Consider the following 226563-nt stretch of genomic DNA (forward strand, 5'->3'; position numbering starts at 1 on the left):
CTGGCCGCCGCCGCCGCGCTGCAGCCCGCCGTGCCGGCTGGCCTGCGTGCCGAGCTGCGGGGCTATCAGGAAGAGGGTTATGCCTGGATGGCGCGCCTGGCGGCGGCCGGCCTGGGCGCCTGCCTGGCCGACGATATGGGCCTGGGCAAGACGGTGCAGACCCTGGCGCTGCTGATCGCGCGCGCCGAGCAGGGCCCGGCCCTGGTGCTGGCGCCCACCTCGGTCTGTGCCAACTGGCTGGCCGAGGGCGAGGTGTTCGCGCCGGGCCTGAAGCTGGCGCTCTACGGCAGCGCGGGCGAACGCGCCGCCCAGATCGCCGCGGCCGGCCCCGGCGATGTGCTGATCGCCTCCTATGCGCTGGCGCAGAACGACGCCGAGCTGTTCGCCGCCAAGGACTGGGCCAGCCTGGTGCTGGACGAGGCCCAGGCGCTCAAGAACGCCGCCACCAAACGTGCCAAGTCGGTGGCCGAGTTCAAGGCCGGCTTCAAGCTCGCGCTCTCGGGCACGCCGGTGGAAAACCGCCTGGCCGATCTCTGGTCCATCATGCAGCTGATCAACCCTGGCCTCTTGGGCACGGCGGCGCAGTTCGCCGAGCGCTTTGCCAACCCGATCGAGAAGCAGCAGGACGCGGCCGCGCGCCAGCGCCTGCGCCGCCTGGTCTCGCCCTTCCTCTTGCGCCGCACCAAGGCCCAGGTGCTGCAAGACCTGCCCCCGCGCACCGAGATCGTCCACCTGGTGCAGCCCGGCAGCGAGGAGCGCAGCTTTCTGGAAGCGCTGCGCCGCGATGCCCAGGCCAGCGTGGCCGCGGCCGCTCAGGCTCAGCAGGGCGGCCCCGCCATCCAGGTGCTGGCCGAACTGATGCGCCTGCGCCGCGCCGCCTGCGACCCGCGCCTGGTGGCGCCCGAGCTGGGCCTGGTGGGCGCCAAGCTGGGCGAGTTCGAGGCTTTGGTGCGCGAGCTGGTGGACGGCGCCCACAAGGCCCTGGTGTTCAGCCAGTTCACCGACTACCTGGGGCTGCTGGCCGAGCGCCTCGACGCGATGGGCGTGCGCTATCAATACCTGGACGGCAGCACGCCCGCGGCGGCGCGCGCCCAGCGCGTGGCGGCCTTCCAGCGCGGCGAGGGCGAGGTCTTCCTGATCAGCCTGAAGGCCGGCGGCTTCGGCCTGAACCTCACCATGGCCGACTATGTGCTGATCGTCGACCCCTGGTGGAATCCCGCCGCCGAGGACCAGGCCATGGGCCGTGCCCACCGCATGGGCCAGCAGCGCCCGGTCACGGTCTATCGTCTGGTCACCGCCGGCTCGGTGGAGGAGCGCATCATCGAGCTGCACCGCGACAAGCGCGGCCTGGCCGAGGGCATTCTGGAGGGGCAGGACGAGGCCAAGGTGCTGGACGCGGCGGCGCTGTCGGCGCTGCTGATGGACAGCGATTAGGGCGGGTGGCAAGATGCCCTCACCATGAGCCAGAGCTACGGCAGCGAGGCGCCCCGCGCGCACAGCAATACCCAGCAGCGCGCACCCGCGCGCTGGCTGGTGGTGATCGAGTCGGGCGGCTATATGGTGGCGCGGCTGTTCCTGGAGAGCCGTGAGCCGGTGGCCGAATTCGATGCCAGCACCGAAGAGACCGGCCACATGATCCAGGGCCTCGCGGCCAGCAAGACCGCCGGCGCACCCGAATGGGACAAGGCCCTGGGCGGCCACAGCGCCGCGGAGCGCGCCGCGGCGGACGTGTATCTGCTACCGGTTTAGCTCTGAGACCGGGGCGCTTCCTTTACTACTCCACCAGGATGCCGCGATGCTTGAGCGTCAGGTGGATCTTGTCGGCCAGGGTTTCCTTGTTGAAGGGCTTGACCACATAGCCGCAGGCGCCGCCCTGGGCGGCGCGGATGATGTCGTCCTTGCGGCCCTCGGCCGTCACCAGCAGCACCGGGATCTTGCGCACCGGGTCCTCGGCGGGCTTGGCCTTGATCGCCTCCAGCAACTGGAAGCCGTTCATCTCCGGCATGTTCACGTCGCTGAGCACGAAGTGGATGGCGTCCCCCGACTCCACCGACAGCTCCAGCTGGCGCAGCGCATCGCGGCCATTCTCGGCCTCCAGGATTTTCCTGAAGCCGATCTCGCGCAGCAGGCCCGAGATGATGCGGCGCATGGTCGAGAAATCGTCCACCACCAGGAAGCTGAACTCTTCGCGTTTGACTGAGGTCACCATGGCAAGACAATCCCGTGCTGGATGAGCAGATCGTAGCGCGTCAGCTGCCGTAGGCGAGCTGCTCGTCCGGCCAGGCGGGGTTGATGAGCGCATAGAGATCATGGTCGCGCCAGGCGCCGTTGATGAACAGATAGCGCTTGCTGTGGCCTTCGTGCGCAAAACCCAGGCGCTCCAACACCCGGCGGCTGCGAAGGTTCTCCGGGCGCACGCCCGCCTGCAGGCGGTGCAGGGCGATGCGCGGGCCGAACACCTCGTCGCGCAGCGCGCTCAGCGCCTCGTGCATCAGGCCCCGGCCCTGAACCTGGGCGCACAGCGAGTAGCCCAGGATGGCGCTCTGGAACGCCGCCCGCGAGACCTGTGAGACCTGGCATTGGCCTATCACCCGCGTGGGCTGCTGCTGGCTGCATATCCACCATCGGTAGGCCGTGCCTTCGTCGAAGGCCAGGCTCGCCTGCTGCATGCGCGCCGCCACCGCCTCGGGCGCATAAAAGCAGGGCGGCGTGGGCGGGTCCCAGGGCGCGAAGTGGGCCTGGTTGCGCAGGTAGAAGTCGCTCACCGCCGCGCTCAGGCCGACGTGCGGCGCGCGCAGCAGCAGGCGCGGGGTGTGCAGTTCGGTGCGTGCGCCGCCCGTCATCATCATCGTCATCATCATTGCAGCTGCGCCTTCAGAAAGGCCAGCAGGCGCTCGCGCGAGGCGGCCAGCGCGGCGGCATTGCCGCCCACATGCACGCCCTGGCCGGGATGCACGCCATTGGGCACGTCCTTGCGCAGCTTGACGGGTGCCTGCGAGTCAAAGCCGTGGTAGGCCCCGGCGTAACTCTCGATGGCGATCTGGGCCGGCGGCGCTGCCACGGCTGCGGCTGCGGCTGCGGCCAGGGCCTCGCAGGGCTGGGCGGGGGTCCAGTCGTCGGCCGCGCCCACCAGCAGCTGCAGTGGCGCACTGGGCTGGTAGCCGCGCCTGAGCTCGGCCTCGCAGCCGGGATAGAAGGCCACCAGCGCGCGCGGCCTGGGCTGCGCCTGCGCCACCTCGGCATGCGCCAGATTGCTGCTGGCCAGCACCGTGCTGCCGCCGTTGGACCAGCCGATCAGCGCCAGCCGGCTGGCATCCACATCCGCGCGCTGCCCCAGCCAGGCGAGCGCGCCCAGCGCATCGAGGCGGCGATTCGCCATCGTTACCGCGCGCGTGCCGATGCGCTGGGTGCAGAGTTCGCGCTCGCCGCGCGTGCTCAGCGAATCTAGCACCAGCACATGCCAGCCCTGCTCGTTCAGCAGGGCGCTGTAGTCGCGCATGCGGCGCGACAACTCGCCGCGGCCGTTGTAGGGCCCGCCGCAACCATGCAGCAGCAGCACGGCCGGCCGGCGGCCGGCGGCTTCGGCGGCATACCAGTGGCCGCTCAGGGGCAGGGCCTGGCCCCGATGCTGCTCCAGGCTGGGCACGGAAACCCTCACGGCGGGGGCGGCCGCGCAGGCGATGGTGGCGGCCGACAGCATGGCCGCGAGCAGTACTTGGTGGATGGCTCTCATGGCGGGCGATTATTCCCCGTCGGCGAGCCCTGCCGGCGGCAGGGCCGCGCTTGGCGAGGCGGCCACGCGGGCACAGAATCGCCAGGCGGGCGCGCTTGCCCGTGCAGCGCGATCGGAGGCGGATGATGAGCACCCCGGCACAGCACCCGATGTTTCACCCCGGCATGCGCCAGTTGCAGGACGCGCGCGACACGCGCGCCATCGCCGACCGCCTGGAGCAGGTCACCCTGCGCAGCGCCTTCAGCGACGAAGACCGCGCCTTCATCCAGCGCTGCGCGATGTTCTTCATCGCCAGCGCCGACGCCGACGGCCACCCCGACTGCTCCTACAAGGGCGGCCTGCCCGGCTTTGTGCGCGTCCTCGACGAGCACACCCTGGCCGTGCCCGATTACGACGGCAACGGCATGTACCGCAGCTGGGGCAATGTGCTGCTGAATCCCCATGTCGGCCTGCTGTTCGTCGACTTCGAAACGCCCAAGCGCCTGCGCGTCAACGGCACGGCGCAGGTGTGCATGGACGATGCCTTGTGCGCCGAATTCCCAGGGGCGGTATTCATGGTGCGCATCACCGCCCAGCGCATTTTTCCCAACTGCCCGCGCTATCTGCACAAGCTGCAATGGCTCGAGCCCTCGGTGTACGCGCCGCGGCCCGGCTACCGCCCGCCGGTGCCGGCGTGGAAGAGTTTTGATGCCTTCCGCGATGCGCTGCCGGCGCGGGATCGGGGGGATGGCAAGGCTTGATTGAACGTTGGCGCTCAGCCCTGTGATGGGCGCTGCGTGGGCGATACTGGTCCTGGGTCTTGGCGCTCGTGCAGAAGGCGCCCAACTTGCAGAATGGCCATCGCACCGACCGACCAGGAATTAGCCAGATGCCCAACGCGCCAGTCCTCAGCGTGCACATGTGCTGTGCTCTGCTGGCTGCAGGCCCGGTCGTGCCTGACGAGCAGCAACAACGACAACAACGCTGCCCCACCGAGCTGCGCGTGGGTGTGCTGGACTACGAGCTGGCGCCGCTGCTGCTGGGCAAGGACAAATCGGCGCCGCCGACCGGCAAGCTGATTGACTGGATACGCCAGGCCGTGGCCCGGAGCGGCTGCACGCCAGGGCTGCAGCTGCAGCGTCTGCCCATCACGCGAGGCCGCGAGCTGCTGCTGCGCAACGAGATCGATATCTGGGGCGTGGCCTTCCCCGGCGCCGAGCTGCTGGCCATCAGCGTGTTGCCGATGCAGCAGGACGGTCGGGTCGACGCGCGGCTGGGTTTTTATCTCTCCAGCTACTCGCTCTACGTGGACGCCCTGAGCTCGCAGCAGATCAGCTGGGACGGCCAGACCCTGCGCGGCCCCGAGGGCCTGCGCGTGGGCGTGGCGCCGGTGCCGGCGCTGCGGGCGGTGGTGAGCGAACGCAACTGGACGCCCGAGAACGGCCTGGACACGCAGAACGTGCTCAACAAGCTGATGCAGGGCCGCAGCGCCGTGGCCATCCTGCCCGACATGCTGATGGCCACCCAGCCCGCCGAGGTGCTGGCCCGCCTGCGCAAGCTCTCACCGCCGGTGCTGACGAGCTGGTATTACTCACCGATCAGCAAGGACCTGTTCGCCCGCCACCCGGCCTTTGTGCGCAGCTTCTGGCTGGAGATGTGCAGGGCGGGACGGGCGGAGCAGAGGAGCGGGGTGGGGTGTAGGGAGTAGGGCCGGGCTGGTGAGTTCCTGAGCCCTGCATGCTTGTCGCGCTTCGCGTGTACTGCCCAAAGGACTTCAAATTTAAGGTCTGACCCCGACGGGCAACCCCGACGGGTGCATGACCCCGACGGGTGCAGACCCCGACGAGTGCATAAGGTCTGACCCCGACGGGTGCAAATTTAAGGTCTGACCCCGACGGGTGACCCCGACGGGCGCGGGCGACGGCGAGGGCGTGACCCCGCCGGCGTGCCGGCGCGGGATCGCGCGCCCAAGGGCGGTGGCTGAAATGCAGCCCGCCGTGGGGCCACAGGTGCTGCACCTCGCCCCCGGCCCGCTGCACCAAGGGCTTGGGGTCAGGCCTCAAATCTTGAGTCAAGACCAGACCCCCTGGCCTGCTCATGCCAGCGCTGCCTCTCGCTCAGCCCGCTAGCGCCGTCGTGTCCAGATCGGGAAACCGCTTGCGCAAAGCTTTCAGCCCTTGTTCGGCCCGGCTGCGCCAGCCAGGCCCACGGCTCAGCAAGTCGTCCCAGGTTTCGCTCAGCAGGTCCGCATCGTGTTCGGCCAGGTACTCGATGAGCGATGCAGCCTGGTCAAGGTCCTTGCCCGCCTTGACGCGCATCTCCTGCGGCCGCTCGCCATAGACCAGCAGCTTGTGCAGGGCGTACTTCTCCGGTGGGGGCGCGTTGACCGTGATGGGGCCGCGCTGGGCCAGCAGGGTCAGCTGGATGGGGGCCTCCATCGAGAACTCCATGAACTTCAAGGGCTGCATGGTGACGTTCAGTGCCTTGATGAGCACGGGCGTATCGCCGCCCCGGTGCAGAGAAGTGACGAAGTCGATCTGCAAATCCTGTTCGTCCGATTTGACATAGGTGGTGAGGCTGGCCACCGGTACAAAGCCCATCTTGAGCGCTTCGATTTCGCTGCCCATGTCCATCGTGACGTCCGAAGGGATGGCCACCGAGACGTTGCGGCCGGCGTGCGCAAAGTCCAGATCCGCCGTCTGCGCCGCAGAGGCCCAACGCACACCGAGGTAGTTCTGGTAGGCCATGTAGACATGTGTTCCCACCAGAATGCCGCCGGCCTGGAAGAAGCCTGCATCCGCCAGGCGCTCGATGATCTTGGCGTGAGAGGGCACGATGGCAGGGCAGCCGGCCGCGATGGCCTGGCGTGTGAGCTGGCGCAGATGCGTTTTCGTCGCATCGTCACCCTGGCGATGCTGGGCTATCAAGGCCGTCAGTTCGTCCGACGCAGACCCCAGAAAGATCTGCTTCTGCTTGCCGGTCAGGTCCGGCATCTGGTAGTACCAGTATTCGCGAGCCTTGATGGTCTTCTTGGAAAAACTGCCAGGCAAGGACGCCACCGAGCGGACGTTTTCCAGCAGGCTGGCACTACGCAAGGAGGCATAGGCAGTCTGCGCAGAAGTGGACAGGGCGGAGTACAACATGGCTGGTTATACTGAGAAAAATTCAGTTCAGTATAACGCCGCATCACTCCGAGATCGCCACGAAGCTCAAGCTCCCAAACCCGCCCCTCCCATCCGCCGCAGCGTACGCCAGGCTAAATCTCAGCAAACGCCAGTTGCCGGCCCGATTCAAAGCGCCGCCGCTGCCCGCTCAAGGGGTCGGTGAATTCGATGCTGCGCGCCAACAGCCGCAGCGGTTCGCGGTAATCGGGCTCGGCCTGCTCGGGCCGCAGCTGGGGGTAGATGCGGTCGCCGCGGATGGGAATGCCCAGTGCGCACATGTGTACGCGCAGCTGGTGTTTCTGGCCGGTGCTGGGGCGCAGCTCGTAGCGGGCCCAGGTCTCGCCCAGGCGTTCGATCAGGGCGATCTCGGTCTCGGCGTTGGGCTCGCCCGGCACCTCCTGCATCTGCATAAAGGCATCGGTGCGCTCCTGCAGCCGGCTGCGGTAGCTCAACGGCAGGTCGAGGTCGGCGCGCCAGGGCGCGATCGCCTCATACACCTTGGTCACGCTGCGCTCGCGGAACAGGCGCTGGTAGGCGTCGCGGCTCTCGGGGCGGATGGCAAAAAGCGTCAGGCCGGCGGTCTCGCGGTCCAGCCGGTGCACCGGCGTGAGCGAGGAGACGCCGGTGCGGCGCTTCAACCGCGTCAGCAGGGTCTGCTGCACATAACGGCCCTTGGGCGTGACCGGCAGGAAATGCGGTTTGTCGGCCACCAGCAGCTCCTCGTCCTGGAACAGGATCTGTTCCTCGAAGGGGATTTCGTGCTCATGGGCGAGCCAGCGCCAGTAGTAGATGCGGCGCCCGGCGCGGTAGGGGGCCTCGGGGGGCAAGACCTGGCCCCGGTCGTCCAGCACCGCGCCGGCCGCCATGCGGGCCTGCCAGTCGCTGCGGCTCACCAGGCTCAGGCGCTCCGCAATGAAATCCAGCAGCAGCGGCCAGGAGCCGGCCGGGCAGGCAAGCGCACTGGCGCTGACGCCCTCGCGCAGAGGCAGGTCCAGCTTGGCCGGCCTGGCCATTACTCGATCTGCGGCCCGGCCTTGGCGCGCTCGTCCATATAGCGGTGGATGCGCTGGCGGTCCGCCTCGTCGAGCTGATCGCCGCGCCAGGCGCCTATCCAGGCCTCGCGGTTGGGGTCCTGTGCCAGCTTGCGCACCGCGGCGTCGATTGCCTCGATCTGCCTGCGGCCCTCGGGATTGCGGCTGCAAGCCACCGTGGCCACCAAGGTGCTGCGCGCCTCAGCCAGCGGAATCTTCACGAGCTCGCCCGACGCATCGTTGACGCGCATGAACTCGTCCACCACCGAGGGGTATTCGAGCGTGTAGTCCATGCGCTGCAGCCGCAGCATCGCCAGCACATACATATTGCGTGCGGCGTTGGCCGTCTTGGGCGCACGGCTGCCCTGGGCCTGCAGGATCGCGTCGATGCGGGGTCCGAAGCTGCGATCACGCCCCAGCAGGCCGGTGAGGTCGTTGCGCTGCAGCAGCTCGGCCAGTTGCAGTGGCTGGGCCATGCCCTCCAGGCGCGGTAGGGTCTCGCGCCGCAGGATCACATGGATCTGGCGCGAAAACAGCGGCGGATGCGTGTGGGTGAAGTAGAGCCAGCTCAGGCGCTCGGGCGTGCGCACATGCAGCACCGAGCAGATCGTCTGGCCCTGGCGCACCAGGGCTTCGAAGCGCGGCAGACTGGCATCGAGAAACTCGTGCTGGTACTGCGGCATGCGTGCGATCAGGAGGCGCAGCATGCCGTCCAGCTCGCCATGGCCCAGGTCGGCGGGCTTTTGCGGCGGGCGGCCGCCCGCGTAGCTGAAGTGCGGGGGCAGGTCTTGCACCAGCCAGCGCACCGTGTCGCCCGCCTGGGCTGGGGCTGCGCCGGCCAGGCATGTGAATGCCAGGGCGCTGAGGGCCTTGCCGATAAGGGCGCGCATGGGCAGGGCTCAGTCCCCCTCTACCCACTCGATGCGCGCGCCCAGCGAGCAGATGTTCTCGACGAAATGCGGATGGGCGCGGCGGATTGGCGCGGCATGGCGTATCACCGAGCGGCCCGGGATGCTGGCCGCCACCATCAGCAGGGCGATCGCCACGCGGATGATGTAGGGGCTTTCCACCTCGGCCGCATGCAGGGGCTTGCCGCCGAAGGTGACCATGCGGTGCGGGTCGGAGAGAAAGGCGTGCGCGCCGAACTTGGAGAGTTCGCTGGTCCAGCCCATCGCGCCGTCGTAGATCTTGTTCCAGAACATCACGCTGCCCTCGGCCTTCACGCCCAGGGCCACGAAGATGGGCAGCAGGTCCACCGGCAGATAGGGCCAGGGCGCGGCCTCGACCTTTTGCAGGATGTTGCGGGTAAACGGTTCCTTGACCTTGAGCGCGCCGGTGGTGATGGCGCGCGACCAGCCGTCCTGGTGTTCGATCTTGACGCCGAACTTGGCAAAGGTGCGGTCGATGAGCGGGAACTGCTCGGGCTGCGAGTTCTTCACCTGCACGTCGCCGCCGGTGATCGCGCCCAGCGCCAGGAAGGTCACGATCTCGTGGAAGTCCTCGGCGAAGGTGAAATCGCCGCCGCCCAGCTTCTCGACGCCTGTGATCGTGAGGCGCGAGGTGCCCAGGCCCTCCAGCTTGGCGCCGAGCATCTGCATGAAGGCGCAGAACTCCTGCACATGCGGCTCGCTGGCCGCGTTCATCAGCGTGGAGCGGCCCTCGGCCAGCGCGGCGCAGAGCACGAAGTTCTCGGTGGTGGTGACCGAGGCGTAATCGGTCCAGTGGTCGTTGGCGCGCAGCCGGCCCGGTACGTTCAGCAGCAGGCCGTCGCTCTGGCGCTCCACCACCGCGCCGAAGCGCTCGAACACCTCCACATGGGGGTCGATCTCGCGCGCGCCCAGGGTGCAGCCCTTCACATCGTCCTCGATGCGCGCCGCGCCGAAGCGTGCCAGCAGGCCGGGCACCAGCATGATGGACGAGCGCATCTCCTCGGGCAGGCGGTCGCGCGTCGGGTCGAAGTGCGTGTCCTTGTGGTGCACGTCCAGGATGCCGGTCTTGAAGTCCACCTGCACCGAGCTGCCGAGGCTGCGGAACACCTCGAGAATCTTCTTGACGTCGGTGATCTCGGTGATGCCGCGCAGCCGCACCGGCTCGGCCGTGAGCAGGGTGGCGCACAGGATGGGCAGGATGGCGTTCTTGTTGGCCGACGGAACGATGCGGCCGGCCAAGGGGGTGCCGCCGTGGACGATGAGGTTGGACATGGGGAGGAGCTGGGGCTGCGGGGCGCTGAGCGGGAAGACTGCGCCGATTATCGGCGCAGCGTCAAATCCTCAGCTGCCCGGGTCCAATCGCCGTGCGCGTGCCAGCCGCCAGGCCTCGGCCGGGTCGCCCTCGAACACCTGCTCGGCGGTGGTGGCGGTTTCGTGCAGCTTGGTGTCGATGGCAATGCGCTTGTCGAACACAAAGCATTCGCCCTGCCAGTCGGCCTCGGCGTCTGGCATGGTCTCGAAGTAGTGGAGGATGCCGCCGTCCAGCTGCGCCACCTTCAGGCCCAGCTCCTGCTGCATCCAGCCGCCCATCTTCTCGCAGCGTATGCCGCCGGTGCAGTACATGGCCACGGTCTTGCCGGAGCGCTTCCATGCATCGGCATGGGCCTGCACATAGGCCGGGAAGTCGCGGAAATGGCGCACGCCGGGGTCGATCGCACCCTCGAAGCGGCCCAGCCGCCACTCGAAGCTGTTGCGGTTGTCGATCAGCACCACGTCATCGCGGCGCATCAGCGCGCGCCATTGCTGCGGCGAGACATGGGTGTCGGGCAGGTCGGCCAGGCCGCTCACGCCGGGCAGGCCAAAGGCCACCAGCTCGGGTTTGACATGCACCTTCAGCAGGGTGAAGGGCGAACGTTCGCAGGGGTTGTGCTTGAAGTGCATGCCGGCAAAGGCGCCGGCAAACACCGGGTCGCTTTGCAAGGCCTGCTCGAAGGCCTGCATCTCGGCCGGTTTTGCACTCACCGCGGCGCTGATGCCCTCCTGGGCGACCAGGATGTTGCCGCCTAGGGTCGTGCCCAGCTCGCGCAGGCGCTGGGCTACGCGCTCCGGCTCGGCCAGTGGCACGAAGCGGTAGAAGGAGTTGTGGAGGTAGTTAGCGTCGGCAGTCATCACACGTAAAGCGCCGCATCGAAGCTGGGCTCGGGGCGTGGCCACAGGGCCAGGCCGCCGGCCAGGGTCCAGACCTCGGCATGGCCGGCACGCGCCAGCGCCAGCGCGGCCTGGGCACTGCGGTTGCCGCTGCGGCAAAAGCACACCAGGGCGGCATCGGTCGGCAGGCCCCATTGCGCGGGCGGCTCGCCCAGCAGGCGCGAGAGCGGCATCGCCTGCACCCTTGTGCCTGCCTCGAAGCAGGGGGCCTGGCTGAGGCGCTGCTCGTAGAGCTCGCGCACGTCCAGCAACAGGGTGTCGGGCCGGGCCGCCAGCAGCTCGCTCAAGGCCTTGGGGTCGAGCACAGGCGGGGCCTCGCCGGCACCGGCGGGGGCCTGGGCCGTCGGCGGCGCGGCCGCATCGGCCTCGCGGCTCACGCGCAGGGCCTCGCCGCAGGCGCGGATGCGCGCGCAGGCCTCGGCAATGAAGGCCTCGTCCACCACCGGCCCGAAGGACATGCGTATCGCCGCCGCGCATTGCCATGCCGGCAGACCCATGGCCTCCAGCACGAAGCTGGGCGCGGCCTTGGCGGCGCTGCAGGCCGAGCCGCCGCTGACGCGCACGTCGGCGGCATCGAACAGGTCCAGCAGCAGCTTGGAGGGGGTGCCGGGCACGGCAAAGTTGAGCGTGGTGGGCAGGCTGGTTTCCAGCGGCGCGTTCAGCACCAGCGCCGGAAAGGCGGCGCGCAAGGCTTCCAGCAGGCGCAGGCGGAAGCCCTGCAGGGTGGCGCCGTCGCGCAAGGTCTGACCCTCCTCCAGCGCGGCCAGCACCGCGCCCAGCGCGGCAATGCCCGACATATTCTCGGTACCCGAGCGCAGGCTGCCCTCCTGGCCGCCGCCGGCGATCAGCGGCGTGAACGGTGCGCCCTCGCGCACATAGAGCAGGCCTATGCCCTTGGGCGCATAGAGCTTGTGGCCCGAGAAGGGCGCGTAGTCGATACCCAGGGCCTGCAGGCGCAGGTCCAGCTTGCCCAGGCCCTGCACGCCGTCCACCATCCAGTAGCCGCTGCGGTCCTGCAGGGCCGCAGCAATGCCGTCGAGGTCGCTGATCACTCCGGTCTCGTTGTTGGCGGCCATGGTGCAGACCAGACCGGCGCGCGGCGCATGGGCGCGCAGCCAGGCCAGGTCATGGCGGCCGTCGCTGCCCACCGGAATCGCCTGCAGTGTGCAGCCCAGGTCCAGCAGCTCGTTCCAATGCCTCAGCGCCTCGGGCACGGCCTTGTGTTCGGTGGCACCAAACAGCAGCAGCGCGCCCACCGCCTCGCCACCCGCGGCGCGGCGCTGGCGCAGCGCGTGCAGGGCCGAGAGCACGGCGGTCTGTATGCCCTCGGTGGCGCCACTGACGAACAGCAGCTGCCCGCTCTGCACTCCCAGCACGCGCCGGGCGCGCTCACGCGTGGCGTCCATCAGCGCGCGCGCCTTCAGGCCGGTGCTGTGCACGCTGCTGGGGTTGCCGAAATCCTCCGCCATGGCCGCCAGCGCGGCCTGGCGGGCTTGTGCCAGCACGGGCGTGGTGGCGTTGGCGTCGAGGTAGATGTCCATGGGCAGGGCGCGGGCGTGGCAGCAAGGGCGCAATGGTAATGCGCCCGGCCCCGCCCGGGCACTGCGCTTCAGCGCGGCCGGCGCTGCCGGGCCAGGGCGCCCACGCCGGCCAGGCCGGCCAGCAACAGCAGCCAGCTTTGCGGCTCGGGCACCGCCGCCGCGCTGACCTCGAAGTCCAGCCGGCCCAGGCCCACGCTATAGGCCGAGTCCTGCCATTCGATCACCCAGCCATGGCTGGACGCGGCCACGGCGAAGCTGAGCAGGGTGGCGGTGTTGGAATTGGCGTCGCCGGCCGTCACCCCGTCCTGCAGCAGGGTCTGCGCACCGCCGATTTCGTATACATGCACCTGTGTGCCAAGGCTGCTGTTCTGCCAGGCGCCCAGCGCGAAGCCGTTCAGCTTGACCTGGTAGCCGGGCAGGGCCTGCAGCGTGATGCTGGCATGCGAGCCCGCGTCCTCGCTGCCGGCGTAGACGGCGCCGGGCAGGTCGTTGTAGCCGTCCTTCCACCAGCTCAGGCTCCAGCCGTCCGGGGTGCTGAGGTCGCGGTATTCGATGTGCAGGCCGGCCTGGTCGCCGAAGCCCTGCAGCACCGGCCCGCCCGAGCCGGGGTCGCAGTCTGCGCCCGGTCCGGCGCCGAACCAATCCGAGGCGCATCCCGCCGCGCCATCGAAGTTGAGCACCGTGGCGCCGGCACTGGCGCAAAGGCCGAGCAGCAGGCTGGCGAGCGAGGTCTTCATCATCGTCATGGAGCGACTCCCGTGGACCGAAGGGCCGGCCCAGTCTATGCATCTGGCGCGCCGCGTCCAGCCCCCAGTTTGAAGCCGCCACCTACAATCCCGCAGCCCTCACCGACCTGACCCCATGAGCCTTGCCACCCGCCTCGCCGTTGTGCCCCAGTATTTGCTGCCCAAGCAGGCCCTGACGCGGCTGGCGGGGGCGTTTGCACGTGCCCGGCTGGGCGGCCTCACCACCTGGGCGATCCGCCGCTTCGTGGCGCGCTACCAGGTCAATATGGCCGAGGCCGACCGGCCCCGGCCCGAGAGCTATGAGAGCTTCAACGAGTTCTTCACGCGTCCGCTCAAGCTGGGTGCAAGACCGATCGCCCAGGCCGAGCTGGTGTGCCCGGTGGACGGCTCGATCAGCCAGTTCGGCGCCATCCAGGGCGCACAGATCTTCCAGGCCAAGGGCCACCAGTTCAGCACCACCGCCCTGGTGGGCGGCGATGCCCAGCTGGCCGCGCAGTTCCAGGACGGGGTGTTCGCCAACCTCTACCTGAGCCCGCGCGACTACCACCGCATCCACATGCCCTGCGCCGGCCGGCTCACGCGCATGATCCACGTGCCGGGCGAGCTGTTCTCGGTGAACCCGACCACCGCCGCCGGCGTGCCGGGTCTGTTCGCGCGCAACGAGCGCGTGGTGTGCGTGTTCGAGAGCACCAAGGGCCCCTTCGTGCTGGTGCTGGTAGGCGCCACCATCGTCGGCTCGATGGCCACCACCTGGCATGGCGTGGTCAATCCGCCGCGCCCCGGCCATCTGCGCGAATGGTTCTATGAGGACCAGCGCATCGACCTCGCCCAGGGCGAGGAGATGGGCCGCTTCCTGCTCGGCTCCACCGTGGTGATGCTGTTCCCCAAGGGGCCGCTGGCCTTCAACCCGGCCTGGCGGCCGGGCGGCGCGGTGCGCCTGGGCGAGGTGATGGCGACGGCGCAGGCAGCATCGAAATAAAGGCGCGCAGCGCCGGGCTGGTCTGGCGCCGGCCCGGGTAGTAGAGGGCAAAACCTGTCCCCGCGGGGCACCAGTCGCCCAGCAGCTGCAGCAGCTGCCCGCTGGCCAGGTAGGCGCGCGCCGCGGCCTCGTAGACATAGGCGTAGCCGATGCCGTCCAGCGCGGCGGCCAGGGCCACGCTCTGGTCGTCCACCGTCAATGCGCCCGCCGGGCTGATCGCCAGGCGCTCGGCGCCGCGCTCGAACTCCCAGCGGAACAGCGCGCCGCTGGCAAAGCGCTGGCGTATGCAGGCCTGCGGCGGCAGCTCGCCGGGGTGCGCGGGGGCCGCGCCCCGGGCCAGCAGGGCCGGCGCGGCCACCACCACGAAGCGCTGGGCGCCGCCCAGCGGCACCGCCACCATGTCCTTGGGCAGGCGCTCGGCGAAGCGCACGCCGGCATCGAAGCCCTCGGCCACGATGTCCACCAGCGCGTCCTGGGTGCACAGCTCGACCTGCACGCCCGGATGCGCCGCCACGAAGCGCGCCACGATGGGCGTGAGCAGCAGGCGCGCGGCGCTGCGCGGCACCGAAAGGCGCAGCGTGCCGTTGAGCTCGTCGCGCAGCGCGCCCAGGCCGGTGAAGCTGGCCGCCAGGCTTTGCAGCGCCGGCCGCACCTGCTCCAGCAACTGCTGGCCGGCCGCGCTGAGCGCCACGCTGCGGGTGCTGCGCAGCAGCAGCGGCACGCCCAGCTGGGCCTCCAGGCGGCGCAGCGCCTGGCTCACCGCCGAGGGGCTGAGCCCGAGCTTGAGCGCCGCGCGCCGGTAGCTGAGGGCCTCGGCCACCGCCACAAAGATGCGCAATTGCTGGAGTTCGGGTTCGGCCATGGCGGCATTGTGGCGTCAGCGCAGCAGGGCCTCCAGCTGGCCGAAGGCGCGCAGCGTCTGCAGGCAGGCCTGCGCCACCTCCTGGCCCTTGGTCACGAAATGCGCGGCGAAGTAGCGCTGGTGCTCCTCATGCTCGTGGAAGTGGTGCGGCGTCAGCACCGCCGAGAACACCGGCACACCGCTGTCCAGTTGCACGCGCATCAGGCCGTCGATGACGGCGCCGGCCACGAACTCATGGCGGTAGATGCCGCCGTTCACCACCAGGCCGCAGGCGATGATGGCCTGGTAGTGGCCCGAGCGTGCCAGGCGCTGGGCATGCAGAGGGATTTCGAAGGCGCCGGGCACCTCGAACTCGTCGACATGGTCGGCCGGATGGCCCTGGGCCTGCAGCTCGGCCCTGAGCGCCCGGCGCGCCTGGCCGACGATGTCGCGATGCCAGCCGGCGCTGATGACGGCGATGCGCGGGGTGGCTGATGTGGAAGTGGAAAGCTGATTCATGTGAACCTCGATGGGTTGAAGACAGGAATCAGGGCAAGCACGCAAACGCGCGGCGGCGCCGGGCCTGGCGCGCGCCATGAGCATGGCCAAGCCCGGCGTTCGCCGCGCACTCGCGTTCTCTTTCATCCGGACTGTGACCGTCGGCCCTGGCATCGCACCAGGTCTGCTGACCCCGCGGCCGGGCGGCCGCGGGCGCTCGCGGGCTCATGCGCTTGCGCGCATATACCGCCGGTGGGGAATTCCGCCCCGCCCTGAGAACGCTGCCGGCCCTTGCGAACCGGCGTTGCGATTCTAGGGGGCGCTGTGAAGCGCCACTGCACAGCGCGTGCAGTGCGGCGAGGCTGGCGCGCGGGCCCGCCGGCATCGATGATGCAGCTCGCCAAACAAGGAGCTACGAGCATGAACAACAGGACCACGAGAACCCTTGCGGGTCGACCACTGCCCGCCATCGGCCTGGGCTGCATGGGCATGAGCGAGTTCTATGGCGCCAGCGACGAGGCCGAATCGCTCGCCACCCTGCATGCGGCGCGCGAGCTGGGGCTGCGCCATTTCGACACCGCCGATACCTATGGCGCCGGCCACAACGAGCAGCTGCTGGGCCGCTTCCTGGCGCAGCTGAGCCCGGCGCAGCGCAGCGAGCTGCTGGTCGCCAGCAAGTTCGGCATCCAGCGCCCGCCCGGCACGCTGGAGCGCCATATCGACAACTCGCCCGCCTATATCCGCGCCGCCTGCGAGGCCTCGCTGCAGCGCCTGGGCGTGGAGCAGATCGGCCTCTACTACGTGCACCGGCGCGACCCGGCGGTGCCCATCGAGCTGGTGATGCAGACCCTGGCGGCGCTGAAGACCGAGGGCAAGATCGGCGCCATCGGGCTCTCCGAGGTGAGCGCCGAGACGCTGCGGCGCGCCCATGCGGTGCATCCGGTGGCGGCGCTGCAGAGCGAGTATTCGCTCTGGGAGCGCGGCGCCGAGGCGGCGATGCTGGCGCTCACGGCCGAGCTGGGCTGCGCCTTCGTGGCCTACAGCCCCTTGGGCCGCGCCCTGCTCACCGCCGCCCTGCCGGCCACGCAAGACCTGGCACCGAACGACTTCCGCCGCGCCCTGCCGCGCTTCAACGGCGAGGCCGGCGAGCGCAACCGCGCCCTGGCCGGGCAGCTGGCCGCGCTGGCGGCCGACTGGGGCTGCAGTGCCGCCCAGCTGGCGCTGGCCTGGGTGCTCAACAAGCAGCCGCATGCCCATGTGATCCCGGGCACGCGGCGGCGCCAGCATCTGCGCAGCAACTGGGAGGCGGCGCAGCTGGTGCTCACCGCGGCGCAGCTGCAGGCCCTGGACCAGCTGTTCGCGCCCGGCGTGGTGGCGGGCGAACGCTATGCCGAGCTGGGCTGGGTGGGCATCGAGTCGGCGCGCAGCTGAGCCAGCAGGGCCCCGGCCGCCGCCGCGCCGAGCGGCCGGCCGAGGTGAAAGCCCTGCAGCTGGGTGCAGCCCAGCGCCTCCAGGGCCTGCGCCTGCTCTTCCGTCTCCACCCCTTCGGCAACGATCTCCAGCCCGAGCGAATGGCCCAGCGCGCAGGTGGCGCGCAGCACCGCCGCGGCGTCGGCGCGCGGCAGCGGTTCCACCATGCTGCGGTCCAGCTTCATGGTGCTGATGGGCAGCTTGCGCAACATCGTCAGCGAGCTCTGGCCGGTGCCGAAATCGTCCAGCGAGCACAGCACGCCGGCGCGCTTGAGCTGCTCCAGCTGCGGCAGCACATGGCCCAGGTGGCCGATCGCGGCGGTTTCGGTGATCTCGATCTCGATCGCCGCATGCGGCAGGCCTGCCTGGTCCAGCATGCGCAAGACCTGATTCGCAAAGTCAGCGTCCTCGAACTGCAGCGGCGAGACGTTCACCGCCACCGTTGGCACGTCCGCGCAGGCGGCATGCCAGTCGCGCAGCTGGGCGATGGCGCTCTGCAGGATCAGCTCGCCCAGGGCCTTGATCTGGCCGGTGCGTTCGGCCGCGGGCACGAACTCGGCCGGGCTGACGCGCGTGCCGTCGGGCCGTTGCCAGCGCGCCAGCGCCTCGAAGCCGCACAGCCGGCGCGTGCCGGCGCGGAACTTGGGCTGGTATTCCAGCATGATCTCGCCCGCCTGGATGGCCCGGGCCAGCGCCTGCTCGGCCTGCAGGCGTGCGCGCGCGGCGCGGTTCATGCCCTTGTCGAAGAACACATAGGAATTGCCCGCCAGGGCTTTGGCGCGGTGCATGGCCGCGTCGGCGGCGCGCAGCAGGCTGGGGGCATCGCGGCCGTCCTGCGGGTAGAGCGCCACGCCGGACGAGAGGTGCACGAACAAGACCTGACCCCCGACGCTGAAGGGCTGCTCCAGCAGCGCCAGCATGCGTTCCACCTCGCGCTGCGCACCGGCGGCGTCGGCCATGCCCTCCAGCAGCACGATGAACTGGTCTTCGCCCAGGCGCGCCAGCAAGGCCTGGGCCGGCAGCTCGCGGCAGATACGCTCGCCCAGCGCGCGCAGCAGCTCGTCGCCCAGCTCATGGCCCAGGGTCTCGTTGATGAGCTGGAAGCGGTCCACATCGGCCGAGATGAGGGCGAAGGGATCGCTGCGGGCGGTCAGGCGCTGCAGCTGCTCGACGGCGAAATTGCGGTTCGGCAGGCCGGTGAGCTCGTCGTGCAGGGCCTGGCGGCGCAGTGCCTGGAGGGCCTGCTGGCGTGCGCTGTCGTCGATCATGGCCAGCAGTTCGGCCGGTGCGCCGTCCCATTCGATCTGGCTGGACAGGCCGCGCACATGCAGGGTGCGGCCGTCGTGCGAGAGCCGCGGCCCCTCCCACTCGATACGCGCGTCGGCGCGTGCCAGCACCTGGGCATGGCGCTGTGCGGCCGCCGCCTGCAGATCCACGGGCACCAGCTCGCGCAACAGATCGGCGCGCTGCGCCTGGCCCAGCTCGGCATAGCCGAAGATCGCCAGCGCGGCGCGGTTGGCATAGAGCAGCCGATGCTCGCGCAGCACCGCCAGGCCCTGCAGCGAATGCTCGGCCAGGCGGCGAAAGCGCTCGGCCTGTTCGCGCACCTCGCGGTGCGCGCGCGCCACCGACAGCAGGATCAGCCCCAGGCTCAGCAGCGTCTGCACCGTCAGCCCCAAGGCATGGGTGAGGTGCGCGCGGCTGAGCGGGTCCAGCACCGGGCCGATCGCGTGCACGCCGCCGGAGGCCAGCAGCGACAGGCCCACCAGGCGTTCACCCCGGCTGCGGGCGCCCAGGCCGATCCAGGCCGCACAGAGCCAGGTGCCGGCGGCCAGGATGACGGCGGCCGCCAGCACCGCGTAACTGAGCTGCACGCGTGACAGGCCGGCGATCAGCAGCATCGCCAGGCCCAGTGCCGCGGTCCAGCGCCGCCGCGGCCAGGGCAGGTCGCGGTAGGCGCGCGCGCCGGCCATCAGCAGGTAGAGCGAGGCCATCACGGCCAGCGAGGCTCCAAAGGCCTGGGCATCGCCGCGCGGGCCATGCAGGTCCTCGGGCACCAGGGCGATGCCCAGCGCCAGCCCCACGCCCAGCAGCACGGCACTCCAGCCCCACAGGCGCACATACAGGTAGCGCTTGTCGATCCGCCAGAGCAGCAACAGGGTCACGCCCATCGCCACCTGCATGCAGGAGCTGATCAGAATCAGACTGTCCATCCGGGGCCCTCGCCATCAACCCTCGCTTGTCGCGCCGCTGCTTTGGCGGCGCGCTCGGCCTTATCCTAGGCCATGCGCATGCCCGCCGGGGCAAGAACTGACCCCACCGAAAGGGGGAGGGCTTTGCCGCGACAATAGCGGCCAAGCCCGAACCTCACCGCATTCCTACCATGACCCAGCGCGTCCTGACCGGCATCACCACCACCGGCACCCTGCATCTCGGCAACTTCGTTGGCGCGGTGCGCCCGGCCATCGCCGCCAGCCGCGAGCCCGGTGTGGAGAGCTTTTTCTTCATGGCCGACTACCACGCCCTCATCAAGTGCGACGAGCCCGACCGCATCGAGGCCTCGCGCCTGCAGATCGCCGCCACCTGGCTGGCCGCCGGCCTGGATACCTCGCGCGTGGTGTTCTACCGCCAGAGCGACATTCCCGAGATTCCCGAGCTGACCTGGCTGCTGACCTGCGTCACCTCCAAGGGCCAGATGAACCGGGCGCATGCCTACAAGGGCGCGGTGGACGCCAATGTGGCGGCCGGCGAGGACCCCGACGCCGGCATCACCATGGGCCTGTACAGCTACCCGATCCTGATGGCGGCCGACATCCTGATGTTCAACGCGCACCGCGTGCCGGTGGGCAAGGACCAGGTCCAGCACATCGAGATGGCGCGCGACGTCGCACAGCGCTTCAACCATCTGTTCGGCCAAGGCAAGGAATTCTTCGTGCTGCCCGAGGCCAATGTGGAGGCCGACATGGCCCTGCTGCCCGGCCTCGACGGCCGCAAGATGAGCAAGAGCTACGACAACGTGATCCCGCTCTTCGAGGGTGGCGCCAAGGCGATGCGCGAGGCGGTGGCGCGCATCGTCACCGATTCCAAGCTGCCCGGCGAGCCCAAGGATGCCGACAATTCGCACCTGGTGACGATTTACGACGCCTTTGCCACGCCGGCGCAGCGCGCCGCCTTCCGGGCCGAGTTGCGCGCCGGCCTGGGCTGGGGCGATGCCAAGCAGCGTCTGGTGGAGCTGATCGAGGCCGAGATCGGCCCGATGCGCGAGCGCTACGAGGCGCTGATGGCGCATCCCGAACGCATCGAGGCGATCCTGCAGGAGGGCGCCGCCAAGGCGCGCGCCCTCGCCGCGCCGCTGCTGGCCCAGCTGCGCGAGGCCGTGGGCCTGCGCCGCTTCCAGCCGCTCAAGGCGGCCGCCGCCGCGCCCGCCGCCAAGTCCAAGCCGGCCCTGCCGGTGTTCAAGCAGTACCGCGAGGCCGACGGCAAGTTCTACTTCAAGCTCGCCAGCGCCGAGGGTCAGGTCTTGCTGCAGAGCCAGGGCTTCGAGCAAGGCCGCGAGGCCGGCCAGTGGGTGGCGCGCCTGAAGCGCGAGGGCGCGGCAGCGCTGGCCGAGGCGCCGGTGCAGCGCGGCGAGGGCGTCAGCGCCGAGCAGCTGGCGGAGGCCCTTGCGGCCCTGCTGGCGGCCGAGCAGGCGGGCTGAGAAAGCACGGCTAGAGCGGGCCCTCTTAAATCGACGGGACCCGCACAAACCCGCTGGCGGCCTGGCCGACTCTGTCTACCATCTGCAGATAGCCTTCGCTATCTAGACCAAGCAGTGGTATGAAAAACAGGAGACAAGACCCCATGGCCAGCATTCCCGCCGACAGCCTCGCCCTGCAACGCCTCTACCACTGGGAGCGCACGGCCGCTGAGCGCGTGATCCTGACCCAGCCTCTTGGTGGCGGTGAGGTCCAGACCTTCACCTGGGGCCAGGTGGCCGACCAGGTGCGCCGCATGGCCGCGCATCTGCAGGCCCAGGGCTGGGAGCCCGGCTCGCGCGTGGCCATACTCTCCAAGAACTGCGCCTGGTGGCTGATGAGCGACCTGGCGATCTGGATGGCCGGCTATGTCTCGGTGCCGCTCTACCCGACGCTGGCGCCCGACACGATCCGCCAGATCCTCGCCCATAGCGAGGCCAAGGCCTGTTTCATCGGCAAGCTCGACGGCTGGGCCGGCATGAAGCCCGGCGTGCCGGCCGACCTGCCCTGCATCAGCTACAAGCTCTCGCCCGACGATGCCAAGAAGTCCTACGAGGGCTGGGATGCGATCTGCGCGCGCACCGCGCCTCTGCAAGGCGAGCCGCTGCGCGGCGCCGACGAGCTGGCGACGCTGATCTACACCTCGGGCACCACCGGAGCGCCCAAGGGCGTGATGCACAGCTTTACCAACTTCGCCTGGGCGCTCACCGCCGCGATCGGCCGCGTGCCCATGGGCGCCGACGACCGCCTGCTCTCCTACCTGCCGCTGGCCCATGTGGTGGAGCGCGTGCTGGTCGAGCATGGCTGGCTGCGCGCGGGTTTTCGCGTCTACTTCGCCGATTCGCTCGACACCTTTGCCGCCGATCTGCAGCGCTGCCGCCCCACCATCTTCTTCTCGGTGCCGCGCCTGTGGGTCAAGTTCCAGCAGGGCGTGCTGCACAAGATGCCGCAGGCCAAGCTCGACAAGCTCCTGCGCCTGCCGCTGATCGGCGGCCTGGTGCGGCGCAAGATCATGAAGGCGCTGGGCCTGGACCAATGCCGGGTGGCCGCCGGTGGCGCCGCGCCCATGCCGGTGGCGCTGCTGGACTGGTACCGCCGCCTGGGCCTGGCCATCAACGAAGGCTATGGCATGACCGAGAACCTGGCGATCTCGCACATCACCATTCCCGGCAAGAACCAGACCGGCACCGTCGGCCCGGCCTATGACGGCGTGCAGACGCGCATCGATCCGGCCAGCGGCGAGCTGCAGATGAAGAGCCCGGCGCTGATGCAGGGCTATTTCAAGGAGCCCGAGCTGACCCGCCAGGCCTTCACCGAGGACGGCTGGCTGCGCACCGGCGACAAGGCCCAGCTGGACCCGAGCGGCTGCCTGCGCATCACCGGCCGCGTGAAGGACCTGTTCAAGACCAGCAAGGGCAAGTACGTCGCGCCCGCGCCGATCGAGGACAAGCTGATGCTGCACAGCGCCGTGGAAGCCTGTGTGGTGACCGGCGCCAATATGGGTCAGCCGGTGGGCATCGTGATGCTCTCGGCCGACGGCATCGCGGCCAGCCAGGACCCGGCGCAGCGCGAGCAGCTCAGCGCCGAGTTGAACGCACACCTGAAGTCCATCAACGCCCACCTCGACCCGCATGAGCAGATGGATTGCCTGGTGGCGGTGAAGACCCCCTGGACGGTGGACAACGGCTTCATCACCCCCACCTTCAAGGTCAAGCGCAACCGCGTGGACGAGGTCTACGGCCCGCAGCTGGAGGGCTGGGTCGAGCAGCGCAAGAAGGTGGTGTTTGGCGATTGATTGGGTGATAGAGCGGCCGGGGCGTGCCGCCACGCCCTGACTTGTGTCGCGCTGCGCATGCCGGGGCTACATTGGCCGCATGAGTAGCAGCAGCAGCAATGAAAACTTTCCGGTGCTGGAAACCCCGCGCCTGCGTCTGCGCGAGATCGTGGCCAGCGATGCGCCGGCCTTGTTGGCCATCCATGGCAATGCCGAGCATATGCGCTGGTTCGGCTGCGATGCCATGGCCGACCTGGCCGCGGCAGAAAACCTGGTGCGCACCTTCGCAGGCTGGCGCCAGGCGCCCAACCCGGGCACGCGCTGGGGGCTGGAGCTGAAGGATCAGCCGGCCGGCCTGATCGGCAGCTGCGGCCTGTTTGCCTGGCACCGTGGCTGGCGCAAATGTGCGCTGGGCTACGAGATCGCGCCCGGCCTGGCGGGCCGCGGCCTGATGCAGGAGGCGCTGCGCGCGGTGCTCGACTGGGGCTTTGCCGAGATGGGCGAGCTGCATCGTGTCGAGGCGCAGATCCACCCCGACAACACCGCCTCGCTCAAGCTCGCACGTCGGCTCGGATTCGTGCAGGAAGGACGGGCGCGCGAAGTCGGCTTCTGGGGCGGCCGCCATCACGACCTGCTGCAGCTGAGCCTGCTCAGGCGCGAGTGGCAAACACAATAGCAAGCATGACGAATGTGAACCTGAACCGCCGCCCCGCCACCCGCGCCGACATCCCGGCCATGTCGGCGATACGCATTGCCGTGCAGGAGAACCGCCTCAACAATCCGGCGCGCGTCACCACCCAGATGTACGAGGACTATCTGCACAAGCTCGGCCGCGGCTGGGTGGCCGAGCTGGAGGGCGAGATCATCGCCTTCTCCTATGCTGCCGCCGCGGATGCCTCGATCTGGGCGCTGTTCACCCAACCCGGCCGCGAGGGCCTGGGCGCGGGCAAGCAATTGCTGCGTTTGGCGGCGGACTGGCTGTTCGGCCTGGGCTTCGAGCGCGTGCTGCTGGGCACCGAGGCGAACACCCGCGCCGACCGTTTTTACGCCGCCCAGGGCTGGGCGCGCGGTGCGATGCGGCCGGGCTCGGTGGAGGTGGACTTCACGCTGAGCAACCCCGGCCCACTGCGCATCGCGCCGCTGGCGCCGGCCGAGGCACAGGCGCTGCTGACGGCCTCCGACGCCTATATGCGGGTGCGCTACCCGGCCCTTGACGAGGCCCATCTCGAGACGGCCGAAGCCCTGGGTCGCCCGGGCGTGAGCCTGCTGGGTGCCTGGTGGCAGGGGCAGCTGGTGGCTTGTGGCGCCGCCAAGCGCGTGCAGGACGATGCGGCGGCCGAGCCCTATGGCGAAATCAAACGCGTGTTTGTTGCCGAGGCCTGGCGCGGCCGCGGCATCTCCAAGGCCTTGATGCAGCGCCTGGAGCTGCTGCTGCAGGCCCAGGGCCTGACGCTGGCGCGGCTCGAAACCGGCATACACCAGCCCGAGGCCCAGGCCCTCTACCGCGGTATGGGCTACCGGCCTTGCGGCCCATTTGGAAGTCATGTGGCCGACGCGACCGGGGTGTTCATGGAGAAGCTTCTGTAGGTCCGGCGGCAGCCCCCCCCGCTGCACCTACCATCGGGCGATGACAAATTACCAACTCAGCCTCAGCGACGTCGCCGACGAGGCCACCCGCCTGGCCATCGTGGCGCCACTGCGCGCCTACAACGAGGCGCAGGCCGGGCCCGGGAACTACCAGCCCCTGGTCATCACCATCCAGGATGGCGCTGGCCAGATCGTCGGGGGCCTCTGGGGCAGCACCGGCTACGGCTGGCTCTACACCCAGCTGCTGGCCGTGCCCGAGCATTTGCGCGGCCAGGGCATGGGCAGCAAGCTGCTGCTGCAGGCCGAGGCCGAGGCACGCTCGCGTGGCTGCGTGGGCTCCTGGCTCGATACCTTCAGCTTCCAGGCGCGCGGCTTCTACGAGGGCCTGGGCTACAAGGTGTTTGGCGAAATAGGCGACTATCCGCCGGGCGGCTCGCGCTGCTTCATGAGCAAGCGGCTGGACGGCGGGCTGTGAAAGCCGGCTCGCCCGGGCTAGCATCAGGCGATCAACTGTCACGGGAGCTTTCCATGCAACGCGTCACCGGTATCGGCGGAATCTTCTTCAAGGCCAGGGATGCCGAGGCGCTGCGCGCCTGGTATCAGCGCCATCTGGGCATAGACGTGCAGCCCTGGGGCGGCGCGGCCTTCAGCTGGGCCGATGGGCAGGGCAAGCCCTGCGGCGGCAGCACGATCTGGAACATCGGCGCGGCCGACAACGACTACTACGCCCCCAGCACGGCGCCCTTCATGATCAATTACCGCGTGGCCGACCTGCAGGCACTGCTGGCGGCGCTGCGCGCCGAGGGCTGCCAGGTGCTGGACAAGACCGAGGACTCCGAGTACGGCAAGTTCGGCTGGGTGATGGACCCCGAGGGCAACAAGGTCGAGCTCTGGGAAGCGCCGGCGGGGCAGTGAATCTCAGCAGGACCAGCGCATGGATCTGCAACTGCAAGGCCTGAGGGCCATCGTCACCGGCGGCTCGGCCGGCATCGGTGCGGCCATCGTGCAGGCGCTCGCGGCCGAGGGCTGCGAGGTGGCTTTTTGCGCGCGCGATGCGGGCCGCATCGAGGCCCAGCTGGCGCGCTGCGCGGGCCTGCCCGGGCGTGTCAGCGCGCGCGCGCTGGATGTCACCGATGCCGCAGCCTTTGGCGCCTGGCTGTCCGAGTTCGAGGCGCTGGACATCTTCGTTGCCAACGTGAGCGCGCTGTCCGGCGACTGGGAGGCCGCGCTGCACACCGATGTGCGCGCCACAGTGGCCTGTTGCGAGGCGGTGCTGCCGCTGCTGCAGCGCTCGTCGCATGGCGCGCTGAGCTATGTGGGCTCCAAGGCCGGCTCGCTGGCAGCGCCCAACTCGGCCGCCTATGGTGCTGCCAAGGCGGCGCTGGCGCATTACATGAAGTCCCTCTCGGCGCGCCTGCTGCCAAGTGTGCGCGTCAACACCGTCTCGCCCGGCGATACCCTGTTCGAGGGCGGCATCTGGGGCCGCGCGCGGCGCGAGGAGCCCGAGCTCTACGCGCGCGTGCTGGCGCGCAACCCGATGCAGCGCCTGGCCACGCCCGAAGAGGTGGCGCGCGTGGTGGCCTTTGTGTCGAGCCCGGCGGCGAGCTTTGTGGCGGGCGCGAACTGGTATGTGGACGGCGGCTCGACCGCGCATGTGCAGTTCTAGCACAGGGAACGCAAGGCCTGCGCCACCCGCGCATGGGCATCCTTGTCGATCACCGCGTCATGCGCCATCAGCACGCGCTCGAACGGCCAGGCCAGCAGGCGCTCGGTGCTGCGTCGCACGGCCGCACGGTCGCGCACCAGGGCGCGTACCGTGCGGGGGGCGGCCAGTTGCCGGTGCACACCGGTCAGGTGCGCATAGAGCCGGGCCGGCCAGCCGAGCTCGCCCTGCCAGCATTGCAGCAGGTCGGTGAGTATCAGGCTGGCCGAGGGGCGGTGGAACCAGACGGTTTCGTTGGCGTAGGGGATGCCTTCGAACAGCGTCCAGTCGAGCTCGGGCGCCCAGGGTGCCGTGGCGGCTTCGGGCAGCTCGTGCAAGCTCGCGAGCTCGGGCCGTTTGGCCTGCAAGCCGGGCGCGCCAAACTGCTGCGCCTGGGGGAAGGCGGCCGCGCCATCGGCCAGGAAGAGGTGGTGGGTCTTGCTGGGTGCGACGATGTAACTCACCTCGCCAAGCTCGCGCAGCTGGGCGCGCAGCGCGGCGTTTATGGGTACCGGCGAGTGCAGCCAGAGCCGGCTGCCGGGCAGCTGCACCACGCTCATGCGTGTGCTGATGGCCAGGCCGTTGGCGCGGAATTGATGCTGGACATGCCAGAGCTGATCGGTGATGCGGTGGAGCACGGAGCGGGTCCCTTCTGGTGGCGCAGGCCGCCATGCTCGCGTGCCGGCGCGGCGGCGTATTGAAGAGTTTCGACATTGCGTAGACTGCTGCGCCATGCCTGCCGAGTCGAATTCCTACAGCCGCCTGCTGCTGCCGCATCCCAGCCTGGCGGGCTGTGTGCGCGGCCTGATGTGCCGCAGCACCATGGGCCAGGAACTGCCGCCAGAGCAGCGCTTCAACCACTACCCGGCCACGCCGCTGTGCAGCCTGAACTGGTGGCTCGCGGGCACGGCCGAGCTGCTGGCGCCGGGTGCGCCGGCCTTGCTCACGAGCCCGCGCCAGCGCTTGCCGGTGGCCCTCAGCCTGAGCGGGCCGCAGACCATGCCCAGCATCACCTGGAATCCCGGCCCCGCCCATGGCCTGATGCTGCTGCTGCTGCCGGATGCCTTGCAGCGCCTTACCGGCCTGGCCCCGGCGAGCCTCATGAACCGCAGCGTGGACGCCGCTGCCCTGCTGCCGCCAAGCTGGCTGGCGATGGCCGCCGAGGTGGCTGCCGCGCCCGACGACGCCGCGCGCATGGCCTGCATCGAGGCCTTTCTGCGGCCCTTGTGGCGGGCGCAGCCGGCGCCTGGCTTGCAGCGCTATGCCGAGTGGGCCGAGGGCCTGGCCCTGCATGCGGCGAGCTCGGCAGCGGGGCGCAGCCTGCGCCAGCTGGAGCGGCGCATTCGTGCCTGGGCCGGCCAGCCCTTGCGCGAGCTGCGCGGCCTGGGGCGCGCCGAGCGCACCTTCTTCGCCGCCCTGCGCGCGCCGCAGCCACCGGCCTGGGCCCAGCTGGCGTTGGAGCAGGGCTTTGCCGACCAATCGCATCTGTGCCGCGAGTCGCGCCGCATCACCGGCTGCACACCCGCGGAATTGCGTCGACGCATCGCCTGCGACGAGGGCTTCTGGGCCTACCGGGTCTGGCAGTAGCCGTCAGATCTCGAAACTCTGCGCCTGCGGCGCCTTCAGCGGCAACAGCAGCTCGAAACACGCGCCCGCGCCCGGCGCGGTGCTGGCAGTGATGCTGCCGCCCAGCAGCGAGTTGACGATGTTGTAGCTGATGTGCAGGCCCAGGCCGCTGCCGCCCTGGCCCAGCCGGGTGGTGAAGAAGGGCTCGAAGATGCGCTTCAGGTGGGCGGGGGCGATGCCGCGGCCGTTGTCGCTGCAGCTTAGCAGCACCTGCTCGCGCCCCTGCAGCTCGGCGGCGAGCCGGATATGGCCGCCCTTGCGGCCCTCGAAGCCATGCAGCACGGCGTTGACGATCAGGTTGCTGAGCACCTGGCCGAGCGGGCCGGGGTAGCTGTCCAGCAAGATGCCACCGGGCACATCGAGTTGCAGCTCGTGCTGGTCGTGGCGCAGGAAGTTCTGCAGGGTCAGTGCGACCTCGGTGCAGACCAGCTGCAGATCGAAGCTGCGGCGCTGGTCCGAGCGCTGGTCCAGCGCCAGCTGCTTGAAGCTCTGCACCAGGGTGGCGGCGCCCTCCAGGCTCTTCATCAGCAACTCGGCCGAAGCGTTGATGCCCTCGCAATAGCCGTCCAGCTCGGAGCGGCGCAGGCCGCCGTCGCCGAGGCGCTGCTTGAAGCGTCGGCTGCTGTCGCGCAGGGTGCTGGCCATCATCAGGGCGTTGCCGATCGGCGTGTTGAGTTCATGTGCAACGCCGGCCACCAGCGCGCCCAGCGCCGCCAGCTTCTCCTGCTCCACCAGCTTTTCACGCGTCAGCTCTAGGTGGTGATAGGCCTCGGCCTTGGCCAGCGCCACCGCAGCATAGGCGCCCAGATTGCGCAGCATGTCGAGGTCGGTTTCACGGTAGGCGTCGGGCCGGCTGCTCAACACGCTGATGACGCCCATGACCTGGCCCTTCAGCAGCATGGGCACATAAAGGCCCGAGCGCGCCGGGCTCGGCGCCATGCCGTCCTCCAGCTCGACCTGCTGGGCCTCGCCGAGGGCGCGCACACGCTCGTCCAGCATGCGCACATCGCGGCCCAGCTCGCGCACGATCAGCTCGCGCGCATGCAGGGCGCATTGCGAGGCATGCTGTTCCTGGGCGTCGAGGCTGCGCTTGTAGGGCTTGAAGGCGCGACCGCCCTGGCGCACAAAGTCGAAGCGCAGCAGGCGCTCGTCCCAGTCCACCAGGCCGACGCCGAACACGCTGGCGTCCATCAGCTTGTCGACATGGCGGTAGAGCGTCTCGCAGATGTCCTTGGCGTCCAGCGAGGCGGTGAGCTCGCGGCCGATCTCGCTCAGCAGGGTGATGCTGCGGCGCGCGCGCTCGGCGGCCTCATGCTGCACCTCCACCGCGCGCTTCTCGCGCTCCAGCTGCTGCTGCTGTTCCACCACCTGTTGGGTGCGCGCCTGCACCTGCTGCTCCAGCAATTGCCGGGCGCGCTGCAGCGAGCGCAGGCGCAGCTGGTGCAGCAGGGCCAGGCCCAGCAGCAGCAGGGCGAGGGCCAGGGCGCGGAACCAGCGGCTGCCCCACCAGGGCGGAAGTACCTCCACCGAGAGGCCGAAGGCGCCCTCGCTCCAGACCCCGCCAGCGCCCGCCGCCTTGACAAGCAGGCGGTAGCTGCCCGGGTCCAGGTTGGTGTAGGTGGCCACGCCCTCGCCGGGCTTGCCGTAGATCCATTCCTTGTCGAAGCCCTCCAGCATCCAGGCGTACTGGTTGAGCGCGTGGTCGTAATAGCTCAGGGCGGCGAACTCCAGGCTCACCATCGCCTCGCGGTGCGAGAGCCGCAGCGTACGGGCCTCGTGCAGGGGCCCGGCTATGCCCAGTTGCTGCAGGCTCGGCGGTGTGCTGCCGGAGCCGGACTCGGCCGGCGCCGCGGCGGCTTGCGTATCGCTCGCCAGCAGCGAGCGGTTGAACACCAACAGGTCCGACAGCACCACGCGCGGCGGGGCGAGGTTGTCGCGCAGCAGCTCGGGCTTGAAGACATAGAGCGCCGCCGCGCCGAAGAACAGGCTGCCATCCTCGCTGCGCGCCGCCGCGCCGAAGCTGAACACGCCGTCGAAGGGGCCGCCATGGCTGGGGTAGAGGCGCGCCATATGCTGCTCGGGGCGCAGGCGCACCAGGCCGCGCTGGCCCGACATCCAGAGTTCGCCGTCGACGGCGTCCTGGATCGCATTGATCCAGCCCGGCGGCATGCCCAGGGTGTGGCGCCAGGAGGCCAGGGTCCAGCCCGAGCCGTCCTCCAGCAGCTCGTAGAGGCCCAGGTCGGTGCCTACCCAGATGCGTCCGCGGCTGTCCTGGCGCAGTGCCTGGATGTTCAGGCGCGCCGGGTTGGCGATGCCGGCGCTGGGCCGCAAGGGCTGTTCGAAGCTCTCGCTCTCGGGACGCCAGCGGTGCAGGCCGCCCTTGGTGCCTATCCACAGCCGGCCCTCGCGGTCTTCCAGCAGGCAGTCCACCGTGTCGTGCGCGAGCGCGCCGGGGCTGCCGGTGGCGCGGTAGCTGCGCAGCCGGCCCGTGGCGTCGATGCGGTACAGGCCTGCCGCGCTGCCGGCCCAGACCTCGCCCTGGCGGTCGCGCAGCAGCGAGCTGATCGAGGCGCCGCCCGGTGTGCGGTGGTCCAGCGCGATGCGCTGGTGGCGTTGCAGGCGCGTGTCGTAGCGCGTCAGGCCCTCCTCGCCACCGATCCAGAGCCGCTCGGCACCCTCGGGCAGCAGGGCCTTGATGCGGGCGACGCCGGTGGCGGACGGTGCGATGCGCTCGGCATGGCCGCTCGGCAGGTGCAGGCGGTTCAGGCCGGCGCCGTAAGTGCCTACCCAGGCATGGGCGCGGCCGTCCGGCACGATCGCCATCACGCCCGGCTGGGCCAGGCTGTCGGCCACATCGGGCAGGTGGCGGTAGCTGGTGAAACCCTGGCTCTGCAGGTCTACCAGACTCACGCCATCACCCCAGGTGCCGACCCACAGCGTGCCGGCCTCGTCCTGGAACAGCGCGGCGACGGCGTCGCCGCCCAGGCTGTTCGGCAGCGCCGGATGGTGGCGAAACCATTCGGCCGGCGGCGCGGCATCGCGCAGCCGCAGCAGGCCGGTGCTGCTGCCCAGCCAGACGGTTTTCTCACCGTCCTGGCGCAAGGCGTACACCACGCCCAGCTTGGGCAGCAGGGCGGTATCGGCGTGCAGGCGTGGCGCGTTGCCGCCGAGCTCCCAGATCTGTGCGCCCGCATGCGTGCCGACCCAGAGACGCTGCCGGTGGTCCAGCAGCAGGCTGCGCACCGTGCCGCGCACGGCGTCGCCGCTGGCGGCGGCGGCATCCAGGCTTAGCAGCTCGCGGCCCTCGGCATCCAGGTGCCTGACCTGCGCGCCCTGGCCGACCCAGACACCGCCGCTGCCGTCGGGCAGCAGGGCGCGTGCGGTGGCGCTGGCGTCGCCGCCGACCCGCTCGGCGCGTCCGCTGCTGAGCTCGTAGCGCAGCAGGCCGCCCGCGGTGGCCAGCCAGAGGCGGCCGCTGCCATTCGGGGCCAGCGCAAACACGCGCCGCTGCTGAGCGCTCATCCAGGCAGGTAGCTCGTGGCGGCGGATGCGCTCGCTGCCCCAGTCCAGATGGTCGAGGCCGCGCGCCGTGCCCACCCACATGCCGCCCGCGCCATCCGCCAGCAGCGCCTGCACGAAGGCATGGCTGAGGCTGGCGGCCTGCTCGGGCTCGGAGCCAAACAGCTTCATGCGCCGGCCGTCGTAGCGCGCCAGCCCGGCCACCGTGCCCAGCCACATGAAGCCGCGCGGGTCCTGCAGCAGCGCGGTCACCGAATCGTCCGGCAGGCCCTGCTCGCCGCGCAGATGCTGGAAACGCAGGGTCTGCATGGCCGCGCTCTGCGCCTCTGCGACGGCGGGGGCCAGCAGCAGGCCGGCCAGCAGGGCGAGCAGCCTCGTCAGCGCGTGCAAGCAGGAGGACAGGCGTGCCATGGCCATGTGCGTGGTGCCGCGGCTCGCCGCTGGCAGACTCCCTGGCGTGGCGTGAACAGGTCCTAGGTTACCGTAGACTGATCGCCTTTGGCGAAGGAAAACCACCCATGCTGGGCATCCACGATCTGGGCCTGTTTATCATTTCCGGGCTGCTGCTCAACATCGCGCCGGGGCCGGACTCCGTCCTCATCATGGCGCGCAGCGCCAGCCAGGGCTGGCGTGCCGGATCGGCGGCGGCGCTGGGCGTAGGCGCTGGCACCATCGTGCATATCCTGGCGGCGGCGCTGGGGCTCTCGGCCCTGCTTGCCACCTCGGCCACCGCCTTCGGCATCGTCAAGCTGCTGGGCGCGGCCTATCTGCTTTATGTGGGGGCCGGCATGCTGCTGGCGCGTGGCAAGCCGGCGGCTGCCGTCGAGGCGCCGCCGCCGGCGGCCCTGCCTTATCGCAAGATCTTTGCCCAGGGTTTCTGGACCAATCTGCTGAACCCCAAGGTGGCGCTGTTCTTCCTCGCCTTTGTGCCGCAGTTCATAGACCCGGCGGCCGAGCACAAGGCGCTGGCCTTCATCGTGCTGGGTGCGATCTTCGATTTCAACGGCATGCTGTGGTGCCACTTCCTGGCCTGGAGCACCGCCATGGCGAGCCGGCGCGTACGCCTGGCTGGCCGCTCGGCGGCCTGGCTGAACCGCGCCATCGGCGCGATGTTCGTGGGCTTCGGGCTGCGGCTGGCGTTTGCCGATCGCTAGGGGCTCACCCAATCGGGCGACTGGCCCAGACCCTCCACCATGCCCTGGTGGTGGCTCAGATAGAGCCGGCCCTTGAACCAGCGCTGCCAGTCGCTCGCCTTCAGGCGGTCCAGCACCGGGCCCTTGACCTCGCTGAGATCCAGGCGCACATGCTGGCGCGCCAGCGCATCGTGCAGCTCGCGCAGCGCCTCCAGGCCGCTGAAATCGATGCCGTTCACCGGCGACATCAGCAGCACCACCCGCCTGGCCTCGGGATGCTGGTCCAGATGGCCCTGCACCACGTCGCTGAGATTGCGCACATTCGTGAACAGCAGGCTTTCGTCGATGCGCAGGCCCAGCACGCCGGGCTGGCATTCGACCTGGTAGCGGCCCACATTGCGGTAATGCTCGGTGCCCGGCACGCGGCCGATCAGCGCCACATGCGGGCGCGCGGTGCGCTGCAGCAGCAGGGCGATGGCGCCCAGCACGCCCAGGCCCAGCGCCGGCGTGATGCCCCAGCACAGCACCAGCAGGCTGACGCCCAGCATCAGCAGGCACTCGGGCCTGTCATAGCGCCAGGCCTGCGCGTACGGGCCCAGCTTGAGCCCAGAGAGCACCGCCACCATGATGGTGGCCGCCAGCACCGACTTGGGCAGCCAGGCCAGCGCGGGCGCCAGCAGCAGCATGGCCATGGCCATGAAGAGGGCCACCAGCACCCCGGCCATGCGGGTGCGCGCGCCGGCATCGCTCATCAGCACACTGCGCGAGAAGCTCGCCGCCACCGGCATGCCGCCAGTCAGCGCGGCGGCCAGGTTGGCGGCCGCCAGACCCATCAGCTCACGCCGTGGCGTGACGCGTTGGGCATGGCGCCGCGCCAGCGATTCCGCCACCACCAGACTGCTGACATAGCCCACCAGGGCGATCACCGCCGCGCCCGGCAGCAGCGCCCACCAGAGCTCGGCCTGCAGGCGCGGCAGCGTGAACGGCATGTGCAGGGGCGGCAGCTGGCCCACCAGGCTGACGCCATGGCCGCCCGCATCGCTGCGCCAGGCCAGCGCCATTGCCGCCAGCAGCAGGGCCAGCGGCGCCAGCCGCGCCAGCACCGGGCTCAGACCTTGCCGGGCCAGCACCAGCAGCGCCAGCGCGCCCAGGCCGAAGGCGGCGGTGAGCGGCCTGGCGATCCAGCCGCTGGCGGCGGCGCTTTGCACAATGGTCGGCAGGTCGAAGCCCTGGGCCGGGCTGCCCAGCAGCACCGGCAATTGGCTGGCGGCAATCGTGAGGGTGGCGCCGGTCTCGAAGCCGTGCAGCACCGGCACGCTCAGCAGCGCGGCCAGGGCGTCCAGGCGCAGCGCCGCGGCCAGGGCCAGGATCAGGCCGATCTCGGTCGCCAGCACCAGGGCCGCCTCGCCGGGGCTCACGCCCGCTGGGGCCAGGCCCAGGGTCTGCGCGATCATCAGCGCCAGCACCGCCACCGGACCCACCGCCAGAAAGGGGCTTGAGCCGAAGGCGGCATAGAACAGCAGCGGCAGCAGACTGGCATACAGGCCCACCTGGGCGGGCAGGCCGGCCAGCATGGCATAGGCCAGGCTTTGCGGGATCAGCAGTACGCTCACCACCAGCGCGGCGAGCAGATCGTCCTTGAGAAGGTGCTGGCCGTAGCTGCGCCAGTGGGGCGGGAGGAGGGGCATGCGGCGCGAGTATAGGCAGCGCTTGTGCGCCGCCTCAATCGACCTTGGCGCCCGAAGTCTTCACCACCCTGGCCCATTTGGCGCTCTCGCTGGCAATCAGGGCGGCGAACTCGGCGCTCGTGTTGCCGCTGGCGAGCGCGCCCTGCGCAGCCATGCGTTCCCTGATGGCCGGATTGGCGAGCGACCTGGCCACCTCGCGCTGCAGCCGCGCCACCTGGTCGGCAGGCATGCTGGAAGGCGCGAGCAGGCCGAACCAGGAGCTGGCCTCATAACCTTTCAGCAAGGCGCCGCCGGCCTCGGCGATGGTGGGCAGCTCGGGCACCGCCTCGCTGCGCTGCGCGCTGGTGACGGCCAGGGCCTTGAGCTTGCCGGCCTTGATGTGCGGCAGCGCCGAGGGCAGGTTGTCGAACATCAGGTCGGTGTTGCCGGCCATCAGGTCCATCAGCGCCGGCCCGGAACCACGGTAGGGGAAGTGCAGCATGAAGCTGCCGGTCATGCTCTTGAACAGCTCGCCGGCCAGGTGGATGGAGGTGCCGTTGCCGCTCGACGCCATGTTCAGCCGGCCGGGGTTGGCGCGCGCCACCCGCACCAGATCGGCCACCGAGTTGATGCCGTAATGCTGCGCACGCGCCGGGTTCAGCACCAGCACATTGGGCACCGCCGCCACCAGGGTGATGGGCGAGAAGTCCTTCACCGGGTCGTAGGGCAGCTTGGGGTAGAGCGACTGGTTGATCGCATGCGTGCCCACCGTGCCCATCAGCAGGGTATGGCCGTCGCTGGACTTGGCGACCTCGGCGGCACCCAGGTTGCCGCCCGCGCCGGGCCGGTTTTCCACCAGCACCGGCTGGCCCAGCGCCTTCTGCAGCTCGGGCGCGATGGCGCGTGCCAGCAGGTCGGTGGTGCCGCCGGGTGCGAAGGGCACGACGATGCGCAGCGGCCGGTTCGGCCAGGGGGCTTGTGCCAGCGACCAGGGGCTGATGCTCAGGGCGGCCAGGCCCAGCAGTTCACGGCGCGTCGGCTTGCTCATGCGCACCAGTATCTGGCGCGGTCTCGCCGCCGCGCCCTGGGGCTTCCACTATGAAAACTGTGAATGCTGGGTGGAGTTCTGCCAGCGCGGCGGCCCTGCCACCTGCTGCAGGCTGACGCGTTCGGACGAGCAGGCGGCGTCGAAGTCGGCCTCGATCTGCAGCAGCGCGTCGCTGTCCTGCGCCAGCACGGTGACGATGCCGACCGCGCGGTTGCGGCCCTGCGACTTGGCGGTGTAGAGCGCCATGTCGGCCCAGTTCACCGCCTGCTCCCAGTGCAGCTTGAGCCTGGAGGGCGGCAGCGGGAAATGCGCATAGCCGATCGACACGCTCACCTGCAGCGGGCCGCTCTCGATCTGCACCGGCGTGCTGCCCACGCCGAACAGGATGCGTTCGGCCAGCTGCGGCAGCTGGCTTTGCGGCACACCGGGCGCGAACACCAGGAATTCCTCACCGCCCCAACGCACCACCAGGTCTTCGTTGCGCACCGCCTGGGTGATGCGTTTGGCCACCTCGCAGATCACGATGTCGCCCGCGGCATGGCCATGGCGGTCGTTGACATGCTTGAAGTGGTCGATGTCGACCATCAGCAGGGCGCCCTCGAAGCAATCGGCCTCCTGCTGCGCCATCACGCCCAGGAAGTGGCGCCGATTCGCCAGCTCGGTGAGCGGGTCGCGCTCGCTCTGGATGCGCAGCAGCGCCTGCTTGGCCTTGAGCCTGCGGTTGGCATCGCGCACGCGCAGCAGCATCCAGCCCACCAGCAGCATCGACAGGCCCAGCAGCACCGCCAGCGCCACGCCTACCTGGCTGGCGCGCTGGCGGTTGACGAGCTGCTGCTCCTTGACGGCGTTCTCGCGAGCCAGCAGCTGCAGGTCGCGCTGCTTGCCCTCGCTGTCGTACTTCAGGCGCAGCTGCTGCAGCGAGGCCTCGCGGTTGCGTGCCGCCACCTCGGCGCTGAGCTGGCGCTCCTCGTGGTAGAGACGGATGGCCTCCTTGGCCTGGCCGGCGTCGGCGAAGGCCTGGCCCAGCTCGCGCAGCTCGGCGACGCGCTGCGCGCCTTCGGTCTGGCTCTGGCGCAGCACGTCCACGCGCGCGATCTCCTGCCGGGCGGCGTCGAACTGCTTGAGCAGCACCAGCGCCACCGAGAGGTTGTGGCGCAGCGTGCGTTCAAAGCGCAGGTCGCGGAAGCGCGTGATCACCGGCAGCGCCAGCCTGGCCATCGCCACGGCCTTGGCGGGCTCGCCCTGGTGCATATAGGAGTCGACCAGATTGCCCTGCACCTGCGCCACGTCGCGCGTGGCATCGGCCTCGGTGGCATAGCGCAAGGCCTCTTCCAGCAGCTTGAGCTGCACGGCGGGCTCGTGCCGGCGCGCCGCCAGCGCGGCTTCGTAGATCTTCACCCTGGCCATGGCCTCGGCATCGCCCTGCGCGGTCTGCAGCGCCAGCGCGATGTGCTTGTTCATCGCCTCGGGCTGGCCTTGCAGCTGGTTCAGCAGGGCCAGGTCGCCCAGGCTGAACACCGTCATCAGCTTGTCGTGTCCGGCCTGGACCAAGGCCAGCGCGAAGCTGTTGCTGGTGTTGGCGAAGGCGAGTTCGCCACGGTTGGTCTGGTGGCGCTGCAGGATGCGCAATGCCGCCCAGCTGGCGCGGAAATCGCACATGCCGCTGGCCACGCTTTCGGCCGGCTGGCTGCGCGAGCAGCCGCGCTCCAGACCCTGCAGGCTTTGCTGCGCCAGCTCGCCGGCCAGGTCGCTCTGTGCGCCTTGCTCGGCGATCTCGGCGCGCAGCAGCTTGGCATGGTCTTCGGAGCGGCGCGCCAGCTTCTCGGCCAGCTCCTGCGCCTGGCGGATCTCGCCGATGGCCAGCAGCAAGCGCGCACGCGCCAGTTCGAACTGCCAATGGCCGGACTCGGCGCCACCGCCATGCTTCTCCTTCTGCAGGCGCTCCAGCACCTGCAGGCCGGCCTCGGGATGGTTGGCGGCCAGGCGCGCCACCGGCGCCAGCCGGGTGTCGAGTTCGGCATCGAAGGACTGGGCCTGGGCGCATGCGCACCAGGTCAGTGCAAGCGCCAGGCATGCGGCGCTGCCCGGCCGAGTCATGCCGCCTCCTCGGCCTGCGGCCCCTGCAGGCTGCAGAGCTGGACCCGGCCCTCGTGCCAGGCCGCCTCCATGCGGCCGGCCAGGTCCTGCAGGCTGTCTTCGTCGGAGGCTTCCATGCTTTCGATGCCATAGGCCCGGTTGCGGCCATGCGCCTTGGCCATGTACATGACGGTGTCCACCAGGTCGATGGCGCGCTCCCAGTTGACCGCCAGGTTGTGCGGCGCGAGCGGGAAGCTGGCGAAGCCGATCGAGGCCGTCACGGCGATGGCCTGACTGCCATGTTGCACGGCCTGCTGGCCGATCTGGTCCAGCAGGCGCTGCGCCAGCAGGCGGGCGTCGTCGGCGGCGCGCGAGGCCACCACGATGAGGAACTCCTCGCCGCCCCAGCGCACCACCAGGTCCTGTTCGCGCAGCGTCTGGCGCAGGCGCCGTGCCACCTCGATCAGCACCGAGTCGCCGGCCGCATGGCCATGCACGTCGTTGACGCGCTTGAAGTGGTCGATGTCGATCAGGAACACCGTGCCCGAGAGCCTGCCCTGGTCGGCCAGCAGCTTGATGGCGGCCTGGAAATGGCGTCGGTTCGCCAGCCCGGTGAGCGGGTCGCGCTCGCTCTGGATGCGCAGCGATTCGTTGGTGTTCTTGAGGGCCTGGTTGGTCTTGCGCACGCGGCGGTAGGCCAGGCTCAGCAGCGCCGCCGAGACCAGCACGCAGCCGCCCAGCGCGCCCCACAGCTTGAGCTGCAGGTCGCGCGCCGTGATCTGCTCTTCCTTGAGGCTGTTGTCGTGGTTGAGCAGGGCAATTTCCTTGGCGCGCTGCTCGTCGTCGTAGCGCGCCTGCGCTTCCAGCACGGCCTTGCGGTTCTCTTCGCGCAGCACCAGATCGGAGAGCCGGCGCGCCTGGTGGTAGGCATGGACGGCGCCGCTGAGGTCGCCAAAACGCTCCAGATAGCCACCCAGCTCCAGCCAGCCGTCGGCCGCATAGGTGCTGGCCTCGCGCTGCTCGTCCATTGCAATCGCCTGCATGACCTCGCGCTTGCCCTCGTCCAGCCGGTGCAGACCGATCTTGGCAATGCCGGCGTTGTGGCGCGCCAGCGTCTCGGCGGCCACGTCCTGGGTCTTCGCGGCCAGCGCCAGGCTTTCCTGCGCCAGCTGCAAGGCCTTGGCATAGTTGCCGCGCCTGAGGTGGTAGTCGGCCGAGTTGCCCAGCGCCAGCGATACCAGCGTGTCGGACTTCATCTCGCGTGCCGCCGCCAACGCCTGCGCGTTGGCCTCCGTGGCAATGCGGCCGTCGCCCTGTTCGGAGTAGACGATGAAGCGCGAGGTGTAGACCGAATTCAGCGTCACCGGGTCGGGATCCAGCTGGGCCTCGGCGAGCGCCTGTGCATCGGTGGCGGCGGCGCGCTCCTGTTGCTGGGCGCGGAAGTAGGCGAAGGCCAGATTGCCCAGCGAAATCGCGCGACGCCAGTGCGAGTCCATGCGCTCGGCCAGCTTGAGCGCCGCCAGCCCGCCGTTGATGGCCTCGTCCATCTCGCCGCGGTCACCCATTACCTTGGACAGGCGCAGCTGGGCACGCCACAGCAGGCCGGCCTCGACCGGGCCGGGCCGGTAGGCGGCCAGGCCCGCGAGGGCCTGGCTGGCCGCGGCCAGCTCGCCGTTCTTGGCAAACCGGGTGGCGCGGGCGAGCTTGGCGGCCAGTTGCGCGGCTGGGCGCAGCGCCTCCTTGGGCCATTGCTCCAGCTCCTGCAGGATCTGGTCAAGCCCGCTGCGCTCACCCAGATTGGCCAGCAGGGTAGCACGCAGGCTGAGCGCCTCCAGGCGTTCGGCGCTACCGGCTGGCAATTGCTCCAGCAGGCTCTGCAGGGCCTGGGCATCCTGCTTGGGCAGGGCGATGTCGCGCCGCTCGATCTGTTCCAGTGCCGCCCAGCTGGCGCTGCTGCCGCGCAGCTGGCCGGCCGCCACCGGGGGGCTTGCCGTGACGGGCGCGGCCGGTGGCTGGCAGGCCGGCAGGCCCAGCGTCAGGCCCAGACTCAGCGCCAGGCGCAGGCAAGCAGCACCTGCACCGGGTGCACGAGCTCCTGCGTCAGCCAAGAAAGCCTTGCTCATCCTCTGCCCTATCGACGCACGGCGTGGCATTTCGAATGCCGCGACCCGCCATGCGTTCTCCTCTGCATGCCCGGCGCAGTGTAGTGAAGCCACCGGGCGCGACGCCTAGGGAAGTTCAGCATATCCCGACAGCTGGCCGGCACTCCTGTGCAATATGTCGTCAGATGGCGGGCCGCCACGCCATGGTGGGCGCCAGGCGCTACGGCGCCACGACGGCGAAGAACGCCAGCAGGTTTAGCTTGCAAACCCTGTGTTGTATACGTACTATCCATTGACGTTTGAATTTGTCGTTTTAATGGATAGCAAATGAAGATATCCAAGTCGCAGCAGGACAAGAACCAGCGCCTCGTCCTGGCCGCCGCGGTGGAGCTGATGAGCCGCCAGGGCTACGAGTCCACCAGCATGAAGCAGATCGCGCGCGCCGCCGGCCTGGGCGACGCCACCATCTACAAATACTTCCCCAGCAAGGAAAAGCTGGTGCTGGGCTATTACGAGCTGGCCTTGGGCGAGGCGGTGGCGAGCACGCTCAAGACCAAGGGCCTGGCCGCCTTCGCCCTGCAGGAGCGCCTGCAGCGCCTGGTGGACGCGGTGCTGGAGCGCCTGCTGCCGGACCGCGAGTTTGTTGCGCTCACGCGCCAGCTGGCGCGCCAATCGCCCCTGCTGCTGATGGGCGACGCGCTGCCCGGCAAGCCGCTGCTCAAGGCCACGGTGAGCGACTTCCTGAGCCAGGCCGAGGCCGCCGGCGAGATCGCCGCCTGCGATTTCAAGGGCCTGCTGGCCGGCCTGTTCGCCGACTATGTGTTCGGCCTGCTGGTCTACTGGCTGCAGGACGAGAGCGAGGAGTTCTCCGACACCACCCAGCTCACCGACCTCAGCCTGGGCCTGCTGGTGCTGATGCTGCAAAGCGGCCTCATCAACAAGCTCGGCGAGCTCGGCGGCTTCTTGCTGCGCAACCAGCTGGCGCGCCTGCTGCAAGGCGGCAGCGGCATGCTGGACCTGCTCAAGCTGGCGCGGCGCGGCCTGGGCGCGGTGCAGGAGGCGCGTTCATGAAGGTTTGCAAGATCCCCGTGCCGGCGGCCAGCGTGCTGGCGGCCAGCCTGCACAACGCCGACTTTGCCGACTGCTATCTGCTGCCCGACCCCGAGCCCAGGCACGGCGTGCTGCAGAGCTATCTGAGCTTCAGCGCCCTCACGCCCGGCTGGATGAACGCCCTCATGGCGATGCGCAACCGCGTCGTCGCCCTATTCGGGCTCAAGCAGCTGGGCAGCCTGCCGCCCCAGCAGCGCGACAAGCCGGCCGAGGCCTATCGCATCGGGGACCGCATCGGCATCTTCACGCTCGAAGAACTGCACCCCGAGGAATTGGTGATCGGCGACAACGACCGCCACCTGCATGTGCGCCTCTCGCTGCTGCGCCTGGCCCAACCCGATGGCAGCACGCGGCTGGCGCTCAGCACAGTGGTGCACGAGCACAACCGGCTCGGGCGCATCTATATGTGGGTGGTGGGGCCAGCGCACAGCCTGATCGTGCCGCTGATGCTGCGCCAGGTGATCCGTGCCCAGCAGCGCTGACGCCAAGCCGCCGCGCCGCGGCCGGCTGGCGCGCACCGCGATTGCCGGCGGTGCGCTGGCGCGCGCCGGTGTGGCGCGCCTGGCCCACAAGGCGCAAGACCTGACCCTCAACGAGGCCCAGCGCGGCGCCGCCGAGGCGGCGCGCGAGGCCGAGCTGGGCCGCATCCTGTTTGCCGCGCTGAACCAGCTCAAGGGCGTGGCACTGAAGGCCGCGCAACTGCTCAGCACCGAAGCCAGCCTCTTGCCCGAGGGTCTGCGCGAGCAACTGGCCAAGGCCTGCTACCAGGCCACGCCACTGAACCAGGCCCTGGTGGGCAAGCGCATGCGCCAGGCCCTGGGGCCGGACTGGGAGCAGCGCTTCGCCGACTTCGAGCCGCAGGCCTTTGCCGCCGCCAGCCTGGGCCAGGTGCACCGCGCGCGCCTGCCGGATGGGCGGGCGGTGGCGCTCAAGCTGCAATACCCCGGCATCGCCGCCACGGTGAAGAGCGATATGCGCCTGCTGCGCACCCTGCTGGGCGGGCTGGCGCTGGCGGGGGCCGCCCTGCCGGATGCGAGCCTGCTGGCGCGCGTGCTCGACGATATCGAAGCCACGCTGGCAGCCGAGCTGGACTATGCGCAGGAGGCGCGCGCGCTGGACAGTTTCCGCGCCGAACTCAGGCTGCCGGGCCTGGTGATACCCGAGGTGATGCATGAGCAAAGCGGCGCCCAGCTGCTGTGCATGCAGGCGCTGGACGGCCAGCACCTGCAGGAATGGCTGGCCACAGCGCCCAGCCAGGCCGCGCGCGACCGCGCCGGCCAGCTGATCTTCGACGCCTTCATTCAGATGGTGTTTGTGCTGCGCCGTCTGCACGCCGACCCGCACCCCGGCAACTACCTCTTCATGCCGGATGGCCAACTGGGCCTGCTGGACTTCGGCTGCACGCGCGCGCTCTCGCCCGCCTTTGGCGCCGGGCTGGCGCAGGCCTGGTCGGCGGGCCTGCGCGGGCCGGCGGGGCTGGTGGCGCTGCGCGCGGCCTACCTCGGCCTGGGCCTGATCGACGCCAGCCTGGACCAGGCGCGCTTCGACGGCGAGCTCTACCCGGCGCTGCGTGAGTTGCTGGCCTGGCAGCTCGAACCCTTTGCCCAGCCCTGCTTTGACTTCAGCCGCCGCAGCCCCTTGCCTCGCATGGACGGCGCGCGTCACCGCATCGCCCTGCGCCACCTGCGGGACATGCCCGCCGCGCTGCCCTATTTCGACCGCGCCTACCTGGGCCTGAACCAGCTGCTGACCCAGCTGGGCGCCCGGGTGCGCACCGACAACCCATTCATCATTTACTCGGGAGAAAACTCATGCAGGAACAAGCCATCGCCCTGAAACCGCGCGTCTGGATGGGCCACTGGCTGCTCGGCGTCGCGGCGCTGCACACCGCCTTTGCCCTCGTGGTGTTTGCCCAGGTCTACCGGGATGTGCTGGCGCGCGGCCTGATCAACACCGTGGGGCGCGACCCCATGGTGGCGGCGGCCGTCTGGTTCCTGCTGTTCGGCTTTGTGCTGGCCCTGCAGGCCCTGGCCATCACGCCGCTGGAGCGCGCCGGTGCGCAGCGCGCCCTGCGCGTGCAGGGCTGGGGCCTGCTGGGCCTGGCCCTGCTGGGCGTGGCCTTGATGCCGGATTCGGGCTTCTGGCTGGCGTTTCCGCCGGCGCTGTTGATGTTGTGCCGGCGGGGCGCGCAGTGAGATGAGCGCCGCCGGTCTGCCGCCGGGCCAGCGCGAGCTGGACCATTTCCCGCGCTTTGGCCTGCTGCCATTTGCCGCGCGCTTCCCGCGCCAGCCCGGCCATGTGCAGCTGCGCATCTGTGGCGATGTGCGCGCCGAGATCGAGCTGGATGCCGCCCAGCTGGCCAGCCTGCCCAGGGTCGAGCAGTGCAGCGATTTCCACTGCGTCACCAGCTGGTCGCGCCGCGGCCTGCGCTGGGGCGGGGTGCGGTTGCGCGACGCCTATGCGCGGCTGATCCAGCCCCTGGCCGGCCCGGCCCCTGACGCCTGCCAGGTGATCCTGCATGGGCAGGACGGCGGCCGCTGCAGCCTGCCGCTGGCGGATTTGCTGGCCGACGATGTGCTGCTGGCCGATCAACTGGAGGGTCAGCCTCTCACGCTCGATCATGGCGCGCCGCTGCGCCTGGTGGCGCCGGCGCATTACGGCTATAAAAGCGTCAAGCACCTGTGCCGGCTCGAATTCAGGCGCGATCTGAGCGGCTACCGGCCCTCGGCCTACCGCTTCATGGAGCATCCCCGCGCGCGCGTCGCGTTGCAGGAGCGCGGCCAGTGGCTGCCTGGCTGGCTGCTGCGTCTGCTCTATCGTCCGCTGATCCCCTACACCATCGCACGCTTTGCACGCGCCAGCGCCCGCTACCACGGCAGCACCAAACCATGAAGCAGACCCGCATCACTTCTTCGACTCTTCCAGCCGTGGCCGCCCTGCTGCTGCTGTTACTCGGTGCTTGCGCGGCGCCGCCGGTGGGCGATTGCCAGCCGGGCGGCAGCGCTGCCATGACGGTGCTGTGCGGCTTCAGGAACCCGGAGGACATCCGGCGCCTGCCCGATCAGCGCACCCTGCTGGTCAGCCAGGTCAGCGGCCTGCTGCAACCGCGCCCCGGCCAGCTGCGCTTCTTCGACACGCTCAAGCAAACCGTCAGCACGGCCTTTCCGGCCGGGGCGCAGTCTCCTGACGCCGCTGGTGAGGGTCGGCCACCAGAGCCCTGGGGCGCCAGCAACTGCCCCGGCATGCCGGGCGCGGAGTTCTCGCCGCTGGGCATCTCGGTGCAGCAGCGGCACGACGGCCGCTGGCAGGTGGCGGCGGTCAACCATGGCGGGCGCATGAGCGTGGAGATGTTCGAGCTGGGCACGACGGGCGCGGGCCAACACTCTCTGGCATGGCGCGGCTGTGTGATCGCCCCGGCTGGCGTGTCGCTCAACAGCGTGGCGCTCTTGCGCAGCGGCGGCTTTGTGGCCAGCCATATGTTCGACCCCAGCGCGCCCACCCTGCTGGGCCTGAACACCAGCATGCTGAAGTCGCAGCTCGGCATCGCCACCGGCTACGCCTTCGAGTGGCTGCCGACGCGCGAGCAGGAGTTTCGCGTGCTGGCCGGCAGCCATGGCGCGTTTCCCAACGGCATCGCGCTGAGCGCCGACGAGCGCGCGGTATTCCTCAGCCTGACCGCGGACAAGCAAGTGATCAAGCTGGATCGCGGCAGCGGCGCGCGCCTGGCGGCCGTGGCGGTCGATTCACCCGACAACCTCAGCTGGGATCAGCAGGGCTGGCTGCTGGCGGCCTCGCTGATGGGCAACAAGCTGCAGCATTTCAGCTGCGTCCGTCACCCCGACGAAGGCTGCGGCCTGGCCTTTCGCATCCTGCGCATAGATCCCGATGCGCTGCGCGCCGAAACCGTTTTCGAACACGAGGGCGCACCCATGGGTGCGGTGACGGTGGCCGAGCAGCTCGGCGACTCGCTCTACCTGGGATCCTTTACCGGCGACCGGATTCTGAAGATTCCCTACCGCGAGCGCGCACCCTGAGGCATGCGGCGGCGCGCGCCTCAGACCATCATGGCCAGCACCAACATCAGCCAGGTGGTGGCGGCCAGGCAGAAGATGTAGACCGCGCCCAGCACGGCGATGCGCAAGAGGCTGGCCCACCAACTGCCGCCATAGACGCGGCGCTGCGCGATGAAGACATAGACGCAGAAGGCCAGCAGCGCCGGCAGCGGCAGCCAGCCCAGCGGCGTCAGCTGCACCAGCGTCGCCAGCACAAAGGCGCAGCAGTGCAGGTGGGCGGCGTAGACCAGATGCTCGACATAACGCCGTGGGCGATGGGGCCGCGGGCTGCGGTGCAGCAGGTGCACCAGCAGGTTCAAGGCAGCAAAGAGCGGCAGCAGGGCAAACAGCGCATAGGGCCCGAAGCGCAGCAGGCCATTGCTGAGTTGCGCCGCGCGATCCTCGCTGGGCATGTCCCGGAAATGCTGCAAGCGCAGCACGGCATGCCTGGCCACTGGGTTGTCAAAGTCGGCGAGGAACATTTGCACCTGCGTGCTGATCGAGCGCGACGGGCGCTCGTCCTCAGCCTTGGCCGCGGTGGCGCCCGATGCCGGCTTCTGCGGGCTGCTTGCGGCACTCGCGGCGGGCGGGGGCGTCACCGTGAACAAATAGCTGCCGCTGGACTTTTCTTCTCCCGGCTGCGGACCCACCACCACCGGCGTGGTGGTGAAGCGCAGCACCGCGAACAGCAGCAGCGAGAGCCAGAAGTACAGGCGCGCCGGCCGCACATAGTGCTTGCGGCGGCCCCGCAGATACTCCAGGCTCAGCTCGCCGGGGCGCAGCAGCAGGGCATAGAGGGTGCGCCAGAGCCGGCCGTCCAGCGCCAGCAAGCGCCCGATGCCGTCGCCAAAGAACTCCAGCACGCCCGGCACTTGCGCGCGGGTTTCCTGGCCGCATTGGGCGCAGAAGGGGCCCAGCACGGCCGCGCCGCAGTTGAGGCAGTGCAGCAGGCTGGTGGCCGGGACCGCCGGAGCTGCCGTGGCAGCGCTGCTGTCCGGCCCGCTTGCGGCTTGCACGGCCCGGCCCCGCCTGCGTCAGGCGGCGGCCATGGCCGCGGCCTGGCCCTGGTAGCCGCGCGGCACCGCGCCCAGCAGGCGGCGCGTGTACTCCTGCTTGGGGGCGGCCAGCAGGCTCTGGGTCTCGCTTTGCTCGACCACATCGCCGTTCTGCATCACCAGCACCTCGTCGGAGATGAACTTCACCACCGCCAGGTCGTGGCTGATGAAGATGTAGCTCAAACCGAACTCGTCCTGCAGGTCCTTCAGGAGGTTCAGCACCTGGGCCTGCACCGACACGTCCAGCGCCGACACCGATTCGTCCAGCACCAGCACCTCGGGATTCAGCGTCAGGCAGCGCGCGATCGCGATGCGCTGGCGCTGGCCGCCCGAGAACTCATGCGGGTATTTGTTGAGCGCGCTGTCGTCCAGGCCGACCTTTTGCAGCAGGGCGCTGGCGGTGGCCAGGCGCTCCTGGTGATTCGCGCCGATGCCGTGGATCTCCATCGGCTCGACCAGGGTCTGGCCTATCGTGAAGCGCGGGTTCAGCGAGGCATAGGGGTTCTGGAACACCACCTGGATGCGGCGGCGCATCTTCTGCCAATCGCCGGGGGCCATCTTGAGCAAGTCCTTGCCCTCGAACAGCACCTCGCCGCCGCTGGGCTCGTGCAGGCGCAAGAGCGTCAGCCCCATCGTCGTCTTGCCCGAGCCCGACTCGCCCACCACGCCCAGGGTGTAGCCCTTCCTCAGCTTGAAGTTCACATCCTTGACGGCCTGGAACTCCTTCTTGCCGAACAGGCCCTGCTTGAAGAAGAAGCTCTTCTTCAGGCCGCGTGCTTCGAGGATGACGGGCGCATTCGGGTCCTTGGCCTTGCCGGCGCCCTCGTGCACGCTGCGGCCGGCGATATGGTCGTCGATCACCATCAGGCGCGCCGGGTTCTCGGTGAGCGAGGGGCGGCAGGCCAGCAGGGCCTTGGTGTAGGCATCCTGAGGGTTATGGAAGATGTCGGCCACCGGGGCTTTTTCGCGAATCTCGCCATGGCGCATCACCACCACCTGGTCGGAGATCTCGCCCACCACGCCCAGATCGTGCGAGATGAACAACATGCTCATCTTGTGCGAGTCCTTGAGGCGCGCCATCAGCTCCATCACCTGGCGCTGGATAGTCACGTCCAGCGCGGTGGTGGGCTCGTCGGCGATCAGGAGCTTGGGTGAACAGGCCAGCGCCACCGCGATCATCACGCGCTGCTGCTGGCCGCCCGACATCTCGTGCGGGTAGCTGGAGAGGCGGCGCTTCGGGTCGGGGATGCCCACTTCATTGAGCAGCTCCTCGGCGCGCGTCAGCGCCTGGCGGCGGCTCATGCCCATGTGCTTGATGAGGGGCTCCATGATCTGGTCGGCCACCGTGAACACCGGGTTCAGCGAGGTCATCGGATCCTGGAACACGCAGGCGATCTCGCGCCCGCGTATGCCCTGCAGCTCGGGCAGCGAGGTCTTGAGCAGGTCGCGGCCCTGGAACTCGATCTTGCCCTCACGCTCGGCATTGTCGGGCAGCAGGTTCAGGATGGACATGGCGGTGACGCTCTTGCCCGAGCCCGACTCGCCCACCAGGGCCACGGTCGAGTTCTCGGGAATGTCGAAGCTCACGCCCTTGACGGCCAGCGCGCGCTGCATCTGGCCCTGCACCTTGCCCATGCGGAAGGCGACTTTCAGGTCTTGAATTGATAACAACATAGGAAGTATCTCCGTCTCGCTTTACAGCGCAGCCAGGGCGCTTGAGTGCTCAAGCCCAGCGAAGCCCGCGGCACCGGCTTTGCCGGGCCGACGGGCTTGCCCCCTTGAGGGGGCGCGCGCAGCGCGTAGGGGGTGGTCCATCACTCCAGGCCGCGCAGCTTCGGGTCGAGGGCATCGCGCAGCGCATCGGTGAAGAGCGCAAACGCGGTCACGAACACGGCCATGAAGCCGGTCACCGCCACCAGCTGCCACCAATAGCCCAGGATCAGCTCGCTCTGCGATTCGCTCAGCATGGTGCCCCAGGAGACCTGGTCCACGCCCACGCCCAGGCCCAGATACGACAGGATCACCTCGCTCTTGATGAAGCTCACCACATGCAGCGAGAGCTGCACCAGGGCCACATGCGAGACATTGGGCAGGATGTGCTTGAACATGCGCGACATGCGGCTGGCGCCGATGGCCTCGGCCGAGCGCACATACTCGCGCACCGAATGCTTCATGAACTCGGCGCGTATCAGGCGGTAGATGCCAGTCCAGCCGGTCAGACCCAGGATCAGCACCACCGAGAGCACGCCGCGGCCGAAGATGGCCGCGAAGGCGAACACCAGCAGGATGTAGGGAATCGCGTTGAAGACGTTGTAGACCCACTCCAGCAGGTCGCCCACCTTGCCGCCGAAAAAGCCCGACACGGCGCCCAGCACGGTACCGATCAGCGTGGCCACCACCGCCGCCAGCACGCCCACCAGGATCGAAACCTCGGCGCCCTTGACGGCCTTGGAGAGCACATCGCGGCCCAGGCGGTCGCCGCCGAAGGGCAGGGTCTCGGCCTTCACCGTGGCTTCGGTCTTGTAGGCCTTGGCGCGCTCTTCCCATTCCTTGTACCTGGGCGCCAGCGGGTCGATGTCGCTCAGGTCCACGTTCGGGCCCTTGGGTTGTGCGATCACGCCGGCGGCCTCGGCCGGGGCCGGGCCCATGAAGGTGGGCTGGGCATTCGGCACGCCCACTTCCTTCTGCCAGTCCTTGGCCACCAGGCCGCTGCCCGAGAGCGCCACCAGCACCAGGAAAAAGGCCACGATGGCCATGCAGAACATGCCCAGCTTGTTGGTACGCAGGCGGCGCCAGGAGGCGGCCCAGACGCCCTGGGAGCGCTGCGGACCAGCGCCGGTGACGGGTACGTTCATCACGGTACTCATTTCAGCACCACACGAGGATCGACCAGCTTGTAGAGCAGGTCGGTGATCAGGTTCACCACCATGGTCAGCGCCGCGATGTAGATCGCAAAGGCCTGGATCACCGGGTAGTCGCTGCGGTTCACCGCCAGCAGGATCTCGCGGCCCAGGCCCGGGATCGAGAAGAACACCTCGAGCAGGAAGGAGCCGGTGAACACACCCGGCAGCGCCACCGAGACGTTCGTCATGATGGGGATCATGGCGTTGCGCAGCACATGCTTGAGCAAAATGGTGCGCTCGGTCATGCCCTTGGCGCGCGCGGTGCGCACATAGTCATGGCCGATCTCGTCCAGGAAGAAGGTGCGGTACAGGCGCGTGTAGGGCGAGAGCGCCACCGCCACCGCCACCGCCACCGGCAGGGGGGCGTAGGTGGTGAGGTTGGTCCAGAAGCTGTCGGTCCAGCCCTGCACCGGGAACCAACCCAGGCGGAAGGCGAACACATACTGGCCCACGATCACATAGACCAGCAGCGAGATCGACACCGCCACGGTGGTCAGGATCATCACCGCGCGATCGGTCAGCGAGCCGCGCACATAGGCCACCGCCAGCGCGAAGGGAATCGCCAGCAGCACTTCCAGCACCAGGATGGGCAGCATCACCGTCAGCGTGGCCGGCAGGCGGCTGGCGAAGAGGTTGGACACCGCTTCCTGCGTGGCCCAGCTCTTGCCCCAGTTGAAGGTGACGATCTGCTTGATGAAGATCCAAAGCTGCTCCAGCACCGGCTTGTTGAGGCCCAGCTGCTCGCGGATCGCGTCGATCTGTTCCGGACTGGCGTTCAGGCCGCCCAGCACCTCGGCAGGATCGCTGCCAAAGTATTTGAAGAGGAAGAACACCAGCAGCACGACACCCAACAAGGTGGGGATCATTTGCCACAAGCGCCTTATCAGGTATGCCGCCATTGCTGTCGGTCTCCAATCACACGCGTCGATAGATAGATAAAGTCAAACCCCGGTCACTCGTGGCGATCGGGGTTTGGCAGGGCCGAGTCTATGCGAGACTGCCCCGAGTTCCAACCGGCATTTTCCTGAGTTGCTGGCAATGGCAGGGCCATGGCTCGGCCTTTAGACTTCGCCCCCATGCGCCGGGCTCACAAGGCCACCGGCGCCTTTGCTACTTGTGAATGGAATTCTTGTAATGCGACGAGCTGGCCTTGCCCGCACCGCGGCCGTACTGCTGGCCGGCGTATTCTTCTCGACCTGTGCCGCGGCCCAGGCACCCACTCCCGAGCCCAAGGTGCTGCGCTATGCCTTCCGGGTGGCCGAGACCGGTTTCGACCCGGCGCAGATCTCCGACACCTATAGCAAGACGGTGGCCGCCGGCATCTTCGACGCGCCCCTGAAGTTCGAGTTCCTGGCCAGGCCGGCCAAGCTGGTCCCGAACACCCTGGTGGCGATGCCGGAGATCTCGGACGACTTCAAGACCCTGAGCTTCGAGCTCAGGCCCGGCATCCACTTCAGCGATGACCCGGTGTTTGGTGGCAAGAAGCGCGAGCTGACCGCCGCCGACTATATCTACGCGATCAAGCGCCACTACGACCCGCAATGGAAGAGCCCCAACCTCTACCTGCTGGAGAACGTCAAGATCCTGGGCCTGTCGGAACTGCGCCGCGAGCTGATGGCGGCCAAGAAGCCCTTCGACTACGAGCGCCCGGTCGAGGGCCTGCAGCAGCTGGGCCGCTACAAGTTCCAGATCAAGCTGGGCGTGGGTGATCCGCGCTTCATCTACCAGTTCGCCGATGCCGGTTTTCTGGGCGCGGTGGCGCGCGAAGTGGTCGAGGCCTATGCCGACAAGATCATGGAGCACCCGGTGGGCACCGGCCCCTGGCGCCTGGCCGAATGGCGCCGCAGCTCGCGCATCGTGCTCGAGAAGAACCCGAATTACCGCGAGGAGTTCTACAAGGAGCAGCCGCCGGCCGACAAGCCCGAGCTGGCCGCCCAGGTGCGGGCCCTGCAGGGCCGCCGCCTGCCCATGGTGGACCGGGTGGAGATCGCCATCATCGAAGAGAACCAGCCGCGCTGGCTGTCCTTCCTGGGCGGCGAGGCCGAGGTGCTGCAGGAGCTGCCCTTCGAGTTCGCCAACATCGCCATCCCCGGCAACAAGCTGGCGCCCAATCTGGCCAAGAAGGGCGTGCGGATGACGCGCTTCATCTACCCCGAGATCGCGTTCTCCTACTTCAATATGGATGACCCGGTGGTGGGCGGCTACACGCCGGAGAAGATCGCGCTGCGCCGCGCCATTTCCCTGGCCATGGACGTGGACAAGCAGATCCGCCTGGCGCGTAGCGGCCAGGGCATTGCCGCGCAAGGCCCATCGATCCCGGGCGTGTTCGGGTACGACCCGGGCTTCAAGTCGGAGATGAGCGAGTACAACCTGGCCAAGGCCCGCGCCTTGCTGGACCTCTATGGCTACACCGACAAGGACGGCGACGGCTGGCGCGACCTGCCCGATGGCACGCCGCTGCGCATCGAGTACGCGACCCAGCCCGACGGCACCAGCCGCCAGCTGATCGAGCTCTGGCACAAGGGCATGGAGGCGCTGAAGGTCAGGATGGAGTTCAAGACCGCCAAATGGCCCGAGAACCTCAAGTCCGCCAACGCCGCCAAGCTGCAGATGTGGGGCGTGAGCTGGGTCGCCACCACCCCGGACAACGACACCTTCCTGGCGCTGGGCGATGGCCGTGCCAAGGGCAAGGCCAACAAGGCGCGCTTTGACCTGCCGGCCTACAACGCGCTCTACGACAAGCAGAAGGCCCTGCCCAACGGCCCCGAACGCGAGGCCGTGATGCGCGAAGCCCAACGCCTGCTGATCGCCTACATGCCCTACAAGATGGATATCCACCGCATCTTTACCGACCTCTCTCAGCCCTGGGTGATCGGCTACGAGCGCAACGTCTTCGTGCGCAACTTCTGGCAATACGTGGACGTCGACACGCAGCGCTTGCCCAAGGGGGGTCGGCCATGAAACAGCTCTTGATGGGTCTGGCGCTGGCGCTGAGCCTGGGCGCGGCCGGCGCTGCCGAGGCGCCGCCCGCTGCGCCCAAGCTGCTGCGCTACAACTTCCGCGTTGCCGAGACCGGCTTCGACCCGGCGCGCATCACCGACCTCTACTCGCGCGCCATCACCGGCCATATCTTCGAGGGTCTGTACAGCTACGATCATCTGGCCCGGCCCGCCAAGCTGGTGCCCGTCACCGCCGCCGGCATGCCCGAGGTCAGCGCCGACTTCAAGACCTGGACCATCAAGATCAAGCCCGGCATCTTCTTCGCCGACGACCCGGTGTTCAAGGGCAGGAAGCGCGAGCTGGTGGCCGAGGACTATGTCTATGTGCTCAAGCGCACCGCCGACCCGGTGCTCAACAGCCCGCACTGGAGCGAGATCGACGAGCAGGGCTTTGTGGGCCTGGCCGAGTACCGCGCCGAGCTGCTCAAGAGCAAGGGCAGCAAGCCCTTTGACTACGACCGCCCCATCGCCGGCCTGCGCGCGCTGGACCGCTACACCCTGCAGCTCACGCTCAAGGAAACGCGGCCGCGCCTGATCGACATCCTGGCCCAGACCGACCTCTACGGCGCCACCGCGCGCGAGGCCATCGAGCATTACGGCGAGCAGAGCATGGGCCATCCGGTCGGCACCGGGCCCTTTGTGCTCAAGCAGTGGCGGCGCAGCTCGCTGATCGTGCTGGAAAAGAACCCCGACTACCGCGAGCGTTATTACGAGGCCCAGCCGAACGCTGACGATGCCGAGGGTCAGGCCTTGCTGGCACGCTTCAAGGGCCGGCGCATCCCGATGGTGGACCGGGTGGAAGTCTCCATCATCGAGGAGAACCAGCCGCGCTGGCTGTCCTTCCTGGGCGGCGAGTTCGATCTGCTGGAGCGCGTGCCCGAGGACTTCATCAACCAGGCCATGCCCAACGGCCGCCTGGCGCCCAACCTCGCCAAGCGCGGCATCCAGGCCTACCGCAGCCTGGCCTCCGACGTGCTCTACACCGTCTTCAATATGGAGGACCCGGTGGTGGGCGGCTACACGGCCGACAAGATCGCGCTGCGCCGCGCCATCGGCCTGGCCACCAACGGCCCGCGCGAGATGGCCCTGGTGCGGCGCGGTCAGGCGGTGGTGGCGCAATCGCTCTACCTGCCCAATACCAGCGGCTACGACCCTGCCTACAAGAGCGAGATGGGCGAGTACGACCCGGCGCGCGCCAACGCCCTGCTGGACCTCTACGGCTACAAGGACGTGGACGGCGACGGCTGGCGCGAGCTGCCCGACGGCAGCGCGCTGGAGCTGGAAAGCCTCACCACGCCGGACGGCTTCCAGCGCCAGATCGACGAGCTGTGGCAGAAGTCGCTCGCCAAGGTGGGCCTGAAGCTGCGCTACAAGGTGGCCAAGTGGCCCGAGAACCTCAAGTCCATGCGCGCCGGCAAGTTCCAGCTCTGGGCCCTGGCCAACAGCGCCTCCATGCCCGACGGCAAGGACTCGCTGGCGGCCCTGCACAGCGGCCATATCGGCACCTATAACTACGCGCGCTTCAGCCTGCCCGAGATGGACAAGCTGTTTGACGCCGTGGGATCGCTGCCCGACGGCCCCGAGCGCGACGCGATCTTCCTGCAGAGCAAGCGCCTGGCCACCGCCTACATGCCCTACAAATACCGCGGCCATCGCTACCTGAGCGACCTGGCCCATGCCCAGCTGATCGGCTACCGCCGCCATCCCTTCAAGCTGCACTGGTGGGAGTTCGTGGATATCGACAACGCCCAGCGGCAGAGGTAGACAAGGTGAATCGACACTGGGTCGCCGCCCTGCTGCTGGCACTGACATGGGTAACGGCGCAGGCCGCCGAGACGCCGCCCACCAAGGTGCTGCGTTATGCCTTCCCGATCGCCGAGACCGGCTTCGATCCCTCGCAGCTCACCGACATCTATTCGCGCACCGTCACCTCGCACATCTTCGAGTCGCTCTACCGCTATGACCACCTGGCGCGGCCGGTGCGCATCCTGCCCCTGGTGGCGGCAGGCGACCCCGAGGTCTCGGCCGACTTCAAGACCTTCACGGTGCGCATCACGCCCGGCATCTACTTTGCCGATGACCCGGTCTTCAAGGGCCAGCGTCGCGAACTCACGGCGGCCGATTTCGTGTTCACGTACAAGCGCTTTGCCGATCCGGCGCTCAAGAGCCCGATCTGGAGCAGCCTGGAAGAGGCCGGCCTGTTGGGCATGAAGGCGCTGCGCCAGCAGGCGCTGGCCAGCAAGCAAGCCATGCGCTATGACACCGAGCTCGAAGGCCTGCGCGCGCTGGACCGCTACACCCTGCAGTTCCGCACCGAGCAGCCGCGCCCGCGCCTGGTGGACCTGATCATGAACGACAACGGCCTCTACGGCGCGCTGGCGCCCGAGGTGGTGGCCGCCTATGGCGACAAGATCGCCGAGCATCCGGTGGGCACCGGGCCTTTCAGGCTCAAGAGCTGGCGGCGCAGCTCGCAGATCGTGCTGGAGAAAAACCCCGGCTACCGCGAGCGCTACTACGATGCCGAGCCGGTGGCCGACGATGCCGAGGGCGAGGCTCTGCTGGCGCGCTTCAAGGGGCGCCGCATTCCCATGCTCGACGAGGTGCAGATCGCCATCATCGAGGAGGTGCAGCCGCGCTGGCTGAGCTTTCTGAACACCGAGTCCGATTTCCTGGAGCGTGTGCCGGCCGAGTTCATCGGCATCGCAGCGCCGGGCGGCAAGGTGGCGCCCAATCTGGCCAAGCGCGGCGTGCAGGCCTGGCGCACCGTCGCTCCCGACGCCACGCTGACCGTGTTCAATATGGAGCATCCGGTGGTGGGCGGCATGGGTCCCGACAAGGTGGCGCTGCGCCGCGCCATCAGCCTGGCCACCGATGTGGAGCGCGAGATCCGCCTGGCGCGACGCGCCCAGGCGATACCCGCGCAGTCGCAGCTGGTGCCGCATACCAAGGGTTATGAGGCCGGGTTCAAGTCCGAGCTCAGCAGCCACGACCCGGCGCGCGCCAAGGCCTTGCTGGACCTCTACGGCTATCTGGACCGCGATGGCGACGGCTGGCGCGAACTGCCCGATGGCCAGCCCCTGGTGATACAGCGCCGCACCCAGCCCGATGCGGTGTCGCGCCAGCTCGACGAGCTCTGGCAAAAAAACCTGATGGCGGTGGGCATCAAGCTGGAGCTGCAGACGGCCAAGTGGCCCGAGAACCTCAAGAGCGCACGCGCCGGCAAGTTCATGGTGTGGGGCGTGGCCTCGTCGGCCGCCAGCACCGACGGCCAGGAGGCCATGCAGCGCCTCTACGGCCCGGCCAGCGGCGGGCAGAACCTTTCGCGCTTCAACGACCCGCGTTTCAACCAGCTCTACGAGCGCATGAAGGGCCTGCCCGACGGCCCCGAGCGCGCCGCCCTGCTGCGCGAGGCGCAGCGCATCTCGCTGGCCTATCTGCCCTACAAGGCCCATGTGCATCGCATCTACACCGACCTCGCCTACCCCTGGCTGATCGGCTACCGGCGGCCCCTGTTCTGGCAGGACTGGTGGCAGTATGTGGACGTCGACGAGGCCAAGCGGCCGCAAAAATGATGAAGCATTGGATATTGGCCCTGGCCTTGAGCGCCGTGCTCGGCCAGGCGAACGCTACAGAGGCGCAGGTGCCCGTCAAGGTGTTTCGTTATGCCTTCCCGATCGCCGAGACCGGCTTCGATCCGGCGCAGATCAGCGACACCTATTCGCGCACCGTCACGCCGCATATCTTCGAGGCCTTGTACGGCTACGACCCGCTGGCCCTGCCGGTGAAGATCAGGCCGCTCACTGCAGCAAGCCTGCCCGAGGTATCAAGCGACTTCAAGGCCTGGACCATACGCATCAAGCCCGGCATCTTCTTTGCCGACGATGCGGCCTTCAAGGGCAAGCCCCGTGAGCTGGTGGCCGAGGACTATGTGTACAGCCTCAAGCGCTTCGCCGACCCCAAGGTCAAGAGCCCGATCTGGAACAGCGTGGAGGAGATCGGCCTCGTCGGTCTGGCCGCGCTGCGCAAGCAGGCCCTGGCAGGCAAGCAGGCCTTTGACTATGAGCGCCCCATCGAGGGCTTGCGCGCGCTCGACCGCTACACCCTGCAGCTCAGGCTCGAACAGGCGCGCCCGCGCCTGCTTGAAACGCTGGCGCAGAACGACTTGTTCGGTGCGGTGGCGCGCGAGGTGGTCGAGGCCTATGGCGACGAGATCATGGGTCACCCGGTGGGCACCGGGCCCTTTGTGCTCAAGCAATGGCGGCGCAGCTCGCTCATCGTGCTGGAGAGGAACCCCGCCTATCGCGAGGTCCTGTACGAGGCCGAACCCGGCGCCGACGATGCCGAGGGCCAGGCCATCCTGGCGCGGCTGAAGGGCCGGCGCCTGCCCATGGTGGACCGGGTGGAGGTTTCCATCATCGAGGAGAGCCAGCCGCGCTGGCTGTCTTTCCTCAACAAGGAGCATGATCTGATCGACCGCGTGCCGGCCGAGTTCGTCGGTGTCGCGCTGCCGCAGAACCGCTTGGCGCCCAATCTGGCCAAGCAGGGCATGAGGCTGCACCGCATCCTGAACTCCGACAGCTCCTTCACCTTCTTCAATATGGAAGACGCCACCGTGGGCGGCTACACGCCCGAGAAGGTGGCGCTGCGCCGCGCGCTCTCGCTCAGCCTGGATATCGAGCGCGAGATTCGCCAGGTGCGCCGTGGTCAGGCGGTGGTGGCCCAGTCCATGGTGCTGCCGCATACCAGCGGTTACGACCCGCGCTACAAGAGCGAGATCGGCGACTTTGACCCGGCGCGTGCGCGTGCCCTGCTCGACCTCTATGGCTATGTAGACCGGAACGGCGACGGCTGGCGCGATATGCCCGATGGCTCGCCGCTGGTGATCGAGGTGGCGAGTCAGCCCGACTCGCTCTCGCGCCAGTACGACGAGCTCTGGCAACGCAACCTCAGGGCCGTGCAGATCCAGGTGAAGTTCTTTCACGGCAAATGGCCCGAGCAGCTCAAGCAGGCGCGCGCCGGCAAGCTGATGCTGTGGTTCCTGGGCACGACCGCCGCCGGCCCCGACGGCATTGGCGCGCTGCAGCGCATGTATGGCCCGCAGTCGGGCAACCAGAATCTTGCGCGCTTCAAGAACGCCGAGTTCGACGCGCTCTACGAGCGCATGCAGGTGCTGCCCGACGGCCCCGAGCGCGAGGCCCTGTTCCTGCAGGCCAAGCGCATCCAGGCCGCCTGGATGCCGATGAAGACGCATGTGCATCGCATCGTCAACGACATCAGCCAGCCCGAGCTGATCGGCTACCGCCGGCCCATGCTGCGCAACGAGTTCTGGCAGTACATCGACATCGATCGCAGCCCGAAGCATTGAGCCATGGCAGCCACCTTCGCCCGCGTGCTGGCTGTCTGTGTGCTGAGTGCGGCGGCGCTGGGGCTGCGCGCCGAGGCGGCCGAGGCCCAACGCAAGCTGCTGCGCTACGCCTTCCTGGTGGGCGAGACCGGTTTCGACCCCGCGCAGATTTCCGATCTCTATTCGCGCTACCTCACCGCGCATATCTTCGACGGCCTCTACAAATACGACCACCTGGCGCGGCCCTACAAGATCAAGCCGAATGTGGCCGATGGCATGCCCGAAGTGTCGGCCGACTTCCGCACCTGGACCGTCAAGCTGAAGCAAGGCATCTACTTCGCCGACGACACGGCCTTCAAGGGCAGGAAGCGCGAGCTGGTGGCCGAGGATTTCGTCTACAGCTTCAAGCGCTTTTTCGACCCCGCCACCAAGAGCCCGCTCTACTCCAGCCTGAAGGACGAGGGCATCCTGGGCCTGGACGAGCTGCGCCAGCAGGCATTGAAGAGCAAGAAGCCCTTTGACTACGACCGGCCGGTGGAGGGCCTGCGCGCGCTCGATCGCTACACCCTGCAGATCAAGCTGGCCGAGGCGCGCCCGCGCCTGCTCTACACGCTGGCGATTGGCGATGTGATGGTGGCGGTGGCGCGCGAGGTGATCGAAGCCTACCCTGGCAAGGCGATGGAGCACCCGGTGGGCACCGGGCCCTTTGTGCTCAAGCAGTGGCGGCGCAGCTCGCGCATGCTGTTCGAGCGCAACCCCAACTTCCGCGAGCAGTATTACGACGCCGAGCCGAATGCCGACGACGCCGAGGGCCAGGCCATGCTGGCGCGCTTCAAGGGCCGGCGCCTGCCGATGCTGGACGCGGTGGAGATCGCCATCATCGAGGAAGGCCAGCCGCGCTGGCTGAGCTTTCTGCGCGGCGAGTTCGACCTGCTGTTCCTGCTGCCGGAGGAGTACGCCGACATCGCCATCCCGCATGGCCGCATCGCGCCCCATCTGGCCAAGCAGGGAATCCGGGCGCACAGCATGGCCAGCCCCGACCGCACGCTGTTCTATTTCAATATGGAAGACCCGGTGGTGGGCGGCACCACGCCCGCCAAGGTGGCGCTGCGCCGCGCCATCGGCCTGGCCACCGACGTGGGGCGCGAGATCCGCCAGGTGCGGCGTGGCCAGGCGGTGCCGGCGCAATCGGTGGTGGCGCCGCTGACCTGGGGTTACGACGCCGACTTCAAGAGCGAGAACAGCGATTTCGACCCGGCACGCGCGATGGCCCTGCTGGACATCTATGGCTATCTGGACCGCGATGGCGACGGCTGGCGCGAGCAGCCCGACGGCACGCCGCTGCTGATCGAATACGCCTCCTCGCCCGACAGCCGCTCGCGCCCCTTCGAGGAGCTGTGGCAAAAAGACATGGCCCGCATCGGCATCCGCATCAAGGTGAAATCGGCGCAGTGGCCCGAGCAACTCAAGGCCTCGCGCGCCGGCCAGCTGATGGTCTGGCAGCTCGGCTATTCGGCCTCCACGCCCGACGCGCAGCTGGGCTTCGAGCTGCTTTATGGCCCGGCCGCCGGCGGCCAGAACCTGGGGCGCTTTCGCAACGCCCAGTTCGACGCTGCCTACGACGCCATGCGCCGCCTGCCCGACGGCCCCGAGCGCCTGGCGCAGTTGCGCGAGCTGCAGCGCATCACCCTGGCCTATATGCCGCAGAAGTACCGCGTGCACCGCGTCGTCACCGACCTCAGCCAGCCCTGGCTGCTGGGCTTCCGGCGGCCGGTGTTTGGCAACAGCTTCTGGTCCTATCTGGACGTCGATAGCGAGCGGCGGGCCGCGCCATGACGATGATGACGATGAAGCGCCGCACGCTGCTGCAAGGCGCGCTGCTCGCGCCGCTGGGCGCGGCGGCGGCAGCGGCAGCTGGCGGCCGCAAGGTGCTGCGCACCGCGATGAATTCGGCCGAGGTGGGCTTCGATCCGCCGCAGGTCTCCGACCAGACCTCGGTGCAGGTCAACGCGCATATCTTCGAGGCGCCGCTGGCCTACGACTACCTGGCGCGCCCGGCCAAATTGGTGCCGCTCACCGCGGCGGCCCTGCCCGAGGTGTCGGACAACTTCACGCGCTTTGTCGTCACGCTGCGCCCCGGCATCTTCTTTGCCGAGCACCCGGCCTTCGGCGGCAGGCCGCGTGAGCTGGTGGCGGCCGACTACGTCTATTCCATCAAGCGCTATTACGACCCGCGCATCAAGACCGAGCACCTCTACGTCTACGAGACCGCCCGGCTGCTGGGCCTGTCGGAGCTGCGCGCCGCGGCCATCAAGGACAAGCAGCCCTTCGACTACGACCGCCCCGTGGCGGGCCTGCGCGCGCTCGACCGCTACCGTTTCGAGATCCGCCTGGCCGCGCCAGATCCGCGCTTTGTGCATGTGCTGGCCTCGGGCAACTACGCCGCGGCACTGGCGCGCGAGGTGGTGGAACAGGCACCCGACGGCGACGTGATGGCGCATCCGGTGGGCACCGGGCCGTTCAGGCTGAAGTCCTGGCGGCGCGGCTCGCTCGTCGTGCTGGAGCGCAACCCCGGCTTTCGCGAGCAGTACTTCGAGGCCGAGCCCGCGCCCGGCGATGCGCAAGGCCAGGCCATCGCGCGGCATCTGCAGGGCCGGCGCCTGCCCCTGCTCGACGAGGTGCACTTAAGCATCATCACCGAGAGCCAGCCGCGCTGGCTGGCCTTTGTGGGCGGCGAGCTCGACCTGCTGGAGCTGCCCACCGAGATGGCGCCGCATGCGCTGCCGCGCGGCCAGCTCGCGCCGGCCCTGGCCAGGCGCGGCGTGCATGCCTATGCGAGCTATGGCGGCGACATCCGCTTCAGCTACTTCAACCTTGACGATGCGCAGATCGGCGGCATCACGCCCGAGCGCGTGGCGCTGCGCCGCGCCATCACGCTGGCCTACGACAACGAGGCCGAGCTGCGCCTGATCTACAAGGGCCAGGGCGTGCTGGCCCAGTCCATGCTGCCGCCGGCGGTGTATGGCTACGACCCCGAATTGCGCAGCGAGGCCGGCCGCAGCGACGCGGCGCGCGCCCAAGCCCTGCTGGATCTCTACGGCTACGACCGCCGCGATGCCGAGGGCTACCGCACCCATCCCGACGGCAGTCGCCTAGCTCTCAGGAAGGCCGGCACCACCGATGCGCGCCAGCGCCAGCTCAACGAGCTGTGGAAGAAGCGCATGGACGCGGTGGGCCTGCGCATGGAGTTCGAGCAGGCCACCTTCGGCGAGCTGATCAAGAAGTCGCTGGCCGGCCAGCTGCAGATCTGGGGCTATACCTGGAGCATAGGCTCGCCCGATGGCGACTTTTTCCTGGGCATGGCCTACGGCCCCAATGCCGGCCAGTCCAACGACGCACACTTCAGGCTGCCGGCCTTCGACCGGCTCTACGAGCGCCAGCATGTCATGCCCGACGGCCCCGAACGCCTGGCGCTGATGCGCGAGGCGAACCGCCTGATGCTGGCATACATGCCCTACCAGGTGCATGCGCACACCCTGCGCGTGGACATGTGCCAGCCCGGGGTGCAGGGCTTTATGCGCCACCCGCTGACGCGCGACTGGTGGCGCTATGTCGATGTTCCCGAGCAGCGGGCTTGAGCAGCATGCAGGCAGGCAACGATCTTGACGACGAAGCCATTCTGGAGCTGGAGCGCCGGGTCTGGCGCGCCCTGCAGCGCGGTGACGCGGCCGCCGATGCGGCCCTGTTGAGCGAGGATTTCGTGGGCGTCTACCCGAGCGGCCTGGCCGGCAAGGCCGGCCATGTGGAGCAGCTCGCCGACGGCCCGACGGTGGCGGAATTCGAACTCTCCGAGCCCAGGGTGCTGTGGCTGGGTAGCGAGCTGGCGATGCTCTCCTACCGGGCCCGCTGGCGGCGCCCGGCCCGGGCCGAGTTCGAGCATTGGCTGGTGAGCTCGCTGTGGCGCCGCCATGAGGGGCGCTGGCAGAACTGCTTCAGCCAGGACACGCTCGCGGCCATGTGAGCTTCTTTGTGGTTCTTCGCCGCCGCGGTTTCCGCCGGTGCCCTTGGCAGTGCAGAGGATCCCTAGGTTTGTGCGTTGCACGTCCCGCATGCGTGCCGGTCTTGTGCCGGACGTGCAAATGGTCTGTCAGGCAGCGCTAACATGGCCTCGGCTGAACAGCATGGGCGGTGGAGCGATGAAGGCAGTTTCGGGCTTCGAGTCCAAGGTGTTGCTGGCATTTGCCTGTGCGGTGCTGGTCGTGGCGGCCTTGGTCGGCAGCGTCTGGAAGCTGGTGGAGGACGAGGCCAACGCCGTGCAGCAGATGGCGCGCGGCCATGAACTGATCAGCACGCTTGCGCGCGTGCGGGCGCACACCCTGCAGGTCGAACTGGCGACACAGAGTTTCCGCCTGAGTTCTGATGAGGCGATGATCGCCGAGCGCAATGCTTCGGTGGCGCAGCGCGAGCTGCTGCTGCAACGCATCGGCCTGTTGATCGCTGGCGACGAGGTGCAGCGCGGGCACCTGGCGCGTTTGCGCGAAGTGCTGGAGCAGCGCTTGGCGATTTCCTACCGGGTCGAGCAGCTGCGCCGCAGCGATGGCCTGGCGGCCGCCACCGCCTATGTGGCCACCGCGCCGCTGCCCGCCACGCGCCAGCGCGCCTATCAGCTATTGAGCGCCATGGAGGATGCCGAGGGCGGGCGCTTGGCCTGGCGTGGTGCCGGGGAGCTGCTGACGCACCGCAATCTCCTGCTCAGTTCTGCCATGCTGGCGCTGTTCCTGCTGGGCCTGCTGGCGGCCATCTTTGTGCTGATCCGGCGCCAGCTGCGTGCCACCGAGCTGGCGCGCCGCCAGCTGGCCGACAACGAGCAGAGCCTGGCCACCACGCTGGGATCGATCGGCGACGCGGTGCTGAGTGCCGACGCGCAGGGGCGCGTGATCCGGCTCAACCCGGCCGCCGAGGCCCTGACCGGCTGGGGCCAGGCCGAGGCCCTGGGCCGGCCGCTCGACGAGGTTTACCAGACCACCGATGTCAGCGGACAGAAGCGCCGGCATCTGCTGCCGGCGACAACGGCGCCGCCGGCCAGGTTGAGCGGCGAGGCTCTGCTGCTCAGGCGCGACGCGTCGAGCTGCCCGGTGGCGGAGACGCTGACGCCCTTGCGCGACGCGGCCGGCCGGGTGCTCGGCGCGGTGCTGGTGTTCCGCGATGTCAGTGCCGAGCGGCAGGCGCGGCTCAGCGTCGAGGCGCAGAACGAGAGGCTGGAGCTGCATGTGCTGGAGCGCACCGCGCAGCTGCGCGAGAGCAAGGACGATCTGCGCAGCGTGATCGGCAATGTGCCGGCGATGATTGCCTACGTCGATGCCGCGCAACATTACGTCTATGTGAACGAGCAGTATCGGCAACGCTTCGCCCCCCAGCGTGCCGACATCACCGGGCTCAGCGTGCGCGAGGTGCTGGGCGAGGCGCGCTACGCGATCGCCGGGCCGCGCATCGCGCGGGCGCTCGCCGGCGAGGCGCTGAGCTACGACTGGCAACCGTTTACCGATGTCTGGCAGGTCATCAGCTATGTGCCCAAGCGCGACGACGCCGGCCAGGTGCTGGGCTATTACGTGCTCGGCACCGACATCACCGAGCGCAAGCGCTCCGAGGCCCGCATCCAGGGCCTCAACAGCGAACTGGCGCTGAATGTCAGGGCGCTTGAGCATGTCAGCCGTGCCCTGCGCACGCTCAGCGCCGGCAACCGCGCCATGCTGAGGGCCGGCGCCGAGCAGGAGCTGCTGGACAGCATGTGCGTCGCCATCGTCGAGGCCGGCGGCTACAGCATGGCCGTGGTCTGGTATCGCGTCGACGACGCGCAGCGCACGCTGGATCCCAGGGCCGCCTGCGGGTTTGCGAGTGGACTGCCGGGCCTGCGTGGCCTGGAGGCCAGCTGGGCCGACGGCGAGCGTGGCCGCGGCGCCGCGGCGCGCGCGGTGCGCAGCGGCGCGACCAGCCTGGTGCGCGACATGCGCGGCCACCCCGACTACATGGCCTGGCAACAACAGCTGGGCCGGCAGGTGTCGGTGCTGGCCTGCCCGCTGCGCGTCGGCGCCGAGGTGATCGGTGCGCTGGCGATCTATGGCATTGAGCCCGACGCCTTCGATACCGACGAGATCAGGCTGCTGGGCGAGTCGGCCGACGACCTGGCCTTTGGCATCGCCACCCTGCGCGCGCGCGCCGAGCAGGCGCGCATCCAGGCGGCGATGCAGCAGCTGACGCGCTACGACGCGCTCACCGGCCTGCCCAACGAGACGGTGTTCAGCGATGCCCTGGTCGAGGCCATCCACGCGAGCGAGCACAGCGGTCGACCATTTGCGGTGCTGCAGACCGACATCGACCGGCTGCGCGAGGTCAACGATGCGCTCGGCTTTGCCTATGGCGACCAGATGCTGCAGGAGTTCGGCCGGCGGCTGCGCGACGCCACGCCCGAGCCGGCCATCGTGGCGCGGCTGCGCGGCGACGAGTTCGCGATCCTGCTGCCCGATGCCGATCACGCCGCGGCGCTGTGGCTGATGCAGCAGGTGGAGGCGATGCTGGCCACGCCCTGCCTGGTGGCTGGCATCCCGCTGGACCTGGCGTCCAAGACCGGCATCGTGCTGTTTCCCGAGCATGGATCGACCCCGCATGATCTGCTCAGGCATGTCGACATTGCCGTTCACGAGGCCAGGAGACAAGGGCTGCCGCATGCCTTCTTCGATCCCGGCCTGCATCGGGACCGCCCGGGGCGCCTGAACCTGGCGGTCCAACTCAAGCGCGCGATCCAGGGCGATGAGCTGCGTCTGTTCCTGCAGCCCAAGGTCGAGATGCGCAGCGGCCAGGTCTGCGGCGCCGAGGCGCTGCTGCGCTGGCAGCACCCCGAGCGCGGCCTGGTGGGCCCGGCCGAATTCATCCCGCTGGCCGAGGAGACCGGCCTGATCAAGCCGCTCACCGAATGGGTGCTGGCGGCGGTGCTGCGTTTGCTGCAGCAGTGGAGCGGCGCGGGCCGCGCGTGGCCGGTGGCGGTGAACCTGTCGGCGCGCAATCTGCGCGACCCGGGCCTGCTGGAGCATATGCGCGGCCTGTGCCAGGCCAGCGCCTGCCCGCCCGGCCTGCTGGAGATCGAGATCACCGAGAGCACCGTGATGGAGGACGCCGAGCATGCGCTGCATGTGCTGCATGGCCTGCGCGAGCAGGGCATCGCGCTCTATGTGGACGATTTCGGCACCGGATACTCATCGCTGAGCTACCTTCAGAAACTGCCGGTCGACTTCATCAAGATCGACCAGTCCTTTGTGCGCGCGCTGGGCCGCGACAAGGATGCCGCTGTGATCGTGAAGTCCACCATCGATCTGGTGCACGAGCTCGGGCGCCAGATCGTGGCCGAGGGCATAGAGACGTCCGAGGCCTTGGATCTGCTGGCCGGCTGGGGCTGCGATGTGGCGCAGGGTTATCTGATCGCCAGGCCCATGCCGGCCGATGAATTCCCGGCCTGGGTGGCGCAGTTCCGGTGGCCGCGGGCGGGCTGAGCCCGTTCAGGGAATGCTCAGCCGTCCGCGCTCTTCCACCGCCACCTGTTGCTCGGGCCCGTTGCCGACGCGGAAGGTCACCCACAGGGTCTTGCCCACATAGGGCGCAGGGTCGCCGCCGGCAAGGTTGTTGTCGGCGGTGACTTCCAGGCGGTTGTTGCGCACCAGGCTGCGCAGGCGCCGTGTCAGGTCACGGGTGCGGCCGTCGGCGCCGTAGCTGGCGCTGATGATGGTAAGGGCGCCGCCCTCGTCGGCGTAGCCGGGCTGCTCGCCCCAGCCGCCACCCCAGCCGCCCGATCCCCATTGACCGCCGCTCCAGCCGATGAACTGCGCGCCGTCGACGCGCTGCTCCTCCGGGTACTCGAAGGTGCGCGTCTGGCCGTCGCGGCCGCGCGCGTAGATGCGCAGGAACTTCTTCTTGTAGGGATGGGGGTCCATGCCCAGGGTGTTGTTGCTGACCTCGAAGACGCGGTCCTGGCTGGCCAGCTGCTTGAGGCGCTGGGTCACGTCGACATTGCGCTGCGCGGTGCCGTAGCGCGCTTCCAGGATCAGGTATTCGCCCTCGTCCTGGCCGGCGCGCTGGTCGGCGTCCCAGCCGCCATGCCAGCCGCCATGACCCCAGTTGCCGCCGCGCCAGCCGGTGAACATCGCGCCGTCGATGCGCTGACCCTCCTGGTATTCGAAGCTGCGCGTCTGGCCGTCGCGGCCGCGCGCATAGATGCGCAGGGTCTTCTTCTGGTAGGGATGGGGGTCGACGCCCAGGGTGTCGTTGGAGACGCGGAACTCGCGGTCCGAGCGCGCCAGCTCGCGCAGGCGCTGGGTCACGTCGACGTTCTGGCTGGCGGTGCCGTAGCGTGCCTGCAGGATCTGGTATTCGCCGTCGTCGCCATGGCGGCCCTGGGCCAGCGCGGGGCCAAGCAGGCCCAGTGCCATCAAGAGGAGGGCGAGCCAGCTTCGGATCCAGAGAGAGAGGCGTGCTTGCATGATGACTAACTCCTTGCCTGAGCTAGGCATCTTAGGCCCTGGAAGCCCGGTCCGAGGCGTCCGGCGTAAGATCGCGCGCATCGCCATGCGACGCATCTCCCTTCGCCCCCACTCCCTGCACGCCAGCCTGGCCTGGCTGCTGTGGCTGGCCATGCTGCTGCCGCTGGCGCAGTCCACGGCCAGCTGGCACCGCTATTCGCATGGTGTGCAGACGGGCCTGGCGCAGGACGAAGGCAAGCAGGCCGGCCATGCGGCGGGCTGCGAGCTGTGCCTGAGCGCGGCCGCGCTGAGCGGCGCATCGCTGCCCACCAGTAAGTCGCCGCTGGCCTTGCTGGCCTTGGCGCATGCCCTGCCGCTGCCGCTGCGCGCCGGCTTCGGGTGCGCGCGCCCGACCCTGGCCTACCGGAGTCGCGCCCCGCCCGTGCCTCGCTGAGAACGATGCGCCGAGCCCACCCGCCGTGACGGCGGCCGGGCTCTCACCACGTCCTTGCCTGGAGCGAGAACAACCAATGCTAAAGCTATTGCCGGCAAGCCTTGCGCTTGCCCTGGCCGCGCCCATGACGGTGCGGGCCGACACCAACTCCGACATCAGCGCCTTGCGGCAGGAGATCGCCGCGATGCGATCCGCCTACGAGGCCAGCCTGGCGGCGCTCGAACAGCGCCTCAAGGCCGCCGAGGCCGCCGCAACCACGCCAGCGCCGCCGGCGCCCGCCGCCAGCCCCACGGCTGGCCCCAGCACGGCGGCCAACGCCTTCAATCCCGCGATCTCGCTGATTCTTTCTGGCCTCTACGGGCGCACCTCGCAGGACCCTGCGCAGTACGCCATGCGCGGCTTCCAGCTGCCGAAGGACGCCGAGCTTGGGCCCGGCACGCGCGGCTTCAGCCTGGCCGAGTCCGAGCTGGGCCTGAGCGCCAATATCGACCCCTGGCTGCGCGGTGCCGCCAACATCGCCCTGCACGGGGACAACAGCCTGTCGGTGGAAGAGGCCTATGTGCAGACCACCGCACTGGGCCATGGCCTGGCGTTCAAGGCGGGGCGCTTTTTCTCGGGCGTGGGCTATCTGAATTCCCAGCATGCCCATGCCTGGGACTTCGTCGACAACCCGCTCGCCTACCAGGCCATGCTGGGCACGCAATACGGCGACGATGGCGTGCAGCTGAACTGGCTGGCGCCCACGGAGCAGTACCTGGAGCTGGGCCTGGAGCTGGGCCGCGGCCGCAGCTTCCCAGGCGGCGACAACAGCCGCAACGGTGCCGGCATGAGCGCGCTGACTGCGCATACCGGCGGCGACATCGGCGCGAGCCATAGCTGGCGCTTCGGGGTCTCGGTGCTGAACGCCAAGGCCGATGAGCAGGCGCTGCAGGGGCAGGGCGCGAACGGCAGCATGGTCAACAGCCTGTTCAGCGGCAGCACGCGCGTCTGGGTGCTCGACGCGATCTGGAAATGGGCGCCCGAGGGCAACGCCACGCGCACCAGCTTCAAGCTGCAGGGCGAGTGGTTGCGCAGCAGGCGCAGCGGCAGCCTGGTCGTGGACCCCGGCCAGGGCGACAGCGCCGGCGCCTACCGGGCCACGCAATCGGGCTGGTATGTGCAGGGCGTGTATCAGTTCATGCCCGGCTGGCGCCTGGGCCTGCGCAGCGAGCGCCTGCAGGCCGGCACGCCGGACTACGGCATCAACGCCGGCCTCTATGCGCAGAGTGACTACCGGCCACGCAAGGATTCGCTGATGCTGGACTTCAATGCCAGCGAGTTCTCGCGCGTGCGCCTGCAACTGGCCCATGACCGCGCCCGCGACGGCAGCGCCGACCGCCAGCTCTTCCTGCAATACCAGATGAGCCTGGGCGCGCATGGCGCGCACGGCTACTGAAAGGAGACCCTGTGATGATTCGCAACAAGCTCAAGCTCCTGCTGGCCCTGCCGTTGCTGCTGGCCCTGCCCGCCCATGCCGCCTTGCGCGTGCTGGCCTGCGAACCCGAATGGGGCGCGCTGGCCCAGGAACTGGGTGGCAAGCTGGTGGAGGTGGCGGTGGCCACCAGCGCCTTGCAGGACCCGCACCAGATCCAGGCCAAGCCCAGCCTGATCGCGCGCGCCCGCAACGCCGATCTGCTGGTCTGCACCGGCGCCGAGCTGGAGATCGGCTGGCTGCCGGTGCTGCTGCAGCAATCGGGCAATGCCAAGTTGCAGGCCGGCCAGCCAGGCAACTTCGCCGCCGCCGACTTCGTGCGCAAGCTCGATGTGCCGGCCCAGCTGGACCGCGCGCAGGGCGATGTGCATGCCGCCGGCAATCCGCATATCCAGACCGACCCGCGCAACATCGCCCAGGTGGCGATGGCGCTGGGCACGCGCCTGGCCCAGCTGGACCCGGCCCACGCCGCGGACTACGCCCGAGCGCAGGCCGACTTTGCGCAGCGCTGGCAGCAGGCGATGGCGCGCTGGGCGGCCCAGGCGGCGCCGCTCAGGGGTGCGGCCGTGGCCTCGCAGCACAAGGCCTTTGTCTACCTCTACGACTGGCTGGGCCTGAAAGAGGTGGCGGTGCTGGAGCCCAAGCCCGGCGTGGAGCCCAGCGCCTCGCATCTGCAAGGTGTGCTGGCCAGCCTCAAGGCCGCGCCCGCGCGCATGGTCTTGGTCGCGGCCTATCAGGACCCGCGCGCCTCCGAGTGGCTCAGCAAAAACGCCGGCATGCCGGTGGTGAAGATTCCCTTCACCGTCGGCGGCAGCGAGGGCGCCAAGGACCTCATCGGCCTGTTCGACGACACCGTGGCGCGCCTGCTGGCAGCGGGAGTGAAACAACCATGAACTGGAGCGCACTGGACTGGGGCATTCTGGGCCCCGCCCTGATCGCCGGCCTCTTGGTGCTGGCCACCCATGTGCCGCTGGGCACCCAGGTGCTGGACCGTGGCATCGTCTTCATCGACCTGGCGATTGCCCAGATCGCCGGCCTGGGCGTGATCGCTGCCGACGCCCTGGGCCTGCCCGAGGGCGGCGTGGCGGTGCAGCTGGCGGCCGTCTGCGCGGCACTGCTGGGCGCCCTGCTGCTGACCTGGACCGAGCGCAAGGCGCCCGAGCAGCAGGAGGCGCTGATCGGCGTGATGTTCATCCTGGCGGCCTGCGCCGGCATCCTGCTGCTGGCCGGCAACCCGCATGGTGGCGAGCATCTCAAGGAGCTGCTGGTGGGCCAGATCCTCTGGGTCAACAACACCCAGCTGCTCTGGCTGGGCGCCGTCTCGGTCCTGTTGCTGGCGGCGCTGCGCCTGGGCTGGGTGGCGCGGCTGGGGCGCTTCGGTTTCTATGCCGCCTTTGCCATCGCCGTCACCGCCTCGGTGCAGCTGGTGGGCGTGTACCTGGTGTTCAGCAGCCTCATCATCCCGGCCCTGGCGACGCGCACTTACCAGGGCAGGCGGCGGCAGCTGATCGCCTATGGGCTGGGGGCGCTGGGCTATGCGCTCGGCCTCGCGCTCTCGGCCATCCTGGATCTGCCCTCGGGGGCGGTGATCGTGTGGACGCTAGCGGCCTGCGCGCTCGCCTTTGTTGCCGTTGCCGGGCCGGCTCGGCCGCGTGGCGGCGCCGCCTGACCCTTGTTCAGACGGCGCTGGTGGCGCGCAGGCTCTGGGCGCAGATGTTCTGGCCGGTGGCGGTAAGCTTGAGCCCGCCGCCCTCCCAGCTGAGCCAGTCCAGCGCCACATAGTCGGCGATCTCGTCGGCCTTGAGCAGGTCGGCGCGGCGGCGTTTCAGAAAGGCGGCGGCGCCTGGCAGTGCGGCGCGCAAGGCGTCCAGCCGGCCCTGCGCCAGGCCGGCGCGCACCCGCACGGGAGTGAGCGCCAGTTCTTCCTGAGGTTGACGTCGTCGCATATGCATCCCAAGCCGAGGCAGCTATTACACGGCGAGCATAGCCTGGAACTGTGACGGTGCTCGGTGCGTTGGCGCACCGAGCGCACGCTCAGCCATTCCTGATGCGGCTCACCAGCGCCGCGGTGTAGGCAGCGGTGCCGGCGTTGCCGCCCAGATCGCCGGTACGCACCTGGTCGATGTTGAGCGTGGCGTCAATCGCGACGCGCAAGCGGGTCGCCAGCTCGCCGAGCCTGCAATGGTCCAGCATCATGGCGGCGGCCAGCAGCAGGGCGGTGGGGTTGGCCACCCCCTTGCCGGCGATGTCGGGCGCCGAGCCATGCACGGCCTCGAAGATCGCCGCGTCGGCGCCGATATTGGCGCCCGGCGCCATGCCTAGCCCGCCCACCAGGCCGGCCACCAGGTCGGAGAGGATGTCGCCAAACAGATTGGTGGTAACCAGCACGTCGAACTGCCAGGGATTGAGCACCAGCTTCATTGCGCAGGCGTCGACGATCACCGTCTCGAGCGCGATGCGGTCCTTGTACCTCTGCTCCCACAGCTCCTGGCCGGTCTCCAGGAACAGGCCGGTGAGCGCCTTCATGATATTGGCCTTGTGCACGATGGTGACCTTCTTGCGGCCGCTGGCGATGGCCAATTCGAAGGCGTATTCCAGCAGGCGGTGGCTGCCCTGGCGGGTGTTGACGCCGGTGGCCATCGCCACCGCATGCGGGTCGTCGCCGATCGGCACGTAATGCTCATGGCCGATGTAGAGGCCCTCGAGGTTCTCTCGCACCACCAGCAGGTCGATGTTGTCGTAGCGCCCGCCGGGGATGATGGTGCGCGCCGGGCGCACATTGGCATAGAGCTGGAACTCCTCGCGCAGGCGCACGTTGGACGAGCGGTAGCCGCCGCCCGAGGGCGTTTCCAGCGGGCCCTTGAGCGCCAGCTTGGTGCGGCGGATGCTGTCCAGCGTGGCCTTGGGCAGCGGATCGCCATGGGCTTGCACGCCGCCCAGTCCGGCGACCTGACGGTCCCACTCGAACGGGGCCTGCAGCGCCTCCAGCGCCGCCAGCGTGGCGTCGACGATCTCGGGCCCGATGCCGTCGCCGGGGATCAGGGTGGCGGGGATGGTCTGGGTCATGGTGGGCTCGCTCGCTGCAATGGTGGCGGTCAGCATAGCGAGGCCAGCCTACGCGAGGTTGACGCAGGTTCAGCGATGGTGATGATGATGCCGCCGCTGCACCGCCGTCAGGATGGCGCGCAGGATCGCGAGCGGCGGTGGCGGACAGCCGGGCACCGTGAGGTCGACCGGGATCACGTTGGCAACGCGCCCGCAGTGGGCATAGCTGCGCTCGCCGAAGATGCCGCCGTCGCAGCCGCAATCGCCGACGGCCAGCACCAGCCGCGGCTCGGGCGTGGCCTCGTAGCTGCGGCGCAGCGCCTCGGCCATATGGCGCGACACCGGGCCGGTGACCAGCAGCATGTCGGCATGGCGCGGACTGGCGACGAACTTGATGCCCAGGCCCTCGAGGTTGTAATAGGGGTTGTTGAGCGCATGCAGCTCCAACTCGCAGCCATTGCAGGAGCCGGCATCGACCTCGCGTATGCACAGCGCGCGGCCGAGGATCTGCAGCAGGGCCTGCTGGATGCGGCCGGCCTCGGCCGCGGGCTCCAGCGTGACTTCGGGCGCCGGCTCACTGACGATGCCGGTGCGGGCGATTTGCCTGAGGATGCGCCACATCAGAGGTCGTGTCCTGCGTAACTGAGGTTGAAGGACTTGTTGATGAGCGGGAAGTCGGGAACGATGTTGCCGATCACCGCATGCTCCAGCACCGGCCAGTTCTGCCAGGAGGGATCGTGGCAATGGCAGCGGCGGATCGCGCCTGCATCCAGCTCCAGCGCCACGAAGACCTCGCCGCGCCAGCCTTCCACCCAGCCGGCGCCGCGCGCGGTGCCCGGCGGCAGGGTCAGGTCTGAACGCACAGGCCCCTCGGGCAGGCCCAGGCACAGCAGGCGCAAGAGGCGCAAGGATTCCAGCAGCTCGTCGAAGCGCACGCTGACGCGCGCCGCCACGTCGCCGTTGCGGTGCGTGGCCATATTGACGTTCAGCCCGTCGTAGGGCGGCAGCGAGGGGGCGCAGCGCAGGTCCCAGGTCTGTGCGCTGGCGCGGCCGGCCAGGCCGGTCAGGCCCAGCTGAGCGGCCAGCTGGGGCGTGACGCGGCCGGTGCCGATGAAGCGGTCCTGCAGGCCGGCATGCTCGTCGTAGATGTGGCGCAGCTGGTGCAGCTCGGGCTCCAGCGCATCGCATTGCGCCAGCAGGCGGCGCCGGCCCTCGGCATCGAGGTCCACCGCGACGCCGCCGGGCACGATGCGGTCCATCATGAAGCGGTGGCCGAACAGCGCCATCGAGAGGCGCTGCCAGTCCTCGCGCAGGCGCGAGAACTGCGCCAGGCCGAGCGCGAAGGCGGCGTCGTTGCCGAGCGCGCCCAGGTCGCCCAGGTGGTTGGCAACGCGCTCGCGCTCCAGCAGCAGGGCGCGCAGCCAGGCGGCGCGCGCGGGTATCGCGCCACCGGCGGCGGCCTCCAGCGCCATGCAATAGGCCCAGGCATGGGCAACGGTGGAGTCGCCCGAGACGCGGCCGGCCAGGCGGTAAGCGTCCAAGGGCGCCAGCTCTGTGAAGCGCTGCGCAATGCCCTTGTGCTTGTAGCCCAGCCGCTCTTCTAGGCGCAGCACTTTTTCGCCGACCACCGAGAAGCGGAAATGGCCGGGTTCGATGATGCCGGCATGCACCGGCCCGACGGCGATCTCGTGCACGCCCTCGCCCTGCACGCGCACGAAGGCATAGTCGGCCGGCAGCGCAGCCTCGCCCTCCGCGCCCCACAGGCCATGGTCCAGCCAGGGCCGGGTGTCCGTGGCGCCGTCGGCAGCGATACCGTCTAGATCGCGCGCGGCACGCTGCAGGCGTGCGGCGGCGGGGAACAGCGGCGCCAGGTCGGGGTGGCCCTCGCCGGGGGCCAGCGGCAGCTCGATCCAGGCCAGGCCGGATTCGAAGGAGAAGGCATAGGCCGCGTTGACGGCACGACGCTCAGCGCTGCCCCATAGCGACACCAGGCGGCCGCCGCCGTCCAGCACATCCTGTGCCACCGCCAGCCAGCCCTCGCGATCGACCACGCCATGGCGGATCGGCAGCGGCGTGGGCAGCGCAACAAGCATCGACATGCTCAGGGCCCTCCCACCAGCATGGCGGCGGCCTGGCGGTACCAGGCATCCAGATAGGGCGGGATGTAGAGGCCCAGCAGCAGGCCCAGCGCCAGGTGCACGAACACCGGGATCAACGCCGGTGGATGGGCCAGCGGTTTGAGCGTGGTCTCGCCGAACACCATCGGCTGCACGCGGCTGAACACCGAGGCAAAGGCCAGGCCCAGCGCGATCAGCAGCCAGGGCGTGGCCCAGGCCTGCTCGCGCATCGCGGTGGTGACGATCAGGAACTCGCTCGCGAACACGCCGAAGGGCGGCATGCCCAGGATGGCCAGCGCGCCCAGCATCAGGCCCCAGCCCACCGTGGGGCTGACGCGTATCAGCCCGCGGATCTCCTCCATCAGCTGGCTGCCGGCCTTTTGCGTGGCATGGCCCACCGCAAAGAAGATCGCCGACTTGATGAGCGAATGCACCGTCATGTGCAGCAGGCCGGCATAGCTGGCGATAGTCCCGCCCATGCCGAAGGCAAAGGTCATCATGCCCATATGCTCGATCGACGAGTAGGCGAACATGCGCTTGACGTCCTTCTGCCGGATCAGGAAGAACACCGCCGCCACCACCGAGAGCAGGCCGAAGCCCATCATCAGCCGGCCGGTGAGCGGGCCCTGCAGCGCGCCGTCGGTCAGCACCTTGCAGCGCAGCACCGCGTAGAGGGCGACGTTGAGCAAGAGGCCCGAGAGCACCGCCGAGACCGGTGTCGGGCCCTCGGCATGGGCGTCGGGCAGCCAGTTGTGCACCGGCACCAGGCCCACCTTGGTGCCATAGCCGATAAAGAGAAAGGCGAAGGCCAGGGTGATGATGTTGGGGTCCAGCTGCGCCTTCACCGCGTCGAGATTGGTCCACAAGAGCGCCCCACCTTCGGCGCCAATCACCTTCTCGGCCGCCATGTACAGTAGCACCGTGCCGAACAGCGCCTGGGCGATGCCCACGCCGCACAGGATGAAGTACTTCCAGGCCGCCTCCAGGCTGGCGGCCGTGCGGTACACGCTCACCAGCAGCACGGTGGTGAGGGTGGCCGCCTCCATCGCCACCCAGACCAGCCCCATATTGTTGGTGGTGAGCGCCAGCAGCATGGTGAAGCTGAACAGCTGGTACATGCTGTGATACAGGCGCAGGCGCGGCGGCGTCATCTTGCCGTGGTCGCGCTCGATGCGCATATAGGGACGCGAGAAGATCGCGGTGGTGAGGCCCACGAAGGCGGTGAGCGTGACCAGGAAGACGTTCAGCGCGTCGACATAGAACTCGCGCGCCCACAGCAGCTGTGGGCCGCCGCGTATCACCTCGGCGGTCAGCACGCAGGCGGCGATGAAGGTGGCGAGGCTGAAGCCGACGTTGACATCGCGGGCGTTGTCGCGATGCCCGACCAGGGCCAGCACCAGGCCGCCGATCAGTGGCGAAGCGAGCAGGAAGGCGAGCGCCGACAAGGTGTCAGTCCTCCTTGAGTTTTTCGAGGTGTCGTATGTCCAGGCTGTCGAACTGCTCGCGGATCTGGAACATGAACACACCCAGGATCAGTACGCCGATCAGCACGTCCAGCGCGATGCCCAGCTCCACCACCATGGGCATGCCATAGGTGGCGGCGGTGGCGGCGAAGAACAGGCCGTTCTCCATCGCCAGGAAGCCGATCACCTGGGGCACCGCCTTGGCGCGCGTGATCATCATCAGGAAGGACAGCAGCACGCAGGCCAGCGCGATGCCCAGCGTGCCGCTGGCCAGCGCCGAGGACAGGCGCGAGATCGGCATCGCCAGGTTGAAGGAGAAGATCACCACGCCGATGCCGATCAGCATGGTGGTGGGGATGTTGATGAGGGTCTCGATGTCCCAGCGGATGTTGAGCCGGCCCACCACGCGGTGCAGCAGCCAGGGGATCAGCAGCACCTTGAGCAAAAGGGTCACGCCGGCAGAGAGATACAGATGCGGCTGGCGGGTGACATAACCCACCACCGCGGTGGCCAGCACCAGGGTCGCGCCCTGCATGGTGAACAGATGGATCAGCGAGACGATGCGGCGCTGCGAGATCATCGCGAAGGCCAGCATCAGCAGCACCGCGCCGAGCAGGTTGACGAATTGGGTCAGCAGCGTACTCATCTCAGCGGGCGAGCAATAGGTGAACCAGCATGCCGATCACCGCCAGCAAAAAGGCGGTGGCCAAAAACTCGGGCACGCGGAAGATGCGCATCTTGGCCGAGAGCGTCTCCAGCGCCGCCAGCAAGGCGCCGCCGACGGCCAGCTTGGCGACCAGCACCGGCAGGGCCAGCAGCATCGCCAGCGGCGCCTGCGCCTCGGCCACGCCCCAGGGGAAGAACAGCGCCAGGCCGATGCAGGAATAGGCGAACAGCTTCAGGCTCGCCGCCCATTCCAGCAGCGCCAGGTGGCGGCCCGAGTATTCGAGGATCAGGGCCTCGTGGATCATCGTCAGTTCCAGGTGCGTGGCCGGGTTGTCCACCGGTACGCGCGCGTTCTCGGCCAGCGAGACCATCGTGAAGGCCACGCCCGCAAAGGCCAGGCCCGGGTAGATCGCCAGCTCGCGATGGCCCAGGGTCTCGACGATGGTGGTCAGCGAGGTGGACTTGGAGATCAGCGAGGCCGAGAACAGCACCATCAGCAGCGCCGGCTCGGCCAGGAAGCCGATCAGCATCTCGCGCCGCGCGCCCATGCTGCCGAAGGCCGTGCCCACGTCCATCGCCGCCAGCGAGATGAACACGCGCGCCAGCGCGAACAAGCCCACCAGGGCGATGGCGTCGGCGGCGGGCGCCAGCGGCAGATCGGTGGAGAGCGTGGGGATGATGGCGCAGGCCAGCGTCATGCAGCCGAACTTGATATAGGGCGCGCTGCGGAACAGCGGCGAGGCATGCTCGGCCAGCACCGACTCCTTGTTGAAGAGCTTGTGCAGCAGGTAGTAGGGCTGCAGCAGGCTGGGGGCGCTGCGGCCCTGCAGCCAGGCGCGGCATTGGCTGACCCAGCCGCTCAGCAGCGGCGCCAGCGCCACCGCGAGCAGGATCTCCAGCAGTTGTGAGAGCAGGCCGCTGAAGCTCATGGCAGGTTCATCTTTGCACCACCAGCAGGGTGGCGATCAGGGTCAGGAAGCTGTAGAGCAGGTAGACCGCGATGCGGCCCTGCTGCAGCCGGCCGATCAGGCGCGCCAGCGTCGCCGCCAGCTCGGCCAGCGGCAGGTAGAGCCAACGCCAGAAGTGATCGTCCACCTGGACCCGGTAATGCGGCTCGCTGTCGAAGGGCGAGGGCAGCTCGCGCCGCATCAGGAAGAAGGGTTCGAAGATCTGGCGGATCGGCTGGCCGAAGCCCTCGGCGCTGTCCTGCATGCGCGCCGTGCCCCAGGGGAAGCCGCAGGCCCAGGGAATCGCGCGGCGCAGGCGGCCATGGTAGAGCCAGCGCACCAGCACAAAGGCCAGCGCGAAGCAGGCCAGGATGCCCAGCAGGAAGATGATGGGTCCATAGCTGGCCTGGTCCAGGCTCACCGGCGCGAGCATCAACCAGCCATGCGCGGCCACCTGCGCGCCCAGGCCGGAGCGCACCAGCTGCTGCGTGACCGGGTCCAGCAGCTGGATGAACTGGCTGGGCAGCAGGCCCAGCGCCAGGCAGCCCAGCACCAACCACCCCATGCCGGCGCGCTCCCAGTGGCCGGCGTCGTGCGCCTGCGCGAGCTTGTCTTCGCGCGGCTGGCCCAGAAAGATCACGCCGAAGAACTTCACCATGGTATAGCCCGCCAGCGCCGACACCAGCGCGATCAGCGCCGCCACCACCGGGATCAGCATGGTCAAGAGCGGCACCGGCAGGCCGGGCGCGAACAGAAAGCTCTGCAGCAGCAGCCATTCCGAGACGAAGCCGCCCAGCGGCGGCAGGCCGGCGCTGGCCAGCACGCCCAGCAGGCTCAGCCAGGCCACCCAGGGCATGCAGCGGATCAGGCCGCCCAGCTTGCCGAGGTTGCGCTCGCCGGTGGCATGCAGCACGCTGCCGGTGCCCAGGAACAGCAGGCTCTTGAAGCAGGCATGGCTGGCCACGTGGTAGAGCGTGGCGGTGAGCGCCAGCGCGGCCATCGGCTTCATCGCATAGGCGGCAAAGATCAGCGTCAGGCCCATGCCGACGAACAGCAGGCCCATGTTCTCGATCGACGAATAGGCCAGCAGGCGCTTCATATCGGTCTGCACCGCGGCGAACACCACGCCGAACAGCGCGGTGGCCAGGCCCACCGCCAGCAGCACGCCGCCCCACCACCATAGCGGCGCGCTCAGCAGGTCCAGCGTCACGCGCAGCAGGCCGTAGATGGCGGTGTTGAGCATCACCCCGCTCATCAGCGCCGAGACCGGCGAGGGCGCGGCCGGGTGCGCCTCGGGCAGCCACACATGCAGGGGCAGCACGCCGGCCTTGGCGCCAAAGCCCAGCAGCGCCAGCCCGAAGCCCGCCGAGGCCCAGAAGGGGCTGAGCGCCTGCGCGCGCATATTGGCGAAGCTGTAGTCGCCGGTATTGGCCTGCAGCACGCCAAAGCACAGCAGGATGGCGATCGCGCCGATGCGCGCCATCGTCAGGTAGAGATAGCCGGCGCTGCGCACCTCGGGGATGCGGTGGTTGGCGGTGACGAGGAAGAAGGAGGCCAGCGCCATGGTCTCCCACATCACCATGAAGCAGTAGGCGTCGTCGGCCAGCAGCACGCCCAGCATGCTGACCAGGAAGACGTGGTACTCCAGGCACAGCAGGCCCGGCGGCGTGCCCTCGCCGGAGCGGAAATAGCCGGCTGCAAAGGCCGAGATGCCGGCCGAGGCGCCGCCCAGCACCATCAGGAAATAGGCCGAGAGCGCGTCCAGGCGCAGGTGGAAGGGCAGGCCCGGCAGGCCCACCGGCAAGAGCGCGGTTTCCGGTGCCGTTTCGGGCGTGGCCAGCAGCGCGCTCAGCGCCACACCGGCCAGCGCCAGGCCCAGCAGCCCGCCGGCCGGGAACAGCCAGCGCGCCACCAGGGCCAACCGGTGCAGGGCCAGCGCGCCGGCCATGCCCACCGCCAACCAGCCCAGCGCGATCAGCAGCATCCAGTCGATGTGCAGCAATGGCGCGGACGGTTGAGGCATGGCCTTAGCCGACGCGGCAGCGCCGGACCGACGGAGCTGTCAGATCCCTGTTCATGGCGCTTTGATGGTAGCGCATGCCCCGCGCTGGGGGCCAGGTCTTGCGCGCCGAAGCCGGCGCGCGGGGCGCCTCAGCGCATCCAGCCGACGATTTGCGCCGCCTGCAGCGCGCCGCTGATGCGCTGCACCTCGCGTCCGCCGCCGAACTGGATCAGGGTCGGGATGCTGCGGATCGCATAGCGCTGCGCGAGCTGCGTGAGCTGGTCGCTGTTGACCTTGAGCAGCAGGGCGCGGCCCTTGAGCTGGCGCGCCGCCTGCTCGAACTGCGGCGCCATCATGCGGCAGGGCCCGCACCAGGGCGCCCAGAAGTCCACCAGCACCGGCAGCTCGCTGCCGGCCACGATGGCGTCGAAACGCTTTGCTTCGTCCAGTTCCAGCACATGGCCGCTCAGCAAGGCCTGGCCGCAATGGCCGCAGACCGGGTCCTGGCCGGCGCGCTCGGCGGGCACGCGGTTCTTGGTGAGGCAGTGGGGGCAGGTCACGATCATGGCGGCTCCAGTTGCTGTGGGCCATCTGGGGCGCATGCTTGCAAATTCAAGCGCCCGCGTAGGGCAGCAGCACCTCGAAACGGGCGCCCTGACCGGGCTCGCTGTAGACATCGATCCGGCCGCCATGCCGGGTGACGATGCGCTTGACGATGTCCAGCCCCAGGCCGCTGCCCTCGCCGGCGGGCTTGGTGGTGAAGAAGGGCTCGAAGATCTGCGCGCGCAGCGCCGCAGGGATGCCGCAGCCGGTGTCGGCCACCGTCACCAGCGCCGCGTCGCCCCGGCGGCGCAGGCCTATGTGCAGCACGCCGCGGTAGTTCATGGCCTGCAGGGCGTTGTGGATCAGGTTGGTCCAGACTTGGTGCAGCTCGTCGGGCAGGCAGGGCAGGGGTGGCAGATCGTCCTGGTAATCGCGCACCAGTTCCACACCCTGCCTGAACTGGTTGTGATACAGCGTCAGCACCGTCTCCAGGCTCTCGCGCAGATCGGTGGCCGTTGGCTGGCCCTGAGGATCGCTGCGCGAGAAGCGCTTCAGCGCCAGCACGATCTTGGCCACCCGCTCCACCGCGGCATTGATGTTGGCGGCGCTGCGCAGCAGCGTGGCCACGGCCTCGGCAAGCCGCAGGACTTGCGCCTGCTGCGGATGCTGCAGCAGCGCCAGCAGCTCGGGCCTGAGCCCGGTTTCGCCCAGCTGCACCAGCACGCCGGCCACACGGCGCGCATCGGCCACGCCGGCCTGTTCCAGCGCCTCGCCGAGTTCGCGCGTGCGCAGGCGTTCCTCGCGCGTGCTGAGTGGGCTGGCGGGCAGGCTGGCGCGCCGGGTCAGCTCGATGAAGCGCGCCCGCAGCGGCGGCTCCAGCAGCTGCAACAGGTGCGGCAACTCGCTCAGGCACAGCGCCAGCGCATCGCCGAGGTTGAGGCTGCTGGACTTGATGGCGGCGATCGGGGTGTTGATCTCATGCGCCACATTGGCCACCAGCTGCCCCAGCGAGGCAAGCTTCTCGTGCTGGATCAGCTGCGCCTGCGCGGCCTGCAGCGCGCTGATGTCGTAGCACACCCAGACCGAGCCGAGCTCCAGGCGCTGCGGGTCGATATGCCTGCCGTGCAGCCGGCACTGGATGGGGCTGCCGTCCTTGCGCACCCATTCGACATCGCCGATCCAATGCTGCTCAGCGGCGATGCCGGCATAGGCGGCCTTGCCGGCCGCCTCGAAGGCCTGGTCGGAGGCGAACAAGATGCGCGTGGAGGCGCCCACCAGCTCCTCGGCGCGGTAGCCCAGCATCTCCGCCAGGCCGCTGTTGCAGGCCTGGATGCGGCGGTTCTTGACGAACTGGATGCCCACCGCGGCGTTGTCGAAGATGGCCTTCTGCTCGGCCAGGGTGCTGGCCAGCTGCAGGGCCAGCGCGCGCCGGCTTGCCCAGGCCGCCACCAGGCCGGCGCACAGCAAGGCCATCAGCAGGCCGGGCAGCAGGATGGCGAGCAGGCGCGCGCGCTCGGGCTCGTAGCGGCCGCCGGGCAGGGCGCTGATCTCGAAGGCCCAGCGGCGCTGGCCCACCACCAGGGTGTCGCTCATGCGCAGACCGGTGGCCAGCGCGCCAGGGGCGCTGTCGAACAGGGGCTGCGCTGTGGCCGCTGCCGCCGCGCCAGCCTCGGCATAGCCGATATCGCCGATGCGCACGCGCAGGGCGGGCAGCAGCTGCGCATCGATGGCATCGCGCATCAGATCATCCACGCGGTAGACCAGGGCCGCAAAACCCTGCAATGCGGCGCGGCGCTGTGCCAGCTCCTGCAGCGCTGCGCCGCGGCGGTAGATCGGCATGCGCACCACGAAGCCGGTGCGGCCGGCCTGGTCCTGCACCAGCTTGAGCGGCTCGGTAGCTACCGGCAGGCCGCTGTCGCGCCCGAGCTCCAGCGCGCGCAGATGCGCCGGCAGGGCGGCCAGATCGAGGCCAAAGGCGGCCTCGTTGCCGCGCATCGGCTCGTTGTACTCGATCACATAGTGCTGCGCCAGCGTGTTGGCGGGATGGATGTCGAACCGCGGGTAGCCCTCGGCATGCAAGGAGCGGTCGCCGCGCACCGCGGCCACGAAGTCGGCGCGCTGGGCCTCGGGCAGGGCGCGCACATACTGCACCGCCTGGAAACCCGGCGTGCTGTCGCGCAGGCGCAGCTGCTCAAGAAACTGCTGGAACTGCAGGCGGCTCACCTCGGACTGCGCGGCGAACAGGCCGCGCATGCTGCGCAGCGCCGCGAAGTGCGATTGCAGGCGCGTGTCCACCTGGGTCAGCAGGCGTCGGGTGTCGCTGGCGAAGGCAGCGTCGATCTGGCGCTGCTGCTCGCGCGCCACCAGGGCGCAGGCCAGCAGGGTCAGGGCCAGCACCGCGCCGAATGCCAGCAGGCTCTGCAGGACCGTGCGGGTCCGCTGTGCCAAATATTTCAGAGCGCCTCCCGGCGCGGCTGTGCGTCGTGGCTGCGCTCGCCCAGTTCGACGCGGTTGCGGCCATGCGTCTTGGCCGCATAGAGGGCCTGGTCGGCGCGCCGCTCCACCGCGGCAATGGTGTCGCCGCGCGCATAGGCGGCCACGCCAAAGCTGGCGCTGCAATGTCCGACATGGGCGAACACATGCTCCTCGATGCGCTGGCGCAGGTTCTCGGCCACCTGCTGGCCGCCCGCCAGGTCGGTGTCGGGGCAGATCACCAGAAACTCCTCGCCGCCCCAGCGGCCCACCACGTCGCTGGCGCGGATGCGCACTTGCAGGATCTGGGCCAACGCGATCAGCACCTCGTCGCCGACATGGTGGCCATAGGTGTCGTTGACACGCTTGAAGCGGTCGATGTCCATCAGGATCAGCGCAAAGCTGCGGCCGCTGCGGCCCGCGCTGGCGAACTCGCGTTCCAGCACGCGGTCGAGGAAGAGGCGGTTGTAGAGTTTGGTGAGGCGGTCGGTCACCGCCAACTGCTCAAGCTCGCGGTTCTTTTCCACCAGCTCCTGGGTGCGCTCGGCCACGGTCTGCTCCAGCTCCTCGTTCATGCGCCTGAGCTCCTGCACATGGCGTTGCAGCTCGGCGTTGAGTCGAAAGGCGCGCAGCGCGGCCTGCACCGTCAGCACCACATCCTCGTTATGCCAGGGCTTTTCCAGGAAGCGGAACAGATTCGCCTCGTTGATGGCGCGCTTCACGCCGTCCAGATTGCTCTGGCCGGTGAGCATGATGGTGAGCGCATCCGGCATGCGGCGGTGCACGCGCACCAGCAGCTCGTCGCCCTTCATGCCCGGCATGATGTAGTCGGCGATGATGACGGCCAGGGTCTGGCCCTCGCGTTCGATCTCGTCGATCAGCTCCAGCGCCTCGGCGCCGCTCTCGGCGATCTCGATCACCTGCCCATGCAGCAGGTTCTTGCCGAGCAGCGAACGCAGCGAGGTCAGCACCCCGCCATCGTCATCGACGCACAGAATGACCTCTTGCCCCATCGTGCCTCCCTTGCTGCTAGCGGCTGAGCGCGTCGGGCCGGCTGGTGGCAAAGCGCGCCAGGCCCGCGTTGATGCTGTCCAGCAAGGCCTGGGCGTCCCAGGGCTTGGCCAGCATGCTGTCGAGATGGCCCTGGCTGCGCACCCGGTCGACCGCCGCCTCGCTGACCTGGCCCGACAACAGCACCGTCACCACATAGGGGAAACGCCGGCGCGCCTGGATGAGGAACTCGTCGCCCTTCATGCCGGGCATCAGGAAGTCCGAGATCACCACCAGGGGCACCAGGCCCTGGCCGCTCAGCTCGTCGAGGATTTCCAGGCCCTCTTCGGCGCTCTCGGCGATTTCGATCAGATGCCGCGCGCCGTAGGCCTTGCGCAGCTGGTCGCGCAGCGCGCTCAGCACGATCACCTCATCGTCCACGCAAAGCAATATTCCCTGCATCACCTTGTCTCCCTTGAAGCGGGCCGGCGGCGCGGGCGCCAACGGCCTCGTGCCATGGTACGTTCGAAGCCCGTCCGCTGCGCCAGGCACGGCATATTTTCTTTGCGGCGCATCGGCCTCAGGCCTGGCCGGGCCGGCCGGCGGCCGGGGGCTGGGAGGTCTTCAGCGCCTGCACGATGGTGGCCGCGCGATCGGCCGCATGCTTGACCTGCGCGGCACTGGCACCGATCAGCGCGAGCTGCCGCTCCAGCTCGGCCGGTGGCGCCGTGGCCGCGCCGGGCGGCCCGCCGACGCAGCACAGCAAGTCGGGCAGTTGTGCCATGACGCGATCCAGTGCGGCGCCCAGGCGGCGGCCGCCGGACTTGAGCTCATCCATCGGGGTCTCGATCTCGGCGCCGATGCCGGCCACCCATTGGCCCAGCGCGGCGAGCTTCTCCTGCTGCAGCAGCAGCGCCTGGGTGTGGCGCAGGCGCTGCAGGGTCTCGGCATTGGCCAGGCCGATCGCGGCGTAGGCACCGAGCGAGCGCAGGATCGCCAGCTCGCGTTCCGCATAGGCCTGGGCCTGGGGGGACTGAATCGTCAGCACGCCCAGCAGACGCTGGCCCACCAGCATGGGGGCGAACATCATGCTGAGCGTTTCCTGCGTGCCGGCGACCGGCCGATGCGTGCCGCTGGCGACATGCAGCACGATCTCGCGCCGCTCGCGCGCGCAGCGCGCGGCGTGGGAGTCGGCATCGTCCAGCGCCTGGGTGCGCTCGCCCAAGGGCCGGCCGGCTTCCCTGCCGAAGATGCGCTGCAGGGCCAGGCCGTCCGGCCGCAGGCGGTAGACGGCGAAGGTGTGGGCGTCCAGCAGCGCCTGCGTCTGCCGGTGCAGGGTCTCGCACAGCGCCGTCTCGTCGAGCTGACCGACGATGTCGCGGCCCATCGCCGCGAGCCGCTCCAGCGTGGCGTTGGCCTGCTGCAGCAGCTCGCCGCGCTGTTGCTGAGTGGCCGCCTGGCGGCGCTCCAGCTCGGCCTCGGCCTGCACCCGCTGGGTCTCGCGCGTGACCTGCAGGGCAATGGCGCGTTTGGTGCTCGCCTGGTTGTGGATGCTCTTGCGCGCCTGGCTGGCCTGCATCGCATAGGCATAGGCCTGGGCGGTGTCGCCCTGCATGGCGTGCGCGCGTGCCAGCGCCTCCAGCAGGCCGCTGGGCACCTGGTAGCCTGCCAGGCCTTGCGCCAGTTGCAGCGCGGCCTGCAGATAGTGCAGGCTCGGGCTGGCGGCCTGCATGCCCGCAGGCGCCGCCAGCTCCGCGTCCTGTGCATGCAGCGCGGCCATCAGCTGCAAGGCGGCGATGCGCTGGGTGGCCGAGGAGGGGCCGTCCAGCACCTGCCGGGTCGCCCGCGCCGCCGCCGGCAGCCGGCCCAGGGCCAGCAGGGCCTGCGCCTGGCCCACCCATGCGTCGGCCAGCAGGTCATGGCCGGCCAGCGCCAGCGCGCGCTGCTCCAGCTGCTCGAAACAGTGCAGCGCCTCGGCCGGCTGGCTGTCGGCCAGGCGCACCTCGCCCATGTGCAGCAGGGCGATGGCGTACTGGCGCGAGCCGGGCAGGGACGCGAGCCGCTGCAAGGCCTCGTCCAGCAGGGCTCTTGCGGCCTCCCGGCGTTGCAGAAAACGCAGGCTGGCCCCGCACAGCACCAGGGCCGAGCCGATGCTGCTGGGCGAGCCCGAGCGGCGCGCCAGCTCCAGGCCGCGCTGCGCCCACTCCAGCGCATCCTGATGGTTGTTGACGTTGTTGCAGCTGCTGCCGGCATTCATGGCCGTGCGCATGGCGAGCGCCGGCTGGCCGCTCTCCAGCGCCTGGGCATACGCCGTCGCGAAACAGGCAATTGCGCCGGCGAACTCGCCGCGCAGCGCCGCCGACGAGCCCAGCAGGTTGTTGACATGGCATTGCGCGGCGCAGTGGCCGGTCGGCGCCAGCGCGGCGCACAGCTCGTCCCACAGCCGCAGGCCCTGCGCCAGATCGCTCAGCGCCACGGCACGCGCCAGCGCTGCCGCGGCGATGCATTGGCGCACCGGTTCGGCGGCCTCGGCGGCGGCCCGCCGCATCCGTTCCAGCTCGGCATGATGGACATCCATCTCGCCCTGCTCGAAGGCGATGCCGGCCAGGGTCCAGCGGGCGTCGGCCTCGCCCAGGGCATCGCGCAGGCGCGTGAACTCGCGCAGGGCGGCGGCGGCGCTGTCGGACGCCTGCGCGTAGTCGCCCTGCAGCTGCAGCGCCTCGGCCCGGATCAGCGCGAGGCGTGCATGCAGACCGGGCGGCGCGCGCTCGGCCGGCTCGGCCGCCAGGGTCTCGGCCCAGGCCCTGGCCTGACCGGGATCGCGCTGGCGCAGCTGCCAGGCCAGTTGCAGGCGCAGGCCGGCGTCGGCCGCCGATGCCGCCGCCGAGCCGGGCAAGTTTGGTACGCGGGCCTGCAGCGCCGCCAGCTCGGCGTCGCTGGCGCAGAAGCTCGGTGGCGTTTGTTCAGTCCGCATGGCCAGGGCCTGCGATCGGCAGGCGCACGGTAAACGTGGCGCCCTGCCCGGCTTCGCTTTCGACGCCAATGCTGCCGCCATGCTTGCGCACGATGGTCTGGGCGATGTGCAGCCCCAAGCCGCAGCCTTCGCCGCTGGGCTTGGTGGTGAAGAAGGCGTCGAAGATGCGCGGACGGATGGACGCCGGAATGCCGCAGCCGGTGTCGGCCACGCTGACCACCGCCTGGGCACCCTCGCGCCTGGCCAGGATGCTCAGGCAGCCCTGCTGCTTCATGGCATGCAGGGCGTTGTGGATCAGATGGGTCCAGACCTGGATCAGTTCATCGGGCAGGCAGTGCAGGCGCAGTCCCGGCTCCAGCCGCAGCAGCAGTTCCACGCCCTGCCTGAGCTGGTGCTGGTAGATCGTCAGCGCCATGTCCAGGCTCAGGCTCAGCTCGGTGTCCTGCCATGGCTCGGCGGCCGCGCCGGGTGCAAAGCGCTGCAGCGCGAACACGATCCTGGCCATGCGGTCCACGGCGCGATTGATGTTGGCGCTGTTGCGCAGCTCGGCCGCCAGCGCGTCGGCAGCCGCAAGCATGGCCTCGGCCCGCGGATGGCGCAGCAGCGGCAGCAGCTCGTCCAGCGCGGGCTGCGCCTGCAGCCGGCTCAGCAGTTCGGCGCAGGCGCGCGCTCCGGCCACGCCGGCCGCTTCGAGCTGCTGGCTGAGCCGGCGCACCAGCGCGCGCTCCTCGCGCGAGCTGAGCGGCAATCCGCCCGGGCTCAGCCGCTGCAGCAGCGCCATGAACAGCTGCTGGCCCTGCGCGTCGAGGCCGCGCATCAGTTCGGGCAGCCCGCCGAGGGCCTGACGCAGCGCCTCGGCCAGGTGCTCGCCGCTCGATTTGACGACCGCCAGCGGGGTGTTGATCTCATGCGCCACATTGGCCACCAACAAGCCCAGCGAGGCCAGGCGCTCCTGTTGCGCAATCTGCGCCTGCGCCTGCTGCAGGGCGGCCAGGGCATCGGCGTTGGCGAGCGCGATCGCACCGTAGGCGCACAGGCCGCGGAAGATGGCGCGTTCGCGCTCGCCATAGGCATGGCGCCGGAAGGATTGCACGCTCAGCACGCCCAGCAGTCGCGTGCCGGCCAGCAGCGGGGCGTAGAGCTTGCTGGGCGTGTGGCGCGTGCCCGGGAACACCAGCGTGCCGGGCGGCTGGTCGTCGAGCGCGATCTCGATGCCTTCACGCGCGCAGCGCGACACATTGCGCTGCGGGTCCGCCAGCTCGAAGCTTCTGGGCTGCAGTGGCCTGCCGTCCTCGACCCCATACACCATGCTGAGGGCCTGGCCGTCCGGGTCGAGCCGGAAGATCACAAAGGTGGCGACGTCCAGCAGGCCGCGCACATGGCGATCCAGGGCCGCGAACACCGTCTCGCTGTCCAGATGGGCGGTGATCTCCCGGCCGATATCGCCCAGCAGTTCCAGCGTGCCGTTGAGCGCCTGCAGCGCCTCGGCGCGCTGCTGTTCCTGCTGGGCCTGCAGGCGCAGGCCTTCGTATTCCAGGCGCGCCTGCTCGGTCTCGTGTGCCACCTGCATGGCGGTGGCGCGATGGTCCGCCTGTTGCCGGTGGATGCGTTCGTAGGCCTGGCCGGCCTGCTGGGCGTAGGCATAGGCCAGGTCGGTGTCGTCCTCGGCGGCATGGGCCCGGGCCAGGGCCTCCAGCAGCTCGCCCGGCACCACATAGCCCGGGATGCCGCAGGCCAGCGCGAGGGCCTGCTCCAGATCCTGCCTGGGCCGCCGCTGCGCTGCGGCGTCATCCGGCCGCAAGGCCGCCTGGGCCGCGTGGACCTCGGCCATGGTGCGCCAGGCGCTGATCTGCCCCGAGCCATGTTGCAGCGCCAGGCTGCGCTGGGCGGCCAGCAAGGCCTGCTCCAGCTGGCCCTGCTGCAGCCGGGTCTTGGCCTGACCGAGCCAGGCATCGCCCAGCAGATCGGGTTGCTGCAGCGTTTGCGCGGCGCGCTCCAGGGCCTGGAAGACCTGCAGCGCCGCCGCCAGCTCGCCGCGGTCCAGCTCGACGCCGCCCAGGGTGTTGAGTGCAATCGCGTGCTGGCGCGACACCGGACGCTGCTCGGACAGTGTCAGCGCTTCCCGCAGCAGATCGCGCGCGGTGTCGAGGTGTTGCAGCGCGCGCAACGAGGCGGCGGTCTGGATGAGCGCGCCGCCCAGGCTGTGCGGCCAGCCGGTGGCGCGTGCCAGTTGCAGGGCGCGCTCCATCCATTCGAGCGCGCCGGGATAGTCATTGAGATAGTTGTGCGACACGCCCACATTGCAGCCCAGCTGTATGGCCAGGCGCAGCTGTCCGGTACGCAGCGCCAGTTCATGGGCGTTCACGAAGTGGCGTACCGAAGCGCCGTAATGACCCGCCAGGCCGGCACACATGCCATGCGCGTAGCCCATCCATGCCTGGGCCGCGGCAGGCAGCTGCGCGAGCGCGCCGGGTGCCGGACGCTGCTCCCAACGGCGCTGCGCACTGGCCGGATCCTGCAACACCATGGCAATCGCCAGATCGGCCTCGATCAGGGCCAGGCGACCGGCATCGGGCGCCGGCGTGGCGCCCAGCGTGCGCTCGTGCAGGGTGCGCTGCAGCTTCCAGTCGCCGCGTGTGCTGGCGAGGGCGGCCAGCAGGCAGCGCGCATCGCTGCACAGCAGGGGGTCAACCAGCGCCTCGCCCTGCTGCAAGGCCCGCTCGCCCAGGCCCGCGGCCCGCTCCAGCTCGTCATGCAGCCACAGCGCTTCGGCGCGCACCAGCAGCAGGCGGGTGGCGTGCTGCGGGCCGTGATCGGTCCCGGCCGACTCGGCCAGCAACTGCTCGGCCTGTTCCACCAGCGCCAGCGCGCGCCGGCTGTCGCGCTGGCGCAGTTGCCAGGCCAGTGCCACCAGGGCATTCAGCCGATCGGCCGCGCTGCCGCCCGGCTGCGCGCTATGCGCCAGCGCCCGCTCGGGCGCCTCAAGCTCAGCCTCGGTGGCGGCGAATTCAAGCCACGGCGTCACGTCCATTCAGCATTCCTGGGCGGGTTCGTCCGGGCGCGCGCTGGTCGGGCGACCCAGCGGCAGGTACACGGTGAAGGTAGTGCCCTGGCCCGGCTCGCTGCTCACCTCGACGCGTCCATGGTGCTTGGCGACGATCTTGTTGACGATGTCCAGTCCCAGCCCGCTGCCCTCGCCGGCCGGCTTGGTGGTGAAGAAGGGTTCGAAGATGCGCTTCATCAGCTCGGGCGGGATGCCGGGGCCGTTGTCCGAGATGCTGACCAGCGCTTCCCCGCTCCGGCGCGCCAGCGCAATGCGCAGCCGGCCCTTGTATTGCATGGCCTGCAGGGCGTTGTGGATGAGGTTGGTCCAGACTTGGTTGAGTTCGTCCGGCAGGCACCAGACCGGCGGCACCTCGCCGTAGTCGCGCTGCAGCTCGATGCCGCCGCGCAGCTTGCTCTGGTAGATCGTCAGCACGGTCTCGATACCATCGCGCAGGTCGGCCTCGGCGAATTCGGCGTCGCGGTCGAAGCGCGAGTAGGACTTGAGCGCGAAGATGGTCTTGGCCACGCGCTCGACCGCCAGGTTGATGTTCTCGGTGTTGCTGGCAATCGTCGCGGTGCTGTGCGCGGTGTCGAGGATGAGCCGGCTCTGCGCGTGCATCAGCAGGGGCAGGTAGTCGTCCAGCGCGTCCTGCGCGCGCATCTGCACCAGCAGGCCGGCCTTGTGGCGCGCCTCGGCGACGCCGGCGGCCTCCAGTTTGCTTGTGAGCAGGCGCGTGAGGCGGCGTTCCTCGCTGGAGCTCAGCAGCGCCGCCGGTTGCAGCACCTGGGCGATCAGGCGCGTGAAGCGCTCGCGCTGCGCCGTGTCCAGCAACTGCAGCACCACCGGCAGCTGCTCCAGCGTGTGCTGCAGCGCGTCGGCGATGTTGCGGCCGCTGGACTTGACCGCGGCGATCGGGGTGTTGATCTCGTGCGCCACCCCCGCCACCAGCTGGCCCAGCGCGGCCATTTTTTCCGACTGCACCAGCTGCCCCTGGGCCTGACGCAGCTCCTCCAGCGCACGCGCGGCCTCGCCGCGCGCCGCTTCCACCGCGGCGTAGGCGCTGGCATTGGCCAGGGCGATGGCCGCATAGGCCGCGGTCGAGCGCAGGATCTCCTGTTCGCGCGCCTGGTAGGCCATCGCCTGGTGGCTTTGCGTGATCACCACGCCGATGCGCCTGCCATTGGCCACCAGCGGCCATAGCGAGACCGAGCGCATCGGCGCCCGCGGCGCCACGCCCTCGGGCGCGGGCGCGTCCAAGGCCTGCTGCTCGTCCGCCAGCATCATTTCGGCATCGCCCAGAAAGGTCCGCACCGTCAGCCAGCGCGGGTCGTTCAGCATGAAGCTGGAGGGCGGTGCCAGCTTTTCGTCCTCGACGTAGTAGACGAGGTCGAGCCGGTCGCCGCTGGGTGCCAGCATGGCGACGCCGAAACCGTCCAGCGGCATCAGGCGGCGCTGGTGCTGGTGCAGTGCCGCGCAGATGGCGTGCATGTCCAGGCTGGTGGTCAGCGCCATGCCCACATTGCCCACCTCGCGCAGCACGTCGGCCGATCTGGCCAGCGCCTGGTTGGCGCTGGAGAGTTCGGCGGTGCGTTCGCGCACCAGCTCGGCGAGGCGGTCGCGATGGGTGGCCAACTCCTCCTCGTAGCGGCGCTTTTGCTGCAGGTATTCCGACAGCCGGTCCTGCAGATGGTTGATGCCGCTCACCAGCATGCTTAGCTCGTCGGAGCGGCCGTCGCGCCGCGCCAGGCGTAAAGGCTCGCCCAGCTCCTCGGGCCGCATGCGCGCCAGGTGCATGGCGATGCGGCGCACATGCACGGTGACGAGGCGGCTGAACATCAGCATGATGAAGCCCGCCAGCGCCAGCGATTGCACCAGCTGGGTCAGCACGATGGCGCGCACCGCCTCGCGCAGCGAGGCCCAGAGCTGGCGTTCGTCGCCGGCAAGCAGCAACTCGCCCACCACCTCCTGGCGTCCGCCCGCGTAGGCCTGGTAGATCAGCGCCACCTGGCGCTGCGGCGCACGGCCCGGGCCTTCCCAGCCGGGACGGGTGAACTCGAGCCGTTCGGTGCGGCTGCCGGCCGCGCCCAGCGTAAGCGCCACATGGCCGATCGAGTGCACCGAGGCGGCACTGCTCAGATGCGCCTGGATGGCCTCGCGGTCCATGTCCCAGACCGCCTTACGCAGCGTACTCTGGTAGACCTGCGCGATCAGCTCGATCTCCGCCTGCATCGCCGCATGGCGCGAGCGCCAGGCCGACCAGGTCTGTGCCGCCACCGCCAGCAGGGTGAAGATCAGGCAGAAGCCCAGGGTGGCCAGCACCATGCGCGTGCCCAGGGACTCGCGGTGCTTGAGCAGGCTGCGCAGTAGTTCCATCAGGTGCTGCCGAACCATTTGCGGCGGATGGCGGCGTGGCGCCCATTCTTCTTGAGCGTTTCCAGCGCCTTGCGGAAGCGTTCGACTTGGGCGTCGGCGGTGGCGGGGCCGAAGGCCATGTAGTAGTCCACCTGCAGCTCCGGCAGGGTCAGGGCCTTGGCCAGCAGGCGCGCGCCATCGTCGCCGGCCTGGCTGGCCAGCTGCTGGGCGATCAGGTCGGTGGTGATCCATAGATCGACCCGGCCCATCTTGAGCTTCTCGAAATTGAACTGGTTCCTGGCGCTGGATTGCAGCTGCCTGCCCTTGGCAAACCCGTTGGCCTCCAGATACTGCTCGCCGACATCGGCATTCACGGTGGCGATCTGCCAGCGCATCGCTTCGCTCAGCGAGCCCAGGCGCAGGCCGCGGCTGGCCAGCGCGTAAAGGCCGTACTCCACCTGGGTGAGCACGCCCACCCATTTGAACAGCGACTCGCGCTGCGCGGTGCGCGCGATCGAGTAGATCAGCACGTTCTCGCCCTGACGCGCCATCTCGTAGGCGCGCGCCCAGGGCAGCACGCTGATCTCGGCGGTTTGCTGCAGCAGGCCCAGGACCTCCTGCACCAGCTCGGTACACATGCCGGTGGGCCGGCCGTCCTTTCCGTCGCTGAAGTTGTAGGGCGGCGCCTCCTCGGTGACGATCTGCAGGGCAGGCTGCGCCCGCGCCGGCCTGCCGGTCCAGCCCAGCGCCGCGGCGCCGGCCAGGCCAAGCATCAAGCTGCGACGCGCTTCTCTATCATGCATGCGGACTTCCCTAGAGCTTGAGCTTGCCTTCGGCCTTGAGGCTGTCGAAGGCGCGCCGCACCCGCTGCACCAGCTCGTCGGGCGTGGACCGGCTGAAGGCAGCATAGAGCGGCGTGCGCAGCTCGGCCAGGCGATGCAGCTTCTGCAGCTGCGCGCAATCGAGTTGCGACTGCCGGCACAGCAGCATCAAATCCGTTTCGGTCAGTAGCACCAGGTCCACGCGTTGATTCAGAAGATGGCGCACAGTCTCGGCGCTCTGCGCTGCCAGCAGCAAGCGGGTGAACCCCTGAGCGCGCAGGAATTGGTGGCGCACGTCGTCGCGCACCACGCCGACGCTGTAGCGACGCGCGTCGGCGAGCTGCCCGACCGCGATGTCATGCCGCGACCTCAGGCGGTAGAAGTCGTAGTCCTGCTCGATGAAGGCGCCTATCCATTTGAATTGCTGCTCGCGCTCGGGCGTGCGGGCAATCAGGTAGATCAGCACATTGGGCTGCTTGAGCGCCAGGTCGTAGGCGCGCGCCCAGGGGTAGATGTCGATGCGGTAGTCGTCAATGCCGGCGCTGCGCAGCAGCGTCTCCAGGTGCGCCGTGGCCGGCCCGCCCACCCGGCCGCCCTCGGCGTAGGCAAAGGCGCTGGTTTCCGTCACCAGGTGCAGCGGCGCGGCCGTGGGTTGGGCCGCGCCAGCGCCGGCCGCCAGAGCCAGCAGCAGCGCCACGGCCGCAAACCTAAACCGCATCGCCTTTGCCATCATCCATGGTCCGCACTCCGGCTGACTTGCCGCGACCCATCTTAGCCAAGCCCGGCACCCTTATGCGATCCATATTTGTGCCCTGCTATGGTGCCACCATGTCCCTCATCAAACCGGCCCAGCGCCCCTCCTGGCAAGACCTGGCCCTCGCGGGCGCGGTCTGGGGCCTGGCCTGGGCGCTGATGCTGGGTCTGGACGAACGCCTGGGCCTGGTGAACCTGGCGCTCGTGCCGGTGCTGGCGGCCGCGCTGGCCTCGATCTGGCTGCCGGCCTGGGCCTCGATGCTGGCCAGCCTGCTGGCGGTGCTGGCCTTCAACTGGACCTTTGTGCCGCCGCGCGGCAGCCTGGCGGTAGACCTGCCCCAGCATGGCCTGCTGTTGCTGTCGATGCTGGCACTGAACTGGATCACGGCGGCGCTGATGGCGCGGCTGGCCTGGCAGGCCGCGCAGGCGCAGCTGCATGCCAGGCGTGCCGAGCAGCTGCGTGTCTTCAGCGAGGCCCTGCGCGACGCCGCCGACCCGCAGGCCCAGGCGCCGCTGCTGCATGAGGCTCTGGCCGGCCTGCCCTGCGATGCCGTGCTGCTGATGCTGCTGAAGGATCGCCTGCCCAGCGCCAACGAGGCCGCGGCCGTGCACCTGCTGGGCCCCGCACCCGACGCCGACCAGAGCGCGGGACTGTGGGCCTGCCTGCGCCAGGGCAGTGCCTTCGGCCCCGGCACCGGCCGGCATGAGGACTTGCGCGCCTGGTACCTGCCGCTGCGCGGCCGGCGCGCCAGCCATGGGGCGGCGCTGCTGTGCCTGCCCGACGCCGACGCCACCGACCTGCCGGATGCCGGCCTGCGCGCCCATGCCCAGTCCCTGTGCGACCAGCTGGGCCTGGCGCTGGAGCGCCAGGCCACCGAGCAGGCCGCCCAGCGCGCGCGCGACGAGGCCAGCGGCCAGGCCATGCGCAACGCCCTGCTGGCGGCGATCTCGCACGACTACCGCACGCCGCTGGCCAGCATCATGAGCGCCGCTTCCTCGCTGCTGGACCAGGACGCGCGCCTCAGCCCGGCGCAGCGCGAGCGCCTGGCCGCCACCATCGTCGACGAGACCGAGGCCCTGAGCCGGCTTACCGACAATGGCCTGCAGCTGGCGCGCCTGGACGCACCCGGCGTGGTGCTGCGCATGGACTGGGAATCGGCCGAGGAGATCGTCGGCGCGGTGCTGCAGCGCGTGCGCCGCCGCCGCGGCGAGGCCGCCAAACGCGTGCGTGCGCGGCTTGAGCCCGAGCTGCCGCTGCTGCGCTGCGATGCGCTGCTGCTGACCCAGCTGCTCGACAATCTGGTGGACAACGCGCTCAAGTACGCGCCCGGCTCGGCCATCGAGCTGCTGGTGCGCTGCGCCAGCGAGGGCGAGCAGCGCTGCATGGTGCTGGCGGTGCGCGACCGTGGCCCCGGCGTGGCGCCGGCCTGGCGCGAGCGCATCTTCGATGTCTTCCAGCGTGGCGTGGAACTGAACCACGAGCGCCCGGATGCCGAAGAGCGGCGCGGTGCCGGCGTCGGCCTGGCCGCCTGCCGCGCCATCGCCCTGGCCCATGGCGGCAGCATGCGCTACCGCGCGCGCAGCCATGGCGGCGCGAGTTTCGAATGCTGGCTGCCGCTGGTGGCGGCGCCGGCCGTGACGCAGGAGCAGGCATGAGCCTCAGGGTGATGTTGGTCGAGGACGACCGCGAGTTGCGCACCACCCTCATGGGTGCGCTGCGCGTGGAGGGCTACGAGGTCGACGGCGCCGCCAGCCTGGCCGAGGGCCTGGCTCTGCTGGCGCATGGCGAGCCGCCCGACCTGCTGCTGCTGGACCTGGGCCTGCCCGATGGCGAGGGCGAGCAGTTGCTGGCCGCGCTGCGCAAGCTGAAATCGACGCCGGTGCTGGTGATCTCGGCGCGCGAGGCCGATGGCCAGAAGGTGCGCCTGCTCGACGCCGGCGCCGACGACTATCTCGTCAAGCCCTTCAGCGTCAGCGAGCTGCTGGCGCGCATGCGCGTGGCGCTGCGGCATCGCGGCGTGCACACCCAGGCGGCCATCACGCGCTACGAACAGGGCGGCCTGGTGGTCGAACTGGCGGCGCACCGCGTCAGCCTGGACGGCGCCGAGGTGCACCTCACGCCCACCGAATTCAAGCTGCTGGCGCGCCTGGTGCGCTGCGCCGGCCAGGTGGTCACGCACCGCGCCCTGCTGGCGGACGTGTGGGGCCCCGAGTACACCGAGCACACCCATTACCTGCGCCTCTACATGGCGCAGCTGCGCGCCAAGCTGGAGGCCGACCCGGCCGACCCACAGCGCCTGCTGACCGAGCCGGGGGTGGGGTACCGGCTGGCCGACTGAGAGGCTGTGAAGCAACGGCCATTACTTCACAGCCTCTGACCCTTATGCGTTCCTGATGCGCCCGCCGCGATGCTGCGCCCATCCACAGCATCAGGTGATCAGCTTGTCGTCCAACCACACACCCGCCCGCCAAGGGCTTGCCGCCCTCACGCTCGGTGCCATCGGCGTCGTCTATGGCGACATCGGCACCAGCCCGCTCTACACCGTCAAGGAAATCTTTCTGCCCGCCACCGGGGTGGCGCTCAACGCCGGCAATATCACCGGCGCGGTGTCGGTGATCGTCTGGGCGTTGATGCTGGTGGTGACGCTCAAGTACGTGATCCTGATCCTGCGCGCAGACAACCGCGGCGAGGGCGGTGGCCTCGCGCTCACCGCGCTGGCAGCCCAGGCGGTGCAGGGGCGGCCGGCTCTGCGCAGCGCGCTGCTGTTGCTGGGCGTGTTCGGCGCCACCCTGTTCTATGGCGACAGCGTCATCACCCCGGCGATCACCGTGATGGGCGCGGTGGAGGGGCTGGAGATACTCACGCCGGCCTTCAAGCCCTACGTGCTGCCGATCTCGCTGGCCATCCTGGTGGGCCTGTTCATGATCCAGCGCTTCGGCACCCACGCGGTGGGCAAGATCTTCGGGCCGGTGATCGTGCTGTGGTTCGCGGTGCTGGGCGCGATCGGCCTGGTGCACATCCAGCAGCAGCCCGCCATCCTGGCAGCGCTCAACCCGCTGCATGCCTGGCAGTTCTTGAGCGAGCGCGGCTGGCATCTGTTTGCCGCGGTGGGCGCCATCGTGCTGGCGCTCACCGGCGCCGAGGCGCTCTATGCCGATATGGGCCATTTCGGCGCCAGGCCGATCCGCCTGGCCTGGACCGGCCTGGTGTTTCCGGCGCTGGCGCTCAACTACATGGGCCAGGGTGCGCTGCTGATGGGCGACGCCAGCGCGATCGAGAACCCCTTCTACCGCCTCTTCCCTGACAGCCTGGTGCTGCCCGCCGTGGTGCTGGCCGCGCTGGCCGCGGTGATCGCCTCGCAGGCGGTGATCTCGGGCGCCTATTCGATGACCAAGCAGGCCATCCTGCTGGGCTTTCTGCCGCGCATGGAACTGCGCAACACCTCGGCCCGCGAGGCCGGGCAGATCTATGTGCCGGGCGTCAACTGGGCGCTGCTGGCGGGCGTGGTGGCGGCGGTGCTGCTGTTCGGCAGCAGCTCGGCGCTGGCCGGCGCCTATGGCATTGCGGTGACGCTGACCATGATGATCACCACCGTGCTGACCTTCTTCGTGGTGCGCGACGGCTGGCAGCTGCCGGCGCCGCTGGCGATTGGCGCCACCCTGTTCTTCCTCGCCATCGACGCCCTGCTGGTGGCCGGCTGCGCGATCAAGTTCCTCGACGGCGGCTGGTTCCCGCTGCTGCTGGGCCTGCTGCTGTTCGTGTTGATGAGCACCTGGCAGCGCGGCCGCCAGCTGCTGCTGCAAGGCATCAGCAGCGAGGGCCTGGAGCTGGAACCCTTCATCGAGAGCCTGAGTGACGCGAGCATCCACCGCGCGCGCCGCACCGCGGTCTATGCGGTGGCCAACCCCGAGACGGTGCCGCAGGCGCTGCTGCACAACCTCAAGCACAACCAGGTGCTGCATGAGAGCAATGTGATCCTCACCGTCAAGTTCGCCGAACGGCCCTGGGTGCCCGAGGCCGAGCGTGTGGAACTGCAGGCGCTGGCGCCGGGCTTCTGGCGCGTGGCCCTGCACTACGGTTTCATGGACGAGCCCGACGTGCCCAGGGCGCTGGCCCTGTGCGCCGCCAAGGGCCTGGTGATCCAGCCCTTCGAGACCAGCTACTTCCTCAGCCGCGAGACCGTGGTGCCCACCCCCGGTGCCGGCATGGCCAACTGGCGCGAGCGCCTGTTCGCGGCCCTGAGCCGCAACGCGGGCAGCGCGGCCGAGTTTTTCCACCTGCCCGACAACGCCGTCGTGGAATTGGGCACGCGCGTGCAAATCTGACCGGCACCCCCATCGCTTAGACTCGCCGCAGGGAGTTGTGCGGTTGGCGTAAGAATGGCCTTCGCCGGCGCGTGGTGTCACGGACGAAAGGCTTGGGATTTTGGGCATGGCTCGGCGTGCCGCGCGGCTGGCGCGGCGATCTTGCTTGCGGCAATGGGCCGCCTGGGGTTGCGGCGTTCTGCCGTGGTGGCCGGCGTTCGGCCAGGGCCTGGTAGGCGACAAGCTGGCGGTGATCTACCCCGAGATCGGCGAGCCCTTCCGCGCCGTGTTTGCCAAGATCCTGGAAGGCATCGACGAGCGCGCGCAGCAGCGCGTGCCGCGCATCGCGGTGGCGGCCGATGCCGACGCGCTGGCGCTGGCCAGCGAGCTGCGCCGCCGCGAGCTGAAGCTGGTGATCGCGCTGGGCCGCGCCGGCCTGCGCGTGGCGGTGGCGCTGGACCCCGCCATCGAGGTGGTGGCCGGCGGCGTGATCAGCCCCAACGAGGCCGATGCCCGCGCCACCACCCTGCTGAGCCTGGCGCCCGACCCGCAGCTGCTGATGCAGCGCCTGAAGATCCTGCAGCCGGGCGTGAAGCGCGTCACCGTGGTCTATTCGCCGCGCCACAGCGCCTGGCTGATGCGCCATGCCCAGGCGGCGGCACGCCAGCTCGGGCTGGAGTTGCGTGCGCTCGAGGTGGACGAGCTCAAGAGCGCGCTGCGCCAGTACCAGGACTTCTTTGCCCAGGCCGCGCCGCTGGACGCGCTGTGGCTGCCGCAGGATCCGCTCACGGTGGATGAATCGGCGGTGCTGCCGCTGGTGCTGCAGGAATGCTGGAACCGCAATGTGGCGCTGTTCTCAAGCAACTTGGGCCATGTGCGGCGCGGTGCGCTGTTCTCGCTCTATCCCAACAATCTGGAACTCGGCCACAGCCTGGCCGCCAGCGCGCTGGCGCAGCTGGCCCGCCAGGCCGGGGTACCGCGCGGCGCCCAGCCGCTGCGCGATGTGCATGCGGCGCTCAACACCCGCACCGCCAGCCACCTCGGGCTGGAGCTCAGCCCCCAAGTGCAGCGCAGCTTCGAGCTGCTGCTGCCCGAGAGATGATGATGGGCGCGAGCACCTTGCATGGTTGGCTGGGCGCGCTGCGCCATGCCACCTTCCGCCGCCAACTCACCGTGGTGGTGGCGGCGGGCGTGCTCGGCGTGGCGGCGGTGTCGGCGGTGGTGTCGAGCTGGCAGGGCAGCCTGCAGGTGCGCGAGACCCTGGTGCGCCAGGGCCTGAACCTGGCCACCAGCCTGGCCCAGCAGAGCCAGCTGGCCCTGCTCACCGAGGGTGCGGAGAACGCGCGCGAGCCGATCGAGCGTGCCTTCTCCTTCCCCGATGTGCTGCGCGTGGAGTTGCTGCACGTCGATGGCGAGGCCCTGGTGGCGCGCGGCAACGCCCCGGCGATGGCGGCCTCGCGGCCGCAGGCCGATGCCCTGGGCCCCTATCTGGAGGCCGAGACCGACAGCGCCTGGAGCTTCGTGGCGCCGGTGCGCACCCAGCCGGCCGAGGCCTCGCCCTTCGAGGCGCGCGCGCCGCGCGCCGAGCTGCTGGGTTATGTGCGCGTCACCCAGGGCAAGGCGGCGCTGGTGCAATTGGTGCGGCGCCTGGTGGCGATCAATTTCGGCGTGGGCCTGGCGCTCTCGGCCCTGCTGCTGTGGACGCTGCGCCTGCTGGCGCGGCGCCTGACCCGGCCGCTGGGCGAGCTCTCCGAGGTGATGCTGCGCGCCGGCGAGGGCCGCATGGGCCTGCGCGCGCGGCTCAGCGGGCCGCGCGACATCGCCAGCATGGCCCAGGTCTTCAACAGCATGATGGAAAGCCTGGAGCAGCGCGAGCACGAGCTGCAGCAGAAGAACGCCGAGCTGGCCCGCCATGCCGCCACGCTGGAGGAACGCGTGGCCGAGCGCACCCATTCGCTCACCGCCGCCAACCGCGAGCTGCAGGGCGCGCTCGACACCTTGCGCGAGGCACAGAAGCAGCTGGTCGAGGCCGACAAGCTGGCCTCGCTGGGCCGGCTGGTGGCGGGCGTGGCGCATGAGCTCAACACGCCGCTGGGGAATGCCCTGATCTCGGCCTCGGCGCTGGAGGCCGAACAACACCATATGAGCGAGGCGGTGAAGAGCGGCCAGGTGCGCAGAAGCGATTTCAACCGCATGCTGGCCAACAGCATCGAGGGCAACGCCCTGGTGGTGCGCAATGTGCAGCGTGCCGCCGACATCATCCGCGGCTTCAAGCAGCTGGCGCTGGACCAGACCACCGAGATGCGGCGCGAGTTCCGCGCCGATGTGGTCATCCACGAGCTGCTCGCCAGCCTGCAGCCGATGTTCCGCCACACCCCCTTCCGCATCGAGGCCGAGCTGGAGCCCGGCGTGCTGATGGACAGCTATCCCGGCCCGCTCGGCCAGGTGATCAGCAATATCGCCCAGAACGCCCTGGTGCACGGCTTTGCCGGGCGTACGCAGGGCCTGCTGAAGGTGCAATGCCACGCGCTGGGCGCCAAGCAGGTGCAGATCATCTGCAGCGACGACGGCCATGGCATGGACGAGGCGGTGCGCGCGCGCGTCTTCGAGGCCTTCTTCACCACCCGCTTCGGCCAGGGCGGCTCGGGCCTGGGCATGCAGATCGTGCACAGCCTGGTGACGGGGCTGCTGGGCGGGCGCATCCTGGTGGAAAGCCGGCCCGGCGGGGGTACGCGTATCCTCATCACCCTGCCGCGTTGCGCACCCCAGCGGGTCGCTGCCGACAGCCACTGAGCCACGGAAAGCCTCGCCATGCCGAACAAGCAATTGCTGGTCTTGAGCCTGATGCTGTGCGGACTGGCGCAGGCCCAGACCGCGCCGGAAGAGCAAGACCTGGCACTCGCCTATGGCGACAGCGCGCTGGTGAGCATCGCCACCGGCAGCGCCCAGCCGCTGCGGCGCGCCCCGGCGGTGGCCGGCGTGATCACGGCCGACGAGATCCGTGCCATGGGCGCCACCGATCTGGAGGATGTGCTGGCGCGCGTGCCGGGGCTGCATGTGGGCCGCACCAGCCTGCTGTACGCGCCGCTGCTGGTGATGCGCGGCATCTACAGCCAGTTCAACCAGCAGGTGCTGATGCTGCACAACGGCCAGCCCATGACGGTCTCGATACGCGGCGACCGCGGCACCAAGGGCTGGCGCGGCTTCCCGGTGGAGAACATCGCGCGCATCGAGGTTCTGCGCGGCCCGGGCTCGGCGCTCTATGGGCCAGAGGCCTATGCGGGCGTGATCAACATCATCAGCAAGTCCGCCCGCGACATCGACGGCCAGGAGCTGGGGCTGCGGGCCGCCAGCTTCGGTGGCCGCGATGCCTGGTGGCAGGGCGGCCTGCAGCGCGGCGAGCTGGAGCTGGCCTGGTTCCTGCGCGGTGGCCGCAGCGAGGGTTTCAAGGCGGTGGTGGAGAAGGATGCGCAAAGCAGCAACGACGCCGCCTTTGGCAGCAAGGCGAGCCTGGCGCCCGGCAGCCTAGCGGTGGGGCGCGAGCTGCTGGACCTGGGCCTGGATATGGCCTGGCAGCGCTGGCGCCTGCGCGCCAACTACCAGTGGCGCGATATGCGCAGCGGCATGGGGGTGGCCCAGTCCCTGGACCCCGAGGGCCTGGAGCGCACCCGCCGCCTGCTGGCCGATCTGTCCTGGTCCGAAACCCAGTTGGGACCGGACCTGGCCGCGGGTGCCACGCTCTCGCTGCATGCCTACCAGCAGCTCATCCCGGTGCCCTTTCTGATCTTTCCGGCCGGCGCCAAATTCCCCACCGGCAGCTTCCCAACAGGCATGCGCGGCGCGCCCGAGACCTGGGAGCGGCAGTGGCGTCTGAATGCCTTTGTGAGCTGGAGCGGCTGGCGCGAACATCAATGGCGCGTTGGCGCGGGCCTGGACGATATCGACCTCTACGCCACCGGCGAGGGCAAGAACTTCGCCTATGCCGCCAACGGCCTGCCGATTCCGCTGCCCGAGTTCAACGATCACAGCCAGAGCGACCCCTTCATACGCCCGCAGCGGCGCAAGGTGCGCTATGTGTATCTGCAGGATGTCTGGAACCTGGCGCGCGACTGGAGCCTCACCGCCGGCCTGCGCCACGACCGCTATTCCGATGTGGGCGGCACCACCAACCCGCGGCTGGCCCTGGTCTGGGAGGCGGCCTACAACTGGACCGCCAAGCTGCTCTACGGCCGGGCCTACCGCGCCCCCGGCTTTGCCGAGCTGCACAGCATCACCAACCCGGTGGCGCGTGGCAACCCGGCCGTCAAGCCCGAGACCATAGGCACCGCTGAGGCGGTGCTGCTGTGGCAGCCGCGCCGCGATCTACAGCTGGAGGCTTCGGCCTTTAGCTACCGCATGCGCGACATCATCCGGACCACGGCCAATCCAACGCCCGGCACCGGCACCACCTTCAACAACAGTGGCAGCCAAGGCGGTCACGGCCTGGAGCTGGACGCGCATTGGGAACCCGACCCTGCGCTGCGCCTGCAGGCCAGCCTGGCCCTGCAGCGGGCCCGCGATCTGGGCAACCAGGCCGACCCCGGCTACGCGCCGCACCAGCGCGTCTATATGCTGGCCGACTGGCGCTTTGCGCCGGGCTGGCAGGCCTCGGGCCAGTTCAACCATGTGGCCGGCCGCTTGCGTGCCCTGGGCGACGCGCGCCCGGCCATCGCCGATTACAGCAATCTCGACCTGGGCCTGCGCTATACGCCGCCGGGCGCGCGCTGGTCTGCGGCCGCAATGCTGCGCAATGTCGGCAACAGCGACCAGCGCGAGCCCAGCCTGGCGCCGGGCCGTATCGCGGGCGACCTGCCTCTGGCGCCACGCAGTGTCAGCCTGGAGTTGAGTTATCGCCTTTGATGCAGAGGGTCCCTGGCCTTGGCTTGCGCCCGGATCGGCGCGATCATGCTCGCACTGTCTTGTGCGAGCAGCTGACGCAGCCATGCGAGGGAGATCGCCATGTCGGAGTCATCCACCTTCTTGTCCTCGGACGGTGACGGCTACGAGCGCCAGATGGGGCGCTGGAGTCGGCGCCTTGCCGGGCCGTTCCTGGATTTCGTCGGCACGGCCGATGGCGAATCCGTGCTCGACCTGGGCTGTGGCACCGGCTGCCTGGCGAGCGCGCTGATTGAGCGTTGCCAGCCCAAGCAGGTGTGCGCGGTCGACTTCTCGCCGGCCTATATCGACTATGCCAGGCGCAAGCATCACGACGACCCGCGGCTGGCGTTTCAGGTCGGCGATGCCTGCGCGCTCGACTTTCCCGACCACAGCTTCGATCGCGTGCTGTCGCTGCTGATGCTGCACTTCGTGCCTCGCACCGGGCTGGCCATCGGCGAGATGCGGCGCGTTGCGCGGCCGGGCGCCGTGGTCGGCGCGGCCGTCTGGGACGCGCGTGGCGGCTTCGTGGCCAACCGGCTCTTCTTTGACACGGCCGCGGCGCTGGACCCCCGCGCCGGCGAGCGCCGCGCCCGCAACTACACACGCCCGATGACGCGCCCCGGCGAACTGGCGCAGGCCTGGGCCGCCGCCGGCTTCAGCGAGGTGGTCGAGGCAAGCTTGGGCATCCGCATGGTGTTCGACTGCTTCGAAGACTACTGGGCCCCCTATGTGGGCAGGGATGGGCCGGGGGCCGAATACGTGGGGACGCTCGACGACGCCGCACGCGCCAGGTTGCGCGATGCCGTGCAGGCTGCCTATCTCGACGGCGAGGCGGACGGCCCGCGTTCCTTTGCCGCCTCGGCCTGGGCGGTGAAGGGCGTCGCGCCGGGCTGAGAGGCGCAGGCGCTGTGGTGATCAGCACTCGAGCCTGATCGGGGAGTCGGCGTTGATCAAGCTGTGCCGATCTGGCCGGGCGTTGGCGCGGCCGTCGGCAGCTTCGCGTAGTGCATCAGGTTGGCCAGCGACTCGTTGCCGCCGCACAGCAGCAGCACCACGCGGTCGTCGGCCCCGAAGCGCCCGCGCAGCCGGCGTGCCGCCGACAGAGTGCAGGCGGCGGCCAGCTCGGTGAGCAGCTTGCAGCGCTCCAGCAACCAGCGCTGGTCGGCGATGGCCTCCTGGTCGGAGACGGCCACATAGTCCTGCAGGTGTTGCTGCGCGAGCGTCAGCGCGTCGGCCGCCAGATAGGGCGCGCCCAAGGTTTTGGCGAGTGAACTCGGCACGATCTGTACCACCGTGCCGGCGCGCAGCGCCGCCCCCAGGGTGGGTGCGTCCTCGGTTTCGACGGCCCAGATGCGAACCTGGGGCGCGCGCGCCTTGAGTGCGACGATGAGGCCGGCCAGCAGCCCGCCGCCACCCACGCTGACGATCAGGTCGCTGATCTGCGGCAGCTGCTCCAACAGCTCCAGCCCGATCACGCCGTTGCCGGCCATCTGCTCGGGCTTGTCCCAGGCATGCAGGGCGGTGCGGCCCTCGTCTTGCAGCGCCCGCACGCGCGCAAAGCAGGCCGGCATGTCGGCATGCAGTTCCACCTCGGCGCCATAGGCACGCGTGGCCTCCACATAGTTGGCGGGGGTGTACTGCGGCATGCAGATCACGCAAGGTATGCCCAGCACGCGCCCGGCATAGGCTGCGCCCTGGGCGAAATTGCCGCCGCTGACGGCGACCACGCCGCGCTGGCGCGCCGCAGCGTCGAGCTGCAGCATCTGGTTGAAGGCGCCGCGCGGCTTGAAGGAGCCGGTCTTTTGCAGCAGTTCGAGCTTCAGATGGACCTGGGTGCCGAGCTGCTCGCTGAGGCTGGCGCTGTGTACCAGCGGGGTGCGCCGCACATGCTCCTGGATGCGCTTGGCGGCCGCCTCCACGTCAGCGATGTCAATCATGAGGTGGTCCTCCTGGACTGCTGGGCCTGCGGCCATGGTGTGCCCGGCGCTGGCGCGGTGTCAAGGCCGACCGCGCCAGCCGCCGCGAGCAAGCCGGCAGGCTTCTTTCTTGTCCACCTTAGAATCCGCCCCCCGGCGCCATCCAGGCGCCCAGCCAGCGCGCCCATGAACATCGTCGTCAACGAAGAACTCAAAGCCTATATCGACCCGCTCACGCCCGACGAGCATGCGGCGCTGGAGCGCAGCATCCTGGCCGAGGGCTGCCGCGACGCGCTGGTGCTGTGGGGCGAGGTGCTGGTGGACGGCCACAACCGCTACGGCATCTGCGTCAAGCATGGCCTGCCCTTCCAGACGGTGCAGAACCCGCGCTTCAAGTCGATCGAGGACGTGCACCTCTGGATGATCGATCAGCACCTGGGGCGGCGCAGCGTGTCGGACTTCCAGCGCGGCGTGCTGGCGCTGCGCAAGAAGGAGATCGTGGCGGCGCGCCGCGCGCAGGCCCTGCACACCGAGCCCGACGAAAGCAAGGCGGATGCCCCGCAGCTGCCGCCGGTGGACCCGCTCAACACCCGCGAGGCGATTGCCAGGGCGGCACGCATCAGCAGCAACCAGGTGGTGCTGATCGAGAAGATCCAGAAGCAGGCGGCGCCCGAGCTGGTGGCGGCCGTGAAGTCGGGCGAGATCACCATCAGCGCCGCCGCCGCGGTGGCGAGCCTGCCGGTGGAAGAGCAGGTGGCCGCCGCCAGCGCCGGCAAGAGCGAGCTCAAGCAGGCCGCCAAGCGCGCGCGTGCCGCCAAGGCCAAGCCGGCCAAGGCGGCCGAGCAAGCCGGCGCTGAACCGGCCGAAGAGGCCGCGGCACAAGACCTGACCCCGCCGACGCCGTTGAGCGAGAGCGAGGCCGAGGAGCTGCAGCGCCTGCGCCAGCGCGTGGCCGAGCTGACGGTCGAGAACGCGGTGCTGCGCCAGCAGCTCTCAGCGTTGCAGCGCTAGGTCCATGGCCGCGTAGTTCAGCGCCTGCCCAAACAGGTCGGCCGTGGCCTGTGCCTGCACAAAGCCGCCCATCAAGACCTGGGCCTGGCCATAGGCCGCCAGGAAGGGCGCGGGCCCGACGCTGAAGCGCCGGGCGCCGGCCGCATGCAGCTCGGCGATGGCCGGCATGCCGGGCAGCATCATCAGATTCAAGGGCATGCCGATGGCCGGCGCCAGTGCACGCACCTCCTCCGTATCGCACAGCCCCGGCGCAAAGCCGCCGTCGGCCCCCGCCTCGCGGTACAGGCGCAAGCGCTCCAGGGCCATGGCGACGGCGGCCTCGCCCTTGGCCAGCTGGCGCAGCCAGACATCGCAGCGCGCGTTGACGAAAAGAAGCGACCGACGCCCGCCCAGCGCGGCGCGAATGGCCGCGATCTTCTCGGCCAGCAGGGCGGGCGCGCCGGCCCCGTCCTCCAGATTGATGCCCGCTGCGCCGGCATCCGCCAGTGCGCCGGCGAGTGCGGCCACGGTGGCCGGGTCGGTGCTGTAGCCGTCCTCCAGGTCCACCGTCAGCGGCAGCCGGATGACGCGGGCGATGCGGCGCACCGCCGCCAGCAGCTCCTCGGGCGGCAGGGCGCCGCCATCGGCATAACCCAGCGACCAGGCCAGCGCGGCGCTGGAGGTGGCGATGGCCGGCGCACCGGCCAGCTCGAACAGGCGCGCGCTGGCGGCGTCCCAGGCATTGGGCAAGAGCAGCGGAGCGGGCCCTTGGTGCAGGGCGTGAAAGGTCTGGAAGGCGGTCATGGCAGGTCTTTGCGAAGAAGCCTGCATGCTAGGCAGCACCTTGGCGCCTGTCTGGCCGGTTTCGGACCTCTACTTGGCAGGTCCGGGTCAGCATTGTCTGGCATGCTTGCAATCATGTTTGCGCCTGCTCGCTGCTTTCCAGGCCAGCCCGGCATGCCGGCGCAGGCCGCTCGTCGTGGTCTGCTGCTGGGTGCGTTGGCGGCAATCGGCCTGCCCGGCCTGGCGCGGGCGCAAGCCGGGGCGGGCGCCATGGTTGCCATTCCCAGCGATGTGCAGCAGGACTACGAGCGCTTCGTCGGCGCGCGCGAGCCGTTGCAGATCAGCCAGTACGGCGGCCCGCACGCGCGCCGCGATGTGGTGGAGTTCGTGTTGCTGCAACAGGCCCTGGTGCTGGGCGGGTACACACAGCCCATGGGGCTGCTGAGCATGCCCAGCAGTGCCAGGCTGCAGCTGGAGGTGCGCACCGGCCATGCGGTCTGCAGCGCCACCAGCTACTGGCGCGAGGATTTCCCGGCCGCCGAACAGGAGCTGATGTTCAGTCAGGCGGTACTGGCAGAAGGCGAATTCGAGGTCGGGCTATACACCGCGCCCGGCAATGCCCGGGCGCTGGCCGCGCGCTCGCTGTCCGACCTGCGGGCGCTGACCTTTTTGTCGAACCGCGATTGGCGCGTGGACTGGCGCACGCTGGAGCAGCTGGGCATCGCCAAGCTGATGCATGCGGGCAACTGGGACCTGATGCCGCGCATGGTGGCGAGTGGACGCGCCGATGTGCTGCTGGCGCCCTTCCAGCCCGGCACCGATCTGGCGCTGGAGGTGCGGGGCACGCGTCTGTTGGCGATTCCCGGCCTGAAGATAGGCATGCGCGGCACGCGGCACTATCTGCTGTCGGCCCGCCATCCGCAGGGCCAGGCCGTGAAGGCAGCGCTCGACGCCGGGCTGGGCCAACTGCGTCGGCAGGGCGTGCTGCGCAAGGCCTACGAGCAGTCGGGCTTCATCAACAGCGCTACCGAGCATTGGCAGCGGCTCTGAGTCATAGGGGCAGTTCGGTGTAGTAGCGCCCACCGTGGAAGATCAGCGGCTGGGCCTGCTCGCTGAAGCTGCAGCGTTCCACCTCGCCGACGAAGATGACATGGTCGCCCTCCTCGTACTGGCTGCGGTTGGCGCATTCGAACACCGCCGCGCAGCCCTCCAGCACCGGCGCACCGCCGGCGCCCTCGCGCCAGGCCACGCCGGCAAAGCGGTCGATGTCGCGGGTGGCGAAGCGCTGGGCCAGGGCCTTTTGGTCGGCCGCCAGGATGTTGATGGCGTAATGCGAGCCGCGGCTGAACACCGGCATCGAACCGGCGCGCCGTGCCAGGCTCCATAGCACCAGCGGCGGCGCCAGCGACACCGAGTTGAAGGAGTTGGCCGTCAGGCCCACCAGGGCGCCGTCGGGCGCACGCGCGGTGACGATGGTCACGCCGGTGGCAAACATGCCCAGGGCCGAGCGGAACTGCAGGATGTCGAGCGGATCGGCAGCGGCAGCGGCCTGGCTGGGAGCGGGGGGCGGCAGGGACATGGGCCTATTGTCAGGGCAGAGCGCAAGCCTCGCATTCTCTGCGGCAGATCAAACAGCTGGGCCGCGCGCGTGCGCGTCGGCAGCGGGATTTGCGCTGCCTCATAAGCAGGGCCGGCGCGCTGGGTTGCACTGCGGCCATGACAGCGGACGGGAGACCCTTATGTTGGCTTGGAACGCATTGCCCACGGGCCTGGACGCCGCCGGCCCGCTAGGGATCAGCGGCGACTGTGACCTGACCTTGCTGAATCAGCAGCACCTGCACGGTCGGCTGGATCAGTTTCACGACGGCGATCGCGCCATCGACCTGCGCATGGCCCGCCAGCGCGGGCTCGTGAGCCTGCCGCTGCGCGAGGTGCAATGGCTGCGCATGCGCGCGCCGGCCGAGGCGGCCGCGGCGCTGGCAGCCGCACCGGTGGCGGCGGTGCCGATACGCCTCAGCGGCCCGTCCGCCAAACCGGTGCCGGGCCTGTGCCTGCGCTCGCGCGCGGTGCCGGGCGGGCTCTGGCTGGACCTGCTGGACGCGAAGGGCGAGGTGCACCGCTGGTTCGTGCACGACGTGCCGCAGGTGGAGCTGAAGCGCTTGAACTGAGGCGGCGTCAGCGCAGCGCCGCCACGGTGCTGCCGATCAGCGCATAGGTTTCCAGCTCGGCGCTGTCGACCCAGGGCTGCGGCCAGGCGCTCCACACCACCGCCACCACCTGCTCGGCGGGGTTGATGTAGATGAATTGGCCGAAGATGCCCTCGGCGGTGAAGGCGCCGTTGTGCGGCTCCAGCGCCTGCGCAGCGTCGGGGAAGGACCACCATTGGTAGCCATAGCCCAGCGGGTAGCCCGGGTAGAGCTGGCCGCAGGCGGTGACGGCCGAGTCGGGGTGGCCGGCCAGATCGCGCCAGCCCGACGGCAACACGGCCCGGCCCTGGATGCGCCCCTGCTGCATGAAGAACTGCCCAAAGCGCGCGTAGTCGCGCAGCGTGGCGCTGAAGTTGTTGCCACCCATCTCCAGGCCGTCAACGCCGTCCAGCATCCAGTAACCGTCGGCCTCCATGCCCATGGGGACCCAGATCTTGCGGGATAGATAGTCGCTCAGCGTGCTGCCGGTGGCGCGCGCGACCACGGCGCCCAGCAGATAGCTTTCGCCGGTGCTGTAGCAGAACTGGCTGCCGGGCGCGGCGGCACGCGGGCGCGAACCCATCAGCTTCATGACCGCACCGCGCTCCCCGCTGGCCCAGGCCTGCGCCAGGCGGGCGATGTCGGAGTCGGCGCCTTGGCTGTAGTCCTCGTTCCAGGCCACGCCCGAGCACATGCGCAGCAGCTCGCGCAGCGTGTTGGCCTGGTAGGCGCTGCCCGCCAGCTCGGGAAGATAACGCGTCAGGGGATCGTCCAGGCTGGCGATGCTGCCATCCATGAGCGCCGCGCCCATCAAGGTGGAGGTGAGCGACTTGGCCGCCGAGAACGAGGTCCAGCGCGTGCCGGCATGGTTGCCCATGCCGTAGCGCTCCAGCGCCAGCTCGCCGTTCTTCAGGATCAGCAGGCCGCTGCAGCGATTGCGCTGCATATAGTCGTCCAGCGTGCGGCGCTGGCCGGCATGTTCGTAGCCGAGCCCGGCCAGACTGCGCGCGTGCGCGGGCAGGGGCTGCACGCTGGCGCCGCGCCGTATCACGCGGCTGGGCCCCAGCCGGTCGGTGTGGCGGAAGGTGGCGGCCTGGTTCTCGGCCGTGGTGGCGAGCAGGCTGGAGGCGATGCTTTCCAGTTCTTCGGCGTCGTCACCGCCACCGCCGCAGCCGGCCAGCCATGGCAGGCCGACCAGGGCGAGCGGGCCGCTCATCAGTTTCAGTGCGTCGCGCCGCTTGTAGTGGGTCTTCATCGTCATCATGTCTGCCTTGTTGGGATGGAGCCGGGACTGCGGCAGCGTAGGCGGGGGGCGCGGCGCGGCGCGAGTTCGCAGATGCGGGGTCCGCAGATGAGGAGGCTTCGCAAGCCGGCCGGCAGCGGCTAAGCTCGGGCGCTGCGCCAAGCCCCTGCCCATGTCCCCGCCCCTCAGCCCAGCCACCCTGGAACGCTTCAGTGCCGCCGTGCTGCAGCTGGGCGCCCTGGCCCGCGAGGTCTGTGCCGCGGACTTTCTGGGTCAGGCCGTCGCGGTCTTGCGTGCACAGATTCCCTTTGAGCGCGGCTGGTGGGGGCTGGGCACCGACCTCGGCCCCGACAAACTGCCCGCCGTCTACCAGACCCAGTACATCGGCCTGCCCGACAGCTTTGCCGCCGAGTGGCGGGCGATTGCCCAGGTCGACGACTTCGCCGAACGCACGCTCAGGCAGGCGGGCCAGGTGCAGCGCTTCGAGGCCTCGCCACACGACGACTCGCCGCCCCAGGTGCAGGACTTCGGCCATCGCCATGGGCTGGACCATGGCATGGCCTTGCGCCTGGACGCGCTGGCCACGGGGCATGGCTTCTTCATGGCGCTGTACCGGGACGCCGAGGCCAAGCCCTTCGACGACACCGAGGCCTTGCTGTTCAAGCAACTGCTGCTGCATTGCCTGCAGCTGTGGCACCAGAGCCTGCGCGAGATGCTCTCGGCGGCGGCGCAGGAGGAGTTGACGCGCGCTGCGGTGGCGCTGCCGGATGGGCGCCTGCTGTTTGCGGGGCCGGCCCTGTGCGAGCTGCTGTGGTCGAGCTGGCCGCATTGGGACGGCATTGCGCTGCCGGCCGAACTGCTGGCACGGCTGCGCCAGCTGCCCCAGCGCCTGCGCCTGCCCAGGGGTACGCTGCAGGCCAGCCTGAGGGGCGAGCATCTCTGGCTGCTGCGCCACGCCGATGCGACCGGGAAGACCGCGCTCGCGCCGCGCAAGATGCGCGTCGTGCACCTGTTTGCCCAAGGCAGGTCCTACAAGGAGATTGCGCGCGAGCTGGCCCTGAGCCCGGCGACGGTGCGTACCTATCTGCGCGACGCCTACCTGAGCCTGGGCGTCAGCAACAAGGTCCAGCTGGGCGAGGTACTGCGCGAGGAGAGTCTGGGCCGCTCCTAGAATCCGCGCATGTCATCCCTCCCCAGCGCCGCCTTGCCGCCGCCCACGCTTGGCGCACGCGCCGCCACCCTCTACCGCCTCCTGGTCGTCTGTCTGCTGGGCTTTGCCTCCGGCCTGCCGCTGGCGCTGACCGGCCAGGCCATGCAGGCCTGGCTCGCGGGCGAGGGCCTGGACGTGGCCACCATCGGATTCCTGAGCCTGGTGGGCATGCCCTATACCTTCAAGTTCCTGTGGGCGCCGCTGATGGACCGCTTCGAGCTGCCGCTGCTGGGCCGGCGGCGCGGCTGGATCGTGTTGACGCAATTGCTGCTGGCCGGCGCCCTGCTGCTGATGGCCGGCACCTCGCCGGGCGCGGCGACGCGCGCCTTTGCGCTGCTGGCGGTGCTGGTGGCCTTTCTCTCGGCCTCGCAGGATGTGGTGATCAATGCCTACAGCACCGATGTGCTGGCCGCCAGCGAACGTGGCCTGGGTTCATCGCTGCAGGTGGTGGGCTACCGCATGGCGATGATTCTCTCGGGCGGCGTGGCCTTCATCTGGGTGGACGTGGCGCAGGGCGGCGGCTGGAGCTGGCCCGAGGTCTACCGGCTGATGGCCGGGCTGATGCTGGCCGCGGCCGCCTTCTCGGCGCTGGCGCTGCCGCGCCTCAGGCAAGCGGCGGCGGCGCCGGCCAGTGTGGCGCGGCATGACATCGTGGGCTTTGCCGCGGTGCTGCTGGCGGTGGTGGCCGGCGTGCTGCTGACCGAACAAGCCCTGAGCCCCGCGATCAAGGCCCTCAGCGCGCCGCTCTGGGTCGGCAGCCAGGTGAGCGCGGGCCTGCAGGCCAAATGGACCGATCTGGCCATCCTGTTGGCCGGCATCGCGCTGACCCTGCCGCTGGCCGCCTGGGCGGCACGCGCGGCGCACTTCGAGACCCTGCTGGGCGGGCTGCGTAACTATTTTTCCCAGCCCGGCGCGGCGGCCTTCCTGGCCTTCATCGTGCTCTACAAGCTGGGCGATGCCTTCGCCGGCGCACTCATGACGCCCTTTTTGCTCAAGGCCCTGCATTTCGGCACCGCCGAGGTGGGCGTGGCCAACAAGGTGTTCGGGCTCTGGCTCACCATCGGCGGGGCTCTCATCGGTGGCGCGCTGATGCTGCGCATCGGCATGTGGCGCGCGCTGATGGCCTTCGGCATCCTGCAGGCGGCCAGCAATCTGGGCTTCTGGTGGCTGGCGCAGTACGGTGCCGGCAGCCTCGGCGCCCTCACGGTGCCGGCCTTCGACTGGGGCTTTGTGAAGCTGGCCCAGGCCACCCAGGTGGATGGCAGCCTGCTGATGGTGGTGGCGATCGAGAACCTGAGCGGCGGCATGGGCACGGCGGCCTTCCTGGCCTTCATGATGAGCTTGTGCAACCAGCGCTTCACCGCCACCCAGTTCGCCCTGCTCTCGGCCTTTGCCTCGGTGGGCCGGGTCTGGGTGGGGCCGCTGGCGGGGGTGCTGGCCGAGGCGATCGGCTGGCCCGCCTTCTTTCTCGTCTCCATCGTGCTGGCGCTGCCGGCCTTGTGGATGCTGAAGAATCTGCGCAGCAGCGTGGAGGCGCTTGAAGTCCCGGTGAACGCCTCCAACTTGGACGACTGATCATGAGCACGAATTTCGACCCGGGCGCCGACGCCCATCTCCCCAGCGCCCCGCGCTATGGCTTTGGGCGTTGCGAGTGCGCCGGCTGCGCCGCGCCCGCGCGCGGGCGGCGCCTGTTCACCGGCCTGCTGGCGGCGGGCGGCGCCTTGGCGGCCACGCCGCTATGGGCACGCGAGGGCGTGAACGTCGGCAAGAAGAGCTGGGCCGCCGATCTGGTGCCGGCCCAGCAGGTCGAGCAGGCTGCCGCCCAGCAATACCTGCAGATGCAGCGCGAGGCGGCGCAGCAGCGCGCGCTGGCGCCCAACAACCATCCGCAAGTCATCCGCCTGCGCGAGATCGCCAAGCGCATCATCCCGCATGCCTACGAGTGGAACCCGCGTGCCAGGGAATGGCGCTGGGAGGTGAACCTGTTCGCCAGCCAGCAGCTCAATGCCTTCTGCATGCCGGGCGGCAAGATTGCCTTCTATTACGGCATCCTGGAGAAGCTCAAGCTGGAGGACGACGAGGTCGCCACCATCATGGGCCACGAGGTCGCGCATGCGCTGCGCGAGCATGCGCGCGAGCGCATGGCCAAGACGGCCGCCACCCGCGTGGGCGCGAATCTGCTGTCGTCCCTGCTGGGCCTGGGCAATGTGGGTGATGCGCTGCTCAACATGGGCGGCCAGCTGCTCAGCCTGACCTTCAGCCGCGAGGACGAGACCGAGGCCGACCTGGTGGGCATGGAGCTGGCCGCGCGCGCCGGCTACGACCCGGCCGCGGGCGTGAGCCTGTGGCAGAAGATGGGCCAGGCCTCCAAGGGCGCGCCGCCGCAATGGCTGTCCACCCACCCCTCGGGCCCGACGCGCATCCGCGACATCGAGGCCAGCCTGCCGCAGGTGGCGGGGCTGTACGAGCGCGCCGAGAAGCCCAGCCGGCGCTTCGAGATTGCGCCGACTATGGCCAGGCAGGGACAGGGTTAGCCCGGCAGCTCGGCGCTGAAGAGAATGCAGCTGTCGCCGGCGATGCTGACCTCGCTGGGCGCGCCGGCCGCGTCGATCTGCACCTCTACATGCACCACGCCATCGCGCCCCAGCGCGCGGCCCTGGTGCCCGGCCAGGCGCAGGCGCCGGCCGTCGTCGAGCGGCATCAGGCCATGCAGCGCCAGATAGGCGCCCAGCGGGCCGTTGGCGTTGCCGGTGACCGGGTCTTCGGCAATGCCGATGGCGGGCGCGAACATGCGGCCGTCGCTGGCACCGGCTTGATCGGCACGGCACTGGAATGCGAAGTAGCCGTTGCAGCCCAGCTCGGCGCTGAGCGCCGTCAGCGCCGCCAGGTCGGGCCGCAGGGCATGCAGATCCACGGCCTCGGCCAGTGGCACCATCACCTTGCTGTGGCCGGTGGAGACGATCTGCACCGGCCAGCCCGGCCTCAGGTGCTGGGGGCCCAGACCCAGCGCGTTGGCAATGCGGCCGCGCATGCGCGCGTCCAGCGGCGCCTCGAAGCTCGGCCGGCCCTGCCACAGGGTGACGCGGCGGCGGCCGTCGGGCAGCGTGCTGAGGCGCACGCGCTGGATGCCGGCGCCGGTCTTCTGGCGCCAGTCCGAGTCGGGCAGCCGCAGGGCCGCGGCGCGCGCCGCATGCGCGGCGATGGTGGCATGTCCGCACAGCGGCACCTCGGTCTGCGGCGTGAAATAGCGGATGCGCAGATCATGGTCGGGTCCGTCGGCGGCCAGCACAAAGGCGGTCTCGGAATGCTTGAGCTCGCGCGCCCAGGCCTGCATCTCGGCATCGCACATGCCGTCGGCGTGCAGCAGCACGCCGGCCGGGTTGCCGCGGAAGGGCTCGCTGCAGAAGGCATCGACGTGAAACAGCAGTCGGGCTTGCTTGTGCTTCATGGCCGCACCGCCACCAGGCTGGCCTGCACCGCATAGCCCTTGCGTATCGCCGCCACGCCCAGCACCGTGCGGGCCGGGCGGTGGCTGGCGAAGAAGGCGGCGCAGCAGCGGTCCATCTCGTCCCAATGCGCCAGATCGTCGAGGTAGACCGTGAGCGAGAGCACCGCCTGCGGCCAACTGCCGGCGGCCTGCAGCAGGGCGGCGCAGTTGGACAGCAACTGCTGCATCTGTGCCTCGAAGGGGCTGTTGGGCCGAATGCGCTCGGGGTCCAGTGGGTCCATGGGCAGTTGACCGGCCAGGTGGACCTGATGGTGCTAACACAGGGCGGGGCTGTAATGGCCCAGCGCTGCGGGCGCGCCGGGGCTGCTGATGGCCTGCAGCCCGGCCAGGGGAGTGGGAAGCTGTTGTTGTTGCATGCACCCAGCATGCCCGCAGCGCGCCTGCCGGCACGCCGCGCTTTGCAGGACACTGCTGCGCTGGAGGAAGCAATCTTCGATGCTGGACTTTCCGCTGGACCTTTTGCGCGCCTTTGAGGCTGTGGCCAGCCAGCGCAGCTTTGCCCGTGCCGCGCTGGAGCTGCGCATCAGCGCCTCGGCCCTGAGCCGCCAGATCAAGCAGCTGGAGCAGCAGCTGGGTGCGCCGCTGTTCTACCGCTCGACGCGCTCGATGGCGCTGACCGAGGCCGGCCAGACCTATCTGGACGCTACCCGCGAAGCGCTGGCCCAGCTGCGCGCAGCCGGCGAGGCACTGGGCCGGCTGCAGGGTGAGGTGCGTGGCGAGCTGCGCATCGGCGCGCCGGTGGCCTATGGGCGGCGCTTCGTCGCGCCTATCCTGCCGGACTTCATGGCCCTGCATCCCGCCCTGAACCTGAGCCTGAGCATGAGCGATCGCTATGCGGATCTGGCCGCCGAGGGCCTGGACCTGGCGATTCGGTTGGGCCGGCTGGAGGACTCGGGCCTGCGCTCGCGCCGGCTGGCCGCGAGCCGCCGCGTGCTGGTGGCCAGCCCGGCCTATCTGGCCGCGCGGGGCGCGCCGGCGTCGCTGCAGGAACTGCGGCGCCACGACTGCATCGCCCTGACCGTGAACCGCGATGGCGAGCAATGGCGCTGCCTGGACGAGGCCGGCGAGCTACATTCGATCAAGACCTCGGGGCGGCTGCGCGCCGACAACGGCGACGCGGTGCTGGCCTTCGCGCTGGCGGGATGCGGCATCGCCTTTCTATCCGACGTGATGACCGCCGAGGCCCTGGCCCAGGGGCGCTTGTGCCAGGTCTTGCCTGGCTGCGCCGGGCCCGAGCATGGCGTGCATGCGGTGTTCCTGGCCGACCCCGCCGCCAGCCCCAAGCTGCGCGCGCTGCTGGACTACCTCGTCAGCCAGCTGGCTGGGACTCAGCTGCCACGCACATAGGGGTTGCTGCGCCGCTCCACGCCGAAGCTGCTCTCCGGCCCGTGGCCGGGGATGAAGACGGTGTCGTCGCCCATTGGCCAGAGCCGCTGGGTGATGGAGTTGATCAGCTCGGCATGGTTGCCGCCCGGGAAATCGCTGCGGCCCACGCCGCCGGCAAACAGCACATCGCCGACGAAGGCACGCTTGGCCGCGGCCGAGTGGAACACCACATGGCCAGGCGTGTGGCCGGGGCAGTGGCGCACCTGCAGTTCCTGCTGGCCGATGCGCACATGGTCGCCGTCCTGCAGCCATTGCGTGGGCGTGAAGGGCTCCACCGGCGGGAAACCGAACATCTGGCTTTGCTGCGGCAGGCCGTCGATCCAGAACTGATCGCCCGGATGCGGGCCGATCACCGGCAGCCCCAGCTCGCGCGCCAGCTGGCCGGTGCCGCCGGCGTGGTCGATATGGGCATGGGTGAGCCAGATCGCCTTCAGGCGCAGGCCCAGGCGCTGCACCTCGGCCAGCAGTTTGGTGATTTCGCCGCCCGGGTCGATCAACACGGCTTCCTGGGTCTGATCGCACCAGACCAGGGAGCAGTTCTGCTGGAAGGGGGTGACGGGGATGGTGAGGTAGCGCAGGGCCATGGGAATGCGACGTGAGCCCGCGCAGCAGCAGGCGGCATCGGGCGTGAGGTTCAAAGGGGCAGATGGTAAACGTCCCGGCGGGCCTAGCTAAGCCCTGCGGCGCGGCGCCAGCTTGCCCTGGGGCGCCTGCAATGCGCCGGCCGCAGCGGCCTTGAGCAGGCGCTGGAACGAGGGGCACTCGGCATGGCTGGGTGCCGGGCAGGCGGCGGCGTGGCGCAGGCCCTCGCTCATCGCCCTGAGCCGCTTGATCAGGCCATCCAGCTCGTCGGCCTTGCGCGCCAGCAGCTGGCGGTCGATCTGCGGACCGCCCGCGGGGGTGAACATGCTGCGGATCTCGTCCAGCGAAAAGCCGCCGGCCTGACCCAGCGCGATCAGCGCCAACTGATCCAGCACCGCCGGCGCGAACTGGCGCCGCGCGCTGTTGCTTTCCAAGGAGCGGATCAGGCCCTTGCGTTCGTAATAGCGCAATGCGGAGGCAGCGACGCCCGAGCGCTTGGCGACTTCGGAAATGTCCATCGAGCGGCTTGACTTGAAGTTGACTTCAACTTCTATAGTGAATTCAAGCATTCAAACCGTCAAGCAACTCAGGAGCTGTCCATGCCTGCGCTTCAGGAACTCAAGGCCTTGGCCCACATCGCCGTCGTCGGCGTCGGTGCTACCGCGCTGCTCGATCTCTGGTTGCTGCTGCTGCGGCGCCTGGGTATCCCCACGGGCAGTTTCGCGCTGATCGGGCGCTGGGTCGGCCATATGCAACGCGGCCGTTTTGTCCATGTGGCGATCAACCATGCAGAACCGCTCAGGCATGAGGCGGCGTTCGGCTGGCTGACGCATTACGCCGTCGGCATCGCCTTTGCCGCGGTGCTGGTGCTGCTGCAGGGACCGGCTTGGCTGGCCGCGCCGCGCCTGCTGCCGGCGCTGCTCACCGGCCTGGCCACAGTGGCGATGCCGCTGTTGCTGATGCAGCCCGCCATGGGCCAGGGTGTTGCCGCCAGCAAGACGCCCACGCCGCTGCGCAATGTGCTGCGCAACCTGAGCAACCACGCCGTGTTCGGCGTCGGGCTCTACCTCGCCGCGGCGCTGCTGGCCTGAGCCCGCCCCTGTCCATCACCCACAAGCAAAGGTTTATGCGATGAAACGTCTCGCCATCATTTATCACAGCGCCCACGGGCACACGGCCCACATCGCCCAGCAGGTGCTGCAAGGCGCGCAGCAGGTGCCTGGCGTCGAGGCCGAGCTGCTGCGCGCAGAGGCTCTTGCGGCCCGGCCGGAAGCGTTGCTGACCTATGACGCCTATATCTTCGGCTCGCCCACCTACATGGGCGGTGTGTCGGGTCCGTTCAAGTCCTTCATGGATGCCACCGGGCGTCTGTGGCGCACGCAGGCGCTGCGTGGCCGCATCGCGGCGGGCTTCACGGTCTCCTCGCTGCCGGCCGGCGACAAGCAGTCGACTCTGCAGGGGATGTTCGCGTTCGCGATGCAGCATGGCCTGATCTGGGTCGGCAATCCGATCCTGCCGGAGCAGCATGCCGGCGTGCCCTACGAGCAGGCGGCCAACCGCCTGGGCTCCTGGTCGGGGCTGATGGCGCAGGCCGGGCATGGCGCGCCGGCCGACGACTTTGCGCCCGGCGATGTGAAGACCGCGCGGATGTTCGGTCGCAACCTCGCCGAGACCTTGTTGCGCCTGGGCCGCGAGCTGCCGGCCGAAGCCGCCGTGGAGGCCTGAGCGATGCTGCCCAGAAAGTTGGTGCCGCTGCTGTTCGGTTTCATCGTCTCGGGCCTGATGTCGGCGCTGGTCTCGGGCATCTCGACGCTGCGCATGGTCGGCCTGGGTCCCACGCTGTGGGGTCTGTGGCTGCACAACTGGGGTGCCGCCTGGGCACTGGCCTTTCCCGCCGTGCTGCTGGTGGCGCCGCTGGCGCAGCGCTTGGTCAAGCGCCTGGTGGCCCCGGCCTGAGCGGGCGCGGCCTGGACCTGCCGGCGCGCTCAACCGGCCGTGGCGGCGAGGGCCGGTGCACTCCAGGCGGGCGCCTGCATGGGACGGCCCAACGCGACGTCGGCCAGCTCGAACACCGCGCGCACCAGCTGCGGGCCATCGGGATGCGCGGTGCTGCGGGCACCCAGGCTGCGCAAGAGCACCAGCATGCGGCGGTTGTCCACCAACATCGCCGAAAAGCTGACGTAAACCCTGCGCACGTGCATGGCCGGCCAGCCGGGCCAGCAGGGCGCGGCCGAGGCCCAGACTCTGCCAGTCGTCGGCCACGGCGATGGCAAATTCGGCCTCGTCGGCGCGCTCGCGGCTGCGCACATAGCGGGCATCGGCCACCAGGCGCGGCGGCTGTTCGCCGCCGTGCGGCCAAAGCGCCTGCGCCACCAGCGCGACATGCTGGCGCTGGTCCACCTCGGTCATCTGGCGCAGCAGCTCCGGGCTGAGCTGGCGCAGCCCGATATGGAAACGCTTGTGGCGCGCATCCAGCGAGAGGTTGCTGACAAAAGCCTGGGTGGCGGCGGCGTCGCGCGCGTCGATGCCACGCAACAGCACGGCGCGGCCCTGTGGCAGCGGCAGCCGCTCGGTTGGAAGGCCGGGGGGCAAGCAGGCGGTGGCCATCAGAGCGCCTCGCGCGCGGCCGCCAGCGGCCGCAGCTCCAGCACCGCCGGGCCGCCCAGCGCACAGATCAGCAGCTCCGCGTTGGCGTCCACCGCCATGCCCTGCCCGGGCTCCAGCACGATGTCGCGCAGGTCGTGGTCGATGGTTACCCACAGGGTGCCGGCCGCGCTGGCCAGGTAGCTGGGGCGCGCATCGCTGAGGCGCGAAACCTGACCGCGCTCCAGGCGCAGCTGGGCTTGTTGGGTGCTGATCATCATGGCGGGCTCCTTGGTGAAGGTGCGATGCATGCGGGATATGCATGCAGCTCGGGCTCGCTGCGGGTGCTTGCACAAGCCTGGGCTTGGAGCGAATATTGGGTGTCCGCGCGCGCGCTGACAAACGATCAATCGGAACTCATCGCATTCCCGCAGCGCATGCAAACAAAACCTCTGGACCGGCTGCCGCCGCTCGATCTGCTGGCCTCGTTCGAGGCCGCGGCGCGCCATCTGAGCTTCACCAAGGCCGCCGCCGAACGATTCGTGACGCAATCGGCGATGAGCCGGCAGATGCGTGCGCTGGAAGAGGAGCTGGGCGTGCCGCTGTTCACGCGCCAGCACCGGGCGCTGGCACTCACCGCCGAAGGGCAACGTCTGCTGGCTAGCTGCACCCAGGTGCTCGGCAGCCTGCGCAGCACCATGCGGGAGATCCGCGCGCCGCAGCAGCGCGAGGTGCTGTCGCTGACCACCACCCCGGGCTTTGCGGCGCTCTGGCTGATCCCGCGCCTGACCGCCTTTACGCGCGCCCATGCCGGCATCGATGTGCGGCTGGACGCGACGCTGGACAACCGCAATCTCGCCGCGGATGGCTTCGACATCGCGGTGCGCTACGGCAAGCTGGGCGCGCTGCGCGGTGCGCGCAAGCTCTTCGAGGAGGCGATGCTGCCGGTGTGCAGCCCGCGCCTGGTGGCCGAGCTGGCCCTGCCCCTGCGCGAGCCGGCCGACCTGGCCCACCACACCCTGCTGCACCTGGCGATGGACGGTGACGGCGGCGACATGCCGATGGAATGGGAGCCCTGGTTGACGGCCTGGGGCCTGGCCGATCTGCGCCCCGCCGCGCGGCTGAGTTTCACCAGCTATGCCGAGGCGATCGCGGCCGCGGTGGCCGGGCAGGGCGTGGCCCTGGGGCGCCGGCCGCTGGTGGACGGGCTGCTGGCGAGCGGCCAGCTCGTCACCCCCTTCGACGCCAACACCGCCTCGGCGCGCGCCTACCAGCTGATCGTCGATCCGGCTTCGCGGGCGCGGCCTGCGGTGCAGGCCTTCGAGCAATGGCTGCTGGCGCAGGCGGCGGGCTGATGGGCCAAGAAAAAAAGCCGGCCCCCGCGAGGGAGCCGGCCTTGCAGGGCAAGGTGCAGCGGCGCGTCGTCAGTGCACGCCGTGCATCTTCTTGCGCATCCAGCCGTTCAACATCATCAGCACCAGACCGGCCGTGATCGGGATCAGGGTGAAGATCAGGAAGAAGGTCGACAGCGAGTAGGTGGCCGAGATGTGGTCGATGTAGGAGCCGGTGGAGCCGGCGACCTTGTTGGCGATCGCGGTGTTGAGGAACCAGACGCCGAACATCAGGCCCAGCAGGCGGGCGGGTGCCAGCTTGGAGATATAGGACAGGCCCACCGGCGAGATGCACAGCTCGCCCATGGTGTGCAGCAGATAGGCCAGGGTCAGGTACATCATGCTGACCTGGGCGGTCTTGGCGCCCGGGGCGATGCCTGCGGCACCATAGGCCAGCACCGCAAAGCCCAGGCCCAGCAGCACCAGGCCGACGCCGAACTTGATCGGGCCGCTGGGGTTCCACTTCTCTTCCCACATCTTGGAGAACATCGGCGCCAGCACGACGATGAAGAAGCTGTTGAGCACGCCGAACCAGGTGGCGGGCACATCGCTCTGATCCATCGCGAATTCACGGCCCAGCATCCAGATGCACAGGCCCCAGATGATGGCGAAGGCGGTGGCCAGCGACAGATTGGCGACCCAGACCTTGCCGCCGGTGCTGCGATAGAGCTTGAACAGCAGCCAGGAGAGGATGGCCGCCGGCACCACCGTCATGGCGGTGTTGATGAGCTTGAACACCAGGCCGCTGGTGCCGACCAGCACGCGGTCGGTGTAGTCGGCCGCGAAGATGGTCATCGAGCCACCGGCCTGCTCGAAGGCAAACCAGAAGAAGATGGTGAAGAAGGAGAACACGAAGATGGCCTTGAGGCGATCGGCCACCACATGCTCGGGTGTGTCGTCGAGCACTTCCTCTTCCACCGGTTTGTCGCCGGGCTTGCGCGCGTCGCCTATCGAGCCGAACAGGCGCTGGCTGAAGAAGAACTGCAGCGCACCCAGGATCATGAACACGCCGGCCAGGCCGAAGCCGAGGTGCCAGGACACCTTCTCGCCGATATAGCCGCACAGCGAGATGCCGAAGAAGGCACCGGCGTTCACGCCCATGTAGAACAAGGTGTAGCCGCTGTCGCGCGCGCCTTCGTTGTCCTTGTTGTAGAGCTGGCCGACGATGGCCGAGATGTTCGGCTTGAACAGGCCGGTGCCCAGGATCACCAGGCCCAGGCCGAGATAGAAGGTCGGCACCGTCTCCAGGAACAGCGCGATATGGCCGGCGGCGATGATGAAGGCGCCCCACAGCACCGAGCGGCGCGTGCCGAGGAAGCGGTCGGCGACATAGCCGCCCAGGATGGGCGTCAGGTAGGCCAGGCCGGTGTACCAGCCATACAGGCTGGTGGCGTCGGCGCGGCTCCAGCCCCAGCCGCCCTTGGCGGCCTCGGTGACCAGGAACAGCACCAGCAGGGCGCGCATGCCGTAGTACGAGAAACGCTCCCACATCTCGGTGAAGAACAGCACGAACAGGCTGTTGGGGTGGCCGAGGATGGTGTGCGAGGCGGGCGCGCTGCTGGCAGCGGCGCCCATCGGGGGTGTGGAGATCACGGTCATGGCTCTGCTCGGTTGAAGAGAGGAGTGAAGCGCTGCCCGGGCGGATAGCCCGGTGGCGCGCGCCGAATTGTCGCCTGCCGGCGCAGGCTGGCTTGTTGGCGTTTACGCCAGCCAGCGCCGCTGCCTGATTACGGCTGCGGCATGCCGAAGCGGTTGGCGATGAAGGCCAGCATGTCGGCACGCTCCTCGATGATCTTGGAGGTGGGCTTGCCGGCGCCGTGGCCCGCCTGAGTCTCGATGCGTATCAGCTTGGGCGCGCCGCCGGTCTCGGCCGCCTGCAGCGCCGCGGTGTACTTGAAGCTGTGCGCGGGCACAACGCGGTCGTCATGGTCGCCGGTGGTCACCAGAATGGCGGGGTATTGCTTGCTGCCGCCGCTCCGGATGTTGTGCAGCGGCGAGTAGGCCAAGAGCGCCTTGAACTCCTCGGCGTTCTCGCTCGAACCGTAGTCGGGCACCCAGGCCCAGCCGATCGTGAACTTGTGGAAGCGCAGCATGTCCATCACGCCCACCTGGGGCACCGCGGCGCCGAACAGCTCGGGACGCTGGTTGACCACCGCGCCCACCAGCAGGCCGCCATTGCTGCCGCCGTTGATGGCGAGCCTGGACGGCTGGGTGTAGTTGCTGGCGATCAGCCATTCGGCCGCGGCGATGAAATCGTCGAACACGTTCTGCTTCTTCAGCTTGGTGCCCGCCTCATGCCAGGCCGCGCCGTACTCGCCGCCACCGCGGATGGCGGCCAGCACGTAGACGCCACCCATCTTCATCCAGGTGGCGGCGGTGACGTTGTAGCTGGGCGTCATCGCGGCGTTGAAGCCGCCGTAGCCATACAGCAGGGTCGGATTGCTGCCGTCCAGCTTCAAGCCCTTCCTGTGCGCGATGAAGACGGGGAAGCGCGTGCCGTCCTTGCTGGTGACGAACGCGCGGCGCGTCTCGAACTGCTCGGCGTCGAAGGCGGTCTGCGGGCGCTTGAACACGCTGGCCTTGTTGGCCGCTACCTCGTAGCGGTAGATGGTGGCGGGCGAGTTGAGGCTGGTGTAGAGGAAGAAGGTCTCGCCGTCGTTGCCGTGCCCGGCAAAGCCCGAGGCCGTGCCCACGCCGGGCAGCGCCACCTCGCCGAGCGCACGGCCGTCCATGCCATGGATGCGCACCAGCGTCGAGGCGTCGCGCAGATAGCGCAGCAACAGGCGGCCGCCCACGGCGGAGGCGCCGGTGAGCGCGTCGCTGCCCTCGGCCACCAGGGTCTTCCAGGCCTGCTTGCCCGAGCCCTTCAGGTCGACGGCGATCAGGCGGCCGCGCGGCGCGTCCTGGTTGGTCCTGACGATCAGGGTGCTGGCACCCACCGAGGCGACCGGCGCGTATTCGGCGTCGAAGGCCAGCGTCACCGGCTTGGCCTCGCCGCCCGCATAGGCGCCCTTGGCGAGCGGCAGCACCATCAGGCCGTTCTTGTTGCCGCCCTTCCAGACCGTGATGTAGACGAGCTTGCCGTCGTCCGAGACCTCGGCGCCAAAGCCCCATTCCTTCTCTTGCGGGTTGCTGGCCACCAGGGCGTCGTCGGCCTGCGGCGTGCCCAGACGGTGGTAGTAGAGCTTCTGGAAGTAGTTGCTGCCGGTCAGCGCCGCGCCCTCGGCGGGTTCGTCGTAGCGGGCGTAGAAAAAGCCCTTTCCGTCGGGCGTCCAGGCGGCGCTGGAGAACTTCACCCATTCGAGCCGGTCGGGCAGATCGCGGCCCGTGGCGAGATCGCGCACCCGCCAGGTCTGCCAGTCGGAGCCGGCCTTGGAGCTGCCATAGGCCAGCAGCTTGCCATCGCGCGAGGCGGCGTAGCCCGACAGCGCCACCGTGCCGTCCCTGGAGAGCTGGTTGGGATCCAGCGCCACCGCGGGCTCGGATGTCAGCGAGCCGGCGGTGTAGAGCACGCTCTGCTGCTGCAGGCCGTCGTTGCGCGTCCAGAAATAGCGGCCACCCTCCTTGAAGGGCAGGCCGAACTTCTCGAAGTTGTAGAGCTCGGTGTAGAGGCGGCGCACCGGCAGCCGCTGCGGCATGGCGGCGAGGTAGCGCTCGGTGACGGCGTTCTGCGCCTGCACCCAGGCCTTGGTGTCGGCGCTGTGGTCGTCTTCCAGCCAGCGGTAGGGGTCGGCCACGGGGGTGCCGTGGTAGCTGTCGGTCTGTTCGAGCTGGCGCGTGGCGGGGTAGCTCAGGCCCTGAGCCTGTACGGCGCCGGCCAGGCACAGCGCACTCAGTGCGACGTTCATGGTGGTCAGAAAAGTCGTCTTGCTCATCGTGCTCTCTTGTTTGTCGAGTCTCGGATGCCCCGGTAAGGGCGCGCCATTGTGCCCAAGCCCGCGTCCGCATGACTTCCGGCACGGATTCGGGGCGACGATACGTTTCGTATACGAATCGTTTAGAATGGTCGGCATGGGCATCGTCAAGATTTCAGACCAGCTGCATGAGAGCCTGCGCATTGCCAGCGGCGCGCTTTCACGCTCGATCAACGCGCAGGCGGAGCATTGGATGCGCATCGGCATGCTGGCCGAGCTGCACCCCGACCTCGATCACCGCGAGATCAGCCAGCTGCTGATACGGGCCGAGCAGAGCGGGGGGCTGGACCTGGCGGCGATCGCGGCCATGCCGGCCAAGCCGCGCGGCGGCCGCAAGGGCCTGCAATGAGGGGCGGCGGCGTCAAGATCCGCACGGCGGACGAAATCGCCAAGGCGCGCGCGGCCGGCCATCTGGCCGCCCAGGTGCTGCACATGATCACGCCCTTTGTGCAGCCCGGCGTCAGCACCGATGCGCTGGACAAGATCTGCCACGACTACATCGTCGACGAACTCAAGGTGACGCCGGCCAATATCGGCTACCACGGCTATCCCAAGACCCTGTGCAGCTCGGTCAACGAGGTGGTCTGCCATGGCATCCCCTCGCCAGCCAAGATCCTCAAGGACGGCGACATCGTCAACCTCGACGTGGCCGTCATCAAGGACGGCTGGTTCGGCGACACCAGCCGCATGTATTACGTGGGCGAGCCCAAGCCGCTGGCGCGCCGCCTGGTGGACACCACCTACGAGGCCATGCGTGCCGGCATCATGAAGGTGCGCCCCGGCGCCACGCTGGGCGACGTGGGCTTTGCGATCCAGCGCGTCGCGCATGCCGCGGGTTTCAGCGTGGTGCGCGAATACGGCGGCCATGGCATCGGCGACATCTATCACGACGAGCCGCATGTGCTGCACTTCGGCAAGCCGGGCGACGGCCTGCGCCTCAAGGAGGGCATGATCTTCACGGTCGAGCCCATGATCAATGCGGGCAAGCGCGGCGTGAAGGATCTTGCCGACGGCTGGACCGTCGTGACCATGGACCGCTCACTCTCGGCACAATGGGAGCATATGGTGCTGGTTACCGCCACTGGCTTCGAGCTGCTGACGCCCTGGCCGGAGGGCTGCGGGACCTACCCCGCCATCGTCAGTCAGTAGATGCTGCCGTTGGCGCCCGAGGAAGTCAGCACGCCGCCGATCACGTCCAGCCAGTAGGGCGCGACATTGGGGCTGCGGCTCCAGTTGCGCAGGTCCATCGTGCCCTCCTGGGCGCGCAGGCGATCCACCCGCACGCTGGCGAAGCTCAGTGGCATCTTGGCCTGGATGGTGGTGGCGGCGATGCTGGGGCGCAGGAAATAGGCGGCGCCAAGGCCCATTACCGTGCCCACGCCATCGTCCACCACCACGGCGGTCTGCTCGTCCACGCCGATGCCGCGCGCGTCGTCGGGGCGGGCCACCCAGGCGTCCTTGATGATGCGGGCCAGGAAGGTCATCAGGCGGCCCATGCGGTCGCGCGTGACGAGGTGGGCATCGGCAATCGTGTTGCCCAGACCGGGCACGCTGGTGATGAAGCCACGATCCAGTGTGAGCCGGCGGTCGTAAGGGTTGGCCATCGCCTGGGCCGAAGTGATGGTGTCGTTCTGCGCCGAGAAATCGAACTGCGCCAGCACCGCCAGGCCGGCGCTGGTGCCACCCACCGGCACCTTTCTGGCGATCAGGCCCTGCACGGCCTGGTCCAGCGCCGTGCCCTTCCAGAGCTTGATGTAGTCCCATTGGTCGCCGCCGGCAATGAACAGCAGGTCGGCACCGGCGACGATGCGCTGGACATTGGCGTCATTGGCGCCCTCGCGCGTCTTCACCACCAGGGTCTCGACCGAGTCGACCCCGCCCATCTGGTGGAGGTAATCGTTGTAGCCATCGGCACCCGATGCGCGTATCACCACCACGTCGATCGGCGTGTTGCCCGCGCCGCGCGCCTTGGCAATCATGGCCATGAAGGCGGCGTCGACATCGGGGCCACCGCCCATCAGTACCGCCAAGGGCGTGGCGGGTGCCTGCGGGGACTGGTCGGTGGCGCTGCCGGTGAGGTAGTAGTCGTAGTTCCTGGAGGCGTAGGTCGGGGTGCCGGCCTTCTGCTCCGAGCCGCCCGCCAGCGCTGGTGTGGCCAGCGTCATCGACAGCAGGCAGGCGGCCAACAGGCCCCGCATCAGTGTCAGGCAGGAGGGGCGTGATGAAAGCTTGGGCATGGCACGACTCCAAACCCGGCGCGGCGGTGGCCAGGTGCCGGGCTAGTGTAGGGCGACAGCGGGGAAACCTGACTCGGCCAGACTTGCGCAAGGGACTACATTGCGTATTGCCGCGGCGCACGGCCCGATGCTGTACTTCCGATGCAAGCCTTGCAGGAGACGATCAATGAAGCTCTACTACCACCCCGCCTCAACCACCAGCCGGCCCTTGATGTTGTTTGCCGCGGAGCAGAGGATTCCGCTGGAGCTGCAACTCGTGGACCTGTTCACCGGCGAGCATTACCAGGCGCCTTTCGAGGCCATCAATCCGAACCATCTGGTGCCGGTGCTGGAGGATGGTCCCTTCCGTCTGACCGAGAGTTCGGCCATCCTCAAGTACCTGGCCGACAAGATCGACTCGCCGCTCTACCCCAAGGACTTGCAGGCGCGCGCGCGCGTCAACGAGCGCATGGACTGGGTCAACACCCAGCTATGCCGCGACCTTGCCTATGGCGCGGTCTACCCGCAGATCTTCCCGCTTCACAAGCGCCGCAGCGACGAGGCGCAGAGCGCACAGCTGCAGTGGGGCCGCGAGCGCGCGCAAGTCTGGCTCAAGGTGCTGGACCAGCACATCCTCGGTGCCCAGAATCCCTATCTATGCGGCGCACAGATGACGATCGCGGACTACTTTGCCAGCGCCTTCGTGGCGCTGGCCGAAACCATAGGCAGCGACCTGGCCGCCTACCCGCAGCTGCGGGCCTGGTTGGGCCGCATGAAGGCCTTGCCCAACTGGGCGGCCGTGAATCAGGTGATCGATGGCTATGCGGCTTCCCTGAAGGGCCAGGCCATGCTGGCGGTGTAGCGCGGCCGGACGCCGACGAGGAGGCCACGATGATTCGCAAGCTGCATCACAACGCCTATCGCTGCCGCGACTCGGAGGCGACGCGCGCCTTTTACGAAGACTTTCTTGGCCTGCCGCTGAGCGGCACCCTGGAGATCACGCAGACGAAAAGCGGCCGCGCGACGCACACCCTGCATACCTTTTATCGGCTCGACGACGGCTCCTTCCTGGCCTTCTTCGAGGCGCCCGACATGCCTTTCGAGTTCAAGGCGCAGCACGATTTCGATCTGCATATCGCGCTGGAGGTGTCGCGGGAAACGCTCGAGCAGATGTTTGCCAAGGGCCACGGTGCAGGCATCGAGACCCGCGGCGTGTCGGACCACCATTTCATCGACTCGATCTACTTCCGCGACCCCAATGGCTATGTGATCGAACTGTGCGCCAAACGCGCCGAGCATGATCAGGCCATGGATCCAGCCACGAACGGCGCGCGCGAGAAGCTGCGGCGCTGGACGGCGTCCAAACCCGCGCCGAGTCAAGCATAACGTCTTGACTCGGCGGCCTGCCGAGCGTCCTTTCTGTCAGAGCTTGAAGTCGTAGTCGATCGTCAGCGGCGCATGGTCGCTGAACTTCTGCTCCTTGTATATCGAGGCCCGCTTGGCCAGCGCGGCGAGCGCGGGCGTGGCGAAGTGGTAATCCAGGCGCCAGCCCACGTTCTTGGCATAGGCCTGGCCGCGGTTGCTCCACCAGGTGTAGCAGGCGTCGGTGGTGTCGGGGTGCAGCTGGCGATACACGTCAACCAGACCGCCGTCCTTCTTGCCGGTGCCGAATAGCTTGTCCAGCCAGGCGCGCTCCTCGGGCAGAAAACCCGAGTTCTTGAGGTTGCCCTTCCAGTTCTTCAGGTCGGCCTCCCTGTGCGCGATGTTCACATCGGCTACCAGGATGAATTCGCGCTGCGCCTTCAACGCCATCAGGTGCGGGAGCATCGCGTCGAGGAAGCGGTACTTGGCCTCCTGTCGTTCAGGCCCGCTGCTGCCACTGGGGAAGTAGCAGCTGATCAGGCTGAGCTTGCGGCCGGGCTTGTCGAAACGCTTCTCGACCCAGCGACCCTCGGCGTCGAACTCCGCGTTGCCAAAGCCAATCAGCAGTTCGCTGGGTTCCTCTCTCGTGTACAGGCCCACGCCCGAGTAGCCCTTCTTCTCGGCATAGTGGAAATGGCCTTTGAGTTTGCCCGAGCTGCAGTAGACGCCGGCCACATGCTCGTCCTGGGCCTTGACCTCCTGAACGCCAAGCGCATCGGCTTTTTGCTCGGGCAGCCATTCGAAGAAACCCTTGCTTGCGGCGGAACGTATGCCGTTGAGGTTGGCGGTGATGAAGCGCACGGTGAACTTTCTTGGGCGTGAACGAAAGTCTCGCAGTCTAGGGGGCTTCGCTGGCACTGTCGTGGCCGGCCCACATTTCCGGCCGTTGATCGGCGGGGATTTGGCAAGCGCCGATGCGGCTGCTAGATTTCATTCACCCTCAACCGCAAACGTTTGCCCGCATTTGGCGTTGTGCAAACGAAACCGCCAAAGGATGTACCCATGAAACAGCAAGGATTCAAGCCGAGCGCGCTGACGCTGGCACTCTTGTCGGCATTTCCGATGCATGCCGCGCTGGCGCAGAGCGCCGAGTCGACCGAGGCCCGCAAGGAGCCCGCGCAGCTGGAGGCTGTGATCGTGACCGGTAGCCGGCGCGTGGAAAACATCAAGGATGTGCCGCTGTCGATCTCGGCCATCAAGGGCGATGCGCTGGAGACCTACAACGCCAGCGGCCAGGACATTCGTGCGCTGTCGGGTCGCGTGCCCAGCCTGAACATCGAGTCGGATTACGGCCGCACCTTCCCGCGTTTCTATATCCGCGGCATCGGCAATATCGACTTCGACATGAACGCCTCGCAACCGGTGGGCCTGGTGTACGACGATGTCGTGCAAGAGAGCATTGCGCTCAAGGGCTTCCCGGTGTTCGACGTTGATCAGGTTGAAATGCTGCGTGGCCCGCAGGGCACGCTGTTCGGCCGCAATTCGCCGGCGGGCGTGATCAAGTTCGACTCGGCCAAGCCCGGCAAGCGCAAGGAGGCCTATGCCACCATCGGTTACGGCCGCTGGAATTCGGTGAATGTCGAAGCAGCAATGAACCTGCCGCTCAGCGAGGATTGGCAGCTGCGCGTGGCGGGATTGATGCAGCGTCAGGATGACCGCGTGCACAACCCCCTGCCAGGCGCCACCAGCGACCTGGAAGGCTATAACGACAAGGCCTTGCGCCTGCAGGCCGCCTACAAGAACGGCGGCTTCTACGGTCTGTTCAAGCTGCAAGGGCGTGATTACAAGGGCTCCGCCACGACCTTCCGCGCCAACATCATGAAGAAGGGCACGAATGAGTTGGTGGACGGCTTTGACTACAAGTACTACCCGACCGATGGCTACAACAGCCAGACGCTGCAGTCCCATGAGCTGAGCGCGCGCCTGCGCTGGGAACTGGACGGAATGACGCTGCACTCCATCACCGCCTACGACCGTGCCAAGTTCTACAGCCGTGGCGATGTGGACGGCGGCTTCGGCAGCGACGCCATCTTCGGCGGGCCCAAGCAGTTGCCCATGGGGCCCAACTACCCCGGCCAGCCGGCCTATATTCCGTTTGACGCGCAGACCGCCGACGGCATCCCCTATCTGCGCCAGATCACCCAGGAATTGCGCCTGCAGTCCAACACCAGCGCGCCGCTGCAGTGGATCGCTGGCGTCTATTACTTCAGCGAAAAGCTGCAGGTCGATAGCTTCAACTTCGACACCTTTGCCGCCGGTGATCCGCAAAACGGCTATGCCGTGCAACACCAGGACGCCAAGTCCTGGGCCGCCTTCGGCAACCTGAACTACGCCCTCACGCCCGACTTCAAGATCCGCGGCGGCCTGCGCTACACCGACGACAAGAAGGACTGGGACGGTTCGCGTACCCAGGGCTTTAGCACCGTCGGCCCCCTGAGCACCCACCCCAAGTCCACCAACTGGAGCTGGGATCTGGGCGCCAACTACAACGTCGACAAGGCGACCAGCCTTTTCGCACGCGTGGCCACCGGCTATCGTGCTCCCTCAATCCAGGGGCGTGTGCTGTTTGGCGACACCTTCTCAGAGGCCAAGGCCGAGAAGGTGCTGTCGGTGGAGGGCGGCTTCAAGGCTGACCTGCTCAACAACACCGCGCGCATCAGCGGCACGGTCTTCAAATACCGCATGAAGGACATGCAGCTGACCGCCAGCAGCGGCCAGGTGAATCAGAACGTGCTGCTGAACGTGGCAAAGGCCGAGGGCCAGGGCTTCGAGCTGGACGCCCAGGCCATCATCGCGCGCGACTGGAAGACCACGCTGGGCTTCTCCTACAACGACACCAAGATCAAGGACCCCAATCTGTTCACGCAGACCTGCGGCGCACCATGCACCCTGCTCGACCCGATCAAGGCGGGCACCAATCCGGCCGACAAGATCGTCTCGATCGACGGCAACCCGCTGCCGCGCGCGCCCAAGGTCGTATGGAACTGGACGCTCAAGTACAGCACCGAGATTGCGGGCGGCGACCTTTCCGTGCTGACCGATTGGGCCTACAAGGACAAGTACAACATGTTTGCCTATGAGGCCGTCGAGTACCGGGCCAAGGCGGCGCTGGAGGGCGGCCTGCGTGTGAGCTACGGCTGGGCCAATGGCAAGTACGAGGTGGCGGCGTACTCGCGCAATATCACCAACCACTTGCAGACAGTTGCGGCCATTGCGTTCAACAACCTCACCGGCATCGTCAATGAACCGCGCAGCTACGGCGTGCAGTTCCGGGCTACCTACTGACGCCTGACCCAGGGTCGCTGCGCAGGCCTGGCCCTCAAAAGGGGCCGGGCCTCATTTTTGTGCCGCCTACAATGCCGGCCAGTCCCATCTCTCGCCTCGCAGCCCATGAACACCCCCAGCACCGCCCAGGAATTCGTCGCCTTCGCCGTCGAGGCAGGGGTGTTGCGTTTCGGTGAGTTCAAGACCAAGGCGGGGCGTCTGAGCCCCTATTTCTTCAATGCTGGCCTGTTCGACGATGGCGCCAAGCTGGGGCGTCTGGCCGGCTTCTATGCGCGCACCCTGATCGATTCGGGCATCCAGTTCGACATGATCTTCGGGCCGGCCTACAAGGGCATCACGCTGGCTGCCGCGGTGGCGATCGAGCTGGCGCGCCTGGGCCATAACAAGCCCTTTGCCTACAACCGCAAGGAGGCCAAGGACCATGGCGAGGGCGGCACCCTGGTGGGCGCGCCGGTGCGCGGCCGTGTGCTCATCATTGACGACGTGATCTCGGCCGGCACCTCGGTGCGCGAATCCATCGCGATGATCCAGGCCGCCGGCGCCACGCCCTGCGGCGTCGCTATCGCCCTGGACCGCCAGGAGAAGGCGGTGGAGAACGGTGTGGACAGCCCGAAGTCGGCGGTACAGTATGTGAGCGAGCAACTGCAACTGCCTGTGAGCGCAATTGCCGGCCTGTCGGACTTGCTGCAGTATTTGCAAACGACGAGCAGCCCTGCCATCGCCGCCCATGCGGGCGCGGTGCAAGCCTACCGAGATCGTTACGGAGTCTGATGCGCGCTTCCGTTGTTCTTCGCGTCGTTTCGCGCGGCCTTTGTGCTGTTGCTGCGCTGTTGGCCAGCGGCCTTGCCTTGGCGCAGCCGGCGGCCAAGCCAGCCGGCAGCATCTACAGCTGCACCACCGCGGATGGCCGGCGTCTGACCTCGGACCGACCGATCGCCGAATGCAGCACGCGCGAGCAGCGGGTGCTGAATGCCGATGGCTCGCTGCGCACGGTGGTGCCGCCGGCGATGTCGCCCGAGGAGCGTGCCGCGCATGAAGCGGCCGAGCGCAAGTTGGCGGTGGAGCGAGCCGCCAAGGCGGACGCGGTGCGGCGCGACCGCAATCTGATGGCGCGCTACCGCAGCGAAGCGATGCATCAAAAGGCGCGCGAGGCGGCGCTTGATGATGTCAACAAGTCGATGCGCATCTCGGAAAAACGCATCCAGGACCTCGCGGTCGAACGCAAGCCCTTGCTGGATGAGGCCGAGTTCTATACCGGCAAGCAGCTGCCGGCCAAACTGCGCCTGCAACTCGATGCCAATGATGCTTCGACGCAGGCGCAGAAGGAACTGATCGAAAACCAGAAGGCCGAGCTGGTGCGTGTCAACAAGCTCTACGACGTGGAGCTGGCGCGGCTCAGAAAGCTCTGGGCCGGCGCCCCTCCAGGTTCCATCGACTAAGCGCCAAGGCTGGTCACGCGAGACGTGCCCAGCCCTTCGCTGAGCGTCGGCCAGTCCTCAGTGGACTGACCTCGGTCTCAGCTCAGCTTCTTCTTCAAGAGCTCGTTGACCGCGCTGGGATTGGCCTTGCCCTTGGTGGCCTTCATGGCCTGGCCGACCAGGGCGTTGAAGGCCTTGTCCTTGCCGGCGCGGAACTCGTCCACCGATTTCTGATTGGCGGCCAGCACCTCGTCGAGGATGCGCTCCAGCTCGCCGGTGTCGCTCATCTGCTTCAGGCCCTTGGCCTCGATCAGCGCGTCGACGTCCGCACCTTCGCCACTCCAGAGCGCCTCGAACACCTGCTTGGCGGCGTTGTTGGAGATGGTGCCGTCCTGGATGCGCTGGATCAGCGCGCCCAGCAGGGCCGGGCTGACCGGGCTGGCCTCGATCTCACGCTCCTCGCTGTTGAGGCGGCGCGAGACCTCGCCCATCAGCCAGTTGGCCACCAGCTTGGGTGCGCCGCAGACCTGCTTGGCGGCCTCGTAGAAGCGCGCCGTGGCCAGGCTTTGCGTCATGATGGCGGCGTCGTAGGCTGTCAGCCCGTCCTGCTGCTCGAAGCGCGCGGCCATCACCGAGGGCAGCTCGGGCATCTCGCCCTTCACCCGCTCCACCCATTCCGGCGCGATCAGCAGCGGCGGCAGGTCGGGGTCAGGGAAGTAGCGGTAGTCGGCCGAGTCTTCCTTGCTGCGCATGGCGCGCGTCTCGCCGGTGTCGGGGTTGAAGAGCACCGTGGCCTGTTGAATCTTGCGGCCATCCTCGATCTCGTCGATCTGCCAGTTGACCTCGTAGTCCACCGCCTGCAGCAGGTAGCGGAAGCTGTTCAGGTTCTTGATCTCGCGGCGCGTGCCATAGGGCTCGCCGGGCTTGCGCACCGAGACGTTGACGTCGCAGCGGAACGAGCCCTCCTGCATATTGCCGTCGCAGATGCCCAGCCACATCACCAGCGCGTGCAGGGTCTTGGCGTATTCGCAGGCCTCGGCGCCCGAGCGCATCTCGGGCTCGGAGACGATTTCCAGCAGCGGCGTGCCGGCGCGGTTCAGGTCGATGCCCGACTGGCCGTGGTAGTCCTCGTGCAGGCTCTTGCCGGCGTCTTCCTCGAGGTGGGCGCGCGTCAGGTTGACGACCTTCTTCTCGTCGCCGACGAAGAACTCGACGCGGCCGCCCTGCACCACCGGGATCTCGAACTGGCTGATCTGGTAGCCCTTGGGCAGGTCGGGGTAGAAGTAGTTCTTGCGCGCAAAGATCGACAGCGGCGCCACCTTGGCGCCCACCGCCAGGCCGAAGCGGATGGCGCGCTCGACCGCGCCGCGGTTCAGCACCGGCAGGGTGCCGGGCAGTGCCAGGTCCACCGGGGAGGCCTGGGTGTTGGGCGCGGCGCCGAAGGCGGTGGAGGAGCCGCTGAAGATCTTGGAGGCGGTGGAGAGTTGGACGTGGTTTTCCAGGCCGATCACGACCTCGTAGCCACGGATCAGTTTGCTGCTAGAAGATGCCATGTGCTTAAATTCCTGCGGGGGCTTGGGTGTGCCAGTCGGTGGCCTGCTGCAAGGCATGGGCCGCATGCAAGAGCTGACCTTCCTTGAAGTAGTTGCCCAAGAGCTGCAGGCCCACCGGCATGCCGCCTTCGCCAAAACCCACCGGCACGCTCATGCCGGGCAGGCCGGCCAGCGAGCCCGGCAGGGTGAAGATGTCGGCCAGATAGGCCTTGACCGGATCGTCCGCACCTTCGCCAGCCTTCCAGGCCACGCTGGGGGCGACCGGGCCGGCGATCAGATCGCATTGCCGGAAGGCCTGCTGGAAGTCGTCGGCGATCATGCGGCGCAGCTTCTGGGCCTGCAGGTAGTAGGCGTCGTAGTAGCCATGGCTCAGCACATAGGTGCCAATCATGATGCGGCGCTTGACCTCGGCACCAAAGCCTTCGGCGCGGCTCTTCTTGTACATGTCCAGCAGGTCGTCGTACTGGGCCGCGCGGTGGCCGAACTTCACGCCATCGAAGCGACTCAGATTCGAGCTCGCCTCGGCCGGGGCAATGATGTAGTAGACGGGGATCGCCAGCTCGGTGCGCGGCAGGCTCACGTCCACCAGGGTGGCGCCAAGCTTTTCCAGCTCGGCCAGGCCGGCGCGCACCGCGACATTCACGTCCGCGGCCAGTGCGGCGGGGAAGAACTCCTTGGGCAGGCCGATGCGCAGACCCTTGAGCGGCTGGCCGGCCGTGGCGCCCTCGCGTGCCTGCAGCATCTGGGCATGGAAGTCCTGCGGCGGCTGCTGCACGCTGGTGGCGTCGCGCTCGTCAAAACCGCTCATGGCCGAGAGCAAGAGGGCGCAGTCCTCGGCGCTGCGCGCCATCGGGCCGGCCTGGTCCAGGCTGGACGCAAAGGCGATCATGCCGTAACGCGAGCACACGCCATAGGTGGGCTTGATGCCGGTGATGCCGGTGAAGCTGGCGGGCTGGCGGATCGAGCCGCCGGTGTCGGTGCCGGTCGTGGCCGGCACGATGCGCGCCGCCACCGCCACCGCCGAGCCGCCCGAGGAGCCGCCGGGCACGCGGCCCCGATCCCAGGGGTTGTGGGCGGGGCCGTAGGCCGAGTTCTCATTCGCCGAGCCCATCGCGAACTCGTCGCAGTTGAGCTTGCCCAGGCTCACCGTGCCGGCGGCATTGAGCCTGGCCACCACGGTGGCGTCGAAGGGGCTACGGTAGCCGGCCAGCATCTTGGAACCGGCCGTGGTGGGCATGTCGGCCGTGACGTAGATGTCCTTGTGCGCCAGCGGGATGCCGATCAGGGCCCCAGCCTCACCGGCCGCCAGCCGTGCATCGGCCGCCTGCGCGCGCGCCAGGGCACCGGCGGCGTCCACATGCAGGAAGGCGCCCAGGGCCTCATGCGAGGTAACACGTGCAAGCAGATGTTGGGTCAGTTCGGCGCTGGAAAAGGCCTTGGCGCGCAGGCTTGTGGCCAGTTCGGCCACGCCCATATCGTGAAGGGACTTGCTGCTCATGCTCATTCGATGACCTTGGGAACCAGGAACAGGCCGTCCTCGACGGCGGGTGCGCTGCGTTGGTTGAGTTCGCGCTGATTGCTCTCGGTGACCAGGTCGTCGCGCAGGCGCAGGGCGACCTCCTGCACCGCGGAGAGCGGGGTGTACAGGGGCTCGACGCCGCTGGTGTCCACCGCGCTCATCTGCTCGACGATGGAGAAGAAGCCATTCAGCTGCCCGAGCAGGGCGGCCTGCTCGCTGGCGGCCAATTCCAGCCGGGCCAGGTGAGCGATACGACTCACGTCTTGTGGGGTCAGGGCCATGGGGGGAAGCCAATCCAAAAGTGTCAAAAACAAAGCCCCGGAAGGGCTTGCGCTAGGTCAGATCCTAGAGGTGATCGGGTATTATCTCCGCTTATCTCCATGCCATCGGGGCTGCGCGCCGTTCAGGTCCACGCAGCCTCGCTGTTTATGGTGCGAACGATTCCCGCGGCAGCCTGGTCTGCCGCCTTAACCTGACCCGCAAAGCCTGCTTTCGGGCCGGGTGTGATCTGGAGCCACAGCTGCAGATGCGCCTGCCCGACGAACCCATCACATCATGTTCGCTTCCCTGCGCCGCTACTTCTCCACCGACCTCGCCATCGACCTCGGCACCGCCAACACCCTGATCTACGTGCGCGGCAAGGGCATCGTGCTGGACGAACCCTCGGTCGTCGCGATCCGCCATGAAGGCGGCCCGAATGGCAAGAAGACCATCCAGGCCGTGGGCCGCGAGGCCAAGGCCATGCTGGGCAAGGTGCCCGGCAATATCGAGGCGATCCGCCCGATGAAGGACGGCGTGATCGCCGACTTCACCGTCACCGAGCAGATGCTCAAGCAGTTCATCAAGATGGTGCACGACTCGAAGATGCTCAAGCCGAGCCCGAGGATCATCATCTGCGTGCCCTGCGGCTCGACCCAGGTGGAGCGCCGCGCGATCCGTGAATCGGCGCTGGGAGCCGGTGCCAGCGAGGTCTACCTGATCGAGGAGCCGATGGCCGCTGCCATCGGTGCCGGCCTGCCGGTCTCGGAAGCCTCGGGCTCGATGGTGGTCGACATCGGCGGCGGCACCACCGAGGTGGGCGTGATCTCGCTGGGCGGCATGGTCTACAAGGGCTCGGTCCGCGTCGGCGGCGACAAGTTCGACGAGGCCATCATCAACTACATCCGCCGCAACTACGGCATGCTGATCGGCGAACCCACGGCCGAATCGATCAAGAAGAACATCGGCTCGGCCTTCCCCGGCTCCGAGGTCAAGGAAATGGAAGTCAAGGGCCGCAACCTCAGCGAGGGCGTGCCGCGCAGCTTTACGATCTCGTCCAACGAGATCCTGGAGGCGCTGACCGACCCGCTCAACCAGATCGTTTCGGCGGTAAAGAATGCGCTCGAGCAGACCCCGCCCGAACTGGGCGCCGACATCGCCGAGCGCGGCATGATGCTGACCGGCGGTGGCGCGCTGCTGCGCGACCTGGACCGCCTGTTGGCCGAGGAAACCGGCCTGCCGGTGCTGGTGGCTGAGGATCCGCTGACCTGCGTGGTGCGCGGTTGCGGCATGGCGCTGGAGCGCATGGAGCGCCTGGGTTCGATCTTTACGTCGGAGTGAGGGGTCGGCCCCGCGGGCTGTTGACGACAGCGGTCTGACCTTCAAGTACGCATGCCCTTCGGCACCCTGGATCGCTCGCCACCTCCCTTCTTTCGCCAAGGCCCTTCGGCGCTGACCAAGCTGCTGCTGTGCGCGGCGCTGGCGGTGTTCCTGATGGTGGCGGACGCGCGCTTCAAGGTGGCGCAGCCGGCGCGTGCCGCGCTGGCCCTGCTGCTGCACCCGGTGCAGCGCCTCCTGCTCTCGCCGGTGGACGCCTGGGAGCAGCTGGGCGACTACTCGCGTGGCATGCAGCGCGCCATGGCGGCCGAGGACCTGGCGCGCAAGCAGCTGGTGCAGCAGGCCGAACGGCTCTCGCGCGCGCAACAGCTGCAGGCCGAGAACCAGCGCCTGCGCGAGCTGCTGAAGATGCGCGAGGCGCTGGCGGTCAAATCGCTCGCCGCCGAGGTGCTGTACGAGGCCACCGACCCCTATTCGCGCCGCGTCATCATCGACCGCGGCAGCCACCAGGGGGTGCGCGCCGGCTCGCCGGTGATCAACGATGCCGGCGTGCTGGGCCAGGTCACGCGCGTCTACAACTTCTCGGCCGAGGTCACGCTGCTGACCGACAAGGACGCCGCCATCCCGGTGCTCAACACCCGCACCCAGCAGCGCGGCGTGGCCTATGGCGGCGAGCGCAGCGAGGGCCCAATGGAGCTGCGCTTCATGGCCGCGAACGCCGACATCAAGAACGGCGACCTGCTTTCCACCTCGGGCCTGGACGGTGTCTACCCGCCCGGCCTGCCGGTGGCCAAGGTGGCCCAGGTGGAGCGGCGCGGCGATACCAGCTTTGCGCGCGTGAGCCTGGCACCCACGGCCCAGCCCGATGCGGCGCGCCATGTGTTGATCCTGGAACCGCTGGAAGTGCATGAGGCGGCGCGCGCCGAAGCGGCCGCGGCGGCGGCCTCGGAAGCCGCGCTATTGGCCGAACGCAAGGCCCAGGCCAAGGCGGAAGCCAAGGCGAAGAAGGATGCGGCGCGCGAAAGCAAGGGAGAGACGCGATGATCATGCCGCGCGGCTCGGGCCAGCTGCTGCTGCCCGCCAATCCCCTCTTCATCGCCCTCACCCTGATCCTGGCCCTGGTGCTGGACATGGTGCCGCTGGGCCGTCAGCCGGCCATGCCCGACCTGCTGGCCATCACCCTGGTGTTCTGGAACGTGCATCAGCCGCGCCGCGTGGGCGTGGGCTTTGCCTTTGTGTTCGGCCTTTTCATCGATGTGCACCATGGCGCGCTGCTGGGTCAGCATGCGCTGGCCTACAGCCTCTTGAGCTTCGGCGCCGTGGCCCTGCACCGGCGCTTGCCCTGGTTCTCGCTGCCGGTGCAGGCGGTGCAGGTGCTGCCGCTGTTCGTGCTGGCGCATCTGGTGTCGCTGCTGGTGCGCCTGCTGGTGGGCGGCATGGCGCCGGGGTGGAGCCTGGTGCTGGCGCCTTTGTTCGAGGCGGCACTGTGGCCGCTGGCCAGCTGGATCCTGCTGGCGCCGCAGCGCCGGCCGCCCGATCCCGACGCCCACCGCCCGCTCTAGCCCGCAAACATGACGGTTCTGAAGAACCTCCACCAGGAGCTCTCGCGTTTTCGCTTCCGCGTGCTGGCGGCGGCGGGCTTCGTGCTGTTCTGCTTTGCGCTGCTGGCGGCGCGGCTGGTGTTCCTGCAGGTGCTGCAGCACGAGACCCTGCTGGAGCGCGCCGAGTCCAACCGCGTGACGGTGGTGCCCATCGTGCCCAATCGCGGCCTCATCAAGGACCGCAACGGCATCGTGCTGGCCAGCAACTACTCGGCCTACACGCTCGAGATCACGCCCTCCAAGGTGCCGAATCTGGACGAGACCATCGATGCGCTGGCCGGCGTGGTGGAGATCCAGGGGCGCGACCGCCGCCGCTTCAAGCGCCTGATGGAGGAGAGCAAGAGTTTCGAATCGCTGCCGATCCGCACCAAGCTGAGCGACACCGAGGTGGCGCGCTTCGCCGCCCAGCGTTTCCGTTTCCCCGGCGTGGAGATCAAGGCCAGGCTGTTCCGCAGCTATCCGATGGGACAGGTGGGCGCGCATCTGCTGGGTTATATCGGCCGCATCAACCAGGCCGAGAAAAAGGCCATGGAGGATTGGCCCGAGGAGGAGCTCTCCAACTACCGCGGCACCGAATACATCGGCAAGCTGGGCCTGGAGCAGGCCTATGAGCAGGAGCTGCACGGCAGCACCGGCTTCGAGGAAATGGAAACCAGCGCCGGCGGCCGCGCGGTGCGGCGCCTGGCGCACCAGCCGCCCACGCCCGGCAACACGCTGATGCTGTCGATCGACATCCGCCTGCAGGCCCTGGTGGAAGAGCTCTACAAGGACCGCCGTGGCGCCCTGGTGGCGATCGACCCGCGCAGCGGCGAGGTGCTGGCCTTCGTCTCCAAACCAAGCTTCGATCCCAACCTCTTCGTCGATGGCATCGATGCCGACAGCTGGCGTGAGCTCAACGAGGACATCGACAAGCCGCTGCTGAACCGCGCGCTGCGCGGCACCTACCCGCCCGGCTCGACCTTCAAGCCCTTCATGGCGATGGCGGCGCTCAACAGCGGCAAGCGTGGCCCCAACGTGATCGTGCAGGACAATCTGACCTACAGCTTCGGCGGCCGCACCTTCGGCAGCCCGGAGACCGACCGGCCCGGCCCCAAGGACATGCGCCTGGCGATCGTCAGCTCGTCCAATGTCTATTTCTACAGCCTGGCCAACGAGATGGGGGTGGACCTGATCCACGATCAGCTGGAACCCTTCGGCCTCGGCCGCAAGACCGAGATCGATGTGCAGGGCGAGGTCACCGGCGTGCTGCCCTCGCAGGCCTGGAAGCGCCGCTACTTCGCCAAGAGTCCGGCGAATCAGAAATGGTTTCCCGGTGAGACGATCTCGCTGGGCATTGGCCAGGGCTACAACAACTTCACCATGCTGCAGATGGCCACCGCCGTGTCGACCCTGGCCACCGGCGGCCAGCGCTACCGGCCGCGCCTGGTGCGCGAGATCGAGGATGTGGTGAAGCACGAGAGGCGCCGCGTCGCCAGCGATGCGCTCGCGCCGCTGCCGCTCAAGCCCGAGCATGTGGAGGTGATCATCAATGCGATGCACGGCGTGACGATCGAGGGCACCTCGCGTGCCGCCTTCATGGGCGCGGCCTACAAGAGCGGCGGCAAGACCGGCACGGCGCAGGCCATCGGCCTGAAGGCGGGCGAGAAATACAGCGCCATCAAGGCCGACGAGCACAAGCGCGACCATTCGCTCTACATCGCCTTCGCGCCGCTTGAAGCGCCCAGCATCGCGCTGGCGGTGATCGTGGAGAACGCCGGTTTCGGCTCGACCTCGGCCGCGCCGATCGCGCGCCGCGTGTTCGACTATGTGCTGACCGGCCAGTACCCCAGCGAAGAGGACATCGCGCTGACCCAGCAGGGCAAGACCACCGCGCCGGTGGGGCAGCCGCGCCCGATCGCGCAAGTGCCCTTGCCGGGGGCGGCGCCCGCGGCCGCCAGCGCAGCCGCGTCGGGAGGTTCGCGATGAACAAGGCCTTCAAGGCTCCCAGCCTCTGGCAGCGCCTGCGGCCCTGGTTCCAGGGCTTCGACCTGCCGCTGCTGCTGGCAATCGCCTGGCTGATGGGCCTGGGTCTGTTGTGCATGTACTCTGCAGGTTATGACCATGGCACGCGTTTTGTCGACCATGCGCGCAATATGCTGCTCTCGCTGGTCGTCATGTTCCTGATGGCGCAGCTGCCGCCGCAGCGGCTGATGAAGCTGGCGGTGCCGCTCTACAGCGTGGGCGTGGCCCTGCTGGTGGCGACGGCGCTGTTCGGCGTCACCAAGAAGGGCGCGACGCGCTGGCTCAGCATCGGCGTGACGCAGATCCAGCCCTCCGAGATCCTGAAGATCGCGATGCCGCTGATGCTGGCCTGGTGGTTCCAGAAGCGTGAGGGCCTGTTGCGCCTGCCCGACTTCGTGGCCGCCTTCGTGCTGCTGGCGATTCCGGTCGGTCTGGTGGCCAAGCAGCCCGACCTGGGCACGGCCATCCTGGTGCTGGCCGCCGGCCTGTATGTGATCTTCTTCGCCGGCCTGTCCTGGAAGCTGATCGTGCCCGCCATCGCCATCGGCGCCATTGCCATCACGGCGCTGGTGATGAGCGAGGAGGCGATCTGTCAGCCCGAGGTGCAATGGCCGGTGTTGCGCGAGTACCAAAAGAACCGCGTCTGCACCCTGCTGGATCCGACCAAGGACCCGCTGGGCAAGGGCTTCCACATCATCCAGGGCGAGATCGCGATCGGCTCGGGCGGCGTGACCGGCAAGGGCTTCATGAAGGGCACGCAGACCCATCTTGAATTCATCCCCGAGCGCACCACCGACTTCATCTTCGCCGCCTTTGGCGAGGAGTTCGGCCTGATCGGCGCGGCGGCGCTGCTGCTGGGCTTCAGCGCCCTGATCCTGCGCGGCCTGATGATTGCCTCGGAGGCGCCGACGCTGTTCTCACGCCTGATGGCGGGGGCCATCACGCTGAGCTTCTTCACCTATGTGTTCGTCAACATGGGCATGGTGTCGGGCATCCTGCCGGTGGTGGGCGTGCCGCTGCCCTTCATCAGCTATGGCGGCACTGCCATGGTGATGCTGGGCCTGAGCCTGGGCATGCTGATGTCGATCTCCAAGAGCCGGCGCTTCATGCACCGCTGAGCGGAGGCGGGAGCTCGCCCTGCAGCACATGGGCCTGGAAGCGGATCGTGAAGCGCGCGCCAGGGCCCATGCCGTCGGGCTCCACCATGCCGGGGCGGCGCGGCCGCGCCTCGTCCAGCGTGACCTCGGCCTCGTGCTGCTGGGCGATCTCGCGCACGATCGCCAGTCCCAGGCCTGAGCCGTCAACATTCGTGCCGAGCGCGCGGTAGAAGGGCTGGAACACCTTCTCGCGCTCCGACTCGGGGATGCCGGGGCCGGAGTCCTCCACCTGCAGCACGCAGACCTGGCCGAAGGGGTCTTCCACCACGCGCACGGTGATGGTGCCGCCGGCCGGCGTGTAGAGCAGGGCGTTGTCCACCAGATTACGGATCAGCTCGCGTATCAGCAGCGGATGGCCCAGGATGCGCAGCGCGCTGCCGGCCTCGTCGGGGCCCTCGTAGCCGAGGTCCAGGCGCTTCTCCATCGCGCGCGGCACGAAGTCGCGCACCGTTTCGATGGCCAGCTCGGGCAGATTCACCTCGCTGCGGCGCGCCGCATGTTCCTGGTCTTCGGCCCGCGCCATCGCCAGCAGCTGGTTCACCATATGCGCGGCACGCTGGCTGGAGAGCGAGATCTGCTGCAGCGAACGTTTCAATTCGCCGGGCGAGCTGCGGCCCTCGTCGATCTCGCGCTGCGCAAACTCGGCCTGGGTGCGCAGGCCGGCCAGCGGCGTCTTTAGCTGGTGCGCGGCGTCGGCGAGGAAATGCTTCTGGCTGCTGATGGACTGGTCCAGCCGCTCCAGCAAATCGTTGATGGCGCGCACCAGCGGCGCGACCTCGTCGGGAATGCGGCGTTCGTCGATGGGGCTCAGGTCCGAGCTGTCGCGCGAGCGGATGCGGCGCTGCAGGTCGTTCAGCGGCGCGATGCCGCGCGCCAGCGCCAGCCACACCAAGAGCACGGCCAGCGGCAGGATCACGAACTGCGGCAGGATCACGCCCTTGATGATTTCGTTGGTGAGGCGCGCACGCTTGCCCAGGGTCTCGGCCACCTGCACCAGCATGGTCTTGCCGCTGGGGCCCATGCCTTCGGGCACCACCCACAGATAGGCCACGCGCACATTCTCGTGGTCCACCTCGTCGTCGCGGAAGTGCAGCTCCCAGGGCACGATGGTTTCGTCGGCGGTGGGCACGGGCAGGTTGCGGTCGCCGTTCAGGTACTCGCCGCGCAGACCCAGCACCTGGTAGTAGATGGTGTCGGCTTCGTCGGCGCGCAGCAGCGCCGCCGCCTCGGGCGAGAGCGCATAGCGCGAACTGGCCTTGCCGCCGCGCGGCTGCTCGGCCGCCACCTGCAGGCCCAGCGAGCGTGCCATCTCGCCCAGCTCGCGGTCGTAGGGCTTGCTGGCAATGCCCTGCGCCACCAGCCAGGTCAGCGCCACGCTGATGGGCCAGATCACCAGCAGGGGGGCGAGCATCCAGTCGAGGATCTCGCCGAACAGCGAACGTTGCCCGTTGTCAGCGGCCATGCATGACGCCGGGGGTCAGGTCTTGACTTCCTGGATCTTCTCCAGGCAGTAGCCCAGGCCGCGCACCGTGGCGATGCGTATCGGGCCCTGCTCGATCTTCTTGCGCAGGCGGTGGATATAGACCTCGATGGCGTTGTTGCTGACTTCCTCGCCCCATTCGCACAGGCGCTCCACCAATTGGTCTTTGCTGACCAGCCGGCCGGCGCGCTGCAGCAGCACCTCCAGCAGCGAGAGCTCGCGCGCCGAGAGTTCCACCATCTGGTCGTTGATATAGGCCACACGGCCGGTGGCATCGAAGGACAGCGGGCCATGCTTGATGACGCTGGAGGCGGTGCCCAGGCCGCGTCGGGTGAGGGCGCGCACGCGCGCTTCCAGCTCCTGCAGCGAGAAGGGCTTGGCCATGTAGTCGTCGGCGCCCAGGTCCAGGCCCTTGACGCGCTGCTCCACGCTGTCGGCCGCGGTGAGTATCAGCACGGGTACGGCGCTGCCGCGCGCGCGCAGCTTGCGCAATACCTCCAGGCCGTGCAGGCGCGGCAGGCCCAGGTCCAGAATCACCAGATCGAATTCATGCGAGGCCAGCGCGGCATCCGCTTCGGTGCCGGTGCCCACCTGGTCCACGGCATAGCCCGAGGCGCGCAGTGAGCGCAGCAGGCCATCGGCCAGCACTTGGTCGTCTTCAGCGATCAGGATGCGCATCTTTTCTCCATGGGCCGGGTCAGGGATGCCGGCGCCTGTCCCTCATTCTATGGAGCCGCCCGCTTGCCGAGCGGCCTCGCATAAACTACTGTACGAATATACAGATTGCGCCATAATGCGCGCATCAACCGGAGAGCATTCATGGACGCCCCAGTCAAAGCCATCAACACCGAGAAAGCCAAGGCCCTGCAGGCCGCACTTGCCCAGATCGAAAAGCAATTCGGCAAGGGCTCCATCATGCGCCTGGGCGAGGGCGAGGTGATTGAAGACATCCAGGTGGTGTCCACCGGCTCGCTGGGCCTGGACATCGCGCTGGGCGTGGGCGGCCTGCCGCGCGGCCGGGTGGTCGAGATCTACGGCCCCGAGTCCTCGGGCAAGACCACGCTGACCCTGCAGGTGATCGCCGAGATGCAAAAGCTCAGCGGCGTCTGCGCCTTCATCGACGCCGAGCATGCGCTGGACATCCAGTACGCGCAAAAGCTGGGCGTGAACCTGCAGGAGCTGCTGATCAGCCAGCCCGATACCGGCGAGCAGGCGCTGGAAATCGTCGATGCCCTGGTGCGCTCGGGTTCGGTGGACCTGATCGTGGTGGACTCGGTGGCCGCGCTCACGCCCAAGGCCGAACTGGAAGGCGAGATGGGCGATGCCCTGCCCGGCCTGCAGGCCCGCCTGATGAGCCAGGCCCTGCGCAAGCTCACCGCCACCATCAAGAAGACCAATTGCATGGTCATCTTCATCAACCAGATCCGCATGAAGATCGGCGTGATGTTCGGCAGCCCCGAAACCACCACCGGTGGCAACGCGCTGAAGTTCTACGCCTCGGTGCGCCTGGACATCCGCCGCATCGGCTCGATCAAGAAGGGCGAAGAGGTGATCGGCTCCGAGACCAAGGTCAAGGTGGTGAAGAACAAGGTCGCGCCCCCCTTCAAGACCGCCGAATTCGACATCCTCTATGGCGAGGGCATCAGCCGCGAGGGCGAGATCATCGACATGGGCGTGGTGGCCAAGGTGGTCGAGAAGTCCGGCTCCTGGTATGCCTACAAGGGCGAGAAGATCGGCCAGGGCAAGGACAACGCACGCGAGTTCCTGCGCGAGAACCGCGACGTGGCCATCGAGATCGAGAACAAGGTGCGCGAGTCCATGGGCGTGCCGCTGCTGACCGAGAGCGAGGCAGGCTGATCAGCCTAGGCAGGCCATGGTGCGCGGACAGCCGCTGTCGCTGAAGGCGCGCGCCATCGGCCTGTTGGCGCAGCGCGAGCACAGCCTGGCCGAGTTGCGCCGCAAGCTGATGCGCTTGACGCGGCAAAGCAAGGATGCAGCCGCGCAGGATGGCGAGGTGGCCGGGCAGGATCCGGCGGCCGAGGTCGATGCCCTGTTGGTCTGGCTGCAGGCCCAGGGCTATTTGAGCGAGACGCGCTTTGTCGAGTCGCGCATCCATGCGCGCAGCCAGCGCTATGGCAATCTGCGTATCCAGCAGGAGCTTGCTCAACACGGGCTGCGGCTCGAGGCCGAGCAGCTAACCAGGCTGAAGGACGGCGAATTCGAGCGCGCGCGCCAGATCTGGCAGCGCAAATTTGGTGGCGAGGCGCCGGTGGATGCGGCCGCCCGCGCCAAGCAGATGCGCTTTCTGGCCGGGCGGGGCTTTTCGCCCGAGGTGATACGCCGCGTGCTGCGCGCGGACGACGAATAGCTGGCGCAAGGGCTCCGAGCGGACTTGAGTTGGCGCAAGCTGGTGCCAGGAGCACCCCCGCCAAGGTCCTTGTTGACAGCCTCGTGAAAGCCTTGATGCAGCGCAGCATGCTACATTGGCGCACTGCGCAAGGCGTGCTTGCCGGCCTCCGACGGCCCGCGGGCTACATTTTCGCGCCAAGCCGTCCATGCGTTTCATGTCCCTGCCCAGCCTCTGCCCCGTGCGTCAGCCCTCGCACCGTCGAAACTTCGTCGGGCAGGTTGATGCGCGTGAACGCGGCCGAACGCGCTTGCTGCCGGATCGCCGCCGCGCACTTCGCAGCAAGGGTCTGCTGGTGCAAACTCATGACCCTCGCCGGCAGCGCGTCGCGTCGGCTCGTCCGAACGCGCGGGCACTGACCGCTGCCTGCACTTCCTGATTCACTTCTTCCTTCTATCCATCAAGCGAGACCTCCCTATGAAGATCCACGAGTACCAGGGCAAGGAAATCCTGCGCCAGTTTGGCGTGCCGGTGCCCCGCGGCATCCCGGCCTTCACCGTGCAAGAAGCGGTGGAAGCCGCCCAAAAACTCGGCGGCCCGGTTTGGGTGGTCAAGGCGCAGATTCACGCCGGTGGCCGCGGCAAGGGCGGCGGCGTGAAGCTGGGCCGTTCGCTGGAAGAAGTGAAGGCGCTGGCCGAGCAGATCCTGGGCATGCAGTTGGTCACGCACCAGACCGGCCCGGAGGGCCAGAAGGTGCGCCGCCTCTACATCGAGGAGGGCGCTGACATCAAGAATGAGCTCTATGTGTCGCTGGTCACCGACCGCGGTACGCAGAAGGTGGCCTTCATCGCTTCGAGCGAAGGCGGCATGGACATCGAGGAAGTGGCCCACTCCACGCCCGAGAAGATCCTCACCGAGCTGATCGATCCGCTGGTTGGCCTCACGGTCGAGCAGGCCAAGAAGATCGCCGCCGGCATCGGCCTGACGGGCCACTCGGTCGATCAGGCCGTTGACCTGTTCCAGAAGCTCTACAAGTGCTATATGGACACCGACGCGTCGCTGGTTGAAATCAACCCGCTGAACTGCGATTCCAAGGGCAATCTGATTGCGCTGGACGCCAAGTTCAACTTCGACGCCAACGCGCTGTTCCGTCATCCCGAGATCGTCGCCTACCGCGATCTGGATGAAGAAGATCCGGCCGAAGTCGAGGCCTCCAAGTTCGACCTGGCCTATATCAGCCTGGACGGCAATATCGGCTGCCTGGTGAACGGCGCCGGCCTGGCCATGTCCACCATGGACACCATCAAGCTGTTCGGCGGCGAGCCGGCCAACTTCCTGGATGTGGGTGGCGGCGCCACTGCCGAGAAGGTCACCGAGGCCTTCAAGATCATGCTGAAGAACAAGTCCGTGAAGGGCATCCTGGTCAATATCTTCGGCGGCATCATGAAGTGCGACACCATCGCCGAAGGTGTGATCACGGCCTGCAAGGCCGTGAACCTGTCCGTGCCGCTGGTGGTGCGCATGAAGGGTACCAATGAAGAGCTGGGCAAGAAGATGCTGGCCGAATCCGGCCTGCCCATCATCGCTGCCGACACCATGGCCGAAGCCGCGACCAAGATCGTCGCCGCTGTTGCCTGAGTCTGCCTAAAGCCCCGCAAGGAAAGAAATCATGTCGATCTACATCAACAAAGACACCAAGGTCATCACCCAGGGCATCACCGGCAAGACCGGCCAGTTCCACACCCTGGGCTGCCAGGCCTATGCGAACGGCAAGAACGCCTTCGTCGCTGGCGTGAATCCCAAGAAGGCGGGCGAGAAGTTCTCGGACATCCCCATCTTCGCCACCGTCAAGGAAGCCGCGGCGCAGACCGGCGCCACCGTATCGGTGATTTATGTGCCGCCCGCCGGCGCAGCCGCCGCGATCTGGGAAGCCGTGGAAGCCGATCTGGACCTGGCCATCTGCATCACGGAAGGCATCCCCGTCCGTGACATGCTGGAAATCCGCAACAAGATGAAGGCCAAGGAAGCGGCCGGCGGCAAGAAGACCCTGCTGCTGGGCCCCAACTGCCCCGGCCTGATCACGCCGGAAGAAATCAAGATTGGCATCATGCCCGGCCACATCCACCGCAAGGGCCGCATCGGCGTGGTCTCGCGTTCGGGCACGCTGACCTACGAAGCCGTGGCACAGCTGACCGAAATCGGCTTGGGCCAGTCCAGCGCCGTGGGCATCGGCGGCGACCCGATCAACGGCCTCAAGCACATCGACGTGATGCAGGCCTTCAACGACGATCCGGATACCGACGCCGTCATCATGATTGGTGAAATCGGTGGCCCGGACGAGGCCGAAGCCGCACGCTGGTGCAAGCTGAACATGAAGAAGCCGGTGGTCGGCTTCATCGCCGGCGTGACAGCCCCTCCCGGCAAGCGCATGGGCCATGCCGGCGCGCTGATCGCCGGCGGTGCCGACACGGCCGATGCCAAGCTTGCCATCATGGAAGAGTGCGGCTTCACCGTGACGCGCAATCCATCCGAAATGGCCAAGCTGCTGAAGGGCCTGCTCTAAGCCGACCGGCCCGGCCTGCGACGGTGCGTACTATCACGCACCAGCGCGCAGGCCAGGCGCCAGACAATCGTGGCGCTGCCAGGCGCGCGAACCAGAGACAGAAAGAGGGGCGCCACCGCCCCTCTTTGCATTTCGGCCGCCAGCGTCCGCATGCCCGCCCAGGCCTTAGACTGGGCGATCTGAACCAGGATCCCCACCGCATCAGCACACACCATGGACATGCTGTTCAGTCCCGAATTCTGGCTTGCCGTTGGCCAGATCATCATGATCGACATCCTGCTGGGTGGCGACAACGCCGTCGTGATCGCGCTGGCCTGCCGCAAGCTGCCGGATGCGCAGCGCACCAGGGGCATCATCTGGGGCACTGTCGGCGCCATCGTGCTGCGCGTGGTGCTGATCTTCTTTGCGCTGACCCTGCTCAAGCTGCCCTATCTGAAGCTGATCGGTGGTGCACTGCTGTTCTGGATCGGCATGAAGCTGATGGTGCCCGAGGATGGGGACGGGCATGCCGACATCCAGGCCAGCGACAAGCTCTGGGCCGCCGTCAAGACGGTGATCGTGGCCGACTTCGTGATGAGTCTGGACAATGTGATCGCGATTGCCGGCGCCGCCGAGGGCGCGGGTGGTGATCACAAGATGCCGCTGGTGATCTTCGGTCTGCTGGTCTCGATTCCCATCATCGTCTGGGGCAGTCAGATGGTGATCAAGCTGATGGACCGCTTCCCCGTCGTGATTACCGCTGGAGCCATGCTGCTGGGATGGATCGCCGGCACCATGATGCTGTCGGATCCGGCGCTGAGCCCCTGGCTGCCGCTGCCATCGGGCGGCGAACGCAGGGCCCTATCGGATGTGTTGCCGCTCTGGCATTACGCCAGTGGCGTGCTGGGTGCGCTGCTGGTGCTGGCGCTGGGCAAGCTGTTTGCGGCGCGCACTGCGGCCGCGCAGGGTTGAGTTGCGCGCCCGAGCGGAGATGCCATGAACCCGCCCGGATTCTGGAAACGTATTCTTGGCCGAGCCGAGCAGCCGGAATCCGAGCCATCCACCCAGCCCGAGTTGCACCAATCCGTCGGCATCGTGCCGGGCTATCTGCTGGGTGAGGAAATCGGTCGTGGCGCGATGGCCGTGGTGCACAAGGCCACCCAGAGCAAGACCGGCCGCCAGGTGGCTATCAAGCGCTTGGCCCTGCAGCGCGAATTTGCGCCCGAGGACCTGATCGACGTGCGCGAGCGTTTCATGCGCGAGGCGCGCGCGGCAGGCCATCTGCAGCATCCGGACATCCTGCTGATCCTGGACGCCGGCGAGGTGGGTGGCGACACCTGGATCGCGATGGAATATGTGCTCGGGCGCGACCTCAGCCATTACACCCGTCCCGGTCAGTTGCTGCCGGCCCGCGAGGTGCTGCAGCTGGTGATTCGCCTGGCACGCGCACTGGCCTATGCGCACAGCCAGGGCGTGGTGCATCGCGACATCAAGCCGGCCAATGTGATGCTGGACCGGGTCAGCAACAGCATCAAGGTGATGGACTTCGGCATCGCACGCCTGGCCGATGGCAGCCGCACCCGCACCGGCCTGGTGTTGGGTACGCCCTCCTTCATGTCGCCCGAGCAGCTGGCCGGCCTCAAGGTGGATGGCCGCAGCGACCTCTATTCGCTCGGCGTGATGCTCTACCAGCTGCTGACCGGGCAACTGCCGCACCAGAGCGATTCGATGGCGCAGCTGATGTACCAGATCGCCAACCAGCCGGCGCCGGATGTGCGCCACCTGCGCCCCGACCTGCCCGAATCGCTGGCGCTGGTGCTGGCCCTGGCACTGGAGAAGCGCCCCGAGCTGCGTTATGCAAGTGGCGAGCAGTTCGCCGCCGACCTGGAAGCCGTGCTGGCCCAGGGCGGTCTGGATGCCGCCGCGCCCGGCGCAGGCGCAAAGGCGAGCGAGCTGCCGGCCGAAGGCGAGGCGTTCGCGCAAACACTGCGTCTGGATCTGAAAGATCCAGGGCAGAATCCCTGATCAATCCCCAGACCTGCCCAGCCGACATGACCTTGGAGCTCTACTGCGCGACCGACGTGGGCCGCGCGCGCGACAACAACGAAGACTCGGTGGCCCTGGACGAAGGCGTCGGTCTGGCCGTGTTGGCCGATGGCATGGGCGGCTACAACGCGGGCGAGGTGGCCAGCCAGATGCTGACCTCCTTCATCAAGGCCGAGTTGGGGCGCTGGCTCAAGGAGGCCGGTTCGTCCGCTGCGCTGGCCGATGTGCGGCGCGCCATGGACATCTGCGTGGACAACGCCAACCGTGCCATCTTCAACGCCGCCAATACCAATCCGCGCTATGCCGGCATGGGCACCACCCTGGTGCTGGCGGCCTTCCGCGAGAGCCATCTGCTGCTGGGCCATGTGGGCGACTCGCGCGCCTACCGCCTGCGTGCCGGCCAGCTGACGCAGATCACGCGCGACCACTCGCTGCTGCAGGAGCAGCTCGACGCCGGACTGCTGACGCCGGAAGAAGCGGTGTTCTCCAGCAACAAGAACCTCGTGACACGTGCCGTCGGTGTGGAAGACGCGGTGATGCTGGAGCTGCATCAGCACGAGGTGCAGCCCGGCGACGTCTATTTGCTGTGTTCGGACGGTTTGTCCGATATGTTGGACAGCGAATCCATCCAGCAGTTGCTCTTAAGCTACCCTTCGCTGTCCGAAGCGGCCCAGGCACTCATTGATGCAGCCAATGACATGGGTGGCAAGGATAATATTGCGATCGTATTGGCCAGGGCCGAGGGGCGTACCCGTCAGGGTGGCCGGGCCTGGTGGCCATTCGGACGCAAGCAGTAAGCAAGCAAGCAACAAAGCAAACAAAGCCTCGCCCGTGGTGCTGGCGGTACAAGCCGCGGTTCATCGGGCGCAACAACAGACTGAGGTCAAAGCATGGGCAAGCTGGTGGTTTCGCTCGACGGCGTGGTGATCAAGGAGGTCCAGATCACCAAGGACAAGACCACGCTCGGGCGCCGGCCGTACAACGACATCGTGATCGACAATCTGGCGGTCAGCGGTGAGCATGCCGTGCTGCAAATGGTGGGTTCCGATGTTTTCATCGAAGATCTCAACTCCACCAACGGCACCTACATCAACGGCAAGGCGATCAAGAAGCAGCTGCTGGCCAACAACGACATCGTCGAGGTCGGCAAGTACAAGATCAAGTTCCTGATCGAAGACAACGCCGATTACGAGAAGACCATGATTCTCAAGCCCGGGGCGACACCGCCCTCGGGCTTTGGTCTGCCCTCGTCGTTCGGGGGCCTTGCTCCCGCCGCCAGTGCGGCCACGCCCGCTTCCATCAAGGTGCTCAATGGTGCGGCCGCGGGCCGTGAGGTCAGCCTCACCAAGGTCGTGACCACCGTGGGCAAGCCGGGCGTGCAGGTGGCCTCCATCACCAAGCGCCCCAGCGGCTATGTGTTCGCCCATGTCGAAGGCGCTTCGCGTCCGACCGTGAACGGCCTGCCGTTGACGGGCGAATCGGTGGCTTTGAAGAGCGGCGATGTGATCGAGTTGGCCGGCACCCAGATGCAGTTCCTGCAGGGCTGAGTGAGCACCGAAGGCATGCCCCGCGGCATGCCTGACGGCTCACGAAGGCTCGGCCGCCTGCAAGCGGCTGAGCTGAGTGAGCACCGAAGGTATGCTGAGGCCAAAGGCCCAAGCCTGGCCTCAGCGTGCAGCTTTTCACGGCTGCTCGTGTCGCCTGTCCGAGCACCCCAAGGGCTGAGGAAAAACACCAACTTCCTGCCTTGCGGCTTTTGCCCAGGGGCGTAAATTGCGGGGCTGACCACCTTCTCTACCCGCGGGTAGCGTTCCCGGGCCCCTGATGGGCTCGTCTCCAGAGCCCCTCATGAAGATTCGTGTCCTGGGTTGTTCCGGCGCCATCGCCGCCGGTTTCAAGACCACCTCCTTCCTGCTCGATGAGGACGTTCTCATTGATGCGGGCACCGGTGTGTGCGACCTGGATCTGGAGGCGATGGCGCGCATCGACCATATCCTGCTCAGTCATTCGCACCTGGATCATGTGCTGGGCATACCACTGCTGGCCGATGCCGTGATGCGCCTGCGCGCCCAGGCCGGGCGACCGCCCATCCAGGTGCACGCCCTGCCGCAGACGCTCGATGCCTTGCGCCAACATGTGTTCAACGGCGTGATCTGGCCGGATTTCACGCGCCTGCCGGATCGTGAACACCCCATCCTGGAGTTTGTGTCCTTCTCCGTCGGCGAGCGCCTGGAATTCAAGGGGCGCGTCGTCGAGGTCTTGAGCGCTGCGCACACCGTGCCGGCCGTGGGCTTCGCCGTCGATGGCGGCGCAGCCGGCCATTGGGTCTTCACCGGCGACACCGGCCCCAATCCCGCGCTCTGGCAGCGTCTGGCCGGCCTGAAGCTGGCGCATCTCGTCATCGAGACGGCGTTTGGCAACGAGGAATGCGAGCTCGCCGAGCTCAGCCGGCATCTGTGCCCCCGCATGCTGGGCCAGGAACTGGCCAAGCTGGCCGGCAGCGCCGACGTGCACATCACCCATATCAAGCCGGGCGAGATCGCCGCCGTGATGGCCGGCGTCCACGCGCTCACGACCGCGCACCGCATTGCGGCGTTGGAGGCCGGGCGGGTGTTCAGCCTGGGTGACTGACTGACTTACTGACGAAAGCTGTCTGCGACGAGGCGATGTGACCGAATGCGGCGGTCGGAGTGACGAAAATTGTCAGTCCAATCCCGAGGAGCCCAGGCGGGTCGTGATTAGCGTCACGAAAAGACTCGAATCCAAGCTGGCACGACCCCTGCATTCAAGGGGGTGTCTCTACCCCTTAATCCCTTTCTTGTGCGGAGTTGTTTATGAAGCGCATTCAACAAGGTTTTACCCTGATCGAACTGATGATCGTGGTCGCGATTATTGGTATCTTGGCTGCTGTGGCTCTGCCGGCTTATCGTGATTACACGATCAAGGCCAAGGTGTCGGAAGTGATGATGGCTGCTACCTCGCCCAAGGCCTCCATTCAAGAGTGGTATACCGTCAAGGGCACTATTCCCCCGGCGGATCAGATCGTGACTGATAAAATAAAGAGTGCATATGTTGAGAAGGTCGAATATACCGTTGCCGGCGGAAAAGCTGTGATCACTGCTACTTCCCAAGTTCCTGACGCCGGCGGTACGATCGTGTTGACGGGCACGGCAAATAACGAAAGTATCGATTGGGCCTGCACCGGATCCATCGATAAGAAGTATCTGGCGGCTAGCTGCAAGAGTGGCACCTAAGTTTCTTTGGTTCGGTGTTTTGTTCCCTATCTTTGCCTATCAATACGGAGTTTTTTATGAAGCGTGTTCAAAAGGGTTTTACCCTGATCGAGTTGATGATCGTGGTGGCGATCATTGGTATCTTGGCTGCGGTGGCACTGCCGGCTTATCGTGATTACACGATCAAGGCCAAGGTGTCGGAAGTGATGATGGCTGCCACCTCGCCCAAGGCCTCTATTCAAGAGTGGTATACCGTCAAGGGCACTATTCCCCCGGCAGATCAGATCGTGACCGATAAGATAAAGAGTGCATATGTTGAGAAGGTCGAATATACCGTTGCTGGCGGAAAAGCTGTGATCACTGCTACTTCCCAAGTTCCTGACGCCGGCGGTACGATCGTGTTGACGGGCACGGCAAATAACGAAAGTATCGATTGGGCCTGCACCGGGTCCATCAATAAGAAGTATCTGGCGGCTAGCTGCAAGAGTGGCACCTAAGCTTCTTTGATTGGTAGAAAAACGGGGCCTGGCCCCGTTTTGTTCTTTATGTTGGAAAGCTAGGCAATGAGCGTCACTCGATGGGCTTGCGGGCTCTATCTGTTGACCCTGCCGTTCATCTACCAACTGGCCGGCGGCAATGTTTCCGCGCATGATTTTGCGCGCATTGCGCAGTTGCCTTTACTGGCCTTAGCAGTGCTTGAACTGGTGGTGTTCCCAAGACGTGAGACGCCAACATTTTCGTCAAGCACCGGCTGGCTGCTTGTTTGCATGGGGCTGCTGGCTTCGGCGTCGGTGCTGGGCTCCGCCCACCCCTTGGCTGCAATCCGCGAGGTCACGCTCTTGGCGAGCTTGCTGGTCCTGAGCGTCGTGATCGGCCGAGCGCCGCGTCATTGGACCTCACTGAATGATTTTGCCCTGGCGGCCATGTTCAGCTATGCCGCCGTGCTGTTGATGGTCATGGCCGCGATGTTGGCGACGGGGCACGTCGTGCTGATGTGGGACTTGCCATTCGGATTTGACAATCCCCGTTTCTTCAACCATGTGCAGACGGCCGCCATTCCCTTGCTGGCGGGCCTTTCGTTGCATGGTGCATGGTCACAAAGGATTCGGAGCCTGGCCCTTGTAGCCTTGACCGGGCAGCTGTTTCTTTTGCAGACCACGACCGGGCGTGCCACCATGACGGCGTTGGTGGTAGCTGGTACGGTGGTGATGCTGACCTTGGGGCCGCGCTCATTGCCCTGGGTACGGAATATGGTGCTTTGCGCCGCTTTGGCGCTGGTTGCCTATCTGTTGCTGTCCACATACGGGCCCGGCTTGTCCGAGATGGTTGGTTATCAACTTAGTGCGCGTGAACTTGGCAGTGCCCACTCGCGGGACTATCTGTGGAATATTGCTTTTGAGCATATTCGCTCGTTTCCGCTGTTGGGCGTAGGGCCCATGCACTTTGCACACCAGGTCAATGCCAAAGGCGCGCACCCGCACAATGCCTATCTTCAACTGGCTGCTGAATTTGGCGTACCCTTTGCCGTGGCCGTGATCTATCTTGGGTTTCGTTGCTTACGCTTCATGGTCTTGCAGTTGCGTGCCAGCACGGAGCCAGGTCAGCTGGCGATGGGGGTTGGCTTGTTCGCCTCTTGCGTTGCCATAGCGGTGGACGCCCTCTTCTCTGGCAACTTAGTAATGCCAAACTCCCAAATTTGGTGCTTTGCTGTTTTTGGCATGAGTTGGGGTTGGTGCCAAGATGTTGCGCAGGCGAGTGCCCAACAGCCACCTGTGAAACCGGCGATTTTGAAGGGGCAGGGCCTGGGGCACCTGTTCCGCTACGGACTGCTTGCAATGGTTCTTTGGATGAATTTAGCATCCCTGTCCGAATTTGAACTGGAGGTGCCGCGCTTGGTGATTGGCCACAGTGACGTTGGCGATGGCATGGTTCGTGTGAACGCGCAGAGACGCCCAAGATTTTGGTCGGAGGGTTGGTTCTGAAAATGTTGAATCGCTGGCATTCCGTAGGGAGAGCTCAGGCTGCTGGTATCCACTTGGCATGCAGCGTCGTGCTGGCCGCCGCAACTGCCTGGCTGGTTTTCGGGGTCTGGTATCCGTGGCCGTTCAATCTGCTATCAGGCGGAACCGAGCTATTCAAACTGCTCGTTAGCGTGGACGTTGTCCTTGGGCCCTTGCTTACATTGGTCATATTTAACCGTGCCAAGCCACGTGCTGAACTCAGACGCGACCTTTCCGTCATTGTGTTGCTGCAGTTGGCGGCAATGGGCTATGGGCTGTACGCCATGGCCGTGGCTAGACCCGCAGTGATTGCATTGGAGGTTGACCGGTTTCGTGTGGTGTCCGCGCTGTCCGTGGTCGAGACAGAATTGGCGTCGGCGCCAGCAGGCATGGGGGAGTTGTCTTGGACGGGGCCTCGCTTGCTACATACACGGCAGCCAAGCAGTGCTGAAAAAGTGGATGCAGTTCTGATGGCACAAGCGGGGGCCGATCTTGGTATGCGGCCAAGTTTCTGGCTTCCCTGGGACGCCAAGGCGCGCGATTCAGCCAAACAGCATGCCTTGCCCGCGTCGGAATTGGCAAATCGTGGCGGGCGAGAGGCTGCCCTGCTGTTCGATGTGGCTGCGCGAGCCCATCTGCGCGTTGACCAAATGGGCTATGTGCCGATACTAGCTCGGCGCAGTGACTGGGTAGCGCTGCTGAATGCGAGTACGGGCGACTTGGTGGGGTACGCTCCGGTGAACGGATTCTGACCATTCCTTAACGGCGGCAAGATGCTTACACGCACAGACGGATTCACCTTGATCGAGGTCATGATCGCCCTGGCTGTGGTGGTAATTCTGGGCGCGGTGGCACTGCCCAGTTACCAGGACTACCTAACACGCAGCAAGCTCTCCGAAGCCACCGATGCGGTGACCCCCATGCAGTTGGAACTGGGCCAAGCCTGCCTCTCCAAGTACCTGGCAGGTGCCACCAACGCCTCGCTGGGCTTGCGCGCTGCCGGCGACTACGCCACGCCGTCGGCCGTGCAATCGATCTCGGTTGCCGGCGCCGATGCCACCGCGGCCAAGATCATTGTGACGCTGAAGGCCTTTGGTGGCGTGACCGCGGGCAGCACGCTGGTCTATGCAGGCACATGCAGCGCCAGCGGGGTCAGCTGGCAGATTGATGCCAGCAGCACCTTGCCGGCCAAGTACCGACCCAGGGTCTAATGGCGTTTTCCCATTGCGCCCCACGGCGCAGCGCCGGCGCCCATGTCTGACGTAACTAGCTTCCCGCCTCTGCAGCAACACTCCTCTGTCGACCGAGGGCTGGCACTCCTCGCGTGCGCCTTCCCGCTGCTGCTGGCCTACAACCTCACGCCCTCTGCCACACTGTTCAATCAACTGCTGGCGCTGGGTGGCTGGGGCGCCTTGTTGCTGTACCTGAGCCTGCAGGTGCCGTTGGCGAGGGCGCGCATGCCGGCCGCGGCATGGGGCCTGCTGCTGATGCTGCTGGCGGCGCTGAGCTCACCGTTGCTGAACGGCCTGCCCTGGTCGCTCGCGCTGTCCGGTGCGGCCCTGCTGGGCGCGGCCCTGGCGGTGCTGGTGGCCGCGCAGGCACTGGCTCCTGAACAGCGTATGGGCTGGTTTCTGGCCTTCATGTGGGCGCTGTTGTTGGCGGGGCTCGTCAGTGCCCTGATCAGCCTGGTGCAGGTCTTCATGCCGGACTGGGCGGATGGCAATTGGATCGCCCGCTCGGGCATTCCCGGACGCGCGGTGGGCAATATGCGCCAGCCCAACCATCTGGCCAGCTTGCTGATCTGGGCCTGCGTCGCGGCGGTGGCGCTGGCGCAGCCGCTGGGCCAGCGGCGCCGGCCCGCGCTGTCGCCCGCGGTCTTGTCTGCCATCCTGCTGCTGCTGGTGCTGGCCATCGTGCTGAGCGCCTCGCGCACCGGCATGCTGGCGGTGCTGCTGCTGGCCGCGTGGGGTGCGCTGGATCGTCGCCTGACGCGCGCCAGCCGCTTCGCCCTGCTCGCCACGCCCTTGATGCTGGCCCTGCACTGGGCCCTGCTGTCGGCCTGGGCCAGCCTGGGCAGCCACGCCTTTGGCGCCGAGACGCGGCTGGCCGAGGGGGCGGGGTCGCCATCGCGCATGGCCATTCTTCGCAATGCTTGGGCCTTGCTGCAGCAGCAAGCGCTGACCGGCGTGGGCTGGGGCGAGTTCAATCTGGCCTGGACCATGAGCCCCTTTCCCGACCGCCCGGTGGCCTTCTTTGACCATTGCCACAACCTGCCGATGCAATTGCTGGTGGAACTGGGTTGGCCGCTCGGGCTGGCGGTGCTGGGCCTGCTGATTTGCTCGTGCTGGGTGGCCTGGCGCGAGTCCTGCCGCGCCGGCGCGCAGGAAGAAGAAGCGCTGATGCGGCGCTGCGCCTTCATGGTGGTGGCGATGATAGGCCTGCACAGCCTGCTGGAGTATCCGCTCTGGTATAGCTATTTCCTGCTGCCCACCGCGTTTGCGCTTGGCTTTTGCCTGGCGCCACAAATGCGCGTCCCGACGGCGCCGACCGCCACAAGGGTGTCGCTTGCCGTGGCGGGAGGCGTGTTGCTGCTCGGCAGCTTGTGGGCCGTGTACGACTATCTGCAGGTGGTGGCGGTGTACGCGCCGCCCGCGCAGGCGGAAGCGCTGGAGCAGCGCATTGCGCGCGCGCAGCGCAGCGTATTCTTCTCGGCCCAGGCCGATTACGCGGCAGCCACCAGTTCGCCACCCAGTGAAGCGGCGCTTGCGGCCACCCGGCGCACCGCGCACAACCTCATCGATGTACGCCTCATGATGGCCTGGGCCAAATCCCTGCATGCCGTGGGCGAGACAGACCAGGCACGCCATGTGGCGCAGCGGCTCAGGGAGTTCCGCAGTGCGCAGGGTGCGGAATGGCTGGAAGTCTGCGATCAGCCGCCGATGGCAGGCGAGCGGCCATTTCAATGCACGCCACCGCAACGCGCCTACGACTGGCGCGAACTGCGCTGAGACTTACGCAGCCTTCCAATCCCCCGACTTCCCGCCCTGCTTCTCCAGCACCCGCACGCCGTCGATCACCATGCCGCGGTCGGCGGCCTTGCACATGTCGTAGATGGTCAAGAGGCCGATCTGCACGGCGGTCAGCGCTTCCATTTCAACGCCGGTGCGGCCCAGCGTCTCCACCTGCGCGCTGCAGTGCACGGCATGCCGAGCGGCGTCGATCTCGAACTCCACTGCCACGCGCGTGATCGGCAGCGGGTGGCACAACGGGATCAGGTCGGCGGTGCGCTTGGCTGCCTGGATCGCGGCGATGCGCGCCACGCCCAGCACATCGCCCTTCTTGGCACTGCCCGCGGTGATCAGTTCCAGCGTGGCCGGCAGCATGCGTATCAGGCCGGTGGCGCGTGCAACGCGGTGCGTCACGTCCTTGGCGCCGACATCGACCATATGGGCCTGGCCTTGGGCATCGAAGTGGGTCAGCGGTGATGAGGAGAGGGAGCTCATGGCGCGCAGCAATAAAGCGGAAACCTGTGGCCGCTCATCATAGTTGTGGCAGAGTCACTCGGACGCTGCCGCCCTTGCTCCAGGAGACTTCCGACCGTGCCCCGATTTTTGCGTGCCTTGCATTCGCCGCCGCCGCGCCGCCTCATCGCGCTGGTGGCCGCGCTGGTGGTGTCGTCCGGCCTGAACACCCCGGCCATCGGCCAGGTGAATCTGCCGGCCCTGGGCGATTCGGTGTCGGCGGACGTGGATGTCGGTGCGGAGCGCAAGCTGGGCGATCAGGTGATGCGGCAGATCCGGCCCGATCCTGATTTCCTCGACGATCCCCTGCTGCAGGAATATCTGGAGGCAACCTGGGCGCCACTGGTGGCATCGGCCAAGCAGCTTGGCAATATCGGCGAAGACACGGTGGACCGCTTTGCCTGGGAAACCTTTCTGGTGCGCGATCGCAGCGTGAATGCGTTCGCGCTGCCGGGCGGCTTCGTCGGCGTGCACCTGGGCCTGATTGCGATGACGGGCGCGCGCGACGAGCTGGCCTCGGTGCTGGCGCATGAACTTTCGCATGTGACGCAGCGCCATATCGCGCGCCGCATCGTGGGGGATTCGCGCACCAGCCTGCTGGCCACCGCCGGCATGCTGCTGGGGGTGCTGGCCGCGGCCAAGTCGGGCAATGTGGCCGCCGCGAATGCGGCCATCGTCGGCGGTCAGGCCGCCGCTGCGCAATTGCAGCTGAACTTCTCGCGCGATATGGAGCGCGAGGCCGATCGGGTCGGCTTCCAGGTCATGACCAAGGCCGGCTTCCGGCCTGCGGGCATGGCCAGCATGTTCGAGCGCATGGAGCAGGCCTACCACCTGATGGACTCTGGCAGCTACCCCTATCTGCGCTCGCACCCGCTGACCAGCGAGCGCATCGGCGAGGCGCGTGCGCGCCTGGGCACGGGCGAGGTGCAAGGCCTGCCCAATGTGGCTGAGCATGCCTTGCTGGCGGCGCGTGCGCGCGTGCTGATGGACGCGCGTGCCGAGGCCTGGGCGCAGCTGCAGGCGCTGGACGCTGGGGCGCGCCAGGGCCAGGGTTTCGAACAGCTGGCGGCGCGCTATGCAAGTGCGCTGGCCTCGATCAAGATGCGCGACTGGGCGCGCGCCGAGAGCGCGATCAAGACCGCCGATGTGCTGCTGGACATGCTGGGCCCCGATGTACGCGCGCGCCGCTTGCTGGCTTATCTGCGCGCCGAGCTCGAAGCCGCGCGCAGCCAGCCGGTGGCCGGCCTGGCCGCGCTGGCCCCCCTGGCCGGCGAGCGTTCGCGGCCGATGCTGCTGATGCGTGCGCAACTCGCGCTGGTCGATACCCGTGAGGCGCAGTTGCGCGAGAGCAGCGAGGCACTGCAGACCCATGTCAGCCTGCATGCGCAGGATGCCGGCGCCTGGGGCAGCCTGGGCCTGCTGTGGGGCAAGCTGGGTCAGCCGCTGCGCGCCGTGCGCGCGCAGGCCGAGGCCCAGGCCGCGATGGGCGATCTCAATGGTGCGATCGACCGCATGCGCTCGGGCCTGCGCCAGTCGCGTGGCCGCGAAGCCGATCAGTTCGAGGCCGCGGTGATCGATGCGCGCCTGCGCGCGCTGCTCTACGAGCGCCGCCAGCTGCTGGCCGATATGTATCCGCGCGGTGTGCCGCCGGGCGCGGAACTGCCGAATTAGTCTGCGTTGACGAACAGGCGCTCGATCACCACATCGATCAGCATGCCGCACAGGCTGTAGATCAGTGAGCCGATCAGCGCGGCGCCGAAACCCGTCACCGCAAAGCCGTCCAGCAAGGAGGCGGCGGCCCAGAACATCAGCGCATTGATGACGAACAGGAACAGGCCCAGGCTGAGTACCGTCACGGGCAGGGTTAGCAGCACCAGCAGCGGACGCAGCAAGGTGTTGAGCAGGCCCAGCACCAGCGCCGCAATCATCGCCGAGGCGAAGCTCGTCACCTGCACGCCGGGGTAGAGGTGCGCCACCAGCAGCAGGGCGCCGGAGAGCAGCAGCCAACGCGTCAATGTTTTCATGCGGGCAAGCATACAGGCAGGGCCTGGCGTGGATGAGGGGCGCTGCCTCAGGGCTTTGCCCTAGGCGAGATTGGCTGAAGTTTGAAGAAAAGCAAATGCGAACGATTCGCATTTGGTGTAGCATGCGCATCTGGCAGCCAGACTGGCTGCGCCCGCAAGCCGCCACAACCATGCCTCAAGCCGCTCTCGCGCCCTACGGACCGATGTCGCTGCAGCCAGATCTGCAGCGTGTTGTTGCGCGTGCGCCAGCGCGTACCGCAGCGGCTGGCTTGCCGGCGCTGCCGATGTTGACGCCGCTGCGCTACGAGCCGCAGACCGGGCGCGGCACGCGCCTCGCCGGCGTGGCGGTGCTGGCCCTGCATCTGCTGGGCCTCTGGGCCCTCATGCATATCGCGCCGATGCGCGAGGCGGTGCACAAGCTGGCGCCGCTGGTGGTCAGCATCGTCAGCGCGCCCCAGCGCACCGAGCCGTCCAAGCCCCTTCCTCTGCCGCCGCCACCGCAGGCGCGCCTGCAGCAGTTGGAGCCGGCCTCGCTGATTCCGGTGTTCCAGGTGAACGCGGCCGTGGCGCCCAGCGCTGCTGCAACGCAGGCCGCGCAGCCCATGCTCGCCGCAACGCCGCAGTCCAGCGAGCCCGTCACTGCGGTGGCGATGCCGCCGCCGCAACCGCCCGCGCCCAAGCAGATCGCCGCCAGCGCGGTGCGCTACCTGGTGGCGCCGCCGGTCGAGGTGCCGATGCTGTCGCGGCGCGCCGGCGAGAGCGGCGTGGTGCTGCTGCGCGTGCTGGTCGACACCCAGGGCCTGCCCAAGCAGATCCTTCTGCACAAATCCTCGGGCTTTGCGCGCCTCGATGAGCAGGCGCTGGCGGCGATGCGGCAGGCGCGCTTCAAGCCCCAGACCGAGAACGGCCAGCCGATCGAATGGTTCGTGATCGCGCCGCTGTCCTACGAGCTGGAGCGCTGAGGTCTTTCGGCAAGACCTGACCCCTTCCCCTCTTCACACAATTCAATCCCGCTAGCCATGCCGGCGGCGCCTCTGCGGCCGCCTGGGCAAAGCCATGCCCCAACGCCAGGAGCTTTTCCTCATGACCTCATCCCGCAAGAACAACGCCGGCGCCAAGCTGCTGCCCCTTGGTGCCCTGGCGGCCGGTTTCGGCCTGGCCGGCTCGGCCTGGGCCCAGCAACTGCCGCCCGCCAGCGACGAGGCGGTGGACAACGTGCTGCCGGTGGTGCGCGCCAAGGCGGCCGCCGAGAAGCAGGGCAAGGACGCCTACCAGGCCACCGAATCCCGGATCGGCAAGGGCAAGCAGGAACTGCGCGACATTCCCCAGTCCGTCACCGTGGTGACCGAGAAGCTGATGGACGACCGCAATCTCGACAACCTCAAGGATGTGCTGAAGAACACCGCCGGCATCACCTTCCAGGCGGCCGAGGGCGGCGAAGAGGACATCAAGCTGCGCGGCTTCTCGCTGCAGGCCAGCGGCGACGTCTTCATCGACGGGCTGCGCGACCCCGCCTTCTACGAGCGCGACACCTTCTTCCAGGACCGCGTGGAGCTGCTACGCGGCTCGGCCTCGCTGCTGTTCGGACGTGGCTCCACCGGCGGTGCGGTGAATCAGGTCAGCAAGGAGGCACGCCTGATCGATGCCAACGAGATCAGCGCCAGCCTGGGCAGCGACAGCGCGGTGCGCGCCGTGGGTGACTTCAACGCGCGCCTGGGTGAATCCTCGGCGGCCCGCGTGGGCCTGATGTTCCAGCGCGCCGACGACGATGGCGCCGGCAACAGCATCAACAAGCAGGGCCTGGCGGCCAACCTCCGCCTGGGCATCGGCGAGCGCGACGAGTTCGCCTTCAGCGCCTACTACCTGGACAACACCAACGGCATGAACTACGGCATGCCCTGGATACGCCCCGCGCCCACCGCGCCGGTGTCCAGCACCACGCTGCTGCCGATCGCCGCCAACTCCTATTACGGCATGGCCAGCGACGTCAACAAGGGCACCGCCGCCTGGGGTGTGCTCAAGCACACGCACCGCTTCAACCAGCAGACCGAGCTGGTGACCACGCTGCGCCGCGCCGACTACACGCGCGACCAGCGTGCCGGCACGGTGCGCTTTGCGGCGGCCGCGCTTCAGCCTGATGGCAAGCCGGTCTCGCTGGAGACCTTCGGCCCCAGGACGGTGCTGACGCGCGGACTGCAGCCCAAGATCCAGGACATGCAGACGCTGAGCCTGCAGAGCGATCTGAGCAGCAAGTTCAAGTGGCTGAACCTGGACCACAGCGTGCAGGCCGGTGTCGATGCATCGGAGGAGAACAAGCAGGTCTACGCCGTGCGCAGCGCGGCCCAGGGCGGCGTGAACCTGATCAAGCCCAACACCACGGTGGGCGCGCCCAGGGACGGCGCCTGGGTCGATGAATCCCTGCGCGTGCTGCGCACCAACAATGAATACAGCTCGCGGGCCTATGGCGCTTATGCCCAGGACCTGCTGGCGCTGAGCCGCCAGTGGAAGCTGCTGGCAGGGTTGCGCTACGACAAGGTGCGCGGCGACTACGACACCTTCAGCATTCCCAACGCGGCGGCGGGCCCGGAAACCAAGGCCAGCTATCGCATGAACATCAGCCAGTGGAGTCAGCGCGCCGCCGTGCTGTTCCAGCCTAACGAGCTGATGTCATTCCACCTCGGCGGTGCCACCTCCTTCAATACCTCGGGCGATACCTACTCGCTGAGCGCGCAGAACCAGGACATCCCGCCCGAGAAGGCCATCAATATCGAGCTGGGTGCCAAGATCGACTCGGCCGACGGCAAGCTGAGCCAGCGCTTTGCGATCTTCCGCAGCACCAAGCTGCACGAGCGCAATACCGATCCGCTCACGAGCCTGGTGACGCTCTCTGGCAAGCGCCATGCGGCGGGCTTCGAGTACGACGTGATGGGCCTGATCGCCGCGAACTGGGAGGTGTTCGCCTCCTACACCTTCATCCCTAGCGCCAGGATCGACATCAGCTCGGCCGGCAGCGGCGAGGTGCAGGGCGACCGCCCCTCGCTGACGCCGCGCCACTCGGGCACCCTGTTCACCACCTACAAGCTCACGCCGCAGCTGCGCGTGGGCGGCGGACTGACCGGGCGCAGCGGCTACCAGCCCAACCGCAACCCCGGCTTCTACGTGCCCAAGTTCGTGACCCTGGGCTTGCTGGCCGAGTACGAGTTGCTCAAGGACAAGCTGACGCTGCGCGCCAACGTCAACAATGTCGGCAACAAGCTCTACGCCGAGACGGTCTACACCGGCCATTACGTGCCCGGCAAGGGCCGCACCTTTGCGCTCACCGGCAGCTACAAGTTCTGATCGGAAACACGCCATGCTGATCCGCATACCCCAGTTGCTGGACGTCGAGACGCTGCGCCGCATGCGCGCCGGCTTGCAAGAGGCCGCGTGGGAGAGCGGGTCGCGCACGGCGGGCACGCAGGCCGCCCAGGTCAAGCGCAACGAGCAGCTGTCGCGCGAGGGCGAACTCACGCGCCAGCTGCAAGCCCTGCTGCTGGTCGCCCTGGAGCGCAACACCACCTTCTTCTCCGCGGCCCTGCCCAAGCGGGTGCTGCCGCCGATGTTCAATCGCTACGGCGGCGACAGCAACCAATACGGCGACCATGTGGATCAGGCGATCCGTTATGTGCCGGGCACGGCGCAGCGCGTGCGCACCGACATCTCCTGCACCGTCTTCCTTGCCGAACCCGAAGACTACGAGGGCGGCGAGCTGGTGATCGCCGATACCTATGGCGAGCAGCGCGTCAAGCTGGCGGCCGGCGATGCCGTGCTCTACCCGGGCACCAGCGTGCACCGTGTCGAGCCGGTGACGCGCGGCGCCAGGTTGGCCAGCTTCTTCTGGATCGAGAGCATGGTGCGCAGCGACGAGCAGCGCCGCCTGCTCTACGAGATGGACCTGGCACTCACCGCGCTACGCGCCACGCATGGCGAGAGTGCCGCCACGGTGCAGCTCACCGGCACCTATCACAACCTCTTGCGCATGTGGGCCGATACATGAAGCTGGAGCCGCTGCCCGAGGGCCTGGTCAACCTGGCCGACTTCGAGGCCCATGCCCAGGCGCGCATGGACGCACCGGCCTGGGCCTATCTCCAAGGTGGTGCGGCCGACGAGCTGACCCTGCGCGCCAACCGTAGCGCCTGGGACGCCATCAAACTGCAGCCGCGTGTGTTGCGCGCGCTCGGCGGTGGCCACACGCGCGTGTCGTTGCTGGGCCGCGAGCTGGCGCACCCTATCCTGCTGGCCCCCATTGCCTACCAGCAGCTCGCCCATGCCGACGGCGAACTGGCGAGCGCCTATGCCGCGGCGGCGCAGGGCGCCGGCATGGTGTTGAGCGCGCAATCCAGCGTCGACATGGGCGCGGTGGCCGCGGCCTTTGCGCAGGAGCCGCAGGCCGGACCTCTGTGGTTCCAGCTCTACTGGCGCGACGACCGTACCTTCATGCGCGAGCTGCTGCAGCGTGTCGAGGCGGCCGGCTACCAGGCCCTGGTGTTGACGGTCGATGCGCCGGTGCATGGCGCGCGCGACCGCGAGCGCCGCGCCGGCTTCCAGCTGCCGTCGCACATCCGCGCCGTCAATCTGGGCGGTATCAAGAAGCCGCTGGAACTGCAGCCTGGCCAGAGCGCGCTGTTCGACGGCCTGATGCCGCGCGCCGCCAGCTGGGACGAGATCGACTGGCTGCGCGCGCACAGCCGCCTGCCGCTGTTGCTCAAGGGCGTGAGCCATGTCGATGATGGCCGCGAGGCGCTGCGCCGCGGCGCGGCCGGGCTGATCGTCTCCAACCATGGCGGCCGCACGCTCGACACCCTGCCGGCCAGCGCCGAGCTGCTGCCACCGCTGCGCGCGGCCTTGGGCGATGAGGTGACGCTGCTGGTCGATGGCGGCATCCGGCGTGGCACCGATGTGCTGAAGGCCATCGCGCTGGGCGCCGATGCGGTGCTGTTGGGGCGGCCTTATGTGCATGCGCTGGCGACCGCCGGCGCGCATGGCGTGGCGCATGCGCTGCGGCTGCTGCGCGATGAACTCGAGATCGCGATGGCCCTGTGCGGCTGCAAGACCTTGGCCGATGCGGGCCCGCATTTGCTGTGGTGCGCGCACAAGTGATGCACGGCTGCGACACATGAGGGTTTAACTGGTGCGATTCATCGTGTCTTACTGACTTCTTCCCCTATGAAAGCCTTCTCAATGCCAGAGGTGCGCAGTACCATTGCCTGCGCAGGGTGCTAGAGAGAAATGAAGGGTCAGACCTTCGCCCGGGGCCCGGCACATCAACCAACCTTTGATGGAGAGAATCGAAATGGCAACTGCGAAGAAGGCCGCGCCCGCTAAGAAGGCGGCACCGGCCAAGAAGGCGGCAGCTCCGGCCAAGAAGGCCGCAGCACCTGCGAAGAAGGCAGCAGCTCCTGCAAAGAAGGCAGCGCCGGCGAAGAAGGCAGCAGTTCCGGCCAAGAAGGCCGCTGCGCCCGCCAAGAAGCGCACGCCCAATGCAGCCTTCATGAAGGCCCTGACCCCCAGCGCCGCGCTGGCAGCGATCGTTGGTGCAGCACCTCTGCCGCGCACCGACGTGACCAAGAAGGTCTGGGAATACATCAAGAAGCACAAGCTGCAAGACGAAGTGCAGAAGCGCATCATCGTCGCCGACGCCAAGCTGAAGGAAATCTTCGGCAAGGCCAAGGCCGATATGTTCGAAATGACCAAGCTGATCAACAGCCACTTGAAGTGAGACGAGGGCCCGCGAAAGCGGGCCGGACTCTGACGATCAGGCCCGCGCTTCGCGGGCCTTTTTTGTTGTGGTGCTCAGCGCGCGACCGACATGAACTGCTGCAGCGCGGCCTTCAGGCGCGGCACCTCGATGGGCTTGAGCCAGTAGTCGATGAAGCCGGCCGCGCGTGCCGCGCGCACCTGCTGGTCGTCGTTGTCGGCCGACAGCGCCACGCAGGGCAGCGCCTGCCAGCGCGCATCGGCGCGCAGTCTTGCCAGCAAGTCCATGCCGCTCATATCGGGCAGGTTCATGTCGATCAGCAGCAGGCCGGGGCTGATCTCATGGAGCAGCGCCAAGGCCTCGGCGCCGTCTTCGGCGCACACCAGGGTCCAGTCGGGCAGCAGGCGGAACACCTCTTCCATCAGGATGATGTTGATGCGGTCGTCTTCGACATACAGCACCTGGTGCGTGCTGGTTTGGGCGGGCGAGGGCAGGGTCATGGTGGCTGGGGCAAGCGGGCGCGCCCGCGCACGATACCAGCGATTGGCTGGCCGGCGGCATGCCTTCATGCGCTTGCGAAAAGCGTGAACAAAGCCATGGATGGCGGGCCCCTTGCATGGGGGGGAAGACCCTAGGGGGCCGGTGAGCGCTATTTACACTTGCGCCTCGTAGTCCCTCAGACCGCCGTCGCCAATCGGAAAGCCCTATGTCCCTCGTCGCTGCCCTTGCACTCGCCGCATCCAGCGCCACCCTGCCCCACTGCTCGTGGGACCGGCCGGGCGTGAACCCCTTCATGGGCGATGTGGTGGCGGCCGTGGATCGCTACAAGGGCATCCCGAAGGCCACGCGCGACAAGCTCAAGGCCCGCATGCAGGCGCGCCAGTACGACGAGATCGCCAGCATCAAGCGCGACAGCATCACCGGCAAGGCGCAGTACAGCAACGAGATCCGCGACATGCACTTCGGTGCCGGCAGCGTCTGCAGCACGGTCAGCCGCGTCAAGTGGAGCGAGCAGCAGGAGGAGCGCGGCCTGGTCTATTGCGAGGATGGGCAGTGCATCATCGTGCCGACGGTGTGCCGCAACGTCAGCCGCATCAAGCGCCTGCCCGCGCGCCCGGTGGCCACGGCGCCGGCCGCCACCACCACGGTGGCCTCGTCCGCGCGCGAAGACGAGACGCCGCTGGAGTTCGATCCGCCGGCCGCCGGTGGCGATATGGGCGGCGGTGCGCAGGGCAGCTTCAACCAGCTGGCCGGTACCCCGCTGGCGCCCACCGCCTCGGGCCTCGGCCTGCCGGGCGGCAACGGCGGCACGCTGATCGTCGACGCGCGCCCCACGCCGCTGCCCCCGCCGCCGGTGCCTGGCCTGCCGCTGGGCCCGAATGATAAGGTCACCAGCCCGGTGCCCGAGCCCGGCAGCTGGGCCATGCTGCTGGCCGGCCTGGCCGCGCTGGGCTTCATGGCCCGGCGCCGCCAGCCGCGCTGATCAGCGCCGCGCTAGCAGCGGCTTGAGGTAACGGCCTGTGTGGCTGCCCTCATGCCCGGCCAGCGCCTCGGGCGTGCCCGCCAGCAAGAGCTGACCCCCGCCCGAGCCGCCCTCGGGACCCATGTCGATCAGCCAGTCGGCGGTCTTGATGACATCGAGGTTGTGCTCGATCACGACGATGGTGTTGCCGGCGTCGCGCAGCTGGTGCAGCACCTTGAGCAGCAGCGCGATATCGGCGAAGTGCAGGCCGGTGGTGGGCTCGTCGAGGATGTAGAGGGTGCGGCCGGTATCGCGCTTGGAGAGCTCCAGCGCCAGCTTGACGCGCTGCGCCTCGCCGCCCGAGAGCGTGGTGGCGCTCTGGCCCAGCTTCACATAGCCCAGGCCCACGTCCAAGAGCGTCTGCAGCTTGCGCGCCAGCGTCGGCACGGCGCTGAAGAAGGCGTAGGCATCTTCCACCGTCAGGTCCAGCACCTGGGTGATGTTCTTGCCCTTGTAGAGCACCTCCAGGGTCTCGCGGTTGTAGCGCTTGCCGTGGCAGACATCGCAGGGCACGTAGACATCCGGCAGAAAGTGCATCTCCACCTTCAGCACGCCATCGCCCTGGCAGGCCTCGCAGCGGCCGCCGGCCACATTGAAGCTGAAGCGGCCCGGGCCGTAGCCACGCTCGCGCGCGGTGGGCATCTCGGCGAACAGCTCGCGGATGGGCGTGAACAGGCCGGTGTAGGTGGCCGGGTTGGAGCGCGGCGTGCGGCCGATCGGCGACTGGTCGACGTTGATGACCTTGTCGAAGGCCTCCATGCCCTCGATCTCGTCGTGCGCGGCCGGGTCCTGATGGCTCTGGTAGAGCTTCTTGGCCACCGCCGCGTAGAGCGTGTCGTTCACCAGCGTGCTCTTGCCCGAGCCCGACACGCCGGTCACGCAGGTCAAGAGCCCCACGGGGAATTCGGCCGTCACGCCCTTGAGGTTGTTGCCGCGCGCGTTGACGATGCGCAGGCGCTGCTCGCCGGGCAGGTGGCGCTGCTCCGGCACCTCGATGCGCGCCGCGCCGCTCAGATAGCGGCCGGTGAGCGAGTCGGGATTCGCCGCCACCTCGGCGGGCGTGCCCTGGGCAATGATCTGGCCGCCGTGCACGCCGGCGCCGGGCCCTAAGTCCAGCACATGGTCGGCGGCGCGGATCGCGTCCTCGTCATGCTCGACCACCAGCACCGAATTGCCGAGGTCGCGCAGCCGCCGCAGCGTGGCGATGAGGCGGTCGTTGTCGCGCTGGTGCAGGCCGATGCTGGGTTCGTCCAGCACATACATCACGCCGGTCAGGCCCGAGCCGATCTGCGAGGCCAGGCGGATGCGCTGCGCCTCGCCGCCCGAGAGCGTGTCGGCACTGCGGTCCAGGCTCAGGTAGTTGAGCCCCACGTCGTTGAGGAAGCGCAGCCGCGAGCTGATCTCGCGCACCACCTTGTCGCCGATCTCGGCCTTGGCGCCCTTGAGTTTCAGGCCTTCGAAATAGTGCAGGCAGTCGCGCAGCGTGGCGTGCTCCACCTCGTAGATCGGCTTGCCCTTGAAGCCGGGCGCGGCGTCGGCCGGTTGCAGCACCACGTTGCGGGCCTCGCGGCGCAGGCGCGAGCCCTCGCAATGCGTGCAGGGCTTGGCGGCCATATAGCGCGCCAGGTCCTCGCGCACCGCGGCCGAGTCGGTTTCCTTGTAGCGCCGCTCCAGATTGGGCAGGATGCCCTCGAAGGGGTGCGAGCGCTTCACGCTGCGCTTCTTGCCGGCCGCGCTTTCGGCCTGGTAGACAAAGGCGATGTCGTCCGTGCCCGAGCCGTGCAGCAGCACCTGGCGCGCGCTCTCGGGCAGCTCTTCAAAGGGCAGCTCGATGTCGAAGCCGTAGTGCGCCGCCACGCTTTCCAGGAAGGAGAAGGTGTAGGCGTTGCGGCGGTCCCAGCCCTTCACAGCGCCGCTGGCGAGCGAGAGGGTGGGGAAGGCCACCACGCGCTCGGCATCGAACACGGTGACCTGGCCCAGGCCCTCGCAGCTGGGGCAGGCGCCCACCGGCGAGTTGAAGGAGAACAGGCGCGGCTCCAGCTCGGGCAGCGAATAGCTGCACACCGGGCAGGAGAACTTGCTGGAGAAGATGGTCTCGGCGCCCGTGTCCATATTCAGCACCAGGGCGCGGCCCTCGGCCAGGCGCATCGCCGCCTCGAAGCTCTCGGCCAGGCGCTGGCGCAGGCCGTCGGCATTCTCGGCTCGCAGCTTGACGCGGTCCACCACCACATCGATGTCGTGCTTCTCGGCCTTTTTCAGCGCTGGGATGTCGGGAGCCTCCACCGTCTGGCCGTCGACGCGAAAGCGCACATAACCCTGCGCCTGCAGGTCCTGGAACAGCTCGACGAACTCGCCCTTGCGGTCGCGCACCACCGGGGCCAAGAGCATCAGTTTGCTGTCCTCGGGCATGGCCAGCGTGGCATCGACCATCTGGCTGGGGCTGGAGGCCTCCAGCGGCAGATGGTGGTCGGGGCAGAAGGGCGTGCCGGCGCGCGCATAGAGCAGGCGCAGGTAGTCGTGGATCTCGGTGACCGTGCCGACGGTGGAGCGCGGGTTGTGGCTGGTGGCCTTCTGCTCGATCGAGATCGCGGGCGAGAGGCCCTCGATCACGTCCACATCGGGCTTGTCCATCAGCTGCAGGAACTGGCGCGCATAGGCCGAGAGGCTCTCGACATAGCGGCGCTGGCCCTCGGCATACAGCGTGTCGAAGGCCAGGCTGGACTTGCCCGAGCCCGACAGCCCCGTGATCACCACCAGCTGGTTGCGCGGCAGATCGACGTCGATGTTCTTCAGATTGTGGGTGCGCGCACCCCGCACGCGGATCATCGGTGTTTCTGCGGGCAAGGGACGGTCGGGCTGGGACATGGGGCACTAACAATGGGCGAACTCGCCATCATAGGGCGAGGGCCGTGTTTATCCCAATGGCAGCCGCACCCGGACACATAAACCGGGGGTACCGCCCGGCCCAGGCAGCAGCGCCGAATCGCCCAGCGAGATGCTGCCGCTTAAGCCCAGCACCACGCTGCGCACGATCGCCAGACCCAGGCCGCTGCCCTGCTGGGCCTGGTCGGGCACGCGGAAGAAGCGGTCGAATACGCGCTCGCGCCAGGGTACGGGGATGCCGGGGCCCTGGTCGTGGAACTCCAGCAGCGCCTGCTCGCCCTCGCGTTGCAGCCGGATCAGCAGATGCCCGCCCACCGGGCTGTACTTGATGGCGTTCTCGGTCAGGTTGTCCAGCATCGAGGCCAGGCCCTCGTGCTCGCCGAACACCTGCAGGCCCTGCTGGGCCTCGCAGTCCAGCTCCAGGCCCTTGGCGCTGGCCAACAGGTCCAGCGCGGCGAGGCGGTCCTGCAGCAGCTCGTCCAGGGCCAGCTGTTGCGGCGGCTGCGCGGCGGCGTCGCTGCGCATCAGGGCCAGCAGCTGGCCCACCAGGCGGGTGGCGCGTGCCTCGCTGCGCAGCATGCCCTGCAGCCAGGCCTGCGATTGCGCGTCGTCCTGGTGCCGGCCCTGCAGGGCCTCGGCATGCACGCGCATGGCCGCAAGCGGCGTGCGCAGCTCGTGGGCGGCGTCGGCAATGAAGCTGCGCTCGCGTTGCAGGCCCTGCTGCACGCGCTTGAGCAGCGCGTTCACCGCGCTCAGCATCGGGCGCAGCTCGCGATGCTGGGGAGTGAACTTCAGCGGCGAGAGATCGCCCGCGCCGCGCCGCGCGATCTCGTGGCTGACGCGTCGCCAGGGCCGCAGCGCGATGCGCACCGAGATCCAGGCCGGCAGCACCAGCAGGGGCAGGCTGATCAGCAGCGGCAGCACCAGCAGGCCCTTGGAGCTCAGCGTCAGCAGCACATTCGCGGCGCTACCCGGCAGCATCAGCGTCACGCGCACATCCGAGCGCTGCGACTGCTTGGTGAGCGCGCGCCAGCGCTGGCCCTGGCCTTCCACCCACTGCATGCCGTCGCCCGGCGGGCTGGGGATGGCGCCGGGCTCGCCGGGGCTCACATAGACCAGCTCCGCGCCGCGCCAGACCGTCATCGCCATGCGCAGCTGCGGCAGGTCGTCGGCACCGTTCTCGAGACGCTGGAACAGGTCGATCTGCTGCAGCACGCGTTGCAGCTGCTCGGGCTGGTCCTGCAGCGCCTCGGTCACGGCGATGATGGATTCAAAACGGTGGCCGCTGTCGAACACCGAGGTGTCGCGCACCGCGTCGTTGATGGCAAAGGCGATCAAGCCCAGCCAGAGCGCCAGCACCAGCACCACCTGGGCCACCACCAGGCGACGCAGCACCGAGGGCTCGCGCATGCGCGCCAGCCAGCGCTGGAACCTCACGACGGCTGCCTCATTTGCCGGCGGCCTTGGCGGGGGCCTGGCGGTCGATCACATAGCCCACGCCGCGCACCGTGCGTATGAAACCCTCGCCGATCTTCTTGCGCAGATTGGACATATGCACGTCCAGCACATTGCTCTCGGCGCTGCCGCCGGGCAGCACCTGTTCCTCCAGCAGCCGGCGTGTCAGCACGCGGTCGGCGCGCTTCATCAGCGCCACCAGCAGTGCGAACTCCGAGCGCGAGAGCTCCACCGGGTCGCCCTTCACGAGCACGCGCATGGTCTGCTCCTGCACGCAGATGCCGCGCAGCTCCAGGGTCTCGTCCTCCTGGCCGTAGCTGCGCCGTACCAGGGCGCGCACCCGCGAGATCAGCTCGGCCAGCGCGAAGGGCTTGACGAGGTAATCGTCGGCGCCGCTGTCCAGCCCCAACAGGCGCTCCTGCAGGCTGTCGCGCGCGGTGAGTATCAGCACCGGCAGGCGCAGCTTCTCGCGTTTCAGGTGGGCGAGCAGGCTGAGGCCGTCGCCATCCGGCAGCCCCAGATCCAGCAGCACCAAGTCGGCCACGCTGTTCGTCAGCGTCTGCATGGCGTCGGCCAGGCGCCGTACCCACACCACCTCCATGCCCTGTTCGGCGAGTGCCATGCGCACGCCATTGCCCAGGTCCAAATCGTCTTCCACCAGCAGCACTTTCATGCCCCGTATTGGAACGCCTCTGTCTGAGGATGGCATGAAGTCACCTTCAGCCGACCTTCAGCAAGCCTTGAGTGCAGCTTCAGGGCCGCTGGCCACACTGCAGCATGTCCCGGTCAACACGCGGTGCCGTGACTCGCAACAAACCATTCGCCGCTGCTCTGCATGAAGGAAGTCCTTTCCATGAAACTGAAACAAATCGCCCTGGTCTCCGCCGCTGCCCTGATGCTCGTCGCCCAGGCCGCACAAGCCGCCCCGCAGTCCGATGAGCCGGGCGCCTACGGCGGTCTGTCGGTGGGCCGCAGCAGCTTCAATCTGCCTGGCGCTTCGGTGGCCATCACCGGCAAGGACGGCCGCGACACCGCCTACAAGCTCTATGGCGGCTACCGGCTGAACGAGCACTTCGGCGTCGAGGCCGGCTACGCCCGCCTGGGCAGTTTCAGCGAGCAGGCCACGCTGGCCAGTGGATCGGTGACGCAAGAGGGCAAGGCCAGCAGCTTCTACGCTGCCGCCACCGCCCGCCACGCGCTCACCGAGCAGTTTGCGCTGCAGGGCCGCCTGGGTGTGGCGCGCAGCAAGGTCTCCGGCAGCAATCTGCTGCCCGCGGGCGACAGCCTACAGGGCAGCAAGACCAGCGTGATGTGGGGCGTGGGCGCCGAGGTCAAGCTGGCCAAAAACCTGGCGCTGACGGCCGATTACGACAACTACGGCAAGGTCTCTGACAAGGTCAAGGCCAGCACCTTCATGCTGGGTGCGCGTCTGAGCTTCTAAATCGACCTTCGGGGCAATCCCCCCTGGTGGTGATCTCGCGGCAGGCCAGAATGGCGCCTGCCTGAAGAATGCCCTGGGAGGGGATATGTGGAGAAGAAGCGTCGGCCGCCTCGTCGCGGCCCTTTCGTTTTGTCTCGGCGCCGCTGCGATCGCCGCGCCGCCGCTGGAAGACTTCTTTCGCAAGCCGCAGATCGCGGCGCCCAAGCTGTCGCCCAATGGCCAGCACCTGGCCGTGCAGGTGGCGGGCAGCGATGGGGTGGTGCGGCTGGCAGTGATCGATCTGCTGACGCTGGATCCGCCCAAGGTGGTGGCCGGTTTCAGCGACGCCGATGTGCAGCGCCATGAGTGGGTCAACGACCAGCGCCTGGTCTTCAATGTGAGCGTGGCGCAAAACGGCACCAGCCCCCAGCTCGATCCGGGGCTGTGGGCGGTGAACCGCGACGGCGGCGAGTTTCGCCCGCTCATCAAACCCGTCAGCCACTTCATCCAGGCCGCCTCGAACCTTGCGGATCGCCGCCTGGACCGCAACTGGGCCCTGCACAGCGTGGCAGACGACGGCAGTGACGATGTCTTCGTGCTGCGCTACCCCTGGTCCAGTGAGCCGGACTCGGTGGGGGTGGGCCTGGCGCGCCTGAATACCAGGACCGGCAAGCTCACCAGCCTGGCCGGCGGCGCGCCCAGCCATGTGACATCCTGGGTGCTGGATAGCGATGGCAAGCCGGCTGCGCTCACGGCCATGCAGAACGGGCGTTATCTGTCCTATCTGCGCGATGCCGCGGGGCATTGGCAGCGCTGGCAGGAGGGCGAGGCCTATCAGCAGAGCTTTGACCATCCGGTGTGGTTCGGGCCCGAGGGCCAGGCCCTGGTGCAGACCAGCCGCAGCGGCTTTCAAGCGCTCTATCGCCTGGATCGCAAGACCCTGCAGCGCGAGGCCGAGCCGCTGATCTCGCTGCAGGGCTACGACTTCAATGGCAGCCTGGTATACGACAAGCAGGCCGGCAAGCTGCTGGGCCTGCACTACGAAACCGATGCCAGTGGCAGCGTGTGGCTGCATCCGCAGATGAAGGCGGCGCAGGCCAGCATCGATGCCCGCTTGACGGGCACGGTCAACCATATCCACTGCAACCGCTGCCTGACATCGCCGCGCTGGGTGGTCTCGGCCAGCTCGGACCGCCAACCCACCAGCTACTACCTCTATACGCCCGAGCAGGAGCGCCTGGAACCACTGTCGGCCTCGCGTCCCTGGATCAAGCCGGCCGAGATGGGCCTGCGCGATATGCACCGCATCAAGGCGCGCGACGGTCTGGAACTGCCGGTGCTGGTGACCCAGCCGGCCGGCAAGGCGCAGGGCGCGCGGCCGGCGGTGCTGCTGGTGCATGGTGGCCCCTATCTGCGCGGCACCCATTGGACCTGGGAGCCGATGGCGCAATTCCTGGCCTCGCGCGGCTATGTGGTGATCGAGCCCGAGTTCCGCGGCAGCACCGGTTTCGGTTCGGCGCATTTCCGCGCCGGCTGGAAGCAATGGGGTCTGGCCATGCAGGACGATCTGGCCGACGCGCTGCAGTGGTCGGTGCAGCAGGGGCTGGTGGACCCCAAGCGGGTCTGCATCGCCGGTGCCAGCTATGGCGGCTATGCCACGCTGATGGGTCTGATCAAGCAGCCCGAGCTCTACCGCTGCGGCGTCAACTGGGTGGGGGTGACCGATATCGAGCTGCTGTACAGCATCCACTGGAGCGATCTCGGCGACGAGTGGAAGGGCTACGGCATGCCGGTGCTGGTAGGCGACCGCGACAAGGATGCTGCGCAGCTGCGCGCCACCTCACCGCTGCAGCGCGCCGCCGAGCTCAAGCGCCCGCTGCTGATGGCCTATGGCGCCGAAGACCGGCGGGTGCCCGTCGAGCATGGCCGCAAGTTCAAGAATGCGCTGCACCAGGGGCAGGAACTCGAATGGGTGGTGTACGACGACGAGGGTCATGGCTGGCGCCAGCTCAAGACCCAGCAGGACTTCTGGGGCCGGGTGGAGCGCTTCCTGGCCCGCCATCTCGGGGCTGCGCCTTGAGTCGGATTGTCGGATGATGCGGGCATTGACGACGATGGAGCGGTGATGAATCCCGAGCGCCCACAGCGCAAATCATGGCTGGATGGTTTCATGGCCTACCCCCTGCCCGCCGGGGTGTCGGAGGCCGAGGTGCGGCGCCATATCGTGCTGCTGGACCAGGCCCTTTACGAGCGCTGGTGCCTGGGCCAGAACCTGCTCTATGCCTGGACCCCGAGCGAGCAGGGCCTGGCGGTGCTGGTGGCGCCGCACACCTTGCTGACCGAGTTTGTGCAGGGTGCCGGCGATGCGGCCGAGAAGGGCCGCCGCGCCGCCCTGCTGGAGGGCCTGCTGGCGCGCCAGGAGCATCTGGAGGAGGCCGAGTTCGAACGCATCGCGGCCGAGCTGGGCCTGCAGCCGCAGCCGATCGCGCTGCCCTTCGCACCGGCGCGCGGCCTGGGCCTGCCCCTGGTGGCGGCCATCGTCGAGCGCTATGGCATCCGCCTGGTGGAAGACCGCGCGGTGATCCTGCTCGACGCGGTGGGCTTCTCGCTGCTAACGCCGCTGGAGCAGGTGGTGCAGCTGGGCAGCCTGTCCTGCTCGGTGAACGCCGCCTACGCCAAGCTGCTGGACCGCGAGATCAACATCAACTTCGCCCGCACCACCACCGGCGACGGCTTCTATATCTGGAACCGGCGCCGCGGCATCGCCGCCAACGTCGAGCTCTACCAGCTGATGCAGTTCATCCTGGCCGACAACGCGCTGGCACGCGAACGCGCCTCGCGGCCCAGCGCGGTGCCGCTGTTGCGCGCCTGCTTCCATGTCGGCTCGCACTACGAGTTCTACCAGAGCGAGGGCCTGAACCCGACCTCGTTCAGCTATTTGGTGGGCCAGGTCACGATCGAGCTGGCACGCATGATCGAGCGCGCGCTGCCGGGCCAGATCCTGCTGGGCAAGTTCCGCACCATGATGCGCGATCAGCCCGGCGCCGCGCCGGCGCTGATCGACAGCGTCGCCTTTGTCGAGCGTACGCGCGAGCCCTTGCAGAAACTGGGCGGCCTGGCGCTGGGGGGCTCGGCCATCGACGAGATTGCCTGCTACCTGACCGGCCGGCGCGGCGAGGGCGAGAACGGCGACGATTTCGGCATCAGCGAGTTCGAACTCACCGACAAGCATGGCCTGGCGCACCGCGTCTACAACGCCAAGATCAATATCCACCGGCGCGACGGTGAACCGATCTACCTGGGCCTGCGCGAGGACGACCTGGGCGCCTTCCCGGCGCGGGTGGTGGAGGCATGAGCGCAGCGCAGGGCCGCCCCAAGCAAGCTCGCTCACGCCTGGCGGGACAGGCCGCAGGCCGAAGGGTGCTCCAATGAAGGCGCGCTGGTTCGTGACCTGCTTGCTGGCCGTGGCTGGCTGCGGCGGCGGTGGTGGTGGCGATAGCGGCGCACCCGCGCCCGTTGCCGAACCGGCGCTTGGCACGCAATGCCTGGCCGGCTCGGTGGCGCGCCTGGAGCTGCCCAGTGGGGCGCTCACCGGGCGCAACAGCGAGCTGAGTCTGCTGTCCTGCGGCGCGGCCATCTTCAGCGAGCTGCGCTGGACCCAGAGTGCCGGCCCGGCGCTCAAGCCGCTGTCGGCGCGCTCGCAGGCCATCACGCTGGAGCCCAGCGAGCCCGGCAACTACCGCTTCGAGGTGAGCTTCCGCGACGAGGCCGGCCGCCTGCGCAGCGGCACCGCCGAGTTCAGCGTGGCGGCCGCCAGCGAGCCCGGTCTGCTGCTGCGCGGCGAGCCCTCGGCCTATGGCCAGGGGGCCTTGTCGCTGCGTGCCTGGGCGCCCGGGCTGAGCCAGGCCGAGCGCGACGGCGCCAGGCTGCAATGGAGCGTGGTCGACGGGCCGGCCACCACATTGAAGGAAAGCGAAGGCTGGCGCGTGCTGCTGACGGCGCCGGCGGTCAGCCGCGACAGCCTGCTGCGCCTGCGCGCCACCGCCACGCTGGCGGGCGGCCGCACGCTCAGCCAGGACTTCCGTCTGCTGGTGCAGGCGCCGCCGCATCAGGCCGGCAGCGACGCCCTGTTCAAGGCCAGCGAACCGGTCTCGCGCGTCTACCCCTACCTGAGCGGCAGCCCGCATGCGCAGGCGCTGCGGGACTGCGTCTACGCGCCCAGCCTCAGCAGCGGCAACACCTGCACGCTCGGGCGCCTGCCCCTGCTGGGGCAGGAGACGCGCGGCGAGCTGCCCACGGTGGCGCAGGTGATGCAGCGCGTGCTGGTCTCCAACGACTGGATGGGCGAGGCCTTCGAGAACTTCCTGCGCAGCCAGGACACGCATGGCGACTTCCGGCGCCTGCTCAACGCCACCACCGCGGTGGTGATAGGCGGCCGGGTGCGGCCCTCGTTCTACTGGAGCGCCACCGGCGCCATCTACCTGGACGCCGCCAACCTCTGGAGCAGCCCCGAGCAGCGCGACACCCTCAGCGAGACCCCCGACCCACGCAGCGACTATGGCGCCGAGCTGCATTACGCCGCGCCCTGGCGCTATGTGCGCAACAACCAGTACGCCGCCGGCATTTATCCGGTGGCCGAGCGCGGCATGCGCGAGCCCGGCGCCCTGGTCTATGCCCTGGGCCCGCTGCTGTATCACGAGCTCAGCCATGCCGGCGATGCCGTGCCGCCGCGCCTGCATGCGCTGCTGGGCGGCGATCTGCGTGTCTGGCAGGCCAGCCCCGCGCTCACCGCGGCCAAGGAGCTGGCGCAGCGCCTGCCCTTCTACTCGCAGGAAATGGTGGCGCTGGGCCGTGTGCAGTTCTTTGGCGCGAAGGCGACAGCGGCGCAGCTCGCCTACGAGCCGGCGGACATCGTGCGCTTCTTCAGCCAGGACCGCGTCAACGACGACTACAACTACTCCATGCCCGAGGGTGCCACGGTGTCGGCCGAGGATCCGGCCATGCTGGCCGAGGAGGCGATGATGCAGCTGCGCTACGGTGTGCTGCGCGATTTCGCCATCACCCCGGCCCTGCCCAAGGGCGGCAGCAGTGCCGAGCTGAGCGTGCAATGGGGCCAGCGCGGCCGCATCGGCGAGGCGGCCTTGCGGCCGCGCGTGGCCCTGGTGATGGCGCAGCTGATGCCCTGGCTGGCGCCTGGCTTCGTCGATGCGCTGGCGCCGCCGCTGGCGCTCAAGCCCGGCCTGAGCTGGGGCCAGAACCTCGACCAGGCCGCCATCGCGGCCGGCCAGCCGCGTGCGCTGAGCGCGCGCGAACGCCTCATCGAGGCCGAGCATGCACAACAACGTGGCGGTGAGCGCGCGCGTCGATTGCGTGCCCAGCAATGGCATGGCGGGGGTCAGTCCTTGCCTTGAGCGGCCAGGCCGGGGCGCTCGGGTGCACAATCGGGCCCAAGTGCTGAGCCGCCCGCGCCGATGAAACTGCCCAAACCCTCCCTGTCCCTGCGCAGCGTCGTGCTGCTCGCCGTGGTGGTGGGGATCGCGGTGCCGGCGCTGCTGCTGCTGGCCTTCAGCGAGTCACTGGTGCGGCGCAGCCTCGAACCCCTGCTGGAGGGCCAGCGCTCGGCCGTGCTGACCCTGGCCGCCAACGGTCTGGCCGAGCCGCTCTGGACCGTCGACAGCCAGGCCGTACAGCGCGCGCTCGAGCAGCTGCTGTCGGACGCCAGCGTCTGCGGCGTCGAGTTGAGCGAGGAGCGCCCCGGCGCGCCCGACCTGGTGCTCAAGAAATGCAGCCCGGACTGGCCCACCGTGACCCTGGTCGCCGCGGTGCGGCGCGACAACCAGGTGCTGGGCTCGCTGAGCGTGCGCTTCGACGATGCCGCACTGGAACACACCCTGTCCGGGGGGCGCGAGCAGATCGTGCTGATCGTTGGCCTGCAGGTCGTGATGGGCGTGACGGTGATGCTGCTGGTGCTCTATCTGCGCCTGGTGCGGCCGATCGACAGGCTCAAGCAGCAGGCCAGCGCGATCGCCCAGCGCGAAGCGGCGGTGCGCCTGCCCTGGAACCGGCGCGACGAGCTGGGCCAGCTGGGCGAACACCTCAACGAGGTGGGCGACCGCATCGACACCCTGATCGCCGACCTGGAGGGCAAGAACGCCCAGCTGCACCAGATGGCCATGTACGACCACCTCACCGGCCTGCCGAACCGCACGCTGTTCCGCGAGGTCTTCCAGCATGAGGCGGCGGTGGCCAAGCGCGATGGTTCGAGCCTGGCCCTGCTGTTCGTCGACCTGGACCGCTTCAAGGCCATCAACGACTCGCTGGGTCATGCCGCGGGCGACAACATGCTGCTGGCCGCCAGCGAGCGCCTGCGCCAGACGGTGCGCGAATCGGACCTGGCCTGCCGGGTCAGCGGCGACGAATTCCTGCTGCTGATGCGCGAGGCCTCGCCCAGCGAGGTGGTGGCGCATGCCGCGCAGCGCCTCATCAGCACCCTGAATGTGCCGCTGCAGCTGCCCGATGGGCTGGGCACGGCGAGCGTCTCGGCCAGCATCGGCATCGCCATGTTTCCGCGCGATGGTGAGGACTTCGACACCCTGGTGCGCCACGCCGATCTGGCCATGTACCGTGCCAAGCAGCAGGGCCGTTCGCGCTACAGCTTCTTTCAGCAGGAGATGGACGCGAATGCGATGGCCAGGCTGGCGCTGGAGCGCGAGCTGGTGGCCGCGCTGGCCGAGCAGCAGCTGGAGCTGCATTACCAACCCATCGTCGACGCCGGCTCGGGCCGGGTCTGCGGCGTGGAGGGCCTGATGCGATGGCAGCATCCGCAGCGTGGCTTGCTGATGCCGGGCAGCTTCATCGCCCTGGCCGAGGAGTCGGGCCAGATCCAGGCCCTGGGGCGCTGGACGGTGGAGGTGGCCTGCGCTCAGCTGGCCGAGTGGAAGGCCACCGGCCGCCATCCCGGCAACCTGGCGATCAACCTCTCGGCCCTGCAGTTCCGCGACCAGCGCCTGCCCGAGCAGGTGGCCGACGCGATGCGCCGCCATGGCGTGTTGCCCGGCGAACTGAGCATCGAGTTGACCGAGAGCACCCTGATGAGCGACAGCGACCTGTCGATGCAGACCATGGCGCGGCTGCGCGCGCTGGGCGTGGCGCTCTCGGTGGACGATTTCGGCACCGGCTATTCCTCGCTCTCCTATCTGAAGCTGTTGCGCCCGGCCAAGCTCAAGATCGACCGCAGCTTTGTGCACGATCTGCCGGTCAGCGCCGACGACCAGGCCCTGGTGCAGGCCATCCTGGGCCTGGCACAGGCGCTGGGCATAGGCGTGGTGGCCGAGGGCGTGGAGACCGAGGCGCAGCGCGCCGTGCTGCTGGAGCTGGGCTGCGCGCAGCAGCAGGGTTATTTCTATGCCCGGCCGGCGCCGGTGGCCAGTGTCACCGAGCGCCTGCCCGCCTGGCCTTGATCCCGTTCGCCCCGGCAGGCCGCAGTTCGCGCCACGCTGCTGGCGATTCGTCGCCTCCCGCTGGCCCGCGCGCGCCCGGCTGACGACACTGCGTGCATCGTCAACAAGCCCGGAACTCCAAGGAGTCCACCATGAACGCAGCCGCCAAGACCCTCATGACCGCCGTGCTCGCAGTGGCCAGCGCCGTGATGACCGGCCTGCTGCTGGCTGACCAGACGGATCCCTATGCCAGCTACGCGGTGCAGCACGACGCGCTGTTCTCGCAGGCCAAGGCCCAGGCCGCCAGCGGCAACGCCAGCCTGCTGCTCAAGCCGCGCGGCTGAGCTGCACCGGAATGCGGTGCCGGCCAAAATGGCCCGGCTGCGCCGCAAAGCGCCCGGCCAGTGCCGTGCCGCAGCCCGGGCAGCGGCCGACGGCGTCGAGGCGGTAGCTGACTATCTCGTACCAGTCGCGTGTGATCAGGCGTTCGCCGCAGTTCGCGCAATCGGTGCTGCCGCCCTCGGTGTCGTGCACATTGCCGGTGTAGACATGGCGCAGGCCCTCGCCCTGCGCAATCTGCCGCGCACGTTGCAGGGTGGCCAGCGGTGTGGGCGGCAGGGTGTCGAGCTTGTAGTCCGGGTGAAAGGCCGTGAAATGCAGCGGCACCTCGGGTCCCAGCTCCCGGGCCACCCAGGCCGAGAGGGCGCGCAACTCTGCATCGCTGTCGTTCAGCCCTGGAATCAGCAAGGTGGTGATTTCCAGCCAGCAGTCGGTCTCGTGGCGGATATAGCGCAGCGTGTCCAGCACCGGGGCCAGGTGCGCACCGGTCTGCCTGAAGTAGAAATCGTCGCTAAAGCCCTTTAGATCGACATTGGCCGCGTCCATGCAGGCATAGAACTCGCGCCGTGGCGCGGCGCTGATATAGCCCGCCGTGACCGCCACCGCCTGCAGGCCCAGCGCATGGCAGGCCGCGGCGGTGTCGATCGCATATTCGGCAAAGATGACCGGATCGTTGTAGGTGAAGGCCACGCTGCGGCAGCCCAGCTCCTGTGCCGCCGCGGCGATGCGCTCGGGTGCGGCTGCATCCATCAGGCGGTCCATCTCATGGCTCTTGGAGATGTCCCAGTTCTGGCAGAACTTGCAGGCCAGGTTGCAGCCGGCCGTGCCGAAGGAGAACACGCTGCTGCCCGGGTAGAAATGATTCAAGGGCTTCTTCTCGATCGGGTCGACGCAGAAGCCCGAGCTGCGGCCATAGGTGGAGAGCAGCATCTGCCCACCCTGGCGCTCGCGCACAAAGCACAGACCCCGCTGGCCCTCGTGCAGCTTGCATTCGCGCGGGCAGAGGTCGCATTGGATGCGCCCATCGTCCAGCTCGTGCCACCAGCGCGCCGGATGGTTCATTGCTGCACCTCGCTGAAACGCTGCACCTGGTAGCGCGCCAGCTGCAGGTCCTCGGCCCAGAAGTCGGCGGCCAGGCCGGCCTTCTGGCGCAGCGCGCGGAGAAAGTCCAGCGGCAGCGGCAGCTGCGCCCACACCTGCGGCAAGAAGGTGGCGCGCCGCCCGCGCCAGCTGAGCACCAGGCCGTCGACGCCCGGGCGCAGCTGTGCGCAGGCTTGCTCCAGGCTGCGCGCGGGCATGGGCTCGGCCGGGCTTAGCAGGGAGATCTCGATGTCCAGATGCGGCCACTCGGACGCCGTCAGCGGCGCGAAGCGCGGGTCCTCGAAGGCGGCGGCGCGTGCCCGTGCGGGCAGCGCCTGCTTGAGCGCTTCGTCGGCCTCCAGATTGCCGATGCAACCGCGCAAGCTGCCGTGCGCATGCAGGGTGACGAAGCAGGCCCCGGGCCGCTCCAGGCGCGGATGCCATGGCTCGGCGCGCAGCGGCAGACCCAGTTCGCCGGCAATGGCATTGCGCGCGCGCGCCAGCAGGGTCTGTCCCAGATCGCCGGGGGCTGCATAGGCCAGCGCCGCATAGCCCACCACGCGGCTCTTGTCGCCCGCCGTGTCGCCGGAGTTGCGCAGATCCAGCAGGCGCCCGGCCAGGCCATGGGCGCGCGCTGCCAGCATCGCGCCGGCCAGCGGCGTGGCGCCGCAGGCCTGTGCATGCGTGGGTGCCTGCTCAAGCGCCAGCAGCTGCCGCACGGTGTCGCGGTCCAAGGCCTGCGCCTGGGCATAGGGCAGGTAATGCGAGAGATCGGAGCTGATCACGATGAGGGTCTCGTCGCCACCCCAGAGCAGCTCCAGGGCTTCGGCCACTTCGGCCGCGCTGGCCTCGCCCACCACCAATGGCACCAGGCTGAAGTCGCCCAGCAGCCGCTGCAGGAAGGGCAGTTGCACCTCCAGAGAATGCTCGAAGGCATGGGCGGCGGCATCACGGCTCACTTGCGGCAAGGCGCTCAGCTGCGCGCTGGCGGCCTGATCCAGCAGCACCTCGCCCAGTGGCGTGGCAAAAGAGCGCTGCGCCTCGGGCAGGCCCAGGCCACGCAGCGCCACCCGGTGCGCCGGGCCCAGCAGCACGACGCGCCGGATCTGCTCGCGCCAGGGGCGCAGCAGCGCATAGGCATGGGCGGCCACCGGGCCGGAATAGCGGTAGCCCGCATGCGGCACGACCAGCAGCTTGGGCGGCTGCGCCTCCTGCGCGGCCGGCACCGCATCCAGGTAGCCGTCCAGCTCGCGCGCCAGCGCCTCGGGACGGGCCGGGTAGAAGCTGCAGGCGACGGCAGCGGGGCGGGTGGCAGCGACAGGCATGGCAGGCCTCGTACAGCGGGCTATGGCCGAATATGCGTGACGATCGGCCGAATCTCAAGGGGGCGGCGCGGTCAAGGGGCGGCCGCCCCGCCGCGCGTTCATCGCCCGCAAGCGCAGTTCAGCCGCTGGCTCTGCAGCTCCGTCGCCTCGGCCTGGAGCCGCGGCCGGCCATTGACGAAACTGCAATCACTGACACAGCCAACCCAAGGAGCCCACCATGATGAACAGCACCAGCTACAAGGCATTCTTCTTCGGCATTGCGTCCGCTCTGGCCATCTCGGCCGCGTTCACGCACCAGACCGAAACGGCGCAGGCGCCGAAGCAAGGAGAAATCGTCAAGCTCGAGCGCGTCATCATCGAGGGCAAGCGTCTGAAGACTAACGAGCAAGTGGCGCAGCTGCCGCGCGTGGTGATCGAAGGCCGCAGCCTGAATCATGGCGTGCAGCTGGCCTCGGTCCAAGCGGTCTGTGACGCGCAGACGCTCTGCTAGGTTCAGCGCTCACGCTGTCTCAGTCAGAGTCCCACCAGCAAAGCCCGGCCCTGGCCGGGCTTTGTCGTTTCAGCCCGCCCCCAGCACCCGCAGAATCTCGCTGCCATAGGCCTCCAGCTTCTTGGCGCCCACGCCGCTGATCTGGGCCAGCTCATTCAGGCTGCGCGGATGCTGCCTGGCCATCTCGGCCAGGGTGACGTTCTGGAAGATCACATAGGCGGGCAGGCCATGTTCCTTCGCGACCTCGGCGCGCCAGGCCTTGAGCTGGCCGAAGCGCACCTGTGCATCCTCGTCCAGGTCGATCGCCTCGGCCTTGCTGGGGGCGGGCTTCGCGCCGCGCGAGAGCTTGCCCTTTTTCGGTGGCACGGTGGGCACGCGCAACAGCAGCTGCACCTCGCCCTTCAGCACGGCGCGCGCCGTTTCGCTCAGGGCCAGGGTGTTGTACTCGCCCTCGGCCACCACATGGCCCAGCGCCACCAGCTGGCGCAGCACCGCGCGCCATTGCTGCTCGGGCAGGTCGGCGCCGATGGCCCAGGTGCTCAGGTGCTGGTGGCCGTATTGCTTGACCTTGTCGGTCTCCTTGCCGCGCAGTACGTCCAGCAGATGGCCCACGCCGAAGCGCTGGCCGCCGTTCTGGTGGAAGCGGTAGATGCAGGAGAGCGCCTTGCGCGCGGCCTCGGTGCCGTCCCAGGTGGCGGGAGGATGCAGACAGTTATCACAGTTTCCGCAGGGGCGGCTTGCTTCGCCGAAATAGCCCAGCAGGCGCACGCGCCGGCAGTCGGTGGCCTCGGCCAGCGCCAGGAGGGCATCGAGCTTGCCGCGCTGCACCTTCTTGAAGTCCTCGCCGGCGGGGCTTTCGTCGATCATACGGCGCTGGTTCACCACATCGGCCAGGCCATAGGCCATCCAGGCATCGGCGGGCGCGCCGTCGCGTCCGGCGCGGCCGGTCTCCTGGTAATAGCTCTCGATGTTCTTGGGCAGGTCCAGGTGCGCGACGAAGCGCACGTCGGGCTTGTCGATGCCCATGCCGAAGGCGATGGTGGCCACCATCACGATGCCGTCCTCGCGCAGGAAGCGGTCCTGGTGGCGCTGGCGCAGGCCGGAGTCAAGCCCTGCGTGATAGGGCAGGGCCTTGATGCCCTCGCCCTCCAGCCAGGCAGCAGTTTCTTCCACCTTCTTGCGGCTCTGGCAGTAGACGACGCCGGCCTCATCCTCATGCTCGTCGTGGATGAAGCGCAGCAGCTGATCGCGCGGCTTGCCGTCCTTCTCGACGATGGCGTAGCGGATATTGGGCCGGTCGAAGCTGGAGATGAAGATGCGTGCGTCTTCGAGCTTGAGGCGCTCGATGATGTCGGCGCGCGTGATGTCGTCGGCGGTGGCGGTGAGCGCGATGCGCGGCACCTCGGGGAAGCGCTCGTGCAGCAGCGACAGCGCCAGGTACTCGCTGCGGAAGTCATGCCCCCATTGGCTGACGCAATGCGCCTCGTCGATCGCGAACAGGCTCAGCAGGCCGCGCTCGCGCAGCGAATCCAGCTGGGCCAGGAAGCGCGGGTTGGTGATGCGTTCGGGCGCGGCGTACAGCATCACCAGCCGGCCGCTCATCATCTCGCGCTCCACATGCGCGGCCTCCTCGCTGCCGAGCGTGGAGTTGAGGAAGGCGGCGTGCACGCCGGCCTCTTCCAGCGCGCCCACCTGGTCGTGCATCAGCGCGATCAGCGGGCTCACCACGATACTCACGCCCTGGCGCGCGCGGTGGCGGGCGATGGCCGGAATCTGATAGCAAAGGCTCTTGCCGCCGCCGGTCGGCATCAGCACCAGCGCGTCCCCGCCTTGGGTGACATGCTCGACGATCTCGCCCTGGGCGCCCCGGAATGCGGCATAGCCAAACACCTCTTGCAGGATGTCGGAGGGGGCGTGATGATGGTCGGCGTGCTGGCTCATAGAGCCCGCGATTGTCGAGGAGATTGCGCTTGACCGAGAAAGCCGATGCCTTGCGCGCCCAAATGAACGGCAGCTTCATGCCGCCCCCCGTCCCCGACGACGAGGCCGAGCGCCTGGCCACGCTGCAGGCGCTGCGCATTCTCGACACCCCGCCCGAGGAGCGTTTCGACCGCTTCACACGCCTGGCCAAGCGCCTGTTCGGCGTGCCCATCGTGGCCATCACCCTGATCGACGCCGAGCGCCAGTGGCACAAGTCCATGCAGGGGCTGGAGCTCACCGAACTGTCGCGCCCGCTCTCGTTTTGCGGCCATGCCATCCTCAGCGACCAGCTGCTGCTGGTGCCCAACGCCCATGAGGACGCGCGCTTTGCCGGCAACCCGCTGGTGACCGGCGAGCCTCACATTCACTTCTATGCAGGTCAGCCGCTGCGCGCACCCAACGGCCAGCGCCTGGGCAGCCTGTGCCTGATCGACTCCCAGCCCCATCCCTTTGATGCCGATGACGAGGCCCTGCTGCGCGACCTGGCGCTGATGGTGGAGCATGAGCTGGCGATCCTGCAGATGGCCACGCTGGACGAGCTCACCGGCCTCACCAACCGGCGCGGTTTCGAGGCACTGGCGCGGCATTCGCTGGGCATGTGCCGGCGCCTGCAGCGGCCGGCCTCGCTGCTGTTCTTCGACCTGGATCGCTTCAAGCACATCAACGACGAGTACGGCCATGCCGAGGGTGACCGCGCCCTGATCGACTTCGCCGCACTGCTGCGCCGCACCTTTCGCGAGTCCGACGTGGTGGCGCGTCTGGGCGGCGACGAGTTCGCGGTGCTGCTGACGAATGCCGCGCATCAGGAGCGCGATGCGGCGCTGGACCGGCTGGCCTTTGCGGTGGCGGCGCACAATGCCCAGCCGGGGCAGTTCTATGCATTGCAATACAGCGTGGGCTGCGCCGACTTCGACCCCGCGCGCCACACTGGCGCCGCCGAGCTGCTGGCCGAGGCGGACCGCCTGATGTACCGGCAGAAGCATGCCGGGCGCCGCGCCTGAAGCCGGCCCTAGCGCTTTTCGCCCAGGCCCTTGATGCTGGAGGTGCCGGCCACGCTGGGCTTGACGGTCGGGCGTCCCCAGTAGTCGATGAAGCCGGCACCGGCGATCTTGATGCGCAACTCCTCCTGCACCCACAGCGTGGCATTGCCCAGGCCGCTGATGCTCACATTGGCCTGCTGGCATTGCAGGTTCTCGGCCTGCAGCCGGCCCTTGCCGGCCACATGCAGGCTCAGCTCGCGCACCCGGCCGCTGGCCTGCGCCTCGCCGGCGCCGGCCATGCTGAACTGCAGGCTGTCGGCGCTCACGTCGTCCAGCCTCGCCTGACCGGTGCCAGCCAGCTTCACCACCAATTTCTCCGCCGCCAAGGGGCCCGGCGCGTGCAGATGGGCCGCGCCTGCCAGGCTGATGCCCGAGAGCTTGCGCGCGCCGACGGAGATCTGCAGCCGGCTGGAGGTCCAGAATTTCCAGCCCTCCTTGCTCTGCACCGTGAGCGTGTTGTCTTCCAGCGAGACCCGCACGCCCTTCTGCACATCGGCATCGCCGGCGATGAAGACCTGATCCTCGCTGCCCTGCACCAGCTTGACATCGGCGGCGCCGCCGATGGCGATCTTGTCGAAGGGGCCGGGCGTGTAGAGCTTGCCCTCGGCGCCTTGAGCGCCTGCCGCCAGGCAGCAGCAGAAAAGGCCACCGGCGACCAGGGTGGCGCGCATCGCGATGCTCATATCGATTGCTCCCGCAGGCGCTTGGAAACCTCACGGCTGGCGGTGAAACGGGCGCCATCCTGCATCTGCACCACCAGCTGCGAGCTCTCGTCGGGCGTCATCGACTCGACGAAGTCCAGGTTGACGATGCAGCCACGCTGCAGCTTGATGAAGCGGCCGGGGTCCAGGCGCTGCTCGAAGCTGGTGATGGGCAGGCGCACCAGGAACTGGCGGCCGCGGCTGGTCACAGCGGTGTACTTGGTGTCGGAGCGCAGGTACTCGATCGCCTCCACCTGCAGCGGGAAGATCTTGCCCTGGTCGCGCACCAGGATGCGCGTCAGCGGCGTCTGATCCTGGTCTTCCTGCGTCAGCGCCTCCAGCGCGGGCAGGGCCTGCGAAGCCTGGTTGCCCAGCGCTTGCAGCGCATGCTCCACCGCCTCCTGGAAGCGTTCCTGCGCATAGGGCTTGAGCAGATAGTCCAGCGCATGCAGCTCGAAGGCGGCCAGCGCATGCTCGTCGTAGGCGGTGGTGAAGATCACCGCAGGTGCCGGCCCGCTCAGGCTGCCGGCGGCGCGCTCGGCGGCGAGCGCGCGCAGCACCTGCAGGCCGCTCATGCCGGGCATGTTGATGTCCATGAAGACCAGCTCGGGCTTGAGCGCGCGGATCTGCGCCAGCGCGCTGTCGCCGCTGCTGCAGCTCGCCACCAGCTCCAGCTGCGGCAGCTCGGCCACCCAGGCGGCCAGGCCTTCGGCGGCCAGCGGTTCGTCTTCGGCGATCAGGGTAGAGGTACGTTTCATGTCTGGGGTATCCACAGGTCGACGCGAAAGCCCTGGCCGGGTGCGGTGTGCACGCGCAGCCGGGCCTGGCCCTCAAAGTCCAGCGCAAAGCGGCGCTTGAGCGCGCTCAGGCCGATGCCACGGCCGGGGCGGGGCTCATCCAGCAGGGCGGGGTCGCAGCCGGCGCCGTCGTCCTGCACGGTCAGGGCCAGGCCCTGGGTGAGGGCGTCGCGACGCGCGCTGATGCTGATGCAGCCGCCCTCGGCACGCGGTGCGATGCCGTGCAGGATGCAGTTCTCCACCAGGGGCTGCAGGGTCAACGGCGGAATGTCGTCGTCCAGGGTCTGGGCCTCCAGCTCCCATTGCACGCGCAGGCGCTGGCCCAGGCGCAGCGCCTCCAGGGCCAGGTAGTCGCGCACGAAGGCTATCTCCTCCTGCAGCGCCACGCGGTCGCTGGCCTCGCGTTTGGCCGCCAGCACATAGCGCAGCATGCCGGCAAAGCGCAGCAGGCCCTGCTCGGCAGCCTTGGCATCCTTGCGCGTCAGCGCGATCAGCGAGTTGAGCGTGTTGAAAAGAAAATGCGGATTGAGCTTGCCGCTGATGGCGGCCAGCTCGGCGCGTGCCAGCGCCGATTCGGCCTGGGCCGCGGCCACCGCGCTGGCGCGCGCCTGGCGGGCATTCAGCACCGAGACGAAACCGGTGGCCAGGGCGGCGTAAACCAGCACGCCCCAGATCAGGCGCCACAGCAGGTTCTGCTCCAGCATGGCCTCGGCATGTTCGAGGCCGAACAGCCCCCAGGCCAGCAGCACATTGCCGGCCAGCCAGGCCTCGCTGAAGACGATGGCGGCGCCCGCGTGGCAGGCCAGCTGCGCCGTCGCCGGCCAGGCCTTGCGCTGCAGCCAGGCCGCCACCGGGTAGACCGCCGCGCCCAGCAGCATCGGCGCCCATAGCGAGGTGCTGGCCTGGTAGACCGCCTCCCAGATCTCCCAGCTACCGCGCTGCAGCTCGGTGCCGGCCAGCACGAACAGCAGCCAGGTCAGCAGGCAGGCCCCGGCATAGCCCAGCCAGAGCTTGCGCAGGCTGCTGCGGGGTGCGCTGCTGCGGATGGAGGTGCTGGTGAGATGCATGGCCGCATCTTAGGCATGGCCACGGGGCTCCCGGACCTAGAGGCGACCAAGTGCCGGCCTGGGGTGGCCAAATGCGGCTGCCGCGCCACGACGCTGGCTGCAGATATCGAAGTCCTTGGGCGGGGGCGCGCTGCCTTGCAGCAGCATCGCGCTCAGCAACAGCAGGGCCCAGCTCCGACGATGGCTTGGCATGGCTACATGCGGCTGTCGTGCAGGGCCCCGCCGCTCAGGTCCACCAGCTCGGGCTTGACCTCGGCGAAGCGCAGCACGCGGCCGCCATGCTGGGCCGCGAAGGCCTTGGCCGCCGCCTCCTCGCGGAAGCTGGCCAGGGTGGGCCCCATCGAGCCGCGCTTCTTGCTGCCATGCACATAGAAGCCGCTGCGCGCATCGAACCAATGGCCGCGCGGCTGTTCCCAGTCGGCCAGGGCCATGTCTTGCGTGAATACCGCACGCACCGTCTTGACCTGCTCGGGCCTGAGCAGCAGCGAGAACATTTCCACCGTGTCGCACAGCCAATGCGGCTTGTCCTCACCGGCGTAGTGGATCTGGGCCTTGGGACCCGGGTAGTCGGCCAGCAGCATGCCGTCCAGGTCGCAGGTGCTCGCGGGCTCGATTTCGGCGGCCACCAGGGGCGCCTCGGCGGGCTTGCCGCAGGCGGCCAGCAAGAGGGACGAGAGGCCACCTGCGAGCAGCAGGCGCCGGTTCAGCTTGTTTGTCATGGTTTGAATCTCCAGGAGGCCAGCGCCAGCGGTCCGAGGATCCAACCCAGCATGGCCGTGCCCATCAGCCAGGGATTGGCCAGTGCGGGCGGCACGATGCTGGCCAGGCCGTAGAGGCTGCGCACCTCGTCGAGCGAAAACACATTCAGGATGCGGTACAGATCGGCCGGGTTGAGCAGCAGCACATAGGCCAGGCTCTCGCCACCGTAGGCGCCACCGCTGGCCACCAGCAGTCCCAGCAGCAGCAGGTCGAACACCAGCACGAAGCCGAACCACAGCGCGATCGCCAGGCCAGAGGCGCGCGTGCGGTCGCGCGCCAGCACCGAGAGCAGCAACGCCAGGCTCAGAAAGGCCAGGCCCAGCAGCGCCGAGCTGAGCACAAAGCCCAGGTAGTGGTAGAGCCCGGCCCAGCTGAACTGCTGGTACAGCAGCACCGCCACCAGCGCAAAGCCGGCCAGGGTCGAGAGCGTGAGCGCCGCGGCCAGGCCCAGGTACTTGCCCAGCAGCAACTCCAACCGGGTGATGGGCAGGGCCAAGAGCAGGTCCAGCGAGCCGCGCTCGCGCTCGCCCACCACCGCGTCGAAGCCCAAGAGCAGGGCGATCAGGGGCACCAGATAGATCACCAGGCTGACCAGGCTGGCGATCGTGAATTCGATCGAGCGCGGCCCCACCTGGCCCTGGCTGGCGCCGCCGAAATAGGTGATGACGAGCGAGAACACGGTGAACACCAGCGCCACCGCCAACACCCAGCGATTGCGCAGGCGGTCGCGGAACTCCTTGCCGGCCAGCGTCAGGACTTGTTGGATTTCCAGCCTCATGTGGCCTCCCTCAGGCCGAAGAACATGTCTTCCAGCGTGGGTTCGTGGATCTGCACGTCCTGCAGGCGCGAGGCCAGTGGCGCCAGTGCCCCGAGCAGCGCCATCTTGGCCGGGCGCGGGCAGCTGAAGCTCAGGCGTCCCTCGGCTTCGACGAAGCGCAGGCTGCCCAGCGGGCGCAGGCCCTCGCGCAGGGCCGGATGCTCGGCCGGCGCGGCTGCCAGCGAGACCTGCAGCGGCAGCTGCAGCTGCTCGCGCAACTCGCTCACGCTCCCCTGGGCCTGGACGCGGCCATTGGCCATGATGGCCAGGCGGTCCACACGCGCCTGCAACTCGGCCAGGATGTGCGAGCTGATCACCAGGGTCACACCCTGGGCGCGCAGTTGCTTCAGCACCTCGTAGAACTCGCGGATTGCGCTCGGGTCCAGGCCGGTGGTGGGTTCGTCCAGGAACAGCACGCGCGGCGTGCCCAGCAGGGCCTGCGCGAAACCCAGGCGCTGGCGCATGCCCTTGGAGAACTCGCGCACCGGACGCTGCGTGGCCGCGGCAAGCCCCACCTGCTCCAGCAGGGGCTGGCATTGCGTGGCGGGCGCGCCCTTGAGCTTGGCAAAGAACTGCAGCGTTTCCAGCGCGGTGAGGTTGTCGTACAGCACCAGGTTCTCGGGCAGGTAGCCGATGCCGCGGCGCGCGGCGCGGAAGTCGCGCCCGCGCACATTGCTGCCGTTCACCAGGATCTCGCCACTGCTGGGCTTGATCAGCCCCAGCATCATCTTGAACAAGGTGCTCTTGCCGGCGCCGTTGTGCCCGATCAGGCCCAGCAGCTGGCCGCGCGGCACGGTGAGGTCCACGCCGTCCACCGCCGTCAGCGTGCCGTAGCGCTTGACTACGCCGCGCAGCTGGATTGCATCAATTGAATCGCTTGTCACGCCAAGTGCTCCATGTCTTGTTGGCCGGGGCCATGCGGGGCGCATCATCCACCACGCTGGGCACGCGCAGCACCGGGAACTGCTGGCCCACCAGACGCAACGCCTGCACCGCGGGGCTGCCCAGCAGCAGCTTCATTTCGGGGTGGCGCCATTGCAGGCGGTCCACCATGTCGTTGGCCTCGTAGGGCAGATCGCCGATGCCGTCGCCGTCGCGGTCCCAGCCCAGGTAGTTGCTCCAGTGGTTGCCCTTGCCCTTCTCACCGGGTTTGCCGCCCCAACGCTCGTCGCGCGAGCCCACATAGCGCACCTGCTCGCGGTTGGCGACGAAGTCATTGCCCTCCACCACATTGCGGGTGGAGCCGGCGGCCAGGTGCACGCCCACCTGGTTGTCGACCACCAGATTGCCGCGCAGCGTGACGTACTCGACGTCGTAGATGAAGAAGCCGCGCGCATTGCCGGCGATGACGTTGTCTTCCACCACCGAGTCCTGCAGGGTGCGCAGCATGATGCCGTGATCGCTGTTGCCCCAGGTGCGGTTGTTGCGAACGATCTGGTTGCGCGCCTCCATCAGCGCCAGGCCGCCGCGGTTGTGGTAGCTGTCGTTGTCCTCCCACAGGTTGTAGTAGGAGTTCATGTAATGCGTGCCGTAGCGGCTGTGGTGCAGGCGGTTGCCCTTGAACACCGCATGGTGCGAAACGTCGACATAGAGCGCGTCGCGCACGAAGCTGATGTGGTTGGCAAGGATGCGCGCGCCATCGGTGTTATAGAGCTGGATGCCGTTGCCGCGCTGCGAGCTGTTGTACTCGCGCTTGCCGGTGATGACATTGCCCTGCACCAGCACCTCGTTGGCCTTTTCTATCCACAGGCCGAACAGGCTGGTGCTGATCTCGCAGTTGCGCACCACCGCGCGGTGCGCGCCGGGGCGGATGTAGATGCCGCTGTTCTGGTCCTTCAGGCTGTCGCCCGAGTCGCGCACCAGCAGGCCCTCAAGGGTGACATCGGGCGCCGTGACGCGGATGGTGTCGCCCTTCATGCCGCCGCTGATGGTGGGGCGCTGCATGCCGCGCAGGGTCAGCGGCTTGTCCACCAGCAGGTTCTCGGCGTAGTGGCCGCGTGCGATCTCGATCACATCGCCGGGCGCGGCGCGCGTGATCGCGGCCTGCACCGATTCGCCCGGCTGCACGCGCAGGGTGGCGGCCTGGGCTGGGCCCAGCAGCGCAGCCAACGCGAACGCGGCCAAGCACCTCATCCCAGCATCCCCAGCGCCTTCAAACTCAGGAACAGCGTGGCGCCAATCAGCAGGTTTTTGAAACCGACATAGCTCACCATGTCCATCCAACCGGCCACGCGGTAGTTGGCGCGCCACCAGGGGCCGTCCTTCACATAGCGGCGGCCGCTCATGCGTATCAGCACCTCGTAGACGCTCCAGCCAAACCACCAGCCGATGATGGCGGCCGAGGAGAGCCGGCCGCTGGCGGCCAGCAGCCAGGCCAGGCTGGCCGCCACGGCCAGCGAGAGGCCGGCGATCTGCAGCGCGCGCTGGCTCTTCCAACCCTTGCGGCTCCAGGGGATGAGGTGGTCGCGCAACTCCATCAGCAACCAGGTCAGGCGCGACTCGCCGGCCTGGTGGTAGGGCGCGGCCGGGTCGGTGGGCATGCGCGGATCCGGACCCTGGGCCACCTTTGCGGGCATGACCACCGGCTGGATGGGAATGAAGTAGCCGTCCTGGCCGATGGGCGTGATCAAGAGTCCGTCGCGCTCGCGTCGCTTGCGCTCCTTGGCCAGCGGCGGGCAGCCATGGCTGTCGGTGTAGAGCACCATGCAGTCCAGGCAGTGCAGGCATTCGCGGTGGTCGATGCGGCCCGCCGCATCGATGGCCTGGGCCCCGCAGCCCACCGCGCAGGCCTTGCAACTATTGCAGTCCTGCTTGCGCCTCAGGCCGAACCAGCGGAAGGTGCTGGGCATGGCCAGGGCCGCGCCCAGCGGGCAGATGTATTTGCAATAGGGCCGCTCGATGAAGAGCGAGATGCCAAGCAGCAGGGCCACGAACAGGCCGTAGGGCCAGGCGCGGTGGCTGATGCCGACCAGGAAGGTGGTCTTGAAGGGTTCCACCTCGGCCAGCATCTCGGCCTGCGTCATCGAGAACATCGAGACCGCCAGCAGGCCAAAGAAGATGCCGTACTTCAGCCACTTGAGCCGGTCGTGCAGGGGCTGCGGCAGCTGGGTCTGCCAGCGCTTCATGCCGAGCTTGCGGCCGAGCTTGTAGATCGCCTCGGAGAGCGAGCCGAAGGGGCACATCCAGCCGCAGAACAGGCCGCGTCCGAACAGGAACACGGTGACGATGATGAAGATCCAGAAGATGAAGACGAAGGGGTCGGACAGGAACAGCGACCAGGTCCACTGGAACAGCAGCGCATGGAACCAGGTCAGCACCTGGGTGATGGAGGGTTGGGCCATCACGCCAAAGCCAACGAACACGATCGACAGGGCCCAGGCGCTGTACTTGAAGGCATTCACCGGCCACTTGTTCTTGTGCGTGGACGCACGCGTCAGGCGCTCGCGCAGCGCGTACACGACGGTCACGCCCAGCAGCAGGGCGATGAACAGGCCGATCTCCAGCGCGCGCGTCTTCCAGATGCGCACCCAGGGTGCGTCGGGCTCCTGCACCGCCGGCCGGCCGCCTTCGAGCATGCTGGCGGGCAGCCAGTACTTGGACTCGAACACCGCAAAGCTGCGTTGGCCGGTGGCGCGGTCCACGCGGTTGCCCAGAAAGGCCAGCTTCCAGGGGTAGGCGGCCGAGAACGAGCCGGCGCGGATGATGAAGATGGCGGACTCGCTGTAGCCGGGCGCGCCGGCGGCTTCGAGGCCGTAGAGGTTCAGGTAGTCGAGGTCGCGGAAGGTGAAGGCGTCTGCGCCCTGCTTGACCTGCACGCGGTCGTAAATGCCGCCGCGCACAAAGCCCGAACCCTTGAAGGACTCGGCGCCGGCGCTGCGGATGACGAAGAAGGCATGGTCGCCTTCCTTGAGGCGGCTGCGCAGGTTGGCGAAGCCGCGTTCGCCCAAGAGGCTGGTGCCCAGCTCGGGGTGGTTGAGGTCGCCAAACCAGAGTTCGATGAAGGGCTCGGAGCCGCGTTCCAGGCCCACTTGTTCGGGCCGCACGCGCAACTGCTGCACGGCGCCAAGCTGCACCAGCTCGGCCCAGCTGTAGTTCATTCTGCCGCTCAGGGCATAGCGGGCGGCGTCGCGCTGGGTGGGCGCAATGATGCCGACCTGGCGCGCCACCGCGCTGCCGGAGAGCTGCATCACCTGGTTCTGTGCCACCACGGTGACGGTGGCGCCCGAGATCGCGTCCACGCCCAGCACGCTTTCCTCGGGGCGCGAGGGGCCTACCTCGATCAGGTCGGTGACCGACTTGCCCAGGTACTGCTTGTTGAAATTGATCAGGGCCTGCTCGGGAATGCCCAGCAGCAGGATGGGCTCGGAATGCTTGAGCACCTTCACGCCCACATAGCGGCCCTTGACGTCCATACCGATCAGCGTCACCACCGGCTTGCCGGAATATGCGGGGGTGTCGGTGATGTCGGTGGACAGCATCACATAGCCGAGTAGCTTGCCCTTCTTGGCGGGTTGCTGCGGGTCGGGCTCGCCATAGGCCTCGACATAGGGCGGTTGGCCCATGCGCGGCGAAAAGCTCTTGGCGCCCGGGAACACCTCGTGGCAGGGCACCAGGGCGCAGAGGTCTGCGGCGGTGGCGAGCTCGGGGCTCAGCTTGGCCTCGTAGGCCTGGGCCTGGGCCGGCTGTGCTTGCGCCAGCAGCAGGGCCATAAAAGGTGCGGCCAGCACCCTGAGGCTGGCCGCAAACAGATCAACTACCGGCATTTTTCTCGTTTCTGCCGGGCGGCGGGGCTCGAGTCCCGCTGCCCGGCGATCTCAGTCGTCTATCAAGCCTCAACAATCATGCGCGTGCGCATTTCCAGGTGCAGTGCATGGCAGAAGTGGGTGCAGTAGCACCAGAACACGCCCGGCTTGTCGGCCACAAAGGTGACCGAGGCGGTCTCCAGCGGGTTGACGATGAAGTTGACGTTGTACTTCGGGATGGCGAAGCCGTGCGTCAGATCCTCCACCTTGTCGAGGTTGGTGAGGATCAGCGTAACCTCGTCGCCCTTCTTGAGCTTGAACTCGCGCATGCTGAAGGCCGGGGCCTGCGAGGTCAGCTTGACGGTGACCTTCTTGCCATTGCGCGTCACGCCGGATTCCTTCGGGTCCTTCACCGCCAGCGGGAAGTCCTCCAGCGCGTAGACCTGCTTGGGCTTGACCAGATCGCGCTTGAAGATGATGAAGTCATGCGGCTCGCCGCGCACCGGGTGGTCGGCCAGCAGCACCATCTTCTCGCCCGAGATGTCGATCAGCTGCTCGTTCTCGGCGTGCAGCGGGCCCACCGGCAGGAAGCGATCCTTGGAGAACTTGCAGCCCACGGCCAGGTACTTGCCGTCGGCGGCACGCGTCTCGGACTGGCTGGCGTTCAGGTGGCCCGGCTGGTATTGCACGTCGATGCGGTCCACCACGTACTTGGCGCTCTTGTCGCCGGCGTGGAACTTGATCGCGGCCTCGACGTTCCATTTCACCACCTGGCTGTCCAGGAACAGCGTGGTGAAGGCATTGCCGCGGCCGTCGAAGGCGGTATGCAAGGGGCCCAGGCCCAGCTCGACCTCGGCGACGATGGCCTTGTCGGGCGATTCCAGCTTGCCGTCGAAATAGTCCAACACCTTGGCCAGCTCGATCACGGTGGCGGTGGGCGAGAGCTTGCCGGCGCAGATGAAGTACTTGGCGTCGGGGCTGGCGTTCACGCCGTGCGGGTTCTTGGGGACGCTCACATAGGCGGTCAGCGCGGTCTTGGGGTCCTTGTTGGCGGCATGCGTACCGTCCACCACCGGCACCTTGGAGTCGCCATAGGTCTTGAACTTGCCGGCCTTGACGGCCTCTTCGATGCGGGCGATGTTGAAGAACAGGCAGGCGTCGCGCTCGGCGGACATCATGTCCTCGTACTTCGCACCCATCTCGGTGTTGTACTGGTTGGTGGCGGCGAGCTTGCCGTCGTACGAGGTGGCGGTGAGGTCGCAGTTGCCGTCGATCAGCACCTGCCAACGCACTTCCATGCTCTCGGCGTCCACGCAGGTGAACAGCGAGTGGTACTTGGTGGCGTCTTCGCTGCCGGTGTTGGGCAGGGGGATGGAGAACTCGGCGCCGCAGAACACCCGCGTGGTGTAGTTGATCTTCGGATCAACCGGGTCGGCCTTGTCCGGGAAGATGCCGTGGAAGCCCTGCACATTGGGCAGCTCGGTGATCTTGTCGCAGACGAAGTAGTCGAGCCTGATGCGCGCGATGCGGCTGTTGATCTTGTCGTTCACCCAGGCGTAGCGGCCGTCGTAGTTGCCGTCCTTGTAGGAGGCGTGCACATGGTGGGTGTCGGCCACGGTGTAGCGCAGGCTGCCGTCGGCCTTGGTGCCCATCACCTTCTTGGACTCATTGGTGATGCCCCAGCCCACCAGCGCGTCGGGGTTGAAGCAGGGAATGCGCAGCAGTTCGCGGCCCGAGGGCAGGCCCAGCACGCGCACGTCGCCCGTATGACCGCCGCTCCACAGGCCGTAGTAGCTGTCCAGCTCGCCCGGCTTCAGGTGGGTGGCATTGGCCCCGCCCGCGCCATGCTGGGCGGTGGTGGCGGGGCCGCTGGCCGCGGCCGGGGCGCCGTCGCCGGCCTTCTTGTCGGCACAGGCGGCCACGCCCAGGGTCAGGCCGGTGAGGGCCGCGGTGTTGATGAAGCGGCGGCGGCCCAGGGCGGTGGGCTGCACGGCGGTCACGGTCTTGCTGTCGTCTTTCATGGTCTTACCTTGTGGCTAGGTTTTCAGGCAAAGCAGGGAGGGCCACGGGCCGGCAAAGATGCGGCTTGTGTGGCGGTGATGGGAGAAGGCGGGCAGCGGCTTGCGGCGGCCGGTCGCCAACTGTGGGAAGCGGCTTGCAGACCTGGCGGATCGAGCGGCAGGTCCAGCGGTAGGCAGCATTGCGAACAGACCGAGGCGCCATGCGCCTGCAGCAGGCCTGCAGCAGCGCCGCCGGACGCGTCGTCCTGCGCCTCCAGCATGCGCATGCCGGCACTGCCGCATACCAGCTGCAGGCCGACCGGCTGGATCAGCGGCGCCGCCCATCCCCATGCCCAGGCCATCAGCAGCAGGGCCACCATGGCGCGACGCAGGCCGAGCCGGCGCAAGTGGTGCATGGAGGAATGGGACATGGGATGTGCTTGGGAGGGGCATGCGCATCGTCGTCAGCCCGCTCATGGCATGCCTTGACCCAGTTCAAGAAATGCAAATTGACCTGGAATATGTATCTTGCATCGAACAATTCACTGGCGGCCCGCGCCGGGACTCTTCAGAATCGCGCCTGTGACAGGTGGCCGATACGGCATGACCCGCGGTGCGGGATGAAGAACTCAGAGAGAAGCGCAATGGTTAAGAACAGCATCACCCGATTCGGCCTCATGGCCCTGACCCTGGCAGCTCTGGTGGCCTGCGGCAAGCAGGAGGCTGCGGCGCCGGCCGCGCCCGCCGCAAGCCCGGCCCCCGCGTCGGCGGCCGTGGCGGCAGCCCCGGCCGAGAACGCGCTGGGCAAGTCCACCTTCGGCAAGGTCTGCGCCATGTGCCATGCGGCCGGTGTGGCCGGAGCGCCCAAGCCCGGCGACAAGGCCGACTGGGGCCCGCGCATCGCCCAGGGCGAGGAAACGCTGTACAAGCATGCCCTCGAGGGCTTTACCGGCGCCAAGGGCATGATGCCCGCGCGCGGCGGTGGCGCGGCCCTGAAGGACGAGGAAGTCAAGGCGGCCGTCGACTTCATGGTGGCGCAATCGCGCTGAACGGACGGGCCACGCCATCATGCTGAAGCGACGCGCCTTTGGCGCCGCCCTGCCCTTGCTGGCCACGGCGCTGTATCTGCGCCCGGCCCTGGCCGATGCCCAGGTGCAGCAGGCCTCCAGGCCCCTGATGGGCACACGGCTGGACATCACCGTGCAGGCCGCGGACGCCGAGCAGCGCCGCCTGGCGCTGCAGGCCGCCTTCGCCGAGATGGAGCGCCTGGCCGCGCAGATGAGCCGCTACCGGGCGGACAGCCTGGTTTCGGCGCTGCAGCGCGCCGCCGGACGCGAGGCGCTGGCCCTGCCGGCCGAGATGTTTGGCGTGTTGCGCATGGCCAAGGCGATGGCGCTGCGCAGCGGCGGTGCATTTGATCCGACCATTGGCGCGCTGGCCGAGTGGAGCTTCGAGCCGGACCGGCCCGCCATGCCCACGCCCGCCCAACTGGCGCGCGAGCTGCCCCTGGTGGACCACCGCGAGCTGCTGCTGGACGAGCGTGCCATGACGGCGCGCCTGCTGCGCCCCGGCATGCGCCTGGACCTGGGCGGCATCGCCAAGCTGCCGATCCTGGCGGCGGGCATGCAGGTGCTGCGCCGCCACGGCATCGAGAACGCCATGCTCAATGGCGGCGGCGATGTGCTGGTGCAGGGCCAGTTGCAGGGACGCGATTGGCGCATCGGCCTGCGCGACCCGCTGGCGCCGGCGCGTCTGCTTGGCACGGTGAACCTCAGCGAGGGCTGGGTGGCCGCCTCGGGCGACTACGAGCGCTGCTTCGAGCGCGATGGCCGCCGCTATCACCACATCCTCGATCCGCACAGCGGCCAGCCCAGCCAGGGCCCGCATGGCGTGGTGCTGGTGGCCAGGCGGCTGGAGGCGATCAACGGCCTGGGTGCCGCCATCATGGTGGCCGGCGCCGAGCGCGGGCGCCGCTGGCTGGCACAGAGCCCCGAGGTGGATGCGCTGATCGCCGAGCGCGACGGGCGCCTCTGGCAATCGCCCGGCATGACGGCCCGCCTACGCGCCTGAAGCGTTGTTCCGCAACGCCGCCACGCGGCGGTTCATGCCGCGGCGTATCCAGTGCACATAAAGCCAGCGCTTGAGGCCGCTGAGATTGCTGCCGTGGCGCGCGTAAAACGCGTCGGGGCTTGCGAACACGCCGAAGTCGCGGTTGATGCCCTCCTTCTGGATATAGGTGTTGCAGCCGCTCCACTGCACCCCGGGCGCCTGCAGATCCGGCGTGGCCGCGCCATAGCCGCAAAAGGACTTGGCAGCGGGAAAGCGGCGCTGCAGGGCGCTCAGATAGGCCTGGTCCAGGATGAAGCCTTCCAGCTCGATCCAGCGCCCGTCCAGCCACAGCTCCACCCAGCTATGCACGATGCTGGCCGGCGCCAGCCAGTAGCCCAGGCCGGTGATGGCGCCCTTTTGCAGGCGCTTGTGGATGGTGAAGCCGTGCAAGCGGCAGGGCAGGCCGGCGCCGCGCAGCAGCGCCATCAGGAGGCTGCCCTTGGTATTGCATTGGCCCATGCCATCCGCCAGCACCTGCGAGGCCGGGATCTCGTCACCGAGGTTGTAGCCAAAGGCGATCTCATTGCGCACAAAGTCGTAGATTGCCCCGGCGCGCTCGTGGGGCGGCAGGGCGGCCCAGCCGCGCTGTGACAGCAGCGCCCGCAGGCGGGGGTGGTGGAAGTCCAGGATGGGCGTGCTGGCGAGGAGGGGGCGGAGTTCAGCTTCTTTTTGCATCATGGCGGCATTGCAAAGCCTGGAGCCGATGCAGAGTCAAGCGCTCACCCCAATATGCGCTGGCGGGCACGGCGGCATAATCTGCGCTTTCTCGCCAGCAGCGGAGCGCTTCACCATCATGGCCTCGGTCAACAAAGTCATTCTCATCGGCAACCTGGGGCGCGACCCCGAGTTGCGCTACAACCCCAGCGGCGTCGCCTTCTGCACCATCAGCCTGGCCACCACCCGCACCTGGAAGAGCCGCGACAGCGGCGAGCGCCAGGAAGAGACCGAATGGCACCGCGTCGTCTTCAACGACAAGCTGGCCGAGATCGTCGGCGAGTACTGCAAGAAGGGCCGCCCGCTCTATGTGGAAGGCCGTCTGCGCACCCGCAAGTGGCAGGACAAGGAAGGCAAGGACCAGTACACCACCGAAATCATTGCCGACCAGATGCAGCTGCTGGGCGGCCGTGAAGGTGGCGGCGGCGACGAAGGTGGTGGTGGTGGCGGCGGCGGTGGCGGCTACAGCCGCCAGGCCCGCGGCGCTGGCGCCGAGCGTGGCGGCGACATGGGTGGTGGTGGCGAGTCGCGCGCCCCGGCCGCCCGCGCCCCGGCCCCGCGCCCGGCACCGGCCCCCAAGCCCTCCACGGGCTTCGACGATATGGACGACGACATCCCGTTCTAAGAAAAAAGCTCACCAGCCTTGGCAAGCCAGCAAGCCCAGCGCCCTTCCAGGGGCCCTGGGCTTTTCAGTTTCTGGGCCGCCCACCCAGCACGCGCGCCGGCAGGAACAGCAGCGCGCGCAGCAAGGCGAACACGGCCTCGAAGCCTATGCCTATCAGCCGCAAGGGCAGCGAGATCAGCCAGACCAGGGGCCACAGCAGCAGCGCAAGCAGGGCCAGCGGCCAGCACAGCAGCAGCAGGATGAACCAGACGATCAGGGTGAGCAGGGCATGCACGGCGGCGGGGCTCCGGTCGGGCTGGGCCTGATTCTGTGCGCCGCCGGCGCGGGATGCCGGAGGCCATGCCCCCGCTGGCGCGTAAAAGCACCCATTGCTCCCGGCCGGCCTGACCCTAGAATCGCCCCGAATTGCGCGGCGCCCTGATCTTCCGTCCGGCCGCGTGAGGAAGAAAAGAATGATGATGATCAAAGAGATCCAAGGAGCACCCCCGATGAAGAGCAAGAAATTTGCCGCGCTGTCCGCCGGCCTCGCCCTGACCCTGAGCATGGGCCTGCTGGCCCCCGCCATGGCCGCCGGCCCGACCGGCCCTGATGCCGCCGCTGCGCAGAGCGTGCGCGAGCAACTGCGCACCGACCGCAAGGCCTATGTGCTGAAGTCGCTGGCACTGGACGATGGCCAGGCCAAGGCCTTTGCCAAGGTCTACGACGCCTACGCCGGCGAACTCGCCGAGCTGAATCGCCAGTCCACCCGTCTGGCGGTGGAGTTCATCGGTTTTGGCGACAAGCCCACCGACGCCCAGTCCAAGTACTTCGTCAAGGAATACCTGGCCGTGGAAGACGCCGAGTTCAAGGTCTATCGCAAGTACCACCCGCGCATCGTCAAGGCCATCGGCCAGGCCGGCGCCGCACGCTTCCTGGCCGTCGAGCGCCGCATCCGCGCGCTGCAGGAATTCGATCACTGGATGTGAGATAGCAACTCACTGCGGCTGCGACCCGGCCCGCAGCACTTGCCAGCCTGACCGGCTGTGAAAGCGCCCTCTTGAGGGCGCTTTTGTACGTCTGGGTCTGCGGAAAGGTCGTTGTTGGCGGTGCGGGATATTCCTCGCCTCGTCGGCGACCTAACTGGTAGTCTTGGTGGGCGGTCCAGGAGCCTGGCCGGGCTTGCTTTGAGAGCTTCGGTTGGTTCCTCAATCAGAATCCCTGTAGATTACAGACCATTCCTAGGTGCAAAAGGGTTGGATAAGTCCGTGTTCAAGCTGCACAGCGAGCCGGTGCTCAAGAAGAGCTATTGGAAACGGTGGATGAGGCCTGCCATGCCGCTGGCAGCAGCAGCCTTGCTGGCGATGGCAACTTTTGAAGCCAATGCCAGTGGCGCGCCAAACGCCAAGGCATTGCCAGACTGTCAACAATTTCGGTCTGCGCCGGCGACTGGGGGTAGTTCGCCGACAAAAATCATCAAAGCTATTCGAGTTGCAGTTGAAGCCAAGAAGATTGACAACCCGCACTACCTGCGACGAGCGGTGTTTCCTAGGTTGTGCCTTGATCGGGTTTCTGAAACCGGCTCAAAAATATACCTGTTTGATCCAGAAAATCAGCTTGGCCAAATTGGGCATGGGGAGCTTGTCCTATTTCCTGGCGGAGACTTCCGGCTATCTGTGGGCCTCCGGAATGATCAAAATCATCGGGTGAATGAATCATGTTTCTCGCCTGATGAGGTGAAAGGCATTCTCGGAGAACCAGATTTCGAAGGGCCGATCATACCTGTCCAAATGATTCGGCCCGTTCAAGAGGCGGTAGCGGCGGATGAGTTGTTTGAATATCGCTACTATCGTGAACTGCCTGGCGACCGCACGGTTGTTGTTGACGTGGCATTTTATAACGGCTGCCTGACCGGACTCGGCGTGGAGTCGCCCGGCGAAATTTACCTCAAATCAATTGACTGACATTCGGGGGCGAGGGTCAGGGGGGCGAGGGTCAGGTCTCCCATCTTGCGTTGCATTCATCGAATCGCGCAGGCGGAAGGACTGTCACTCGCATCGAAAAAATCAAGCGAATGTCCTGCGCGGCACAAACGCTTATTCAATTTGGGAGACGTGCTCGCACGTCTTCGGCCCCCAATGCATTGAGAGTAATGATATTTTGAGAATGCCAATCCCCTGGCTAAGAATCACGCTATTTTCAGTTTGCACTGCCTACGCCTATGTGTTCTGTAACATATCTGGCATTGGTGATCCGCTTGATGATTCAATCCGCGTGCTGGTGATTGGGCCGATACTATCGGTGCTGATATTTGCGGCCTTGGTGCTGGTGTGCATCGCTTGGCTGAAGATTCGGCACATGCTTGGAAAATGATGGCTCCCTTGCTGTTCGGCTTTGTGAAATCGTCATCCAGGTCTGGGTTGGCGCGCAGTTGCCAATTGGCAGGCCCAGCAAATTGGGGTGCATAAGACCCAGCGACCGACCCTGCATTTCCACCATCAAGACTTGAATTGGTTTCTTCGCGTCGCACGAGTTGGCGGCGAGCGTCGATAGATGGGTTCGCAGCTGCAACGCAAGTGACTTGCCGGCGCCGCCTGCGCCGCCCACCCGTTCACGGGGCCGGGATGCCCCGATTGCCCTGTCGCACAGGGCCTGCCATAGTGCCGGGCCGAGAAGAAGAACGCTGGTGAGGGTCTGTAGACTGGGCTCAGCGCTGAAAAAAGAACACCGTAGAGATGAATGCTGCCGAGCCGATGACCATGCGATCGAACCTGCCTTTGAACGACCTAAGCCGCCGATGCCGCGGCTTCACCCTGCTGGAGTTGCTGGTGGTGATGGTCATCATCGGCCTGCTGGCGGGCTATGTGGGCCCGAAATTCTTTGGCCAGATCGGCAAGTCCGAGGTCAAGGCGGCGCGCGCGCAGATCGATGCGCTGCAGAAATCGCTGGACCAGTACCGCATCGACCTGGGGCACTACCCCAGCACCGAGCAGGGCCTGCAGGCCCTGGTAGCCAAGCCGGCCGACGAGCCGCGCTGGGCCGGGCCCTACCTGAGCAAGGCCGTGCCCAAGGACCCCTGGCACAACGAGTACCAATACCGCGCCCCGGGCGAGCATGGCGAATACGACCTGCTCTCCTTCGGCCGCGATGGCCGCCCTGGTGGCGAGGGCGAAGACGCCGATCTGGTGAGCTGGTAACAGGCGCCAGCCGCCGTTGTTGTTCATGCCCACTTTTGAGGCCCGTGTCTTCCATCCCGACCAAGGGGTGGTGCAGCAACGCCGTGTCGAGGCCGCGGACCGCCAGGCCGTGGCAGCGGCCCTGGGCGTGCTGCCCCAGCATGTGCTGGAAGTGCGCGAACTGGGCGCCAGCGCGCCGGCAGCGCGCCGCTTCAGGCGCAGCGCCAAGCGTTTCCCGCTGCAGCTCTTCAGCCAGGAACTCGCCGTGCTGCTGGATGCCGGCATCAGCCTGCTGGAGGCCCTGAGCACCTTGCGCGAGAAGGAGGCCAGCGAGGGCGTGCGCCAGGCACTGGACGGCGTGGCCGAGGCGGTGCAGCAGGGCCAGCCGCTCTCGGCGGCGCTGCGCCAGCACCCCGAGGCCTTTGACGAGCTGATCTGTGCCATCGTGGCGGCGAATGAGAAGACCGGCCAGCTCGCCGCGGCGCTGGCCCAGCATGCGCGCTACCTGGCCTGGGTGGAAAGCCTGCGCGCGCGCCTGATCGCCGCCTGCGTCTACCCGGCCATGCTGCTGGTGGTGGGCTCGGCGGTGATCATGTTCCTCTTGCTCTTCGTGCTGCCGCGCTTTGCCGGCATCCTCGATGGCCTGGGCAACGAGCTGCCCTGGGGCTCGCGCATCCTCATCACCTTCGGCCAGACCGCCGGCGCGCATCCCTGGCTGTTGCTGGGCGCGGTGTCAGGTCTTGCCATGCTGGGGCTGGCGGTGTTCCGGCACAAGCCCTTGCGCGAGCGCGTGCAGGCCAGCCTCTGGACCTTCCCCGGCCTGGGCCCGCGCCTGCGCGTGCTGGCCTTGGCGCGGCTGTATCGCAGCATGGGCATGCTGCTGGCCTCGGGCGTGCCGGTGCTGCCGGCCCTCAACATCGTGCGCGACGTGGTGGCCCTGCCCTGGCGGCCCGCGGTGGCGGCGGCGGCCGAGCAGATCGCGCGCGGCGAGCGTTTTTCGGACGCGCTGGAGGCCCATGATCTGGCCACCCCGGTGGCGCGCCGCATGGTGCGGGTGGGCGAACGCAGCGGCGAGTTGGCGGCGATGCTGGAGCGCGCCGCGGCCTTTCACGACGAAGAGGCGGTGCGCCTCACCGAGCTGCTGACGCGCGCCATCAACCCGGCGCTGATGCTGGTGATGGGCGTGCTGATAGGCGGCATCATCGTGCTGATGTATCTCCCGATCTTTCAACTGGTGGAGCAGGTCCAGTGAGCGATGTAACCTCCCTGGCCCATTGGCTGCCCGCCGAACAGGCGCCCTGGCATCTGGATTTCGAGCGCTGGCCGCAGGCCCAGGCGCAGCGCTGGCGCGCCGTGCTGGCGGTCAACGCCGCCGGCCGCTGCACCCTGCTGGCCGATCGCGCGCTCGACGGCCTGCTGCTGCAAAGCGTGGAGTCGCGCCTGCAGGCGCCGGTGCGCTGGCGGGTCTGCGAGGCGGCGGCGGTGGAGCATTGGCTGGGCGCGGGCGAGGCCGATTTCCGCGCGCTCTCGGACGTGGACGAGGCCATGGCCGGCAGCGAGACCCATGCGGCCGATGCCGAGGAGCTCTCGGCCCTGCGCCTCTCCGAGCAGGCGAGCCCGGTGGTGCGCCTGCTCAACGCCACGCTCTACGACGCGCTGCAGGACGGCGCCAGCGATGTGCACATCGAATGCACGGCGCGCGGTGCGGTGATCCGCTTCCGCATCGACGGCGTGATGGCCCAGGTGCGCCAGGTGGACGGCGCGGCGGTGGCCGAGCAGCTGGTGTCGCGGCTCAAGGTCATGTCCGAGCTGGACATCGGCGAGCGCCGCCTGCCGCAGGACGGCCGCTTCAAGTTGAAGGTGCAGGGGCGCGAGATCGACTTCCGCCTCTCCATCATGCCCAGCGTGTTCGGCGAGGACGCGGTGGTGCGCGTGCTGGACCGCGCCCGTATTGAGCAAAGCGCAGGCCAGCTGACGCTGGATGCGCTGGGCTTCGATGAGGAGGAGCGCGCCGCCATCCGCGCCCAGGCACGCCAGCCGCATGGCATGCTGCTGGTCACCGGCCCCACCGGCAGCGGCAAGACCACCACGCTCTACGCCACCCTGGCCGAGATCCACACCGGCCAGGACAAGATCATCACCATCGAAGACCCGGTGGAATACCAGCTGCCCGGCGTGGTGCAGATCCCGGTGAACGAGAAGAAAGGCCTGACCTTCTCGCGCGGCCTGCGCTCCATCCTGCGCCACGACCCGGACCGCGTGATGGTGGGCGAGATCCGCGATGCCGAGACCGCGCAGATCGCGGTGCAGGCCGCCCTCACCGGCCACCTGGTGTTCTCCACCGTGCATGCCAACAACGCCTTCGACGTGATCGGCCGCTTCATGCACATGGGGCTGGACCTGTACAACGTGGTCTCGGCGCTCAACGCGGTGCTGGCGCAGCGCCTGATGCGACTGAACTGCCGGCATTGCGCGCGGCCCTTTGTGCCCGACGCGGCTACCTTGGCGCGGCATGGTTTGAGGGCCGATGAGGGGACTTATATGAAGGGCGAGGGCTGCGGCCATTGCCGTGGCACCGGCTATCGCGGCCGGCGCGCGGTGGCCGAGCTGCTCAAGCTCGACGATGGCCTGCGCGACCTGATCGCGGCGCGTGCCCCGATGTCGCAGATCAAGGAAGCGGCGCGCAGCCGCGGCATGAAGCCGCTGCGCACGCTGGCGCTGCAGGCGGTGTGCCGCGGCGTCACCACCTTCGAGGAGCTGGAGCGTGTCACCCTTGAGGAGTGAGAACAACCATATGAGGGCCAAGGGTCAGGTCTTGCGCTGGCGGCGCGGCCTGCGTGCGCGCCTGGCGCGGCCGCAGCAGCTGTGGCTGGATGGGCGCGCGCAGCTGCAGGGCGCCAGCCTGGCCGATTGGGCCGCCGCGCATGCGGGCACGGCGCTGGAGCTGGTGGTGTCCGAGCAGCTGCTGGCGCATCTGCTCAGCGAGCCCGGCCTGCCCCTGGCCGACGATGCGGCCGTTGCCGCCTATGCGCGCCAGCTCTTCGGCCATTACTTTGGTGCGCCCGCGCAGCGCTGGGCCATCGCCGGCTGGGCCGCGGCGGGTGCCAAGGGCGCCAGCGCCCTGCAGGGCCTGGACTGGCCGGCCGCCCAGGCCAGCCTGGCGGCCCAGCAGGTGCGCGTGCTGAGCCTGCGCCCCGCCTGGGCCGCCGTACTGCAGGCCCTGGCCGCACAGCAGCCGCAATGGTTGCGCGCACCGCAGGCCGCGCTGGCCTGGGTGGAAGGCAGCCTGCTGACCTGGGCCGAGCTGCGCGAGGGCCGGTGCCAGGTCTTGCGCCACCAGCGCCTCGAAGCGGCCACGCTGGCCGCGCTGGGCGAGGCCCTGGCCGAGCTGCGGCGCGAGGGCATGGAGGTGCTGCTGTGCGGCTATGGCCTGGAGGCCGCCACCCCGCTGGCCTGGCCGGGCGTGCGTCTGCTGGGCCGGCTGGATGGCCAGGCGCCCGCGGCCGAGCTCTTGGCCAGGCCCGCCCAGCCCTGGGCGGCGGCGCCGCGGCCCGATTTCATTGCGCAGGCCCAGGCGCGCTCGCCGCTGGCCTGGCCGCTGGCGGCCACCGGCGCGCTGGTGCTGGCGGCCGCCGGCTGGAGCGCCTGGGACGGCCACCAGGCCATGCAGCAGGCCCAGACCCGCCTGGCCAGCCTGAAGCTGCAGCTGCAGCAACAACAGCGCGGCGCGCCGGTGGCTGCGGCCGCGGCACGCGCCACGCCCACGCGCACCGATCCGCTCGAGCAGGAGCGCCAGCGCAGCTTGGCCGAGGTGCAGCGCCTGCTGGCGCAGCCCTGGGGGCATCTGCTTGCCAACGTCGAGCAGGCGGGCCTCACCGGCGCGCCCGGCGCGATCCACTGGCTGGGCCTGGACTTCAATATGGGCCGCCTGGAGCTGCGCCTGGAAGGCTTGGCCAGCGACAAGGCCGTGGCCCTGCAGCTGGTGGACCGCCTGAGCGCCGCGCCCGGCTGGGGCGAGGTGGTGTTGGGGCGCTTCCAGAACGGCGGCGAGGGCCTGAGCGGCCAGCGCTTCGAGCTGGTCGCCAAGCTCAAGCCCCAGGCCCTGCAGGCCAGCCTGCCCGTCAAGGAGAAGCAGCCATGATGAGGCCGCTGATGCAATTCGTCAGGTCGCTGGGCTGGCCCGGTTGGCTGGCCCTGGCCTTGCTGGCCGGGGCGGCGGGCCTGGCCCTGGGCCTGCTGCCGCGCTGGGAGGCGCAGACGGCGCGCCTGCAGGGCGAGGCCGATCACTTGCAGCGCCAGCTGCGCCTGCGGGCCCCGGCCGCGCCTGCCAGCGGCCCCGCCGCGCTCACGCCGCAGCAATGGCAGCTGAGCCTGCCGGCGGCCGAGCTGCGCCAGCAACGCCTGGCCGATCTGCTGGAGCTGGGCCTGCGCCAGGGCCTGGTCAGCAACCGCACCGAGCACCGCCTCACGCTGGACGCCAGCGCGGGCCTGGAGCGCATGCGCGTCACCATGCCGGTGCAGGGCGGCTATGCGCAAGTGCGCGGTTACATCGACGCGGCCCTGCTGCAGGACCCGGGCCTGAGCCTGGACAGCCTGAAGCTGCGCCGCGCCAATCCGCAGACGGCCGAGGTGGACGCCGAGCTGCTGTGGTCGCTGCATGCGCGCCACCCGGGCGCCGCCCCGGCCAAGGAGGCCCAGCCATGAAGGAGCGCAGCAACATCGGCAAGCGCCAGCTGGCCCTTGGCGTGGCGCTGGCGGCCACGGTGGCCGCCACGCTCTGGGCCGCGCAGGCCGAGGACGACGAGGCGCCGGTGCAGGCCACGGCCGGGGCGCGCCGTGCTGCAGCACCTGCCGCGCCCGCGGTGGGTGGAGGGTCCAGGGCGGCTGCGCCCGCGCCGGCGGCGAGCGAGCCGCCGCGCTTCGTGGCGCTGCAGCGCGCACCCTGGCCGGCGGTGCCGGACAGCGCGCTGGCGGCCTGGATGCCGCCGCCGCCCCCGCCTCCGCCGCCACCCCCACCACCTGCGCCAGCACCGCCGCCGGTGGCGCCGGGCTTCCCCTATCAGCTGATCGGCCGCCTGGAAGAGCCTGGTGTGGCGGGCGCGAGCCAGGTGTTCCTGGCCGGCCCGGCGCGCAGCCTGAACGTCCGCGTGGGTGATGTGATCGACGGCCAATGGCGCGTCGAACGCATCAGCCCCAGCGGCCTCCAACTCCTCTGGTTGCCCGCCAAGCTGCCAGTCAACGTCGCATTCCGACCCGTACCATGAAGCGCATTCACCACTTCGCCCTTGTCACGCTGATGCTGGTGCTGGCGGGCTGCGGCCATCCCGCGCTGCGCCAGGCCGACGAGCTGGTGCGCAGCAACCAGCTGCCGCAGGCTCACGCCCTGCTGCAGCAGGCTCTGCGCGAGGCGCCGCAGGAGCAAGCCTTGCGCGCCGCGCAGCTGCGCGTGGCCGATCAGCTCAAGGCGCGCCTGCTGATGCAGATCGAGGGTGCGCGCCTGGCCTCGCGCTGGGACGAGGCACGCGAGGTCTTGCAGCGCCTGCGCGAGCTGGATCCCAAGCATGGGCGGCTGGAGTGGTTTGATGCCGAGATCGGGCGTGGCGCGCGCCAGGACGCGGCCCTGTTGCAGGGCCGTGCCGCCCTGCGCGAGGGCCAGCTGTCCCTTGCCGAGAACGCCGCGCGCGGCATCCTGGCCGAATCGCCGCAGCACCCCGGCGCGCGCCTGCTGCTGAGCCAGATCGCCCAGGCCAGGCCGCTGGAATACGCCATCGGCGAGCTGGGCCCGGCGTTTCAGAAGCCGGTCACGCTGGAGTTCCGCGAGGCACCGCTGCGCCAGGTGTTCGAGGCGCTGGCGCGCTCAAGCAATATCAACTTCGTGTTCGACAAGGACGTGCGCTCGGACGCCAAGGTGACGATCTTCCTGCGCAATGTCAGCCTGGACGAGGCCATGCGCGTGATCCTCGCCACCCAGCAGCTCGACCGCAAGCTGCTCAACGAGAGCTCGGTGATGATCTTCCCGGCCACCCAGGGCAAGCAGCGCGAGCACCAGGAGCTGATCACCCGCACGCTCTACCTGACTAACGCCGATGTGAAGCAGGTGCAGGCGATGGTGCGCGCGATTGCCAAGGTGCGCGACATCCATATCGACGAGCGCCTCAACCTGATGGTGGTGCGCGACACCCCCGAGGTGCTGCGCCTGGTGGAGCGCCTGATCGCCTCGGTGGACCTGCCCGAGCCCGAGGTGATGCTGGAGGTGGAGGTGATGGAGCTGGCCACCGACCATGTCGACCAGCTGGGGCTGCAATGGCCGGAGACGGTCTCCTACGGCCTGCCGGGGGGCAATGGCGTTGCGAGTGGCCAGGTGCTGCTGGGCCGGCGCGACGAGTTCCGCGCCAGCATCGCCAACCCGGCCGTGGTGGCCACCCTCAAGGGCACCTCGGGCAATACCAATCTGCTGGCCAATCCCAAGATCCGCGTGCGCAACCGCGACAAGGCCAAGGTGCTGATCGGGCAGAAGGTGCCGGTCTTCACCACCACCACCAATTTCGCCCAGACCTCCTCGGTGGCGGCCTCGGTCTCCTATCTGGACGTGGGCCTGAAGCTCGAGGTCGAGCCCACCATACAGCTCGACAACGATGTGGCCATCAAGGTCAATCTGGAGGTCAGCAACCTGATCCGTCAGGTCACCGGCCCGGGCGGCACCACCGCCTACGAGATCGGCACACGCCAGACCAACACCACCTTGCGCCTGGCCGACGGCGAGACCCAGGTGCTGGCCGGCCTGATCAGCGACGAAGACCGCCGCAGCGCTACCGGCGTGCCGGGCCTCTCCGGCCTGCCGCTCTTGGGCAAGCTGTTCGGCGTGCAGACCGACAACCGCGCCAAGACCGAGGTGGTGCTGCTGATCACGCCGCGCATCGTGCGCAACCTGGCCCTGCCCGACGCCGGCCTGACCCAGCTGCCCGGCGGTACCGATGCCTCGCCGGGCGCGTTCAGCAGCCGGCTGAAGTCCAGCGCGCGGGTGGGCGTGGGGCTGAGTGGCCAGGCCGCGCTGTCGCGGCCGGCAGCGGACGCGGCAGCAAGCGCCGAGGTGACGCTGAAGATGGATGTGACGCCGCAGATCCCGGCCGGCGGCACGGTTTCGGTGACGCTCAAGCAGGACAGCGGCTTCTCGGTCAAGGGCGAACTCGAGTTCGACCCCGCCAAGCTGCAGCTGGCGCAGAACCTGCCGGGTGCCGTGCCCGGCCGCGCCAGCTTCGAGCTGGCGCCGCGTGGCGAGCGCGTCATCGTGCTGCGCGCCCTGCCGGCCGCGACGGGCCAGCCGCTGACCGTGAGCGTGGGCGGCCTGCAGGCCAGCGGCCTGAACGGCGAGACGCCGCCGGTGCGGCTCGAAGGTTCCGGGCTTGTCGCGGTAGAGGCTGCGAAGTAAGGGCATGCGCGCGCGCGGCTTCACGCTGATCGAAATGCTGGTGGTGCTGGCCATGCTCAGCGTGCTGGCGATGGCGGCGCGGCCGGTGCTGCTGCTGTCGGTGCAGCGCAGCCAGGAGTTCGCGCTGCGCGAGGCGCTGCGCACGCTGCGCGGCGCGCTCGACGCCTACAAGCGCGCCGCCGCCGAGGGCCATATCCAGCTCAGCCCCGAGGACAGCGGCTACCCGCCCGATCTGCTGGCGCTGGTGAAGGGCGTGCCGGATGTGAAATCGGCGAACGGCCGCAAGCTCTACTTCCTGCGCCGCCTGCCGCGCGACCCGCTGGCCGACCCGGCCCTGACGCCCGAGGAGAGCTGGGGCCTGCGCGCCGCCGACAGCCCGCCCGATGAACCCCGCGCCGGCCGCGATGTGTTCGACGTCTATTCCCGCTCCGAGCGCCGCGCGCTCGACGGCACGCTGTACAAGGACTGGTAGGCATGCGACAGCGTGGCTTCACCCTGATTGAATTGATTGTCGTGATGGCGATCGTGGCCCTGCTCGCCAGCATCGCCGCGCCGCGCTACTTCAACAGCCTGCAGAAATCGCGCGAGACCGCGCTGCGTAGCTCGCTGAACGTGATGCGCGACGCGATCGACCAGTACGCGGCCGACAAGGGCCGTTACCCCGATTCGCTGCAGCAGCTGGCCGAGGCGCGCTATCTGCGCGAGATCCCCGAAGACCCGCTCTTGGGCCGGCGCGATGGCTGGGTCGAACTCGGCCCGCCACCGGATGCGCAGCTCAAGGGCCAGCTCTACGACCTGCGCAGCGGCGCGGCCGGGCGCGGCAGCGACGGACGCTTGTATGCGGACTGGTGAGAAGAAGCTCCAGCCGGGGTTTACCTATCTGGGCATGCTGTTCTTCGTGGCCATCACCTCGGCCGCGCTGGCGGCGCTGGGCCAGCACTGGAGTACCGCGGCGCAGCGCGAGCGCGAGCGCGAGCTGGAGTTCCGCGGTCAGGAGATCGCGCGCGCGATCGAAAGCTATCTGCTGGCCAGCCCGAGCCAGCCTCCCAACTACCCGCATAGCTTCGAAGACCTGCTGCGCGATGGCCGTGGCATCAAGCCGCGCCACCACCTGCGTCGCGTTTATGCCGACCCTTTCACCGGCAAACCCGACTGGGTGTTACTTGCGGCACCCGCCGATCCGCGGGGGTTCGAGGGCGTGCGCAGCCGTTCGGAGCAGGTCTTGCTGCGGCAGCTCGGCGACGCCGGCAGCCCTGCATCGCATGCCAGCGATTGGCTCTTCAAAACCGCTCCCGCCCAGGCAAAACCTGACCCCACGGCGCCTGCGGCCTCGGCCCCCGGCCCCTGAGTGCTAGCGCGCCACGGCGCGCACGCCCCTGTGCACCTGTCCGTATTTACCCTGGATACCCCTAACTCGGGGGCGGGGCAACTCAGTATGTCCATCGCCACGGCTCTGATCAGAATCCGCATCCTGACGCACGCGTTGTTGTTCGGCCTCATTCGGATTCTCTGCGTTGGGCGGCCAGTGTGGCGCTTGCCCGGTATCCCCGGGGTGTAGCTGCCAGCCAAAAAATTCGGGTGCAAGACACCAACATCATTGGTAACAGGAGAAGGATTTTTTATGAAGCGGTCTTTGATCAAATCCGCGCTGGCCTTGGCAGCGCTGTGCGGCGTAGCGGGCACGGCCAGCGCCAGCATCGTCACCTTCGATGGGCTGCTGAGCACGCCCAATGCGCCCACGATGCCGTTCTTCGGCCATGGCGACGAGTTCTACCAAACGGGTTACTGGATGGACCCCTTCTCCAATGCCGCCAATGCGCAGCTTGGCGATCTGGTGGGTGCCATCGTCGACGGCGCCGATCTTGGCGGCACCTGCATGGGCGTGGTCTGCCCCAGCAACAACAAGACGAACTTCTTCACCGGCCTGAACGACGGCGCGATGGCTGTGGGCCGCATGAACGGCGCGCGCTTCCAGGTCAAGGGTTTCGACGCCGGCTTCGTCGGCAATGGCGATCCCCTGCCCGCCGTGGCGGGTCTGATCCGACTGCAGGGCCACAAGGCCGACGGCAGCGGCTTCCTGACCAGCACCTACCAGCTGGCAGGCCCAGACGCACAGGGCGCGCTGAACTTCAACCACTACAACCCCAGCGCCGCCTTTGCCGGCACCGAGTTCGACGCCCTGTACGTGTTCGGCTACGCCTGCAATGCCGCCGGCAGCTGCTCGGCCTTCGGTAGCGACCGTGCCCAGTTCGCGCTTGACAACCTCAACCTGGCCGAAATCCCCGAGCCTGCCAGCCTGGCGCTGACGGCCCTGGCCCTGGGCCTGGCCGGCTTCGCACGCAGCCGCCGTCGCTCCGTCTGAGCCCCAGCAACGCGCAAGAACAAAAGGACAAGACATGACGATGAAACTCAAGCCCGCAGCCCTGGCGACCCTGGTGCTGCTTTCGAGCCTGGCCACCGCCGCCATGGCCCAGGAGCGCAAGACCTATCTGGTGCAGCTCAACAACGAGCCGGCCGCCACCTACCAGGGTGGCGTCGCCGGCCTGGCTGCGACGCAACCGGCGCCCGGCAGCACCTTCAAGTACGGCAGCACCGCCGTGCAGGCCTATATCGATTACCTGGGCAAGCAGCAGGACAATGTGATCGCGCTGGTGGGCAACGCCCCGTTGCTGGCCACCTACAAGACGGTGTTCAACGGCTTTGCCGCCAGCCTGACCGAGGCCGAGGTGCTGGCGCTCAAGTCCAGCCCGAGCGTGGTGGACGTGTTCGAGGACGTGCCGCGCCAGTACGACACGATCAGCACCAGCAACTTCCTGAAGCTCACCGCGCCCGGCGGCCTGTGGTCGCAGACCGTGGGCGGCAATGCCAACAAGGGCGAGGGCATGGTGGTCGGTATCATCGACGGCGGTATCTGGCCCGAGAACCCCGCCTTTGCCGATCGCGTGGACGCCAATGGCGTGCCCACCTTCGACCCGGCCGGCACCCAGGTCTTTGGCCCGGCGCCCGCCAGCTTCCATGGCGGCTGCGTGGCCGGCGAGGGCTTCAACCCGGCCCTGCATTGCAATAACAAGCTGATCGGCGCCAAGTTCTACAACGCCGCCTTCAAGGCCAACCAGCCGGTGATGCACTGGACGGACTTCGACTCGCCGCGCGACTCGGGTTCCGGCCCCAACGGCCACGGCGGCCACGGCGACCACACCGCTTCCACGGCGGCGGGCAATAGTGGCGCCACTGCCATCGTCTCGGGCATTGCCATGGGCCAGGCCTCCGGCATGGCACCGCGTGCCCGCGTGGCCGCGTACAAGGTCTGCTGGACCTTCCCGAATCCCGCTGCCACCGACGGCACGGGCAGCCAGAACACCTGCTACAGCACCGATTCGGTGAAGGCCATCGACGACGCCGTGAACGATGGCGTGAACGTCATCAACTTCTCGATCAGCGGCTCGCAGACCTCGGTCAACGACCCGGTCGAGCAGGCCTTCTACCGCGCCTCGCTGGCGGGCGTGTTCGTGGCCGCATCGGCCGGCAACAGCGGCCCGGCCAACCAGGTGGCCCACATCAGCCCCTGGCTGACCACGGTGGCGGCTTCCACGCATGATCGCAATATGCAGGCCGATGCCAATCTGGGCAATGGCAGCAAGGTCTCGGGCGCCTCGCTCAATATCACGCCGGTGGCTGCCACGCCGCTGATTCGCGCCGAGGATGCCGGCATCGCCGGTGCCGGCGCCAACCTGAAGCTGTGCTTCAGCAATCCGCTGGAACTCGACCCGGCCAAGGTGGCCGGCAAGATCGTGGTCTGCACGCGCGGCAACAACGCCCGAGTGGACAAGAGCTTTGCCGTGCAGCAGGCCGGCGGCGTCGGCATGATCCTGGTCGACAACGGCGGCGGTCTGGTGGCCGAGGCCCATTCGGTGCCCACCATCCACGTGACGGTGGCTGACGGCGCTGCGATCAAGACCTATGCCCAGACCGCCGGTGCCACCGCGGCTATCGGCAAGTTCTATGTGGGCCAGAAGCCCGCGCCCATCATGGCCGGCTTCTCTTCGCGTGGCCCCAACCAGGGCGACAGCAACATTCTCAAGCCCGACCTGACCGCGCCCGGCGTGGACGTGATCGCCAGCGTGACGGCGGATCTGAGCCAGGCCGAGCGCAATGCGGTGGCCAACGGCACGCTGGTGCCGCCGCCGGCCTGGGCCTCCTACCAGGGCACCTCGATGTCCAGCCCGCATGTGGCCGGCCTGGCGCTGCTGATCAAGCAGGCGCACCCGAGCTGGTCGCCCGCGGCGATCAAGTCGGCCCTGATGACCACCGGCTACTCGACCCTGAACGACGGCCTGCCCGGCGACCAGAACGGTCTGCTGCCCTGGGCCCAGGGTGCCGGCCATGTGGATCCCAACAAGGCCACCGATCCGGGCCTGGTGTACGACGCCGGCAAGGCCGACTACGTGAAGTACCAGTGCAAGGTCAACAAGCCCGCTGTGCCGGCTGCGGATTGCACCACCTATGGCACGCTGGACGAGACCTACAACCTCAACCTGCCTTCGATCACGGTGGGCAATGTGATGGGCACCGCCACGGTGACGCGCCGCGTCACCAATGTGGGCGGCAGCGCTGCCACCTACACGGCAACGGCCTCGGTGCCCGGCTTCACCACGGTGGTGACGCCCAGCACGCTGAGCCTGAACCCGGGTGAGACCAAGTCCTTCACGGTCAAGCTGACCGGCGCCGGTGCCGCCGTCAACGCCTGGCAGTTCGGCTCGCTGAGCTGGACCGACGGCAGCCATGTGGTGCGCAGCCCCATCCAGGCACGCATCGGCAAGCCCATCAGCGCGCCCGCCGGCCTGGTCGCCAACACGGCTTCCGGCAACAAGCTGATCACCGTGAAGACCGGCTTTGCCGGCCGCATGGGTTCCGCCGTGGGTGGCCTGAGCCCGGTGACCATGGGTGATGCCGTGACGCTGGCTGAAGGCGGCAAGAACTCGGCACAGCTGAAGGCAGCCTGCCAGGCCGGTGCCGATCTGCCCGACGTGAAGGTCTACAACATCGCCGTGCCCGCCAACACCGTGGTGCTGCGTGCGGCGCTGCGCCAGGCGGACGTCAGCGGTGCCGGGGACGACAACGACATGGGCATCCTGACGCCGACGGGCGGCTGGGTGTACTCGGGCAACGATGGTTCCAACGAAGCGGCGCAGGTCAGCGCCCCGGCGGCCGGCAACTATCGCGTCTGCGTGGCCGCCTACGGTGGCTCGGATGCGATGACGCACCGCCTGTCGACCTGGGTCGTCAAGGTGGGCGACACCGGCGGCAACTTCCGCGCCATGCTGCCCAGCACCGTCTACGCCAACAGCTCGGCCACGGTGGGCCTGCTCTGGTCGGGTCTGGCCGCATCGGGCCGCTACCTCGGTGGCGTGCAGTTCAAGGACGCCGGCGGTACGGTGCAAGCCACCACGGTGGTGCGCGTCGAGACCAACGGCGGCCTGCCGGTGAGCGAGCCGGTGGAAACCAGCGCACACAAGCTGGTGCCGATGAGCAACTAAGCAAGGCGGCAACGCAGTCTCCGGCCAAGCGGCCAGAGACTGCGCCAAACGTCTGACTTTTTTGAGGCCGCAACCCGCAAGGGCTGCGGCCTTTGTCTTGGGCCCTACTGCTGGCCGGTGGCGCCCGCGCCGCCGCCGGCCAGCAGGCTGCAGCGCCCCGCCTGGCAGCTGCTGCCCGGGTCGGTGACGAGGCGGCAGTCGGACATCATGCCGCTGCGCAGGTTCTCGGCCCGGCGCGCGGCAGCATGCTGTTCGACCAGGGTCTGGAGCTTGGCCGCATCGCTGCGCTTGCTGGACCAGGCCAGATAGCCCTCCGGCCCGCCGCAGGACTTGTGGCCCACCGCGATGCTGCGGCATTGCTGCGGCGCGTCGCAGGCGGCATCGCCGATCTCGGCCTTGATGTCCTTCAGCAGCGTGGCGCTGTCCCTGGCCTCCACCTTGGGCGCGCTATTGCAGGCCGCGGCGGCGAGGGCCAGCAGGGTGATGCCGCCAAGGCGTAGGAGGGTGGTGTGGGTGCTCATGGCCCATCGTCGCGCCTTCGCTGGCGCCGCGCAAGCGCGCAAAGAAAAAGGGCGCCCAAGGCATGGGCGCCCCTTGCACGTGAGCGACGCTGACTTAGAACTCGTAGCCTGCGCGCACGTAGTAGCTGCGGCCCACGGCGTCGGCGAAGCGCGGGTCGTAGCCGGTCTGGAAGGTGGCGTTTTGACGCGAGAACGGCGGCTCGGTGTCAAACACATTGCGCACGCCGGCCGTCAGGGTCACGCCCTTGACGGGCTTCCAGCTGCCGTAGACATCCCAGATCGAATCGGCCGGCACCGTGTCCTTCTTGTTCTGGTCCAGGTAGCCGGTGCGATAGCGGTTGGTGGCGCCGAGCGCGTAGGCGCCCTGGCTCCAGCCGAACGTGATCGCGTGCGACCAGCGGAAGATCGGGTTGGTGCCGACATAAGCGCCTTCGTTCTCGTTCCAGGCGCCGCCGGGCTCGTCCTGGTAGTTGTAGCGCACGACATAGGTGCCGTTGGCGTTGACCGTGAAGGTGCCGGCATCGGCGGTGCGCAGGCGGTAGTTCAGGCTGGCGTCGATGCCGTTGGTGATCACGCCACCCAGGTTGAGCGTGGGGTTGAAGATATAGCCGCACTTCGGGCCGGGGCACAGCGAGCCGTCGGTGGAGAGCGAGCCGTCGGGGGCGCGGCGGAAGCTGTCCTTGTACTTGACCGGGTCACCGAAGATGGTGGTCTCGGGCAGCACGCCGATCGAGTCCTTGATGCGCACCCACCACAGGTCCATGCCCAGGCTGAGGTCGGCCACCGGCTCGAACACCACGCCCAGCGTGGCGTTCTTGGCGGTTTCGGGACGCAGATTCTTGTTGCCGCCGCCCAGCGTCATGAACTGGGTGCCGCAGTTGTTGGCCTTGGGCGCGCCGGGAATGGGCTTGCCGTCCGGGCAGCGCAGCGGATCGTCAAAGGCGTTGCCGGTGTTGGTATAGGTCTGCGGCGCGTTCAGGTCGTACAGCGAGGGGGCACGGAAGCCGGTCGAATAGCTGCCGCGCAGCAGCAGGTTCTTGCTCGGCTGGTAGCGCAGGCTGAACTTGGGGTTGGTGGTGTTGCCGAAGTCGTTGTAGCGGTCGTGGCGCAGGGCCATGCCCAGCTCCAGGCCCTTGAGCAGCGGCAGGGCCAGCTCGGCATAGACGGCGCTGACCTTGCGGCTGCCGCGGTTGTCGATGGCCGGGTCATAGCCGGTGCTGGCGATCACCGTCTCGGCAAACTCGGTGTTGGCCTTGTTGACGAAGTTCTCCTTGCGGAATTCGCCGCCCAGCGCCAGCGTCGCGTTGCCGGCACCCAGCCAGTCGCCCAGCTCGGTGCTGGCCGAGGCGTCCACCGTGCTGACCTTGCCGGTGCCCGAATACAGCATGCCCCTGGCGGCGGCCTTGGCGATCAGCGCCTTGCCGGCGTCGTCTTGTGCGCCGAAGGGGTTGATGATGCCGTCGCGCACGCCGGGGGTGATGATGGTGCCGTTGGTATAGCCGCCGGTCAGGAAGTTCTTCACCTCGTTGGTGTTGTGCGAGACGCCGACCTTGTAGTCCCAGTTGGCCAGCGTGCCATCCAGCGCCAGCAGCAGGCGCTGCTGGGTGTTGTCGGACTTGTCGGCACGGCCGCCGCTGACCTCGTCACGCCACTTCACGGTGATGGGCTGGCTCAGGTCGATGCCGGCCGACGCGGGTGGCAGCGGGGTGATGCCCTGGCCGGGGAAGTACTTGGTGCCGGGGTTCATCGTCAGTGCGCCATAGGGCACGCCGGCGACCACGGTCTTGTTGATGCTGGAGGTGCGGAAGTATTCCAGGCTGGCCAAATGGCTGCCGCCCAGGTCGACGCTGGCCTTCACCAGGCCCGACATGCGCTCCTGCTCGGGCACCAGCTGGACCAGGCGTGAGTAGGAGTACAGGCAGCCACTGATGCCGTCAGGCAGCACCAGGGGGGGCGCGCACTTCGGGCCGATCGGGTTGACGCTGTCGCCCTCCTGGAAGTAGTTGGCCGGGAAGGGCGAGCCCGAGGTCTTGGGCGTCTGGCGGTCCACATAGGGTCGCTGGCTGGCCTGGATGGGCTTTTGCTTGGAGGCGTCGAGCAGCGCGTAGATGTTGAAGCCGTCGCGGCTGAGATCGCCATAGCCCAGGCTGGCATTGACGTTGTGCGACTTGCCGCCCTCGTCCTCGGGCGAGCTGTAGCCCAGCGTCAGGCTGCCGCCGCTGTAGCTCTTCTTGGTGATGAAGTTGATCACGCCGCCGATGGCATCGGTGCCATACAGCGAGGAGGCGCCGTCGCGCAGCACTTCGACGCGTTCCAGCGCAGCGAAGGGAATGGTGTTCAGGTCGGGTGCGGTGGCGTCGAGTGCGTTGTTGGCGATGCGGCGGCCGTTCAGCAGCACCAGGGTCTTGTTGCGGCCGATGCCGCGCAGGTCGGCAAACGCGGCGCCGCCCGATGCCGAACCCACGGCCTGCGAGCTGCCGGTATTGGACTGGCTGGCCGCCAGGCGTGCCACCACCTGTTCGACGGTGCTGATGCCCTCACTCTTGAGGTCAGACATCTTGATCACGGTCACGGGCACGGCCGTCTCGGCATCCACGCGCTTGATGGCGGAGCCGGTGACCTCGACGCGATCGATCTTCTGCGCTTCGGTTTGCGCCTGGGCCGAGGCAGCGGCCAGGGCGCTCAAGGCATAGACGACGGCCGCGCTGATGGCGCTGACCTGGGGTGATTTCAACATATCGGATGCTCCCGGAATCGTAGTGGTGGGTGACCAGGCCATAACCCCATGAATTGGTGGCCACTGTTGGTGGCAGCCGGCGGGGGCTTGGTGGCTCGCGAGTCTAGGAGCGCGAGCCGCGGGGTGCGCGCGCGGTCGCCTCCCCAAAAATTCTTTCGGCACCCATCGCGGCGAAGTGTTAGCCCATGCTGCCATGGGCCCGAGGTGGGCGCGGCGTGAGCGCGGCGCCTCCGATCGGTGCGTATCGGTACCTGCGAAATTGCCGGCGCTGCGCTTGGCATTCCGATGGCGCGCGGCTCGGTCCACCAAGCGAAGCCGTCGGCCTGGGCGCATAGCGCGCGGCCGAGGCGCGCAGTTGGTGCCCAGCGACAGTGGCCATGCTCGAAGCCAGGGCGGCGCGGCGCGCCTCAGGCCGCGCGCAGGCAGTCCACGATCTTCATGCGCGCGGCGCGCCAGGCCGGCACGAAGCCGCCCAGCAGGCCCATGAAGAGGGCGAAGGCGAGGGTCTGCCAGACGATGCGGCCGGTCAGCTTGAATTGAAAGGCCAGCTCGGCAAAGCTCTGGAAATTGGTGGTCGAGATGTTCACCGTCTGCATGCCGCTGGCCGCCAACAGGCCCAGCAGCCCGCCCACCAGGGCCAGCAGCAGGGCCTCGCACAGAAAGGCCAGCAGCACCGCGCCGCGCCTAAAGCCCAGGGCGCGCAGGGTGCCGATCTCGCCGGTGCGCTGCGCCACCGCGGCAAACATGGTGATCATGGCGCCGACGATGGCGCCGATCGAAAAGATGATGGACAGCGAGGTGCCCAGGTAGCTGATGAAGGTGGCCAGCGCCTCGCTCTGTTCGGCGTAGAACTGGATCTCGGGCTTGGCCTCGACCGTCAGGCGCGGGTCGGCCGCGATGGCGGCCTTCAGCGCCTCGAACTGGCCTGCGTCGCTGAGGCGGAACACGATGCTGGAGAAGGCATTGCGGCGGAAGGCCTGCAGCATCTGTTCGGCGTCGCCCCAGATCTCGGAGTCGAAGCCGGTGCGGCCGCTGTCGAACACGCCCACCACGCTCCAGTCGCGGCCGGCGAAGCGCAGCGTCTCGCCCAGCGCCGCGCCCTGGAAGCCCTCGGCCACGGCGCGGCCGGTGACGATCTCCGAGCTGCCGGGCCTGAACATGCGGCCCTGCACCAGCCGCACCTGGGGGCGCAGCTCCAGCCCGGTGGCGCTGGTGCCGCGCACCGTCACATTGCTGGGCTTGCCGCTGCCGCGTTTGGGCAGGTTGTTCAGCACCACCGGTTCCTTGCTCAGCAAGACCTGACCCCGGCTGCCTGTGGCGATGCCGGGCAGGCTCTCCAGGATGGCGGCCTGTTGCCGCTCGACGCCGCTGTTGATCTCGGCGCCGGCGCCCTTGCGCAAGGCCATCACATTGTCGGGCTGGCCGGTGGCCACCAGGGTCTGGCGTATGCCCTCGCTCATCATCAGCACGGTGGCGAACACATAGACCACCAGCGCCATGCCGCCAGCGGTGAGTAAAGTGGTGACGCGCCGCACCCAGAGGTTGCGGGCGATGTAGGCCAAGGGCAATAGCCTCATGCGACTTGCCTTAATCCAGCCACGATGCTGATGCGGCTCATCTTCCAGGCCGGCCAGGCCGCTGCCACCACGCCCACCAGCAGGGCCGCGAGCAGCTGCAGCGCCATGGTCAGCTCGGAGACCTGGAACACCGGGAACAGCGTGCCCACCGCGGCACGGAAGGCGGCGGCCAGCGGCAGGGTCACGAGCAGACCGCACAGGCCGCCCACCAGGGCGATCAGCAGGCTCTCGCCGAACAGCAGTTTGACGATGAAGCCGGGCCCGAAGCCCAGCGCCTTGAGGGTGGCGTACTCGGCCAGGCGCTCGCGTGCCGTCATCGTCATGGTGTTGGCCATCACCGCCATGATGATGACGATGATGATCAGGCTGACCGCCTGCACCGCCACCAGGATGGCCTCGCTCATCGAGACGAAGCTGAGCTGGAAGGCCGACTCGGTCTCGGTGAGGGTCTCGGCCAGCGAGTTCTTGAACAGTGCGTCGACGCGCTGCGAGATGGCCGCGGCGTTGTGCGGCTCGTTGATGCCGATCACATACACACCCACGAAATCGGCACGGCCCGGGTAGCGCTTGCGCAGGGTCTCGTTGATCAGGCCCCAGTGGAACAGCAGCTGGCTCTCGTCGGTCTTGGCCTCGGCGCCGTCCCAGATGCCGCGCAGCGTGAAGGTCCAGGTGCCCGGGTAGATGGTGCCGCGCAGGGGGATCTGGTCGCCGATCTTCCAGCCGAATTTGTTGGCCAGCTTGCGGCCCACCACGCAGCCCTGGCGGTCGCGGATGAAGGCCAGGCGCTCCTCGTCCTTGAGGCGGTACTCGGGGTAGAGCGCCAGATAGCTGGCCGGCTCGACCGCGAACTGCGGGAAGAAGTTGCGCTCGGTGATGTAGACGCCGCCGAACCAGTTGGCCCAGGAGACGCTGGCCACGCCGTCCACCGCCTTGAGGCGCTGCGCGTAGTTGAGCGGCAAGGGGAAGGTCAGCGAGATCGCGCTGCGGGACACCAGGCGCGTGCTGCTCGAGCCCTCGACGCCGGCATACCAGGCGTCGACGATGGTGCGCAGCAGGCCGAAGGCCGACACCGCCACCACCAGGCCCACCAGGGTCAGCAGGGTGCGCAGCTTGTGCCTGAAGGCATTGCGCAGCAGCAGCTTGAGGGTGAACAGCATCGCCGGTATCTGCTCAGGGCTCGTGCACCAGCACGCCCTTTTCCAGGTGGATGAGGCGGTGCGCGCGCGCCGCGGCCTTGGGGTCGTGAGTCACCATCACGATGGTCTTGCCAAGGCTGCGGTTGAGTTCGTCCAGCAGCGACAGCACCTCCTCGCCGGTGTGGCGATCGAGGTCGCCGGTGGGCTCGTCGGCCACGATCATGGCCGGGTCGCTGACCAGCGCGCGCGCGATCGCCACGCGCTGCTGCTGGCCGCCCGAGAGTTCGTTGGGGTAATGATCCATGCGGTCTTCCAGCCGCACCATCGCCAGCGCCGCCTCGGCGTGCGCCCGGCGCTGCCGGGCGCCGAGGCCGCTGAGCAGCAGCGGTAGCTCGACGTTCTCCAGCGCGGTGAGCACCGGCATGAGGTTGTAGAACTGAAAGATGAAACCGACGTTGGCGGCGCGCCAGTCGGCCAGCCGGCCCTCGCCGAGGGTGGCGATGTCGATGCCGCCGATTTCGATGCGCCCGCTGCTGGGCTGGTCGATGCCGGCGATCAGGTTCAGCAGCGTGCTCTTGCCCGAGCCGCTGGGGCCCATCAGGGCCACGAAGTCGCCGCGCTGCACCTCCAGCTCGATGTCCAGCAGCACCGGGATCTCCTGGCCGCCGCGCCGGTAGGACTTGCTCAGGTGGCTGATGCGGATGAGGGCCTCGGACATGCTGCGCTTTCTCTCACTTGGCGGCCAGCTTGACCTGGGCGCCGTCCTTGAGCTTGTCGCTGGGGTTGAGCACCAGGCGCTCGCCCGACTTGAGCGCCCCCGCCACCTCCAGCACATCGCCCAGCATGCGGCCCTTCTTCACCTCCAGCGCCTCCAGCAGCTCCTGCTCGCCGGTGCGCTTCAGGCGGAACAAATAACTTTTGCCATCGCGCTCCAGCAGCGCCTTGGGGTTGACGGCCAGCACCGGCTGCTGCTCGGCCTCGGTGGGGGCCTGGGACAGAAACGCCACCTTGGCGCTCATCTCGGGCAGGATGCGCGGGTCCAGTTTTCCCTCGAACTGCACCTTGGTGATGACGGTGGCCTTGGCGCGGTCCACCGTCGGCACGATGCCGCCGACGCGGCCGCGGAAGCGCTGGCCGGGCAGGGCGTCGAGCGTGATCTCCACCGGCTGGCCCTTGGCCGCCTTGGACAGGCTGCCCTCGGAGACATCGGCCTCCACCTCCAGCGTGCTCATATCGGCCATCGTCACCACCGCGCCCTGCGAGCCGGCGGCGTTGGAGAAGGGCGTGATGATGTCGCCCACATTGGCGTTCTTCAGCAGCACGATGCCGTCGAAGGGTGCGCGGATCTCGGTGAAATCGCGGTTCACCTCCTGCACCTTCAGCAGCGCCTGGGCCTGGCCCACGCCGGCCTGCGCCTGCGCCACGCCGGCCTGGGCGCTGGCCTGGGCGGCGCGCGCGGCATCAAGGCGGCGCTGCGCCGCCTCCATCGCCTGCGCCGACAAAAAGCCCTGGGCCTGCAGGCTGCGCGCGCGCTGGAATTCGGCCTCGGCATTGTTGAACTCCACCTCGGCCTGGCGCACGCCGGCCTGACTCTGGCGTTGCGCGGCCTCGGCCAGGCGCACGCCGGCCTGGGCCGTGCCTATGCCGGCCTGCACATCGCTGGCGTCCAGGCGCGCGATCAGCTCGCCCTTCTTCAGCAGCGAGCCCTCGCGCACCAGCAGCTCGACCAGTCGGCCGGTGGCCTTGGAGGCCACTGCGGCGCGGCGCTGCGCCACCACATAGCCCGAGGCGGTGAGCTGCAGGTATTGCTGCGAGGGCGTGCTCTGCAGCACCGTGGTGGTCTGCACTTCGGGCGTGCGCGGCGCCATGGCCAGGCCCGCGGCCGCCAGCAGCAGGGTGCCGGCCACGATCCAGCGCCAGGGCAGGCGCCGGCGCTTGCCTTCGCCGGCGGCCTGGCGGTCGATCTTCAGTTGCTTCAGCGAATTCGTCTCAGCCATAGCGATGAGCCTCAGTGGTGGCGCCGGGCGATGGTAGCCGCTGTTTTAGGATGCGGGCTTGATCTGAACGGGGATGCGATGTCGGGACGCTGGGGCTGGTGCTTGGCCTTCTGGGCGCTGGGGGCTGCGGCCCAGGGCGAGGTGCCAGCCTGCCCGGTCGGCCTGACGCCCGCGGCGGTGCTGCAGCGCCTGAACGCCCTGCGTGCCGAGCCGCAGCCATGCGCCGGAGCGGGGCGGCCGGCCGCGCCGGCCCTGCGCTGGGACTTGCGGCTGGCGGGTGCGGCCGAGGCCTATGCCGGCGAACTGGCCCAGCGCGACGCGATCAGCCATGTGGGCCGGCAGGGCCGCAGCCTGCGCGAGCGGCTGGGCGCCGCGGGCTATCTGGCGCAGGCGGCCGGTGAGAACCTGGTGGCCGGACCGGAAAGCCTGGATGAGGCGCTGCAGCATTGGCTGGCCAGCCCAGCGCATTGCCGGAACCTGATGGCGCCCGATCTGTTTGACGCCGGCCTGGCCTGCGTGGCCGCGCCGGGGAAGTATCAGCGCTTCTGGGTGCTGTTGCTGGGGCGTACGAGACCGGAGTAGGCTTGGGTCACGGGGCGCCGCGGCTGTGCGGCCGCCGGTTTCGACGAAAGGGCCCGCATGCAGTCAGCGCCGTACAACCTGATGCATGCGGCATCGACCCGGCTGCTGTACTGGGCCGCGCACCTGGTGCTGCTGGCTCAGGTGGGCTTGCTGGCGCTGTTCTGGCTGCTGGGCGCCTTGCAGATGGCGGCGGTCAGCCTGGCGGCGCTGGGGGTCTGTTTCCTCGCCATCGTGCTGCTGCGGCAGGGGCGCACATTGCCGGCCCTGCTGTTGCTGGGCATGGAGGTGCTGATGCACTCGGTGCTGGCCGTGCTGCTGCTCGGCTGGGCGAGCGGCTTCCACTACTACCTGTTTGCCGCCGTGCCGGTCACCATGGTGAGCCATCTGGAGAGCTGGCGCAGCAAGCTGGCGCTGTGCTTCGGCACCATCCTGGCCTATGTCGCGCTGGCCTGCTGGCGCGCTGGCGCCGAGCCCTGGTTTGCGCTCGACGCCACGGTGACGATGCGCCTGGGCCTGTTCAATCTGACCGCGACGCTCTTGGCCATGGGCGTGCTGGCGAGCCTGTACTCGCTGCAAATGCAGCGCGCGGAGCGGCAACTGCACGAACTCGCGACCACCGATCCGCTCACCGGCCTGATGAACCGCCGCAGCATGAGCGCTCAGCTGGCGCGCGAGAGCGCCAGGACGCAGCGCCGGCAGGAGCCCTTGAGTTTCGTGGTGCTGGACCTGGATCGCTTCAAGACGGTCAACGACCGTTACGGCCACTTGGCCGGCGACATGGTGCTGCGCCGACTGGGCGGGCTCATCACCGAAGGGGTGCGCGAGGTCGACCTGGCCTGCCGCTGGGGGGGCGAGGAGTTCCTGATCGCCCTACCGGGCACCGATGCCCAGGCCGCCGGCGCGGTGGCCGAACGCATACGCCAAGGCCTGCAGGCGCAAGCGATCGAGATTGAACCGGGCCTGTCACTGCCGGTCACAGCCAGCTTCGGCGTGGCCTGCCTGCGGCCCGCCGAGTCGGTGGACGGCGCCATCGGCCGCGCCGACAAGGCCCTCTACCGCGCAAAGGCGGCGGGGCGCAACCGGGTGGAGCTGGCCGACCCGCCTAGATCCAGCCCAGATCAATTGCCCTGAGCACCGCCTGGGTGCGGTCGCGCACGCCCATCTTGGAAAAAATCGCCGAGCAGTGGTTCTTGATCACGCCCTCGCTATTGCCCAAGAGGGTGGCGATCTCGGTGTTGGAGCGGCCGCTGGCCACCAGGCGCAGCACCTGCAGCTCCTTGGGGCTCAAGGGGTCGGGCTGCTCGGTGGCGCTGAAGGCGCGCTCCACATGGGTGCTCTGGCGCTCCATGCGTTCGGTGAGGGTGGGGCGCAGCGCGGTGCCGCCGGCGGCCACGTCGCGCAGCGCCTGCACCAGGGTGTCGGGGCTGATGGCCTTGAGCAGAAAGCCCTTGGCGCCGGCGCGCACTGCTTCGTCGAAAACCGCGGCGTCGTCGAAGGTGGTGAGCAGCACCACCGGAATCTTCAGCGCCCGCGCTGCCAGCGCGCGGATCAGGCCGGTGCCGTCCAGGCGCGGCATGCGCATGTCCGACAGGATCACATCGGGCTGCTCCTGCGCGATCAGCTCCAGCGCCTCGGCACCATCGGACGCCTCGCCAATGATGCGGATCTCCTCGTGCAGCGAGAGCAGGCCCTTGAGGCCTTCGCGCACCAGTTGCTGGTCTTCAACCAGCAGCACCTTGATTGCTTCAGCAGTCATCTCAGTTCTCCTTGCCTCTTGGCGGCAATCTATTCGCACGAATCCGATCA

Annotated in this window: 201 protein-coding genes and 1 riboswitch (1 of these 202 running past the window's edge); of the genes, 112 read left to right on the forward strand and 89 right to left on the reverse strand. The window is 68.4% G+C overall.

From position 1 onward, the window contains the following. Positions 1-1434 carry the end of an SNF2-related protein gene (locus WG898_RS12145; protein ID WP_339603058.1) on the forward strand. Its footprint begins 2757 nt before the window's first position, so the window shows 1434 of its 4191 coding nt (coding positions 2758-4191); its start codon lies off the left edge, out of view; the stop codon is at positions 1432-1434. Between the two features lie 24 nt (positions 1435-1458). Next, positions 1459-1749 carry a hypothetical protein gene (locus WG898_RS12150; RefSeq protein WP_339603059.1) on the forward strand — a complete coding sequence of 97 codons (291 nt, stop codon included), beginning with the start codon at positions 1459-1461 and terminating at the stop codon, positions 1747-1749. A 25-nt stretch (positions 1750-1774) separates the two neighbouring features. On the opposite strand, the gene WG898_RS12155 is transcribed toward WG898_RS12150, so the two are convergent. Genes WG898_RS12155 through WG898_RS12165 form a run of 3 tightly spaced genes read right to left on the reverse strand, consistent with a single transcriptional unit; the run spans position 1775 to position 3733 of the window. Then, complete coding sequence (locus WG898_RS12155; protein ID WP_339603060.1) at positions 1775-2209, reverse strand: response regulator; 435 nt, start codon at positions 2207-2209, stop codon at positions 1775-1777. 40 nt (positions 2210-2249) lie between these two features. Continuing rightward, positions 2250-2861, reverse strand: coding sequence for a GNAT family N-acetyltransferase (locus tag WG898_RS12160; RefSeq protein WP_339603061.1), 612 nt, complete (start codon positions 2859-2861; stop codon positions 2250-2252). Continuing rightward, positions 2858-3733: a dienelactone hydrolase family protein gene (locus tag WG898_RS12165; RefSeq protein ID WP_339603062.1), complete on the reverse strand. Its 876-nt coding sequence runs from the start codon at positions 3731-3733 to the stop codon at positions 2858-2860. The genes WG898_RS12160 and WG898_RS12165 overlap by 4 nt, the downstream gene beginning before the upstream one ends. A 125-nt stretch (positions 3734-3858) precedes the next feature. Here WG898_RS12165 and WG898_RS12170 point away from each other — a divergent pair, with 125 nt between their 5' ends. Beyond that, positions 3859-4473, forward strand: a complete 615-nt coding sequence (locus tag WG898_RS12170) for a pyridoxamine 5'-phosphate oxidase family protein (RefSeq protein ID WP_339603063.1) — start codon at positions 3859-3861, stop codon at positions 4471-4473. Between the two features lie 128 nt (positions 4474-4601). Continuing rightward, positions 4602-5420, forward strand: coding sequence for a hypothetical protein (locus tag WG898_RS12175; protein ID WP_339603064.1), 819 nt, complete (start codon positions 4602-4604; stop codon positions 5418-5420). Between the two features lie 409 nt (positions 5421-5829). Here the strand turns inward: WG898_RS12175 and WG898_RS12180 are convergent, their stop codons facing one another. The 7 genes from WG898_RS12180 to WG898_RS12210 all read right to left on the reverse strand — a co-directional run bounded on the left by WG898_RS12180 (position 5830) and on the right by WG898_RS12210 (position 13331). Further along, positions 5830-6855, reverse strand: a complete 1026-nt coding sequence (locus WG898_RS12180; RefSeq protein WP_339603065.1) for a GSU2403 family nucleotidyltransferase fold protein — start codon at positions 6853-6855, stop codon at positions 5830-5832. A gap of 113 nt (positions 6856-6968) precedes the next feature. Further along, positions 6969-7889 (reverse strand): pseudouridine synthase, encoded by a 921-nt coding sequence (locus tag WG898_RS12185; protein WP_339603066.1) that lies wholly within the window; start codon positions 7887-7889, stop codon positions 6969-6971. Continuing rightward, a complete protein-coding gene (locus WG898_RS12190) occupies positions 7889-8797 on the reverse strand; it encodes a TIGR02285 family protein (RefSeq protein ID WP_339603067.1) in 909 nt (302 codons plus the stop codon). Before WG898_RS12190 ends, WG898_RS12185 begins: the two co-directional genes overlap by 1 nt. Positions 8798-8806: 9 nt before the next feature. Beyond that, the gene (locus WG898_RS12195; RefSeq protein WP_339603068.1) at positions 8807-10108 is read right to left on the reverse strand and encodes a UDP-N-acetylglucosamine 1-carboxyvinyltransferase; all 1302 of its coding nucleotides are present in this window, start codon (positions 10106-10108) and stop codon (positions 8807-8809) included. Positions 10109-10177: 69 nt separating this feature from the next. Continuing rightward, positions 10178-11005: an oxygen-dependent tRNA uridine(34) hydroxylase TrhO gene (gene trhO, locus WG898_RS12200; protein WP_339603069.1), complete on the reverse strand. Its 828-nt coding sequence runs from the start codon at positions 11003-11005 to the stop codon at positions 10178-10180. Then, positions 11005-12585 carry an aminotransferase class V-fold PLP-dependent enzyme gene (locus WG898_RS12205; protein WP_339603070.1) on the reverse strand — a complete coding sequence of 527 codons (1581 nt, stop codon included), beginning with the start codon at positions 12583-12585 and terminating at the stop codon, positions 11005-11007. Before WG898_RS12205 ends, trhO begins: the two co-directional genes overlap by 1 nt. A gap of 68 nt (positions 12586-12653) precedes the next feature. Then, positions 12654-13331, reverse strand: coding sequence for a PEP-CTERM sorting domain-containing protein (locus WG898_RS12210; RefSeq protein WP_339603071.1), 678 nt, complete (start codon positions 13329-13331; stop codon positions 12654-12656). A gap of 115 nt (positions 13332-13446) precedes the next feature. Here WG898_RS12210 and asd point away from each other — a divergent pair, with 115 nt between their 5' ends. Next, positions 13447-14310 (forward strand): archaetidylserine decarboxylase, encoded by an 864-nt coding sequence (gene asd, locus WG898_RS12215; RefSeq protein WP_339603072.1) that lies wholly within the window; start codon positions 13447-13449, stop codon positions 14308-14310. Here asd and WG898_RS12220 read toward each other — a convergent pair. Both WG898_RS12220 and WG898_RS12225 read right to left on the reverse strand, forming a co-directional pair. Beyond that, a complete protein-coding gene (locus WG898_RS12220; protein WP_339603073.1) occupies positions 14234-15172 on the reverse strand; it encodes a LysR family transcriptional regulator in 939 nt (312 codons plus the stop codon). The two genes, asd and WG898_RS12220, sit on opposite strands and share 77 nt — an antisense overlap. A 15-nt stretch (positions 15173-15187) precedes the next feature. Continuing rightward, positions 15188-15670 carry a 6,7-dimethyl-8-ribityllumazine synthase gene (locus WG898_RS12225; RefSeq protein ID WP_339603074.1) on the reverse strand — a complete coding sequence of 161 codons (483 nt, stop codon included), beginning with the start codon at positions 15668-15670 and terminating at the stop codon, positions 15188-15190. 110 nt (positions 15671-15780) lie between these two features. After that, positions 15781-15933, reverse strand: a riboswitch (FMN riboswitch). Positions 15934-16069: 136 nt separating this feature from the next. On the opposite strand from WG898_RS12225, the gene WG898_RS12230 reads away from it, so the two are divergent. After that, entirely contained in the window at positions 16070-17080 is a 1011-nt protein-coding gene (locus WG898_RS12230) for an aldo/keto reductase (RefSeq protein ID WP_339603075.1), read from the forward strand. On the opposite strand, the gene WG898_RS12235 is transcribed toward WG898_RS12230, so the two are convergent. After that, positions 17035-19332 carry a putative bifunctional diguanylate cyclase/phosphodiesterase gene (locus tag WG898_RS12235; RefSeq protein ID WP_339603076.1) on the reverse strand — a complete coding sequence of 766 codons (2298 nt, stop codon included), beginning with the start codon at positions 19330-19332 and terminating at the stop codon, positions 17035-17037. The two genes, WG898_RS12230 and WG898_RS12235, sit on opposite strands and share 46 nt — an antisense overlap. Before the next feature lie 170 nt (positions 19333-19502). Between WG898_RS12235 and WG898_RS12240 the strand changes: the two genes are divergently transcribed. The 7 genes from WG898_RS12240 (at position 19503) to WG898_RS12270 (ending at position 25880) form a co-directional block, all read left to right on the forward strand. Further along, positions 19503-20816, forward strand: coding sequence for a tryptophan--tRNA ligase (locus tag WG898_RS12240; protein WP_339603077.1), 1314 nt, complete (start codon positions 19503-19505; stop codon positions 20814-20816). A 143-nt stretch (positions 20817-20959) separates the two neighbouring features. Next, entirely contained in the window at positions 20960-22648 is a 1689-nt protein-coding gene (locus tag WG898_RS12245) for an AMP-binding protein (RefSeq protein WP_339603078.1), read from the forward strand. 79 nt (positions 22649-22727) lie between these two features. Further along, positions 22728-23303 (forward strand): GNAT family N-acetyltransferase, encoded by a 576-nt coding sequence (locus tag WG898_RS12250; RefSeq protein WP_339603079.1) that lies wholly within the window; start codon positions 22728-22730, stop codon positions 23301-23303. A gap of 5 nt (positions 23304-23308) precedes the next feature. Next, the gene (locus WG898_RS12255) at positions 23309-24214 is read left to right on the forward strand and encodes a GNAT family N-acetyltransferase (RefSeq protein WP_339603080.1); all 906 of its coding nucleotides are present in this window, start codon (positions 23309-23311) and stop codon (positions 24212-24214) included. A 40-nt stretch (positions 24215-24254) separates the two neighbouring features. Further along, complete coding sequence (locus WG898_RS12260) at positions 24255-24689, forward strand: GNAT family N-acetyltransferase (RefSeq protein ID WP_339603081.1); 435 nt, start codon at positions 24255-24257, stop codon at positions 24687-24689. 53 nt (positions 24690-24742) lie between these two features. Continuing rightward, positions 24743-25129 carry a VOC family protein gene (locus tag WG898_RS12265; protein ID WP_339603082.1) on the forward strand — a complete coding sequence of 129 codons (387 nt, stop codon included), beginning with the start codon at positions 24743-24745 and terminating at the stop codon, positions 25127-25129. A 19-nt stretch (positions 25130-25148) separates the two neighbouring features. Further along, positions 25149-25880 (forward strand): SDR family NAD(P)-dependent oxidoreductase, encoded by a 732-nt coding sequence (locus WG898_RS12270; protein WP_339603083.1) that lies wholly within the window; start codon positions 25149-25151, stop codon positions 25878-25880. Here WG898_RS12270 and WG898_RS12275 read toward each other — a convergent pair. Continuing rightward, positions 25877-26554, reverse strand: coding sequence for a DUF4336 domain-containing protein (locus WG898_RS12275; RefSeq protein WP_339603084.1), 678 nt, complete (start codon positions 26552-26554; stop codon positions 25877-25879). The genes WG898_RS12270 and WG898_RS12275 overlap by 4 nt on opposite strands. A gap of 94 nt (positions 26555-26648) precedes the next feature. Between WG898_RS12275 and WG898_RS12280 the strand changes: the two genes are divergently transcribed. Beyond that, a complete protein-coding gene (locus WG898_RS12280) occupies positions 26649-27503 on the forward strand; it encodes a helix-turn-helix domain-containing protein (protein WP_339603085.1) in 855 nt (284 codons plus the stop codon). 3 nt (positions 27504-27506) lie between these two features. On the opposite strand, the gene WG898_RS12285 is transcribed toward WG898_RS12280, so the two are convergent. Next, complete coding sequence (locus WG898_RS12285) at positions 27507-31472, reverse strand: two-component regulator propeller domain-containing protein (RefSeq protein ID WP_339603086.1); 3966 nt, start codon at positions 31470-31472, stop codon at positions 27507-27509. A gap of 107 nt (positions 31473-31579) precedes the next feature. On the opposite strand from WG898_RS12285, the gene WG898_RS12290 reads away from it, so the two are divergent. Continuing rightward, on the forward strand, positions 31580-32215 hold the full coding sequence (locus WG898_RS12290; RefSeq protein WP_339603087.1) for a LysE family translocator: 636 nt from the start codon (positions 31580-31582) through the stop codon (positions 32213-32215). On the opposite strand, the gene WG898_RS12295 is transcribed toward WG898_RS12290, so the two are convergent. The 4 genes from WG898_RS12295 to WG898_RS12310 are packed head-to-tail and all read right to left on the reverse strand — an operon-like array spanning position 32212 to position 39093. After that, positions 32212-33882: a SulP family inorganic anion transporter gene (locus tag WG898_RS12295; protein ID WP_339603088.1), complete on the reverse strand. Its 1671-nt coding sequence runs from the start codon at positions 33880-33882 to the stop codon at positions 32212-32214. The genes WG898_RS12290 and WG898_RS12295 overlap by 4 nt on opposite strands. 34 nt (positions 33883-33916) lie before the next feature. After that, entirely contained in the window at positions 33917-34909 is a 993-nt protein-coding gene (locus tag WG898_RS12300) for a Bug family tripartite tricarboxylate transporter substrate binding protein (protein WP_339603089.1), read from the reverse strand. Between the two features lie 48 nt (positions 34910-34957). Further along, complete coding sequence (locus WG898_RS12305) at positions 34958-37006, reverse strand: GGDEF domain-containing protein (RefSeq protein ID WP_339603090.1); 2049 nt, start codon at positions 37004-37006, stop codon at positions 34958-34960. Further along, a complete protein-coding gene (locus WG898_RS12310; protein WP_339603091.1) occupies positions 37003-39093 on the reverse strand; it encodes a diguanylate cyclase in 2091 nt (696 codons plus the stop codon). Before WG898_RS12310 ends, WG898_RS12305 begins: the two co-directional genes overlap by 4 nt. Before the next feature lie 321 nt (positions 39094-39414). Here WG898_RS12310 and WG898_RS12315 point away from each other — a divergent pair, with 321 nt between their 5' ends. Genes WG898_RS12315 through WG898_RS12340 form a run of 6 tightly spaced genes read left to right on the forward strand, consistent with a single transcriptional unit; the run spans position 39415 to position 44231 of the window. Next, entirely contained in the window at positions 39415-40158 is a 744-nt protein-coding gene (locus tag WG898_RS12315; RefSeq protein ID WP_339603092.1) for a TetR/AcrR family transcriptional regulator, read from the forward strand. After that, complete coding sequence (locus tag WG898_RS12320; RefSeq protein WP_339603093.1) at positions 40155-40679, forward strand: DUF2867 domain-containing protein; 525 nt, start codon at positions 40155-40157, stop codon at positions 40677-40679. The genes WG898_RS12315 and WG898_RS12320 overlap by 4 nt, the downstream gene beginning before the upstream one ends. After that, positions 40663-42033 carry an ABC1 kinase family protein gene (locus WG898_RS12325; protein WP_339603094.1) on the forward strand — a complete coding sequence of 457 codons (1371 nt, stop codon included), beginning with the start codon at positions 40663-40665 and terminating at the stop codon, positions 42031-42033. Before WG898_RS12320 ends, WG898_RS12325 begins: the two co-directional genes overlap by 17 nt. Further along, complete coding sequence (locus tag WG898_RS12330; RefSeq protein WP_339603095.1) at positions 42009-42392, forward strand: DUF6463 family protein; 384 nt, start codon at positions 42009-42011, stop codon at positions 42390-42392. Before WG898_RS12325 ends, WG898_RS12330 begins: the two co-directional genes overlap by 25 nt. 1 nt (position 42393) lies before the next feature. Further along, a complete protein-coding gene (locus tag WG898_RS12335; RefSeq protein ID WP_339603096.1) occupies positions 42394-43089 on the forward strand; it encodes a molybdopterin-dependent oxidoreductase in 696 nt (231 codons plus the stop codon). Then, complete coding sequence (locus WG898_RS12340; RefSeq protein WP_339603097.1) at positions 43086-44231, forward strand: SMP-30/gluconolactonase/LRE family protein; 1146 nt, start codon at positions 43086-43088, stop codon at positions 44229-44231. The genes WG898_RS12335 and WG898_RS12340 overlap by 4 nt, the downstream gene beginning before the upstream one ends. 20 nt (positions 44232-44251) lie before the next feature. Here WG898_RS12340 and WG898_RS12345 read toward each other — a convergent pair whose 3' ends face one another. The 4 genes from WG898_RS12345 to WG898_RS12360 all read right to left on the reverse strand — a co-directional run bounded on the left by WG898_RS12345 (position 44252) and on the right by WG898_RS12360 (position 49106). After that, positions 44252-45265 carry a DUF3667 domain-containing protein gene (locus WG898_RS12345; RefSeq protein WP_339603098.1) on the reverse strand — a complete coding sequence of 338 codons (1014 nt, stop codon included), beginning with the start codon at positions 45263-45265 and terminating at the stop codon, positions 44252-44254. 18 nt (positions 45266-45283) lie between these two features. Further along, positions 45284-46978, reverse strand: a complete 1695-nt coding sequence (locus WG898_RS12350; RefSeq protein WP_339603099.1) for an ABC transporter ATP-binding protein — start codon at positions 46976-46978, stop codon at positions 45284-45286. Positions 46979-47118: 140 nt separating this feature from the next. Further along, positions 47119-48159: an ABC transporter permease gene (locus WG898_RS12355; protein WP_339603100.1), complete on the reverse strand. Its 1041-nt coding sequence runs from the start codon at positions 48157-48159 to the stop codon at positions 47119-47121. 8 nt (positions 48160-48167) lie between these two features. Then, positions 48168-49106 carry an ABC transporter permease gene (locus tag WG898_RS12360; protein ID WP_339603101.1) on the reverse strand — a complete coding sequence of 313 codons (939 nt, stop codon included), beginning with the start codon at positions 49104-49106 and terminating at the stop codon, positions 48168-48170. A gap of 235 nt (positions 49107-49341) precedes the next feature. Here WG898_RS12360 and WG898_RS12365 point away from each other — a divergent pair, with 235 nt between their 5' ends. From WG898_RS12365 to WG898_RS12400, 8 genes are all read left to right on the forward strand, one after another. Continuing rightward, entirely contained in the window at positions 49342-51168 is a 1827-nt protein-coding gene (locus tag WG898_RS12365) for an ABC transporter substrate-binding protein (protein WP_339603102.1), read from the forward strand. Next, positions 51165-52970, forward strand: a complete 1806-nt coding sequence (locus WG898_RS12370; RefSeq protein WP_339603103.1) for an ABC transporter substrate-binding protein — start codon at positions 51165-51167, stop codon at positions 52968-52970. Before WG898_RS12365 ends, WG898_RS12370 begins: the two co-directional genes overlap by 4 nt. Positions 52971-52975: 5 nt before the next feature. After that, positions 52976-54778, forward strand: a complete 1803-nt coding sequence (locus WG898_RS12375) for an ABC transporter substrate-binding protein (protein WP_339603104.1) — start codon at positions 52976-52978, stop codon at positions 54776-54778. Continuing rightward, the gene (locus tag WG898_RS12380; RefSeq protein ID WP_339603105.1) at positions 54775-56571 is read left to right on the forward strand and encodes an ABC transporter substrate-binding protein; all 1797 of its coding nucleotides are present in this window, start codon (positions 54775-54777) and stop codon (positions 56569-56571) included. Before WG898_RS12375 ends, WG898_RS12380 begins: the two co-directional genes overlap by 4 nt. A 3-nt stretch (positions 56572-56574) precedes the next feature. Then, positions 56575-58386 (forward strand): ABC transporter substrate-binding protein, encoded by a 1812-nt coding sequence (locus tag WG898_RS12385; RefSeq protein WP_339603106.1) that lies wholly within the window; start codon positions 56575-56577, stop codon positions 58384-58386. After that, positions 58383-60188, forward strand: coding sequence for an ABC transporter substrate-binding protein (locus WG898_RS12390; RefSeq protein ID WP_339603107.1), 1806 nt, complete (start codon positions 58383-58385; stop codon positions 60186-60188). Before WG898_RS12385 ends, WG898_RS12390 begins: the two co-directional genes overlap by 4 nt. Positions 60189-60193: 5 nt before the next feature. Further along, positions 60194-60571, forward strand: a complete 378-nt coding sequence (locus WG898_RS12395) for a DUF4440 domain-containing protein (RefSeq protein WP_339603291.1) — start codon at positions 60194-60196, stop codon at positions 60569-60571. Positions 60572-60746: 175 nt separating this feature from the next. Further along, positions 60747-64094 (forward strand): EAL domain-containing protein, encoded by a 3348-nt coding sequence (locus tag WG898_RS12400; protein WP_339603108.1) that lies wholly within the window; start codon positions 60747-60749, stop codon positions 64092-64094. 6 nt (positions 64095-64100) lie between these two features. On the opposite strand, the gene WG898_RS12405 is transcribed toward WG898_RS12400, so the two are convergent. Continuing rightward, positions 64101-65078 carry a hypothetical protein gene (locus WG898_RS12405; protein WP_339603109.1) on the reverse strand — a complete coding sequence of 326 codons (978 nt, stop codon included), beginning with the start codon at positions 65076-65078 and terminating at the stop codon, positions 64101-64103. 85 nt (positions 65079-65163) lie between these two features. On the opposite strand from WG898_RS12405, the gene WG898_RS12410 reads away from it, so the two are divergent. From WG898_RS12410 to WG898_RS12425, 4 genes are all read left to right on the forward strand, one after another. Continuing rightward, positions 65164-65511: a hypothetical protein gene (locus WG898_RS12410; RefSeq protein ID WP_339603110.1), complete on the forward strand. Its 348-nt coding sequence runs from the start codon at positions 65164-65166 to the stop codon at positions 65509-65511. Positions 65512-65587: 76 nt separating this feature from the next. Continuing rightward, on the forward strand, positions 65588-66946 hold the full coding sequence (locus WG898_RS12415) for a porin (protein WP_339603111.1): 1359 nt from the start codon (positions 65588-65590) through the stop codon (positions 66944-66946). 14 nt (positions 66947-66960) lie between these two features. Then, positions 66961-67875 (forward strand): metal ABC transporter substrate-binding protein, encoded by a 915-nt coding sequence (locus WG898_RS12420; protein WP_339603112.1) that lies wholly within the window; start codon positions 66961-66963, stop codon positions 67873-67875. After that, positions 67872-68651, forward strand: a complete 780-nt coding sequence (locus WG898_RS12425; RefSeq protein ID WP_339603113.1) for a metal ABC transporter permease — start codon at positions 67872-67874, stop codon at positions 68649-68651. Before WG898_RS12420 ends, WG898_RS12425 begins: the two co-directional genes overlap by 4 nt. 7 nt (positions 68652-68658) lie before the next feature. Here WG898_RS12425 and WG898_RS12430 read toward each other — a convergent pair whose 3' ends face one another. The 17 genes from WG898_RS12430 to WG898_RS12510 all read right to left on the reverse strand — a co-directional run bounded on the left by WG898_RS12430 (position 68659) and on the right by WG898_RS12510 (position 91138). Further along, positions 68659-68928, reverse strand: coding sequence for a hypothetical protein (locus WG898_RS12430; protein ID WP_339603114.1), 270 nt, complete (start codon positions 68926-68928; stop codon positions 68659-68661). Positions 68929-69016: 88 nt separating this feature from the next. Further along, complete coding sequence (locus WG898_RS12435) at positions 69017-70048, reverse strand: isocitrate/isopropylmalate dehydrogenase family protein (RefSeq protein ID WP_339603292.1); 1032 nt, start codon at positions 70046-70048, stop codon at positions 69017-69019. A 69-nt stretch (positions 70049-70117) separates the two neighbouring features. Next, on the reverse strand, positions 70118-70648 hold the full coding sequence (locus WG898_RS12440) for an NADH-quinone oxidoreductase subunit B family protein (RefSeq protein ID WP_339603115.1): 531 nt from the start codon (positions 70646-70648) through the stop codon (positions 70118-70120). Next, entirely contained in the window at positions 70648-72126 is a 1479-nt protein-coding gene (locus WG898_RS12445; protein WP_444718935.1) for a hydrogenase large subunit, read from the reverse strand. The genes WG898_RS12440 and WG898_RS12445 overlap by 1 nt, the downstream gene beginning before the upstream one ends. 2 nt (positions 72127-72128) lie before the next feature. Then, complete coding sequence (locus WG898_RS12450) at positions 72129-73589, reverse strand: hydrogenase 4 subunit F (RefSeq protein ID WP_339603116.1); 1461 nt, start codon at positions 73587-73589, stop codon at positions 72129-72131. Positions 73590-73593: 4 nt separating this feature from the next. Continuing rightward, a complete protein-coding gene (locus WG898_RS12455; protein ID WP_339603117.1) occupies positions 73594-74253 on the reverse strand; it encodes a formate hydrogenlyase in 660 nt (219 codons plus the stop codon). A 1-nt stretch (position 74254) separates the two neighbouring features. Further along, a complete protein-coding gene (locus WG898_RS12460; RefSeq protein WP_339603118.1) occupies positions 74255-75202 on the reverse strand; it encodes a respiratory chain complex I subunit 1 family protein in 948 nt (315 codons plus the stop codon). 7 nt (positions 75203-75209) lie between these two features. Further along, positions 75210-77243, reverse strand: a complete 2034-nt coding sequence (gene hyfB, locus WG898_RS12465) for a hydrogenase 4 subunit B (RefSeq protein ID WP_339603119.1) — start codon at positions 77241-77243, stop codon at positions 75210-75212. Between the two features lie 128 nt (positions 77244-77371). Next, a complete protein-coding gene (trxC, locus tag WG898_RS12470) occupies positions 77372-77788 on the reverse strand; it encodes a thioredoxin TrxC (protein WP_339603120.1) in 417 nt (138 codons plus the stop codon). A 46-nt stretch (positions 77789-77834) separates the two neighbouring features. Beyond that, entirely contained in the window at positions 77835-80213 is a 2379-nt protein-coding gene (locus tag WG898_RS12475) for a CHASE domain-containing protein (protein ID WP_339603121.1), read from the reverse strand. Between the two features lie 5 nt (positions 80214-80218). Beyond that, positions 80219-81250: a GGDEF domain-containing response regulator gene (locus WG898_RS12480; RefSeq protein ID WP_339603122.1), complete on the reverse strand. Its 1032-nt coding sequence runs from the start codon at positions 81248-81250 to the stop codon at positions 80219-80221. 16 nt (positions 81251-81266) lie between these two features. Further along, positions 81267-81689, reverse strand: a complete 423-nt coding sequence (locus WG898_RS12485) for a response regulator (RefSeq protein ID WP_339603123.1) — start codon at positions 81687-81689, stop codon at positions 81267-81269. 118 nt (positions 81690-81807) lie between these two features. Then, entirely contained in the window at positions 81808-84201 is a 2394-nt protein-coding gene (locus tag WG898_RS12490) for a GAF domain-containing protein (RefSeq protein WP_339603124.1), read from the reverse strand. Further along, on the reverse strand, positions 84191-87232 hold the full coding sequence (locus WG898_RS12495) for an ATP-binding protein (protein WP_339603125.1): 3042 nt from the start codon (positions 87230-87232) through the stop codon (positions 84191-84193). Before WG898_RS12495 ends, WG898_RS12490 begins: the two co-directional genes overlap by 11 nt. Beyond that, positions 87233-89620, reverse strand: coding sequence for an ATP-binding protein (locus WG898_RS12500; protein WP_339603126.1), 2388 nt, complete (start codon positions 89618-89620; stop codon positions 87233-87235). Beyond that, entirely contained in the window at positions 89620-90402 is a 783-nt protein-coding gene (locus WG898_RS12505; protein ID WP_339603127.1) for a substrate-binding periplasmic protein, read from the reverse strand. Before WG898_RS12505 ends, WG898_RS12500 begins: the two co-directional genes overlap by 1 nt. A gap of 10 nt (positions 90403-90412) precedes the next feature. Then, positions 90413-91138: a substrate-binding periplasmic protein gene (locus WG898_RS12510; protein WP_339603128.1), complete on the reverse strand. Its 726-nt coding sequence runs from the start codon at positions 91136-91138 to the stop codon at positions 90413-90415. A 110-nt stretch (positions 91139-91248) separates the two neighbouring features. Here WG898_RS12510 and WG898_RS12515 point away from each other — a divergent pair, with 110 nt between their 5' ends. The 7 genes from WG898_RS12515 to WG898_RS12545 all read left to right on the forward strand — a co-directional run bounded on the left by WG898_RS12515 (position 91249) and on the right by WG898_RS12545 (position 101289). Further along, positions 91249-92829, forward strand: coding sequence for an ATP-binding protein (locus WG898_RS12515; protein WP_339603129.1), 1581 nt, complete (start codon positions 91249-91251; stop codon positions 92827-92829). Continuing rightward, positions 92826-93512 (forward strand): response regulator, encoded by a 687-nt coding sequence (locus WG898_RS12520; protein WP_339603130.1) that lies wholly within the window; start codon positions 92826-92828, stop codon positions 93510-93512. Before WG898_RS12515 ends, WG898_RS12520 begins: the two co-directional genes overlap by 4 nt. Before the next feature lie 55 nt (positions 93513-93567). Continuing rightward, positions 93568-95499 carry a potassium transporter Kup gene (locus WG898_RS12525; RefSeq protein ID WP_339603131.1) on the forward strand — a complete coding sequence of 644 codons (1932 nt, stop codon included), beginning with the start codon at positions 93568-93570 and terminating at the stop codon, positions 95497-95499. Positions 95500-95605: 106 nt separating this feature from the next. Further along, complete coding sequence (locus WG898_RS12530) at positions 95606-96580, forward strand: ABC transporter substrate binding protein (RefSeq protein ID WP_339603132.1); 975 nt, start codon at positions 95606-95608, stop codon at positions 96578-96580. A 2-nt stretch (positions 96581-96582) separates the two neighbouring features. Further along, a complete protein-coding gene (locus tag WG898_RS12535) occupies positions 96583-98271 on the forward strand; it encodes a sensor histidine kinase (RefSeq protein WP_339603133.1) in 1689 nt (562 codons plus the stop codon). A gap of 18 nt (positions 98272-98289) precedes the next feature. Further along, positions 98290-100377 carry a TonB-dependent receptor plug domain-containing protein gene (locus WG898_RS12540; protein ID WP_339603134.1) on the forward strand — a complete coding sequence of 696 codons (2088 nt, stop codon included), beginning with the start codon at positions 98290-98292 and terminating at the stop codon, positions 100375-100377. Between the two features lie 99 nt (positions 100378-100476). After that, positions 100477-101289 carry a class I SAM-dependent methyltransferase gene (locus WG898_RS12545; protein ID WP_339603135.1) on the forward strand — a complete coding sequence of 271 codons (813 nt, stop codon included), beginning with the start codon at positions 100477-100479 and terminating at the stop codon, positions 101287-101289. A gap of 56 nt (positions 101290-101345) precedes the next feature. Here WG898_RS12545 and WG898_RS12550 read toward each other — a convergent pair whose 3' ends face one another. Further along, positions 101346-102332, reverse strand: coding sequence for a threonine ammonia-lyase (locus WG898_RS12550; RefSeq protein ID WP_339603136.1), 987 nt, complete (start codon positions 102330-102332; stop codon positions 101346-101348). A 165-nt stretch (positions 102333-102497) separates the two neighbouring features. On the opposite strand from WG898_RS12550, the gene WG898_RS12555 reads away from it, so the two are divergent. Next, positions 102498-103322, forward strand: a complete 825-nt coding sequence (locus WG898_RS12555; protein WP_339603137.1) for a plasmid replication/partition related protein — start codon at positions 102498-102500, stop codon at positions 103320-103322. On the opposite strand, the gene WG898_RS12560 is transcribed toward WG898_RS12555, so the two are convergent. Continuing rightward, a complete protein-coding gene (locus WG898_RS12560; RefSeq protein ID WP_339603138.1) occupies positions 103305-104105 on the reverse strand; it encodes an isocitrate lyase/PEP mutase family protein in 801 nt (266 codons plus the stop codon). The two genes, WG898_RS12555 and WG898_RS12560, sit on opposite strands and share 18 nt — an antisense overlap. A 114-nt stretch (positions 104106-104219) precedes the next feature. Between WG898_RS12560 and WG898_RS12565 the strand changes: the two genes are divergently transcribed. Continuing rightward, positions 104220-105134 carry a transporter substrate-binding domain-containing protein gene (locus WG898_RS12565; RefSeq protein WP_339603139.1) on the forward strand — a complete coding sequence of 305 codons (915 nt, stop codon included), beginning with the start codon at positions 104220-104222 and terminating at the stop codon, positions 105132-105134. Between the two features lies 1 nt (position 105135). On the opposite strand, the gene WG898_RS12570 is transcribed toward WG898_RS12565, so the two are convergent. Next, the gene (locus tag WG898_RS12570) at positions 105136-105579 is read right to left on the reverse strand and encodes a flavin reductase family protein (RefSeq protein WP_444718940.1); all 444 of its coding nucleotides are present in this window, start codon (positions 105577-105579) and stop codon (positions 105136-105138) included. A 244-nt stretch (positions 105580-105823) separates the two neighbouring features. Here WG898_RS12570 and WG898_RS12575 point away from each other — a divergent pair, with 244 nt between their 5' ends. Beyond that, a complete protein-coding gene (locus tag WG898_RS12575; RefSeq protein ID WP_339603141.1) occupies positions 105824-106252 on the forward strand; it encodes a hypothetical protein in 429 nt (142 codons plus the stop codon). A gap of 7 nt (positions 106253-106259) precedes the next feature. On the opposite strand, the gene WG898_RS12580 is transcribed toward WG898_RS12575, so the two are convergent. After that, complete coding sequence (locus WG898_RS12580) at positions 106260-107534, reverse strand: serine hydrolase domain-containing protein (protein ID WP_339603142.1); 1275 nt, start codon at positions 107532-107534, stop codon at positions 106260-106262. Positions 107535-107685: 151 nt separating this feature from the next. Here WG898_RS12580 and WG898_RS12585 point away from each other — a divergent pair, with 151 nt between their 5' ends. The 3 genes from WG898_RS12585 to WG898_RS12595 are packed head-to-tail and all read left to right on the forward strand — an operon-like array spanning position 107686 to position 111257. Beyond that, positions 107686-108684: a helix-turn-helix transcriptional regulator gene (locus WG898_RS12585; RefSeq protein WP_339603143.1), complete on the forward strand. Its 999-nt coding sequence runs from the start codon at positions 107686-107688 to the stop codon at positions 108682-108684. A gap of 9 nt (positions 108685-108693) precedes the next feature. Further along, entirely contained in the window at positions 108694-110298 is a 1605-nt protein-coding gene (locus tag WG898_RS12590; protein WP_339603144.1) for an AmpG family muropeptide MFS transporter, read from the forward strand. A gap of 2 nt (positions 110299-110300) precedes the next feature. Further along, positions 110301-111257, forward strand: coding sequence for a M48 family metallopeptidase (locus WG898_RS12595; protein ID WP_339603145.1), 957 nt, complete (start codon positions 110301-110303; stop codon positions 111255-111257). Here the strand turns inward: WG898_RS12595 and WG898_RS12600 are convergent. Beyond that, positions 111254-112171 carry a PhzF family phenazine biosynthesis isomerase gene (locus WG898_RS12600; RefSeq protein WP_339603146.1) on the reverse strand — a complete coding sequence of 306 codons (918 nt, stop codon included), beginning with the start codon at positions 112169-112171 and terminating at the stop codon, positions 111254-111256. The genes WG898_RS12595 and WG898_RS12600 overlap by 4 nt on opposite strands. Then, positions 112168-112470 (reverse strand): RidA family protein, encoded by a 303-nt coding sequence (locus WG898_RS12605; protein ID WP_339603294.1) that lies wholly within the window; start codon positions 112468-112470, stop codon positions 112168-112170. Before WG898_RS12605 ends, WG898_RS12600 begins: the two co-directional genes overlap by 4 nt. Positions 112471-112666: 196 nt before the next feature. On the opposite strand from WG898_RS12605, the gene WG898_RS12610 reads away from it, so the two are divergent. Further along, positions 112667-113578 (forward strand): LysR family transcriptional regulator, encoded by a 912-nt coding sequence (locus tag WG898_RS12610; RefSeq protein ID WP_339603147.1) that lies wholly within the window; start codon positions 112667-112669, stop codon positions 113576-113578. On the opposite strand, the gene WG898_RS12615 is transcribed toward WG898_RS12610, so the two are convergent. Beyond that, complete coding sequence (locus tag WG898_RS12615; RefSeq protein ID WP_339603295.1) at positions 113560-114201, reverse strand: MBL fold metallo-hydrolase; 642 nt, start codon at positions 114199-114201, stop codon at positions 113560-113562. The two genes, WG898_RS12610 and WG898_RS12615, sit on opposite strands and share 19 nt — an antisense overlap. A gap of 87 nt (positions 114202-114288) precedes the next feature. Continuing rightward, positions 114289-114717, reverse strand: a complete 429-nt coding sequence (locus tag WG898_RS12620; protein ID WP_339603148.1) for a helix-turn-helix domain-containing protein — start codon at positions 114715-114717, stop codon at positions 114289-114291. A gap of 81 nt (positions 114718-114798) precedes the next feature. Here WG898_RS12620 and WG898_RS12625 point away from each other — a divergent pair, with 81 nt between their 5' ends. The 3 genes from WG898_RS12625 to WG898_RS12635 are packed head-to-tail and all read left to right on the forward strand — an operon-like array spanning position 114799 to position 116155. Continuing rightward, positions 114799-115290: a DUF2938 family protein gene (locus WG898_RS12625; protein WP_339603149.1), complete on the forward strand. Its 492-nt coding sequence runs from the start codon at positions 114799-114801 to the stop codon at positions 115288-115290. A gap of 40 nt (positions 115291-115330) precedes the next feature. Then, positions 115331-115924: a flavodoxin family protein gene (locus tag WG898_RS12630; protein ID WP_339603150.1), complete on the forward strand. Its 594-nt coding sequence runs from the start codon at positions 115331-115333 to the stop codon at positions 115922-115924. 3 nt (positions 115925-115927) lie between these two features. Continuing rightward, a complete protein-coding gene (locus WG898_RS12635) occupies positions 115928-116155 on the forward strand; it encodes a DUF2798 domain-containing protein (RefSeq protein WP_339603151.1) in 228 nt (75 codons plus the stop codon). Between the two features lie 29 nt (positions 116156-116184). On the opposite strand, the gene WG898_RS12640 is transcribed toward WG898_RS12635, so the two are convergent. Together WG898_RS12640 and WG898_RS12645 are read right to left on the reverse strand one after the other, a co-directional pair. Beyond that, positions 116185-116400, reverse strand: a complete 216-nt coding sequence (locus WG898_RS12640) for a hypothetical protein (RefSeq protein ID WP_339603152.1) — start codon at positions 116398-116400, stop codon at positions 116185-116187. A 405-nt stretch (positions 116401-116805) separates the two neighbouring features. After that, positions 116806-117063 (reverse strand): DUF2917 domain-containing protein, encoded by a 258-nt coding sequence (locus WG898_RS12645; RefSeq protein WP_339603153.1) that lies wholly within the window; start codon positions 117061-117063, stop codon positions 116806-116808. 156 nt (positions 117064-117219) lie between these two features. Between WG898_RS12645 and gcvA the strand changes: the two genes are divergently transcribed. Next, entirely contained in the window at positions 117220-118137 is a 918-nt protein-coding gene (gene gcvA / locus WG898_RS12650) for a transcriptional regulator GcvA (RefSeq protein WP_339603154.1), read from the forward strand. Positions 118138-118206: 69 nt separating this feature from the next. Here gcvA and WG898_RS12655 read toward each other — a convergent pair whose 3' ends face one another. Together WG898_RS12655 and WG898_RS12660 are read right to left on the reverse strand one after the other, a co-directional pair. Beyond that, the gene (locus tag WG898_RS12655; RefSeq protein WP_339603155.1) at positions 118207-119772 is read right to left on the reverse strand and encodes a peptide MFS transporter; all 1566 of its coding nucleotides are present in this window, start codon (positions 119770-119772) and stop codon (positions 118207-118209) included. A 128-nt stretch (positions 119773-119900) separates the two neighbouring features. Beyond that, positions 119901-122048 (reverse strand): prolyl oligopeptidase family serine peptidase, encoded by a 2148-nt coding sequence (locus WG898_RS12660; RefSeq protein WP_339603156.1) that lies wholly within the window; start codon positions 122046-122048, stop codon positions 119901-119903. Positions 122049-122184: 136 nt separating this feature from the next. On the opposite strand from WG898_RS12660, the gene WG898_RS12665 reads away from it, so the two are divergent. Both WG898_RS12665 and map read left to right on the forward strand, forming a co-directional pair. Continuing rightward, positions 122185-122436, forward strand: coding sequence for a ParD-like family protein (locus WG898_RS12665; protein WP_339603157.1), 252 nt, complete (start codon positions 122185-122187; stop codon positions 122434-122436). Beyond that, positions 122433-123236 (forward strand): type I methionyl aminopeptidase, encoded by an 804-nt coding sequence (gene map, locus WG898_RS12670; protein WP_339603158.1) that lies wholly within the window; start codon positions 122433-122435, stop codon positions 123234-123236. Before WG898_RS12665 ends, map begins: the two co-directional genes overlap by 4 nt. On the opposite strand, the gene WG898_RS12675 is transcribed toward map, so the two are convergent. Further along, complete coding sequence (locus tag WG898_RS12675) at positions 123230-124324, reverse strand: cyanophycinase (protein ID WP_339603159.1); 1095 nt, start codon at positions 124322-124324, stop codon at positions 123230-123232. The two genes, map and WG898_RS12675, sit on opposite strands and share 7 nt — an antisense overlap. A 166-nt stretch (positions 124325-124490) precedes the next feature. Between WG898_RS12675 and WG898_RS12680 the strand changes: the two genes are divergently transcribed. Both WG898_RS12680 and WG898_RS12685 read left to right on the forward strand, forming a co-directional pair. Further along, the gene (locus WG898_RS12680; RefSeq protein ID WP_339603160.1) at positions 124491-125165 is read left to right on the forward strand and encodes a glutathione S-transferase family protein; all 675 of its coding nucleotides are present in this window, start codon (positions 124491-124493) and stop codon (positions 125163-125165) included. A 29-nt stretch (positions 125166-125194) separates the two neighbouring features. Beyond that, positions 125195-125689: a VOC family protein gene (locus tag WG898_RS12685; RefSeq protein ID WP_339603161.1), complete on the forward strand. Its 495-nt coding sequence runs from the start codon at positions 125195-125197 to the stop codon at positions 125687-125689. Positions 125690-125725: 36 nt separating this feature from the next. Here WG898_RS12685 and WG898_RS12690 read toward each other — a convergent pair whose 3' ends face one another. Beyond that, complete coding sequence (locus WG898_RS12690) at positions 125726-126526, reverse strand: exodeoxyribonuclease III (RefSeq protein ID WP_339603162.1); 801 nt, start codon at positions 126524-126526, stop codon at positions 125726-125728. 201 nt (positions 126527-126727) lie between these two features. On the opposite strand from WG898_RS12690, the gene WG898_RS12695 reads away from it, so the two are divergent. The 3 genes from WG898_RS12695 to WG898_RS12705 all read left to right on the forward strand — a co-directional run bounded on the left by WG898_RS12695 (position 126728) and on the right by WG898_RS12705 (position 130449). Continuing rightward, positions 126728-129010 (forward strand): TonB-dependent receptor, encoded by a 2283-nt coding sequence (locus WG898_RS12695; RefSeq protein ID WP_339603163.1) that lies wholly within the window; start codon positions 126728-126730, stop codon positions 129008-129010. Positions 129011-129115: 105 nt separating this feature from the next. Further along, positions 129116-129781, forward strand: coding sequence for an orotate phosphoribosyltransferase (gene pyrE, locus WG898_RS12700; protein ID WP_339603164.1), 666 nt, complete (start codon positions 129116-129118; stop codon positions 129779-129781). Beyond that, complete coding sequence (locus tag WG898_RS12705; protein ID WP_339603165.1) at positions 129781-130449, forward strand: hypothetical protein; 669 nt, start codon at positions 129781-129783, stop codon at positions 130447-130449. The genes pyrE and WG898_RS12705 overlap by 1 nt, the downstream gene beginning before the upstream one ends. A 77-nt stretch (positions 130450-130526) precedes the next feature. Here the strand turns inward: WG898_RS12705 and gatB are convergent, their stop codons facing one another. From gatB to gatC, 3 genes are read right to left on the reverse strand one after another with little or no spacing between them, the layout of a single operon-like run. Then, positions 130527-131981: an Asp-tRNA(Asn)/Glu-tRNA(Gln) amidotransferase subunit GatB gene (gatB, locus tag WG898_RS12710; RefSeq protein ID WP_339603166.1), complete on the reverse strand. Its 1455-nt coding sequence runs from the start codon at positions 131979-131981 to the stop codon at positions 130527-130529. 4 nt (positions 131982-131985) lie between these two features. Next, the gene (gatA, locus tag WG898_RS12715; protein WP_444718936.1) at positions 131986-133479 is read right to left on the reverse strand and encodes an Asp-tRNA(Asn)/Glu-tRNA(Gln) amidotransferase subunit GatA; all 1494 of its coding nucleotides are present in this window, start codon (positions 133477-133479) and stop codon (positions 131986-131988) included. Between the two features lie 2 nt (positions 133480-133481). Further along, complete coding sequence (gene gatC / locus WG898_RS12720; RefSeq protein WP_339603168.1) at positions 133482-133781, reverse strand: Asp-tRNA(Asn)/Glu-tRNA(Gln) amidotransferase subunit GatC; 300 nt, start codon at positions 133779-133781, stop codon at positions 133482-133484. A gap of 274 nt (positions 133782-134055) precedes the next feature. Between gatC and WG898_RS12725 the strand changes: the two genes are divergently transcribed. From WG898_RS12725 to rodA, 5 genes are read left to right on the forward strand one after another with little or no spacing between them, the layout of a single operon-like run. Next, positions 134056-135099, forward strand: coding sequence for a rod shape-determining protein (locus tag WG898_RS12725; protein ID WP_339603169.1), 1044 nt, complete (start codon positions 134056-134058; stop codon positions 135097-135099). A gap of 51 nt (positions 135100-135150) precedes the next feature. Beyond that, positions 135151-136140, forward strand: a complete 990-nt coding sequence (gene mreC, locus WG898_RS12730) for a rod shape-determining protein MreC (protein ID WP_339603170.1) — start codon at positions 135151-135153, stop codon at positions 136138-136140. Beyond that, the gene (gene mreD / locus WG898_RS12735; RefSeq protein WP_339603171.1) at positions 136137-136658 is read left to right on the forward strand and encodes a rod shape-determining protein MreD; all 522 of its coding nucleotides are present in this window, start codon (positions 136137-136139) and stop codon (positions 136656-136658) included. Before mreC ends, mreD begins: the two co-directional genes overlap by 4 nt. A 9-nt stretch (positions 136659-136667) precedes the next feature. Beyond that, positions 136668-138662: a penicillin-binding protein 2 gene (mrdA, locus tag WG898_RS12740; protein ID WP_339603172.1), complete on the forward strand. Its 1995-nt coding sequence runs from the start codon at positions 136668-136670 to the stop codon at positions 138660-138662. Beyond that, the gene (gene rodA, locus WG898_RS12745; RefSeq protein ID WP_339603173.1) at positions 138659-139816 is read left to right on the forward strand and encodes a rod shape-determining protein RodA; all 1158 of its coding nucleotides are present in this window, start codon (positions 138659-138661) and stop codon (positions 139814-139816) included. Before mrdA ends, rodA begins: the two co-directional genes overlap by 4 nt. Here the strand turns inward: rodA and WG898_RS12750 are convergent. Continuing rightward, positions 139803-141317: a sensor histidine kinase gene (locus WG898_RS12750; protein ID WP_339603174.1), complete on the reverse strand. Its 1515-nt coding sequence runs from the start codon at positions 141315-141317 to the stop codon at positions 139803-139805. The genes rodA and WG898_RS12750 overlap by 14 nt on opposite strands. A 15-nt stretch (positions 141318-141332) precedes the next feature. After that, positions 141333-142013, reverse strand: a complete 681-nt coding sequence (locus WG898_RS12755) for a response regulator (RefSeq protein ID WP_339603175.1) — start codon at positions 142011-142013, stop codon at positions 141333-141335. A gap of 141 nt (positions 142014-142154) precedes the next feature. Between WG898_RS12755 and recA the strand changes: the two genes are divergently transcribed. Together recA and WG898_RS12765 are read left to right on the forward strand one after the other, a co-directional pair. Next, entirely contained in the window at positions 142155-143192 is a 1038-nt protein-coding gene (recA, locus tag WG898_RS12760) for a recombinase RecA (RefSeq protein ID WP_339603176.1), read from the forward strand. Between the two features lie 16 nt (positions 143193-143208). Beyond that, a complete protein-coding gene (locus WG898_RS12765; protein ID WP_339603177.1) occupies positions 143209-143703 on the forward strand; it encodes a regulatory protein RecX in 495 nt (164 codons plus the stop codon). A 163-nt stretch (positions 143704-143866) separates the two neighbouring features. Here WG898_RS12765 and WG898_RS12770 read toward each other — a convergent pair whose 3' ends face one another. Beyond that, positions 143867-144049 carry a hypothetical protein gene (locus WG898_RS12770; protein WP_339603178.1) on the reverse strand — a complete coding sequence of 61 codons (183 nt, stop codon included), beginning with the start codon at positions 144047-144049 and terminating at the stop codon, positions 143867-143869. Between the two features lie 110 nt (positions 144050-144159). On the opposite strand from WG898_RS12770, the gene sucC reads away from it, so the two are divergent. From sucC to WG898_RS12835, 13 genes are all read left to right on the forward strand, one after another. Beyond that, positions 144160-145320: an ADP-forming succinate--CoA ligase subunit beta gene (gene sucC, locus WG898_RS12775; RefSeq protein WP_339603179.1), complete on the forward strand. Its 1161-nt coding sequence runs from the start codon at positions 144160-144162 to the stop codon at positions 145318-145320. Positions 145321-145351: 31 nt separating this feature from the next. Beyond that, on the forward strand, positions 145352-146245 hold the full coding sequence (gene sucD, locus WG898_RS12780; protein ID WP_285234252.1) for a succinate--CoA ligase subunit alpha: 894 nt from the start codon (positions 145352-145354) through the stop codon (positions 146243-146245). A 213-nt stretch (positions 146246-146458) separates the two neighbouring features. After that, a complete protein-coding gene (locus WG898_RS12785; protein WP_339603180.1) occupies positions 146459-147196 on the forward strand; it encodes a TerC family protein in 738 nt (245 codons plus the stop codon). 24 nt (positions 147197-147220) lie between these two features. Further along, the gene (locus tag WG898_RS12790) at positions 147221-148249 is read left to right on the forward strand and encodes a serine/threonine-protein kinase (RefSeq protein ID WP_339603181.1); all 1029 of its coding nucleotides are present in this window, start codon (positions 147221-147223) and stop codon (positions 148247-148249) included. Between the two features lie 26 nt (positions 148250-148275). Next, entirely contained in the window at positions 148276-149067 is a 792-nt protein-coding gene (locus WG898_RS12795; protein ID WP_339603182.1) for a Stp1/IreP family PP2C-type Ser/Thr phosphatase, read from the forward strand. 93 nt (positions 149068-149160) lie between these two features. Then, entirely contained in the window at positions 149161-149817 is a 657-nt protein-coding gene (locus WG898_RS12800) for an FHA domain-containing protein (protein ID WP_285234248.1), read from the forward strand. Between the two features lie 301 nt (positions 149818-150118). Continuing rightward, complete coding sequence (locus tag WG898_RS12805; RefSeq protein ID WP_339603183.1) at positions 150119-150901, forward strand: MBL fold metallo-hydrolase; 783 nt, start codon at positions 150119-150121, stop codon at positions 150899-150901. A gap of 203 nt (positions 150902-151104) precedes the next feature. Continuing rightward, the gene (locus tag WG898_RS12810; RefSeq protein WP_339603184.1) at positions 151105-151524 is read left to right on the forward strand and encodes a pilin; all 420 of its coding nucleotides are present in this window, start codon (positions 151105-151107) and stop codon (positions 151522-151524) included. A 56-nt stretch (positions 151525-151580) separates the two neighbouring features. Beyond that, a complete protein-coding gene (locus tag WG898_RS12815) occupies positions 151581-152000 on the forward strand; it encodes a pilin (RefSeq protein ID WP_339603185.1) in 420 nt (139 codons plus the stop codon). Between the two features lie 66 nt (positions 152001-152066). Further along, a complete protein-coding gene (locus tag WG898_RS12820) occupies positions 152067-153485 on the forward strand; it encodes an O-antigen ligase family protein (RefSeq protein ID WP_339603186.1) in 1419 nt (472 codons plus the stop codon). A gap of 2 nt (positions 153486-153487) precedes the next feature. Beyond that, on the forward strand, positions 153488-154255 hold the full coding sequence (gene tfpZ / locus WG898_RS12825; RefSeq protein ID WP_339603187.1) for a TfpX/TfpZ family type IV pilin accessory protein: 768 nt from the start codon (positions 153488-153490) through the stop codon (positions 154253-154255). Between the two features lie 21 nt (positions 154256-154276). Continuing rightward, a complete protein-coding gene (locus WG898_RS12830; protein ID WP_339603188.1) occupies positions 154277-154714 on the forward strand; it encodes a pilin in 438 nt (145 codons plus the stop codon). Between the two features lie 42 nt (positions 154715-154756). Beyond that, on the forward strand, positions 154757-156511 hold the full coding sequence (locus WG898_RS12835; RefSeq protein WP_339603189.1) for a PglL family O-oligosaccharyltransferase: 1755 nt from the start codon (positions 154757-154759) through the stop codon (positions 156509-156511). A 3-nt stretch (positions 156512-156514) separates the two neighbouring features. On the opposite strand, the gene moaC is transcribed toward WG898_RS12835, so the two are convergent. Next, positions 156515-157006, reverse strand: a complete 492-nt coding sequence (moaC, locus tag WG898_RS12840) for a cyclic pyranopterin monophosphate synthase MoaC (RefSeq protein ID WP_339603190.1) — start codon at positions 157004-157006, stop codon at positions 156515-156517. Positions 157007-157102: 96 nt separating this feature from the next. Between moaC and WG898_RS12845 the strand changes: the two genes are divergently transcribed. Next, positions 157103-158695 carry a M48 family metalloprotease gene (locus tag WG898_RS12845; protein WP_339603191.1) on the forward strand — a complete coding sequence of 531 codons (1593 nt, stop codon included), beginning with the start codon at positions 157103-157105 and terminating at the stop codon, positions 158693-158695. Here the strand turns inward: WG898_RS12845 and WG898_RS12850 are convergent. Next, positions 158692-159048, reverse strand: a complete 357-nt coding sequence (locus WG898_RS12850) for a phage holin family protein (RefSeq protein ID WP_339603192.1) — start codon at positions 159046-159048, stop codon at positions 158692-158694. The two genes, WG898_RS12845 and WG898_RS12850, sit on opposite strands and share 4 nt — an antisense overlap. A gap of 170 nt (positions 159049-159218) precedes the next feature. Here WG898_RS12850 and WG898_RS12855 point away from each other — a divergent pair, with 170 nt between their 5' ends. The 5 genes from WG898_RS12855 to WG898_RS12875 all read left to right on the forward strand — a co-directional run bounded on the left by WG898_RS12855 (position 159219) and on the right by WG898_RS12875 (position 164806). After that, the gene (locus WG898_RS12855; protein ID WP_339603193.1) at positions 159219-160010 is read left to right on the forward strand and encodes an energy transducer TonB; all 792 of its coding nucleotides are present in this window, start codon (positions 159219-159221) and stop codon (positions 160008-160010) included. 121 nt (positions 160011-160131) lie between these two features. Further along, a complete protein-coding gene (locus WG898_RS12860; RefSeq protein WP_339603194.1) occupies positions 160132-162387 on the forward strand; it encodes a TonB-dependent receptor in 2256 nt (751 codons plus the stop codon). 13 nt (positions 162388-162400) lie between these two features. Continuing rightward, on the forward strand, positions 162401-163084 hold the full coding sequence (locus WG898_RS12865) for a Fe2+-dependent dioxygenase (RefSeq protein WP_339603195.1): 684 nt from the start codon (positions 162401-162403) through the stop codon (positions 163082-163084). Continuing rightward, entirely contained in the window at positions 163081-164187 is a 1107-nt protein-coding gene (locus tag WG898_RS12870) for an alpha-hydroxy acid oxidase (RefSeq protein WP_339603196.1), read from the forward strand. The genes WG898_RS12865 and WG898_RS12870 overlap by 4 nt, the downstream gene beginning before the upstream one ends. A 193-nt stretch (positions 164188-164380) precedes the next feature. Continuing rightward, complete coding sequence (locus WG898_RS12875) at positions 164381-164806, forward strand: SWIB/MDM2 domain-containing protein (protein ID WP_339603197.1); 426 nt, start codon at positions 164381-164383, stop codon at positions 164804-164806. Positions 164807-164880: 74 nt separating this feature from the next. On the opposite strand, the gene WG898_RS12880 is transcribed toward WG898_RS12875, so the two are convergent. After that, positions 164881-165285, reverse strand: a complete 405-nt coding sequence (locus WG898_RS12880; protein WP_339603198.1) for a response regulator — start codon at positions 165283-165285, stop codon at positions 164881-164883. 206 nt (positions 165286-165491) lie between these two features. Between WG898_RS12880 and WG898_RS12885 the strand changes: the two genes are divergently transcribed. Continuing rightward, positions 165492-166268 carry an MHFG family PEP-CTERM protein gene (locus tag WG898_RS12885; protein WP_339603199.1) on the forward strand — a complete coding sequence of 259 codons (777 nt, stop codon included), beginning with the start codon at positions 165492-165494 and terminating at the stop codon, positions 166266-166268. Here WG898_RS12885 and uvrA read toward each other — a convergent pair whose 3' ends face one another. The 3 genes from uvrA to WG898_RS12900 are packed head-to-tail and all read right to left on the reverse strand — an operon-like array spanning position 166269 to position 171318. Continuing rightward, positions 166269-169172 carry an excinuclease ABC subunit UvrA gene (gene uvrA / locus WG898_RS12890; protein WP_339603200.1) on the reverse strand — a complete coding sequence of 968 codons (2904 nt, stop codon included), beginning with the start codon at positions 169170-169172 and terminating at the stop codon, positions 166269-166271. 48 nt (positions 169173-169220) lie between these two features. Further along, the gene (locus WG898_RS12895; RefSeq protein WP_339603201.1) at positions 169221-170627 is read right to left on the reverse strand and encodes a sensor histidine kinase; all 1407 of its coding nucleotides are present in this window, start codon (positions 170625-170627) and stop codon (positions 169221-169223) included. A 10-nt stretch (positions 170628-170637) separates the two neighbouring features. Further along, positions 170638-171318 carry a response regulator gene (locus tag WG898_RS12900; protein ID WP_339603202.1) on the reverse strand — a complete coding sequence of 227 codons (681 nt, stop codon included), beginning with the start codon at positions 171316-171318 and terminating at the stop codon, positions 170638-170640. A 180-nt stretch (positions 171319-171498) separates the two neighbouring features. Here WG898_RS12900 and WG898_RS12905 point away from each other — a divergent pair, with 180 nt between their 5' ends. From WG898_RS12905 to WG898_RS12930, 6 genes are all read left to right on the forward strand, one after another. Then, positions 171499-172086: a porin family protein gene (locus tag WG898_RS12905; protein ID WP_339603203.1), complete on the forward strand. Its 588-nt coding sequence runs from the start codon at positions 171499-171501 to the stop codon at positions 172084-172086. An 85-nt stretch (positions 172087-172171) separates the two neighbouring features. Further along, on the forward strand, positions 172172-174145 hold the full coding sequence (locus WG898_RS12910) for an alpha/beta hydrolase family protein (RefSeq protein WP_339603204.1): 1974 nt from the start codon (positions 172172-172174) through the stop codon (positions 174143-174145). Between the two features lie 45 nt (positions 174146-174190). Further along, positions 174191-175420 carry a hypothetical protein gene (locus tag WG898_RS12915; RefSeq protein ID WP_339603205.1) on the forward strand — a complete coding sequence of 410 codons (1230 nt, stop codon included), beginning with the start codon at positions 174191-174193 and terminating at the stop codon, positions 175418-175420. Positions 175421-175493: 73 nt separating this feature from the next. Continuing rightward, on the forward strand, positions 175494-177476 hold the full coding sequence (locus WG898_RS12920) for a hypothetical protein (protein WP_339603206.1): 1983 nt from the start codon (positions 175494-175496) through the stop codon (positions 177474-177476). Positions 177477-177536: 60 nt separating this feature from the next. Further along, positions 177537-179525: a putative bifunctional diguanylate cyclase/phosphodiesterase gene (locus WG898_RS12925; RefSeq protein WP_339603207.1), complete on the forward strand. Its 1989-nt coding sequence runs from the start codon at positions 177537-177539 to the stop codon at positions 179523-179525. A 131-nt stretch (positions 179526-179656) separates the two neighbouring features. Beyond that, complete coding sequence (locus WG898_RS12930; protein WP_339603208.1) at positions 179657-179848, forward strand: hypothetical protein; 192 nt, start codon at positions 179657-179659, stop codon at positions 179846-179848. Here the strand turns inward: WG898_RS12930 and amrS are convergent. Both amrS and amrB read right to left on the reverse strand, forming a co-directional pair. After that, complete coding sequence (gene amrS, locus WG898_RS12935) at positions 179832-180905, reverse strand: AmmeMemoRadiSam system radical SAM enzyme (RefSeq protein ID WP_339603209.1); 1074 nt, start codon at positions 180903-180905, stop codon at positions 179832-179834. The genes WG898_RS12930 and amrS overlap by 17 nt on opposite strands. Then, on the reverse strand, positions 180902-182248 hold the full coding sequence (gene amrB, locus WG898_RS12940; RefSeq protein ID WP_339603210.1) for an AmmeMemoRadiSam system protein B: 1347 nt from the start codon (positions 182246-182248) through the stop codon (positions 180902-180904). Before amrB ends, amrS begins: the two co-directional genes overlap by 4 nt. A 217-nt stretch (positions 182249-182465) precedes the next feature. Here amrB and WG898_RS12945 point away from each other — a divergent pair, with 217 nt between their 5' ends. Then, entirely contained in the window at positions 182466-182738 is a 273-nt protein-coding gene (locus WG898_RS12945; protein WP_339603211.1) for a hypothetical protein, read from the forward strand. 69 nt (positions 182739-182807) lie between these two features. Here the strand turns inward: WG898_RS12945 and recQ are convergent, their stop codons facing one another. Continuing rightward, the gene (gene recQ, locus WG898_RS12950; protein ID WP_339603212.1) at positions 182808-184679 is read right to left on the reverse strand and encodes a DNA helicase RecQ; all 1872 of its coding nucleotides are present in this window, start codon (positions 184677-184679) and stop codon (positions 182808-182810) included. A gap of 29 nt (positions 184680-184708) precedes the next feature. Between recQ and WG898_RS12955 the strand changes: the two genes are divergently transcribed. After that, on the forward strand, positions 184709-185719 hold the full coding sequence (locus WG898_RS12955; protein WP_339603213.1) for a GGDEF domain-containing protein: 1011 nt from the start codon (positions 184709-184711) through the stop codon (positions 185717-185719). An 8-nt stretch (positions 185720-185727) separates the two neighbouring features. On the opposite strand, the gene WG898_RS12960 is transcribed toward WG898_RS12955, so the two are convergent. From WG898_RS12960 to WG898_RS13005, 10 genes are all read right to left on the reverse strand, one after another. Further along, complete coding sequence (locus WG898_RS12960) at positions 185728-186441, reverse strand: head GIN domain-containing protein (RefSeq protein ID WP_339603214.1); 714 nt, start codon at positions 186439-186441, stop codon at positions 185728-185730. Then, complete coding sequence (locus WG898_RS12965; RefSeq protein ID WP_339603215.1) at positions 186438-187217, reverse strand: LytR/AlgR family response regulator transcription factor; 780 nt, start codon at positions 187215-187217, stop codon at positions 186438-186440. The genes WG898_RS12960 and WG898_RS12965 overlap by 4 nt, the downstream gene beginning before the upstream one ends. Continuing rightward, entirely contained in the window at positions 187214-188323 is a 1110-nt protein-coding gene (locus tag WG898_RS12970) for a sensor histidine kinase (RefSeq protein WP_339603216.1), read from the reverse strand. Before WG898_RS12970 ends, WG898_RS12965 begins: the two co-directional genes overlap by 4 nt. A 194-nt stretch (positions 188324-188517) precedes the next feature. Next, positions 188518-189042, reverse strand: coding sequence for a nitrous oxide reductase accessory protein NosL (locus WG898_RS12975; RefSeq protein ID WP_339603217.1), 525 nt, complete (start codon positions 189040-189042; stop codon positions 188518-188520). After that, positions 189039-189860 (reverse strand): ABC transporter permease, encoded by an 822-nt coding sequence (locus tag WG898_RS12980; RefSeq protein ID WP_339603218.1) that lies wholly within the window; start codon positions 189858-189860, stop codon positions 189039-189041. Before WG898_RS12980 ends, WG898_RS12975 begins: the two co-directional genes overlap by 4 nt. Then, on the reverse strand, positions 189857-190828 hold the full coding sequence (locus WG898_RS12985) for an ABC transporter ATP-binding protein (RefSeq protein WP_444718941.1): 972 nt from the start codon (positions 190826-190828) through the stop codon (positions 189857-189859). The genes WG898_RS12980 and WG898_RS12985 overlap by 4 nt, the downstream gene beginning before the upstream one ends. Beyond that, a complete protein-coding gene (locus WG898_RS12990) occupies positions 190764-192032 on the reverse strand; it encodes a nitrous oxide reductase family maturation protein NosD (protein WP_339603220.1) in 1269 nt (422 codons plus the stop codon). The genes WG898_RS12985 and WG898_RS12990 overlap by 65 nt, the downstream gene beginning before the upstream one ends. Next, positions 192029-194662, reverse strand: a complete 2634-nt coding sequence (locus tag WG898_RS12995; protein WP_444718937.1) for a 4Fe-4S binding protein — start codon at positions 194660-194662, stop codon at positions 192029-192031. Before WG898_RS12995 ends, WG898_RS12990 begins: the two co-directional genes overlap by 4 nt. A 62-nt stretch (positions 194663-194724) precedes the next feature. Further along, the gene (nosZ, locus tag WG898_RS13000; RefSeq protein WP_339603221.1) at positions 194725-196662 is read right to left on the reverse strand and encodes a TAT-dependent nitrous-oxide reductase; all 1938 of its coding nucleotides are present in this window, start codon (positions 196660-196662) and stop codon (positions 194725-194727) included. A 23-nt stretch (positions 196663-196685) separates the two neighbouring features. After that, positions 196686-197072 (reverse strand): hypothetical protein, encoded by a 387-nt coding sequence (locus WG898_RS13005; protein ID WP_339603222.1) that lies wholly within the window; start codon positions 197070-197072, stop codon positions 196686-196688. A 213-nt stretch (positions 197073-197285) separates the two neighbouring features. Between WG898_RS13005 and WG898_RS13010 the strand changes: the two genes are divergently transcribed. Both WG898_RS13010 and WG898_RS13015 read left to right on the forward strand, forming a co-directional pair. Continuing rightward, the gene (locus tag WG898_RS13010; RefSeq protein ID WP_444718938.1) at positions 197286-197690 is read left to right on the forward strand and encodes a c-type cytochrome; all 405 of its coding nucleotides are present in this window, start codon (positions 197286-197288) and stop codon (positions 197688-197690) included. A 19-nt stretch (positions 197691-197709) separates the two neighbouring features. Beyond that, positions 197710-198711 carry an FAD:protein FMN transferase gene (locus WG898_RS13015; protein ID WP_339603223.1) on the forward strand — a complete coding sequence of 334 codons (1002 nt, stop codon included), beginning with the start codon at positions 197710-197712 and terminating at the stop codon, positions 198709-198711. On the opposite strand, the gene WG898_RS13020 is transcribed toward WG898_RS13015, so the two are convergent. Continuing rightward, the gene (locus WG898_RS13020; protein WP_339603224.1) at positions 198700-199428 is read right to left on the reverse strand and encodes a transglutaminase-like domain-containing protein; all 729 of its coding nucleotides are present in this window, start codon (positions 199426-199428) and stop codon (positions 198700-198702) included. The two genes, WG898_RS13015 and WG898_RS13020, sit on opposite strands and share 12 nt — an antisense overlap. Before the next feature lie 115 nt (positions 199429-199543). Here WG898_RS13020 and ssb point away from each other — a divergent pair, with 115 nt between their 5' ends. Continuing rightward, positions 199544-200089: a single-stranded DNA-binding protein gene (gene ssb / locus WG898_RS13025; RefSeq protein WP_339603225.1), complete on the forward strand. Its 546-nt coding sequence runs from the start codon at positions 199544-199546 to the stop codon at positions 200087-200089. Positions 200090-200153: 64 nt separating this feature from the next. Here the strand turns inward: ssb and WG898_RS13030 are convergent, their stop codons facing one another. Continuing rightward, positions 200154-200363: a hypothetical protein gene (locus WG898_RS13030; protein ID WP_339603226.1), complete on the reverse strand. Its 210-nt coding sequence runs from the start codon at positions 200361-200363 to the stop codon at positions 200154-200156. A gap of 214 nt (positions 200364-200577) precedes the next feature. Here WG898_RS13030 and WG898_RS13035 point away from each other — a divergent pair, with 214 nt between their 5' ends. From WG898_RS13035 to WG898_RS13100, 14 genes are all read left to right on the forward strand, one after another. Then, positions 200578-201054, forward strand: a complete 477-nt coding sequence (locus WG898_RS13035; RefSeq protein WP_339603227.1) for a hypothetical protein — start codon at positions 200578-200580, stop codon at positions 201052-201054. Between the two features lie 279 nt (positions 201055-201333). Next, positions 201334-202029, forward strand: coding sequence for a hypothetical protein (locus tag WG898_RS13040; protein ID WP_339603228.1), 696 nt, complete (start codon positions 201334-201336; stop codon positions 202027-202029). A gap of 795 nt (positions 202030-202824) precedes the next feature. Beyond that, on the forward strand, positions 202825-203262 hold the full coding sequence (gene gspG / locus WG898_RS13045; RefSeq protein ID WP_339603229.1) for a type II secretion system major pseudopilin GspG: 438 nt from the start codon (positions 202825-202827) through the stop codon (positions 203260-203262). Between the two features lie 70 nt (positions 203263-203332). Next, complete coding sequence (locus WG898_RS13050; protein ID WP_339603230.1) at positions 203333-204493, forward strand: type II secretion system F family protein; 1161 nt, start codon at positions 203333-203335, stop codon at positions 204491-204493. Continuing rightward, positions 204490-206025 (forward strand): GspE/PulE family protein, encoded by a 1536-nt coding sequence (locus WG898_RS13055; RefSeq protein WP_339603231.1) that lies wholly within the window; start codon positions 204490-204492, stop codon positions 206023-206025. Before WG898_RS13050 ends, WG898_RS13055 begins: the two co-directional genes overlap by 4 nt. Next, entirely contained in the window at positions 206006-207382 is a 1377-nt protein-coding gene (locus WG898_RS13060) for a PilN family protein (protein ID WP_339603232.1), read from the forward strand. Before WG898_RS13055 ends, WG898_RS13060 begins: the two co-directional genes overlap by 20 nt. Continuing rightward, positions 207379-207945: a hypothetical protein gene (locus WG898_RS13065; RefSeq protein WP_339603233.1), complete on the forward strand. Its 567-nt coding sequence runs from the start codon at positions 207379-207381 to the stop codon at positions 207943-207945. Before WG898_RS13060 ends, WG898_RS13065 begins: the two co-directional genes overlap by 4 nt. Then, positions 207942-208505 (forward strand): hypothetical protein, encoded by a 564-nt coding sequence (locus WG898_RS13070; protein WP_339603234.1) that lies wholly within the window; start codon positions 207942-207944, stop codon positions 208503-208505. The genes WG898_RS13065 and WG898_RS13070 overlap by 4 nt, the downstream gene beginning before the upstream one ends. Next, positions 208502-210670: a secretin GspD/PilQ domain-containing protein gene (locus WG898_RS13075; protein ID WP_339603235.1), complete on the forward strand. Its 2169-nt coding sequence runs from the start codon at positions 208502-208504 to the stop codon at positions 210668-210670. Before WG898_RS13070 ends, WG898_RS13075 begins: the two co-directional genes overlap by 4 nt. A 4-nt stretch (positions 210671-210674) precedes the next feature. Then, positions 210675-211142, forward strand: coding sequence for a type II secretion system protein (locus WG898_RS13080; protein WP_339603236.1), 468 nt, complete (start codon positions 210675-210677; stop codon positions 211140-211142). Between the two features lie 2 nt (positions 211143-211144). Continuing rightward, the gene (locus WG898_RS13085) at positions 211145-211522 is read left to right on the forward strand and encodes a type II secretion system protein (RefSeq protein ID WP_339603237.1); all 378 of its coding nucleotides are present in this window, start codon (positions 211145-211147) and stop codon (positions 211520-211522) included. Next, positions 211509-212018: a type II secretion system protein gene (locus tag WG898_RS13090; protein ID WP_339603238.1), complete on the forward strand. Its 510-nt coding sequence runs from the start codon at positions 211509-211511 to the stop codon at positions 212016-212018. The genes WG898_RS13085 and WG898_RS13090 overlap by 14 nt, the downstream gene beginning before the upstream one ends. A gap of 273 nt (positions 212019-212291) precedes the next feature. Beyond that, complete coding sequence (locus WG898_RS13095) at positions 212292-213032, forward strand: NF038120 family PEP-CTERM protein (protein WP_339603239.1); 741 nt, start codon at positions 212292-212294, stop codon at positions 213030-213032. Positions 213033-213066: 34 nt separating this feature from the next. Further along, positions 213067-216207, forward strand: a complete 3141-nt coding sequence (locus WG898_RS13100; protein ID WP_339603240.1) for a S8 family peptidase — start codon at positions 213067-213069, stop codon at positions 216205-216207. A gap of 104 nt (positions 216208-216311) precedes the next feature. On the opposite strand, the gene WG898_RS13105 is transcribed toward WG898_RS13100, so the two are convergent. From WG898_RS13105 to WG898_RS13130, 6 genes are all read right to left on the reverse strand, one after another. Then, positions 216312-216728, reverse strand: a complete 417-nt coding sequence (locus WG898_RS13105) for a hypothetical protein (protein ID WP_339603241.1) — start codon at positions 216726-216728, stop codon at positions 216312-216314. A gap of 94 nt (positions 216729-216822) precedes the next feature. Then, complete coding sequence (locus WG898_RS13110) at positions 216823-219465, reverse strand: TonB-dependent receptor (RefSeq protein WP_339603242.1); 2643 nt, start codon at positions 219463-219465, stop codon at positions 216823-216825. Positions 219466-219872: 407 nt separating this feature from the next. After that, positions 219873-221042, reverse strand: a complete 1170-nt coding sequence (locus tag WG898_RS13115; protein WP_339603243.1) for an ABC transporter permease — start codon at positions 221040-221042, stop codon at positions 219873-219875. Continuing rightward, positions 221039-222196 (reverse strand): ABC transporter permease, encoded by a 1158-nt coding sequence (locus tag WG898_RS13120; protein ID WP_339603298.1) that lies wholly within the window; start codon positions 222194-222196, stop codon positions 221039-221041. The genes WG898_RS13115 and WG898_RS13120 overlap by 4 nt, the downstream gene beginning before the upstream one ends. A gap of 16 nt (positions 222197-222212) precedes the next feature. Further along, positions 222213-222896: an ABC transporter ATP-binding protein gene (locus WG898_RS13125; protein ID WP_339603244.1), complete on the reverse strand. Its 684-nt coding sequence runs from the start codon at positions 222894-222896 to the stop codon at positions 222213-222215. A gap of 13 nt (positions 222897-222909) precedes the next feature. Beyond that, a complete protein-coding gene (locus WG898_RS13130) occupies positions 222910-224175 on the reverse strand; it encodes an efflux RND transporter periplasmic adaptor subunit (protein WP_339603245.1) in 1266 nt (421 codons plus the stop codon). Positions 224176-224253: 78 nt separating this feature from the next. On the opposite strand from WG898_RS13130, the gene WG898_RS13135 reads away from it, so the two are divergent. Together WG898_RS13135 and WG898_RS13140 are read left to right on the forward strand one after the other, a co-directional pair. Further along, the gene (locus WG898_RS13135; protein WP_339603246.1) at positions 224254-224757 is read left to right on the forward strand and encodes a CAP domain-containing protein; all 504 of its coding nucleotides are present in this window, start codon (positions 224254-224256) and stop codon (positions 224755-224757) included. Between the two features lie 57 nt (positions 224758-224814). Beyond that, positions 224815-225888, forward strand: a complete 1074-nt coding sequence (locus WG898_RS13140; protein ID WP_339603247.1) for a GGDEF domain-containing protein — start codon at positions 224815-224817, stop codon at positions 225886-225888. Here WG898_RS13140 and WG898_RS13145 read toward each other — a convergent pair. Beyond that, entirely contained in the window at positions 225860-226513 is a 654-nt protein-coding gene (locus WG898_RS13145) for a response regulator (RefSeq protein ID WP_339603248.1), read from the reverse strand. The genes WG898_RS13140 and WG898_RS13145 overlap by 29 nt on opposite strands. Between the last annotated feature and the right edge of the window lie 50 nt (positions 226514-226563).

It is taken from the genome of Paucibacter soli (assembly GCF_037482845.1).
GTDB lineage: Bacteria > Pseudomonadota > Gammaproteobacteria > Burkholderiales > Burkholderiaceae_C > Paucibacter_B > Paucibacter_B soli.

Bases quoted from the DNA above. Each gene is read 5' to 3' on its own strand.
- sucC (WP_339603179.1), top strand. From the start codon at position 144,160: ATGAAGATCCACGAGTACCAGGGCAAGGAAATCCTGCGCCAGTTTGGC.
- WG898_RS12225 (WP_339603074.1), bottom strand. From the start codon at position 15,670: ATGAATCAGCTTTCCACTTCCACATCAGCCACCCCGCGCATCGCCGTC.
- WG898_RS13080 (WP_339603236.1), top strand. From the start codon at position 210,675: ATGCGCGCGCGCGGCTTCACGCTGATCGAAATGCTGGTGGTGCTGGCC.
- WG898_RS12665 (WP_339603157.1), top strand. From the start codon at position 122,185: ATGGGCATCGTCAAGATTTCAGACCAGCTGCATGAGAGCCTGCGCATT.
- WG898_RS12165 (WP_339603062.1), bottom strand. From the start codon at position 3,733: ATGAGAGCCATCCACCAAGTACTGCTCGCGGCCATGCTGTCGGCCGCC.
- mreD (WP_339603171.1), top strand. From the start codon at position 136,137: ATGATCATGCCGCGCGGCTCGGGCCAGCTGCTGCTGCCCGCCAATCCC.
- WG898_RS12575 (WP_339603141.1), top strand. From the start codon at position 105,824: ATGTTGGCTTGGAACGCATTGCCCACGGGCCTGGACGCCGCCGGCCCG.
- WG898_RS12820 (WP_339603186.1), top strand. From the start codon at position 152,067: ATGAGCGTCACTCGATGGGCTTGCGGGCTCTATCTGTTGACCCTGCCG.
- WG898_RS12610 (WP_339603147.1), top strand. From the start codon at position 112,667: ATGCTGGACTTTCCGCTGGACCTTTTGCGCGCCTTTGAGGCTGTGGCC.
- WG898_RS12615 (WP_339603295.1), bottom strand. From the start codon at position 114,201: ATGGCCCTGCGCTACCTCACCATCCCCGTCACCCCCTTCCAGCAGAAC.
- WG898_RS12785 (WP_339603180.1), top strand. From the start codon at position 146,459: ATGGACATGCTGTTCAGTCCCGAATTCTGGCTTGCCGTTGGCCAGATC.
- WG898_RS12865 (WP_339603195.1), top strand. From the start codon at position 162,401: ATGCTGATCCGCATACCCCAGTTGCTGGACGTCGAGACGCTGCGCCGC.
- WG898_RS12380 (WP_339603105.1), top strand. From the start codon at position 54,775: ATGATGAAGCATTGGATATTGGCCCTGGCCTTGAGCGCCGTGCTCGGC.
- WG898_RS12900 (WP_339603202.1), bottom strand. From the start codon at position 171,318: ATGAAAGTGCTGCTGGTGGAAGACGATTTGGACCTGGGCAATGGCGTG.
- WG898_RS13035 (WP_339603227.1), top strand. From the start codon at position 200,578: ATGAAGAGCAAGAAATTTGCCGCGCTGTCCGCCGGCCTCGCCCTGACC.
- nosZ (WP_339603221.1), bottom strand. From the start codon at position 196,662: ATGAAAGACGACAGCAAGACCGTGACCGCCGTGCAGCCCACCGCCCTG.
- WG898_RS12280 (WP_339603085.1), top strand. From the start codon at position 26,649: ATGCCTGCCGAGTCGAATTCCTACAGCCGCCTGCTGCTGCCGCATCCC.
- WG898_RS12235 (WP_339603076.1), bottom strand. From the start codon at position 19,332: ATGGACAGTCTGATTCTGATCAGCTCCTGCATGCAGGTGGCGATGGGC.
- WG898_RS12685 (WP_339603161.1), top strand. From the start codon at position 125,195: ATGATTCGCAAGCTGCATCACAACGCCTATCGCTGCCGCGACTCGGAG.
- WG898_RS12875 (WP_339603197.1), top strand. From the start codon at position 164,381: ATGGCAACTGCGAAGAAGGCCGCGCCCGCTAAGAAGGCGGCACCGGCC.
- WG898_RS12675 (WP_339603159.1), bottom strand. From the start codon at position 124,324: ATGCCCAAGCTTTCATCACGCCCCTCCTGCCTGACACTGATGCGGGGC.
- WG898_RS12920 (WP_339603206.1), top strand. From the start codon at position 175,494: ATGAAGGCGCGCTGGTTCGTGACCTGCTTGCTGGCCGTGGCTGGCTGC.
- WG898_RS12655 (WP_339603155.1), bottom strand. From the start codon at position 119,772: ATGACCGTGATCTCCACACCCCCGATGGGCGCCGCTGCCAGCAGCGCG.
- WG898_RS12460 (WP_339603118.1), bottom strand. From the start codon at position 75,202: ATGAGCTTCAGCGGCCTGCTCTCACAACTGCTGGAGATCCTGCTCGCG.
- WG898_RS12830 (WP_339603188.1), top strand. From the start codon at position 154,277: ATGCTTACACGCACAGACGGATTCACCTTGATCGAGGTCATGATCGCC.
- WG898_RS12910 (WP_339603204.1), top strand. From the start codon at position 172,172: ATGTGGAGAAGAAGCGTCGGCCGCCTCGTCGCGGCCCTTTCGTTTTGT.
- WG898_RS12265 (WP_339603082.1), top strand. From the start codon at position 24,743: ATGCAACGCGTCACCGGTATCGGCGGAATCTTCTTCAAGGCCAGGGAT.
- WG898_RS12300 (WP_339603089.1), bottom strand. From the start codon at position 34,909: ATGAGCAAGCCGACGCGCCGTGAACTGCTGGGCCTGGCCGCCCTGAGC.
- mrdA (WP_339603172.1), top strand. From the start codon at position 136,668: ATGACGGTTCTGAAGAACCTCCACCAGGAGCTCTCGCGTTTTCGCTTC.
- WG898_RS12885 (WP_339603199.1), top strand. From the start codon at position 165,492: ATGTCCCTCGTCGCTGCCCTTGCACTCGCCGCATCCAGCGCCACCCTG.
- WG898_RS12810 (WP_339603184.1), top strand. From the start codon at position 151,105: ATGAAGCGCATTCAACAAGGTTTTACCCTGATCGAACTGATGATCGTG.
- WG898_RS13090 (WP_339603238.1), top strand. From the start codon at position 211,509: ATGCGGACTGGTGAGAAGAAGCTCCAGCCGGGGTTTACCTATCTGGGC.
- gspG (WP_339603229.1), top strand. From the start codon at position 202,825: ATGCGATCGAACCTGCCTTTGAACGACCTAAGCCGCCGATGCCGCGGC.
- uvrA (WP_339603200.1), bottom strand. From the start codon at position 169,172: ATGTCCCAGCCCGACCGTCCCTTGCCCGCAGAAACACCGATGATCCGC.
- WG898_RS12835 (WP_339603189.1), top strand. From the start codon at position 154,757: ATGTCTGACGTAACTAGCTTCCCGCCTCTGCAGCAACACTCCTCTGTC.
- WG898_RS12245 (WP_339603078.1), top strand. From the start codon at position 20,960: ATGGCCAGCATTCCCGCCGACAGCCTCGCCCTGCAACGCCTCTACCAC.
- amrS (WP_339603209.1), bottom strand. From the start codon at position 180,905: ATGAACCATCCGGCGCGCTGGTGGCACGAGCTGGACGATGGGCGCATC.
- WG898_RS12490 (WP_339603124.1), bottom strand. From the start codon at position 84,201: ATGCGGACTGAACAAACGCCACCGAGCTTCTGCGCCAGCGACGCCGAG.
- WG898_RS12390 (WP_339603107.1), top strand. From the start codon at position 58,383: ATGACGATGATGACGATGAAGCGCCGCACGCTGCTGCAAGGCGCGCTG.
- WG898_RS12305 (WP_339603090.1), bottom strand. From the start codon at position 37,006: ATGACTCGGCCGGGCAGCGCCGCATGCCTGGCGCTTGCACTGACCTGG.
- WG898_RS12640 (WP_339603152.1), bottom strand. From the start codon at position 116,400: ATGCACGTGCGCAGGGTTTACGTCAGCTTTTCGGCGATGTTGGTGGAC.
- WG898_RS12645 (WP_339603153.1), bottom strand. From the start codon at position 117,063: ATGATGATCAGCACCCAACAAGCCCAGCTGCGCCTGGAGCGCGGTCAG.
- WG898_RS12320 (WP_339603093.1), top strand. From the start codon at position 40,155: ATGAAGGTTTGCAAGATCCCCGTGCCGGCGGCCAGCGTGCTGGCGGCC.
- hyfB (WP_339603119.1), bottom strand. From the start codon at position 77,243: ATGCCTCAACCGTCCGCGCCATTGCTGCACATCGACTGGATGCTGCTG.
- WG898_RS12580 (WP_339603142.1), bottom strand. From the start codon at position 107,534: ATGATGACGATGAAGACCCACTACAAGCGGCGCGACGCACTGAAACTG.
- WG898_RS12765 (WP_339603177.1), top strand. From the start codon at position 143,209: ATGGTGCGCGGACAGCCGCTGTCGCTGAAGGCGCGCGCCATCGGCCTG.
- WG898_RS12480 (WP_339603122.1), bottom strand. From the start codon at position 81,250: ATGGGGCAAGAGGTCATTCTGTGCGTCGATGACGATGGCGGGGTGCTG.
- WG898_RS12930 (WP_339603208.1), top strand. From the start codon at position 179,657: ATGAACGCAGCCGCCAAGACCCTCATGACCGCCGTGCTCGCAGTGGCC.
- asd (WP_339603072.1), top strand. From the start codon at position 13,447: ATGAGCCTTGCCACCCGCCTCGCCGTTGTGCCCCAGTATTTGCTGCCC.
- WG898_RS12335 (WP_339603096.1), top strand. From the start codon at position 42,394: ATGAGCGCCGCCGGTCTGCCGCCGGGCCAGCGCGAGCTGGACCATTTC.
- WG898_RS12970 (WP_339603216.1), bottom strand. From the start codon at position 188,323: ATGCATCTCACCAGCACCTCCATCCGCAGCAGCGCACCCCGCAGCAGC.
- gcvA (WP_339603154.1), top strand. From the start codon at position 117,220: ATGCAAACAAAACCTCTGGACCGGCTGCCGCCGCTCGATCTGCTGGCC.
- WG898_RS13100 (WP_339603240.1), top strand. From the start codon at position 213,067: ATGACGATGAAACTCAAGCCCGCAGCCCTGGCGACCCTGGTGCTGCTT.
- WG898_RS12160 (WP_339603061.1), bottom strand. From the start codon at position 2,861: ATGATGATGACGATGATGATGACGGGCGGCGCACGCACCGAACTGCAC.
- WG898_RS12915 (WP_339603205.1), top strand. From the start codon at position 174,191: ATGAATCCCGAGCGCCCACAGCGCAAATCATGGCTGGATGGTTTCATG.
- WG898_RS13125 (WP_339603244.1), bottom strand. From the start codon at position 222,896: ATGTCCGAGGCCCTCATCCGCATCAGCCACCTGAGCAAGTCCTACCGG.
- WG898_RS12570 (WP_444718940.1), bottom strand. From the start codon at position 105,579: ATGTTTGCCACCGGCGTGACCATCGTCACCGCGCGTGCGCCCGACGGC.
- WG898_RS12385 (WP_339603106.1), top strand. From the start codon at position 56,575: ATGGCAGCCACCTTCGCCCGCGTGCTGGCTGTCTGTGTGCTGAGTGCG.
- trxC (WP_339603120.1), bottom strand. From the start codon at position 77,788: ATGATCGTGACCTGCCCCCACTGCCTCACCAAGAACCGCGTGCCCGCC.
- WG898_RS12330 (WP_339603095.1), top strand. From the start codon at position 42,009: ATGCAGGAACAAGCCATCGCCCTGAAACCGCGCGTCTGGATGGGCCAC.
- WG898_RS12420 (WP_339603112.1), top strand. From the start codon at position 66,961: ATGATTCGCAACAAGCTCAAGCTCCTGCTGGCCCTGCCGTTGCTGCTG.
- WG898_RS12660 (WP_339603156.1), bottom strand. From the start codon at position 122,048: ATGAGCAAGACGACTTTTCTGACCACCATGAACGTCGCACTGAGTGCG.
- WG898_RS12530 (WP_339603132.1), top strand. From the start codon at position 95,606: ATGGCTCGGCGTGCCGCGCGGCTGGCGCGGCGATCTTGCTTGCGGCAA.
- mreC (WP_339603170.1), top strand. From the start codon at position 135,151: ATGCCCTTCGGCACCCTGGATCGCTCGCCACCTCCCTTCTTTCGCCAA.
- WG898_RS12625 (WP_339603149.1), top strand. From the start codon at position 114,799: ATGCCTGCGCTTCAGGAACTCAAGGCCTTGGCCCACATCGCCGTCGTC.
- WG898_RS12190 (WP_339603067.1), bottom strand. From the start codon at position 8,797: ATGCGCGCCCTTATCGGCAAGGCCCTCAGCGCCCTGGCATTCACATGC.
- WG898_RS12795 (WP_339603182.1), top strand. From the start codon at position 148,276: ATGACCTTGGAGCTCTACTGCGCGACCGACGTGGGCCGCGCGCGCGAC.
- WG898_RS12990 (WP_339603220.1), bottom strand. From the start codon at position 192,032: ATGAGGTGCTTGGCCGCGTTCGCGTTGGCTGCGCTGCTGGGCCCAGCC.
- WG898_RS13065 (WP_339603233.1), top strand. From the start codon at position 207,379: ATGATGAGGCCGCTGATGCAATTCGTCAGGTCGCTGGGCTGGCCCGGT.
- WG898_RS13015 (WP_339603223.1), top strand. From the start codon at position 197,710: ATGCTGAAGCGACGCGCCTTTGGCGCCGCCCTGCCCTTGCTGGCCACG.
- recQ (WP_339603212.1), bottom strand. From the start codon at position 184,679: ATGAGCCAGCACGCCGACCATCATCACGCCCCCTCCGACATCCTGCAA.
- WG898_RS12440 (WP_339603115.1), bottom strand. From the start codon at position 70,648: ATGTGGCGCATCCTCAGGCAAATCGCCCGCACCGGCATCGTCAGTGAG.
- WG898_RS13085 (WP_339603237.1), top strand. From the start codon at position 211,145: ATGCGACAGCGTGGCTTCACCCTGATTGAATTGATTGTCGTGATGGCG.
- WG898_RS12880 (WP_339603198.1), bottom strand. From the start codon at position 165,285: ATGACCCTGCCCTCGCCCGCCCAAACCAGCACGCACCAGGTGCTGTAT.
- amrB (WP_339603210.1), bottom strand. From the start codon at position 182,248: ATGCCTGTCGCTGCCACCCGCCCCGCTGCCGTCGCCTGCAGCTTCTAC.
- WG898_RS12985 (WP_444718941.1), bottom strand. From the start codon at position 190,828: ATGCGCCCCGCATGGCCCCGGCCAACAAGACATGGAGCACTTGGCGTG.
- WG898_RS12295 (WP_339603088.1), bottom strand. From the start codon at position 33,882: ATGCCCCTCCTCCCGCCCCACTGGCGCAGCTACGGCCAGCACCTTCTC.
- WG898_RS12635 (WP_339603151.1), top strand. From the start codon at position 115,928: ATGCTGCCCAGAAAGTTGGTGCCGCTGCTGTTCGGTTTCATCGTCTCG.
- WG898_RS12725 (WP_339603169.1), top strand. From the start codon at position 134,056: ATGTTCGCTTCCCTGCGCCGCTACTTCTCCACCGACCTCGCCATCGAC.
- WG898_RS12945 (WP_339603211.1), top strand. From the start codon at position 182,466: ATGATGAACAGCACCAGCTACAAGGCATTCTTCTTCGGCATTGCGTCC.
- WG898_RS12550 (WP_339603136.1), bottom strand. From the start codon at position 102,332: ATGATTGACATCGCTGACGTGGAGGCGGCCGCCAAGCGCATCCAGGAG.
- WG898_RS12155 (WP_339603060.1), bottom strand. From the start codon at position 2,209: ATGGTGACCTCAGTCAAACGCGAAGAGTTCAGCTTCCTGGTGGTGGAC.
- WG898_RS12495 (WP_339603125.1), bottom strand. From the start codon at position 87,232: ATGGACGTGACGCCGTGGCTTGAATTCGCCGCCACCGAGGCTGAGCTT.
- tfpZ (WP_339603187.1), top strand. From the start codon at position 153,488: ATGTTGAATCGCTGGCATTCCGTAGGGAGAGCTCAGGCTGCTGGTATC.
- WG898_RS13010 (WP_444718938.1), top strand. From the start codon at position 197,286: ATGGTTAAGAACAGCATCACCCGATTCGGCCTCATGGCCCTGACCCTG.
- WG898_RS12435 (WP_339603292.1), bottom strand. From the start codon at position 70,048: ATGACCCAGACCATCCCCGCCACCCTGATCCCCGGCGACGGCATCGGG.
- WG898_RS12205 (WP_339603070.1), bottom strand. From the start codon at position 12,585: ATGGACATCTACCTCGACGCCAACGCCACCACGCCCGTGCTGGCACAA.
- WG898_RS12505 (WP_339603127.1), bottom strand. From the start codon at position 90,402: ATGCATGATAGAGAAGCGCGTCGCAGCTTGATGCTTGGCCTGGCCGGC.
- WG898_RS12365 (WP_339603102.1), top strand. From the start codon at position 49,342: ATGCGACGAGCTGGCCTTGCCCGCACCGCGGCCGTACTGCTGGCCGGC.
- WG898_RS12855 (WP_339603193.1), top strand. From the start codon at position 159,219: ATGCCTCAAGCCGCTCTCGCGCCCTACGGACCGATGTCGCTGCAGCCA.
- WG898_RS12680 (WP_339603160.1), top strand. From the start codon at position 124,491: ATGAAGCTCTACTACCACCCCGCCTCAACCACCAGCCGGCCCTTGATG.
- WG898_RS13140 (WP_339603247.1), top strand. From the start codon at position 224,815: ATGCAGTCAGCGCCGTACAACCTGATGCATGCGGCATCGACCCGGCTG.
- WG898_RS12905 (WP_339603203.1), top strand. From the start codon at position 171,499: ATGAAACTGAAACAAATCGCCCTGGTCTCCGCCGCTGCCCTGATGCTC.
- WG898_RS12415 (WP_339603111.1), top strand. From the start codon at position 65,588: ATGCTAAAGCTATTGCCGGCAAGCCTTGCGCTTGCCCTGGCCGCGCCC.
- WG898_RS13005 (WP_339603222.1), bottom strand. From the start codon at position 197,072: ATGTCCCATTCCTCCATGCACCACTTGCGCCGGCTCGGCCTGCGTCGC.
- WG898_RS12800 (WP_285234248.1), top strand. From the start codon at position 149,161: ATGGGCAAGCTGGTGGTTTCGCTCGACGGCGTGGTGATCAAGGAGGTC.
- WG898_RS12520 (WP_339603130.1), top strand. From the start codon at position 92,826: ATGAGCCTCAGGGTGATGTTGGTCGAGGACGACCGCGAGTTGCGCACC.
- WG898_RS12410 (WP_339603110.1), top strand. From the start codon at position 65,164: ATGCGACGCATCTCCCTTCGCCCCCACTCCCTGCACGCCAGCCTGGCC.
- WG898_RS12260 (WP_339603081.1), top strand. From the start codon at position 24,255: ATGACAAATTACCAACTCAGCCTCAGCGACGTCGCCGACGAGGCCACC.
- WG898_RS12790 (WP_339603181.1), top strand. From the start codon at position 147,221: ATGAACCCGCCCGGATTCTGGAAACGTATTCTTGGCCGAGCCGAGCAG.
- WG898_RS12285 (WP_339603086.1), bottom strand. From the start codon at position 31,472: ATGGCACGCCTGTCCTCCTGCTTGCACGCGCTGACGAGGCTGCTCGCC.
- gatA (WP_444718936.1), bottom strand. From the start codon at position 133,479: ATGAGCAGCAAGTCCCTTCACGATATGGGCGTGGCCGAACTGGCCACA.
- WG898_RS12535 (WP_339603133.1), top strand. From the start codon at position 96,583: ATGGGCGCGAGCACCTTGCATGGTTGGCTGGGCGCGCTGCGCCATGCC.
- WG898_RS12455 (WP_339603117.1), bottom strand. From the start codon at position 74,253: ATGAGTACGCTGCTGACCCAATTCGTCAACCTGCTCGGCGCGGTGCTG.
- WG898_RS12750 (WP_339603174.1), bottom strand. From the start codon at position 141,317: ATGGCCGCTGACAACGGGCAACGTTCGCTGTTCGGCGAGATCCTCGAC.
- WG898_RS12850 (WP_339603192.1), bottom strand. From the start codon at position 159,048: ATGAAAACATTGACGCGTTGGCTGCTGCTCTCCGGCGCCCTGCTGCTG.
- WG898_RS12620 (WP_339603148.1), bottom strand. From the start codon at position 114,717: ATGGACATTTCCGAAGTCGCCAAGCGCTCGGGCGTCGCTGCCTCCGCA.
- WG898_RS12980 (WP_339603218.1), bottom strand. From the start codon at position 189,860: ATGAGGCTGGAAATCCAACAAGTCCTGACGCTGGCCGGCAAGGAGTTC.
- WG898_RS12555 (WP_339603137.1), top strand. From the start codon at position 102,498: ATGAACATCGTCGTCAACGAAGAACTCAAAGCCTATATCGACCCGCTC.
- WG898_RS12585 (WP_339603143.1), top strand. From the start codon at position 107,686: ATGTCCCCGCCCCTCAGCCCAGCCACCCTGGAACGCTTCAGTGCCGCC.
- rodA (WP_339603173.1), top strand. From the start codon at position 138,659: ATGAACAAGGCCTTCAAGGCTCCCAGCCTCTGGCAGCGCCTGCGGCCC.
- WG898_RS12995 (WP_444718937.1), bottom strand. From the start codon at position 194,662: ATGCCGGTAGTTGATCTGTTTGCGGCCAGCCTCAGGGTGCTGGCCGCA.
- WG898_RS12595 (WP_339603145.1), top strand. From the start codon at position 110,301: ATGAGCACGAATTTCGACCCGGGCGCCGACGCCCATCTCCCCAGCGCC.
- WG898_RS12150 (WP_339603059.1), top strand. From the start codon at position 1,459: ATGAGCCAGAGCTACGGCAGCGAGGCGCCCCGCGCGCACAGCAATACC.
- gatB (WP_339603166.1), bottom strand. From the start codon at position 131,981: ATGGCATCTTCTAGCAGCAAACTGATCCGTGGCTACGAGGTCGTGATC.
- WG898_RS12360 (WP_339603101.1), bottom strand. From the start codon at position 49,106: ATGGCGGCATACCTGATAAGGCGCTTGTGGCAAATGATCCCCACCTTG.
- WG898_RS13115 (WP_339603243.1), bottom strand. From the start codon at position 221,042: ATGAGGCTATTGCCCTTGGCCTACATCGCCCGCAACCTCTGGGTGCGG.
- WG898_RS12340 (WP_339603097.1), top strand. From the start codon at position 43,086: ATGAAGCAGACCCGCATCACTTCTTCGACTCTTCCAGCCGTGGCCGCC.
- WG898_RS12560 (WP_339603138.1), bottom strand. From the start codon at position 104,105: ATGACCGCCTTCCAGACCTTTCACGCCCTGCACCAAGGGCCCGCTCCG.
- ssb (WP_339603225.1), top strand. From the start codon at position 199,544: ATGGCCTCGGTCAACAAAGTCATTCTCATCGGCAACCTGGGGCGCGAC.
- WG898_RS12515 (WP_339603129.1), top strand. From the start codon at position 91,249: ATGTCCCTCATCAAACCGGCCCAGCGCCCCTCCTGGCAAGACCTGGCC.
- WG898_RS12540 (WP_339603134.1), top strand. From the start codon at position 98,290: ATGCCGAACAAGCAATTGCTGGTCTTGAGCCTGATGCTGTGCGGACTG.
- WG898_RS12975 (WP_339603217.1), bottom strand. From the start codon at position 189,042: ATGACAAACAAGCTGAACCGGCGCCTGCTGCTCGCAGGTGGCCTCTCG.
- WG898_RS12600 (WP_339603146.1), bottom strand. From the start codon at position 112,171: ATGAAGCACAAGCAAGCCCGACTGCTGTTTCACGTCGATGCCTTCTGC.
- WG898_RS12290 (WP_339603087.1), top strand. From the start codon at position 31,580: ATGCTGGGCATCCACGATCTGGGCCTGTTTATCATTTCCGGGCTGCTG.
- WG898_RS12445 (WP_444718935.1), bottom strand. From the start codon at position 72,126: ATGTCGATGCTTGTTGCGCTGCCCACGCCGCTGCCGATCCGCCATGGC.
- WG898_RS12860 (WP_339603194.1), top strand. From the start codon at position 160,132: ATGACCTCATCCCGCAAGAACAACGCCGGCGCCAAGCTGCTGCCCCTT.
- WG898_RS12925 (WP_339603207.1), top strand. From the start codon at position 177,537: ATGAAACTGCCCAAACCCTCCCTGTCCCTGCGCAGCGTCGTGCTGCTC.
- WG898_RS13020 (WP_339603224.1), bottom strand. From the start codon at position 199,428: ATGATGCAAAAAGAAGCTGAACTCCGCCCCCTCCTCGCCAGCACGCCC.
- WG898_RS12510 (WP_339603128.1), bottom strand. From the start codon at position 91,138: ATGCGGTTTAGGTTTGCGGCCGTGGCGCTGCTGCTGGCTCTGGCGGCC.
- WG898_RS12485 (WP_339603123.1), bottom strand. From the start codon at position 81,689: ATGCAGGGAATATTGCTTTGCGTGGACGATGAGGTGATCGTGCTGAGC.
- WG898_RS12350 (WP_339603099.1), bottom strand. From the start codon at position 46,978: ATGTTGTTATCAATTCAAGACCTGAAAGTCGCCTTCCGCATGGGCAAG.
- WG898_RS12805 (WP_339603183.1), top strand. From the start codon at position 150,119: ATGAAGATTCGTGTCCTGGGTTGTTCCGGCGCCATCGCCGCCGGTTTC.
- trhO (WP_339603069.1), bottom strand. From the start codon at position 11,005: ATGACTGCCGACGCTAACTACCTCCACAACTCCTTCTACCGCTTCGTG.
- WG898_RS12370 (WP_339603103.1), top strand. From the start codon at position 51,165: ATGAAACAGCTCTTGATGGGTCTGGCGCTGGCGCTGAGCCTGGGCGCG.
- WG898_RS13075 (WP_339603235.1), top strand. From the start codon at position 208,502: ATGAAGCGCATTCACCACTTCGCCCTTGTCACGCTGATGCTGGTGCTG.
- WG898_RS12590 (WP_339603144.1), top strand. From the start codon at position 108,694: ATGTCATCCCTCCCCAGCGCCGCCTTGCCGCCGCCCACGCTTGGCGCA.
- WG898_RS13135 (WP_339603246.1), top strand. From the start codon at position 224,254: ATGTCGGGACGCTGGGGCTGGTGCTTGGCCTTCTGGGCGCTGGGGGCT.
- WG898_RS12565 (WP_339603139.1), top strand. From the start codon at position 104,220: ATGTTTGCGCCTGCTCGCTGCTTTCCAGGCCAGCCCGGCATGCCGGCG.
- WG898_RS12960 (WP_339603214.1), bottom strand. From the start codon at position 186,441: ATGAGCATCGCGATGCGCGCCACCCTGGTCGCCGGTGGCCTTTTCTGC.
- WG898_RS13145 (WP_339603248.1), bottom strand. From the start codon at position 226,513: ATGACTGCTGAAGCAATCAAGGTGCTGCTGGTTGAAGACCAGCAACTG.
- WG898_RS12630 (WP_339603150.1), top strand. From the start codon at position 115,331: ATGAAACGTCTCGCCATCATTTATCACAGCGCCCACGGGCACACGGCC.
- WG898_RS12545 (WP_339603135.1), top strand. From the start codon at position 100,477: ATGTCGGAGTCATCCACCTTCTTGTCCTCGGACGGTGACGGCTACGAG.
- WG898_RS12400 (WP_339603108.1), top strand. From the start codon at position 60,747: ATGAAGGCAGTTTCGGGCTTCGAGTCCAAGGTGTTGCTGGCATTTGCC.
- WG898_RS12430 (WP_339603114.1), bottom strand. From the start codon at position 68,928: ATGCGACGACGTCAACCTCAGGAAGAACTGGCGCTCACTCCCGTGCGG.
- recA (WP_339603176.1), top strand. From the start codon at position 142,155: ATGGACGCCCCAGTCAAAGCCATCAACACCGAGAAAGCCAAGGCCCTG.
- WG898_RS12755 (WP_339603175.1), bottom strand. From the start codon at position 142,013: ATGCGCATCCTGATCGCTGAAGACGACCAAGTGCTGGCCGATGGCCTG.
- WG898_RS12395 (WP_339603291.1), top strand. From the start codon at position 60,194: ATGCAGGCAGGCAACGATCTTGACGACGAAGCCATTCTGGAGCTGGAG.
- WG898_RS12210 (WP_339603071.1), bottom strand. From the start codon at position 13,331: ATGACGATGATGAAGACCTCGCTCGCCAGCCTGCTGCTCGGCCTTTGC.
- pyrE (WP_339603164.1), top strand. From the start codon at position 129,116: ATGAACACCCCCAGCACCGCCCAGGAATTCGTCGCCTTCGCCGTCGAG.
- WG898_RS12965 (WP_339603215.1), bottom strand. From the start codon at position 187,217: ATGAAACGTACCTCTACCCTGATCGCCGAAGACGAACCGCTGGCCGCC.
- WG898_RS12175 (WP_339603064.1), top strand. From the start codon at position 4,602: ATGCCCAACGCGCCAGTCCTCAGCGTGCACATGTGCTGTGCTCTGCTG.
- WG898_RS12250 (WP_339603079.1), top strand. From the start codon at position 22,728: ATGAGTAGCAGCAGCAGCAATGAAAACTTTCCGGTGCTGGAAACCCCG.
- WG898_RS13070 (WP_339603234.1), top strand. From the start codon at position 207,942: ATGAAGGAGCGCAGCAACATCGGCAAGCGCCAGCTGGCCCTTGGCGTG.
- WG898_RS12405 (WP_339603109.1), bottom strand. From the start codon at position 65,078: ATGCAAGCACGCCTCTCTCTCTGGATCCGAAGCTGGCTCGCCCTCCTC.
- WG898_RS12270 (WP_339603083.1), top strand. From the start codon at position 25,149: ATGGATCTGCAACTGCAAGGCCTGAGGGCCATCGTCACCGGCGGCTCG.
- WG898_RS12255 (WP_339603080.1), top strand. From the start codon at position 23,309: ATGACGAATGTGAACCTGAACCGCCGCCCCGCCACCCGCGCCGACATC.
- WG898_RS12770 (WP_339603178.1), bottom strand. From the start codon at position 144,049: ATGAGTTTGCACCAGCAGACCCTTGCTGCGAAGTGCGCGGCGGCGATC.
- sucD (WP_285234252.1), top strand. From the start codon at position 145,352: ATGTCGATCTACATCAACAAAGACACCAAGGTCATCACCCAGGGCATC.
- WG898_RS12815 (WP_339603185.1), top strand. From the start codon at position 151,581: ATGAAGCGTGTTCAAAAGGGTTTTACCCTGATCGAGTTGATGATCGTG.
- WG898_RS12185 (WP_339603066.1), bottom strand. From the start codon at position 7,889: ATGGCCAGGCCGGCCAAGCTGGACCTGCCTCTGCGCGAGGGCGTCAGC.
- WG898_RS12705 (WP_339603165.1), top strand. From the start codon at position 129,781: ATGCGCGCTTCCGTTGTTCTTCGCGTCGTTTCGCGCGGCCTTTGTGCT.
- gatC (WP_339603168.1), bottom strand. From the start codon at position 133,781: ATGGCCCTGACCCCACAAGACGTGAGTCGTATCGCTCACCTGGCCCGG.
- WG898_RS12870 (WP_339603196.1), top strand. From the start codon at position 163,081: ATGAAGCTGGAGCCGCTGCCCGAGGGCCTGGTCAACCTGGCCGACTTC.
- WG898_RS12220 (WP_339603073.1), bottom strand. From the start codon at position 15,172: ATGGCCGAACCCGAACTCCAGCAATTGCGCATCTTTGTGGCGGTGGCC.
- WG898_RS12180 (WP_339603065.1), bottom strand. From the start codon at position 6,855: ATGTTGTACTCCGCCCTGTCCACTTCTGCGCAGACTGCCTATGCCTCC.
- WG898_RS12525 (WP_339603131.1), top strand. From the start codon at position 93,568: ATGCGCCCGCCGCGATGCTGCGCCCATCCACAGCATCAGGTGATCAGC.
- WG898_RS12230 (WP_339603075.1), top strand. From the start codon at position 16,070: ATGAACAACAGGACCACGAGAACCCTTGCGGGTCGACCACTGCCCGCC.
- WG898_RS12695 (WP_339603163.1), top strand. From the start codon at position 126,728: ATGAAACAGCAAGGATTCAAGCCGAGCGCGCTGACGCTGGCACTCTTG.
- WG898_RS12240 (WP_339603077.1), top strand. From the start codon at position 19,503: ATGACCCAGCGCGTCCTGACCGGCATCACCACCACCGGCACCCTGCAT.
- WG898_RS13105 (WP_339603241.1), bottom strand. From the start codon at position 216,728: ATGAGCACCCACACCACCCTCCTACGCCTTGGCGGCATCACCCTGCTG.
- WG898_RS12170 (WP_339603063.1), top strand. From the start codon at position 3,859: ATGAGCACCCCGGCACAGCACCCGATGTTTCACCCCGGCATGCGCCAG.
- WG898_RS12195 (WP_339603068.1), bottom strand. From the start codon at position 10,108: ATGTCCAACCTCATCGTCCACGGCGGCACCCCCTTGGCCGGCCGCATC.
- WG898_RS13095 (WP_339603239.1), top strand. From the start codon at position 212,292: ATGAAGCGGTCTTTGATCAAATCCGCGCTGGCCTTGGCAGCGCTGTGC.
- moaC (WP_339603190.1), bottom strand. From the start codon at position 157,006: ATGAGCTCCCTCTCCTCATCACCGCTGACCCACTTCGATGCCCAAGGC.
- WG898_RS13110 (WP_339603242.1), bottom strand. From the start codon at position 219,465: ATGTTGAAATCACCCCAGGTCAGCGCCATCAGCGCGGCCGTCGTCTAT.
- WG898_RS12500 (WP_339603126.1), bottom strand. From the start codon at position 89,620: ATGGAACTACTGCGCAGCCTGCTCAAGCACCGCGAGTCCCTGGGCACG.
- WG898_RS12425 (WP_339603113.1), top strand. From the start codon at position 67,872: ATGAACTGGAGCGCACTGGACTGGGGCATTCTGGGCCCCGCCCTGATC.
- WG898_RS13130 (WP_339603245.1), bottom strand. From the start codon at position 224,175: ATGGCTGAGACGAATTCGCTGAAGCAACTGAAGATCGACCGCCAGGCC.
- WG898_RS12315 (WP_339603092.1), top strand. From the start codon at position 39,415: ATGAAGATATCCAAGTCGCAGCAGGACAAGAACCAGCGCCTCGTCCTG.
- map (WP_339603158.1), top strand. From the start codon at position 122,433: ATGAGGGGCGGCGGCGTCAAGATCCGCACGGCGGACGAAATCGCCAAG.
- WG898_RS12355 (WP_339603100.1), bottom strand. From the start codon at position 48,159: ATGAACGTACCCGTCACCGGCGCTGGTCCGCAGCGCTCCCAGGGCGTC.